Below are 230,686 nucleotides of genomic sequence, written 5' to 3'. Positions count from 1 at the left end.
TTTCTTTGCTCAAAACCTTTTCAAATATAAACCAGTTATTAGGCCCATCCTGAGGTGGTACTTTAGGATAAAATGTTCTCGCTCTAACTTTATAAGTGTATCCCAATTCCCGTTCATCAAATCCTTCTAAATATGTGGTAATTAATTCCTTCCCAGGCAGTAAAGATATCCTCTGATTGCTTGTTTCAGCTTAGTGATCTACAAATAGCTCCACAATTTGTCCATCCTTTGGATTAATCGAGTCTTTTGAGCAACCGAATGATAATAATATGATCAGTAAAATAGGTAGATAGCGCATAGTTTAATTGTTTATATTATTAAAACGAATGGATTACGCCTATCGCTACATCATCCTTAAAAAATTAGCTTTTTCAATTAAAAAAATTTATACCATCAAAAAGTTACCTGGCTAAGTAATTGTTAATCATGGTTTAAATTATATTTGTTTTAGCATATCAGTATTAGGTCTCTAACTCTATTATTGATACTATTCCAAAAACCTCAAACCTCAAAACTATCCTTTATGATTAAAAAATTTTACGCTTTGGCTATTGTTGCTGTTTTATCCATACCCGATGCGTTACAGGCGCAAACTACGCCTGCCAATAGCCGTCCGCAAAATACAGCCCCCGCTGCAAGCATTTCTGCTTTTACCAAAGATTTTAAAAAGAACGAAGGTTATTTCAATTTTTATTATGATGAAAAAACTGGAAAGGTATTTTTAGAGATCAGTACATTCGATAAAGATTTTCTTTATTTCAGTTCGTTAACCGATGGTGCAGGCCGAAACGCCGAACGTGGCGGTGCTTCTACCAATGTTGCCCGCTTCATTAAAGTTGGCCCCAAAGTATTTTTATTAGAACCTAATCTTGCGTACCGTGCAGGAAATAACAATCCCGATGAAATAAAAACCGTTGAGGGTTCATTTGCCAAATCTGTAATATGGGGCTTTGCGCCCGTGGCGATAGAAGGCGACAAGATTTTAATAGACCTAACTCCTTTTATCATTAGGGATAGCCAGAATATTGGCGGAACTATTGGCGCTCCTGCCTCTTCGGGTGGCGCAGGCGGCAGAGGGGCGGCAGCTGGTGGTACAACCTATCGGGTAGACGAAACCCGCTCTGCAGTTTACCTGCCAAACACACGCAACTTCCCAAAAAATACAGAATTTGAAGCGATGTTGACTTTCACAGGTGGTGCACCAAGTGGCAGAGGCAATATTGCGCCCGATGCAAATGCGGTTACCGTTAGAATGCATCAATCTTTTGTTGAATTGCCTGATGGAAATTTCAAACAACGCAAGTTCGATCCCCGATCTAGCTATCAATTATTTAGTTATACTGATTTTTCGGCGCCGATGAACGAACCGTTGGTTAAGCGCTTTACACGAAGACATCGCCTGGAGAAAAAAGATCCTAATGCAAAACTAAGCGAGGCAGTAGAACCAATTGTTTACTACATCGACCGCGGTGCACCTGCGCCAATTAAAAAAGCCCTTATAGAAGGTGGTGCTTTCTGGAACGAAGCTTTCCAGGCCGCGGGTTACAAAAATGCCTTTCAGGTAAAAGAATTGCCAGAAGGTGCCGATCCTATGGATATTCGTTATAATGTAGTAAACTGGATTACACGTGCTGGTAGCCCGAGAGCCTTCTCTTATGGTTCATCTTATAGCGATCCGCGTACTGGAGAAATTATTAAAGGTGTAGTTACATTGGGCTCCGATCGCCATCGTCAGGATTACCTGATTGCAGAGGGTTTATTGCAACCTTACACCGATGGGAAACCAGTAAGTAAGGTTATGGAAGAAATGGCACTTTCCCGCATCAGACAGTTATCAGCCCACGAAATTGGTCATACCCTTGGTTTAAATCATAATTTTGCCGCAAGCCCTAAAGAACGCGCCTCCGTGATGGATTATCCTTTCCCTCGCATTAAGCAAAAAGCGGACGGGAGTATCGATCTATCTGATGCTTATGCAAAAGGAATCGGAAGCTGGGATAAAAGAGCCATAATGTGGGGCTATAGCGATTTTCCAAAAGGCGCAGATGAAAATGCTGAACTCGATAAAATCATGAATGAAACTTTAAAACAAGGCTTTCAATACATTCCAGATATTGGGGGATACACACATCCGAATGCAAATCAATGGGAAGATGGCGAAAATACCATCTCAGAGCTTAACAGGTTAATGAAAATCCGCAGACAGGTTTTAGATACCTTCTCGGAGAAAGCAATTGTAAAGGATGCGCCAATGTCGACCATTGAAGAAGTATTGGTACCCATTTACTTATTACACCGTTACGAAATTGAAGCGGTTGCCAAAAATATAGGCGGTTTATATTTTACCCATGCCGTTAAAAACGATGGCCAGAAACCCACCAAGATGGTCGATCCTGCTCAGCAGTGGGCTGCATTTGATGCATTGGTCGCAACCATTAGCCCTGATGCCCTGGCTTTACCAGAAAGCCTAATACAAAAAATACCACCACGTCCTTCTGGCTATCCAGCATCGGCAGAAACCTTTAGCGGCTATACGGGCCCAACTTTCGACCCGATTGCTACTGCTGAGGCAGCAGCTAACGAAACAATTTCTTCACTTTTAAACCCTGAAAGAGCATCCCGCCTGGTCGAATATAATTCGCGTGATGCGGAGCAACCAGGCTTAATGGCCGTTATCGAAAAACTGATTGCCAAAACCTGGAAAGCAGAACCAGTAAAAGGATATAAAGGCCAACTGCAGGTTATGGTAAATAACCTAACGCTAAAATATTTACTACAACTTGCCGCCAACGATAAAGCCGCTGAAAGCGTTCGGGGAGAGGCATTATTGGAAATTAACGAATTAAAATCGTGGATGAATAGCAGACTAAAAGAAGCCGAAGCTAAACAAAAAGCAAATATTTTATTTGGTTTATCTCAGATAAAGGAATTTGAAGAATCTCCAGTTAAATTTCAACCTGCACCAGCGCAAGTAATGCCTCCAGGTGCGCCTATTGGAATGGGTGGAATGGATTTTACAGAAGACTGGAAATAGCATATACAGCTGGGTGAGCTACATAATTTGGATAACTCACTTAATTTATAATATCATTCACCATAAATTTTTAACCCCAATAAATTAATATTTATTGGGGTTTTACTTTATCTCGCTGGCCCCGCAGCTCTCGTTCGGATAAAAACTGGCAAACCATAAAGCCTTGTTCACTTACGCACAGAACTGTTCGAAACCGAACATAAACACAACAACCAAAACACCCATTAACAGGCAGTTAACTAAGATAAAATCATTTGGCACAAGCTTCGCAATTGCAATGATGTTAAGCATACTTAACGAAGTAATAAATCAAAAACAATTTAAAAGAAGTTAAAATGAAAGCATTCTTAAAAACGAACATCATTCTCATTCTGAGTATAATCTTATGTGTTGCACTGGTAAATCCCGGAGCAACTTACGCACTAAAAGCAAAAACAGTTAGACCAAGCAAAATCGCAGCCTTTAATAAGATTGTTGTAACGGGTAACGTAGAAGTGTTATTGGTTTGGAGTCCAAAAATAGATATACATTTCTCGCATGATAATGAGGGAGTAGCAAAAGTAATTCAAAAAGACAGGGTACTGCACATTGTTGGCAATGATCGGCTAAAATCAAAAATTGTAGTTTACACAAACGATATTTATAGAATTGAGGCCCATAACCAGGCAGTAATTCGCTGTGAGGGTGCAATAAATATCAAGTATCTACAAATCATCATGAAGGATAATGCCTGGGCAGACCTGAACGTAAATGCAGAGGGTTTATACACCGAAATTTCAGATCATTCTATGCTGAAGCTTGAAGGAAATGCAAAAAGCTTTACACTTCTTTCCAATGGTGCGTCAAAACTTGTAACCAATAATTTCCTTTCCCAAAAAATGAGCAACAATACACAAAATGCCGACTAACCTTACAGACATTAATATTACCTTGTTTGTCCATCAAATTTTCCTCTTCACCAGCATTAAATAATTGGAGAATGTTTCTAAATAATAAACATATTTATTTGGCAGCAAACAAAGTTTTAGCTTTGCCATACTAACAAAACATATTTATGTCGAAAACAAAACTTACAATTAACAATAACGGGTCGGTAAAGATAGAGGGCGATTTCGAAATCGTGGATAGAAATGGCAACGAATACGGATTACAAGGCAGAACGGTATTATCCATTTGCAGATGTGGACTATCTAAAAATAAACCATTTTGTGATGGGGCTCATAATGGTCACTTCGAACATGAAGCCATTGCCTTTGATTTGCCTCCAAAAAAAGTTTAATACAAACAGAAAAACCTGCTTAATGCAGGTTTTTCTGTTTTAGAATTAATTTATTCAGCATCATAAATAACAACGCGCTCAAAGTACACTCTAAACTCATCCAAAAATGCTTTGTGCAATGGGTGTACCTGATAAAGATCATGTGCAGCCATATCCTCAAAGAACAAAATTAAACTGAATGTATAGGTGATATCAACCACAGCACGCTCAATTGCTGCTGGCGTACCAACATGAAAAGTTTTTACAACTTCGATATTTTCTAATGTTTCCAGTGCTTTGCGAAAAGCAGTTTTTTGCTCTGAAGAAATATCGGTTTTTAACCAGAACAATACGTGATGTGCTATCATTTTCTTTATTTTTCGTCAAATATAAAGATTAAGCATTGATAGGTAAATCAAATTTAATATTTCTGTATATACCACGCACACTAAAACTAGGCTTAACTGTAGTCTAAGGCTAACAATTGCAGCTTTGCTCAAACAGAGTGACTTTACAGGTTTATTATTTGACAAAATATTCATCAGCTGCAAGGTCGGTAGGCCGCTACAGTTTACCGGATATTCAGCATTGAGCCCTTTGAAGAAGAAAGTGGAAAAAATCTTCAAGTTCAATTAGTCAATAAAGGATTTTGTAGGGTATGGGATAGGATTTAACAGACAAATGCTCTTCCTCTTGCGCCGAATCATTTATGCAAATAAATTCTGGGGCTGAATTTATAAGCCGTTGTTGTTTAAGTTCATCCCGCGCATTCAACGTGCTGCAAGATGGCGGTGACTGAAGCGGATGTAATGCTTACAGTATGCGGCTGATACAGTGGAATCTGCATAAAATCACCTGGTCCCATGTTAAAGGAGGAGTTGCCAATCCTGCAGATGCAAGTTCCCTCCAAGATTAGGAAGCTCTCATCCAGGTGGTCATGTATTTCTTCCTCGATGTCGCTTGAGGAACGAACCAGAACCTGCATTACGCCGTTCCCGTGACGCAAAAGCTTTTCGAATCGCTCTCCAGAATGGATCTTTGGCAGTAATGGTGATACCAGTTTCAGCCAGTAATCTGAATTGGAGAAAGCACTGATGAGCGGCAACAGCGATAACTGCATATTTTGTTCCGCCTCAAGACCTTCAAAAATAAGCTCCATTTTTTTATCGATTTGCTCAAGTGGGGATACCGCATTTCGCACGGCATCTTTTTCAATAAAGTCTTCAATTTTTGCTAGCTCTGAATTAATTTCGGGATATTGGCTACGCATGCGCTCAACTAAAGAAACCTCCTCAGGGCTCAATAAACCAATCAGATAAAGTTCAAGCATACCGTTATTTATAAAATCTTTTAACTCCATCTGCTGTATTATTCTTTTAGTTTTTGCCTTAGTCTTATGACCGCCTCATGGTTGCTTATGTCCAATATCTTGGCGGCCTCCCCTGGGCTAAAGCCTTCTGTAAGCACAAGTCTTTTGATACACCTGTTGTTTTCGCTTTTTTTGACCGAGTAGTCCAAAAGATATTCTCTTGAGACTTTTCTTGCGATGTTCATCAGCCAAATCAGCAGCCTTCTTTTGATGGGCATGCCGTTTTCCATTTCTGTCCTGGCAATTTCAAATACCTTTCCTGTTAATTCGTATGCCTTGGCCCGATCCCTGCAAAAGACTGAAAACTGCCCATAAACTGGGGAGCAATAACTCTCATAGAGGGCTTTATGGAAACTATCGTCCTTTAAAAGCATGAGCGTTCTGATATCTTCCTCACAGAGCGTATTGTAACGGGGCATTTGGTTTTTTCTTTAAATATACGCAAATAGCTGATTAATGGCTGTTTTATGCAAACATTTACACACCTAAAGGAATTAAAGAAAAATACTTAGTTACCATCGTACAAATACTAAAAAATTTACAATAAATAAATTTCACCTGAATTTCATTGCCTTCCAGATGAATACCCGATATGCAAAGGGAGCTTCGGTTATAGTCCAATCAGGGTACATCCTATATGCTAAGGGATGCAGTTATAAGCCTAATACAAACAAAGGAAAACGTAAGAGGTATGAGAGATCTAGGGCAATTATCAAACGCTTTATGCAAACATAGCAAAGCTTCGGCTTATCTTTAGCGCTACTTATCGCAATTTGTTTTATTGCGACAAAAATTGTTTATACCTGTCGCAATAAATTCATTTCTTGTCGCAATACTTGCTTTAGTATCAAAATCTGTCGAAATATCAATTAGGAGGACCGCAATCAGTATTTTTGAAACCTTTAAGGATATTCTCTATCACCAATAGCGCGTTGATAGGAATCTGGTTATTATTTTTTTTGCTCTAGTTCCAATACTTTTGCAAACATGGGATCATGCTTTTGAAGAAAATCTTTTCCATAAATATCCTCTTTGGTCGTTGTCCGTAAATACAAATGCTCAATGGTATATTGCACCGGATATTCCACATGATTCTGAAAAATATCATCCACTCTTTTGATGTCTGTCAGATCAATCTGAGGCTCTACCCTAAAGATGAATTTGCTGTAAGGCAGCATGATCATCAATGTACTCGCCTGAAGCCCACCGAGCAAATCCGGCGTTTCGCCAATGCTCACTAGCTGCTCACTATTCTTTGCAAGACTAGAGAGGTTGCTGGCCGATGAATAAATAAATTTGTCCTGAAGCACGTATATTTTTCCATCAAAGGGTAAGGTTACACTGTCTGGCACAACAAAATCAAAATCCTGTCTGATGAAGTACATGTTCCCCGATTTTAATGTGGGTACGCCGGGATCAAAAGTGTAAGTAGCGCTCTTGGAAACAGAATCTTTGTTGATATGATAATGTGCCTGAATATAAGGGCTAAAATTCCTGGCCACTACCACCTTTTTTTTCAAGGTATCCTGAACAATTTTACTCAGGAATTTGCTATATGTGTTATCGCTCCCTCCACCATTTCCCCTGATATCGATCACTATACTTTTCACCTTGTGGCGATAGAAAGCTGCCACCATCCGGCGTTTAATAGTATCTCCTAACTCTTCCCGCATCGCAGGGATTTTGGCATAAAATACACCTGCTTTCTCAAAATAGTGTGTTATTACAGTGTCTGTTTGGCTGAAATAGCCATACTCGTTCTTTTTCTTGGTGTGGTAGGTAACCGTATCCTGTTTGCCGATATTTAATTGATGCCTGTTTTCATTTTTATCAGCAAAAACAAGTCTAAGCATACCATTTTTATAAATTTCTGCCGGCCAGTAAAAGTTCTCATCATATACCCTGTTTCTCACTCTATCCCAACGTAAAGGGGAAACAAGTGCGGTGAGGGTTTTCACAAAATCATGAATATTTTTACCGTTGCAACTCAGAAGCTTCATACCTGATGGATAACTTTTCCCCTTATAACTAAAGGCAAACAAGTTGTAATATTCTCCTGATGTATAGGTTAAATTGAGTTCTGGTTTAGCGTAATAAGCCTCCTTTAAATATTTGACATATTCATACATGTTTACGGTACTTGCGCTGTCAAATGACACCAGCTTAGCTGGTATCCAGTATTTTTTTACGATATCGAGTAAAGTAGAGTTTAGCTGACTGGTATGGCCATCCTGTGCAACGTTTAGTGTTTTTTTAATAATCTGCAGATATTCACCCATGGTAGTTTTGGGGGTGATCTTTTTTTTGAGCTCTCTGGCATATTGACTGAAGTCAATATGCCGTACTTCCTTGTTGTAATAGATGACGGGGCTTGTTTGCTTGATATAGGATACAAGCGAATCATGCTCACTCAGCATTTCAGGATAAGATATTTTTGGCAAATCTTCTTTACTATTGACCTGGGCTTTGGCAAGATGGCAGTCAGCTAAAAGAAGAGAGATAAGGATTAAAACGAGGTATTTCATCTATAAATTTTTTACAAAGAAACTCAAGAGGAATTTCTCAAAATTGTAAAAATCGTTCAGCGATGATTTTTATTGTTGTAAATCCAGGCCAGATCGTTCTGTTCAATGGAAATTTTATTCAAAAGTTGTTTTGGGGAGTAGCCCGAAAATGCTTTAAAATCCCTTATAAAGTGGGCTTGATCATAGTAAAGGTTTGCATGTGCAACACTTGTTAAGGCAGATTGCCTCTGAAGAATTTCGTTCAAAATAATTCTGAAGCGATTGGTGTTGATGTAGGATTTAGGATTCAGCCCAACATTATATTTGAACAAGCGAAATAATGTGGGCGGGCTCATTCCGAGTTTTTTAGCAAGCGTTTCAATGGTTAGGTACTCACTACCCTTTGCAATGAGATCTAAGGCTTCTTTCAGTTTTTCAGGCTGGCTGCCCGTTAGGTTTGCCAATAGGATATGCTCCAATTTCTCCACTCGTTTAAAAAGATCTTCCTCATCAAATATTTCCTCCAGTAAAAAATGACTATCACCTCCGAATATATCGAATACATGATCTGCGCTTAACAAATCCTGATAAGATTCACTTGTAAAAGCACTCAAAGCAGCCGGCTCAAATAAAATACAAATCTGATCCAAAGCTGAGCGAACATCGACATGAAAAGGCATCTTATGAAAACCGAACAATCTACTCTTGAAACTGGCTGTGCCCTCTGTAACAATGCAATGGTTTGATTTTGAATTGCTCGTATAATCGATTGTATTTTCTTTATAAATAGCAAGGCAAAGGTTGTTATTTGGAAAGGTAGAATAACTCAAGAGCCCCGAATCTGATTTCCGGAAGAATAAAAAATATTGAACATATTTTTTCAGCAATTCATTCCTGGGTTTGATAATTATAGAATCCATTATTTAAACGGGCAATTGATTGATGAAACAAAATCAATCAAAAATAACATGATCATTTAACTTTTCATCACTTATATTCTTTGAATGTTGAAAGAGGTTCACTGAGGACGCGTTTCATATATAATATTTCTTCAGCTTACCAGTTTGAATTTTACTTTACATCTCATGCTGTTAAATGTACATAGAGGAATTTATTCTAAGACCAAGCTAAGAAACCAAGTCACAATTGACGATTTATTATTGCCTTAGCAATATTTAATGAACTACTTGGTTTTTATTTGCCTGTATCTTTTAAACCGACTAAGAGTTTTATCTCTTGCAGTTTTCTACCAAATTCATCATCCAGTTGCCAGCTTGAGAAAATGATCTTTGAGATTTCATGCTTAATATCCTATGCGTTTACAACAAATACTCCCATGAGTGAAAAACTCAAATTGGAAATATCTGAAGAGAATACTTTGGTTACCAGTTTACAAGAACTATCAAAATTCATTGAATATGAAATCAATGCACGCCAATCCATGGACCACACGCATGCTCGATCTGGAATACTATGGGATTTATAAAGCTCTTTAGGCAAAAGTGAAATAATTATTAATGGGTAATACTCATTTACGTAATTATTAAGTATAATGTTATCCATTTTTAATTTTTTATCAATCTTCATTTGTAGAAATCGTGTGATATAAGGGTATAAATGAGTGTTAATATCTCCATTATTACTATATTTGGGTATAATTATACTCATTATGAGATCGAAGAAGGTTGTTGTATTTCCAAAATATAAAATGATTTGGGATCAATTAGGCGAAAATATCACGCTTGCCAGGAAGCGCAGAAAATTAACTGCAATTCAACTTGCAGAACGCGCTGCTATTGAAAGGGCTACTCTTCGTAAAATAGAACGGGGGGATCCCGGAGTGTCTATGGGGGCATATTTCAATGTACTTAAGGCACTGAATCTGCATGAAGATTTCCTTAAACTGGCAGTAGATGATGAACTTGGGAGAAAACTTCAAGACTTAGATTTGTTAAAGTAATGGCAGCAACAAAGACTGATATATGGGTATATGCTCACTGGAAAGGCATGGATGCCCCACGGTGCATAGGGGTGATTTCTGCTCAGCAGAGTAAAGGACATAGGATATTTGGATTTGAATACGACCGGGGTTGGCTAAAGTCTGATCAGTTGTTTTTGCTTGATCCTGAAATCGGTTTATATTCAGGAACCCAATACCCTGACAAAAAAGACAATTTTGGTATATTTATGGATTCAATGCCGGATACCTGGGGACGAAAGCTTATGTTGCGTCGTGCTGCACAAACTGCTTTTGCCAAAGGGGACGCGACACCGAAACTATACGAAATTGATTTTTTGCTGGGCGTTCATGATACTTCCAGGATGGGAGCATTGAGGTTCAAGCTAGATCCCAACGGATCTTTTCTTGATGATAACAAGAATAATCCTACTCCACCAATTACTCATCTTCGGGAGCTACAGGCAAGCGTCAAAGCTTATGAAGAAGATGAGGAAGGGAAAAATGGTAGTGATTGGATTCCAATGCTTTTTGCGCCAGGGTCGTCGCTGGGTGGAGCAAGGCCAAAAGCAAATGTTATTAATTTGGATGGTCATTTGTGTATTGCAAAGTTTCCCTCAAAAGCTGATATAATTGATAAGGCTGCATGGGAATACTTAGCTTATGAACTGGCGACCAAGGCTGGAATCAATATGCCAGTTTGTACACTTGAAAAGGTAAAAGGACCCTATCGTACATTCTTATCCAGGCGGTTTGATCGGGATATGGGTGAGCGTATTCATTTTGCTTCGGCTATGACTATGACAAAAAATAGTGAGGATAGCATTAGGGACGCTACTCCTAGTTATCTTGAGATAGCAGATTTTATACAGCGTTATGGATCGAACATAGAAGAAGACCTGCATCAATTGTGGAGAAGAATCGTATTTAACATAGCAATCTCCAACACGGATGATCATTTAAGGAATCATGGCTTTTTGTTGACAGCAAATGGATGGAGGTTATCGCCTGCGTACGATATCAATCCCTCAGTAGATAAAAATGGATTGGCTCTTAATATTGATATGGACAATAATGCGTTGGATTTCGATTTGGCTTTAACTGTTGGCGAATTGTTTCAGCTAAAAGAAAATCAAATGCACCAAATCATTAAAGAGGTTTTAATAGCTGTAAAGGATTGGCGAACGATAGCCACTAAACTGGGAATATCTAGGGCGGAACGAGAAGAAATGTCTCCCGCATTTAGAACAATTACTGGATGACGAAAGGAATTATTATAAATACCTTGACCAAATTAGAAGAAAATACGGGTATTTATAGTATAGTAAACCTTATCGGTGTGCTACATATCAATTAAGAAATGAGAATAAAGATAATTAGTGATTTGCATCAAGAATTTGGGTTATCAGATTTGGATTTTAGCAATGCTGATCTCGTTATCCTGGCTGGTGATACAAACTTGGGGACAAAAGGGATAGAATGGGTTAAGAAAAATATTCCCGCTAGACCAGTGATATACGTATTGGGAAACCATGAATATTATAAAGGATCATATCCGAAGACACTCAACAAGATAATTGAGGCATCCAAAAACTCAAATATAAATGTTCTCGAGAATAATATGGTTGAATTCGAGGGGATAAGATTTCACGGTGCAACTTTGTGGACAGACTTTAGCTTATTTGGAAATCCTGTGGAGTCTGGCATTATTTGCCAGACTAGAATGAACGATTATGCACAGATACGCGTTGATCCAGCATATTCAAAATTAAGATCAATAGATACTTACCGGATTCACCAAAAATCAAAATCTTGGCTACAAAAAAGTCTCAAAGAATCTAGCGGCTTTAAGAATGTGGTAATTACCCATCATGCTCCTAGCGTGAAGTCGATACCCGAGCTTGATAGAGATCATGCCTTGTCTGCTGCCTATGCTTCGAACCTTGAAGATGTGATTTTGGAGCATCAGCCCTTATATTGGATTCATGGCCATATCCACACGCCTACCAGATATACTATTGGTAAGACTGAAATTATCTGTAATCCACATGGTTATTTGAATGAGCAGGAAAATAATGGCCTGCTCAAGGGTGAGTACTACAAAAAATTGGCGCAGCTTGCCGGGCGTTTTCCGGAAAACGAAAGCATAAAACAGAACTTGGCGAAATTGGAAGCGGCCAGCGAAGATTAAAGGCGTGAGTAACCTCGAATTAAGGCATATGCTTTAGCCTAGCTTTTTCTGGTTTGATAAACCACATCAAAATGAATCCTTTTCACCAGTTGAGCAAGCACCCTTTGCTAAGTTGGTGTGTTTTCTTGATTTTGATCGGGCGCTTGCTGCCGAGTTGCCCGGTCAAGACTTTTAGGTTGGCATCAGCCAGGCCACAGGCACCTTTTTCAGCTTTGTCCTTCCCGCCCATTGGCTTATCGGCTTCGCCCGATGGGAAGCGTAGTCTTTACGGTGTCTGGCGAGTAAACATCTTATAGCGCGGACTTGGTTTCTGTCGGGCTTGCCAGGTGGATAGTGAATCCTTTACTGGTTAGTATTGTTTTTCGTCACCTGCATCGCTGTGTCGGTCTGGACAAATCAGTGATTCGCTTGGTTGGCTGATTGAGGATTGGACACCTTAGGATTGAAAATTTAGAGCATTCAGGAGTTCTGGAAAAAACTGGGAGGAACAAAGTTGGAGACTTTTGCGTGAAGTGGGCAGTTGAGCTTTTAACTGCGGTGGTCTTACTTGATCATTTTGGCTTTTTCGGTAATAGCCCGATATCTATGGCAATATCCTGAATAAACTTGGCCATGGGGCGCTTGTGCACCTGCTCTGCATCGGTAAAAGTTCCGATGACTAAACGGTCAATGCTAAGCTGGTCAGGAAAAAGTTTATCAAAACGCTCTGCGAGTGCCTGGACGTAGGGCTTGTTGTAGATCTGTTTTTTGAGCAGCAGTTCTTCAAGGATATCCTGCTGCATATTGTAGATTTCCTTAACGTCAAAAAGGTCATTGTATTTCTTTTCCAATGCGGTGTCACCTTCAAGATGGGTAAAAAGGACCTTTAGCACTTCTCTATCCTTACTGAGCTCATAATCGATCAAGCTTTGCGGCTCTATGGAGAAACTGAAAATATCCAGTTTTTCCCCTGCGGTGAAGAATTCAAGGTCGATGGTCTTGTTGTGCTTGGTCTTGTTGCAGTTACCGCAGACCGGCAACAGGTTGTACAGCGAGGTGGACAGAAAAGGGTATTTTGAGGCCGGATATTTGTGATCGAGCTCAAGTATGGCCTTTCTGGTCTTGACGTCCCCAATTTTATTGACGCCATGGTTGCGCACATAGTAGTCCTTGATAATGGTCAGGGTGAGCTGCGAATGGCAGTACATGCAGGTTCTGATGCCGAGTTGAGAAAAAAAGTAGGGAAACTCTAGATCGCGCATGTCCTCATAGCCCATGGCTTCCTTCACTTCCTTGGCAAATTCCTTGGAGATGGATTCGGTTGGAAGGATTTCGGCGCATTCCAGGATAAGCCTTTTCATCGTCGCCACGTCTGCGGTGAGGATGCGCTCGTAGTTCGCCTCGATGTATTCGATGTATTTTTTGCGGCGTGCGGGCTTGGCCAAGGTATCGGTTCGATGTCTTGATTTGAGTGCGGCAAGTCTTGCTAGGGGCAAAATGAACTGGGCAGGGTCTCGTCGCCTGAAGGTATCCACATAAAATGCCTCGATGAGCTTGCGCAGTTGCGCATTGTCCTTAATTCGCCTCATCTTCGTATTTTTTTAGCTGTTCCCTTAAAAAGTCGGCCATGGTGCTCCCGGTATTGCTGTTCTTGCGTACTTTGGCGATCTTCTGCCCGAGCAGTTGCATCAGGCTGTCCTGGATCAAGGGCTCTCCGATCTTGGCGATGAGGCTGAGTGCGGATGCCCTGCGGACATCGTCGAGCTGGTAGTCATCGTCGGTAAGCTGCTCGGAAAGCTCGGTGATGATTTTGTGGGCCATGTCGCCCATGAATCCATTTTCGAGGAAGAACTGGTCGGCAAGCAGGTAATGGATATTGGCCCCAAAGGTCCTGATAGCAGGATGGTCCGGGCGATAAGGCAAGGACAGGATATTTTCCGAGGGGATATCCGAGAGGATGAACGGGGAATGGGTGATGAAACAGAAGTTGATGCTCAGCAGGTTGGCTAGCGGGAGCCTGGAAAGGTAGTCAAGCATTGCCCTAATAAAGGTCCGCTGCATTTCCGGGTGAAAATAGAGCTCGATTTCGTCCATGAAAACATTCACATGGGCGTAACCGGTGGCATTTGTCTGTTCGATCATTGCGCTGATGTTCCGCAGCTCATAACCGAGTGCGCTCAGTACGTTGATCCGCTGCTTTTCCCCAGAGCTTAAGGCCGATAAATTTCCGCTTTGTCCGAGTACGATCTCCGCCTGCACGAAAGATGGTGGCAGCAGTTCGATCAGGGTCGGATGTTCAGATGAATCGGTACGGCTCAGGACATTGGTCAGTCTAGCAGCGGCCTCGCCAATGGGCAGTACCGCCCTTCCTTTTCGAACTTCCTCGAGCCCAAAAAGATCACCATAATACAGGGCGTTGATGGCCTGTCTCAACTTGAGGGTCGAATGGCTCCTATCGCGGTTGAGTAAAGCGAGGTAGGTCTCTAAGGAAACGAATTCACCCGCCGAAAGGAAGGCCTGATAATCGGGATGCCTGGTGGCAAGGTCGAGCAATTTGTTTAACAGGTAAAGGTTGCACTGGTCGCGGTAGGAGTTCATCAGCAGCAGATCCACAGCCGGAGCATCATTGCCGATACCGAAGGTTTGATAACAGCTGCGAAGTATGGCGCTCCAGTCGATTCCTGTCGCTGCGCGGAGCTTGGTCCTGATATTTTGCAGTTTGTTTTGGTTGAGCTGAAAGGTGAGCTCGGTGGCGAGTTTGCCTGGTGCGACCATTCTGAGGTTGAGTTGATCGTTTTCCAGGGCCAATGGGCTCACCGGCTCCAGAATATTGGCAAGCAATCGCTGGGAAAGCAGGTACTCTTGATGGTTGATGTCGATATTGCCTGCAACCCTTTGCGGGGAAATCGACAGGGGTATCCGGTAGTATTCCTGCTGATTGAAAATCGGTTTGAGCCATTTGTTCAAAGACTTGCCACTAAATCCGTAAATGGAGTAATTGATCAGCATGTTGAAATAGAAACGCTCGAAGTTGAATGCTTCGACCTTTTCAGGATGAACAAATTGATCGCCCTCCTGCCGGTAGCTTAAGATATCGGCCGTATTATCTTTCAGATCGATGCGGTACAGCTGGTCGCTGTGGAAATATATCTGTAGATCCAATCCATGTACGCTTTCGAGCGCCTGGCTGGGGTCCATTTGGTATAAACAGAAGTTGTTGATCCCGGCCAGGGCGAGCTGGACCAGGCTGCTTTTTCCCGAGCCATTGGCGCCGACGATGGCTGATATGTTGATCTGTAGGCCATCGAGGTCATAATGGTCGAATTCCTTGGAAGCATCATAGCGAATCTGTTCATTTTCCTGCTGGCTATAGGCCTGATAAAAACGGTAAAAGACGTTTTTCTGCAGACTGTTAAGGTGCTGCTCAGCAAGGCCGTCTAGAAGTTTTATTCCCACAAGCCTAAAACCCTGGCCGGACAGGATATTTTCCGATTCGCGTGCCGGTGGCTGGGCAAAATCGAGCTCAGGGCTCTGCTCCTGCCCTGCTTGGAGCGCAGCCTGAAACGGGGTGTTGTTTTTGGGGTTCCGCTGAAAGGATGTCCTCGCCATTTCGATATAAGTCTCAGTATCCCTTTCCGTGAGTAGTGCCTTATAAGCGGAAATGTTTCTGGGGATTTTTAGATTTTGGCGTGTGCGAAGAAAGTCGGTGGTGTATTTATCAAGGGGCAGGAAATTTCTTGGGGATATCCAAAATAGAAAAATGCTGACCGAGATTAAGCTGACCCCATACCAGGATTGAAAGCGTTCGTTGTCAATTTCGAACAATCCATCCTGCCCTTGGTGCATGATGCGACCAAAGAATTCCCATATCTCCTGCTGATGTAATTTTGGGCGTCCAGAAATCATCTTGATGGTGACTGGTGTTGGGCAACCGGTAAAGTCGATCTTGGTGTAGCCCTGCATTCCAAAAAGTTGCAACACGCAGTTTAACCGGCGCAGTTTGCTTTCTCCTTTCAAGAAGCTGTCGTTGAAGGAGGCAAATAGCACGATGGGATCCAGGCTTTCATCTCTTTTACCATATTCTTCTACCTTAAACCAGGGATTAAGCTCGAGGAACTGCTTGTTCTTGGCGCAGATGGAATAGAGCACCATCCCAAACTCCTGGCTGTCTTGTCGGAAGTTGTGCACGGCCTTGGCCAGATCTGCGTATACGTCATACCATTTATCCATCCTGATGAGTCTTTTTATGCTTTGGTATTTTCAGGGAAGGATTTAGGGGCTGTGCTGATCGAAGGAGATCCTTGCCCATGCTGGCATTACTGCCAGACAGGTCCGCGCTGAGTGATTTAACTCGCCAGAAGTTATTGGTTTTTAGGTGAGAGATCTTCATATAGTATAAATTTCTTTCCCTGGCGATGAGCTGGGAAAGCGAAAAATTAGATGATACAAGATAGTTGGAAAATTTCAAATGGGCTGAAAAACTTATCCACGTTTTACCTTTAGCCTACCAGCAATTTCTTGAGGTTTACCAGTAGGAAAAGTACCAGTGGACTATACATGAGCAGGTGGTATTTGAGTCTGACCTGCCAGTAATATTTCATACCGATCCATAGCCTGCTACGCTGGCCAAGCCGGAAATAGTCGGGTTTGGTCAATTGGAACCGCTCATAGTCGATGGCCTTATGGTTTTCGTAGCGTTTGAGGATCTTATCGTACTTGTCGCTGATCTCTTTTAAGATCTGTTTTTTTTCCGGGTTGTCGTTTTCGTAGGTCTTGGCATAGCGGAGCTGGTTGTAGAGTTCTGCGATTTCGAGCGCGCAGTCGTGAAACCGGTGTGATTTGAGCACGAAGTTTTCGGCACTTTCCAGCTGGCTGAAGAGCAGGATGAGTACCGAGAGGGAAACCGAGGCGAAGTTGACCTGGGCATCGCTTAAGGTGATGAGCCAGAAATTCAGGCCATAGACATTGACCAGGCCAACAATGATCAGGTAGGCCGAAAGGTAGCCAACGCACTGTCCGGAAAGGCGTTGGAGGATTTCACTCCGGTGGCTGGCGGCAAATCGGGCACCTTTGGTACTCCAGAGCTTGTAGTTGAGTTCAGTTTCGAATTCTTTGAGGAGGTACGGCGGAAGGGCGTTGCGGTATCTTTTGATGCGCCTGGCACGTTGGCATTTTTTCCAATGGTTGAAGAGTGTTTGGAGCATTTTCTCGTTAATTTATTTTTTATGTTGCCAACTGTTGTTTGCCTTTATGGCTGAAAAGGTGCTTAAAGACCTTTTTAGCGCTAGATTTGGGGCATGATGTCAGCTGAGAACAGACGAATTTATAAAATATCCCGATAGGATGGCTATGGGAAACCGTAAGTACTTTGTTTTGAGTATATAAATGCGCAGCAGCTATGGGATATTTTGAGGTAGCGCGGACTTCGGAACTGCGCTAGGGGCTTTTATTAAGAAATTAATTTTTAAAGGGCGGCTCGGGAATAGCGATAGGTTGCAAGAGGTAATCATCTTTGATGCTAGCTTCGTGGGTGATAATTATTTATTTCAGGAGTGTTTGGTTTTTAATGGCTTGCTGATGAGCCTTGGTTTGCCTGCCCGCCTTGTGGCCTATCGGCTTTGCCCGATGGAGCGATTTGGTGTCTACGGTTTCTATTGGGGTGATTTGTTAGTTTTCTTTTTCTTATTGGCTTTGGGGAGGCCGGTGTGGTTTTGATGAATTGATTGTTTTTTTGGGGTGTTGGAACTGGCTTTGATGTGACGGTCTTCCAGGATTTTGGTGGGCTTGATAAGCTGAGTTCAGCGATGAGTGTAGCGCTTGGGGTTTACTTTTTGTCGGTGATGATGTAGTGGAGAGATGCTGATGTGCCGCTTTTTTATTTTTTGGCTTTTTTTGTCTGGTTCGCTTCTTGAGCGTAAAAAGGAATACTTCAGGCTGAAGCGTGTTTCGGAACAGAAATAACTATCGATTAACTAGCAATCTCACGATAAGGGTGATTGAAGGTGGATGGAGTGTTAGTTAGAAATTTGAAGTTTCGTAGTCGATTTTCAATTCATTTTATTTAATATCGCTTTTGAGTTAATCAAATATGTAATTATGATTCAAGATTCAGCTGCGCTATTTCAGGATTTTTCCAAACATTTTAATTCCAGGCTTAGTCTTAGCGATTTTATAGATGCTGAGCCGTTGTTTAAGGAAGTGATCGACCAGAAAGTGCAGCCAGGGTTGCTTCACGCGATATTGCTGCCTTGTGACGGTCAAGTTTTCAGCCAGCTTCGGGCGTTTAATTACCATCATTTATTGGAAAAGCTGATGGCTAGCATGACCATTATTTCGGAGGCAGAAGATATTTACTGTTCGAAACTGGATAAGGGAACTTTTGAGCGCTTTCGGAATATTTTTGTAGATGAGCTCAGGCAAGCGAAGGTGAGAATCAACGAAGAAGAGGGCTATTTCGAAATTTTCTGTTCTAAACTGGCGGTGGAACTGATATGGTCACCTTTCTCGCAGTTTCATGCGGAGCTCACCAAGCAACTTGATTACTTTGAGCGTATAATCGAAATGAAAAGCCTAACAGCATCCAGGCAGGAGGCGCTTGGCAGTTTGTTTCTAAATTCAAAGGTACCCACACCATATTCTTATTTTATCCTAGCCTTTTTAGCTGAAAACCTTGGAATTCCTTTAAAATTATCCTAATGCTTACACCAATAAAACTAGACGACGACCGGCTGAAATATCCGGGATATTATAATATCAATCCGATTGGCTTCGAGTTCAGCCAGTATGCGCGCTATCCATCTATGGATGGATTAGCCGGTGAGCCTCCTTTTTTGGATGAAAATTACGGGCGAATTGTCCATAGTGGTGGCAGTTATGGTGATTCCAGATCGATGCCTAATTATCTCCGGGATTTTCCAGAAAAGATAATCGATTATTTACGGGTGCCCATGAGGAAAATTCCAGTTTACCGATTTGAGGACTACAGGCACATCCAACCTTTTGTGGATTCGCTAAAGGTGCGCTACCCCGACCAGGAGATTCTACTCAGGGGACAAGGCAAAATCCACACGATTGAAAGGACAAAGGTGGAAAAAACCATACTCTTCGGCGAAGAAGATCCCATAGAGCCGTCCTTTTATCCGAGCTTTGCCAGGCTCAACTTCAATGATTTTTTCATTTATAACCTCTGGATCAGCTACACGGGAATGATGTTGGACGACATCAGGTTCGATTTAAAACCTATCTTAATGCCTCACCAATATCAGGATTATTGCAGGGATATTATGGCGATCAAAGGTTCACCAAAATTTATGTTTATTGCCCTGGGTATCGCACAACATTATGGTTTGCCCAGCATCGGTCTGGATCTGACCAAAGACCTTAAAGTGGCCAGCTGGTTTGCATCTCATCAGATGTCGACTAAGAATGGAATGACCACTGTTGCTCCGCTAACCGATTTTGATCATTCAACCCTTTTCATTTTCGGATGTCCAAAGGATCAGGTATTTTCGCATAAAGCCATCAAGGCTAAGTTTATTGACAATGGCCGACCAGATCGGCAGGACGCCTGGTTTTGTCACACGGGATGGGGCTGCGCAAAAAACCAAATTGCAGAACATTTGATCGCTGCCATCCGCCTGGATAGTTCGATACTCGGCGAGTTCGAACCAAGCTATCACCGTTCGCTTTTTCCCGATCGGGATAAGGACTTGATGCTCAATTTCTTTTTAGATGTCATCGAAAGTGGGGACTTAATGGGCGAGGCAAAAAGGGCATTTGAAAGGATCTATCGTTTACATGAACTGCATTTTTAGCGGTTTGTGCCACAAGCTTCTTCGATAGTCAATTTTGCAGAAAGGCTTGTCATCCCGGAGTACCTCTACCAAAGGATTTTATCGCTTCAGTTAATCGGAATATTTCACTTTCGGTATTATAATAATGAACGGATGCCCGCAGGATATTGCTTAAGCCCTCCTTGTCCATGTAGACTGGGGTTGCTTGCGCGCCACCAATGGAAAGGTTAATTCCCTGGCTGTTCAGGTAGTTTTTGAGTTCGGTACTGTCTGCTCCGTCTACAGAAAATGTGACTATGCCGGACAGCTGCCTGCCCTCGTCATGGATATGGATGTCGCTTTGTTCAGAAATGGATTTGCGCAAGATTCCAGACAACTGCCGTATGCGGTCCCAAATTCTATCCAATCCAATGCCTAACGCGTAATCCACCGCGGCACCAAGGCCTAGGGTAAGGGCCCGATTTTTTTCATATAACTCAAAACGTCTGGCATCTGCCCTCAAAGTATATCCCTCTAAAGAGACATTACCTGCAGCGAGAAAATCTTTTAACACTGGCTTGATTTGGTCCTGAACTGTTTTCTTGACGAATAGAAATCCTGTGCCCCTGGGTGCCCGCAGGTATTTTCTGCCGGTGGCGGAAAGCATGTCGCATTTGATTTTTGTTACGTCAACGGGCACTTGGCCAACACTCTGACATGCGTCCACAAGATAAAGGATTCCGTTTTTTTGAGCGATCTCACCGATCGCTTCGACAGGTAGGACGCTTCCGCCTGAGGATGATATATGGGTAACCATGATGAGCTTTGTCCTTGGACCAATGGCGTTTTCAAGTTCGGTAATGGAAAAATTCCCCTGGGCATCATTTGGAATGACCCGAACACAAACTTTTTCGCTGCGCTGTGCATCCACCAGACCAATAAGGTTGGTGACGTATTCCATCTCGCTGGTCAGTATCTCATCACCTGGTTGAAAGCTTAGGCCACCGAAGGCAGTTCCCCAGGCCGCACTTGCATTCTCAAAAAGCGCAATTTCATCACTTTGGGCACCAATAAGACTGGCGACCTTTTCGTAAACGGCGTTAAGTTGCCCCGAGTATTTAGCCTCGGTCTCATAGCCGCCATGCTTCGCTTCTTCTCGCAAGTAATCCAGCATCGTTTCCACTACCACATCAGCGGGCAGGGAGGCGCCAGCATTGTTGAAATGGATTAAGGTTTGGCATCCGCTGGTCTGCGAGCGGATAAGTTCGATATCTATTGTGATTGGTGGTGGTTTCATGTGGGCTAAAATAAGCGGTTTTTTCGTTTTTCTACAGTTTGTTGCTGAAGGTCGTGAAAAATTGATCAATTCAAAATGCTTAGGTGGTATTTGGTCGAATGGTCGGTTTTTCGGCTCGGCAGCGAAATAAAATTCGGAAATATCTAGTAACTAAATCACTAGTGGCTTGCTTTCCAATTTATGCAGGAGTTCTATCCTGCTACTCACCTGGGCTTTGTAATAAATATTCTGCGTATGGCGAGACCGTGGCGGTGGCAATGAAAAGCTTGGCTGCAATGTCTTGCTCATTCATTCCTTGTCGGAGCAGTCCGATGATTTCAGTTTCTCTGGTACTGAAGTCGTATTGCAACAGGTTGTCTTCAAATTGTTGTTCGCTGGGTTTGGTGCTGGAGAGTTGTTCGAGTTTCTGGAAGGCGAGTTTTTGTTTCCGCACGGAATGCGACATAAATACCGAGGTGCTGAGGATAAAGCCGCCGTTGGTAAACAGCACTTCGACCCACTGGCTGACCTGAAGGTAAGAAAATAAGGTCATGCAGACCCAGGGCAATACCGCGCCGTAAACGAGCAGGGCTTCCCATTTACTGACCACCTGACCATCGGGTCCCTCCTCCCGGAACTTATAGCGGATGGCTCGCCGGATGACCCAGAGCACGAAGATGGAATAAAAGAAGGGCACGATCATATCCCATTTGATGGTGGCTTTAAGATCTTCGGTGAAAAGGTAGAATCCGGCAAAAAGACCAGGTATGGCAGAAGCAAAAATAACGGTACGCCGTACAGCGCCTGAAAGCGCAGTTTTTCCAGGCTAAGGGTTTTGTAGAAAAAGAAGGGGAAATACGAGGCCATCAGAAAGCCCGAGCCACACGCAATAATATTCTGAACGGTAATCGGCAACGGGATTTGTGGATCGGGAAAAAGCCCGCCAATGATTTTGTAAAACAGCAGCAAGATCAGTAAAATCAGGTAGTACCTGCGGGACTGGTCCTGTGGCCGGGAAAGGTAATGGGGCAACTGGTAAAACACAAGCATACCAAATTCAAGGATAATGAATATAAAGGTCAGCAGGTGCATCTGGGAATTGAACACGAGCATGAAGTAGAAAAGCTAAAAAGGTCAACAAAATTTAATCTTCCGAACGGAAGCAGTACAGGGGAAAGCCGATGTCCAGGGTCTCATAACATTCCAGGCCTGCTTTCCAGTAAAAGGCGAGGTTCGTTTCCGTCGAGGATTCCAGTACCAGCTGGCGGTTGAGGGTGGAAGCATCCAGAAGGAGTTCACGCAAGAGCGTTGTCCCGTACCCCTGGCCTTGCGATGAGGTTTCAGTACCGATAAACCAGACATAATAAAGATGCGTACTGCCAAAATGCGCCTGGTGCAAGCCTGCGATGGTTTTCTCCTTAAAAATTGCTTTTAGCATTCGCTTAGGTCCGGTAACCTGGAAAATGAGTTTCAGGTCTCGAAACAGGGAAGACAAGCTCGTGCGCTTGCGGTCGGGAAAGAGCACCAGGACAAAACTGCGCCCGCTGTCATCGGACAGGACTTTGCCGGACCGCTTGCATTCCTGGATAGCATATTCCATCAGCCGCTCGCGCCTGCGGGCAGCCTGAGGTCCGTTTCCAGTCAGCTGGCGAACGCTTTTATTTTCGGCAAAGGCATCACTCAAGGCAGCGCGCAGCTGTCCGTATTCGCTTTCGCAGGTCAGGTTTTTCATGAATTTAGATTTAAAAAGATAGATAAAATCTGCTAAGGAAAAAAATATTAAGGGCACCCCGGCTTTGTGACCAGTTCAGAGGGGCTGGCGGGTTGCAAAAAACAAATACCCTGGAGGCCCTTAATAGCTTTAACCGATGGGTTTTCCGGCATGATCAAAGGCCAGGCCGATAAGCTGTCCGATGGTCTTCTCGAGCGCTTCGCGGTGGATGATGGGGCTCGAAGCGTTTGAAGATCAATCACTCACAAATGTTCAACACTTAATAAATATGCAGCAGAGAACGTTGGCATTTATAGAAAAATGAATTTTTAGCTACTTAATCTCAAAAAATCGCAGAAATCTTTTTTAGATGAATTTTAAAATATTGCTTCAAAATTCAAAAATAAAAACTACTTTTATGCTAAAGTATTTGCAGTAAAAAAGGGACATAAAAGCGGTGAGTCATTAGGTGATTATCTAACCTAAAACCCATTTAATATTGATTAAACGCACATTTTATGACGTTGTTCGGACCCCAGCGGGTTAAGGACCATTGTACTCTGGAAGGTTATCAAGGTGACAGCCGCTTAAGACCAAATTTATATTAGAGTAATCAATAAATTAGAGCTGGTAAGCATAAGCACTGAGCTTTTAGATATGTTTCCAATAAATTTACTTCTGCATTTCCTAGAGCCTTACCGTGTTAAAACACATCAATGCATTCGACCAGGAAATCTGTATTTAACATGGCACCATCCCAAATATCCCCTATCAAAGAACGCCCCGCGACATTATTCAAATGAAAGACCCTGAAACGAATTTTATCATTAAAGATGGCTACTGGGAAATAATACCCTGCAGGTGTTGAAACTCAATATTAAATCTCGACCCTTTAAGTAGGCGCTAGCTACCACTTCGCCCTTTTTCGTCAGCATCACCGCGGTCTCGATCCTGGGTTTGCCTCACCTTAGTATTGCCAAAACGCCAGCTAAAACTCATAGAAACCCTGCGGCTCTCAAAAGTTCCAAAGTCGGTATAATTCAGGCTACCAAAATTCACGCGGGTATAATTTCGCTGCGTCTTAAAAATATCACTAATCCCAACACGCAATGATGCCTGTTCTTTAAAAAGTCTACGGCTGGCGCTGGCGCTGACATTAGCGCTGCTCAGCTGGTAATAGATCAGGTTTTGGGAAGCTGAGGTATAGCGTCCACTGATTTGCAGCTGGTATTTACCCGGCAGTGCAAAGCGCTGGCTGGTCGAAAATTGGAACCGCCATTTATCCTGATCCAATTGACCTTGGAATATAGCGCCGCGGAAATGATCATTACCGGCATTAACCTTGTTCAGCATATTCCACCACTTACTTACCGTCATGGGGTAATTGAGGTCAAAGTTAATCGTTTGCATCTTTCCTGCATTACCCGGCATCTCCGTTAAAATATTGCCGGACTGAAAGTAAAGGATACTAAAGTAATCATCCGCCCTACTGTACGTGCATGTAAGCGTAATTCGGTCATTAAAAGTATAAGATAACTCCACCTGACTATTACGCTGCACCCTCAAGCCTGGGTTACCAGTTTGCCGGTTCAGCGGGTCTAGCAGGTAAACGAATGGTTGCAGGTCACTATAATCCGGCCGGATAATCCGGCGGCTCAAAGATAGCCGGAAATGATGTTTTGCACTCGGCTTCCAGTTTAAGTAGAGTGAAGGCAGTAAATTTAAATAGCTGGTATCGGGTTTGGTCACTTGGCTGGTTTTACCTTTGGCATCAGTTTGTTCCACCCTTAAACCCATTTGCCAGCCCCAGCGGGGGTAAGATCCGGATAAACTACCGTAAGCGGCTCGGATCTGCTCGCTGTAATGAAACTGATTCGTATTCTGGTTATTATCCGTTTCTACACCAGCGATTTTTAAACCAGCCTCTGCTTTGAGTTTATTTTTCCAGCTGTGCGTATAATCCGCTTTTAGCGTGCTAATGCTGATTCCGGTCTGTGTTAGATAACCAGTGGCTACCTCGCCGGTGGTCAATAAAGTGATCTGGCTTTCCTTGCGAAAATCAGCACGGTCAAGATCTAGAGTCAATTCTGTTCCCAATGTATCACTATAACGGTAATTTAGGTTGTAAGTATTCCAGTGACGGGTATTGGGATTTTGACTATTTGTCTGATAGCTGTTAGCCCCTTGCCGGGAATAGGTATCATAGCTGCTGATATTGGTACTGGCCTCCCGTTCAATGATACCGCTGAAAGTGCTCTTGCTGTTAATTCCGTAATCCAGAGCAATGCGGAAAACAGGATCGCTCCATGTGTCCAAGTTACCGGTTTGCTGATTTAGTATGCCAGGATTTAATTGCCTTTCTTTAACATTCTCACTCAGGTAGCCGCCCCTGTGCCAGGCGGCGTAACCGCTCACGGCAAGTTTCCCTGCACCGTAATTAACAAGCCCTGAAAGGTCAGCCCAGTTATTCACCCCCTGAGAAGTACTCAGATCAAGGTTGCCAGTGACTCCTTTTACCAGACCTGCAGTTTTGATATTGATGATACCTGTATTTCCGTTCACCTCGTATTTAGCGGGCGGATTACTGAGGAATTCTACCTGTTTAATATTACCCGTTGGCATTGCCTTGAGCATTTTGGCCAAATCGCGCGCGGTCATTTTAACTACCTTATCATTGATCATGATCTGTACCTGGGATTTTCCGCTCATCAGGATCGCATCCTCGTTATCGCTGATGGTAATGCCCGGCACTAGCCCTACAATTTCCAGCCCGTTAGCTGCAAGTTTCTTTACGCTTTCGTTTACACTGATTATGCTCCTGTCAGTTTCCTGCCGGATCATGGACTGCCTGCCCTGAATATTGACTTCCTTGAGCTGACTGACCTCTGGTTGCAGGAGTATCGTCCCCAATGCCCGCTGAGTGGTGAATACAGTATCAGGTTTGTAGCCGAGTGCGGTAATAATAAGTTGATCCAATCCAGGTAGGTTAGCACTGAAGTAACCTGCGGTGTCGGTTAAAATTGTTTTGCTGAGCTGGGTACTTGTATACAAACGAACAACTGTACCGGGTAAAGCCTTTCCTTTTTCATCGGTGACTTTACCATTCACCTGAGCTAACGCATTCAGCCCACTCAAACAGATAACAATAAGTAGTAATATTTTCATGGCTCAAAAGTGAAGTTATACCCTGCCCCCATCGCTTCAGAACATGATTTGAGCCAACTAATTCACCATATGATCCTTGGGGCTTTTTCCGGTCACCTTTTTAAAGGCGCGGTTGAAAGTGGATTTTGAGTTAAAACCAGCATCGTAAGCAACTGCCAAAAGATTAAAGTTCTGATAAGGGGGAGTTTTCAACAGCCGGATCGCTTCTTTTACCCTGAACTCATTCACATAATCATTAAAGTTTTTTCCATAAACGCCGTTAATGACCTTGCTCAGTAAAGATGCATTGGTGCCGATCTTTTTAGCCAGATCAGTCAAGGTCAATTCAGGTTCGAGGTAAATTTTCTGAGCAGTCATCAGCTCATCGACTTTTACTTTCCATCCTTCCATCCAGGACTGATCCTCGGGGGGAAGGATAATCTTTCCGGCCACGGGTTGCAGAGGTTGGGTGTAAGAGGTGAGCAGACGAGGTTCGAAATTGAGTTTAATGATAGGTTTCGCGCTGTAGGCGCTGATGGCCATATAATAGGTGATAAGTGCAAAGGCGAAGAAATAATACCAGGCGCGGACATAGAAAAGTTCGATGAAAGCTGATAAGATGTGTTCTGAAAGGAGCAATATTGTTAATAGAGCGAAGGCATATAGAAAGTTGCGCAACCATTTGAAGCTGGCGGCATCTGCAAATGAAAACTCAAAATCAGAAAATATAAGATACTGGCGGTGATAACGTATAGCCAGGACAAGGTAGATCAAAATACTTAATCCCCATGTCCAGCCGTACCAAGCGTCAAAGTCCGGGTCGGTTTTGCCGTTCATCAGGTAATAATTTCCAATAAGCAACTTATCTGTGATTACCACAAGTAAGCACCAGAGTAGATATAACGAACCAGGGAGGAAATGCAGCCAGTCTTTACGCGTTAATCTGTAATGGGCATTGGTCAGGCTCTTTAAATAAAAATAGAGCAATGGGCCAAAAAACAGCGCATTAATAAAGGGGGTGTAAAAAAGAAATTCCCTGTAGGGTTGGGTATCATACCAGCCAGCAAACCCGGACATCCAGGGAAAGATAAACAATGCCGACAAGAAACAAAAAGTTCCCAGTAGCCGGTCCGCAAGTCGTTCCTGCGTTATCCCTCGCTTCAAAAAAAGGAAGGCATATACACACAGGTGGGTAAAAAAGATCAATAACAGCGAACTTCGCAGCCCAAATTCAAAAAGCATACCCGAAGATAAAGATTTCCGGGCTTGAAATAAGTGTCAAAACATAATCTGACACATCGCAATGCTACTCTAGATATCTGTTTTGAACCGCGCTAGGTAATTCTCGATCTGAGATATAAGATAATCAGGCAGATTCAATAGTTTGTATTTCTCCCCGCCTTAGGGGGGGCAAGCGCATCAGTAATGTGCAGCGAGCCTACATAAAACCGAATAGCCGTATTATGCGGGGACAGAAATTCTTTGGGTGCTGCAATAATTTATTTGAATATTTATTTTAAGCATTTCTCAGCTCAACCCCTCCTTGATTGAAGATGATTAGTTGTTCATTCTAACAGAATCACGACCTTCTCTCAATGAAGCTTTTAAGAATTAGTCTTTCCACGCATTAAAACACCAACTACCGAAACTTTTGCGGGCTGCTTTTCGTTTCTCCTATAAACCACATCGTTATGAAAATATCTCAGCTTATACTTCCCTTTTGCTTTTTCATCTCGTTCCATACTGCATTCGCCCAGGATGAATCATCCTACACTTTTAAAAAGCCATCTGCAAATGGTACTGGGAAGGTTTACCTGGGTAGAGAAATTGCCCACGTCATGAGCTTTGAGGGTGTAGATTGGCTGGAACGCAACAGCAGAACGCAAGAAGAAAACACCATATTGGCCGTAGCTTCCCTGCCGATAAAAAATAATAGTGTAGTGGCCGACATCGGTGCGGGCTCAGGGTTTTACACCTTCCGGGTTGCCCAGCGCATCCCAAAAGGCAAAGTCTATGCGGTGGAGATTCAAAATGACGCCATTGCCTATCTTAAGAAAAAAGCTCTTGAGGATAAATTAGCGAACGTTGAAGTAATCAAGGGCACAGAAAAATCTCCTAACTTACCCCCTGCTTCCATCGACTTGGCTTTTATGGTGGATGTTTACCACGAGTTATCACACCCTGTAGCCTATCTGGCTGCTTTAAGCATGGCACTTAAACCAGGGGGCAGGCTTCTGCTACTGGAGTATAAAGAGGAGGATCCGGCAGTAGCCATCAAAGCTGAACATAAGATGAGTGTAAAACAAGCGAAAAAAGAACTAGCGGCCAACGGTTTTAAACTAGTCAAAAACGGCACATTTTTGCCGCTGCAGCACTTCTTGCTTTTTGAGAAAACAGTCAATTAATTGAAATCCTCTTTAATCTAATATTTTTATTTAGCTGACAAGATCATGATTTCAACGAATTTGTCGCGCTTTAATTTGGTTTAGGTCATATATAATCAACAACTTAATCGTATTGTTGATAAGTATGATTCTATTTCAGATGTTATTCTTAATGTTGCTTACGGTTGTTTTTCTGTCACAGATATCGACAATATTTGTGACAAAAAACATGAAACTCTTGGAAGCATATATCCTGGCGTTTCGATAATATTTGGATAGTGAATTTCAATTATCCTAGGGTCTTGATCACTCGCAACGGCAAAAGTCCGTGTCGACCGATTAAGTCGTCACATGTATGATGTTTATCATCTATCACAAAATGATAAAACTCTATCTGCTATTGAAGACCAAAATTTATATGAGACGATTGTCGCCCATCGATATGAATATGCCAAAATTGGTGGCCTAGATTATAACAAGCATAATCCACTAACATTAGATCCTATTCCGCATGCTGATTTCATCAAGCGTGGGAAGCCGACTATAACAAGATGCGAAGCGAAATGATCTACGAACAAAATCAAACTAGTTTTCAAGATCTGGTTGAAAATATTGAGCAGTTTAAAAAAAAGCTATCTTCGGTTTCATGGAAATTTAGTCTTGAATTTGATAGCTAAATATTTTTATTTCCTAAATTCAGACGGTTATTAGTGCAATAGTTTTTATTTTGCTAACGCTAGGGAAATAATTTTTATCTAGAGGTTTAAAAAATCAATAATTAGGATTCTAATAGTATAACTTTTCTTGTTTTTTAAACCAAAATTTTGGACATGCGTAGCATTTTAATGATGTGTCCAGGTTTTAAAAAAAAATGGAACAATAAGGCCTTGTATGGCTAAACCGACTGCGATTAAGCACGTTACACCAAAAATATTTTCTTCATAACACTCTATTTATTAGTGAGCTTACAAATAATTTAAAATTGTTGCAACGGGTTCAAATTAATCGGTTTGTCCAAGATTGGATTACCACTCAATGACATACAAATTAAAGGCATTACAAAAGAATTAACCTAAGGATTCAGTATTCCATCGAGTTGCATGTACCTTTTGCCGTTCTTTTCAGGTTTAGATTTACTTCCATTATCAATAATCATAACTTTGGGAATACTGCTTTGAAGGCCAAAACACCTGGGAAGACCGTCTCCATTTGGATTACCACTTTTTATAAAGTTTACCAGGTAAGTGCATAAACCAATTAATTTGACCCCTTTCTGCCAATTGTCCAAAATACAGAAAAGCAAAACTTTACAGCAAATTTATTTCCGGTAAGACGGGGTCAATATGCTCTAGTTTATCCAATTTGACAAAGGATAATACGAATACAGATCGTAAAACAAGCACAGCAACAAACATAAAAACGAACATAACGAAAAGCACGAAAAGCAAAACAACAACAAATACGGAAATAAACACAACAATGAATACTAAAAATATCACAAAAATAAATACTAAAAATTAATTGGTTTGTCCAAGATTGGATTAGCACTCGATGAAAAACAAATTAAAGGCATTACAAAAGAAGTAAACTATGGATTCAGTATTCCATCAAGCTGCATATACCTTTTACCGTTCTTTTCAGGTTTAGATTTACTTTGATTATCAATAATCATAACTTTAGGAATGCTGCTTTGAAGGCCAAACCACCTTGGAAGACCGTCTCCATTTGGATTACCACTCTTTATAAAGTTCACCAGGTAAGACTGAAAGACTTTTGAAGTTTCAAAATCCTCACTTTCCCATTTATAACTCTTATTTAGTTTTAGATTCCCAAGGGCGTACTCAATATCCGAAGCATGTACCGCGCCCATGACGTCGGTATTGTATGATCCCTGTCCGATAAAAGTTGGACGTTTTCTAGAGAACAGATATCGATAAACTGGAAACCCGTTTGTTTTACTATGCACATCAATCCATTTCCATGTAGAATAGGAAATAAAGCGATCGCTAGCAAGGTCAGTTGCTAACTGCGCGACCTGTTCATCTGCAGTTGCCGGATACAGTGCCAATATTTCTCTGCTTTTGGAAGTAAAGAGCTTTTCAACTCCGGCCTTATAATTTTCAAGCGTAGGTTTCTGATTGGAAAGAACACTATTCATACTTCGCTCTGCAGTGTTCCATCCAGCCAGGAGTGGCACATCCATCTGGCGACCGTAACTGTAGGTATTAAGTGGTTGTTCTACGAAAAAGTAACCGTCTACCGTTAGGGGAAACCAGTAATCTTTTGAGCGCTTTAAAAGCTCTTTAGTGGGAATTTTTCGCAACTCATCAATGCTATTTGCTCCGCAAGCTTTAGCGAATTCCTCCCCTATCTTCTCCGCATTTGCTAAGCTCACAGGTGGTTCGAATCCTAACACTGACCCGCTTTGCCCTATAGCCCCATGAAAAAGTCCTTTTGAAAGTGGAGAACACATCTGGGCAGAAACCGACATAGAACCCGCGGATTCCCCAGCAATGGTGATTTGACCTGGATTTCCCCCAAAAGCGGAAATATTGCGCTTCACCCATCGCAGCGCTTCATTCTGATCCTGCAATCCATAGTTACCAGAACTTCTCTGTTTACTTTCTTTGGACAGGCTAGCATGCGCTAAGAATCCAAAAACACTTAACCTGTAATTTATAGTGATAAAAATAACCCCTTTGCTGGCCATGCTTTCTCCATCATACCTCGGCTCTGAACCATCCCCACTGGAAAACCCTCCTCCATGAAAATAGACCACTACTGGCAAGGACTTACCATCTTTTATCTGAGGTTTCCAGATATTAAGATACAGGCAATCTTCACTTTCTTCGGCGCTTCTAAATACCATGTCATCATAACTGTTGCGCTGAGGAGACCTGGATCCGAAAGCCATCGCGTTTTTTATTCCATTCCACTTCTTTTTAGGGACTGGTGAATGCCATCTGAGCTCACCAATGGGGGCTTCAGCGTAAGCAAGACCCTTGAAAGCTACCACAGAGCTGGACAAAATAGCGCCCCTGATTTTCCCTTCCTTAAGCGTGACCAAAGTTTCATCTTTTGCAATTTTAGTCTGAGCGAAAGCGTGGCTCAATGAAAATAATAGAAACAACAGCGTAGTATATTTTTTTATTTTAATCATAATCACCAGATATGGGTCGTGGAAGACCCTTTATTTATAGTGTAAGAAAAAGTCTGATCTCCCTCAACGACTTTGATCGTTTGTGGTTCAGTCGAATTATTAGAGACGATAAGCACCCGTTTTCCCTCCGGGGTTAAAAAGGCTACATTGCTAACCTTTGTGGTAAGAGTGCTTTCAATTCTTGATGATCCAAAGGGAATAAATTTGGATGCATGCGCAATGACATAATAGGCCAGGTTCCGCTCAACTTTATCTCCATCTATGGTTACCGCTCCCTGACATATTGAACAGCCGCCATTGTCTGTATGCGGGTTATATTTAGGATCCGCAGCGAGGTTCCAAAGAATCACATTTTTACTCCAGTTCCGTAAAGCACCGATGAGGATCCTTCCAACAGGATAAGCGGTATTGAAACCACCATCCTTGCTTACAGCCATCATTTCAGTAAAATATATGTTTTTATCGGGGAAGGCATCATGTACTTTGCCCATCGCAGAAGTCTGACCGGCATATAAATGAAATCCTGAACCATCAATGTAGCTTGCTGCTTCTCTGTCTGCCAAGATCGAAATGGGATATTCCGGGGCATCACAATTGTGGTCGTACAGAACAATTTTAGTTTTTATACCTTCTCGTTTAAAGGCGGGTCCGAGATGATCGCGAATAAAACGAAGCGCTTCTTTGGCCAAAAACTGCATGCTGGGTGTATTACCATCATTGAAAGGTTCATTCTGAATGGTCACCGCGTCAATGGCAATTCCATGGCTTTTCATGGCCTGGATGTATTTCACAAAGTAACTGGCATAAGTGCTATAATATTTATCCATTAATCTGCCACCCTGAACATTCTGGTTTGACTTCATCCACACCGGGGCGGACCATGGGGAACCCATAATTTTTATTCGTGGGGATATCGCTAAAATTTCCTTTAAAACAGGCACCACATCTTTTTCATCCTGTGACAAGGAAAAATGCTTTAACTCTGCATCAGTTTCCCCTGCTTTGAGGTCATCGTAAGAAAAGACATATTCATTCAGATCAGATGCCCCGATGCTCACCCGGAGATAACTAATCCCGACCTGGCCCGGTCCATTTCCAAAAAGTTCACTGAGAATCCTCTTCCTTTGCGGAGCGGACATGCGAATGAGGTGTTGCGCACTGCCACCTGTCAGCGCAAAACCAAACCCGTCAACAGATTGATATTTTTTTTCGGCGTTGATGTTAATGATTTCTGTTTGCCCATTTCTTGCCTCGAGACTGGTCATTTTTGATAAAAGCATCGTTTTATCATTGCTGGTCTCCCAACCTTCCACCTTCAGTTGTGCCTGGAGCAAAAAAGGAAAAGTATTGAGTAACAAAACTAGAATGAACGCATGCTTGAATGCATAAATGGACTGGAGGTATCTGGGCATAAAGGTATACTTGGTTTACACAAAGTTAAGCTCCAGGTTATCCCTTTTTTAATAGGATTTTAACAATTTATAATGTTTTGAATTGATGACCACCAATTTGACCAACAAATCCTAATCCTCCTTAGTCGTTATAAAAACGATCATTCCTTTTGCAAACTTTCTAGTCGCGGGATGATCCTGAGTGGATTAGCCTTGATAAATGGTTCTCACTTAAGGCGGAGCTTAGATTGTTTCAGCTGGGATTACTTTTTAATATACACTCAGCTTCAAGGGCATAACTAAACTGTTTCTTTGAGCAAATGTGAATTTCACAATTTCTCTGACGCCGTTATTATTTTTCTCTCACCGGTTTCTCATCAATTTAAGCTATCCTTTGAAATCTATTAAGCAGCTCTAAACAGGCCCTGCTATTATGGTAAGGGCATTTCCATAATCCGGCTTTGTCTTCTCCTGCCATCAGACTGCCATCTTCTTTTCTGCCCCAAAACCATTCGCCATTAGTTTTATCGATGATTTGAATAGTGGTATAGTTCCAGATTTTATTAAAATGATGAAGAAATCTTTCATCTTTAGAAATTTGAAAAGCGTTATATAACCCGACCAGGGCTTCGGCCTGTACCCACCAGTGTTTTTCTGCAATCAGGTGATGGTTTGCGGGATTGAATTCATATACCATCGCATCTTTATCAATACCCTCTATCGCTGCTATACTGATTTCAAGGGCCAGCTTCTTAAATTGGGCTATGAGCTCAACCTCCTTTATCGCTTCAGCGGCTTCGAGCAATAACCAGGAGGCCTCAATATCGTGTCCGTAAGAAATAGCCTCTGACTTAGGCTCCCAGTGTTCATTGAAAAATAGCCCCAAATGGCCGTTAGGTTTTAAGATATGCTTGCGAAAAACCTCCAGCAGCTTTATGATCTGATGTTTAAGACCTTCATCAGGCCACAAGGTATACAGCAAACTATAGGCCTCCAGAATATGCAGATGGGTGTTCATTGTTTTTTTTTCATTTGCATCCTTATCACTCAGGCGTAAATCATCTTTCTGCGTCCAGTCTCGCGCGAACGCTTCAAAATATCCTAGCTCATTTTTATCATAACTATGTTTTTCGATATCAGCATATAAGGATTTAGCGAGTATTAAGGCGTTTTCATCGCCGCTGGCCTTAAAATACGCCGCAAGGCCATAAATGGTGAAAGCAATGGCATAGATTTGTTTTTTTTTATCTTTTGCATCTCCCTTGAAGTCAACTGTCCAGTATACCCCGCCAAAAGTGTAATCAATGAAATGGTTTTTTATGTACAGATAACTTCGCTCAGCGGCCGCTAAATCCTCCATGGATCCGGTCTTTAGATAGGCGGCAGAAAAACTCCAGAGAATCCTGGCATTTAAAACTGAACCTTTATCAGCCGTAGAGATGACCTGCTCTGCTTCATCAATCTGTCCAACAAAACCACCATTTTCATGGTCTATGCTGCGCTGTTTCCAGTAATGGAGTATGGCTTGTAGTTCGATTTCAATTTCTGAAGCGCTTGGAAGGGATATAGCTGGCATAATCTGTAAATTTAATTGGCTAAAACTAACTGGATTACACCTCTAAAACTAATATTTTTTTAACATAAGCTAATACTAATGCATTATGGTTATAGCACCTGTACTATTCCAGCATATTTTGATATTATTTTACCTTTTTTAAGTAAACCTCGTATTATAATTTGGCTGATAAAGTCTACCCTAACTCGATCAGAGCGCATAGTCGAGCTTTAAACAGAATTTTCAACGATATAGCATCATACAAATAAGCTAGGATCATGTAGTGTTTTTTTAACTATATTGCCATCTATAACCGAATATAAGATGTCTAAAAATGTAATCAGGGAAATCACCCCTTTGACGCCGAACGACTGTTTTACCATTTTTTCCAGAACTAAACAAGAATTTGATTTCCCGCTGCATAACCATGAGGATATGGAGCTCAACTTAGTGCTTAATGCGGCTGGGGCTAAACGAATTGTGGGGGATCACATAGCTGAAATAGAGCAGCAGGAACTGGTGCTGGTAGGCTCGAATTTATCACACGGCTGGTTCACTCATAATTGCGTAAGTGAAGACATCAGAGAGGTCACCATTCAGTTCCATAAGGACTTACTGGATGAAAAGTTTTTAAAACGCAATCAGCTTTCTTTCATTCGTAATATGTTTGAGCAGAGTAAGCGTGGTGTTCTTTTTTCCAAGGAAACCATTGAACGCATTTCCCCGCGTCTTTTGGCTTTGAGTAAGAAAAGTGGCTTTGACTCCATATTGGAATTACTGTCGATATTGCATGATCTCTCGATATCCAGGGATACCAAACTGCTTTCGGATTCCAGCTTCACTAAGGAAGATTATAACTACAATAGCAGAAGGATTGAAAAGGTATTTGAGTATATGAATAATAACTTCAACAGGCTTATCACCCTGTCAGAAGTAGCCAAGATTGCCAACATGCCAGAAGCGTCCTTCAGCAGGTTTATTAAAAAACGCACCGGTTATAATTTTATTGATTCGCTGAATGAAATCAGACTGGGACATGTCAGCAGAATGCTTATTGACACGACCCAGTCTGTTGCTGAAATTGCCTTTATTTGCGGCTTTAATAATATGGCGAACTTTAACCGGACTTTTAAAAACAAAAAAGGGTGCACGCCAAAAGAGTTCCGTGAAAACTATGTTGGCAAGCGCGTATTTATCTAAGCTAAAAGATTTTTTGCATAAAATTATGGAGCTGCTCACGCCAGAATCTCCACTCATGTCCCCCTGGGCTATCGTGAAATTCATGGTTGATTCCCTTTGTCTTTAGATCATAATCTAGCGCCAGGTGTCCCTGATACCTTGGATCCTCTTTACCGCAGGCGAGGTAAAGCAGGTTAATTTCTTTGTTTACTTTAGCTGGATTAGCAAAAGCTCCAGGCACCCGTTCATTGATATCAAATTTTGCATCACTCAACAAACCGGCACTAAATTCGCCAATGTAGCTGAATTTATCAGGGTTTTTAAGCCCAATTAAGTAAGCCTGGCCGCCGCCCATGGAAAGCCCTGCAATGGCTCTGGATTTTTTATCCGCCCGGACACGGTAATTTTTTTCTACATATGGAATAACGTCCTTTAAAAGTTCCTGTTCCAACTGCTCGACCCCTTCTTTGCTGCTTCCTCCTGCCCAGCTGCCGTCGGTGAGCCCGTTGGTCATCACAATAAGCATCGGTTTTGCTTTACTTTCAGCGATAAGGTTTTCTAAAATTACATCCGCTTTCCCGGCGCTCTGGGTCCAGCTGGTTTCATTATCTCCCCCGCCGTGGCGCAAGTATAAAACAGGGAAAATTTGCTTTGGATTCTTCAGGTATTCTGCAGGGAGAAAAATGCACATCCCTCTAGGTTTACCTAAAGCCGAAGACTCATATTTAATGAATTGCAAAATTCCATGTGGGACGTTTTGATGCTCATCAAACCTTGCCTTATCACCAGGAACTTCCACGATACTCCCGTAAAGCTCAGTGCCGGATTTTACAACAGGGTTTTTAGGATCAAGGCTTTGAATTCCATCTACAGAAAACACATAGGAATAAATCCCCGGTTTTTGCGGGGCAATCTTGATTTCCCAATTTCCTGCAGTGTCTTTTTGCATCTGTATGGGCTTAATATCCCATTCACCAAAAAGCAGTTTGACCGATTTTGCAGATTTGGATTTAAACCTGAAAACAATGCTTTTATCATTTTCCACTACCGGAGAATATGGCGGAGACGCCGGACCCCACCATCCCTGAACGCTGTAGGTATTAATGGGTTTTTGCGCCAGGATTGAGCAAGAAACCAGGCTTAAAAGAAGAAACAGAATTTTTTTCATCGTATGTATATTTTACCAGCCTTTCATTTCATCCAAAGAGATGATGTTTTCAGCTTTCATTAGAGCGTTTAATTCAGCAGGGGTATTATGAGAGAATACTAATTCTGACCAACCCATAAAAAAGGTCCATTTTGGTTGCTTGGCCATCACTTGGGCAGTAGGGAATAGCTGACATTCCCCAATGGCGATCGGCTTTTTGCCACCAGCTTTTACCATAATATCATACTTCTGTTGACTGAATCCTGTTTTATCATCATAAATATCCAGCGCAGCAACGTCCCAGTACTCATCACCAGGATTATAATCTACTGCATCTTTTTCCAGGGTTTTAAAATCCTGTATGTCCCATACCCAAATCAGGTTATCAAGCTTTTTGGTCTTGCTTAAGTAGTCATGGGTCAGCTGATAGAGTTTTCTCGTACCCTCCGCGCCAGGCCTGCCACCCCACCAGAAAACGCCCTGATTCATTTCATGCAAAGGTCTGAACAGCACTTCCACATTTTTTTCTTTGAGTTGGCTTAGATATAAAGCGATTTCATCCATCATTGACTTCCACCTGGTATTTATCAGAGTTCCATCGGTCAAAAGCTCCTTCCATTGCTGATCAGTTAATTTGCTCAACACCCCTTGCTTATCCCAGCCGCATGGCTGCTCCAGCGCAGGATTACATGCATGCCACATGATATTGACAAGACTTCCTTTCCTCCACTGCTCAGCAGCTTCATTAATCATGGTTTGTCTATTTTCAATATTTTCAGACTGGAATAGAAAATCCCCGCTCCAAAGCCCAGGATATTTCCCAGTAGTGTTGAATACTTCCTGCGTCCATTTTTTGGGCTCTGCATTTGGCTCCCGGTTGTGTATACCCGAAATGGTGTATTTTCCCGATACCGAGTAAAGGTAATTCAGTGATTTAAACCGTGTGGGTCCTTTATTCGTTTTTACGGCTTTATTCCCTTTATGCGGAGCAAGATTTTGCGCGAAAGCGAAATGGCTAAAGGCAATCAGCATCACTAAAATTAAACAGGATCGGCTATTTTTCATATCTAAGGTTTCTTTAAAATGTAAACAAAATCTGTGTTAGGGGCAAGCTCCAGATTATTGATGTCCAGGTTATTACCACTAGCTGCAATTTGAACATCTGCATCAAAACGCTGGGTTTCGCAGTTATATTTTGTAAGCTTATAATTTGAAAAGGTAACAGGTATAGTAATACCTGTTTTCTGGATTTCAGCTTTCGGGTTATATAGGTAAATAAAAATATCAGCGCCGCATTTTACGCTAAACACTTCAATAGCGGTGTTGGTGCTCTTCACCCTCAGGCTATCAAAACTCCCTTTCCCGGACTGCATCATTTCGTCCTGGATGCGGCGAACGTTAGCAATATATTTATCGGTGCCACGGTTATCAAAATACTCCCACCACCAGGAAAGCGGCAAAACGGGAGTTGGTGAGAAAAGGCCATACCACAATCCACGTTTAAAATCTGAATCCATGCCATCAGCGAAATCATCGAAGTTTTTAGACCAGTCATATTCATAGCCATATTCACCAATCACATATGGTTTACCATAGTTTTTGGTATAGCTTATAATGGTGGTAGGCAGGGCACGGTTGTTTTTGTAAATGTGTTTTTGGTTAAAATCTATGGCATCTATGGAATTTAGCCCTTTTAAATCCCGGTGAGAAATGCTGGTGGTCACCAGGTGTTTAAAGGGATCGGTTTGTTTGACGTAGTCTGCCATTTCCTGGTGCCATTGTACGATATGTTCAGCTGGAATTGGATTGTTTTTATCCCTGAACTGAACATTGTCAATTTCGTTGAAAAACTCCCAGGCACCTATCGCGCTGCTGTAACCCCAGCGGGCAATAATGAACCTCAGGCGGTTGCGGTATTCCCCTTTAGCCTTCGCATCTGTAAAAAAGTTCGCAGCGGAAACCCCATAACGTCCGTTTTTAGCATCGTGAGATCCTGGACCTAAAGTCAGCATAATATACAGGCCCAGTGAATCAGACAAATTGACCATTCGGTCCATTTTTTCTATCGCGCTTGGATTAAAATACGCCGAGGAATTGCTGTATCGCCTGTTATTTATTCCACTTTTCCAGTCCAGGGGCAAATTCCATGAACAAATCCAGGTACGAAAGTAATTTCCGCCATGTTTAGCCAGCGAGGGTAGCATGTACTCATAGTTATACTTGGGGTTCTCATGAAGGGTTTTAAAGTATTTTGAATCATCGTCATCTCTTGATTCCCAGCAAATATTTTCTCCGATGCCCCTGAAGGCATCTCCATTATCGAACCGGAACGTCCAGTCATTGCCCTTATGCAGAATGCCTTTAAGCTTAGATGCTGACACTTTAAATGAAGAGGGTTTGGTTAAAGAAACCTCTTTGCTGTTTTTCCGCAGCGCGAAGGTATATTGGTACCTTCCATTTTCCTGGGCATTGAAGCGCGCCTTCCAAAGCGAGCGTTTTCCGGATTGACCAGATTCATAGTAACATGGCAGGTTAATTTTTTTACCAGTGGGAGAAGTAAGCTGCATGTCAAGGGCTAAATCTTCCTGTAAATATGGATTATCGAAATCTGCCTGCAATTCAATAGTCCATTCTGCTTTTTCATAGGTTTCCACAACCGGACTCGTTGGAGTCGTTTTTATAATACGATTTTGCGCCTGCACAGAAAAACTCATTAAAATAACAAAGGCAAAACAAAAAGAGATATTTTTTTTCATAGGTTTCATTCCGGAATTTCCCCGCAAATTGGATTTGGTTAGCATTCGTGTTAGATTCAAATCTACAAGCCTAGATAGATAAAGCGTTAATAGTATTTTAACAAAATCCTATACTCAAATTTTCCTCACATAAATGATACAACAAAAGGATTATCTTCCAACAGTTATCCTACCAAGCTTTATAATGCCTTTATACGGACTTTGTTTGCGCCTGATAATAAAATACAAGTCATGTCTGCCTTTTACTGGTGAGCTGATTAGGCTCACGATATCAGCATATTTATCAAACGAGCCGGTTGAGTCATAGCGGATTTTTGAGATTAAGGGCCCTGCACGCGAATCCCGCCTGACCTCGATTTCTCCATCCAAGGTGGAGGCATAATTAAATGTGAAATTTTTAATTCCATTTAGGTCCGTCTGCTTTAATAAAATATAAGCCTTATTATCTCCCTCAGATAGGCTATTGCGGAAACGCTCAAACCCCACATGAGCGTCCGCCAGCGCGGGGTTGATAAGGGGGCTTCTTAAGAAAAATTCTTCGGTACTGGAAAGCGGCCCAATAGGCTTTCTTCCGCCATCGGTATAGCTTACTTGGAACAGGTATCCACCTTCAGGCTCGTCTTTAATTGAATTTAACTTCAGTGATCCCGCTTTGGCAAGCGCGATGCGCTGGGCCGTTTTATCCTGCGGCATGGAGAAAACATAGGCTACGATTTCTTTTGCATCGCTGGTGGAAAGTTGCGGGTGGGCGCTCATCACGCTTGTTTGCCCCCAGCTTCCCCCACCCCCTTTAATAATTTTTTCCGCAAGTTTTTCTATCGAACCGTTTTGAGAACTGTAGCGGGCGGCGATATCAAAGTAACTTGGTCCTATGGCCTTAGCATTTGCCAGATGGCAGGATTTACAATCGCTGGCTGCCATTAGCGCTTTACCTGAATAACTGGGCTGCTCGGATTGATTTTTTTGACCTGCCGAAAGATATGTGTAAAAAGCCTTCAAGCGCTTAGGTGCAATTTTTAGATCTTCGTTATCACTGGCCTGGATAGAGTAAGTAAAGGGTTTATCAGCCCAGAAGAATGATTTATTGTCAGCGCTGGCAATAGAGACCACTGGCGGGGTATTACCGACTTTTATGATTAAAGTGTCTTTAGCGCTGGCACCCCTTTTATCACGCACCGTTAGAATGGCCTTAAAGGTACCTGACTTTTTATATATATATACGGGGTTAATTTTATTGGACGCTACAACCTTGCCCTCAAATTGCCACTGGTAGCTGAGCTGGTCATCGTCATCTAAATCATAGCTTTTTTGCCCACGGAAGTTTACCAGTAGCGGCGCTTTGCCCGCAATGCTGCGATGGGAGGGGAAATTTTTTCGCTCGGAAGTTAAAAATACTGTTTTGTCCAACCGCTGGTGTTCTTTTTCATTTACAATTTCTGCTTTGGCAACAGGCGAGCGGTTTCCGGTATTGTATTCAATTTTTACCAGGGAAGCATCCGCATTGGCCGCTCCGTATACCGAACCATATTCGAGCATATAGAGTATACCATCATTGGAAAAAGCCATATCAATGGGCCTTTTAAAGTTTCCGTTGGCGGCCATGAAAGCCTCATTTCGCACATAGTTTTCTTTTTCATCAAAACTCAAGGCAAATATCCAGTTACGCATCCAGTCGGCAATAAAAAATTTGCCATCATAATACTCCGGAAAGCGGTTTGGAGCGCCAGTTTGCTTATAGCTATAGAAAGTCCCGCCGATGATGCACCGGCCTCCAAGCCCAAGTTCGGGAAATTCTTTGGAAGCAAGATATGGATACCAAATCATCGCAGGCCTGGCCGGCGGCAGCTGGCTTAGTCCGGTATTGTTTGGCGAATGGTTAACTAACTTTTCGGGCTCAAATTTTTCTCCGGCCGTCTTCTTTCCAAAGTCCCAATGCGCATAGGCCTGATTATCGCCAGCAAAATAGGGCCATCCGTAGTTGCCCGCAGACTTAGCCTGGTTTACCTCATCAAAGCCCATCGGTCCCCGCTCGCTTTCTTGCCCCGCATCCGGGCCAATGTCGCCCCAATAAAGGGTCGAGGATTTTGGATTCAGCGCAATCCGGTAGGGATTCCTGGTTCCCATCACGTAAATTTCAGGCTTTGTTTTTGGTGTCCCTGGCTTGAATAAATTACCTTGTGGAATGCTGTAGGTTCCATCAGCTTGGGGGTGTATGCGCAGAATTTTTCCCTTGAAATCATTGGTATTCCCGGCGCTGCGTTGAGCATCTCCGCTAAAATAAACTTCACCCGGGCGCTCATCCAGCGGAGCGTAACCTTCAGAAGAAAAAGGGCTGCTGCTATCACCCGTTGAAAGGTATAAATTTCCCTGGGTATCGAATGCGAGCGAGCCGCCATGGTGGGAGCCGCTGTTTTTTTCAACCGGAACACGCAGTAGTATTTTTTCACTCGATAAGTCTAAGACACTCATTTTTGATAAGCTAAACCTGGATAAGTTGAAATAAAGAGGTTCCTGGCTTTGACCCACTGGCGCATAATAAAGATAGATAAAGTTGTTTTTGTCAAATTCAGGATCGAGCGTTATGCCAATGAGCCCGGTGCCCCCAATATTGGTGATAGCTAATTTTTCAACCAGGGTGTTTTTATCTGTTTTGGTATCATAAACATAAAGGTTGCCGAAAAGTTCAGTGTAGAATATCCGGCCGTCTTCGCTCACAGCGAGCTCCATTGGGGAATTTAGGTTAGTAGACAGAATACTCTTGGTAAAGCGGTTTTGTTCCGGTATTGGTTTGGCATAGGCTTTAGCATAGTCAAGCTTCGCCCCATTTCCAAGCGCATACTCGATGCCGCCAGCAAGCTGAGCTAAAAATAAAGGTTCTGAATAACTTTCTTCGGTATGTCCCAGGCCAGTGTAAAAAGCGCGTCCGCCATCATATTCATGATACCAGATAATAGGGTGTCCGGTGCCATTTGTTCCTCCATCGTAACTATCCTCATCCAGACTGGCCAGGACTTTTATGCCGGGATAGAAAGATTTATAGTTATACCACTCATCGCTTCTCTTCCAGCTTTCCGGCAAACTGCTGCTTGCCGGATGGCTTTTATCGCTGAGATGGATAGAAGCTTCACGCACGTTTGGATTGTGGGGATGGGAATCAAAGTAAGCGCCGATGAGTTGTCCATACCAGCTCCAATCATATTCGGTATCAGCCGCGGAGTGGATGCCTACATAGCCTCCACCGGCCTGAATGTATCGCTCGAAGGCCGTTTGCTGTTCTGAGTTAAGCACATTGCCAGTTGTAGAGTTAAAAATTACAGCGTTGTAAGCAGAGAGCTTTTGCTCATTAAAATAAGCTGCGTTCGTCGTAGTATCTACGCTATATCCTTTTTGTTCTGCTATCTTTTTTATTGCAGCAATTGCTGAAGGAATCGAGCTGTGGTGCCAGCCAGCAGTTTTGGAAAAAATAAGCAAGGCTGGTTTTGGCTTTGGCGCCTGAAAGCCCTCAATAAAAATGAGTAGCAGGCTTATTAGAAGCGTAAAATATTTTGTTTGTAGTGAATTGTTCATCATTGAAGTTTTATCGTATTGGCTGGATTAATCCTGCAAGGCATACTGTATACCCGCGAGCAAATGTTTTAAAAATAAAGGGTCTTCATAGTGTTCGGGGAAATGGCCAAGCGCAGTATAAAAACTCCTTCCCCCTTCAAACTCATGGTACCAGGCGATAGGATGATAGGCGCCATTTTCGCCTCCCTTGTAGCTTTTTTCATCTACCCTGAGCAATACGTGCAGCCCCCGTTGCAAGTCCCGAAAGTTATACCACTCATCTCTTCTGGAGAAGGATGGCGGAAAAAATTTAGTAGCGGGATGGTTGCTATCCTCCAGGTGAAGGGTTGCAGTTTGAGGCTCGGGGTGACCGGTGAATACCCCGCCAACAAGCTTTCCATACCAACTCCAGTTTTTTTCTATCGTGGAAGCCGCGTGAATACCGACGAATCCTTTACCCGAACGAATAAATTTTTGTATTGCCTGTTTTCCTGCGCTGTCGATAATATTTCCAGAGGGGCTTAAAAAGATTATTGCAGCGTATTGCTTTAGATTATTCTCGTTTAGTGCGCAGGAGTCTATCGTCTGATCTACAGAAAAATGGTTTACCAGGCCAAGTTTTTTTATCGCTTTGATACCTGCATCAATCGATTCATGGTGGTAGCGCGCCGTTTTTGAAAAGATCAAGACTTTTTTCTGGCCGCTGGCAAGTAAATTCAGGCCAATGCAAATGAGTAAAGTAAATGTATTTTTCATATCTGTATTTAAGGTTGTTTAGCGTAAAAAATGTCTTCCAGTAAAATCCTGGACTTATCTTCCTGGATGTTAATGCGCCTTTATTCAGCTAAAATGCTCTTCACCGGATTACTTGAAAGCACTCGCTGGCGCAGTGCACAACTCTCCAGGGCGGTGAAGTTTGCAGATCAACTGACTGATTAACAAGCTCCGGCGGTTAGTTCACTTGGTCTTTTTATTTACCGACGAAGTATTTTTTAGCAGCATAAATAAGGGCTGACTTTCACCAGCTTTATCCGAGCTGTAATATTTGTTTCCAAGTAAAAGGTCTATTTTACCATCCCCGTTAAAATCTCCACTATCCATGGTCAGTCCTTTTTGAAAAGGTACATTTTTAGCTAAAGTAAAGCCCTTAAAGGATAAATTGTCCTGATTTTGGAGATAAACAAACGCTTCCCAGGGGCTCGCTGCCGCAGGAAATGCACTAATGGAAGCTATGTCCAAGTCCCCGTCTAAATCGAAATCGCGGGCAATAGCCTTATAACAGCCGTTCATGGGATAAAAAAATGATTTTCTGAACTGCCCTTTGCTATCACCGAAAAAAATATAAATGCCATGGTAGGGTTTTAGTACCGGAGAGAGGTCTGCGTTATCCCCGCAGGTATACAAAAGGTCTTTAAAGCCGTCCTGGTTAAAATCAACAAGTTCAAAACTGCTTGATCCATAAACCGGGGGGAAGCTCAATACTTTTTCAGTATCGAATTTACCATTGCCAAGATTTCTAAACAGAAAAATCCCTTCATCCCCTTGCGCGAATAAAGCGTAAATGTCCGCTTTACCATCACCATTCTCATCGGTTACAACAAAATCTATTATGCCAGGCACCAATCTCAAGGTGTGTTTTTTATAAGTACCATTCTTACTCGCCTGCGCCCAGGAGAGCTGGCCCGTGAGTCTTCCAAACTCACCTATTAAAATATCTTTTAACCCATCCCCATTTAAGTCCACTTTGAGACTTTTAACTGGCCTTGAAAGTGAAGAAAATATCGGTTCTCTGCTTGAAAGCTGCTGAGGCGAAGCAGGGCTGAACTCGTATACGCGCCCTCCACTGCTTTGGCTAGCCATATAATTTTCACCAATGAAAGTGGCAAGCGCAGGCCTGGCAGATAAATCCATATCCACTAAGGTCCCTGGCATTTGTGAAGATTTCAAGGTATCTAGCCGGGCGTTGATTTGGTATAACTGGTTTGATATGCCGTTTTGGATAAGCAGACACTGATTTGTTTCTGGACTAATTTTCACATAGGTCGCTAAGGCAAGCTTACTATAGAAAATATCTTGCTTTGGCAACAGGACTTCAAAAGATGGAAGAGCGAATGTAATTTCTTCTCTTACCTCTTCAGCTAATCTTTCCGGGGCGGAATCAATATAATACCCTTTGATAGCCTGCCACTCCTTAAGGGATAATATCGGACTGGAGGGAATGAGATTTCCTCCCTCTGCCCTTAGCGAAACGCTTGGGGTTTCCACTCCTAAAAACATGCCCATTGCCGGAAGCACTGCTCCTCGCCAGCTGTTTTTCGGCAGCAGGCCAGGATCGGGAAATTGATGGCAAGAGGTGCAGTATTTTCTTGCCAACAGCTCACCACGCTGCCCGTCCGCTGTATTAAGATTTAATTTGTGTTGGCCTGGTTTAAGGTTTGATTTATCAAGGATATAAAAAACCATTGCGCTAAAAAGCGCAATGGTGACTATCATTATATTTCTTTTGCTTTTACTCAATTTTTAGGGATTAAGCCAGCCATTTATCAAAGTTTCAACGCATTTACGTCGATAATTACGATAACCTTATTATTTACCGCACTTAATGAAAATTTACTTGGAGAGGAAATCGCTACCGCAAGCGCTACTTTTTTTCCGGTGTAGCCCGATTTAAGCTGGGCGGCGTCAATGCTCAGCAAAAAGGTAGCTGCACTTTGCCCCTCTGACACGGAAATACTTCCAGGAAGCCTGTAAAGTCCTTCCGGGAGGAGTACTGTATTGGTCAACACGTTTGATGCGATCAAAGTGTTGATGGTATCTGGCCTGGTGCTGATATTTACCGAATAGCCTTCGTCAGTGGTCTTTCCACTCCTTGCTACACCGAGAATCACCTTGAGCTGGTTATTCTTTGTATCCAAAGTATAGTTCCGTGAAGCAGAATCCAGACCTTTTGGTACCAGGTAATTAAGGTTCGAGCTTAAGCCCTGGGGCATATAAATTTTAGCATCACCATAATCTAAGTCCTGATCGTTTTTTTCGCAGGAGAACAAAAGCGCCACTGAGCACAGCGCAAGCAAAATGGCGGAAGTATAAAATATTTTTTTCATTGCTTTGAAAATTAATAGCCTGGGTTTTGGGTAATTGATCCGTTTGAGCGCACAACTTCAGCTCTTGGAAACGGCAAGTAATACATCGCAGGAGCCCTGAAGGTACGTGTAGCGACGTCAACAATGTTATAACTGAAGCTGCCATTGGCATTTTTACTCACATTAACGCCCTTAATAGGCTGATTTAATAGTGTGCCGGCATCGTTCCATCGAAGCAGATCCCAGTAGCGGTGGTCTTCAAAAGCCAGTTCAATTCTGCGTTCATGCTTAATTGCTGCGCGGAAAGCATCTTTTCCCCCTATCGAAACTGCTGGCATAGCCACTCCTACCCTTGAACGCACCATATTCAGTGCTGTTCTAGATGTCATCGCTGCCGGCGCATCAGGCGCTGTGCCATCCGGACCGTAAGCCTCATTCATCGCCTCAGCGTAATTAAGCAACACCTCAGCATAACGGATGGCTACCCACTGATGTTGCGCGGTGGCATTGTTCACTAAATCCAGATTTGGCGCCAGGAATTTTTTTAAGTAATAACCTGTGCGTGAGGTATTGGTTTTGGCCATATCATCAATAGCGCCCGCGGACTGATCAATCGTACGACCGTTCCAGCTGCTGCCATTTAATACCACCGTTTCTGAAAGTCTTGGATCGCGGTTTGCATAAATGTTGGCAGGATCGGCGCTGCCTTTGAGTTCATACTCGGCCACAAGATTATGGGATGGGGTCACACCACTCGCGCCACCACTAGTTGTGATGGGATAATTGGCACGCTCTAAATCATTGGATGCAGGCCTGCGAATAGCGAGAATGGTTTCGGCGCTGCTCAGTGAATTATTACCCTGAAAATAATTTCCATAACCACCGGTATGAAGCGCGTAACCAAATGCAGTGGTACTGATAATTTCCCTGGCGGCTGCCGCTGCCCTGGTCCATTTGGCTGGATCATTTGATGGGTTATGCAAAGGACTTGCCGCGTACAAAAGTACACGTGCTTTTATCGCCAGCGCTGAACCTCTAGAGAAACGTCCATCCTGGTCTGAAAAACCATTAGTTTTCCAGCTCACAACTAAAGAGTCTTTGTAGGTATCGATTTCGGAAACGATATAATCAACCACCTGATCATAGCTGGACTTTGCCACTGCTAAGTCGCCACCAGACTGCTGCAGCGTTTTGCTGACAATAGGTACTCCGCCATAGCGTTTAATAAGTTCAGAATAATAATAGGCCCTTGCAACATGCGCCTCACCACGGTAAGCACCGATGAAGAGTTTATCGCGGTTATAATTTGTCACATCCGTCAGGGTATCGCGATTCTGGCTAATCATTGCCTTCCAGTTTTTAGAATAATCCAAAAAGAAATTCGCGGCGCGGATGCCTTCATAGCATGCATAATACTTGTTTACCTCTGTCGAAGGGTTAGCCTCACTCAAGGTCGCCTGATTAAAAGGTATTACCCCTTGGGCAAAGGTTAGGGTTTGCTGTGCATCATCGGTGGCGGCTTCAAAAAAGCTATTGTCTAAAGTAGTAAATCCTACAGCAAAACTGATCGGTGCATAGAATGCATTTGCAAAGCCGGTCAGCGAACTTCTGGTGGTCTGAATGGTTTCCGGTGTTGGAAGTGTATCCATCCTGGTATCCAAAAAATCTTTTTTACAGGCACTGATTAGCAGCAGGCCGGCGAAAAAGAGGGTCAAATATGGTGCTCTGATTTTCATCATTTAGTATTTTTTAAATTAAAAAGTAACCGACAGCCCGGTATTGAATGATTTAATGCCTGGATAAGCGCTTAAGGTTTCCGGATCCAATCCGTAGTCTTTTTCCAGCCTGCTCCACGTTAATGGATTGACAGCATTTACATAAAAGCGCAGGTTAGAAATTGAAAGCTTTTTAACAAAAGCAGGACTAAAAGTATAACCTAATTCTACGTTACGCAAGCGAAGGAAATCCCTGCTTTTCACCCAAAAGTCACTAGCGCGGTAATTGTTATTGTTCGCCGCCGTAGTTAAGCGTGGATAGTTCGCGGTAGCTCTGGTATCAATGCCCTGATCTGGGTAATAAGCCCATGCGTTCTGTGCAACCGGAAATACATTTCCATTACCTACGAATGCTTGTATCTGATTAGGGGCCGCACTCAAAATATTCACTGATGAGCTGCCAATACCCTGGAAGAGTGCACTTAAGTCAAAACCTTTATAGCTAAAGTTTGCACCAAAGGAATAGGTCATTTCCGGGAAGAGGGATTTCCCAACTGAGGTAATGTCCTTTTCATCAATAATATTATCCCCGTTAAGGTCCTGGTATTTTAAGTCTCCAGGCTGAACAAGGCCAAAGGCAGGCACCGGACCGCCTTTTAATGTGCCATTGGCATTAAAATCTTCAAGTTGATAAAACCCCTTTGAAACAAGGCCATAATTCTGGGCTATTGAGCGCCCGGTTTGCTGGTTGTATTCATATGGCTGGGGAATTTCAGCAAAATAGTCGATTCTGTTTTTATTGTAAGCCACCTGTCCCCAGATGCCATATCCAAAATCTCCTTTTTTATCTGAGAAATTGGCAGAAAGTTCAAAGCCTTTATTGGTTACTTTACCAAGATTGGCAAAGCTATTTATTGTGCCATAAATTCCGGTAATGGTATTGTCGCGGGTAAGGATACCACTACGCTTATCTAAAAATACATCTGCCGACAGGCTGAGTTTTTTAAAGAAAGTCACCTCTGCCCCAAAGTTGTATTTTAGGCTTTCTTCGGCAAAGATATCGGGGTTGGCTAAAATGTTTTGATTTAGGCCCGAGTTACCCGTGATGCTGGAGTTTCCAGTGTAAAAAGTGCCACTGTTATTGTAATACTGCTGATAGAGAAAGCGTCCACTATTCTGGGTTTCTGAATCCATACTTCCGGTCTTTCCGGCAGATGCGCGTAGTTTCAACAGACTGATGGATTTGCTGTCTTTTAAGAATTCCTCATTGGAAACTATCCAGCTGGCAGAAATCGCGGGATAAAATCCCCACCGGTTGCCTGGCGCATAACCATCTGCTCCGAAATAAGAAAAACCAAGTTCGGCAACATAGCGGTTATCATAGCTATAGTTGGCCCGTCCACTGATATTTTGGTAACGGTATATATAAGCACCGGCGCCCCCATCGCTTTTAAAATCAGACTGGTGGTAATTTAGTGCAGATAAAATTTGGTGTTTTCCAAAACTTCTCTCATAACCGATTGTACCCATGAGCTGTTTCCAGTCTTCCTGTCCACCGGGAATCATGCCCGTTGCTCTGAGCGGAGTGAGTACATTTGTTGGACCACCCGGCTGACCATTAAAAAACCGGGCATAATCTGCCGTTTTAGAGTAATTACTCTGCGAATAGCTATTGAATGAATAGGCTTGACTTAAATATAAGCCCGGTGTGAGTTCATCCAAACGCTCTTTCAGTGTGAAATTTCCCTGAAGGATGCGCCTGTGAGAAGAAAACCAGCCAAGTGAATTAATAGAGGCTACGGGGTTATCGGGAAAAAGAGAGGTGCCAGAGTAATTTCCGGTAGCCCCATCCCTTACCGGATAAATATTGGATGGATAACGCGAGAGATTTTGCCACAGGTTGGCTCCGCTGTAGTTTGGCGCTTTGCGGTCTTCAATTCTAGCGCCAAGATCCACCTTAGCTTCAAATATGTCAAACATTTTAAAGTCCAGGTTTGATCTCAAATTATAACGTTTGACTGTCGAATTTGAAGTGGCATCGGTTTGCTTGACATTATATAAGGCTTGTTGGTTGGCGTAATCCATCACGATGTTGTACCTGGCATTATCATCCCCACCGGTAAAACTCAGGTCACCGTCAGTATATGGCGCATGGTTTTTTAACACCTGATCAAACCAATCAACATTGGTTCCCGTGCCGTTTCTATAACCTTGCAACTGCGCAGGGGAATAAAGAGGCGACCATACCCTGCCTTTGTCGTTGCTAATGGCCTGGTTATACAGGCTAGCATACCCGAAAGCATCAAGGGGTTTATTGATGTTGATCGCTTTCTGAATACCGGTCCTTGCCTGGAAAGAAATGGTCGGCTTACCGACTTTTCCTCTTTTTGTGAGGACATAAATCACCCCATTGGCCCCGCGCATCCCGAATGTGGCAAGTGCTGCTGCATCTTTTAAAATCGAGATGCTTTCAATTTCTGCAGCGGAGAGATAAGCTAGGTAATTGAGATTGGTTTCAAAACCGTCGACAAATACCTTATAGGTATTATAGCCACCAGCAGAGGTCGAGGATAGCGATCCCACGCCCCTGATTCCAAGCGCGGCATTATCATAACCTGGCTCACCTGAGCCAAGGTTGACACTCAAGCCATTCAACCTGCCGTATAGTGCATTGGTTAAATTCATGGTCGGCGTTTGATACAAAGCCTCACCGCTCACAGATGAGACGGCAGCGGTTGAGTTAATTTTTTTGATATTAAGCAGTCTTCCCGGCTCTATGCGCGCGGTATCCCTGGCCGCGCTATCCCTTAGGCTTTTATTTTGTGCGGCAATATTCATCGCTGTGCCCAGGAGCAGGCAGGCGGAGAGAACAGTGCTTTTTATATATTGGTTAGTCATATTTCCTGTATAGTTAGTTTGTTTTCAGCGTTTAATAACCTGGGTTTTGAACCAGTATGCGTTTATTAATCTCCGAAAGTGGAATGGGTTCTAAATACATCTTTGCGTTCCAATAGGGACTCAAAGTATTGTTATTGGTGTAGGATAATATATCTGCAGTGATGGCTGGATTACTTTTGCCAGGGGCAAAAGTAAACCTGAATTCTTCATACTGCCCGCCGATCACCCCACTGGCAATATCAGAACGCTTCCAATGTTTAACATCAAAATACCTGCGGTTTTCCTTATAAAACTCTATGCTCCATTCCCGCTGTATTAAAAGGCGAAGGGCTGAAGGGTCGCTTTCTGTTATACTTGGAAGACCTGCTCTATTGTGTACAATGTTTAGGTTTTGAAGCGCTTTGGCCGTATTACCCAGTTCATTATATGCTTCTGCTAAATTCAGGTAGAATTCAGACATACGGAACAGTGGCCACTCAAACCACGAGCGGGTACCTGCTTTGTAATAAAATTTGGTGCTTTGTGCATCGCCCTTTCCAGATCCTGAGATATTCACCCCTGAATTGATATTATCATATGACCAGACTGAATTGCCCGGGTTATTCCAGGCATCAATTCCATGTGCATAATTATCTGCCTTAAATCTTGGCTCCATCTGCTGCATGCGCGTATTGTAGTCGGTGTAAGGTCTTGCCGCATCTCCTACCTTTGGCCAGTTCTGGTCAGTACCGTCCGCTTTATAATAAATGCGAAGGAAATTGGTAATCATCCCTGCATTATCCGTTAGGTATCTTTCGTTGTTAATGTCAGTGCCCCCTCTTCCTGAAGATCCTCGGACAGGAATATAGAACTTGAACATTTTAACGTTATTGGCATTATTATCCAATTTATAGGCCAGTAATACTTCTTTATTATTTGGTATTGAGGTTGCAGTTCCGTAGTCATCAAGTGCATTAGGGTTCGAGGTATTTGCACCGCCTCCGGTATTGATGATGTCGGTAGCATGGCTTTTTCCCCACGCAATGACCGCTTCGTTGGCGGTAACCGCATCAGTCCATCTTTGCTGACTCACGTTTCCAAAGCATATCATATTGTTGTTTGCCCCTAAACTTAAATACGGTGTTGCCGAATTAAATAAGGGTCTCGCAGCATATTGCAACGCTCGGGCTTTTATCGCCAGTGCAGCGCCTTTAGTCAATCTGCCTACAGATTTATCCGGCCAGCTGTCTGGAAGCCCGGCGTAAGCGGCATCGCTTAACTGGATAATGTTATCAAGTGTTGCCTGCAGGGTAGCTCTGGGAATAGCTAAATCATCTGAAGAAATAAAGGTTTTATTCACAATCGGCACACCGCCATAACGGATGAACATGCCCATATAACGGTAGGCGGTTAAACCAGCCATTTCAGCTTTTACGTAACCTTTTGTGGCCCCATCCATATCAGGCACCTTATCAATGTTTTCTGAGATGATGTAGTTACGCCTGATGGCTACAAAGTTATTTGCAAAATTATCGGTACTGCGTTCTGAGGTAAGTCCTGCTAAACTATAAGCAGCATAAATATCTGCCCAGCTTTCTCCAGGCATCGCCTCGCCAGAAATGCCCGAAAGTGTGCCGTTTCCGATATTGGTGCCGCCATTGTCAAAAAGACCCTGGCAAAGCGAAGTCCTGTACGCATTGGCGAGCGCCTTGGTAGCCTCAACAGAGGAGGCAAAAACCGTCTCTATAGTCGTATTCCCTGTAGTTTCAGGTTTTTCTAAAAATTCTTTCTGGCAAGAATAAAGGCCAGTTGCGCCTATTATTGCGGAAATGAAGTAAATTATCTTTTTCATATTTTTTGATAATCAGGTTTAAAAACGAATATTGGCGCCGAAAACGAAAGCCCTGGTTAGCGGGAAAAGATAAGAAGTTCCGCTATCGGTTTGTTCCGGGTCAATCTCATCAAAATCATTGTCCCATGTGAAAAGGTTATTGCCATTTGCATAAATCCTAAGAGAACTGATGCGGGCTTTTTTCATAAATCCGTAATTGTTGAAAGTATAACCGAGTTCTATATTTTTTAACTTCTTAAAAGCTGTAGAAACTAACCAGAAATCAGAATTTTGGTAATTGTTTGCCTCACTGGCTGAACCGGCGATGGTGGCTCTAGGAAAAGTTATCTTCTCCCCATTGACTACCTTCTCAGGGGTCCATCTACCGTCAAACTGCCATTGGAATGCGTTTCCTGCATTTTTCACAAATGGGTGATTCATTCCGTTATTGATATTAAATGAACCTTTGCTTTTGCCGATGAAAAGTACGTTTAAATCAAAGCCCTTATAATTGATGCCCGTCTTTAAACTAAAATCATACAATGCCCGGTTGGTATAACCTATTGGCACCCGATCTGATGCATCTATTAGACCATCACCATTGATGTCTTTATAGCGGATATCTCCAAGGGCAGCCTGGTTACCATTATAAGTTAATACAGGACGGTTGTTAAGCTCTGCCGGGGTATTGTAAAAACCATCAGATACAAAGCCTTTGTACTGACCAAAACTATAACCTGAGGTATTCATCCAAGGGTATGGGTTGAGCGCCTCTGCATTGTAAACGATTTTATTTTTGGCATAACTCAGGTAAGCGTTGATGTTATAGCCAACCTGTCCCCTTGTTTCTGACCAGCCTAAGCTTACCTCATAACCTTTGTTATTCATGATGCCCAAGTTTGCTCTTGGCACATTCGCTACTGCCACCCCATAACTTGCCGGGATGGTACCAGGCTGGGTGAAAATATTGGTCCTGTCATTTTTGAAGCCTTCAATGATTAAGGAGAGTTTATTTTTGAAAAATTTCGCCTCCAGGCCTAAGTTTCTTTTGGTTTCTTCTTCCCAGGTTACCGATGGGTTACCAAGTTTACTTTCATTTGTTCCAGTGGTTAGCGTATTTGGGGTTGATCCGTCACCATTGCCAAAATAATACCCTGGCTGATTAATCACAAAAGTACTGGGAAGATACACATAGCGGTCGCCACCAATTTTATCATACCCGCTCAGTCCATATGACCCCCGGAATTTCAAGAAAGTTATCCAGTCATTTTTAGGAAAAAAGGATTCGTTTGAAGCGACCCATCCCAGTGAATATGCAGGAAAAAGGCCAAACCTTTTATCTTCAGCGAACTGTTCGGTGCCGTTATATCCAACGCTGATTTCAGCCAGATAACGCTCTTTGTAGTTATAGGCGACATTGCCCACAAGTCCCATATTTCCTGATGGGGTATTAAAATTATCTATAGGCAGATAATACTTTTGTGCATTCGCAAGAACAAGGGCCGTAACGCTATGATTACCAAAAGTACGTGCATAGTCAATTCCTGCATCCACGTAAAAAGTACGGTTCACACTATTATGATTGGGGTTAGGATTAAACGTACCTGAGGAGGTACGCTCCCCACCAAAAAAATCCAGGATATTTGGATCAATGGGATTTCGGCGGACAGAAAACTCTGGAAGAGTTACGCGGTAAGTTGTTGCTTTTGAGTAATTATTTTCATAATTCACATTAGCCCGAAGGGATAGACCTTTAGTTAAATAGTCCATGGTGTATTTAGCCCCGATGCGTCCGGTTAATCTCGAATCATATGTTGTTTCTGTTCCGCTGGCAAGTAAGTTTCTAATAGAATTCTGATTACCCAGTAAACTTCCGATTTTACGGCCGAGTGGGTTGGATGCCGTACCTGGATTACCGGCAATACTGTTGATGAGTTTATTATCTATAATACCCGGCGCCATCATTGCGTTGGTGTCATAGAGGTATTGCATAATGATCTTGTAGCGGTCGTTGAGCGAAGTGCCCCCATCGATACCGGGTCCAACGATGGTTCCGAACTGTCCGGATAGATTAACCGAGATTGCCAGGTTTTTCACCGCATTTATGTCAAAGTTGGACAGGAAGTTATAGCGGTCATAGGTTGATTTGGTATTGGCGCCGTAATAATCTGTATTCTGAAGTATGGAGCCTTGGGAAAAATAACCTAGTGAGGTATAATATTTTACTTTTTCAGTACCACCAGCAATGTTTAAGTTAAATTGTTGCTGTGGGCCTTTGCCACCAAACTGGTCTTTAAAGAGATCGCGGCTTGAATAATATAGTGCAGGACTGGCATTCAATGCATCCCTTTGAGTGCTGGTGAGGCCTGGATAATTAGCTACTTCAGCCGGGGTATAGTCCCGGTTGTTCGCGAATTTCCACAGATCGCTGCTATCGAAAAGGTAATCATTAAAAGCAGATACGCCGTAGGTGCTCTGTTCGGTGCGAATGGCCTCATTACGCATTAGAGCGAAGTCATAAGAGCTTACGTTCTTTGGCAAATTGGCTGCTGTTGTGAAACCGAAATTCGTTGATGCGCTTAAAACAGGCTTGCCAAGTTTACCTCTTTTTGTGGTCACGATAATAACACCGTTCGCACCCCTCACGCCATAAACTGCAGTGGAAGATGCATCTTTGAGAATATTGATACTTTCAATTTCATTGGCATCCATAGAGTTCAACCTCGAGTAGGTTTGCTCAGGCGGCTCTGGCACCCCGTCGATAACGATAAGTGGATCAGTTGACCCGGCATAGGTGGATACCCCTCGGATGGTAATGGCTGCATTATTGCGACCAGGCTCTCCACTTTGCTGTAAACCTGATACGCCCGGAGCATTACCGACAAGCATATTGGATATATTGGATACCGAGGTAGATACGAGTTCTTTGCCACCAATGGTAGAGACCGAACCCGTTACTGTAATTTTTTTCTGTTGTGTTCCAAATCCTTTTACTACAACTTCATCTAAATCGCCGGTGGTCGATTTTAATGAAAGGTTGATTGTTGAAGTGCTCGCTTCGAGCTCACGGGTTGCGTAACCAACTGCCCTAAAAATCAGGATTGCAGAAGATGAAGATACATTTAAGGAATATTGCCCTTCGCCATTAGTGGAGGTGCCTTGCTGGGTACCTTTTATCATCACCGAAACACCAGGCAAGGGTTGGCCGCTATCGTCGCTGACTACGCCTGTCACATTTCTTTGCTGGGCAAAGAGCTGATAAGTGAAGGCCAGTAAAAAGGTTAGGCACACCGCTGTTGTGTGTAAAAAACTTTTCATAAAGATTATTTTGGTTAGTTGATTTGCAGGGTGCAAATTGTATAGGCAATATTAGTTAAGAAATTGCCCGTTAATTAATGGTATTTTAACAAAATGTGGTATAATTCGTATAGATAATCTTTAGAACCAAATGAATTTGTACGTTATTGTTCTGCTTGTTCAAATTTTTTTTAAGGAGAATTTGTAGCGCGATAGTTTATTGAATGATTATGGTAAATTGAATCTTCTGTTAGCTGCCGATGTGCCTAAAGTCGATGATTATCTTTCATTTATTTAGATATGGCTTTTATTGCCTGTTGTCTAAAGTTGCAGGCTGCTAAAAAGGCAAAAAAAGGACCCATATTACTACGGGCCCTCCAAGGGCTAAACCAATTAAAAATTCACTTCAACCTACTACCTTCAAAAAAATTCTTTCATTTAACCCAAAACTGATAGTATTTTAACCTATCCTAATGCATTAATTGCGAATTTGCATGTTAACAGAATCTCTTAGCGCTTTTCTATGAGTTCCAATTGTTGATTTTTTTCAACCAGCTTACATATTTCCTGTACTGAGGCAGCGCTGGTGAATCCATCCTGTGGGCTATTCATAGTGTAATCCAACAACCTATCAATAGTGGAGGTAGCCACATGCATTCTGGTATCAGAGGAAGCATAGTAAATAAACACCTGTCCGTCCCCGTCTGCTATCCAGCCGTTGCAAAAGACAACGTTTGATACGTCGCCCACCCGCTCCTCGCCCTCTGGGGAGAGAAAATAACCTGCAGGTTTGTGAGTGACTTTTGTGAGATCATTTGCATCACTCAAAAATAAATACAAAACATAACGAAGACCGGCGGCAGTATTTCGTACGCCATGCGCCATCTGCAACCACCCTTTTTCGGTTTTTATCGGAGCGGGACCCAGACCATTTTTCGCCTCGTAAATTGTATGGTATATTCGTTTATCGATGACAGTTTCCACATCTACGCTGGCATGCTCTATATCATCAGCAAGTCCAAATGCAATGCCTCCACCTTTGCCTGCCTCAATGAAGCTATCCTGGGGGCGGGTGTAGAATGCATATTTACCATCCACAAATTCTGGATGCAAAACGACATTTCGCTGCTGGGCGGAATGGGTTTTGAAATCCGCTAATCTATCCCAATGAATAAGGTCCTTGGTGCGAACGATGCCGCATTGCGCAATTGCAGAAGATTGATCTGCATCAGGAGCCGAAGCATCACGGCTTTCGGTACAAAACACACCATAAATCCAACCATCTTCGTGCTGAACAAGGCGCATGTCATAGAGATTCGTTTCGCCTTCAAGGTGTGGTATGATGGCTGGCTTATCCCAAAACCTGAAGTTATCGATGCCGTTATCACTTTGGGCAATAGCAAAAAAAGATTTCCGATCACTCCCTTCCACTCTTGCCATCAGCACGTATTTACCTCCAAATTTGATCGCCGCGGAGTTGAAAACTGCGTTGATGCCGATTCGTTCCATTAAACAAGGGTTACTATTCTCATCCAAATCATACTTCCATTTATAAGGCGCGTGGCCGGCGGTAAGCACGGGATTTACGTAACGCTGAAAAATCCCATTAGTATAATCTATTGCTTCGTTTTTTTGACCGATGAGCGATTCATATTGCGCTATTATTTTTTCCAGTCTGCTGTTAAAATTCATTTTATGTTAAAGTCTAAAAATCTAATTTTCTAATTTATTCCACCAGGTGCGTTTTAATATCAGCCCAATTATGGCAATAAGTACAATGGTGATGATTAATGGCGTTTTCATCCAAAGGATAAAATACATCGGTAGCACCGTCAGGCAAAGTTGGGCTAGAATCCCCAGCGCTACGTTGAACATGTCAAGTTTGAAGCGCTTGTTTGCTTTAAACTCAGGGCTTTCTGCTACCACCAGTTCATGAACAGGCTTCCAGAACCCCCAAGGCCTAACGGTCCGATAAAAGCTTTTTAGAACCTGCTCATCTGTTGGAGGAGCGCTATAGGTTCCCACCAGAGCGCCGATGATGGAAATGACGAACAGTACCGGGAAATAATAAAGGAATTCAATACCACTAAAGAAGTGAGAGAAGACCAAAGCTCCAGCGATCCCTGCAAGCATGCCCCAGAAAAAGCCGTTCGCGTTGAATCTCCACCAATACCATTTTAGCATATTCGCGGCAATATAGCCCCCATATAGACCTGAAACTATCCATTGTAAAATGCTGTTGACATCTCTGGCAAAAAAACCCAGAAAGACTCCCACCACAACCACCACTAGCCCGGTTAAATAATTCATGGTCATGATTTGCTTAGTAGAAGCTTCAGGCTTTACGTATTTAAGATAAATGTCGTTTACGATGTAAGCTTGAGCGGCATTTAAAGTTCCTGAAAAAGTGCCCATAAATGCACCCATAAGACCTGTAAGTACGATACCCAATACCCCTACCGGCAAAAATGAATTGATGGCTGCTGGTAGTATGCGCTCAAAATCAGTTCCTGTTGGAGAACTTAAATCGAGTTGTTTATAATATAAAAGTGCTAGAACCGTAAGCCCGATGACCATAGTATATCGGACGGGTAAAAGTATTATAGAAACAAAACCTGTCATTTTCGAGGCATCTTTCGGGGAGCTGGTCGAGAGTACTTTTTGCATGTCGTAATTTGGTGCGGGGCCTGCCAGACTTGCAAAGACGCCTTTAAATAGCATCATCATAAAAAATAAGCCAAATAAACCGTAACCATCATCGGCAATCTTTTTATTGGCATCAGAGACTATATTCGACCAGTCCAGCTCGAGTTTCCATCCAAAAAATGGGTTGGCCCAACCTTTTGGGGTCTGGATGGACTGGCTCTGCAGGTGAGTAAAGGCTATATAACCAATGGCAATACAGCCTATGGTCATGATGATGTATTTGATAACATCTCCCAATACAATACTATGCATTCCCCCGAGTATGGAATAAAAGGTTGCAAATAAGGTGAACAGGATACCATAAAAATGGGGAACATATTGTGCGCTGACGCTAAAAGGTACGTATGGCTCCACGATGTTCCAGGGTATGAAAATTTCGACGAATTTACCAAGACCAATGAAACCGTATGCTAAAAATCCCAGGCAACCGATTAGGGCGAAAACGACGGTCACGTTATGGGAGGCTTTTACACCCCGGCCCTTTAGGCCAAAACGTGTGGCTAACCACTCCGCACCAGTATCAGCATTTGATCGTCTTAGCCATTTGGCAAGAAACATCATGTTGAAAACCTGATTGAAAACAGGCCATAGCCATGGAATCCAGATGCTCTTGAGTCCATAAACAAAGCAAAGCGACACCATCCACATTGTTCCGCTGATATCGAACATATCTGAAGCATCACTTAAGCCGAGCATATACCAAGGCAATTTTTTGCCACCCATCAGGTAGCTTTCTTTATTTAAACGGGCTTTATTGCGGTAATACCAGCCAATAAAGACCATCATAATTAAATAAAAGACCAAGATTAAAATATCGAGTAGGTGTAGCTTCATCTTAATCGTTTATCGCTTGTTTGCTTAATGCAATAAGGGTTTGATACTGAAAATTCGAGGTGGTAAACGTCCTCAATTAAAATGGGAGTATGGCTCATATGATGTTTGGTTAGTGTATAACGAATATAAGATTCGCAGCTTTTTTATGTATCAAAAGTAGCCCTGAAAAGAATGAAATGTTAATACTATTTTATCCAATGTTTGTATTTTAAAAGCATACGCTAGCGTTACGGTAAAGAAATAAACATGTATATCATGCATAAACTCCTATTCTCGAGATATAATTGGCTGGTAGGATTTTGATAAAGTAAATAAAATGTTGGTGGGGAATGTGAATATCGTCGATAGTATTTTACCAAAATTATCTATTGGCTGGAGTATGCCTGAGAGATTTTGTTATTACCTGTTATCATCCTTTTCATTGAATCGCCTTTTCTCAACACAGAGCCGGAAAGGCGACTTGGTGGCTTTGCAGATGAACGTTTGAGAAGTGTACAATTTTATTTTACCATATTTTAATGACCGCGGATTTCTATTCGCCTTGCATTCAAATTTCCAGAGTTCACAGGCAGAAATCCGTTGTTCAACTCGGCTGCTTCTAGAGTTGAGTATAAACCTCGTTCAGAAGATTGGGAAACTCACAACTGCCAGGATTATTTTTGCTTACAATCGGATGTATCATTGAAAATGGATGACTTCCTTAATTTAAAATATCGGAGGTGATGGATAAACCTGGATAAATGCCCCCGACTCCACCAGCAATAGATTTGCTGTAAGTTTTTGATCGGCTTTATATTTGTAAATTGGCGAGAACGGGCCGAATGTTTGATGTGTCGGGGCATGGTGAACAAGTTGCTAAAACAAAAGAATCTTTCAATGGTTTAGATTGCAAATACCCATAATCAAACCCATGAAAAAGCGGTACCAATCCCAGATTTTCCTATTGGCTTTTCTCGTCATGACTATACTCCTTATCGCTCCGAATTTTGCGCAGTCGCAAACCGCCATGAATATCAAGGCCTATTCAGACTTTGAAAAGGCTGATGCGGAACTAAATGTCGTATACCAAAAGATCCTGAAAAGCTATTCCAGGGAAACTATTTTCATTAAAAAATTCAGGAATGCTCAGCGGCTCTGGATCCAACTTCGTGATGCAGAGCTGGCCGCAAAATACCCAAACCGTGGAACCTATGGTTCGGTGGCACCCATGTGCGAATCGATATACCGAGAAACGCTGACTAAAGACCGGATTAAATTTTTAAATATACGGATTACCGGAATCCAAGAAGGTGAAGTTTGTCTGGGCTCGGTCAGGATGAAATCATAGTACATTCTGGTCTTTCAATGATGCATTTATTAATACTACCAATTCAATATACTTTTACCCAAGCCAATAACAATGACTTTTTATCAGCTCCTAAAACGATTCTTTAGTTTAATCTTACTGATCATTATATTCACTTGCTGTAAGAAAAAGGAAGATCAACCCCAACCTGACATAGATATACCGCCGGTTGTTACAGGTAAGTTATACGGATCGCCTTTTACGGCAAAAGTCATACTGGAGCGCTACACAAAATTTGGCATGAACAACTACCGCCCCGAAGACTTGTTCAGTATATACATGACAGGAGATGGATCCAAAACCTGTAGTTCACCATTGAGTGATTTTTCGATACGCCTGACGGTGCCCAGAAAGACAGGCACTTTTTCGGGCAATGATACCTATATCTTAGTTAATGATCCGGGCGATCCAAGCGGTCAGAATGGTTCATTATTCTCTTCAGAACAAACCATTATCACCATCAGTTCCATCACAGGGGATAGGGTGAGCGGTCAAGTTAATGTGAAATGGCCGGAACAGAATATTGATTTTAAAGGGCACTTCGAAGCTTACTACTGCAAATAAGATGAGAGATGTTTTCTAGCATATCTATGTAAATTATCCATTGCTGCTTTTCAAAACCTGGCTTAAATGTATTTTCATTAAAATCGCCTGTAAAATATGGTGTGGTTGAACCTGGCGAACCTTGGGTTAATGTTTACTAAAAGAACCCAGTGATTTTCACCATTAAGTTCAAGTTCAAGGGGAAATATTTTTTTTATTTAGCGTAAAAAATACACTGTGATAAAATAGATTTTAGATTAGACGCGTCGGTCAACAGGTATTTTAATTACATCAATTATTTTAACAAGATCATGGTATCCGGGAAATAGAGGATCCAAAAGTAATAGGACTATTTAAGTTGAAAAATAACGACATTAGTTAATAATTTGATACTTAAAGATGGATATATCCGATATAAAATCTTCTATTAATGTATGATTTTTTTAAATTCTGCAATATTGGATTGCAAATTTAGAGAAAATGGGGAACTAAACATAAGACTCTAAATGTCCTTGAATTTTGTTGGCAATCAGTCAACAGCTCGTTGACCTATATTATTTTATAGTCTATTTGCCTATAGCATAAGTTATTTTATCAGAAACTTTTAGATACCTTTAGCCAGTTGCGCAACTTACATAAAGACTCTATGCAATCTTTTGCTCAGACTGGTGATCAGCAATGTCATAAAGAATTTCAACCACTTTAATTTTTGCAACCGTGTTTTGGATCTATCCAGCAGGCTTGCCTCCTTTTCTTATTCTTGCCCTGGCTGATCTCAATCCTGCCTTAGTTTTTTACGAACTAATTTTTATTTCAAACTCAGTCTATGAAGCGAAAATGTTGAAAGTAAAGTGACCAGTTGTTGTATTGGCATTAATGCGGCATTTGTTAAAACCTAAACATCTTCGTTTTTTGAGACAAAAAAAAAGCGAATCTGAGGACCTATCAAAAATTCACATTTTAACGATAGATAATATAAGTGTGGGCAGATTCCGAACTTACCAGTTTTTTTTGATTTATAGATAAATGGTCGTTTTCTGATTCAAGCTTTTATTCTTCTAATTTTATTAGAGAATAAACGGAAGATTAAATTTCTTTCACCAGCTTTTCTTGTCTCGTATTATAAGAATCACGTTCTTGAGCGGGAAAATGATGTCACATGTTTTTTTTATAATCCATTAAACTTTAGACCAGGTGATCCCTTGTTTACAAATAACCCTATGCTGCCCTTGGTAAGCAAGGCTAGGAAAAATATGATCCTCTTTATTGGATATATGGTCAACCTCACCAAAACATCTCGCTGTTCAAAATCGCCGAAACAATAATACCAAACCGTCAACTTGGTTATCTTAAATCAGGGAAACATAATAATTTTGGTTAAGCTAAACTTCCTTAAGATTCTAAACTAAACTTTGAAGATCTACTTAAGTTTAAGCTAAGGAAGTCGTTTTGCTCTGTGTATAAACTATAATACTTAAGATAATCGGGTGAAAAACCTATTTTTGAGTATTCTAATTTGAACAATGAAAGACGAAATTACCAGCAAGAATTTTAAGACTAAACTAGATAGTGAGCTGATCAAAAAATCACAGCGCTGCACAGTCAGAGAGTGTGATGAGGTTAAGGCTGGAGATTTCGAGGCGTACGTTGATGAACTTGATAAAAGTTATGACGTGAGCATACAGTTAGAAAAAGGCGCCGTGATCATCGCTAATTGTGAATGCAAAAGTAATCTCTCATTTTGCCATCATAAGATTGCACTCTTGGCTTTTATTGCCAAAGGGATGAAGCCAGCCGCTAAGGTCACTGTCAGCAAAAAGATTGACCCTGTAAACCACGCCATAGAGCAAGCTGATCCCGAAAAAAATCAAAGAATGGGTTCTAAAGACGTTGAAAAAAAACAAGGATCTGAGTATTGCTTTCATGAATGAATTCTCTGATAAATCCAAGAATTATACACCAGAGGAGATTATTGCGCTAACCCATGATGCGGTAAGGGCAGTGATTAGTAAAAGACGAAAAGCCGAAGTTTTTGAGGTGAAAAAGATCGTCGATCTGTGGATGGAACTTCATAAGTCGATTTTGGATCACTATTTTGCTGAGCCAGCTAATGAAGATTATTTTAAGCAGGTTCATGCCCTAATTGCTACTGTGATTGAATACAAATATAGAATACTCACAAGCAGTAAAAGGTTTGAGACTTATTTCAAGCAAATCTTAACTCAGATAGAAGAGGTTTTATTAAATATTCGCGATGATGAGACTTCCACTAAATGCCTATCCTATTTTTCGAAAGAATTTTTTCTTGATGGTTATGCCGGGATTCGACGGGAATACACGAATATATTCGTGCATATATTTAATTCCAGCTCAGACCAGATGCGCTCTAAGATAACAGGGATTATAGCAGAAATTTATCAGGCTAGAAAAGATGAAAGAGTCGAGGACTCGAAAGAATTATTGCAGTTGCTGCTGCACATGGTAGTAATCAATAAAAACTTTACTGAATACAAGGATATATTCCAGCCGATCAGGCATGCTATTGCGTATAACATTAAATTAATAGATTCTCTAATCGAGCTTGGAGATTTGAGTACTGCTGAAACTTACTGTATTGAGCAAATTAATCAAAACACCGATTCTATTTACGATAGGGATTATGTGGTAAGATTGAAACAGATTTATACCCAAACCAAAGATGACAAGAAGCTTGTTGGAGTTCTTTCAAGGGAGCTGCTATACAAGCCTAATTTTGACAATTATACCTTTGTTCTTTCCCGTATTGACCTTGATGCCCAATTTAAAAAATGGAGAAATCAAGTTTTGGCAAATGCAAGACAGCTTGCAGGGTTTTATAAAGATGCTGCAGATTTTTCGCTCGCGCTGCGAAATTTGGAAGGGGATTTTAAAGGACTATTAGCATATTTGGATGAACATGCGGATTATGATAGTATCGCTTTGTACACAAAGCAGTTAATCCAATATTCGGCGGAAGCCTTTATGAAAAGGCTTATTACCAAAATCGATAGTGACCGTGATAGGAGGCTGAAAATGGATCATCCTGCTAAGCTTGAAGAAACATTAGAGCGGATCTATCAAATAGTAGTTTTGCAATATGGTGTGGAAAATCTTATGCTTATAGTGAAACAGAGAGAAAAGGTTTACGGGAAATGGGCCAATTTATTCGTTCAACATGTGGGTAAAAAGTCATCAGCCAGTTAAGTCTTCTAAGTTTAAACGGTGGAGAAAAAAAATCAGAACAGAAAATAAATTATTTCAACAGCGAGATTTTGCCTTATAATTCTCTAGGAAAAGGTGCGTCGATAAAATCTGAAGAACCAATATCATCATAAATCAAATAAGTAAGATTGTAATTAGTGTAAAGGCCCTAATGACCGCGAGTGCTTTGACTACGGAAATGTGCCTGTCTGCGTTTTCGAACAGAGAGCGGTAAAGGTTTGCGAATTCTGTTGAAAGAAGGCCATCCTTGGTGAAGCAAAGCCTGTCAATGGCCTGGTTAGCACTTTCCCCTTTTTTGAGTTCTTTTAGATAATGTGGCACACCGCCCATTGCCATAAAAATGTTCAGCATCTGGTAACGGTCCATATGGATATTATTGCTTTTTAGGTACTGTTCTGTCTCGTGCAATGTGAAAGGTAACAAACGGATTTTACGCGTTAAACGATTGTGCAGGCCTCCTTTACTGTTGACAACTTTTTTGATCATCCAAGTGGCCGCAGATCCACAGATAGCAACAATCAGGTTCGGCTGCTGTGAGGCCCATTGGTTCCAGAAATATTCGAATGCAGAAAGAAAGCCTGATTTATGCGAGCTTAACCAAGGGAACTAGTCAAGGAAAATTACAGCTTTTCTTTTTTTAAGTATAGGAGCTGCAGGAGTTAATCCTGAGCCTAATGCATCTGCGATAGCCTTGCTGAAATTGAGTAATTGCTCGCTAGCATTCGCATCGTGAACGCCCGACAGTTCAAAAATGAGCTGTTTCCGGAAGACCGATCGGATCAAGAAAGTTTTTCCGACTCTTCTCCTGCCAAAGACTGCTAAGAGCTCTAATGAGGACGAAGCAAGCGCCTCTGACAATATTTTCTTTTCCGCTATTCTTCCGATGAGCAATTCCATATTTCTTCTTCCAAGAGATTAGAACAATTTTATCTGCAGCCAAAACATTGTTAAAATTTAGTGTTTTGGCTGCGGATAAAAAAATATCTTCAGCCAAAACTTATATAAAATGAGTTACTTTGGCTGTTGATAGATAGTTTTTGTTTTAATAAAGCTTCGTTACTCATGGCGATTTAATAACTCTGGTTTACAAAAATTAGTTTTTTCGGCTTTCTTAATACTCTATAGCTTATTATAGCTTAATGATTTTTCTTGTGTCAAGCAAATTCATTTCGTAAATTTCAGTGATAACATTTGAGCCCAATAATAGTCATTTTGGATAGTTACTTAGCCGTAATTTTGTTTGCAAGCAATTGTTAATCAGAAAGTTGTTTAAATAAGGCTTATTCTGGATTCGCCGGAACAGATTGATGGTTGATTTAATATACCTACTTCACCAAAGCACGTTTCGTTCCCCGCCAATCCCATCGTGCTATTGCAGTGCTATCTTGCCATAAACCCACCTTCTTTTTCCTCGCGATATTTTCCAATTTTGCATACAGTGAATCGCTAGAGTACCTTTTAAAATGCCAGGCCATGCCCAGCTTAACCATTTCCTGATTATCAACTGTTTTATCGTTAATTATAACAGCGATATTGAGCCCAGAAGTTTAAACCCTAGTTTTGAAAAGGCCTAAATATAAGAAATCTACAAGTCAAAAATCCAAACACATAGCTTACCCTAGTTTTAAAATGACAGCCCCGTTATGAAAATTCTTCCTTAAGAGCTTTAAATTAGTAAGATATTTCTGAACTTAAATATTTAAGGGAAGGGCTACTTTACAAGCCTCATTAATACAAAATCAAAGATATATTGAATGAAAGCAATAGGATTTAAAAAATCGTTACCAATTATCGAAGAAGAAAGCTTTATCACTTTCCAGGCAGAGAAGCCAAAGGCAAAGGGCAGAGATCTTTTGGTAAGAATTATCGCAATCAGCGTCAATCCGGTGGATTATAAGGTTCGTCAAAATAGCGCAAAAGAAAAGGTGCTGGAGCAGCCAAAAGTAATTGGCTGGGATGCTGTGGGCGAGGTTGAAGAGACAGGCCCTGAGGTAAGCTTATTTCAAAAAGGGGATATGGTTTATTATGCGGGGGACATCAATAGAAGCGGCAGTAATGCAGAATACCAATTGGTAGATGAACGCATCGTGGGAAGGAAACCTGGGAACCTTACTTCCGCACAAGCTGCTGCCATGCCTTTGACCCTACTCACCGCCTGGGAGATTTTGTTCGACCGCATCCGGATTAATGAAAGCGACAAAGAAAAATCATTGCTCATTATCGGCGGCGCAGGTGGGGTGGGATCGATCGCGATTCAAATTGCAAAGAAGGTTGCCGGATTAAAGGTCATCGCTACCGCATCCCGGCCGGAAAGCGTAGAATGGTGCAAACGCCAAGGCGCAGATTTTGTAGTAGACCATCAAAATCTTGTGCAGGAGGTCCAACAGGCGGGATTCAATCAGGTAGACTTCATTGTTGATTTTGTGGATGTCAACCAGTACTGGGATGCCATGGTTGCACTGATCAAACCGCAAGGTCATATCGGCTCAATTAGTGATCCAGTAGAAAACGTGAACTTGAGGCAATTAAAAGGGAAAAGCGTAAGTTTTCACTGGGAGCTGATGTTTACAAGGTCCATGTTTCAAACAGAAGATATGATTCGTCAGCACCACATCTTAAATGAGGCTGCAACGTTATTCGAAAATGGAACAATCACTTCCACAATCAAGGAGCAACTCACTGGCTTTAGCACCGAAAATCTAAAACAGGCACATGCATTATTGGAAAGTGGTAAAACCATCGGTAAAATCGTAATTGAATACTAATTCAAAACCAAAACAGCTTTCCTCAATAAGGCTGTTTTGGATTTCTAATGATAAAATTTCACCATTATTCGTTTAATGCATCCTGCCCCACTAACGCACCAAAACAATTTTCCCGATATGTTCACTGGATTCCATCAGATTATGCGCCAGCATAGCCTCCTCGAATGAGAAGGTTTTATAAACCTGGGGTGTAAACCTACCGCTTTCCAGCAATGGCCACACCTGATCCTGAATTTGTGCTGCAAGCTGTTTTTTGAAAGCATATTCTCTTGCCCTGAGCGTACTGCCTGTTATGGTTAACCGTTTTTGCATCACCTGGGCAATGTTTATTTCAGCAGTATTTCCCTCCATCGCATTAATATAAACAATGCGGCCATCGGGACGCATGATGGAGATATTACGTTGTAAATAACTCCCGCCAATCATATCCAGCACCACATCTACACCTTGATGGATAAGCAAGTCTTCAAAATTTTCGGTTTTGTAGTTGACCGCAACATCCGCGCCCAGCGAGATACATGCTTTGGCTTTTTCAGTAGAGCCAACCGTTACGAAAACCTTTGCGCCAAATGCTTTTGCCAGTTGAATAGCGGTAATGCCAATACCACTACTACCGCCATGAATTAAAATGTGTTCGCCCTTTTTTAATGCTCCTCTTTGAAAAACATTTGACCATACGGTAAATATAGCCTCAGGCAGGCTAGCCGCCTGGGCAAAGGATAGCCGTTTTGGGATTGGAAGACATTGCCCTTCCTCTACCACCACCTGCTCTGCGTATCCCCCGCCAGCGAGCAGTGCACATACCTGATCTCCTTTCTTCCACCTGGTGACCTGCTTACCGCATTCCATCACGATGCCTGCCACCTCAAGTCCGGGAATATCTTCCGGCACGCCCGTAGGAGGCGGATATTTCCCTTTCCGCTGCGCTAGGTCGGCTCTATTCACCCCGGAGGCTTTAACGTCTATCTTGACCTGCTGATCAGATGGAGATGGGTCAGGATAATCCATCAACTGTAATTCCTGTTGACTTTGCTGGCCAGTGATTTGAACTGCTTTCATTATTTATTTTCTATAGATTGGTCCCAGTGATTGGAGAATAATAACAAATCGTATACCAAATAGTAAGCACTTTTTAATTCATTCCTGTTTATATATCGAAAAGTGCATCCGTTACCAATTCAGAATGGATCAGCCCTTAGATGGCTTGCTGCATTTTTAACGCCATAGATAGTGACCAATGTTAAAGGCACCATTTATGTTATTTATCAAGTTTGAAAATCTTTGATCTTTAGACGAGGTATTTTTCGAACGATCTCTTTGTTTAACCTGAACAGTTGTGGAGCGATCAGGTATGTCACTAGAAAACATTAATTTCTGTGAAAATCAAAAGCCATTATGGCAATAATTCTCCTTTTACTGACCTGATAATCTTACTCTGGGCGGACGATACGCTTAGTCAGATGACTTGGAATTAACCCGTACTTCTTTTTAAAGGAATGAGAAAAATGCGAAAGGCTTTCAAAGCCTAACTCCAAATAGATAGCCGAGGGTCTTTGATGCTTGTTTTCAATCAAAAATTTTGCTGCATCTAAGCGTTTGGATAGCAGCCATTGGCGAGGTGGAAGATCAAAAGCTTTTTGAAAGTCCCGCTTAAATCCCGCCAGGCTCCGGCCAGTTAGCTGAGCGAATTTCTCTATAGGCACATTAAACTGAAAGTTATTAAGCATGAACTTTTCCAGATCAATTTTATAAGGTTCTGCGTAATCAAATAGGAAATTTCGTAATGAGGGAAGCGCCAGGAGTAATAGTTTAATGCCTTCTTTTACTTTCAGTATACCCATCTCATCAGTCATGCTGGCTCCTGAACTTCTTGCATAGGGAACGATGGATTGAAAATAGCCCTGCAAAAATTCATTAGAGGGAATCAGTAAGTTTGGCCTTCCGATATATTTGCCAACAGAGGTAATTTTTTCTTCCAAGGCGATTTTACGCATTAAGTCTTCCTGAAGTGAGATTACGATGGTCTCATAGCTCCCGTTCTCGCCGGGCGTCTTGGTGAGGGTACCCAATTGGTTTTTGCCAATTAGTAGCATTTCTCCCGCTCCCATCGAAATGCTTTGTTCAGAGGTTTCCAGTGTGAATTCACCGGAAACCTGCAGTACTAGGGTATGGTGATTCCAAAAACATGCTTTCTGCCTCCGTTGCCTAGAGAGATAAGAGTAAAAGATTACACCGGGAAGAATTTCTGCTGGACTTTCCATTTATCGCGCTAAATAGGTACCTCCTTTAATGGCGCCTATTGCAAAAGTAGTATTTAATGTATTCATTTCTTCCTCGCTAAATTCAATTTCCATTGCTGCGATATTTTCAGCCAGACGCGATCTTTTACTCATGCTTACCAAAGGCATGATCTGTTTGCCCTGTTGTTTTACCCAAGCGATCGCAAGCTGTGTAGGCGTGAATCCTTTTGCGGATGCCAAATCTTTCAGTATTTCAACTTTTTGTAGATTATGTACCAGGTTCCCTTCTTGAAATCTGGAGAAATGCTGACGGTAATCCTGATCGCTAAGAGGTGCCCTTAGTTCTCCGCTGAGTAAACCTTCCGCTGTATTTGCAAAAGCGACTACAGCAATCCCCAAATCTCTGGCTGCTGGCAGTAATTCATTTTCTATTTGCCTATCCGCTAGAGAATACCCGATTTCAAGGGCACTAATCGGATGAATATCGTTGGCCATGCGTAGCTGCTCAGCGGTAATTTCTGATACGCCGATGTATCGGACCTTACCCTCGCTAACCAGCTCAGCCACGGTTCCGATAATATCTTCCAGGGGTACGCTACCATCCATCCGGCTAGGCTGATAGAGATCAATGGTATCGATACCAAGGCGGGTAAGTGAGTAATTTACAAAGTTTTTGATTGAATTTGGCTTAAGATCAAGGCCCAACCATTGACCGTTATGGAAAATCGCTCCAAACTTGACGCTAATAAAAGCATCATCCCGTCTCCCTTTTATCGCTTTTCCGATAAGCATTTCGTTGTGGCCGGCACCATAAAAATCACCGGTATTTAAAAAGTTGATGCCAAGATCCAAAGCTTCGTTAATCGTAGCGATACTCTCTGATTCATCTGGAGTGACTCCTCCCCAGATGGAGGACATTCGCATGCAACCCAGCCCAAGACTGGATACAAAAGGACCATTTAGGCCTAACTGAATTTGATTGATGTTTCTCATAACACAAATATCCAGTCTACAAGGAAAATAAAATTGTCTGGATAGCTCAATTAATTTGCTTGTGCGGCTCACATTGGCTTTGCTAAATAAATATCAAACAAAGCCAGCGGGGGTGATTAGCTATAATTTATTATACAGGGAAAAGAACAGTTTTTTTAATAAATATTCATTGATGTTTGTTTAGTTCACTAACATCGCTCTTTCCATTAACAATCTCCAAGCAGCTTGCTGTAAACGATAAGTAGGAAAAGCTACAACAGATTTTAGCCAAACCTATGCCCTAATGGACTGAGATGGAAAGAGAAAACCTTGAATATTTTAGTAGCACGATAAAAAAAGCTTGTTGGATTTGCACCTGTTTTATTCATACTTATCACAACTTCTGCCCAGAACAGATTCAATTGAAATAGCGCTTAGATTTTTGGTTGTAGAAAATTTGACTATAGTTGGACGGCGGGCTTTGAGGCCATCTGGTTAACACTGCGAATTGATTTTTTATTCCCAAACCAAACTTTTCAGCTTTGCCGTAGTTTAATTCATCGTGCGTATGCGCTTTAAAACGCTAACGCTTTCGCTTACCTAACCTTGATGCTGGGAAGCTGCGGGCGTTGTGCAAAGACATTACCATAAAGAACTAAATTACCTTAGTTACTTCAAAGCGAAACCTCCATGAGAGAAAAAAGCAGTAAAGAGATGATCCTAGTCCGCGGAGCAAGGGAGCACAACCTAAAAAATGTCAGTCTGGAAATCCCCCGGGATAAACTGGTGGTTTTTACCGGCGTATCCGGATCAGGAAAATCCTCACTGGCTTTTGGAACGCTATACGCTGAAGCCCAAAGACGTTACCTCGAATCGGTTTCCCCTTATGCCCGCCGGCTTTTTAACCAGATGAGTGTACCTGAGGTAGATTCTATTGAAGGTCTGCCACCTGCGGTAGCGCTTCAACAACAGCGGGGCGGATCCAGTACGCGCTCCTCTGTAGGAAGCGTCACTACCCTATCCAATCTTTTGCGCATGCTTTATTCCCGGGCAGGAGATTATCCAGAAGGTCAATCCATTATATATGCGGAAGGGTTCTCACCCAACACGCCGCAAGGTGCATGCCCGGAGTGTCACGGACTTGGAAGTGTCTTTGAGATAAACGAGCAAACTATGGTTCCTGATGACAATATTAGCATTCGTGAAGGTGCAATTGCTTCCTGGCCTAAAGCATGGCAGGGCCAAAATCAAAGGGATATCCTGGTATCAATGGGTTACAATGTGGATGTGCCATGGAAAGAGTTAGCTAAAAAAGATCGTGACTGGATACTCTTTACCCAGGAAACGCCCACAGTTCCGGTATATCCCGGCTTCACGCCAAAAGAAACCGCCAAAGCAATCCGTGATAAAAGAACGCCGGATTATATGGGCACCTTTATCGGCGCAAAGCCCTACATCCTTAAAACGTTTTCTTCCAGCCAGTCCGAGCTGATGAGAAACAGGGTCAGGCAGTATATGATCAGTGCCACCTGTCCTATTTGTAAGGGTAAGCGTCTAAACAAAGAATCCCTTTCGGTTAGCTTCGAAGGTAAAGATATCGCTGAAGTTTCCCGTTTGCCGCTTTCGGTTCTTTCACAAATCTTTAATCATTATGCCAGCCAAGAGGCAAAGAACGAAAAGCAAATTGTCACCCAACGTATTTCCGCAGACATCAGTTCACGCCTTTCTGTTATGCTTGAACTTGGCTTAGGCTATCTTACCCTTGAGCGCAGTACTCCAACGCTATCCCCGGGGAACTACAGCGACTTCGGCTCGCAACCCAGGTGCATTCCAACCTCTTCGGAGTTGTATATGTACTCGATGAGCCTTCGGCGGGGTTACATCCAGCCGATACCCAGGCATTGCTAAACATACTCTACAAACTTAAAAAGGCAGGCAACAGTATTTTTGTCGTCGAGCATGAAATCGAAGTGATCAGAAATGCAGACTGGATCATTGATGTTGGACCGGGCGCGGGTTCGCAGGGCGGAGAGATTATCTACAGCGGTCCGCCTGAAGGTCTTAAGAAAGTCAGCAAGTCCATGACAGGCAACTTTCTTTTTGATAGGGCACCTCGCCCCTTAGCTGACCCGCGCAAACCCCTGTCCATGCTTAGCCTTGATGGGGCAACACGCCATAACATTAAAAACCTTGACATAGACTTTCCCCTTGGGGTAATGACCTGCGTCACCGGCATTTCAGGATCGGGAAAGAGCAGCCTGGTCAGTCAGGTTTTGGTTGAGCTTGTTGCCAATGGCCTGGGTCAGCAAATTGAAGGGGATTCTGAGCCTGCAAAAGACCTGCAACCAAACGAAAAAACCCCTGCTGTTCAGGGAAAAATTACCTCGGGACTGGAAAAGATTTCCAGACTAATCGTGGTCGATCAGAAACCAATTGGAAGAACCCCAAGATCCAATCTGGCAACCTACACCGGTTTATTTGATTTGGTCAGAAAACGTTTTGCCAGTACTCCTCTTGCAAAAAAGAGAAAGTATGATGCCGGAAGGTTTTCATTCAATGTCGCCAAAGGCCGTTGTCCGCACTGCCTGGGAGAAGGCTACATCATGGTCGAACTCCTTTTTTTACCGAGCGTCTACACCCCATGCCCAACCTGTGGGGGCACAAGATATAATCCCGATACACTACAGGTGATTTATAAAGAGAAAAATATTGCCCAGGTATTGGAAATGACAGTCGATGAAGGCTTTACTTTTTTTGCTCAGGATCCAGCTGTTTACCGTTCGCTTGAGATACTGCGGGAAGTTGGTTTAGGTTATCTCAAGCTCGGGCAATCCGCGACAGCTTTATCTGGTGGTGAGGCACAACGGGTCAAACTCGCCACCGAACTCCAAAAAAGTCAGAGTGGTTCCGCCTTATACATTTTAGACGAACCCACCACAGGCCTACACCCCGGCGATGTTGAAAAGTTGCTCATCCAGCTCAACCGTCTTGTCGATGCGGGAAATACAGTCATTGTTGTTGAACACGATATGCAGGTTATTGCCCAAAGCGACTGGATCATTGATATCGGTCCTGGCGCGGGTGATCTGGGAGGTAAGATCCTATTCTCCGGACCAGCAAATGGCCTAACCAGCGTGAAGGAAAGCAAAACGGCACCTTTTCTTCAACAATATTTAGATCCAATTCAAACCTAGCAGCGATCAAAAAAAAAGTAAATAAATTTATTCCATTTTTTCCCTCGCTACGAGTTGAGAACATTTTTCGGTAGTAATACACACCTCATCGAAAGTAAAAGCCCTTAGAAAACCTGATGCCAAATAATAATAGTCACTTACCTTTCCCTGTTTTAAAAGAAATTCATTTTTTGAAAACTCGATTTCCTCGAAATGTGCAGCAATGGTTTCAAGCCCCGCCGGGGTAACGCTAATGTTGGGAATATTCGCCTTAACGAAATTGATGAGCTCTTCTTTTGCCATTGCTACAATATAGATCTAAAAATGTAATTTTCCTTTTCTGAGTGCTGTGGTTTCAATTAAGCCAGCAGTCTAAACGCTTATGTTCAATTATTCTAAAAATGGGAAAATGTACGAACATGAAATTTACCAGCTTTCTGAGTAAAAGGGTTTCCATGGATTAGAGGTATAACGTATTTATTCCTTAATCAACTTTAAATTCAAACCGCTGTATTGACCTGGATTCCCATTTATGCTAAGCTGGTAAGCATAACGACCATCAGTTAAAGGCTTCTCTCCAACAAAATCAATTGGCTGAATTATGTAAGTCTTCCCGTCAATTTCTAATTTGACAAATGCATATCCGTATGCCTTAGTAAATTTTTTATATTCTGTCTGCTTTCCCGAGTCTAAGTCACCAAAATTTACTTGCCCAGTTCCAGTATCAACGATGACGTTTTTAAAGTTAAGTTGGCTGCTGTTTGACAACCGAATTTCTGGCCCGAACTGATCATTACTCTTCTCCTTTGAACAACCGATAACTGTAATAATTGCGGAAATTAAAATCAGGATTCTTTTCATTTGCTTTATTTTAAGGGTAATAACTAATTTCCAAATATCTAAAATACAAGTAATTTAAATACCCCGCACACTTTTGCCCTCCTTTTTGATGTCGTCACTTTCAATAAAGTATGGTTTCGGCAACCATCAATTTGCGTAATCGTCCTTACCTAAGAATTGACCAATTTTAATTTCAAACTACAATTTGTCACAAAATTAGGGTAAATCAATTGCTTTCTTGTCACAGAATTAGGGTAAATAATCCCGGTAATTGTAATAGAATTAGGGTAAATGTGTCTGTTGTTGTTGCTAATTGCTTAAGTAAATTACTTTTTTTCCCTACTTTTTTCTATCTCGGTGAGCTCAGGATGAGTTTTATTGTGTTAGAGAAATTTAGTTCATAAATCTCAGCGATCACCTTTAAGCGCAACAACAATGCTTTTTGAGTATTATGCCGTGAGTTTTTTTAGTCATTTGGTTTTGCAAATGCAATTTAGTCAAAGATGGCAGGTATATTAACGCGTTTTTGTCTGCATGGATTACTTCAAAATACGGCAAAAAACAAAGCAATATTTACTCTTTCGATGTATCCCCTTTTCACCGAGCAATATAGCGCCGAATTTCGCCCTCCTAAAAAAGTTATAAAACACGGACTCTAAATAGGATGTTTTCCCATCATTAAAACTATTTTGATACAATATTGTATTAATTTTACCTAAATTCAACTAGTGAAATTTTAGCAAAATAAATCTTATACAACTGTAAACTGAATAGGCGAATTAAAGAGCAAATTCTGCGGAATTGTTCAAAGGCGGAGCGGCTTTTGAAAGCGAGGTGACTGAAAGTTTTGAGGGTATCGACTCAATTTCTTTTCTCTTAGCAGACGATGGTGACTATTATCGGTACAAACAGAAGTTTGAATTGATTAAAATAATGGTAAAGGGAATCTATAACGAGGAATTTTTAAATTTAAAACGGCAAACTGGCGATCCGGCGGCTGATGCATTTATAAATTATGTGTTCGCCGATCAGGAGAGAAAACACCAGTTAAGGCGTTGGCTCGAAGGAAAGGCAACAGCAGCCGATTTAGATTCGATGTTTCCCGGCTTTGAGTTTATCGCCTGTGCCAGAGAATTACCGCTATGGGCCGATAAAAAATTAATCAGCGCAGGTCAGGCCTTTTTCGCGCAGCACGCGCAGGATATTATGACCTTACTCGGTTTATTATCGCTTCCTTACTGCTACACCGCCGCCGACGGGGCGATGGTATTGTATCTATCAGAGAAGATAAGAAAACAAACGACAAAACGCCTTTATGATACTGCGGTTTTTGTATGGGATGTGATGGCTCCTGAGGCTTTCGCTAAAGGCGGGAGTGCTTTTAGCGATATCCTGCGTATACGCCTGGTGCATTCGGCTGTGCGCTTTTATACGCTACAAAGTGGAACGTGGGATGAAAACCTGGGCACACCAATTAACCAGGAAGATATGGCCGGCACAAACCTTTCCTTTTCCTTAATCGTAGTTCGCGGTCTGCGTAAACTGGGTGTTCAGATAAGCAATGCAGAACAGATTGCATTTCTGCACATCTGGAAGGTGGTGGGCTATTTCAGTGGATTGGACGAAGACTTGTTGCCAGAAAACGGGAAAATGGCTACACAGCTCGATCTGGCAATTAAAAAGCGCCATTTTCGGAGTTCTACCCATGGGCAGGAACTTACAAAATCCCTTATAGAGCACATTTTAAAAGTAAACAGACGCAAAGTGAGTAACAACGATATACTTGGCTTAATGCGGCACCTGTTGGGTAGTGATGTTGCAGACATGCTCAAAGTCCCCGGACCAGAATTACCCAGATATAAGCTAACCCTGTTAAGAGCGATGAAATTTTTCAAAAGCTTTAGTAGAGAGGGCAATAGCAATCATCTTTATTATAAGGCCTACAGCGCCTTCAAAAAACAGAATAGGGAACTTCAGCAGAGGGAATTCTCTTAACCCAATGAGCCACTAACATGAAATCTTATCACCTTATCCATCAGTTAATTACTCTCGTTGAAGAACTTGAGGAAGAACAGCCTGAAAAGGAAATATCGCTTCAGCATTTTACTGGTTTTCTACTCAATAGGTCTGAAAATTCAGTAATGGATATAAACCCAGAGGTTAGATTCGGGAATAGTGATAAAAAAGCACTTGAAGTTGCCTATCAGCTGGATAACAACATCGGCCGGCTACTCGTATTTATGAGCCGTTATGCTAAAATGTATATCAAGAAAGCGTTAGAAGAAACCCCGTTAATTACCCCGGAAGATTTTACCGCGCTCGCGATCCTGATGACGCATGACCATCTATCTAAAACCGAACTTATAAAACATAACCTGCAGGAGAAAACATCTGGCACAGAGGTGATCCGCCGGCTAATAGCTGCAGACTTAGTAAGTCAGTGGAATGATGCTCATGATAAAAGAAGTAAACATATCGCAATAACTGACCAGGGAAGGGAACTGCTGTATAGCGTATTTGTCGACATGAACAATGTTGGCAAAATGATAAGCGGAAAGCTAAGCCTTCGCGAAAAGTTAACCCTAGGGTACCTCCTTCAAAAACTTGAAGATTTTCATCTCCATCATTACCAGAAGAAAACCATCCTGAGCAAATCAGATTTAAAGAACTTTATTGAAGATAGTCTGCCATCAAAGTGAAAGCAAAACTCACATTGAATATTTTCATTACTACCTTTTCATTCTAATTTTATCAAGCAGAATATTATTGCTTTTTAGTTAAGTCGAAACAACATATAAAATCGCAACTAGCTTTTTTATTTTTTGTCTTTCCCCGGCTAGATCAGTTTAACGGGAGGGTATTTTTTAAACTTATGAAGACAAATCCGGTAACCCGTGCAAAGAGATGCATCATTTGCTTTTTTTCCAGTTTAAAAACCTCTGCTAGCCTAATATGCTATTTTAAGCAAATCCCTCCTTACTGTTTTAATATTTACTGTATTCTTAAGCTGATTTTCGTCAAATATCTTCTCCCTTTTATTAAAGTTGAGTTGGTCACTATTCATCGCAGGTTAATGCTACTAAATATCTGCGTATAAAATATTTGATGCTTGACAAAACCTTTTTTTCCCTTGTTGGTTTTATTTGCCGATAGACCCGACTAAATGCGGCCTTTGGCTTTTCAAAAATAGCCACCCCGTATCGCTAATGTTAGGTAAACCAAAACAAAACAGCTTGGAAACACAAAGAAAAGACACGGCAGAACGGAAATCTTACACCCCTAAGATCCTGCTCATATTGGCACTGGCAATGTTGCTGGGTGCAGAAGGATATTTCGGGCTTAAGCTGCATAAACTTTCCGGGCAGCAGGAGCAGATTAAGGAAGATTATTCTAACATCAACAACATCACCTATGGGCTGTTTTCGGTGCAGCAGTGGAAGGATAATGTGTCCAGGATTGTGCATAAGCAGGTGCGCAACCTTAAAATGACTAAAACGCAGAAGAAGGTCTTGCAAAGCGAGGTAGAAAAGGTTTTGCTTGCCCTAATTGATAAGGCGGAGGCACTGGTAAATAAACCTAAGAAAACCATTAGCGGTAAAATACAGAAGTTTGCCATTAAAAACTTTGTAAACTCTGATAGTATAAAAGCCCAGGTCCCAGGTTTCGCACGCACCATTATTGCCGAGGTAGATAACCCCAAAAATAAGCGGCAGCTAAGTAAAATGGCCATCGGCGAATTTAACGAGCTGGCTGAAGAAGAAAGTTCGGATAGTGCCTTTGTAGCAAAAGATGCTGCAGTAAAGGCTATGTATGGCCGCTACCAGGTAAATTCTACCGATGAACTCAATAAAAAGTTAACGGCAACCCTGGACGATATCCGCAGTAAAACCTATACCTATTCTTTTGGTATGCTGGCCTGTATTACTGTGGTGCTTTTCTTATGGTGGGCTTTGCGAGGCCGACGGGATTTGCATGTAACACTTTTTGTGATGTCTTTACTGTTTGCCTTTATTTTGCTGGCCGTCGGACTTACCGCCTCAATGATTGAGGTAGATGCCCGTATCCGTTCCCTCGATTTTGTATTGCTGGGCGAGCATGTAATCTTTAAAGATCAGGTACTGTTTTTCCAGAGCAAAAGCATTATGGATGTGGTACGGGTATTAATCGGGCAGCCTGGTATAGATTCGATTCTCGTTGGGGTGCTGATACTGGCTTTTAGTATTCTTTTCCCGGTAGTTAAACTGAGCTCTACAGGCATACACCTTTTGGGCAGAAAAAAACTGGCCGAGAATGGCATCGTGAAATATTTTGCTTTTCAATCGGGCAAGTGGAGCATGGCCGATGTGATAGTAATTGCCATACTGATGGCCTATATCGGTTTAAATGGTTTGCTGGAGGGACAATTGCAGGCGCTGAACATTAAAAATGATTCGCTAACTATTCTCACCACCAATAATACCGCACTACAGCCAGGTTACATTATCTTCATCAGCTTTGTGCTGTATGGGCTTATCCTGTCAACAATTTTAAAGTTTATTACACCACATGATGCGCATTAACGGGTTATGCTTAACGCTTTTTGATTAATTTTTATGGCGACCAACACAAATTCTACTTCCGAGAGATCAGCAAAAAAAAGCCGATGGGCACCTGCCCTGCTGATTGCCGGCTTATCTATACTGTTATTGGCGACGGCTTTTTCGGGATACCGTTTTTATCAGCTCGCTTTTGAACAGAAACGCATTAAGGAAGATTACAGCCTGTCCAATAACATTACTTTTGGCATTTTCTCTGTTGACAGATGGGGCGAAAAAATCTCGGCCGTTGTAGATCGGCGGGTGAAGGGCTTTAAGCTCACCGGCAAGCAAAAGGCCGACATGCAGGAACAGGTAGAAAAGGAATTGCATGGTATGGTCAATAAAGCCGTGGCTGATTTTACCAAGCCGAAGAAGGGCCTTGGGTCGAAGCTTAAAAAACTTGCTTTTGATGCGTTTGTAGATGTGGATGAACTCCATGCGCAGGTTCCCTCTTTTGCCCGCACTATTGTGGTAAAAATTACCAGTCCGGCAAGTTTAAAAAGGATTAAGGGCATTGCTACCAGCAAGGTTGATGAACTCGAGGCTCAAACTTACGATCGTACAGATACCACCATCACAACCGTTGAGCAAACCATTTACCAAAAATATAAGGTTAAGAATTCGACCGATTTTGATCAGGTTGTAAAGGCAAAGCTTGATCAGATTACAGACTCCAGTCATCAATATGCTTTCGTGATGATTATATCGGTGGCGATTGCTTTGCTACTCTGGCTCATTTTCAGGAAACGGGCGCACCTGCATGTTCCCTTATTTATTATGTCTCTGTTGTTTGCGGTGGTGTTATTAGCAGTTGGCGTAATTTCCCCTATTATAGAGGTGGATGCCAGGATCCAGTCGCTGGAGTTTGCCTTAATGGGTGATAAACTGGCTTTTACCAACCAGGTATTGTTTTTCCAGAGTAAAAGTATAATTGGTATTATAAGTACACTAATCGAGCAGCCTAAACCAGATGCGGTATTAGTTGGGGTGTTGCTGATGGTGTTTGTAGTCGTATTGCCACTGCTTCGCTTATTAGCCAGGGCCATACACATTTCCTGCAGTCACTTATTTAAAAACCCAAAAGTGCTTCGCTTTATGGCATTCGATCTGGGTAAGTGGGATATGGCAGATGTAATGGTTGTTGGTATCGCCATGACTTACATCGGGCTAAACGGAATATTGAAGAGTCAGCTTTCAGGCTTAAATATTGAAAATGATACGCTAAAAACGGTTACCGAAAATAATTCTGCTTTGCAGCCAGGTTTTTTTGTATTTGTCGCTTATGTTGCGTTTGCAAAGCTACTTTCTTATTTATTGAAGCGTATTGATGAGCGGAATGGGCCATGTTAGCCCGAAGGTCCTCGTTAAGTGGAGTCAGGACATATATATTTCAATAATTGCCGTTAGTACTCTGCCCAGATCAATCGCTAGGCACATTTTATGCTCTAGGGATCAACATGGGAAATATTATATTATTTTAGTAATGCCGTTGGTCGAGGAATTACAGGCGTTGGTCTATTGGTTGCTCTTGCTGGTATAATACTGCGTTTTTGCATGCAACGTTTGGGGGTTGAGGTCGTCTTATTAACAAAAAACATAAGCAAATCTCTAAAACATACAGTCATGAAAACATTAGCAAAAACATTATTCGCAGCAGCATTAACAGCAGTAGTATTAACTTCTTCAGCTATGGTAACGCTCGCCACCGAGCCTGTTACAACAGATATAAAAACATCTTCAATTAAAACTTTTGACAGGATTTGGGTAAGTGGGAATGTAAAAATCGTTTTAACGCAGGGCGATAAACAATCTGTAGAGGGCGGAGAAAACTTTAACCCTGCAAAAACTTCGGTTTATAGCAATGGTAAAATTCTAGTTGTTAATTCAACCGAAACTGGTGAGGTTACCCTTAACGTTACTGTTAAAAATTTAGAAAGAATAGAAGCTTACGGTCAGTCGCAAGTGATAACCACTAATAACCTGGATGTAAAATACCTGCAGTTATTCTTACACCATAGTGCTACAGCTAGGATCAAAACTACAACCGCAAGTTTATATTCAGTAGTGAATGATGATGCGGTATTGAAACTAAACGGTACTGCTGATCAGAGCACGATCATCGCAAGTAATCAGAAAAATTTGAAGCTTAATAATTTTGCAAGTCAACGATCAGCTTCTTATGCCTCGGAAGCGATTATGGCAGCTGAACAAAATGCCATGAATTTAGCAAAATAAAAAAAACAAACTTCTTGTTATAATTTGGCCGCCCATTAAGGCGGCTTTGTTATTTAATGAAGTTTTCTCCAGGGCTCATATCTTTGGAACTATTATCTAAACTGGTGTGCTATAAAATGACCTTGCTATTTTTTCTACCGATTTTAACTACCAACGCTTACCCTATTTCAAAGCGTTGGTAGCCTGGCAGAGCCGGTCACCATGGTCTATCCCGCAGCGCTACTCTAGCACAAAAAGGAGCTTTGGCTACCAATTTATTATGTAAAATTTCCAAGTAATTACCTTCACACACCTGCCAAATGGCTGGTGCCTTCTTTATGCGCTTAATTTGGATGGGGATATCCCATAAGCTTTTTTAAAGGCAAATGAAAAGTGAGAAAAATCTTTAAATCCAACCTCCATATACACATCAGATGATTTCCAACCTTTCTCCTTTAAAAGGTAGTGTGCATCTGCTAATCTTTTCTGTTGAATCCAGCGACTTGGCGAGGTCTGATATATTTTCTCGAAATCTCTTTTAAAAGTTGCCAAGCTTCTGCCTGTTAAATAAGCAAATCTGGAAATATCTACATTGAACTTGTAGTGTTCGTTCATATAAGCCTCCAGATCAATTTTGCCTGGTTCTGTAAAATCGAAGAGTACATCTTTTAATTCGGGATTGGTTTGCAGCAGAGTTAGGATCGCTTCTTTAACTTTTAAAGAGGTAAGTGCTTCATTAAAATTATTTTTCTGATCTAAAAATGGTGTTATCGATTCCATGAAGGTTTGTAATAACTTTTTAGGTTCGAGTTCTAATCCATATATGCTGTAATTAGGGGTTTGCATTTGTAAGTTATATTCGGTACTTACCGCCTGGAGCGTTTCCTGATCGAGAATTATCGAAACTGACTTGTAGTGGCCATTTGCCGCCGGGAATTTGGTGTACTTCGCTAACTGGTTTCTTCTGAAGAATCTAAAATCGCCTTCATTAAAAACGTATTTTTTGCCGCCAATAAATATTTCTGACTTACCTGAAATTACATATCCGAAGGTATGATTGGGAATAAACTGTTCACCCTCGCTGCTTTTTTGATGGTAGCAGGAAAAAAGGATGCCTTTACGCTCAGGATGATTTGCCATAGGTTAAATTTAGCATTATGATTTTGATAGAAACAAATTAATTAAGGGGGTGGTAAAAACCACCACCTCATTATTGAACTGATCAATTATTTTTTGGTAAAAGATTTACCCAGTTCTGAATCGAGAAAATTTGTCGATTCATCATGATCGGTTGATAAACTTACCTGCATCCATTTTTCCATTTCTTCGCTTCTGCTGGCATCGGCATGTTTAAGCATTCCTATTGCTTCGCTTCCTAAAACTAGATGAATGGGTGGCTGTGGGTGATCAACCAAATCGATCATTACCCTGGCTGCTTTTTCAGGATCACCCATTGGGATAAAATCTCCACTTTGGAAGAAATCACTTCTTTTATCTACCAGGTCGTAACCCTCAATTTTGGCGGCATAAGTCATTGAATCACCTGCCCAATCTGTACGGAAGCCACCTGGTTCTACACTGGTAACTAAAATCCCTAAATCGGCTACTTCTTTGGCCAGCACTTCGCTGAAACCACTCAATCCAAATTTTGCTGCCTGATAAATGCTTACGCCAGCGTTACCAACCCTACCGCCTATCGAAGATATTTGAAGTATTCGCCCAGATTTTTGTTTGCGCATAAAAGGCAGAACAGCTCTGGTGATTTCGATGGGTGCATACAGGTTTGTTTCGAGCTGACTGCGAACCTGTTCATCTGTGAAAGCTTCTGCTGCACCTACAATTCCGAAACCTGCATTATTTACCAGCACATCGATTCGACCGAAATGTTTAATTGCTGATTCTACCGCGAAATGTACCTGATCGTAATCGGTTACGTTTAAAGTGATCGGAAATATCTGCCCTGGATATTTTTCAACCAAATCTTTTAATGAATTTATATCTCTTGCTGAAGCGGCTACCTGATCTCCTTTTGCTAAAACTGCTTTTGTTAGGCTTCTTCCCAATCCTCGGGAACTACCTGTTATAAACCAAACTTTTTCCATTGTCTTAATTTTTATTTAAGTCAAAGTTAGCTTGCTTAGTGCATTGCTGTTTTGTTTAGAGGCTCAATCTATTTTGCTCTAAAGCTCAATCATTTTATTAAACCTTTCTTCACCTTTAGATGTTATCATCAGCAGATTATTAAAAGCGAAAATGGCAAAAGGTAAAAAGAAGTCGACTGACAAAAAGAAGAAAAAAGGTACAAAGAAAAAAGGTACAAAGAAAAATAAACTAGGCGTTAAAAATTCCCTGGTAAATAACATTAATGCCCGCAAGAAAAAAGGCAAATCGCGTTCGAAAAAGCATTCGAAAGTTAGTAAAAAGGCCTATAAAAAAATGCAAAAGGGCTGGAAGTAGCAGGCTTAAAGCTTCAAAACAGGTTATCTTTTTAATGTAAATTAATTTTATTGTTTTTATCTATAGGTGATATTATGCTATATTTGTAAGGTAAACTTATAAGTTTTACTTACAATAATGAGTACAGAAAAAAGTAATTCAATCGCTTCGGCACTTCGCCCGGTTTTAGCCAGACTCAATCGAAAACTACGAAAGCTTTCTCCTTCAGACACTGTTCTTTCGCAAACAGAAAGATCTATTCTGGTTCTGCTGGAACAGAATGAATATCTGCTCTCTGCCGAACTTGCTGTTATCGAAAAAATAACGCCTCAATCTATGGGTGCTATTTTAAGTCACCTTAGCGAACTCCATTTAGTATCTAAAACGGCTTCGCCGGACGATAAGCGGAAGGTTCATATTTCCATTTCGGCACAGGGTAAGGAAATGCTCGAACAAGTGAGGCACGAACGCGATGAATGGCTAAGCAAAGCCATTGCAGAAGTTTGCACAGAACAAGAACAATTAATTTTAAAAGAAGCTATAGGTCCTTTAACGAAACTGGTTAATTTCTAATCAGATGGCCTTGAATTATGAACATCAGCACATTTAATGCATTTAAGAGTCGAAACTACCGCCTTTACTTTGGCGGACAATCCATTTCTTTAATTGGAACATGGATGCAGAAAACAGCCGTAAGCTGGGTTGTTTACGAACAAACACATTCTAATTTCATGCTTGGGCTTACGCTCTTTGCCAGCTTGTTTCCATCCTTCATCTTCTCGTTTATTGGCGGTGTTGCATCCGATCGGTATGATAAGTATAAACTGCTTTTAATTACACAAATTGCCTCGATGGTGCAGGCCGTTTTAATGACCATTTTAATTTTCTCCAAGGATTACCAGATGTGGCAAATTATTGCGCTAAGTGCATTACTGGGGCTGATTAATGCTTTTGATGTACCCGCAAGGCAATCGCTGGTTTACGAGATGGTTGATAATAAAGAAGATTTGCCCAATGCGCTTGCCCTAAACTCATCGATGGTAAACCTTTCGAGGTTAATTGGTCCTGGCCTGGCAGGTTTGGCTTTAGAAAAGTTAGGTGATGATGTTTGTTTTGGTTTAAACGCGGTGAGTTTTATTGCCGTTATTGGCTCTTTAATGATGATGAGGCTTCCAAAATACATTTCAAAACCGCATACTAAAAATGTAATAGGCGAGCTGAAAGAGGGTTTTGCCTATATAAAAGCAACACCATCTATTGCTTACGTTTTAATTATGCTGGCGCTGATTAGCTTATTTGTACTGCCGTTTAGCACTTTAATTCCTGTTTATGCTAAAGACATTTTTAAAGGAACAGCTTCTACATTTGGGGTAATTGATAGTGTGATTGGATTGGGTGCATTTACAGGTGCTATATTTCTGGCTTCATTAAAGCCTGGAAAGAATTTAAGAAAAATATTAGCCATTAACACCTTAATATTTGGTGCGGGTTTGGCTTTGTTTTCTCACACCACATTTTATCCTGTTGCATTGGTTTTTGCAACGATCTCTGGTTTTGGGATGATGTCGCAAATTACAATAAGTAATACCTTAATTCAAACTACTGTAGACCCGAATATGCGTGGCCGTGTGATTAGCTTTTACGCAATGGCCTTCTTTGGCATGCAACCGCTGGGCGGACTTGTTATCGGCAGTATTTCGCAGCTTATTGGCACGCAAAACACCGTGTTATTCCAGGGTGCGATTGCTGTATTGATTGGTTGTTTATCGTACCGAAGATTATTTAAAGGAGAAATTAAAAACAAACAGGCTGTTAAACCTGTAAGTGAGCTTGTTTTGGAAAAAATTTAACTATAATACGGCTATAGATCAAAAACCGAATAGCGGTTATCAGGAAATTAGTGAACTATACCTTTACAAATTGAGGGGTTTTTCGCGTTAGGGATTGTAAGGGTTTAGTACCGATTTTTTTATCGGTACCGCAGCGAAGCGAAGCCCTGGAAAGCCCGCCTCCAATCCCTCTTTTCGGGATTGGAGGAACGCCCATATTTTTTTATAGAGTTGCAACTGATTTTGCTTTGTGGTAAGTAAAGTACGACAGCGCTAAAACCACCAAGAACACAATTGGTCCGATGCGATTGTTTATAGGATCGCCCGATGCGGTATGGGCTATAAATGCAGAAATAAAAGTAATTGCGAAACCAGCATAGGCCCATTCTTTTACTTGTTCTTTAATTGGGGAGAGCAAAATAATTGCGCCTAATATTTTTGCGATGGCTAACTCTACTCTAAAATAATCGGGGAAACCCAGATGCTGGAAACCCTGTTTAACTTCGGGACTAGTGAAGTAGGAATAAGCGGAGAAAATCATCATTAACGAAACTAAAGCCGTTGATATCCAATAAGTAATTTTAATTGTTTTTGTGTTCATGTTCTTTATTTTGATGTAAACTTATGTACTTTTACTATCTAAAAGATATTACTTTCCAAAAGGATAGCGGTATCGTTTAGGAAAGCTTTTAACTTTACACCATGGCATTTAGGAAAGAAAACCATACTAAAGAAACGTGTAGCGCTAGTTTAAACGCGGTAAAAGATGCGCTTTATGTATTAAATGGGAAATGGAAACTGCCTTTAATACTTACTTTACAGGATGGCCCGAAGCGTTTTAATGAGATTCAGAAATCGATTGGCGACATTACGCCTAAAATTTTATCGAAAGAGCTGAAAGATTTAGAATTGAATGAGTTTGTGATTCGCAAGGTGTTTTCCACTACGCCCGTGACGGTAACTTACGAATTAACCGAATATAGTGGTTCGCTGGATCGGGTAATTGATGAGCTGAGGAATTGGGGAATGCAACATAGAGAAAGACTGGTAATGAATAGAAAAACCGCCCCTGTTTTAGAAGAGGTTTTGGCTTAATTTAAAAAGATGCTATTTATTGCAGCGCTTCATCTACCAGCTTTTTTAAGGTTACATAATATTCGTGTCGCCCTTTATTATGGAGATAAAAAGCCATTAAAAACCCTGCTGTTTTTTTCTGATTATCAATCCACGGGAAGCTACCAAATAAACCAGGGCTGGTAAGGGCAATACTCGGCTGATTGCCCGTATTATTTTGCATTATCCATTCGCCGTAGCCGTATCCAAAATTGCCCGCCTCGGTTGGTGCGTAAGCTTTGAGCACATCGCTTGTTACCCTGTTAACCTGCATTTGGTTTACGCTATTTTCTGATAAAATCCTTTTACCATTAAAGGTGCCCTTGTTTAGCAACATGATTAACATATTCATATAGTCGTTCGGTGTGCTGCTAGCTCCTCCTGCCGGAAGTGCTACTTTTCCGTTCCCGAAATCGGTATTTTTCATATCTAAGGGTTTCGCTAGGCGCTGGGCAAATAAAGTTTGGAAACTTTTACCACTTATTTTTTCGATAACTGCGCCTGCAATTTGCAAACCTGTATTGCTGTAGCGAAATACCTTTCCAGGCTTTCCTTCCATTGGTAAAGCGGCAATTTTTTCTATTGCCTCATCCATGCTGCCCGTTTGGCGCATTTGGTTTAAACTTTCTTTTAAATCGGGCGATTTTATAGCCGTCAGGTGAGACAGGCAATCGCTGATGGTAATATTTCCCTTTCCATTTCTGGTAAGCACCGGGAGAAACTTGCCAACGGTATCGCTTAGTTTTAGTTTGCCTTCATCAACAAAAGTCATAACCAGGGCTGCACTTAACCATTTGCTGCAGCTTGCAATTTGTTGTTTGGTTGAAGCGGTATAATCGCTAAAATCGGCCGCATTACCTTGCCTTTTTGCCAGGATTTTACCAAGTATTTTTTGCTTACCGCTGAGTTCGCTTACGCCTTTAGAATACACCACTTTTCCATCTTTATAGAGCAGCAGATAAACCCTGCCGCCCATCGCACCCGCATGAGTATTAAGCCAGGCATCTACTTTATCGAAATTTTGTGCCTTCAACTGCAGGGAAAACGAGATCATACAGTAGCATACCATTATGGTTATTGCGCAGAATTGCTTCATATTGGTGAGACCATCAAATCAAAAAAAAGTTTAAACCGTATTATTTAGATGATTATCTGTAATATAGGCTATCTTTGCTGAAAATAAAATCGATGGCGGTATTACATAAAAAAGAAGAAAAAATTCAGGCAGTGCTGGGTAGGTTGCCTAAAAAATATACAGATGAACAGTTTGTTGAAATGTTTATCAGACTTTATTCTAAAGATTGGGGTAAGATTAAATCGGCATATATTAAACAATCTCAGGATAAAGAGCCTGATACAATTATTAATATGCCCAAGCCAGAGGTTTATTTAAAACAAATTTTAGCAATTTATTTACAACAGGCTAATGAGCCTAAAGTAGCAGAAGTTGTCGTAGAAGCACCCGTTGAAGAAGTAAAGAAAGCAAAAGCGCCTGCGAAGAAAAAGGAAGCTGAAGTTAAAGAAACTACTGATGAGCCTAAAAAAGCAAAAGCGCCCGCTAAGAAAAAAGAAGTTGAAGCTACAGAAACTACTGATGAGCCTAAAAAAGTAAAAGCGCCTGCTAAGAAAAAAGCAGAAATAACTGAAGAAGCTCCAGTAGCAGAAAAGAAACCAAAAGCAGCTGCAAAAAAACCAGCGGTAAAAAAATAAAAAATATTTTCACCTCGGTATAATAATTCGCCTTTTTGGTTGTTTATATATATGAGAGCGTTAATTTAGATGACGGGGATAGGTCGGTATGATTTATCCCCGTTCTTTTTTTAAGAGTTTTTATTTTTCTAGAATATAAAAAAACCGCCAATTTCTTGACGGCTTACAATTAAACTAACCTGAAGCCTATTTTTCGATCATTTTATAATACCGAACGTAATCGACTTCCATTTTTTGTGGCCAGATGGAATCATCTATGCCTTGTGCTCCACCCCAATCGCCACCAACCGCGACATTTAAAAGAAGGTGAAACTTCTTATCAAAAGGCCAGGCTTTGTAACCTGTCCCTTCGTTTGCGAATTCAAATACTTTAACATCGTCGTAATATCCCCTTACTGCATATGGTGTCCAGTCTACCCGATAAACATGAAAAGCTGTACTTGCATCATCAATTTTCTTTGTGATGGTTTTTTGGGTATTGATTTTAAAATAATAAGCTTCGGTGTGGGTAGAAAAATGAACGTTACCCTGATCGTAACCAACATGTTCCATAATATCGATTTCACCTGATTTTGGCCAATCACCATAGGCTCTCTCGGTTGGTAACATCCAAATTGCAGGCCAGGTGCCTCTTCCGGAAGGCAGCTTAGCCTTTATCTCGAATCGGCCGTACAAGGCATCTAACTTCCCTCGTGTCACCATTCTCGATGATGTGTAATTCATCCCGCCCATACTTTCCTTTTTAGCTGTTATACTCAAAATCCCATTGGCAACACTTGCATTGTTGGTTGTATTTGTATAATATTCCAACTCGTTATTTCCCCAGCCGCTACCGCCTGTATCGTAATCCCAGTTAGAAGTTAATGGGGCGCCTACGTTGGTAAACTCATCGCTCCAGGCTGGTGTAGTGTCGAAAACCCAACCTTTATCAACGGGTGTTACCGCTACAGGTGGCACATAAACTGGCCCACCCTCTGGTGTTTTTTTCGAGCAGGATGTTAATCCTATTGCCGTAATCGCCAATGCTGTAAAGGCCGCTTTTTTAAAGTACTTCACTGAATCCATCATTTTAAAAAAATTAAAAGAGCAGTTTGAAAAATAACTTCAAACTGCTTGTATGCTTATTATTTAAACTCGAAATCGTCGATATAAAATATACCTGGATTTGGATGTCCTTCGCCACCTAACTGAACCACAATTTTATCGTACAAGGTTTGACTTGCAGAAGCTGAGTAATCGAATTCCAGTTGTATCCATGTATTATATTGAGCGGCAGTGATGGTTTTAACAATCTCGATCTGAGTGGTGTAAGCATTACCACCCAGTAACGAGTTTTGTAACTTAACCGAAACCGTAGGTGCAACTTTTGTAAAATCATTTCCGCCAGGGATAAATACTTTTAGTCGGATTTTATTTTTTGCAGCCAGATCAAAACGATAAGGCAGTGTGATGTTTAAATTTCCATACTGACCATCATTCCCTGTTCTTTTTTCGTAATAAGCCACTTTTGATGACGTATTTGAAGGGAATTTAAATGGATTATCGTAACTGTGGTTATAATCTATATTTTCAGCTACCCAGGCCATACCAGTTGCCGCTTGAAAATCATCAGATAAATTGGCGGCCTGTATTGGTTTTTGCACAGGTGGAACTATTGGTCTGACATAACCTTTCCTGATTAATTTTAAATACCATGCATTACCTGCATTAGATTTATCAAGGCATCTTAACCACATTTCATCGGCTGTTAGGGATAGAATTTGATAAGATGATACCCCTAAATAGTAAGAGATAAATCCATTATTACTGATGTTGATGTATTTAACACCTGCTACATCATTTAAAATCCAGGTTAGATTTGTTGGAGGGGTGTAATTTACAGTCGGATCGTTGCTACCAACAGGGCCACCAATACCAGTTGCGTTTGATGCATTGGCAAATGTAGTTCCGTTGTTAGCGTAAGTGTATTTAAGAGATGTTGAGCCCATTGCAAAGGTCATTTCATCATCGTAAAAACCTAATCCTGCTTTCTCATTCGGGCCAGCCTGATACCAATCGGGAGCTTGTGAAGTTACCGGGCCCACGCCTAAATGACCTGGTTGAGTCTGATCGATTACCCAAACCTTACCCGCAGCATTTGCCACCCCACCTGAGAGCAAAGTATAAGCTGGATCGCTTAGCATACTGGTATTGGTTGATGCAATGGTAACGGTTTTAGTTGTTGAAACAGAACCACCATCGGCCAGAACGGTTAACTTAATTGTGTAAGTACCTGCAATAGGGTAAGATGACTGGACATCGTTTCCATCGGCAGTAGCGCCATTGCCAAAATCCCAATGGGCATTAATCCCATTATATATGCTTTTAAAAGCGATGATATTTGGATTTGCTGCTGTAGGCGTTGCATTAAACTGAATTTCTGCAGCCGTTGGCGGAATACCAATATCTTTAGTGGTTTCGCTCTTTTTGCAAGAAACCAGTATGCTAAATATCAAACCCAGACTAAGCAAGATTGATACATTTATTTTGTTTTTAAATAATTTCATTTCAATACCGTTTAGTTGTAACCTGGATTTTGTTTAATACCGCCTTTGGTAACTTCGATTTCGTTTAAAGGGATTGGTAAATACTCGCTTTTGCCGGCTTTGTATCCCGATGGGCCTAAAACAGCAACAGCTCTACCCGTTCTGACTAAGTCAAAGAAACGATGGCCTTCTGTAGCAAGTTCTAATCTGCGCTCGGCATAAATGTTATCAAGCGTTGCTGGAATCGAAGCTAAACCAACTCGGGCTCTTACCGCATCCAGCAGTTTTTTAGCACGAGCGGCGCTACCGCCACCTCTAATCAAAGCTTCTGCCTGCATTAAATACGTATCTGCCAAACGAATTTCAATTTCATCAATTGGCCAGTTTTGTTCTGCAACCCCACTCGCCGAGCGAAATGCTTTTAAAGGCGCGTATTTTTTAATGAAATAATCAGTGTTTTGATAACGGCCATTGTAAGTTGCACCTGCGGCTTTTAATGCAGCCCCATCTATAATGGTTGCGGCAAACCGAGGATCGTTTTTCATTACATTAACCAAATCTAAAGTTATCGGGCAAAAACCCCATCCGCTTGAGTAAGTATCGCCGTTATAGCTATCCATACCAACAAACTGAGTTCCAACATTTCCCTCTCCACCGTTGATGTAACCCCAATCAGACCAGGCAGCATTGTTTGAATGAGGAATTTCCAAAATAGCCTCGGCATTGAATTTATTTGCCGGGTTAAAGATATCAGCATAGTTTGGCAGCAATGAGTATCCGTAAGGATTTCCAACTCTATTAATATCTTCAAATAAAGTTGCAGCCTCGGTCATTTTTGCATTATCATTCTGATAAAGTAAAACCTTGCCTAGTTGTGCTTTTGCAGCGCCCTGAGAAATCCTTCCTTTTTCAGCATCTGAAATTGTAATTGGTAACCCTGGAATCGCATCTCTTAGATCTTTTTCGATCTGCGCATAAATCTGAGCAGGTGTAGATTGCGTTTGGGCATATAGCTCGCTTGTTTCCAAAACTTTGGTAATAAGGGGGACGTTTCCAAACCATCTTACCAAATCAAAGTAAAAATAAGCTCTCAGGAATTTAGTTTCGGCAGTTACCCTTGTTTTAAAAGCAGCACTAAGTGTTGTCGCTTTATCGATTTTACTTAAGAGTACATTTGCCCGGTTAATTCCACTATAGTTTTTATTCCATAAACCAACCTGAGGACCAACGCTAGAATTCATATTAAAGTTATCGTAGGCAACCCAGTTCGGCTGATCGGAAGCATTACTACCGCCTGCAAAACAATCGTCGGATGCAGCGCTTAACAAAGGCATTTTCATCGTGTAACCTCCTGTTGTACCCCATTGTATTACATCGTAAACGGCAATAACACCTTGCATCACCTCGCCTTCATTTTTATAAAAGTTATCTTCCAAAGCGGTTCCTCTAGGTGTTAACTCTAAATATTCTTTCTTACACGATACAAAAACTAACATAACAGCAACTATTGCCGCTAGTGTCTTAAAATTTTTATTGTTCATTTTTTACAATAATTAAAAACCAACATTTAAACCAGCAAAAAAGGTTCTTGCCTGTGGATAAAAACCACGATCAACGCCATAACTTCCACCTCCAATTTCTGGATCGTAGCCTGTATATTTTGTAAATGTTACCAGGTTATTGGCCATTACATAAAATCTTACTTTATCTAAACCTGCTTTTCTTACCAGATTTTTAGGAAGTGTGTAGCCAACTTGTAAAGTTTTAATTCTGAAGTAAGAACCACTTTCTAAGAAAATGCTCGAAACACGGCTATAGTTCTGGTTTGTGTCATCTAAAGTTACCCTTGGAATTGTATTGCTTGTTCCTTCACCCGTCCAGCGGTTTAAAATATCGGTTGTGTAATTTGCAGTTGGTAAATCGAATCTTCTTAAAGCATTAAAGATTTGATTACCTGCAACACCCTGACCAAGTACCACTAAATCAAAACCTTTGTAGGCTAAGTTTACCGTCATACCATAAGTGAAATCTGGCGTAGGATTGCCGATGATTTCTCTATCGTCGTTGTTGATCTGACCATCACCGTTTAAATCAATAAATTTAATATCACCAGGTTTTGCATTTGGTTGAATTAAACCGCCTCCCTGATTTTTATAGTTATTAATCTGCGTCTGGTTTTGGAACAAACCATCACTTCTATATCCATAGAATGAACCAATTGCATAACCAACTTTAGTACGGGTAATTTCCAAAGCTTGTGGTGTAACGGTTTGGCCGCCTAAATATTCTTTATCATCACCTAAGAAATCGATATTATTTTTAACAAATGCACCATTTGCATTTACTTTTAACGAGAATTCGCCTAGTCTTTTTTGATAGCCTAACTCCAGTTCAAAACCTCTGTTAGATAAATCGGCTACGTTACCGATTGGGCCAGCATTACCAACATAACCTGGTACGGCAATTTGCAAAAGCATACCAGTAGTTTTTTTCTTATACCAATCTGCTGTTAAAGTGAAGTTGCCAAAAAGGTTCATATCAACACCAATATCGGTTGATGAAGTTTGCTCCCACTTTAAATCCGGGTTTGATAAAGCATCAGGACTAACCCCGTTAACCAATCCTGCCGAACTACCCAGTGTAAAGTTTCTACCACCACTTACGGTAGATAGATATCTGAAGTCTCCGATATTATCATTACCGACTACGCCATAAGAACCTCTGAATTTAACAAAGGTTACATAAGGGTTTTTAGGGAAGAAATCTTCTTTACTGGCTACCCAACCTACCGAGCCAGAAGGGAAGTAACCAAATTTATTATTTGGTCCGAAACGGGAAGAACCATCTCTACGGATAATACCTGTTAAAAGATATTTTTCATCATAGTTATAAGTTAAACGAGCGAAAGCTGAGTTTAAAGTATTTAAGTATTCGCCACCATAAAATACATCATTTGCCCTTGAAACCGGGAACTGTAATGAAGCATCTTTAATATTGGTTACTGGAATACCATCTTTGGTTCCCCCTTGCGTTTCGCCTCTGTTTTTTTGGAAAGAATAACCGATTAAACCTGTAATGTTGTGTTTTTCAATTTGCCTGTTGTAACTGATGGTATTTTCCAATGAATAGAAAAGACCTCTGTTCGCATTTCTATTATAAGAGGTGATCGTGGTTTGATTAATTGAATTCAGATAATAAATCGGCGTAAAACTCTCACTACCGTAAAAGGCTAAATCTACCCCACCTTGTGACCTGACTTTTAAGCCTTTAATGATTTCGGCTTCAACAAAAGCATTTGCAACCACCTTATCCGACCATCCTTTCCCTTGTGCAACTTGTAGTGCAGCAACAGGGTTTAAGATTTCTGATTGTGCATATTGCGAAATTCCATAAGGAAAACCAGCTTCGTTTCTTACTACAGGATTACCAATATATGGTGCTGCACCGTATTTTGCCGGGTCTGTTTCAACTATTGGTGTAATCGGATCGATATTAATTGCTCTGTTTAATGGCGAGCCATATTCTGTATTGGTACCAACGCCAACAGAATTAGTGCGTGTATAACCAATGTTTTGTCCGAACCTGATTGCTTTGGTTAACTGGTGTTCTGAATTAAAACGTGCTGTAAATCTTTTGTATTGAGAATTACTTGTTGCTACGATTCCATCCTGGTCAAAATAACCAAAGGATGTATAGTAAGTCGATTTTTCATTGCCGCCACTCATGCTTAATTCATGATTTTGAATTCTTGCATCATTATTAAAAACAGCAGCCTGCCAGTCCGTACCAACACCTAATTGCGCTGGGTTTGGAAATCTTGGGGTAGCTAACCCTGGTGTTTTCGCATACTCTGCTTCATTATAAATTGTAGCATATTGTGTAGCATTTAATAAATCTAATTTTCTTGCTGGCGCTTGCGTACCCAAATAAGTATTGTAATTGACAGCCATTTTGCTGTTTCTACTTCCTTTTTTCGTAGTGATAATAATTACACCATTTGCAGCTCTTGCTCCATAAATTGCTCCAGATGCTGCGTCTTTCAAAACCTCGATCGATTCGATATCTGCCTGATTAAGGTAATCTATACCTCCACCAACCTGCACACCATCAACAATGTATAAAGCATCGCTATTATTAATTGAAGTTGTACCACGAATACGTAATGTTGCGCCTTCTCCTGGCTGACCAGAAGCTGTTGTAATGGTTAAGCCAGAGGTACGACCCTGTAAAGACTGTTCTATACGAACAACAGGCATATTTTCCAGATCAGTTCCCTTAACCTGAGAAATTGCACCCGTTACAACGCTTTTCTTTTGCGTGCCATAACCAATTACCACTGCATCGGCAAGAACACCTGCCTGTGGAACCATCTGAATGGTTAAATCTCCAGTAGCGGTTGCACTAACTTCTTTATTCTCGTAACCGATGTACGATACCACAAGAATTGCATTATTTTCAACCGTTTTTAAAACAAAAGAACCCGTGGCATCAGTCATTATACCCTGGTTTGTTCCTTTCACTTTTACGCTCGCCCCAACCATTGGTGCTCCGGTTTCATCTACCACTTTACCCTTAATATCGATGTAGGCTCTCAATAACAAAAGCGTTCCATCTAAAGATTTTTTATGAATAATAATGGTGTTGTTTTTTATGGTGTAACCTAGAGGCTGTTCGTTAAAAATCAGCCTTAAAGCTTCCCCTATATCGGTATTTTTAATGTCGATTGTTACCGGCTTAGCTTCTTTTAACAGTTCTGTATTATATAAAAAGCTATAACCTACACTCTTATTTAGCTTACGAAAAACATTAAGCAGTGTTGTATTTTTTTCTGAAAGTGTTACGTTTTGCGCCTTAGCAGCATAACTGATTTGAAGAAACGTAGTGATTAATAAGACAAAAGTCAATTTCATAATCAACAAAAATTTAGATAGGCGGCCCTTAGGGTTGGGCAACCATTCAGTATAAAAATTCATATATTTGGTTATTAGGTTTATAATAGTTGTATCTCACAATTTTACGATTAGAATAAAGCCTTAATTATATTCCGGGAGCGTTGCCGCGCTTCCGGTTTTTTTAGTTACGCTATATTCTAAAATCATCACAAAGTGATGAAGAAAAGTATAGGTTTAAGGCATAACTAAAATCCTCCTTCCTTCTATTTTAAAATGAACATCTCCGGTAGCCTGTAAGGTTTCCAAAACTTCGTTTACGCTATTAAATCTTGAAATTCTACCCCCAAAAAGCTTATCCATTTTTCCACCATGATAAGAAACATCAACATTATACCAACGTGAAATTTTGTTCATGATGGTTTGTAAATTTTCATCGTTAAAACTAAAAAAGCCATCTTTCCAGGTCACTGCATCTTCAGCATCTACATTTCTAATTAAAACTGATGGAGATGAAGCCGCAATTATAGATTGCTGCCCTGGTTTTAATATGTTTGAAGCTAAAGAGCTAAGATTTACAATCCTAACGCTACCTTCAAGTAAAGTGGTTTTATTATTTGGCTCATCGCTATAGGCATTTATATTGAAATGGGTACCCAACACCTCTACCATTTGGTTTCGGCCTCCGCCAACTTCGCTCCTGACTTTAAAAGGAACCCGACTACCTTTTTTGTGTGTTAATTTGGCTACTTCGAAATACGCTTCGCCTTTAAGCTCAACGATTCGTTCTGCATCGTTAAAAGTTGTTGGATATTTTAATGATGACTCGGCATTTAACCAAACCTTGGTACCATCTGGTAAGTTGATTTGATATTGACCGCCCCGAGGGGTTTCTATGGTATTAAAAGATTTTTTTGTTTTAGCATCATCATTGGAAACGACTGTATAAATTAACTCGCCATTATTTGTTTTGGTGATTTTAATACCAGCCTGTTTCGCAATTACGCCGTTTGTTGCATCGGTTAACGAAATTTTAGAACCATCGGCCAAGGTTAAAGTGGCCTTATTGCCGCCTGGCTTTATCGCCTCCAGCTTATTACTAGCAATGTTTTCTTCGCCAAATTGATTTTTAACCCGATTATTAATTACAAATCCAATAAAAAACAAAACAATCGCAGCCGCAGCAACTGTAATCCAGAGTTTGTAATTCTTGTTTTTATTTAATGCAGTTTGTTCTTCTATGGATTGCCAGATTTTATTTTTAGCATCGATAATTTCATCTTGCTTTAAGTCAGATTTTTTTTCTGAAAGTTCCAAAAGATGCCAAGATTCTACCAAAGCCTTTTCTTGCTCGGTGCAAAGTCCGTCTTTGTATTTTTTTAAAAGTTTTTCAACTTCAGGTTTATTCATCACTAAAATATATTTGGCTAATTAAACACATGTAGGTTAAGTGAGGCTCAGGTAGTAGATAAAAGAAAAATATTTTCACTTTTTTTAAAAAAAGGCATGGAAAGCCTCAAAACGAATGTTTATTTCGAAACAAATCACATTAGGTAAAAATAATTGAGCTATTTTTTTGAGAATTGTTATCTTATTAGCAAGATGATTGCTAGAGAAATAAATGAGGTAAGCTTTAGGCGCAAAACCTTTAAAGCATTACTCATTTGCTTTTTAACTGTCTTATCAGAAAGGTGCAATAGCTCTGCAATTTCCTTTTGCGAAAGATGTTGCTGGCGGCTCATTTCGAAAATCTGACGCATTTTTGGTGGCAATAAACTAACTTCTTTTTCTATTATAGAAGCAAATTCCCTTTCGCGTATGTAATCGTCTGTTATGCAATTTCCCTGCTCAATAAAGCTCTCTAAAGAAAGCAGGTAATTAGATTTCGACTTATTCTTATCTAGCCAATCGAAAACTTTATATCTAACAGCTGTATATAAATAGGCTGATAATTGAGACTTGATTTTAATATTTGGATTGCTCCACAGGTAAACGAAAATCTCCTGAACGATATCTCTGGCATCCTCCCGATCGGAAACCAGTTTGCAAGCATAAATATACAGCAAGCCATTAAAGCGTTCGTATATTTCTTCGAATGCATACTTATCTCCAGACTGAATGAGACCGAATAGTTCGTTGTCAGTTAATGATCTGTAGTTAGACATTTGGTTAGATGATTATACGAATGTAAGGAATAGTTTAAGTTAATTCCTAACAAAATTTTTTGGCATACAATTTATTTAAACTGTTTTATTAACGTTTATAAAGCTCTTTTACATGCTATTGTAATCTTATAAATTAATATTGGCATATCGGAAAAAGTCGATATACATTTGTGCATGGATCAAGTAGAAATTTTTAAAGCCTTATCTAATAAAACCCGTTTGCAGATTTTAAACTGGTTAAAAGAGCCTGCTGAAAATTTTCCTGAACAGCCAAATGCTGATTTCGAAAATGTTGGCGTTTGTGTTGGGCAAATTCAAATAAAGGCTGGCTTATCTCAAAGTACAATTTCCGAATACCTTTCTATTTTACAACGAGCCGACTTAGTTTGTGCCACACGCGTTGGCCAATGGACTTACTATAAACGCAATAAAGAAGGTATTGAAAAACTAAGCAACATCATTAATTCCGAATTATAAAAGTAAAATAATATGAACACAGATAGTTTATTTAGGCCATTTAGCCTGAAAACATTAAACACAAAAAATAGAATTGTAATGGCTCCAATGACGAGATCTTTCTCGCCTGATGGTGTACCTACTGCCGATGTTGCAGAATATTATGCAAAAAGAGCTGAAGGCGAAGTTGGTTTAATTTTATCAGAAGGAACGGTTATTAATCGTCCTTCATCATCAGCAGACCCGAACATTCCTCATTTTTATGGAACGGAGGCTTTAGCTGGATGGGAAAAAGTAATCCGTGGTGTTCATGCTAAAGGTGGTCAAATGGGACCACAAATCTGGCACCAGGGTATTCATGCAAATCATGCTTCTGGCTGGTTACCAAGCACTCCATTTGAAGGCCCATCATCTTTTAACAGTCCTGGCTTTGAAAACGGCGTAGCAATGACAGATTCAGCAATTGCTGATACGATTGCAGCTTTCGGCCAGGCAGCAGCAGATGCAAAAGCGTTAGGGTTTGATACGGTAGAAATTCATGGTGCACACCAATATTTAATTGATCAGTTTTTTTGGGATGCAACCAACAACCGTACCGATATTTATGGTGGTAAAACCTTGGCAGAACGCACCCGTTTTGGAGTTGAAGTAATTAAAGAAGTGCGTAAACGTGTTGGAGAAGATTTCGCATTAATTATTCGTTTATCGCAATTTAAGCCTGCTGCATACGATTTTAAACTAGCAAAAAATGAGAAAGAAATGGAGCAATGGTTAACACCATTAGCAGATGCTGGAATCGATATTTTCCATTGTTCTCAGCGCCGTTTCTGGGAACCAGAATTTGAAGGTTCTGATTTAAACTTTGCAGGTTGGGCTAAAAAAATTACAGGCAAGGCAACTATTTCAGTTGGTTCGGTTGGTTTAGATGGCGATTTCTTTGGTGCTTTTGCAGGTCAAAGTTCACAACCAAGTTCGCTTGATGAATTGGTTCGCAGAATGGATAGAGGTGATTTCGACTTAGTTGCAGTTGGTCGCCCACTTTTAGCAGACCCACAATGGGTAGAAAAAATTAAAAATAATCGTACCAACGAACTTAAAGGCTTTAGTAAAGAGGCTTTAATGGAGCTGGTATAATTTTTCTTTCTAATTAAGGTTAAAAGGCTCCGAAACTCGGGGCCTTTTTGTTTTACAACTGATTTTCCCAATTAGTTTTCAGCCTTTTTCCCTAAATTCACAGTATTAAATAATTTAGCAAAATCATGTCAAATATCAAACTCATTATCGATGAACGCCCAGCCAATATTGGCAATTTTATGGTTGGGAGGTTATTACCATTCAGAGAGAAACGTATGGTTGGTCCGTTTTCCTTCATCGACCATATGGGACCTGCGGCTATGAGCGACCATGAAAATCTAGATGTACCTCCTCACCCGCACATTGGTTTATCTACGCTTACTTTTCTTTTTGAAGGAGAAATAACACATAAAGATAGTTTAGGGAATAACGTTGTGATTAAGCCAGGACAGGTAAACTGGATGACCTCGGGAAGTGGAATTGTGCATTCAGAAAGAACACCCGATTATTTAAGACAAAGTGATAAAATGCTTCATGGTTTACAAATTTGGGTAGCCTTACCAAAAGCGTTAGAGCAAATGGAACCTGAGTTTTTTCATGTAGAAGGAAAAGATATCCCCGAATGGGAAGAAAATGGGGTGAATTTTAAACTAATTGCTGGTGAAGCTTTCGGCAGAAAATCTCCAGTTCCTGTTTATAGTCCGCTTTATTTGATAGAAATTAAAAGTTCATCAAGGCAGAAAATTAATATTGGAGACCACTTATTTGGCGAAAGTGCGCTTTATATTTTAGAAGGAGCAATAGAAAGCGAGGGCAATATATTCGAACCAAAGCATATTTTAATTGCTAACAACGCTAAACTTTGCGAATTTGAAATGCATGAAAATACCAGTGTTTATATTTTCGGCGGGGAACCATTTCCCGAAGAACGTTTTATGTATTGGAATTTTGTTTCATCTGATAAAGAATTAATAGAAGAAGCTAAAATAAAATGGCAAAATCAAAGCTATAAACCAGTTCCTGGCGAAACTGATTTTGTACCCTTACCAGATCAAAGTAAATTTATTAAGCGTTAACGCTGATTGAGAAAGAAAACCTACTCTTCTAATAAAGCTTGTCTTATTTTTTCTGCTGCTTCAGCTAGTTCTTCCTGAGTTGGACTTAGCTTGGCTTTGCTAAAATTCATATCGCTAACATCATTCATAGGTATTAAATGAATGTGAGCATGAGGTACTTCTAATCCAATTACCGAAACACCTACTTTTTTACAAGGAAAAGCAACCTTTAAACCTTTAGCTACAATTTTGGCAAACATCCAAAGTCCAACATAAAGATCTTCTTCCATATCGAAAATGTAATCTCTTTCGATTTTTGGAATTACCAATACATGCCCCGCTGCTAATGGCGAAACATCTAAAAAAGCAAGATATTCTACTGTTTCAGCAACTACATGAGCGCTTATTTCGCCAGCCACGATTTTGGAAAAGATGGTCATTTTGAGGTATAGGTTTAAAGGTGGATTTTTTAAATTTTTAGTAGCGGAGTAAAAACATTAAGCTTTAAGTCCTCCGCCTTAAACCTTATCTTGAAATTTCTAAAACTTCGAATTGCATTTTACCTGCAGGCACTTCAATTTCGGCAAATTCGCCGACTGATTTTCCTAATAAACCTTGCGCAATCGGCGATTTAACAGAAATTTTTCCTGTTTTTAAATCTGCTTCCGTTTCGGCTACTAATTGGTAAGTCATAGTAGCGCCGTTTTTAACGTTCTTAATTTTAACTATAGATAAAGCAAGCACCTTAGATAAATCCATTTTCGATTCATCAATTAAGCGTGCGTTTGCTAATGTATTTTTTAATTTTGAGATTTTTGCCTCATGCAAACCCTGCGCTTCTTTAGCCGCATCGTATTCTGCATTCTCCGATAAATCGCCTTTATCTCTCGCCTCAGCAATTGCTTTAGAAATTAGCTGACGGCCGGTGGTAGTTAAATAATGAACTTCCTCTTTTAATTTATCTAAGCCCTCCTGGGTGTAGTATGTTACCTCTGTCATTGCTCTATTAATTTTATTCAAACGCTATAAAAAACAAACAAGACTATATAGTTGGTTTGCTACATAGTCTTGCTTCAATTATAACGAAGATAAAATGCTTAAATTACAAAAGCAAATAATTGAACACGATTTTTGTGAATTAAGAATTAACATGATTATGGAGCGACATAAAGTTTTAGAAATCTATTAGGAATATTAATTCACATATATCAAAGTTGAATTCTCTTAAATGCATCTCTGTACATTTATAAACCGACAATTTATCAGCACAAAAAACTTGGCTCATCGAAACATCTAATTGTTATCCCTTAACGCTAAACTCATGCATTATTTTTAGATTAGCCAAAATATTCATAAAATGAGAAGATTATTCTATATAGCATTGATTACCGTTTTAGGCAATCAGGCGGTTTCTGCGCAAGAACTTTATATGCCCAGAAACATTAAAGCTGCTTACACGAAAGGAACCCGCTCGGCTGATGGTAAACCTGGCAAAAACTACTGGCAAAATCATGGCAAATACAATATGGATATTGCTGTTAATGCCGAAACAAAAATAGTAAGCGGTAAAGAAGAAATTATTTACAGCAATAACAGTAACGATACTTTAAAAACCCTGGCCATCCGTTTTGTAAACAATTTACATAAACCAACTTCGCCACGAGGTGGTGCGGTAAGTCCCGATTTTTTAACTACAGGCTTAAATATTATTGCATTTTCTGTTGATGGAGAAACTTATAATGTGGACAGCAAAAACTGGGGAACCGTTGGAAATGTAAAGTTGAAAAAACCTTTGGCTCCAAAATCGAAAATTACGGTTAAAATAGACTGGGATTATCCTTTATCGAAGGAAAGCGGCAGAGAAGGACAAATTGATCCAAATTCATTCTTTGTGGCTTATAGTTATCCAAGAATTTCTGTTTACGATGATTATAACGGTTGGGATAGAATTCCCCATACCGATAGAGCTGAATTTTATAACGATTTTAACGATTACATTTTTTCGGTTAAAGCGCCAAAAAATTATGTTGTTTATGCTACAGGAGATTTATTAAATCCTGATGAAGTGCTACAACCAGAGTTTTCTGCTCGTTTAAAAAAATCTTACACCAGCGATGAGGTTATGCATATTGCTACTGAACAGGAAATGAAAGATGGTAAAGTAACGCAGCAAAAGGATAACATTTGGAAATACAAGGCCGACCACATTACAGATGTTACTTTTGCTTTAAGCAACCATTATGTTTGGGATGCCGCAAGTGTTGTTGTAGATAAGAAAACGAATCGCAGAGCAAGTGCACAGGCCGCTTATAATGCAATAACAGGAAAAGATTTTGTTAATTCGGTAAAATACAACCAATATGCCCTGGATTGGTTTTCGAATAACTGGCCAGGCATTCCATATCCATTCTCTAAAACCATCGCTTTTCAAGGTTTTGCCGATATGGAATACCCGATGATGGTTAATGATTCTAACTTTGGAGATCCTGTTTTTGCACAATTGGTTCAAGACCATGAAGTGGCGCACACTTATTTTCCTTTTTACATGGGCATTAACGAAACCCGTTATGCTTATATGGATGAGGGATGGGCAACAACTTTCGAATATTTAATAGGCATTAGTCAGCGTGGCAAAGAAGCCGCAGATAAATTCTATAAAAATTTCAGGGTTGAGAAATATATTAACGACAAGTCTACAGAAGAAGATCAACCTGTAATTTCGATGTCGGACCAGGTTTCGGGCGTGGGTTATGGAAACAACTCTTATGGTAAAGCATCGTTATCATATTTAGCTTTGAAAGATATGCTTGGCGATGACTTATTTAAAAAAGCCTTGCATAATTACATGAGTAACTGGAACGGAAAACACCCTATTCCGTGGGATTATTTTAACTCGATGAATTCTGGCGCAGGCCAAGACTTAAACTGGTTTTTCCAAAACTGGTTTTTTACCAACAATTATATTGATTTAGCACTTACGAAAGTTTCTTTATCGGCAGGAAAAGCAGTTTTTGTAATTAAAAATGAGGGTGGTTTTGCAATTCCTTTCGATATTAAGGTAACAGATTCAGAAGGTAAAACCGAAACGATCCATAAAACCCCAGCGGTTTGGAAGGTTAACCAGAAAGAAGTGACTATGACGATTAATACAAATAGAAAAATGAAATCGATTGCTTTGGATGGCGGCATTTATATGGATGCTACGCCAGCAGATAATATTTACGAAGTAAAATAATTTTAATTGGCCTTTTTCATTTACCAGTATTAAATGAAAAGGCCAATTATTTAACTATTCTCGGCCTTACAGCCAGATTCATGCTTAACAGGAAAATTTAGCGAGTTGGCAATGAAACACATTTTGTTAGCTTCTGAATGAAGGGATTCTGCCAATTCAAAGTGCGCCTTATCGGCAATTAAAACCTGAGGATGTAAAGTTACTTCCTTAAACCGACCACTTCCATCAGCCAATTCTTCCATTATTCCAACTGCTTCATCTTTATAATCGATCACTACGATTTCATTTTTAGAACACAAATGCAAATACCAAAGCATGTGGCAACTCGAAATTGAGGCTAAAAGTAAATCCTCTGGATTATGTTTCGATTTATCGCCTAGAAAAGCAGAATCTGATGAACCTGAAATATCGGCTTTACCGTTTACAGAAATTAAATAATCGCGATCGTACGAACGGTAATCCATTGTTCCCGAACCTTTATTTCCTGTCCAGGTTACATTGGTTTTATATAAATGATCTTTCGGCATGATATAATTAGTTAGAATTTGTAATCCAATTTAGGAAATTAAGATTGATAAAAACAGGTTTTTAGAAAGAGATTTAAAAAAAATAATTCTGTGCTATTTAAAATAATTGTATTTTGATTGGAAGATAATTTGACCCGAAAAATCAATATATGATTGATAGAACCCATACCACTAACTATTTCGACACCTTTATTGAGGTTGCCGAAGATAGTTCTGCAACTCATGGTGTTATACCAAAACCGAAAGGAGATGAGCAAACTATCGCTGAGATGCAGTTTGAAATGGTTTCTAAAAAACCATACGCTTACACGTCGGACGATGTGCTTTTTGAAGTTTTCGTAAAACGTAACGACATTTCAGAATCAGAACAAAAGGCGGCAAGGGTAACATTTTTTTCAAAGGGGCAAGCTTGTTTCAGGGCATCGCCATTACCCAAAAAATATGGCTTTGGGGTGCATGCAAATAAAGAAGGCAAAATAGCGCTTTATGAAGTCAACTCTGAAGCTTACGAAAAATTAGTTAATGACTCGCACATCAAGAAATTGAAGGCGATGAGAACATCAAAGAAATAATGCAGGACATTGAAATAAAAAAAATCGCAGTAGCAGATGTTGAGCTGCTTCAAATCATTGCTAAAAAAACATTTTCGGAAGCTTTTTCTGATCGTAATTCTGCTGAAAATATGCAGCAATACTTAAACGAAGGATTTACCACTGAAAAACTATCAGCCGAATTGAAGAATCCAGATTCTGCTTTCTATTTCGCTAAAGCTAATGGTGAAGTAGTAGGTTATTTAAAATTGAACTTCGGCGAGGCACAAACAGATTTAAAAGACCCAAAGGCTTTAGAAATTGAGCGAATTTATGTTGTGAAAGATTTTTATGGCAAAAAAATAGGTCACCTATTATACCGCAAAGCTTTAGAAATTGCCAATAAAAAAAGTGTAGAATATATTTGGTTAGGCGTTTGGGAGCATAACCTACGAGCCATCAGCTTTTATCAAAAAAATGGCTTTGTTGAATTCGACACCCATGCCTTTTGGTTGGGCGATGATAAACAAACCGATAAATTGATGAAGCTTAAATTGTTTTAAAACAAAATTATTTTAGTCCTCGCTTAAACGAGGACTAATTAACCTATAACGAAATCGCTTTTAATTTTTCTGCGAGCACCTCAGATATTTTGCGGTAGGAATCGAAAGTCCAGCCACCAACGTGGGGTGTTAATATCACTTGCTCATTGCTTATCAAATCATTATACCAGGTTTGCTCTGATAGTGCTGGAAATTTCTCCGTTTGTAAAACATCTAAACCTGCGCCTAAAATTTTACCACTTTTAATGGCATTCAAAACGGCGCTTACATTAACAATTTCCCCACGAGCCGTGTTGATGAAAAATATAGGTTTTTTGAAATGGAAGAAATATTCATCATCTACCATTTGTTTCGTTTCGGCCGTTAAAGGGATATGCAGGCTTAAAACATCGCAATGTTTTACAATTTCTTCCATGCTCACTTCGCGAGCAAAAGCATCACTAAAACCCGTTTTATATTTATCATAAGCCATCACCTCGACTTCAAAACCTGCGAGTTTTTTGGCAAAACTCTGTCCCATGAAGCCATAACCGATAATGCCTACTTTTTTACCTTTTAATTCGTAGCCACGATTCCCTTCCCGATCCCAAACTCCATTTCTAATTTCATGATCCGCCCTGCGAAAGTTATTCATTAATGATAAAAGCAAGCCTGTAGCATGTTCGCCAACGGCATCGCAATTTCCTTCTGGTGCATTAATTAAAGTGATGTTTCGCTCCAAAGCAATTTTATCGTCGATATTATCCAAACCCGCACCTGCTCTGGCTACGAACTTTAAATTTTTAGCTGCTGCAAAAATTTCTGCATCAATTCTGAATTTTGTTCTAACGGCAATACCATCGTAACCGGCAATTCTCTCTAAAGTTTGCTGACGGGTAATCTGCGGTTCATCATCAACCTCGTAACCCATTAAAATAGCCTGTTCTTTAAAAGCAGGATGTAAATCATCGACAATTAATATTCTTTTACTCATGATAAAACAAAAGTAACATTTTAAGATTTGTGAAATGTGTTTGTAAACTCAAATTTGAAATAGGTGTTACTTCACTATAAAGCGAATAGCTAAAACTTATAACAACAAAAATATTACCCTAAAACAGCTGTAATAAAATAGTTACGGCACGTAAATTAAACTTCCTTGCCGTTTCTTTGTCACTCTTTAAGAAAATTATAAAAAACTTTTAAAATTTAATGAGACTCACACAATTCAAAACAATAAAAATTACTCTGCTTTTTCTTTGCCTTTCCTTTAGTTTATTTGCCCAAACTGGCGGTAAAGCCAAAATAACTGGTATCCTTAAAGATGCTCAAACCCAAGAGACCATTCCATTTGCCACCGCTGTTTTAACAGACAAGGCAACAAAGGCAAATGTTAAACTTGCCCAAACAGATATGAATGGTGCTTTCACTTTGCCAGATTTACCAGCTGGAACTTTTACTTTTAAAATTAGTTTTGTTGGCTATCAAACTATGGTGAGAGACAATGTCGTTATCACACCAACAAGCGGAACGCTAAATTTCGGTGAAATTAAAATGAAAACCGCAGCAGGCAACGCTCTTAAAGATGTTACGGTAACCGCACAAAAAGCAACCATGCAATTGGGTATTGATAAAAAGGTATTTTCAGTAGATCAAAGTTTGGTAAGCGAGGGTGGTTCAGCTGGAGATTTATTGCAAAATGTGCCTTCGGTATCGACAGACATGGATGGAAACGTAAGCTTACGTGGTTCGACAGGCGTTAAAGTTTTAATTGATGGTAAACCATCACTAATTGCTGGTGGTAATGTGGCGCAAATTCTGGCATCGATTCCAGCAAGCTCTATCGAAAGTGTTGAATTAATTACCAATCCATCTGCTAAATATGATGCAGAAGGCCAGTCGGGTATTATAAACATTGTTTTAAAGAAAAACACCAAATTAGGTTTTAATGGCTCCGTTGCCTTAACTGCTGGAAACAGAGACAACTACAATGGAAATACAAATTTGAGTTTTCAAAACAGCAAAGTTAACCTTTATGGTAATTACAGCTATCGCTATGGCAATCGTCTTGGAGGCGGTTTCCAGGATATTACTTATAAAACCCCTACTTCTTCCACTTATTTCGCAAATCAAAGTACAGTATCAAATTCTTTAGATAAAGGGCACAATGCTAAGGCTGGTTTAGATTATTACATCGCACCAAAAAGTGTATTGAGTTTATCTGGCGGTTTCAACTCGAGAGAAAACGAACGGAATGAAACACTTAACATTCAACAATTAGGCGCCTCGTTAAACCCTGTTTTATTAAGCAATAGAAAAAACTTTAACGATGGTTATGGAAATAGTTATGACTTGAACGTTGATTATTCTCAAAAGTTTAAAAAACCAAAAGAAGAATTGACTTTCAATTTCGGGTATTCATCGGGCAATAACAACAATGACCAAACTTATAACACCAATACAACGAATAGAAACGGTACGCCGATTGATGAAACGCTAAGTTTACAACGAGTTTTTAATACTGGAAATAATTCTAACTATAACATTCAGGCAGATTATGCTTTACCTGTAGGAAAATCGGGCAAGGTGGAAGCTGGTTATCGTAGTCAAATTCGTTTGGGAGAAAACAACCAATACGCAGATTCGATACCAACAAATACTAGCATTTACGTCCAAAACAACAAGTTAATTAACAATTTCGATAGTAAAGATCAAGTTCATGCACTCTATTTAAACTATCAAAACCAAATTAAAGATTTTGGATATCAAATCGGTTTGAGAGCAGAAGATGCACGTTTAGATACAGAATTAGAAGGTTACACTGGCAATGTACTAACTAACAGCAATGGTAACATCCACTATAAAAGAATATACCCAAGTGTATTTTTAACTCAAAAATTAAAAGGCGATCAGCAAGTTCAGGCAAGTTATACCCGCCGCGTTAATCGTCCAAGACCATGGGATACTAATCCATTTCTTGATGTATCAGATCCATTAAACTATCGAGGTGGTAATCCTAATTTGTTACCAGAAGATGTTCACTCTTTCGAATTGAGTTACAGCAAATACTTTAAGAAGGTAACTTTTACTTCGAGTTTGTACTTCCGTCAAACAAATGATGTAATCCAACGCGTTAGAAGCACACCTGTTAATGGAATTATTACCTCCACTCCTCAAAACTTAACCAACCAAATTAATAGTGGTTTAGAATTAATTGGTCGCTTTGATTTGGTTAAGGCTTTAAACTTTACCACAAACGTAAATCTTTACCAAGCTAAGTTTGCTGGCGATACTAGATTCGATATTGCGCCAACTAGTGGCTTTGCCTGGAACGCGAACGTAACCGGTAATTTAACGGTAGCGAAAAATGTGTCTATACAGGTAAGAGGCGATTATCGTGGCCCAGAAGTAATGGCGCAGGGTAAACGAAATGCGATGTATGGAATTGACGGCGGTGCCAAATACGATTTCCCAAACAAAAAAGCCTCGCTTAGTTTTAACATTAGGGACATCTTAAATACCCGCAGATGGAACATGACGACAGAAGATCGATCAACCATTGTTGATTTTGAACGTAGAATGCAGGGAACTATGGGAAGTTTTACTTTCTCTTATCGTTTCGGAAAAACATTATTTAATAATACTAAAAAACCAAAGAAAGAAGATCAGCAGGAAAGCAGACCTGATGAGGGTTCATTCTAACAATAGCTTATTAAGGCGTTCCGAAAATCCTCGGAACGCCTTTTTTTCTTATCCGCAATTTGTGCCATATTTTCTATCTTGCGTCATGGAAGAAATTAATCCCTGGCAAACCCTGGAAAGCCAGGAAAAATATGATAATAACTGGATTCGACTTACTGAACACCAGGTTATAAATCCATCTGGCGGAAAAGGAATTTACGGCGAGGTTCATTTCAAAAACCTTGCAATTGGCATATTGCCACTGGATGAAAACCATAATACTTGGTTGGTGGGCCAGTATCGTTATCCCTTAAAAGCCTATAGCTGGGAAATTCCCGAAGGCGGGGGCCCGCTGGATGAAGATCCCATTGAGAGTGCAAAGCGGGAGTTACTGGAAGAAACTGGCATGAGTGCGAAACACTGGCGAGAAATTCAGCGGATGCATTTATCTAATTCTGTAAGTGATGAATTGAGTATTATTTATGTCGCTACTCATTTATCGCAGGGCACCGCGACACCCGAAGAAACTGAACAGCTCGTTGTAAAAAAATTACCTTTCCAAGAGGTTTATCAAATGGTTTTAGATGGAAATATAACCGATTCGATGAGCGTTGCTGCGATTTTGAAAGCAAAATTGATGATGTTAAATCAAGAGTTGTAATTTCAAATTCATAGCATTGGTTCGAATCATTATCTTTGCGCAATTAAATAAACCAAATGAGTAAGTTTTTCGGTTACCTATTAACCCCGGTATTTTATTTCTTTTTCGGACTAATGCTTTGCATTTTTCATCCCATTCAATGGATATGTTTTAAGCTTTTTGGCTATAAAGCACACAAAGTTTCAGTAGACGTTCTAAACTTTTTTTTAACCTATTGCCAGCTGTTTTTGTTGAATTCGATAAGTTTTAAAAACGATTTTAATTTACCAACCGATAGACCAATTATATTCGCAGCTAACCACCAAAGCATGTACGATATCCCTTCTTTAATTTGGTTTTTAAGAAAATATCATGCAAAGTTTATTTCGAAAATTGAATTAACTAAAGGCATTCCATCTATTTCGATTAATCTTCGCTTAGGTGGTGGTGCAAACATTAATAGAAAAGATAATAAGCAAGCGATTTCCGAAATTATAAAACTCGGCCGCAGAATGAAGGATAATAACTGGAGCACAGTGATTTTTCCTGAAGGAACCAGAGCCAAAGACGGGCGAGTAAAAACATTTCAGTTTGGGGGTGTAGCAACCTTATTAAAAGTTGTCCCAAACGCTTTAGTTGTACCCGTAGCAATCGAAAATTCCTGGAAAATTGTTCGTTTTGGTATGTTTCCGCTTACTGTTGGTAATGCTATAAAATGGACCGTTTTAAAGCCCATTGAACCATCCGAAAAAACCGCTGAGGAAATTACTTTAGAAATTGAAACTGAAATCAGAAAGGTATTGGGGCAGCATTTAGTAACTGGATAAACGATCATCCACGAAGATATAAAGTCGATCTATAATTGACTTACCTTAAAACTAAATGTTTTTATTACCGATAACTTTAAAGAATTCATCGCGGTAAGTATCGCCTACTGGAATTATCTTTTTGTTAATTGTAATTCGGCTTCGCTCAATGCTTTCAATTTTATCAACCGCTACAATATAAGATTTGTGCACTCTGATAAACTGACTTTGTGGCAAGGCTTCTTCCATCTTTTTCATGCTTTGAAGCGTTATAACACGTTCATCTTTAGTAAAAATGGAAATATAATCTTTCAATCCTTCAATGTATAAGATATCATGAAGATAGATTTTTTGAATTTTATGCTCAGTTTTAACAAAAATAAAATCTTGAACTGGATTAGGAGAGCCTGAAAATGGTGCGGGTGTTATTAAAGGCTGAATTTGTGGTGGTGCAACATCAGCAGGCTTTTGCTGGTTATGAACTTTCTCTACAGCTTTATAAAAACGGTCGAAGGCGATTGGTTTTAAAAGATAATCAGATACATTTAAATCATAACTTTCCAAAGCATACTCTGGATATGCTGTGGTTAGAATATAATGGCACTTGTTACCTGCAATTTTTAAAAATTGTATTCCAGTAAGTTCGGGCATTTGAATATCAAGGAAAACTAAATCAATGCCGCCACCCTGAACAATCTGTAAAGCCTCAATCGGATTTTCGCATCGCTTAACCATGGTTAAAAAAGGTACTTTGGAAATATAATCTTCCAAAATATCCAATGCTAAAGGCTCATCATCAACAACAATACAGTTTAAATTCATTTTGGTAGCTATTAATTTTCAATAAAAAGATAAAAAAATCGGGTATTTGGTTCGCAATTTAAATATCAATCATCAACTCGCAAGTATAATGAGTAGCCGAATTTACAACATTTAATTTATATCTGTCGGGATAAATAAGCTGTAACCTACGCTCTACGTTTGGCAAACCAACTCCGCCTTGTGCATCTTTATTTTGGTTATTCTTTTTATTGATTACACTAAAATGCAAAATTTTCTGGTTCGCAATAATATCAATTTTAACTGGTTCGGCAGGATCGTTAACCACTCCATGTTTAAATGCATTTTCTACAAAAGAGATTAACATTAAAGGCACAACTTTCTGATTATCAATTTCGCCGTTTAAAGTCATCTCAATAAAAGCACCGTCTTTAAACCTTATTTTTTGCAGTTCGATATAGTTTTTTAAATAATCAACCTCTTTACTTAAAGCCACCGTAGGTGTATTACTTTCATAAATCATGTAACGCATAATTTCCGAAAGCTTCATTATCGCATCAGCGGTTTTATCTGATTTTTGGTAAGCCAAAGAATAAATATTATTTAAGGAATTAAATAGAAAATGTGGGTTTAACTGCGATTTTAAAAACTGCAATTCCATTTCTTTACGCTCACTTTCCAGGTTTCTTTGAATACTTTGGCTAGAAAACCAATCGATAATAAAGCTGATAATGCTACTACTTACCAAGAAAAATCCAGCGATTAATGCTTTTCCAACTGCGTATTGATTTACGGTGAATTCGCCTGCCTTACCATCTGCTTTATAGCCCAGCATATCAACAGGATTTAAAACAGCAATTACCGTTTTTACTAAAGATGAAGCTGCAATAATTAGAAAGAAGGCAATAATATAAAACAAATATTTTTTTCTCTTCTTGATAAACTCTGGAATCAGGAAAATATAATTGATGTAAAACACCGAAACGTTTAAAACCCCGAAGATTCCGAAAGAAATTAATTGACGTTTAATACTTACTTCCGAATTACCACTTACCATCAAAAAAACAGCGATGATTAATATAATAACCCAAAAAAAACTATGCAATATTAGCGGCCCTCTACTTTTTTTCATATTAACTTTCTATAGGAATGCAAGCTGCAAAGCTCACAATTTAATCGTGCAACCAAAATAAATAAAGAAACTTATAATTAACTATACAATCTACCAACTGGCTTTTTTTTTCTACGAACGGTCCATCGGGCAAAATTTATCGACAAACGCCAAAAACACCCGTTTATCTATAATCTTTAACACTTGGTATAATAGATTTTAGCAGGATAATTTTCTTCTGTTTCTTTGAACTATCAAAACGAAACAACCATGAAAAAATTAGCCAACACCTCGCCATTTTTACTTTTATTATTACCTGTATTTATGATGATAGTTTTAACACTTACTATCAACACAAATCAAAACGATAATGGAGAAATAGTAGTTAAACCTGCTAAAACTTCGACTTCAATTGTAAAACAAGCTACCGCTATTTTTAAATAAGCATGAGTAATTTTGCAATTGAAACTGTTGGTCTTAACTTTAACTTTGGCAACCAGACCATTGTAAAAGATTTATCGCTACAAGTACCCAAGGGTAGTATATATGGTTTTTTAGGGCCAAATGGCGCTGGTAAAACCACCACTATAAAAATCTTGCTAAACCTGCTTCAGTCGCCACCTGATCAGGTTTTTCTTTTTGGTAAAGAAATTAACCGCAATCGTATTGCTACGCTAAAACGTGTTGGTGCTTTGGTAGAGCAACCTGCTATTTACGGTCATTTAACTGGAAAAGAAAATCTCATAAACCGTTGTATTTTATTGGGCATTAAAAAAAGCAAAGCTGATGAAATGCTTGCATTAGTTGGCCTTACAGAAGCTGCAAATAAAAAATCGACCAAATATTCTTTAGGTATGAAACAAAGATTAGGCATTGCCTTAGCTTTAGTTTCAGATCCCGAACTCTTGCTTTTGGACGAACCTACCAATGGTTTAGATCCTAATGGAATTATTGAAGTTCGTAACCTGATGATAGATCTTGCCACCCATCACAATAAAACCATATTAGTTTCCAGCCATTTATTAGCTGAAATAGAACGTACTGCAACCCATGTTGGCATTATAAATAAAGGACAATTATTGTTTCAAGGCACTATTGATGAGCTTCATTTGCTGAGCAAACCTATGCTCGAAATTGATGTAGATAAAACCGGTGAAGCTGCTACTTTTTTACGCCAATCGGGTTACCAAATTACCGATCAAACCGCTAAAAAAATCATTATCCCGTATGTAAGCACCAAAGTAAGCGGAACCGTAAACACCTTATTAATTCAGAATGGTTTTACCGTTTCCAGTTTGTACCAACAAAGAAAAGATTTAGAAAACCTTTTCTTAGACATCACCAAAAACAATTAATATGCGCTCTTTATACATTTCTTTAGTTTCCGAGTTTTACAAATCAAGAAAAACGCTGGCATTTTGGGCAGCTATTTTATTACCAGTAGTTATTTGCTCGCTTGTATCATTTGGTTTTTACTCCAGCTCTGATAAAATTTTGCCTTTAAATTATCCAGGGTTAATGTTATGGGCACGATATAGTGGCGCAACATTAAACGTTATGGGTATGTTAATAATGCCTTTTTATGTAATTTTTATGGCCTTTTCGGTAAATAACATCGAACATAAAAACGATACATGGAAAACACTTTTCGCCCAACCGCTTAATAAGTTTTCTATTTATGCCGCAAAATATATTTATGCGGTTTTACTAATATTTATTTGCTTGTTTTTATTTGCAGCATTAACTTTTGGTTTTGGTTATTTATTGCAGATTTTGGTTCCAAAATATACCTTCAATCAATATAACCCAGCTACTTTTTTAATAAATTCTTACAGTAAATTATTCCTTTCCTCTTTGGGCATCTTATCACTTCAATTTATTTTGAGCTTAGTTTGGTCCGATTTTCTTAAACCAATGGGTATTGGTTTTGTGGGTACAATTATGGGTATTGTAACCGCTAGCCTTAACTGGCAGTATGCTTACTTAATTCCATATAGTTTGCCTGCCTTAGCATTAAGAATTACTAAAATTAAAAAAGGTGGCGATCCATTAGCATTTGAAGTATTTACACAAGAAATATACACAAGCTTAATTTATGCAACAGTATTTTTCGTAATAGGATACTTCGTTGTATCTAAAAAAAGCATCAAATAATATATCGAAGATTTTTTTTGGAAAGCAATTGCAGCTTTCCAGTTAATGTAAGTCCTTCTTTACACTTCAAGCCCGCACTCAAAAAAAATGAGAGCGGGCTTTTTGTTGCAATAAGGTTTATTTAACTCCGTTTTCTGCTACAAACTTAATTACTCCCCATCCATTTGCCGACAAAAAAAGTCTAAATGCAACTTTGTAACGATGTAAAAATCTCATTGTAAATAGTTTAAAGCGTACATAAACCTTATTTTTAGCTTTAAAATCAATCCAAGCTAACTTAAAAATGATAAAAAGATTTACAACAACCGCACTAGCCTTAGGTTTTTGCGTTTCTGTTTTTGCGCAAGACGCTCCCGATGCCGCAATTATTCAAAAACTAAGAAAAGAAGGCCTTGAGAATTCTAAGGTAATGGACATTGCATTTAACCTTACAGATGTTAATGGCCCTCGTTTATCAAATTCACCTGGTTTAAAAAGAGCTCAAGAATGGGCCGTTAAACAACTTACCGATTGGGGATTAAAAAATGCTCATTTAGAATCGTGGGGAACCTTTGGTAAAGGATGGCAAATCGACAAATATTATGCTGCTACAACTTTACCATATTACCATGCACTTATTGCTTCGCCTAAGGCTTGGACACCAGGTACAAATGGCCCAATTAAATCTTCAGTTGTATTAATAAAAGCAGATAGTGTTTCAGACTTAGCAAAATACAAAGGAAAACTTGCAGGCAAAATTGTAATGATGGATGCAGGCGCACCACTTCAAAGTGGCTTAAAACCAGATTTCAATCGTTATGCAGATTCTACTTTAACACAAATGGCTGATGCAAAACCAATGGCTGCTGGTGCAAGAGGCGGGCAACGCCCAGGTGCTAATAATATGATGGCGCAAATGATGAAGATGCGTGAAGTACGTGCAGCAATGAGCGCTATGCTTGTTGAAGAAAAAGTAGGTTTAATTTTAACTTACGCTCGTGGCGGTCAAGGTACATTCTTTACCAGCAATGGTGCTTCGTATGCTTTAGATGCTAAACCAGTATCTCCAGAATTAGAAGTTGCGGCAGAAGATTACTTACATATTCTTCGTTTATTACGTGCTGGCAAACCTGTAGAATTAGAGGCTGATATTAAAACTTCGTTTTACGATCAAGATCCTCAAGGCTATAACGTAATTGCCGAAATTCCAGGAACGGATAAAAAATTAAAAGAAGAGTTGGTTATGATTGGCGGTCACTTCGATTCGTGGCACGCAGGAACTGGTGCAACAGATAATGCTGCTGGTTCTGCGGTAATGATGGAAGCTGTGCGCATTTTAAAATCAATTGATTTTAAACCAAAACGTACTATACGTATTGCACTTTGGAGTTCGGAAGAACAAGGTTTATTCGGTTCGAGAGGTTATGTTGCAAAACATTTCGGCGACCCAAAAACGATGGTTTTAACGCCAGATCATAAAAAAATATCGGCTTATTATAACTTAGATAATGGTACTGGAAAAATTCGTGGTATTTATTTGCAAGGTAACGCTTCAGCTGGTCCAATTTTTCAAAGCTGGTTAACACCATTTGCCGATTTAGGTGCTAAAACAGTTACCATAAGCAATACAGGCGGTACAGATCATCAGGCTTTTGATGCAGTTGGCATCCCAGGTTTCCAGTTTATACAAGATCCTGCAGATTATAATACACGTACGCACCACAGTAATATGGATACTTACGATAGGTTAGTTGAGGATGATTTGAAACAAGCATCTACAATTGTTGCCTCTTTTGTTTATAACACTTCGCAACGCGATGCTCAAATCCCAAGAAAAGAATTGCCTACCGTTCCAGCTGCTGCTGCAACAGGAACTGCAACACCTGCTCGTAATTAAAACAAAAAATACTTTTACTTTTAGTAAAAAACGCCTTGCCAAAATAAATTGGCAAGGCGTTTTTGCCTATTTAATATTCCGAGAAAGACAGAAGTCTATTTCTTATTATCGTACTTTCTTTGATTGTCTTTATTCGAAGTCTGGTCGGAACGTTGTCCCCCGCCATTGGTTATACCTTGAATTTTCTTATCTGTTTTTAAATCGTGATTTGCCCTATCGGCAATAGAACTTCCTTGAACGGTTGAATTGTTCTTTGGTGTGCTCGCATTTTTCATAACGGTAAAGTTTAGTGAATAAATAATTTACTGAGCGTTATTATAGTAACCTTTAATAAATGGAATTGGTTTTATTTATTTTGATTATTGAAGGATTTCGATGCAACAAACCCTGTTAAGAAAACCGGATTACGGTGAAAATAATCCTTTTTTGCAGGCGTTCGGCGAGATTATAATGATATTGACAAAAAGATCGAAACGAAAGCCGGACTGATAGTTTGAAAGAACTACTGGCTTTCGTCTTCAAATATTTATTAACTAGAACACCTATGCAATTAGCTTTTTAGTTCAGATAACCTTCACAACCTGTTGTATTAAATCGATTACTTGGATTGGTTTTTGTTTTATGTTGTTTTTGATTACTAATTTAGCACCAAATACAACAAAACAAATACGTGAAAAAAAACCTATTCTTATTTATTGCAATCTGCATTGCCACAATTTCGGCAAACGCACAAAAGCAAACCTATCTGGAAATGTTAGCCAATCAGCCAAAATGGGTTGATTCTGTGTTTAACAAATTAAACCGTAGAGAACGGATTGCACAAATGTTTTTCGTACGTGCCCATACTAATTTAGGGCAAAAATATACTGATTCAGTTGGCTTGGTGATTAAAAAGGAGCAACTGGGTGGCGTAATTTTCTTTCAGGGTGGGCCTGCAAGGCAAGCTGCGGCAACTAACGCTTACCAAAAAGTGAGCAGAGTGCCATTAATTGTTGCTAACGATGGAGAATGGGGATTGGGAATGCGTTTAGATAGTACGATTTCTTTTCCTTATCAGATGACTCTAGGCGCGATTCAAAACAAAGAATTGCTGTATAAAATGGGTTTGGAAGTTGCTAAAGATTTTAAACGCATGGGTATGCAAATGAATTTAGCCCCCGATGCTGACATTAATAACAACGCGAAAAACCCAGTTATTAACTACCGTTCGTTTGGCGAAAATAAATATAATGTGGCAGTGAAAACTGGCGCATATATGAAAGGTATGCAAGATGGAGGTTTATTAACAACTTTAAAGCACTTTCCTGGGCACGGCGATACAGATGTAGATTCGCACTATGATTTACCGCAACTTACCTTTAGCGCAACCCGTTTAGATACCTTGGAAATGTATCCGTTTAAAGAATTGATTAAGCAAGGTGCATCGGGAATTATGATTGCGCACATGAATATTCCATCGTTGGATAATACGCCAAATTTACCTTCTACGCTGTCAAAACCAATTGTTACAGGAATTTTAAAGGAAAAATTAGGCTTTAAAGGGTTAATTATTTCAGATGCGATGGACATGAAAGGCGTGGTGAAATATTTTAAAGATGGGGAGGCTGATTTATTAGGGATTATCGCTGGAAACGACATTTTGGAACTTTCTGAAAACAGCGACAGGGCTATTAAATTGGTTCGTAAAGCTGTCAGACAAGACAGAATTGATATGAAAACGATTGATGAAAGCGTGAAAAAGATTTTAACAGCTAAATATTGGGCTGGTTTAGGTAAACGCGATACAATTGTTACCCAAGGGATTGTTGCAGGTGTTAACCGCAACGCAAGTAATGCTTTAGTACAAGAGCTGGCTAACGCATCGGTTACTTTATTAAAGGGAAAAGATTATATTAAAAACATGATTCCCATTAGAAGAACTGCAATTATTAGTATTGGAGTTCCTTCGGTTACCAGATTTCAGAAGGAGATTTCGAAAGGTTTTTACAACTCGGTTTATTACGTTTTAGATAAGGATGCAAGTGCGACTCAAATTTCGAATATTGCACGTGAAATTGGTGCTTTCGATCAGGTAATTGTAGGCATTCATGATGCTCGTTCCCGTCCTGGAAACAACATACCTTTAAATGCTGGAGTTAAAAATTTTATTAAAGATTTATCGACTAAAAACGCAGTTTTTGCTTTGTTTGCAAACCCTTATAACCTTGCTGGATTACCTGGTTTAGAAAACAGTAAAGGTTTGGTTATTGGCTATCAGAAAGAAGACTATATGCAAATTTCTGCTGCAGCAGTGATTAATAACAGATTAGTTCCTACTGGCAAACTTCCTGTTAGCATTGCTCCAAACTATAAATTTGGCGATGGATTGTAAATTTTAAAAATATAATTAAACAAGAAAGGCGAATGAAAATCATTCGCCTTTCTTGTTTGTAAACTATTCTTCTGGGTTTATTGAAGATCCTTATTTATAATGTTTTTAGCTTTTACTTTGCTTTAACCTTGTAAGTTTCTGGATTTACCGCTTCAACCGTCCACCCTTTTAAAAATGAAATGGTTTTTTTCACATCGTGGCCAACTTTTCTTTTGCCGTTTTCACCAATTTCTTCTGATTCTAAATATGCTGAGTTTTCGATATGCAATACTTTGCCTTTGCCATTTAAAACTACGAAAACAGGGTAACCAAAACGATTTGGGAAACCAAGATATTTCATAGCTTCATCATTATGATGATCTTTATCCCAGTTTACTAAAACAAATTCATAGTTATCATCAATAGCTTGTTTTAGTGTTGGCGTTGTTTCGACCAAATTGTGGAAGGCAATACACCAGCTACACCAGTTTCCGCCAACTTGCACTAACACATGTTTGTTTGCTTTAGCAGCTTTTTCTGTAGCCGCTTTTAAATCGGCTAATGCATTCGCATCAGGGTTGTAAATATGAACACCTTCTGTTTTTGCCTGACTGAAAGCCGCAGTGGAAATAAATACCGCAGCTAATAAAATGAATATTCTTTTCATATTTTTTTAGAATGATAACACAAACTTAATCAAGTCGACCAATCTAATAGATTATTATCGAATTCTTTACAGAAGAAATACATTTTCACAAAAGCTTATCTTTGTGCTTTCGATGGATTTTTTAGACCTACATACGCACAAAACCGCACAGAAAATTGGTGTTCACAGCATTCAGAGTTTATCGCTAACAAGCGATATTTTTCTGGCTATGCCTAAAACTAAACCCATTTCAATTGGCCTACACCCATGGTACGCTACGCTTGATAAATTGGATTTGCAGATGAAATACCTAGGTGTTTTGGCTAACCAGGCGAATGTTAAATTAATTGGGGAATGCGGGTTAGATAAACTTAAGGGCGAAAATATTGAGCATCAAATCATCATACTGGAAAAGCAAATTGCACTAGCAGAAAAGCTTGGTAAACCGCTGATTTTACATTGCGTTAAATCCTTTTCAGAATTAATTGGAGTTAAAGATCGATTGAGCGTTAAAGTACCGATGATTATTCATGGCTTTAATAAAAATGAGGAATTAGGTAAGCAATTAATTGCAAAAGGTTTTTTACTTTCTTTCGGAGCTGCAAGTTTGAAAGAGAATTCTGGTGCTTCCAAATTAATGAAGCAGTACGATGATTTTTTTTTAGAAACCGATGATTCGGAAACATCAATAGAAGAAATCTATCAAGGGGCAGCTAATTTGAAAAAATGTTCGATTGATGAAATGAAAGCAATTATTTTTGCAAACTGGAAAAAATTGAATTTAATTTAAATAATTAACCGCAGAACAGATAAACACAGATTTTAAAGCCCAAAATCTGTGTTTATCCTTTTCATCTGTAGTAAAAACATAAATAATATGTCTGATATAAGCTGGCTTTCACGCTCTGCTCTTTTAGTAGGAAATGATGGAATTGATAAACTTCAATCTAAACACGTTTTAGTTATTGGCTTAGGAGGCGTTGGTTCTTTCGCTGCCGAATTTATTTGCCGTTCAGGAATAGGCGAAATGACAATTGTTGATGGTGATGTAGTTGACCCAACCAACCGTAACAGACAATTACCAGCTTTAGCTACCAACCACGGTGTAGGCAAAGCCGAAATTATGCAAGAGCGTTTGTTAGCTATAAATCCTGAATTAAAACTCCATGTGGTTAATACTTTCCTAACGCCAGAGAAATGTAGAGAAATTTTAGAATCGAACTTTGATTATATTATGGATTGCATTGATAGTGTGATGCCGAAAATTACGCTATTGGGAACTGCACTGAAAAAAAATATCCCAATTGTAAGCTCTATGGGTGCAGGTGGTAAAATGGATCCAACCAGATTAAGAATTGCGATGTTGCCCGATACTTATCAATGTGTTTTTGCCAGTTACGTACGCAAACGTTTAAACAAATTAGAAAATGCATCTAAAATAAAAGCTGTTTTTTCTACCGAACAAATGGATAAGAACTCGATGATTATGACCGACGGAAGTAATTTTAAACGCTCGGCTTACGGAACGGTTTCTTATTTACCCGCTGCCTTCGGTGGTGCTTGTGCCTCTGTAGTAATCCGCGATTTACTGGGTTTAAAAATAGAAATGGCCGAAAGACCATTAAGGATTAGCCATAAAACCTTAGCAAAAAGAAAAATTAAAAAGAAATAGCTGCCGATCAACTGTTGATATCCTGATTTCGGGAAAATTTTAAATTGTTGTAAGTTAGGTGTTGTTAAAAAACAACCCCGCCCTACAGCCACCCTTTTTAAAGGAAGGGAAATAAAACCCATAGCCAAGAAAAATATGCCCAAACCAATTAAAATTCTTCAAGCTTCAGCAGGTTCTGGTAAAACGTTCAGTTTAACAGCACATTACCTCACTTTGCTTTTTTCTGGTGATAATAAATATCGCGAAATTTTAGCAGTAACCTTTACAAACAAGGCTACAGAAGAAATGAAAACCAGGATTTTGGAAGTTCTACATGGTTTGGCAAAGGGTAATCCTTCAAAAAAAATTGAAGATTATCGGGTTTTGGTTTTGGCATCACATCCTGAGTTGAAAGCTGAAAGTTTAAAACTTAAGGCTGATAAGATCTACCGTAAAATTCTTCATGATTACAGTCGTTTTTCGGTGAGTACGATTGATGGTTTTGTGCAAAAGGTAATCAGGGGCTTTGCTTTTGAGCTAGGCTTAAATGCCGATTATAATTTAGAAATGAATTATGACAAGGTGAAAGATGACCTGGTAAATAAACTGGATGAAGCTTTAGATACCAATAAACAGCTTTTACAATGGATTATCGATTTAGCAATCGAACGCATCAGCGATAATAAAAGCTGGAATTATAAATTCGAACTATATAATTTAATTGGTGAAATATTTTCAGAGCGTTTTCAAATTTTTGAGGATGCAGTTAGCGAGCTTGGCTTAGAAAACATAGATGAATTGTTTAAGAAATACATCAGTGTTACTAAAGATGAGATTAAAAATTTCGAAAGTGAAATCATTCAACTCGCTAAAGATGCACATGAGGCGCTTGAAGTTTTAGGTGTAGAAAACGAGCAGCTTAAAGGAAAATCAAGAAGTCCGCTAACCAAATTAATTATAGTTGCAAGGGGCGATTTTTCTAAAATAGAGCCAATTTTTAATCTAATTGATGAACCTGAAGAATGGTTTCAGAAAAATGCAAGTGTGGCGGAAGCCTATGATACAATAAATCCCATTTTAAAAAAGATAGAAACTCATTACCTAACACATCTACCTAATTATCAGCTTGCAATCGCTTTCAATAAAAATCTTTATTATTTAAGGTTAATGCAGGAAATTGCTGTTCTTTTAACAGAATATCGGGCAGAAAATGATAATCTTTTAATCAGCGATGCGCAGAAATTAATTTCAGGAATCACCGAAGATGCAGGGGATAATCCTTCCTTTATCTGGGAAAAAGTTGGCAATCGGTATCGAAACTTTCTGTTTGATGAATTTCAGGACACCTCTACCAGCCAATGGGGAAGTTTTAAATCTCTACTTACCAATGCAATGGCAACACCAAGTGAGGATTTAATTGACCATTTAATTGTTGGCGATACGAAACAATCTATTTACCGCTGGCGAAATGGCGATTGGAACATTCTGCATAAACATGCTAAAAGTGATGTTGGAATAAACAATGTATTGGAAGACAGCTTAGCAGAAAATTATCGCAGCACGGAGAATATCATTACGTTTAATAATGTTCTTTATCGTTCCATCCCGATTACATTACAAAATGAATTAAATACAAACTTGGCCACTAAACCCGATAACATTACCAATTGGTGGACAGGTGAGCATTACGACCAAATTATAACAGATATTTATGCGGGGTCGACGCAAAATTTTGCATTAAATACCCTTAAAGGTGGCACAATAAAAATTAAAAAATTTAGCAAAGAACATAGTCCTGATGAGGCTCGTTTTACCGAAACAGTTTTTAGAGATATTGCTTTAGATGATGTTATTAAGGAAATTAAAATCTTAAAAGATGAACAAAAATATGCCTTAAAAGACATCGCAATTCTGGTTCGTTCGAATAGCGAGGCTTTGCTTACCGTACGCAAATTAATGGAGCAAAATCTTCCTGTTTTATCGGGCGATGCACTACTAATTTCAAACAATTCGGCAATACAATTAATCATCAACACCTTAAAAGTATTAATTGGCCTGGAATCGCAAAGCGCACTTTATAAAGCAAACTGTATTGCGCTTTATCATTCTTTACACGAAAAAGAACCAGATGCAAATCACTATATTAATCTCACGATTAAACCCTTAAACCAACTTTCGGCCGTATTACCACCTGCCTTATGCGAAAACTGGCAAAGCTGGCTACAGTTGCCTCTACCTGAATTAGTAGAAATTTTAATTGAAAGTTATGGATTAAAACCTTTAACCGCTCACCTACCCTATCTTTTGGCTTTTAGAGATTTAACCGCATCAGCAGGTAAATTAGGAGAAAAAGGAATTATCGCATTTTTAACCTGGTGGGATGAGGATGGTGTTAAAAAATCGCTTCCATCTCCAGAAGGCGCCGATGCGATTCAAATTATTACCATTCATAAATCAAAAGGATTGGCCTTTAGAGCGGTTTTTGTGCCTTTCTGCAATTGGGAAGTGAAAGGTAAAACAAACTCAACTTTTTGGGTTTCGTCTGAAGAAACCGTCTACAAGGAACTTCGTGGAATCCCACTAAAATATAATAAAGAATTAGCCGATTCATCCATCGCAAAGGCGTATTACGAAGAATTACTTTATAACAACATGGATGCATTGAACATGCTCTACGTAGCTACAACGCGTTCTAAAGATTTCCTTTATATTTCTACGATGGGAAAAGCAGAACCAAAGGGAAATAAAGAAGTTAGTTTATCGAACATGGGCGATGTAATCAACTTCACCTTCGATGGGCAATTCGATGAAAATGGCGTTTACGAAATCATAGATTATATATCAATAGAAAGCAAAAATGAAGAAACTGATTTTATCGCCTTAAAACATTATCCAACTACTACCAGGTTATCTGAATTATATATTTCATCAGAAGAAAAGCATTTAAAGCATTTGGTAAACATCGAAAAATCGGGCAGAAAAGGCTCATTATTACATGATATTCTGGCAAATGCAAGTACAGAAAAAGAGGTTGATGATTATTTAACAAATTTAATTTTAGAGGGAATTGTACAGGAAGATGAAAAAGACAGCCTAAAATTAAAAGCTTTAGAAGTATTAGAAAATTCGGATTTAAAAGCAGTACTAAGTAAAGCAACAGGAAGTATTACCGAAAAAAACATTATAGATGCGAAGGGTAAACTTCATCGTCCTGATCGTATTTTATTTAATAATGATGAAGTAATTATCCTCGATTATAAATTTACGCTTACCGAAAGCGACAGACACATTGAGCAAGTAGAAAATTATAAAAATCTGCTTTTAGATATGGGCCACAGCAATGTTAAAACCTATTTGTTTTACGCCGTTAGCGGTAAATTAAAGTTAGTGTAGATGATTAAGCCATTTTTACAAGAAGTTGCCGAAGATTTAATTGAAAAATTTGGAGCGAATCTCCAACATTGCGCCATTGTTTTTAATAATAAGCGCCCATCTGCTTACATGCAAAAATATTTGGCTGATATTATTAAGAAACCCTTTTTTAGCCCATCCTTTTATACTATACAGGAGTTTTTTGCGAGCGCAACAAAATATAAAATCGCAGATTTTTACTTGCAGTTTTTCACGCTTCATAAAATATACAATCAGCTATTGGCTGAGGAAAATCTGGAACCTATTTCTAGTCATAAATTTTTCCCTTTAGCCAAAATAATTTTAAGCGATTTTACCCAAATTGATAATGATTTGGTGGATGCTGGAAAGCTATATCGTGATTTGGAAGATATTTCGGTTATCAACAAAGACTTCGATTACTTAAGTCCAGAGCAATATCAGTTTTTAGCACAATTCTGGACCTCCTATTCTGAGGGAAAACATAAAAAGCAACAAGAACTTTTTATTAAAATGTGGCGGAGAATGCCAAAGCTGTATCATAAATTCCACGCCACATTAAAAGAACAAGATTATTTAACAAATGGCTATGTTTACCGCCATTTAGCCGAAGAAATAGAAAACCAAAAAGATTTGCCTGTAAATTTCGAAAAAGGCAAAATTATTTTTGTTGGCTTTAATGCTTTAACCAGTGCAGAAGCAAAAATTTTTACACAATTACAAGAAGCTGATAAAGCCTTATTTTACTTCGATGCTGATGAATATTATTTAAACGATCCTTTACAGGAGGCAGGATTATTTTTAAGAAAAAACCTGAATCTTTTAGGTTTAAAAAATGTATTTGAGCATAAACCAAGCTTAATGAAAACCGAAGAACATCGGGTTAATGTTTTTAAAGTTCAAGGTCAATCTGCACAAGCCAAAATTCTGAATAATATTTTAGAAGATGATTATTCGCAAAGCGATGATGTAGGTTCTACCGTTGTGGTTTTAGCTGATGAAAGTTTATTGTTGCCTGCCTTACAAACCATCCCCGCAAATTTTAACGGACAAGCAATTGACCTGAATGTAACTATGGGCTTTGCTTTATCTACATCGAGTATTTTTGGTTTAGCCGATTTATGGTTTTCATCTCAACTGGAAATTTTACATACTGGAAAAATTTCTTACAAAAACGTTGAGGCATTTTTAACACATCCCTTAACAGGATTAACGCAAAAAATGCGTGATAAAATTTTAACAGCATTACTAAAGGAAAACGAAGTAGAAATTGCCCATGAAAGACTTTTAAGGCAAGGTGGTTTATTCGAAGTTTTCTATAAAAAAATCGCTAACCCGAAGAATGTTGTTCCTTACTTGTTAGAAGTTTTAGATTTTATTTTAACCCGATTATCGAATGCAAAAACGCTGAAGAAAATCGATGCTGAACTTTTTGTTAAAACCATACAGGAGTTAAATCGCTTACACGATACCTTTGGTAAACACATTGGCGATGAAGAAATCCAGTTTGTAATTTATCTGGTTCAAAAATCGCTGCAAGCTGTTGCTGTTCCGCTATCTGGTGATCCGTTGAATGGAATTCAATTAATGGGATTGTTGGAAACCAGAAATTTGAATTTCGATAAAGTTGTAATCTTAGGTTTTAATGAAGGAATTATACCTAAATCATCTATCGGAAACAGTTTTATTCCAGATAGTATTCGTAGAGTTTACGGCTTGCCAGTGCTCGAAAATCTTGATGCCATTTCCTCATACATGGTTTACCGTTTAATGCAAAGAGCAAAAAACATCAACTTTGTTTACAACAGTTTAACCGACGAAAGTACTTCGGGCGAAGCCAGTAGAATTTTAAAACAACTGGAATACGAAAGTGGATTCGATTTCACTTATAATGAGCTTAATCTTGATGTTAAAACGGAGCCTTTTAAAGAGGTTCGTATTGAGAAAACCAATAATATTTTTATCCAGGAAACACTTCAAAAATATCTTGACAAGAAAAAAATACTTTCTCCATCGGCTTTAACCCAATACATTTCCAATCCGATAGATTTTTTCTTTAACTACATCGCGGGGATTAAAGAACCGAAAGAGGTAAGTGCGGTGGTAGAAGCCAATGAAATTGGTTCGATTTTGCACAAGGTGATGGAATATTTTTATCAGGATTTGATGAAAGCTGAAATTACCGCCGACTTGATTAAAGAGAAAAGGAAACAAGTTCCATCTTTAATCGAAAAAGCTTTTAACTCGGTAATGTTCAACCATCCTGATAAAGTGATGGAGTATAAAGGTATGCAGAGGGTAATTTTATCTATTGTAGATGCTTACGTTAACATCATTGTAAATCAGGATATTTCTCAAACGCCATTTAATATTATTAGCCTGGAACAAAAGGTTGAAGCGGAAATTAGTTTCCCATTAAACGGAAAGGAAGCCAGTATTAAAATTTTCGGTTACATTGACAGAGTTGATGTTAAAGATGGGGTAACTAAAATTGTAGATTATAAAACAGGAAGCGACAAACTGGCTTTTAAAGATGTTACTGAGCTTTTTAATTCCGATGGAAAAAATATCAACAAAGCATTAGTGCAAACGCTACTATATACTTATGCTTATGAGCAGTTTTCGGGTAAAACTTTTGTAGAACCTAACTTGTATGTTGTAAAAACCATGAACGATCCAACACTTGGCGGTGTTTGGTTTAAATCAAATCGTCAGATTTTGAAAGGTGATTTCCTTGAACAAATTAAGCCCGAATTTTTAGCAGAATTGAGAAAAAAATTAACAGAGCTTTTCGAAGCGCCATACTTTTTAACAAGCGCAATTGAAGATAATTATAAATATTCGATTTATAAAACGCTTTTTGGGAAGTAGGCGATTTGTTTTCACTTTTGGCCGTTGGTTGAAACCAACGGCAGTGAAGATATAGCAATCTCTATTTTTGCATGATAAACTTCTTAGCCTTTTATTTTTACCCACTTCTTAAAAACATAGCAGAATAATCTGGCAGTAAATAGCAACCAATCTTATTAAACATATCTCTATTTGCTTAATCCATTTCTTTGCCGTTTGGCTTTAGCCAACGGATAAAAATTATTTCTTATATTGGCTTTAGCCAAAATATAAATTATGTCGTATGTAAAAATTTGGGTTCACCTGGTGTTCTCAACAAAAAACCGACATCCCTATTTAACAAAAAATATTCGCTATAAAATTCAAAAACACATCATCGAAAATTGCCAACAAAAATCTATCTTTTTAACAGCAATAAATGGTCATACAGAACATTTACATTGTTTAATCTCATTAGGAAAAGAACAAAACATTGCAAAAATTGCCCAACTCATTAAAGGTGAATCTGCATATTGGATTAACAAGAACAAATTAACCAATGAAACATTTATTTGGCAAGATGATTACTTTGCAATTTCAGTAAGTGAATCTCAATTAGAAGTTGTGACGAACTATATTAGAAATCAAGAGATACATCATTCGAAAAAATCATTTGCAATGGAAGTAAAAGAATTCGTTGATAAATTTAAATTTGAATTAAGAAAAGAATAACAAATGCTTACCCTCAACTTCACCAAATTTCCTAATCTCGAAACCGAAAGATTAATTCTTCGGAAACATAAATTATCTGATGCTGATACATTATTCGCCATGCGTACTAACGAAACGGTAATGAAATACATCGATAGAGAAAGGCCGAAAGATTTATTAGAAATTAAAACCTTCATCACTGCTTTTAATGAAGGCTTCGAAAAAGGCGATAATTTGGCTTGGGTAATTGCCTTGAAAGAAAATCCCGAGCATATGATTGGTTCCATTGGTTACTGGCGAACCGATTTTGCGAATCATCGGGCAGAAATTGGTTATATGCTCGACCCCAATTATTGGAGAAAAGGAATTATTGCCGAAGCATTGATAAAAACTATAGCTTTTGGCTTCGAAGAAATGAATTTGCACACCATAAAGGCAAATATTAATACTGGGAACAATGCCTCGAGACAAATGCTAATTAAACATGGATTTGTTAAAGAAGCACATTTCAAACAAGATTACTATTTCAGAGGACAATTTTTAGATAGCGAGATTTATGGATTATTAAATCCAAATCATTAAATATTTCGGAAAACAGGTGAACCGTAATACAAAAACAACTTAAGTTAATGCATTGCAAAATAATATTTTAGCTATTCTAAAATAACAGCTCAGATAAAAAGCAAAAAGCCGAATATTTCATCATAATCAACCATAATTATTACAAAATACAAGCATTTTTGCCTTTGGTTTGGTAGCGATTAATAATTATATTTGCCACCGTTATTAAAATTTACAATGAGAGAAATCCAATTTAGAGAAGCACTACGCGAAGCCATGCAAGAAGAAATGCGTAAAGATGACCGCGTTTTTTTATTAGGTGAAGAAGTAGCAGAATATAACGGTGCATACAAAGTAAGTCAAGGTATGCTTGATGAATTTGGTGCAAAACGTATTATCGATACCCCAATTGCCGAGTTAGGTTTCGCTGGGATTGCAACTGGTGCCGCAACAGCTGGCCTTATTCCAATTGTAGAGTTTATGACATTTAACTTCTCATTGGTAGCAATCGATCAAATCATCAATGGTGCTGCGAAAATTTTATCAATGAGCGGTGGTCAGTTCTCTTGCCCTATGGTTTTCCGCGGCCCAACAGGTAACGCAGGTCAATTAGGTGCACAACACTCTCAAAACTTCGAAAACTGGTTTGCAAACACACCAGGTTTAAAAGTTGTGGTTCCATCAACTCCTTATGAAGCTAAAGGTTTATTAAAACAAGCTATTATAGATCCAGATCCAGTTATTTTCATGGAATCTGAGGTAATGTATGGCGATAAAGGCGATGTTCCTGCAGAAGAATATTATATCGAATTCGGTAAAGCAAACGTAACCAAACAAGGTACCGATGTAACTATTGTAACTTTTGGTAAAATGTTAACACGCGTAGTTAACCCAGCGGTAGAAGAATTAACAAAAGAGGGAATTAATGTTGAGGTGATCGATTTACGTACTGTTCGTCCTATCGATTACGATACAATTATCGAATCTGTTAAGAAAACTAACCGTTTAGTAGTAGTAGAAGAAGCTTGGCCATTAGCATCACTTTCAGGTGAAATTGCTTTCATGGTTCAGAAAAAAGCTTTCGATTACTTAGATGCACCAGTTTTACGTATTACTTGTGCTGATGTTCCACTTCCATACTCGCCAACTTTAATTGCTGCCAGCTTACCAAATGCTGAGAAAGTTGTTAAAGCGGTTAAAGAAGTAATGTACGCTACAAAATAATAAAGTATCAGTCTAAGCGTAGTCGAAGACTAAAAATATAGAATCCTCCAAAGCAATTTGGGGGATTTTTTGTATTGAAAAGATTGCGATGCGATTTTCATAAAAATCATATTCCGTGATTTCTGTGTTTCCGTGGATAATAATTTGAAAACGAATGTTCAGTAATACTTCGCTTTCAGCAGCCCCGCCATACATTTCAATCTTTTTTCAAATTCTGTTATGCCCCAATTGTCGTCATTGCGAGGTGGAATGACGTAGCAATCTTTGTCGTCAATTCCACAAAAAAGTATTTTCATTCCTGTCGGGTTTATTTTACCAAAACCTGTGTTAAAACCACAGTTAAAAACCTCGATAAAGCCTAAAACGCTATATTATTTACCTAAATTAAGGGTTAATTGACGAATGAAATTATTTTTTATATTTAAACCAGCATGTGGAAAAAACTTATAGAAGTTCTGTCAATCATCACTTTAATTTTGGTTATGCTAACCATTGGATTAATTTTATCGCCTATAATTATTGTTTCTAGCATTAACCATCAACTTAAAAACAAAAAATTAGATAAGCTATACCATGAATATTTGCTACAAATTAATGGACATAAAATATTTTGTTACAACAACAGAAAAAATTCTTTAGCATTTATAGAACAACAAATTATACCAATATTACCCAGTGATGTTAAGATTATTTTTCTTGATGGAAAAGTCCCCAAATCTGCAGATTATTCAACAAAATTTTCATCAGCTTTGTTGTATAGCATTAGGCATCAGGTTGGCTTTCCATATCTATTAAAAATTCAAGAAAGCAATGTTATTGAAAAGTCGATTAACAATGAAATGTATAATTTTCTTCACCAAAAGCACGATGTAAAATTGCTATTTGAAGCTATAAATAATTTTTATCAATAACCTGGTTAATAATAAGAGAAAATGCCCGAGAATTACGTTACCGAACAAATATTTACCAAAGAAGATTTTACTTTACGATCATTACCAAAAGCCGAATACGAAAACTGTAAATTCATTAACTGCAACTTCGCAAATTCCGATTTAAGTGGTTTAAAATTTCGCGATTGTGAATTTATTTCATGCAATTTGAGTTTAGCAACTTTATTCAAAACTTCATTTAACGAGATTAGCTTTAACGACTGTAAAATGCTTGGCTTGCGGTTTGAAAATTGTAACGATTTCGGTTTGGCTTTCAGTTTTGAGAATTGCAAATTAGACCATTCCTCTTTCTACAAACTGAAATTGAAGAAAACAATATTCAAAAATTCGCAACTGCACGAAGTAGATTTTTCCGAAAGTGATTTAACCAACTCAGCATTTGATAACTGCGATTTACTCAGCGCAACATTTCATAGAACTATTTTGGAAAAGGCGGACTTCCGAACTGCTTACAACTATTCTATTGATCCAGATAGCAATCGCATTAAAAAAGCAAGATTTTCTAAATCTGGTTTAGCAGGCCTTTTGCATAAATACGATATTGTAATCAGCGAATAACAGTCCAAAATTGATAATATACAATCTGCAACCCTATATAGGAGCAGAAACTAAAGTTATTTAAAGGGATTGAAGCGATATACTTTTAGCTGTCATTCTGAGCGCAGTCGAAGAAAAAGCTAAAAGATATAGCGTAAAGCCCGACTGCCAAAAATAATAGCATCTGCTTTTGCTTTCCAAAAAATAAATTACAAAATCCTAAAATCATTTAATCTTTCAAATCCAAGTACGCGAAGCGACAAATTACTCACAATTTCTGGTGGAAAACTTCATTTTAAAAATCCTTAAATCCAGTAAATCCTGATTAGCTTTGCCACATTAATTTTAGAATATGTTAACTCACCATAAAATAATTGCAGCCGAATTAAAAGTTGCAGAAAAACAAGTAACAGCTACAATAAACTTATTAGATGAAGGTGCAACCGTGCCTTTTATTTCACGTTACCGTAAAGAATTAACAGGAAGTTTAGATGAAGTGCAGGTTGCTGGAATTCGCGATAGAGTATTACAATTACGAGATTTAGATAAGCGCCGTGAAGCGATTCTAAAATCGATGACTGAACTAGGAAAGTTAACACCCGAGCTTGAAAAACAGATTAACGAGGCCGAAACCATTTCGCTTTTAGAAGATATTTATTTGCCATATAAACCGAAACGCAAAACCCGTGCTTCGATGGCCAAAGAAAAAGGTTTGGAACCATTGGCTCTACAAATTTTCGACCAAAAGAGTTTTGATTTAGATGCGGAGGCCGACAAGTTCATTGATACTGAAAAAGGTGTAAATACCTTGGGTGAAGCTATGGCTGGCGCTCGAGATATTATTGCCGAAATGATTTCTGAAAATGCAGAAGCAAGAACGAAAATGCGCACTTATTTTCAAGATAAAGCAGCTTTTAAAGCCGAAGTTATTAAAGGAAAAGAAGAAGAAGGAATAAAATACAAGGATTATTTTGAATGGAGTGAACCTGTAAAAACTGCCGCTTCTCACCGTGTTTTAGCCATGCGCCGTGGCGAAAAAGAATTGATTTTACGTTTAGATGCCTTGCCACCTGCAGAAGATGCATTGGCTATTTTAGAAAACCAGTTTATTTTAGCAAATAACGCAGCATCGAAACAAGTTCAGCAAGCTTTGGAAGACGGTTATAAACGTTTGCTTGAGCCTGCAATGGAAACCGAATTGCGTGTTTTAACCAAGCAAAAAGCTGATGAAGAAGCGATTCGTGTTTTCGCAGAAAATGCTCGTCAGTTATTGTTAGCTGCACCAATGGGGCAAAAAAATGTTTTGGCTATCGACCCAGGTTTCCGTACGGGTTGTAAAGTTGTTTGTTTAGATAAACAAGGTCAGTTATTGGAAAATACGGCCATTTACCCACATACAGGACAAGGAAACGTTAAAAATGCTGAAGTCGCTATTAAGCAGTTGTGCGAAAAACACAATATTGAAGCCATTGCTATTGGCAACGGAACAGCTGGAAGAGAAACCGAATCTTTTGTGCGTGGTTTAAATTTACCAAATGTTACGATTGTAATGGTTAACGAAAGTGGGGCATCAATTTATTCAGCATCGGATGTTGCCCGCGAAGAATTCCCAACTCAAGATATTACTGTTCGTGGGGCCGTTTCAATCGGTCGCCGTTTGATGGACCCATTGGCAGAATTGGTAAAAATCGACCCAAAATCTATTGGTGTTGGGCAATACCAACATGATGTTGACCAAAATAAATTACAGGCAAGTTTAGATGATACCGTAATTAGTGCCGTAAATGCTGTCGGTGTAGAATTAAACACGGCTTCAAAACAAATTTTAGCCTATGTTTCGGGTTTGGGCCCAACTTTAGCTCAAAACATTGTTGATTACAGAAACTCAAACGGTGCTTTTAAAAACCGTGAAAGCTTGAAAAAAGTGCCTCGCCTGGGCGATAAAGCGTATGAACAAGCGGCAGGTTTCTTACGTATTCGCAACGCCGAAAACGTTTTAGATACCAGTGGCGTTCACCCAGAGCGTTATGCTGTCGTTGATAAGATGGCAAAAGATTTAGGTACAACGGTTTCTGCGTTGATGAAAGATACCCAATTGCAAAAGCAAATTAAACCGCAACAATATGTTACCGCTGAAATAGGTTTACCAACCTTAACCGATATTTTAAAAGAACTTGCAAAGCCTGGTCGCGACCCGCGTGAGCAATTTGAAGCTTTCAGTTTTACTGATGGCGTTAATGAAATTGCTGATTTAAGAACGGGCATGAAGTTACCAGGAATCGTAACGAACATTACCAACTTCGGTGCTTTTGTTGATATCGGCGTTCACCAGGATGGTTTGGTTCATACTAGTCAGTTGGCAAACCGCTTTGTAGCAAACCCTAACGACATCGTTAAAGTTCATCAAAAGGTAGAGGTTACCGTTATGGAAATTGATGTTGCTCGTAAAAGAATTTCGCTTTCTATGAAGACGGAAGAAAGCGTAAAGCAGAAAGACCAAAACAAGAAACCAAAAGAGGAAAGATCAAAACAGAATTTTAAGCCAAATAATTCGAAGCCCAATATTAAACCTAAAAATGAGCCTAAAGATGCTGATGGTGATTTACAGGAGAAATTAGCAAAGCTGAAAGGGATGTTTAAATAGTTCTCGATATTTGTCGTACTGAGCTTGTCAAAGTATTTTTAAATGTCTTCGACAGGCTCAGACTGACAAACCTATATTCCATCAAATTTATCTCTAAACTCCAACCTTTTTTTAGGTAAACTTCCAGGATAATTGGTTTGGATAAAGGCAATCATTGCTTCGCGGATGTTACAACGTAAATCAAAAGCACGAGATGAGTTCGAAGCACTCATTAAGAAACGTACTTCTATCGAGCCATCCTTTGTGCTATCGGTAACTTGCACAACATTTACTCTTTTATCCCACAGGGGATTTGAGCTTAAAAGCCTTGTCATTTCTTGCCTTAAAGGTTCAATTGGAATCGTATAATCGAGATAAAGAAAAACGGTTCCTAATAAATCGGCCGAAACCCTGGTCCAGTTTTGAAAGGGCTTTTCTATAAAATACGTAATGGGAAGAATTAGGCGGCGTTGATCCCAAATGTTAACCACCACATAGGTTAAGGTAATTTCTTCTACTTTCCCCCATTCGCCCTCTACAATTAAAACATCATCAATTCTGATGGGCTGAGTGAAGGCTATTTGAAAGCCAGCAAGTAAATTTCCTAAAGATTTTTGTGCGGCAAAGCCAATTATTATTCCACCAATTCCAACACCAGTAAGCAAACCTGCCCCTATTTTACGCATACTTTCGAAACTTAATAGAATAATCGCAGCAGTTATTAGAATAATTAACGACACAATAAACTTTCTAACAAACTGAAGTTGGGTCCTGATTTTACGCTCTTTTAAATTATTCTCTTTGTTTAGGTCGTACTTGAGGTAGAAAAAGTCTTCTAAAACATTGATTAACCTGACTAAAATTAAGGCGAAAGTGATGGTTAAACCTATTTCAAGTACCTTATCCAATGGTAATCGTATTTTGGCTGGCATCACCATTAAATCCAAAGAAAAATTTAAAAAAAGTAATGGGATAAAAACAGCAACAGGTCTTCTTAAGTGTTTAATAGTCGATTTAATGATAATAAAATCCCACCAACGAGAAAGTAAGATAAACATCTTATGTATGATAAACTTAATTAGAATGCCAAGCACAATTGCTACTACACCAATAATTATGTTTTTTAAAAATAATGGAATGGGATAACCGAAAATATTATCTAAATACTGCATTTAAGAAATTTGTTGGTTAATAAATAAGGCTGAAAAAACCATTAGATAGTTTAATAACACCATCTTTTACATTTTGTTTGTGAGCAAGAAAACGAACAAAGACATAAATTATATACATTAGGGCTTTCTTATTGAAAACGAAATTTGAACATGGATTTTTTCAATTCCCATAGTATATTTTTTAGCGTTCTTGGTTACCAAATGAGTTATTTGGAATTCTTTGCGGTTCTTACCGGTATAATTTCTGTTATTCTTTCGGCTAAGGCAAATATATGGAGCTGGCCAGCAGGCATTGTAAATGTATTTTTATCGGCTTTTTTTTACTATCAGATTCAGCTTTATCCTGATATGTTTTTAATGGTTTTCTTTTTCGTAACCAATATTTTAGGCTGGTGGCGGTGGGCTAATCCAAAACCCGAAGAAGAAGACAAAAAGAAAGAGTTAAAAGTGAGTTTTATGCCTCGAGGGCAATTCTTAGTTTGGCTTGCTGTAGGTATTGCTGGAACTATACTTGTCGGAACTTTGGCCAGCCAGCTTCACAATTGGTTCCCTTTGTTATTCAATTTGCCGAGCGCTTACCCTTTTGTAGATTCCTTTATTTTAGTAATGAGTGTAATTACAACATTTTTAATGATTCAAAAAAGAATTGAATGTTGGATTATCTGGCTGCTGATTGATGTTGTAGCAACCTATTTATACTTTTTAAAAGGTGCAAAATTTTTCGGCGTAGAATATTTTGTATTCACCATTATTGCAGCGTTTGCCTTGTGGAATTGGATTAAGGAGTATAGAGGCTATAGCAAAATTGCATGAAAAGAGGTTTAGTAATTGGCAAGTTTATGCCTATTCACAATGGCCACACTGCATTAATAAATTTTGCTGCGTCGCAATGCGATGAACTGATCGTATCGATGAGTTACACACCAGATGACAAAATCAATCCTGAATTACGCTTTCAATGGATTAAAGGAAGCTGATGCTTCGTGCCTTAGCATGACGGAAGTATTTAAAAGATTTAGCGCAAAGCCCGACCAAACTTTGCCGAAGAATCACTGATTTTGATTTCCAAATAATCTTCCAATCAGATTGCCACATCGCTATGCTCTTCGCTACGACGATAAATGATCAAACTTTTTTATCTTCAACTATTTGATAATAAAAGTTTTCTACCTATCTTTGCAGTCCCAATTTTAATGGGAATAATAAATTGTTTAATAAATTAAATACAAGCAAGTGAATACGTTAAGTTACAAAACTGTCTCTGCCAATGCGAAAACTGTTAACAAACAGTGGATTGTTGTTGATGCACAAGGCGAGATTTTGGGGCGCTTGTCATCGAAGATCGCTATGATCATCCGTGGTAAAAACAAGCCTGAATACACCCCACACGTAGATTGCGGAGATAACGTTATTGTTATCAATGCAGACAAGGTTAAATTGACAGGAAACAAATTCAGCCAAAAGCAATATGTTTCTTATACTGGTTATCCAGGTGGTCAACGTTTTATTTCTCCTAAGGAGTTAATGGCGAAACACCCTCAACGTGTAATCGAGAAAGCGGTACGTGGTATGTTACCGAAAACTAAATTGGGTAAAAAATTATACACCAATCTTTTTGTGTATGCTGGTGAAACTCACCCTCATGCGGCTCAATCTCCAAAAACCATTAAACTTTAAGAAATGTCAGTTACTAACACTTCAGGCAGAAGAAAAACAGCTGTTGCACGTATCTACTTAAAAGATGGTGCTGGCGCAATTACCGTTAACGGTAAAGATCACAAAGTATATTTCCCAACTTTACCTTTGCAATATATCGTAAACCAGAGTTTAGAAGTTTCTGAACTTGTAGGTCGTTATGATATCACTGTAAACGTTCAAGGTGGTGGAGTAAAAGGACAAGCAGAAGCTGTTCGTTTAGCTATTGCTAAAGCGATTGTTGAACTAGATGCGGAGAAAAAACCTGCATTACGTGCTAAAGGCCTAATGACGCGTGATATGCGTATGGTTGAGCGTAAGAAACCAGGACGTGCTAAAGCTCGTAAGAAATTCCAATTCAGTAAACGTTAATCACAGGAGGCAAGAACAATGGCAAGAACAACTTATCAAGACTTATTGGATGCAGGTGTACACTTTGGTCACCTTACCCGTAAATGGAATCCAAAAATGGCTCCTTACATTTTCATGGAGCGTAATGGAATTCACATTATAGATTTAAATAAAACTTTAACTAAAACTGAAGAAGCTGCGGCTGCGATTAAACAAATCGTAAAATCAGGACGTAAAGTATTATTTGTTTCAACAAAAAAACAAGCAAAAGGAATCGTAGCTGAGCAAGCTAAAAAAGTAAACATGCCTTTCGTAACCGAGCGTTGGTTAGGTGGTATGTTAACTAACTTTGCTACAGTTCGTAAGTCAATTAAAAAGATGGTTACCATCGATAAAATGACTAAAGACGGTACTTATGCGATCTTATCTAAAAAAGAGCGTTTAATGATTCAACGTGAGCGTATTAAATTAGAATCACTTTTAGGTGGTATTGCTGATTTAAATCGTTTACCTGCAGCTTTATTCTTAATTGATGTTAAGAAAGAGCACATCGCAGTAACTGAAGCGTTAAAATTAAACATCCCAACTTTTGCGATGGTTGATACTAACTCTGATCCTTCTAACATCGATTTCCCTATTCCAGCGAATGATGATGCTACTAAATCAATCTCTTTAATTACTGATGTAATTATCAAAGCTATTGAAGAAGGTTTAGAAGAACGTAAACGCGAAAAAGATGATGAGGCTGAAAAAGAAGCAGTAGCAGCTAAAACTGCAGCAGATGCGCCAGAGGTTAAAGAACCAAGACGTAAAAAAACTGCTGAAGCAGAAGTTGAAGCACCTTCATCAGAAGAAACTAAAACAGAAGAATAGTAATATTTTTTAATTGCAGGTTACTGGTTTCAGGTTTTAAGTTGGCTTAACATGAGTTTAACTTTCGGCTTGTAACTTGTAACCTGTAATTGTTATAAACAAGATTGTAAAATTTAAAAAAGGAAATAAAATGTCTACAGTACAAATTACTGCCGCAGATGTAAACAAACTACGCCAACAAACTGGCGCTGGTATGATGGATTGCAAAAAAGCTTTAGTTGAAGCTAATGGCGATTTCGAAGCTGCTGTTGATTTATTGCGTAAAAAAGGTCAAAAAGTATCTGCCGCTCGTTCTGGTAATGCTACTTCTGAAGGTCTGGTATCAATCAATGTTTCAGCAGATGGCACAAATGGTAAATTAGTTGCTTTAGCTTGTGAAACTGAGCCAGTTTCTAAAGTTGAAGATTTCCGTAATTTAGCTCAAACTGTTTTAGCTGCTGCGGTTGCTAACAATCCTGCTTCTACTGAAGAATTATCAGCAATTACTTTGGAAGATGGACGTACAGTTGCCGAAACAATTACTGAATTAACTGGTAAAATCGGTGAGAAAATCGTTATTCAAGAATATGCAAATATCTCTGGCGAAAAAATCGTTTCTTATATCCACTCTAACGGTAAAATGGGTGTTTTAGTAGTATTTGAAGGTGCTAATGGTGTTGATATTACTGAAGCTGGTAAAGATGTTGCAATGCAAATTGCTGCAATGAACCCAGTTGCTGTTGATAAAGACGGTGTTGATCCTGCTACTATCGAGCGTGAAATCGAAATTGCTAAAGACGTAATCCGTCAAGAAGGCAAACCAGAAGAAATGGTTGAAAAAATCGCTGCTGGTAAATTAAACAAATTCTACAAAGACAGTACTTTATTAAACCAAGAGTTTGTTAAAGATGGTTCTGTAGATGTTCGTAAATTCTTAGACAACACGGCTAAAGGATTAACTGTAACAGCTTTCAAACGTGTTCAATTAGGAGCATAAGCATTAATAAAATATATTAAAATCCGTTCCGATGTTAAATTGGAACGGATTTTTTTTGTCTTTTCTTTTTTGAAAATTAAAGGTCATTGCTCTTCTGTAAATATAGTCCCGCTATTGTTTCAATCTTTTTGGCTTCTTCTTCCTTCCCCATATCGTTGTTGCCAGGAGGAACGAGGTGGTAATCTAAAACGATAACCAAACAAAAAGTATTTCCACGCTATCGGGTTTAAAAACAAAGGCGGTTACACAAAACTCAAAATTGGTTTCAACTTAGTAACTTAGGCCAGTAAAAAAACAAATCTTATGTTCAATATTTCAAATGCTAAATTTTACGATGGCGATAGTTTGCAAGAAAGAAAAAGCATTAAAATCGATCAAGGTAAAATCATTTCCATTGAATCATCGGAAGAAGATTCCAAAGTAGAATTTATTGTACCAGGTTTTATCGATTTACAAATTTATGGCAGCGGAGGACGATTATTTTCTGCAGATCCAACAGTAGAATCGCTTCAAATTATGGAAGATGATTTACTAAAGAAAGGCACTACAGGCTTTTTGGCTTGCATGGCCACAAATACACCCGAAGTTTTTAACGAGTGTATAAAGGCCGCGAAAGCGTATCAGTCATCTGCCAGAAATTTCTTAGGCTTACACCTAGAAGGACCTTTCTTAAATCCGAAACGTTTAGGCGCTCATGTTCCAGAATTTGTTCGTAAAGCATCTCTTGATGAAATTAAAGCACTTTTAGACTTCGGCGATGGCGTTATTAAAATGATGACAATTGCACCTGAATTGCAAGATGATGAAGTTATTCAATACTTAATTGATCATGATGTTGTAGTTTCTCTAGGGCACAGCAATGCAACTTTCGAGGAGGCAACCGCGGCTTATAACAAGGGCATTCAAACCACCACGCATTTGTTTAATGCGATGAGCCCAATTCACCATCGCGAGCCTGGGATACCAACAGCTGTTTTTAGTCATGATAAGGCTATGGCAAGTATTATAGCAGATGGCCAGCATTTAAACTTCGAAGTGATAAAATTCGCACAAAAACTTCTAAAAGAGCGTTTATTTTTAATTACTGATGCAGTTACAGAATGTTCAACAGGACCTTATCAGCATGTGGCCAATGGCGATAAATTTGTAATGCCCGACGGAACATTATCTGGTTCATCGTTAACCATGCTGCAGGCGGTTAAAAATTGTGTATCGCATTGCGATATAAGCTTAGTTGATGCTTTAAATATGGCAACAATTTACCCATCAAAATTAATTGCAATGAACAATTCAATCGGGAAAATTGATAAAGGTTTCCAGGCTAATATTTTGCTTCTCGATAAAGAATTAAACCTCAAAGAAGTCATATTTCAAGGAAAGCAGATATCAATCTAAATATTTACATCATTTGTTGCAAACCATAGCTAGGTATTAAAAAATTGTTAATATTTTTGAGGTCATGAAATACAAACGCATCCTACTAAAGCTTAGCGGCGAATCGCTAATGGGCGACAAACAATACGGTATTGATAATGAACGTGTTAAACAATATGCTGAAGATATTAAGGCAGTACACGACAAAGGACTCGAAATTGCAATTGTAATTGGTGGTGGAAATATTTTTAGAGGTCTTAGTGCCGAAAAAAGTGGGATGGACAGAGCACAAGCCGATTATATGGGCATGTTAGCTACTGTTATCAATTCTATGGCATTACAAGATGCGCTAGAAAAAGTTGGTATTAAAACCCGTTTACTTACTGCAATTAAAATGGAGCAGATATGCGAGCCATTTATCCGTAGAAGAGCTGTACGTCACTTAGAAAAAGGTCGTGTGGTAATTTTTGGCGCAGGAACAGGAAATCCATATTTCACAACAGATTCTGCTGCAGCATTAAGAGCAATTGAAATTAAAGCCGATGCTGTTTTAAAAGGAACAAGAGTTGATGGTATTTATACCGCCGACCCTGAAAAAGATGCTACAGCAACTAAATACGATGAAATTTCTTTCAGAGAAGTTTATGCTAAAGGATTAAATGTTATGGATATGACAGCATTTACTTTATGCGAAGAAAACCAAGTTCCGATTATTGTGTTTGATATGAATAAGCATGGCAATTTTATGAAAATTGCAAATGGCGAACCAATTGGTACTTTGGTTAAGTAACCGTTTAAAAAAATTATTATTTTTGTAGAAATACACACAATTATGAACGACCTCATACAATTACAATTAATGGATGCTCAATCTGCAATGGATAAAGCAATCGATCATTGTGAAGCTGAATTGACTAAAATTAGAGCTGGTAAAGCATCCGCAGGAATGCTGGATGGTATTTTTGTAGATTACTATGGTGCATCTACAGCATTATCACAAGTTGCAAGCATTAACACTCCAGATGCGAGAACTATTGTTATTCAACCTTGGGAAAAAGCACTTTTAACGGTTATAGAAAAAGCTATTCAGGTAGCTAATATTGGCATTAACCCACAAAACGACGGTATTGTTATTCGTTTAGTTGTACCACCTTTAACAGAAGAAAGAAGAAAAGACCTGGTTAAAAAGGTAAAAGAAGAAGCAGAACGTGGCCGTATTACGGTTCGTAATATCCGTAAAGATGCGAACACCAAAATTCAAAAATTAAAAGGTGAAAGTGTTTCGGATGACGAAATTAAAACTGGCGAAGGTGAAGTTCAGAAATTAACTGACGCTTATATTATCAAGGTTGATAAGCACGCTGAAGCAAAAGAAAAGGATGTAATGACTGTTTAACGTTAATACTTTATATTTAAACAAAAAAGGAACAGTTTATAACTGTTCCTTTTTTGTTTAAGCTCTTTTTAAAGTAGAACCTCTTACATTTAATAAAGCAGGCAACGTAACCTGCTTGTGTTCTAATGCCTTAATATCTCCATTGAGCTTTGACAGCAAGATTTTCATGATGTTATCTGCAATTTCTTCAATAGGCTGTGCAATAGCGGTAATTGGCGGATTATAGAATTCCAGCAATTCAAAATCATCAAAAGATAGAACTGCAATTTTATTTAAGGTGTTAATATCTAACTGCCTGAAAGCACGCAAACCCTCCATACAAATATAGTTAGCAGCAAAAATTACAGCATCTAGCTTTGTATTACTTTTAACAAAAGTTGTTATTTCTTTAATTGAATTCTCAGAATTTTTGTATTCAATCTTTAATATACTCTTTTTAAAGCCATTCTCTTCAATTGATTTTTCGTAACCGAGCAAACGATCTAACATTTGCTGCTGCTCAGTTTCGATAGTTACGAAACCAATGTTTTTATAACCATTTTCAACAAGATGCTGTGTGGCCCTAAAAACGCTTTCATCATTATTTGTTACCACATAATCGCTTTCCATTCCTGGCACATAACGATCAAAAAGCACCACAGGAACTTCAGTTTTAATTAACCTTTCTACCTCAGCTTCGAGGCCTTCTGGTAATGCAATAACATAACCATCTACATGTCTGTCTCTAAAAATCTGAAGTAATTCCTTTGCCTTTTCATTATTATTTCGCGTACTGCTAAAAAGAATTTTATAGCCATGCTCTGATGCTTTTTCATCAATTAATCGGGCAATTCTGGAAAAAAAAGGCTCAGAGATATCATCAACTAAAAAACCTATAATTTTCGACTTCCCTGTTCTTAAACTCTTAGCCAATGAGTTGGGTTGATAACCCCATTCTGCTACAAGATCTAAAACCCTTTTAGCAACAGCAACACTAATATTTTTTTCTTTTGCTTTGCCGTTTATTACAAATGAAACCGTTGTAGAAGAGATTTTAAGTTCATCTGCGATATCTTTAATTTTTATTTTTGTAGTCATTAATTTTGGGCAACGTTAATAATGAACGGAATATAGTGAAATATTTATTTACAGATCAAAAATTTAACAGAATGCCTATAAAAAGAAAAAGAGCAACCTATCCAGGATTGCTCAATTAACTAACTTATTATTCATAAAAAATGCTGTTGGGGAAGGAGTCGAACCTTCAAGGGGTAGTTAGCTACAGTTCAAAAAATTAATTGTGGTCAACCCAATAAACTGCGTTTGTCCCATTATTCCCCACCACCGAGACAAGGAGGCGTGTCTGCCAATTTCACCACCCAACATTATTAACTAAGTTATAAATGATACATTTTAAGTAATAAGTAAGGTTTCAAAATATGAAACGTAAAACTTATAACTTCGAACTTATAACTTTAGTGCTGTAGGGGAAGGAATCGAACCTTCAAGGAGTGGTTAGCCATTGCTGGTTTTCCCATTATTCTCCGCCACCGAGACAAGGAGGTGTGTCTGCCTGTTTCACCACCCTACATTATGTTAAACAATTTTTAAAGAACGTTCCCTTTTTGTTAATTGCTTGATACAAATGTAAAGGAACATCCAATACCTTGCAAATTTTTTAATCATTTAATTTTATTTTTATAATATTGATAATTTTTACTAAATTTGCTTGACAGAATTAGAAAATATGCTTAAAAAAGACAATTCCAATTTAGAAATTGACAACCTAGACATTGATATTTTAAAACAATTGATGCAGGATGCCACAAAACCTTATACAGAGATTGCTAAAGATCTGATTGTTTCGGGCGGTACAATTCATGTTAGAATGAAAAAACTGCAGGAAATGGGTATTATTAAGGGTTCGCACTTAATTATTGACCCGCAAAAGGCTGGATATGATATTTGCGCATTTTTAGGGATTTACTTAGAGAAAGGAATTCAATATAAAGATGCCGTAGCGCAGCTAAGTAAAATAAAAGAAGTAGTCGAGTTGCATTACACTACTGGATCTTACAGTATGTTCGCCAAAATTATCTGTAGAGATACAAACCATTTACGCCATGTTTTAAATGAGGAAATACAAGCCGTTAATGGAATTCAGCGTACGGAAACTTTAATATCGTTAGAAGAGAGTATTAAACGCCAGATTGAATTAGGGTAGAAAGATTAAAGCTGAAAGCATAAGCAACATAAGTCTCTTAAAGTTTGAGGTATTTAAACTGTTTATAATTGCAGAATTTTTTCCTTTTAGACCCGATTGTAGTGAGCACGAAGCCACAGCTTTTTTAGCTGTGGTGCAGTAAAACGGAAAGCGGGAACAAACTTTAATAGTTGCAAAACCTTGCTCTTAGAATAAATTTATTTCAATAATTGATAGGCAATTAATGCTGCAAAGTAGGCCATTGCCGTCATATAAACCAATTGAATTACTGGCCATTTCCAGCCTTTTGTTTCGCGGTAAACGATAGCAACGGTACTCATGCATTGCATGGCAAAAGCATAAAACAGCATTAACGATATACCTGTTGCAAAGCTGTAAACAGGCAAACCTGTTCTACTGTTCATTGAAGCGGCCATACGCTCTCTTATTGTTGTGGTATCTTCATCGCCGCCATCTACACTGTAAATTGTCGCCATAGTACCAACAAATGCTTCTCGGGCAGCAAAAGAGGTAATTAAACCGATACCAATCTTCCAATCGTAACCTAAAGGGCGAATTCCAGGTTCAATCCAATGACCTAATATCCCGACATAAGAATTTTCTAGTTTTTCGGTTGCCACTAAAGTGCTGATGTGATCGGTATTTTTGGTGGTATCAGCTAATGCTGAAGCGTATTTTTTATCGATATTTTCAAATCTATTTCCTGGGCCAAATGATGCCATTACCCAAAGAATTATTGAAATGGCTATAATTACCTTACCAGCTTCGAAAACAAAGGTTTTGGATTTCTCGTACATGGTGTACAAAACATTTTTCCAACGAGGCATACGGTACACAGGCAATTCCATTATAAAATAAGAACGCTCCTTTGTTTTGATGATCAGTTTCATAACCCAAGCCACCAAAACCGCAGCAATTATACCGACCAGATACATAATCATAAGGGCTAACCCTTGTAGATTAAAAATACCAAATACGTGATCTGGAGGAACAATTAAGGAGATAATTAGAATATAAACTGGCAACCTAGCCGAGCAACTTACCAAAGGTGTTACCATAATGGTTATCATTCGGTCTTTCCAGTTTTCAATATTTCTGGCTGCCATAATCGAAGGAACGGCACAAGCCAAACCACCAATCATTGGTACTACTGATTTCCCGTTTAAGCCAACTTTACTCATCACCTTATCCATCATAAAGGTAACTCTGGCCATATATCCAGTATCTTCCAAAATTGAAATAAAGGCAAAAAGAATAGCAATTTGTGGGATAAAAACAAAAATACCACCCAAACCTGCAACAACACCGTCCAATACTAAATCGGTAAGCATTCCTGCTGGTAAATACTGGTGCCCTAATTCTGTTATGAAACCAAAACCTGCCTCAATTAAATCCATTGGGTAAGTTGACCAGGCAAAAATTGCATTGAAAATTACAAAAAGTATCAGTAAGAAAACTGCAAAGCCCCAAACTTTGTGCGTTAAAACCGCATCTAATTTATCGCTTAAGGTAAATTTTTTCGCCGCCCCATTATCCGAAACTACGCCCGAAAGGATTGTACCTAAATACTTGTAACGGGCAATGGTTTCTGCAGCCTGAATTTTTGATGATTCGAAATTATTCGATACTTCAATTGCTTCAATCTCCTCCTGTTCCTTTTCGGTAAAGAAATTTAAATATTCATGCTGATGCAAAACCTGCAAAGCATAATAATCGTTATCAGAATTAAGTTTTGTTTTAATTGCATTAATTGCCTCGGGTGCTAATACATTTACATCAACATCTTGAAATTGAGTTGCAACTTTGTTTGTATTGGCAATTGCCTGCTTTAATTTATCGATACCAATATTGTTTCTGGCCGAAATTGAAACGACCTGAATACCTAGTTTATTAGCCAATTTATCTAAATCGATTTCAATACCCTGCTTTTCAGAAAGGTCGATCATATTTAGCGCTAAAACCATTGGAATACCTAAATCTGCCACTTGCGAATACAGCAATAGGTTACGTTTAAGATTTGATGCATCAGCAATCAACACAACTACGTCAGGGAAACTTTTATTGCTTTTATCAGCTAAAACTTGAAATACAATACTTTCATCAGCACTTTTTGGATATAAACTATAGGTACCTGGCAAATCGATAATCTCGGCTGCTTTACCATCGGCAAGCTTCATGTAACCAGTCTTTTTATCGACCGTTATCCCCGGAAAATTTCCAATTTTTTGGTTTAACCCAGTTAAACGGTTAAACAAAGTAGATTTACCTGTATTGGGATTACCAACTAATGCAACTTTAATATCCAAACCAGCTTATTTATTGAATGATGATGACATCAGCCTCGCTTTTACGCAAACAAAGCTGATAACCTGCAACCCGAATGGCCATCGGATCTCCAAGCGGAGCAAAACGCTCAACTTCTACAACCTCGCCAGGTAAGCAACCCATCTCCATTAGCTTAACAGATAAATCTAAATCTGTAAACGCTACGATTGTTCCTTTTTCTCCAACTTTTAGGTGTGAAAGTTTCATGTATTAAATTTGGCTGCAAGGTAGCCTTTCTTTAGATTTATTCCAAATAAGCAGCTTTGATTTATGTCACTTTTTAAACGAATTACCTTGAAATGATTTAATTTCTTCTACCACCACCACCACCAAAACCTCCACCACGACTACCACCTTCTCGTTGCATATTGTTGCGGTTTTTACCGCCCATACGATTAAGTGTATAGGTAAATGAAAACATGAAATAACGTTGCAAAACATTATAACTCACGTCTTGGATGGTGTTGTTATTGGCAGTCCTTGTTATACCCTGATTCTCGTTTAGTAAATCATTAACCGCAGCTTTGAAAGTTCCTCTGTTTTTGAAAAACTGTTTGCTGATGTAAGAATTAATTAAGGTAAAGTGCGTATCGAAGCCTTCGCCTCTTCCAGTGTTTTGGTTATAATCAGCATCAATAGACCAACGGATTTCGCCAGGAAACATATAGCTTATACTAATATTCGGACTGAAGGTATAATATCTGGTATTAGATTTTGGCTGAATAGAATAAGTTGCTCTATTAATCGAGCCGTTAACACCAGCCGTTAAATCAAGTTTATCTAAATTGGAAACCAAGCGGTAACCGTTTGTAATTGCCCAGCTATTGGTTATGTTTTTTAACGAATTCGTGAAGTTTACATCGCGATCATAGTTTCCACTAACACTGATGTGAAAATTAAGCTTGTTCTCTACCATTAATGGTAAACTTAAAGATGAAGAAATACTACCCGAATATGTACCACTTACGTTTACAGGCAAAATGGCTAGTTTGCCCTGGTTAAGCCCACTTTGAATTAAACTACTGCTATTGGCTATTTTATTCGAGGTTTGGGTTAAGTTTAAATTCACAAATAACGACCTGTTTTTTCCAACCGTAAAAGTATTATAGGCAACACGAAGACTATTATTAAATTCTGGCTTTAAATCGGGATTACCGACTGGTATGCTTTGTGTATTCGTATTATTAGGAATTGGCTGTAATTGATTTATTGTAGGTTGATTGGTACTTCCACGATAGTTAATTACCAATCGTTTACTATTGCTAAAATTATATCGATACATGGCAGAAGGCGTATAGTTAAATACGTTTTGCTTCAGCACATAATTTTGAGTGATGTTATCATTTGTTCTATCTGTATTTTGAACCGCCATTCCCAGGTTCCAATTATATTTTTTACCGTTTCCATTAAAGCTGAAACCTGCGGTATTGGTTAATATGGTGTTTTCGTAAGAGTTGCTATAAGTTAAATCAAGCAAATCGTATTGCAACGTTGCAGGGTTAAAGTTATAGGTATATCTATCGGATGTATTATGGTTATAACCGTTTTGATAATTAAATTCTAAGTTTAGAGATTTAGATATTGGTTCTGTATAAACTAGTCTCGAATTCTGATTTATTGACGATGAATTCTGATCGTTAAACTGGTTAGTAACCTTTTGTGTGGTAACGCCTCCATTTAATGTATTGTCTACAATATTATTATAATTGTCAGCATTGCCATCATTAATACTGGTATTAAAATTTAGCGATAAGGTACGGCCTCTTCTTTTAAACTTTCTTCGCAGTAAAATATTATTGTTTATGGTAGGTGTGGTATTTTGGTTTTGTAAAGATTGATTTCCGTTGGTAGTATAGGTGCTGTAATCTCTAGTATAAACGCTATTATTTAAACTCGAGTTATTGGTATAGCTTATGGTTGGCTGAATACGTAATGATGTTAAAGAATCGATTTTAGTATCAACCATAAAGTTTAAACGATGATTTAACCGATCGGAAGTATTATCCTGTTTATTGTTAAAAACAGTGGTTATATCGCCTAGCAAATTTTGAGTTACACTATTTCTTTGAATCAGATTTTCAGTTTTATTGAAAAAGTAGCTGGCGCTGATTTGTGTTGCATCGGCATAGGTATCGGCAAAATTAAAACCAACTGCATTCGTATTGGTAAGCCCCGAACTTCTACCCCCACTGCCGCCGTTGCCGCCTAATCCTCCACCAAAATTCTGCTTGTTTACATTATTAAACTGAGCAACAACACTCATTTGCTGATCTCTGTTAAATCGGTTAACATTCGCATTTACATCGTACCGATCGTCAGAGCCATAACCAACACTACTATTACCAAAATAACCGTTCTTTTTATCCTTACGTGTTGTTATGTTGATGATTTTGGTTCTCGCTCCATCATCTACGCCAGTAAACTGTGCCTGATCCGAAAGCTCATCAATGATTTGAATTTTATCAACCATATCAGCAGGCAAATTCTTCGTAGCCAGCAAAGGGTCGTTACCAAAAAATTCTTTCCCATCAACCTTAATTTTTGTGATGGTTTCTCCCTGAGCTTTTACAGCTCCTGATTTATCCACTTCAACACCTGGTAATTTTTTCAATAAATCTTCTACAGCTGCATTTTCTACGGTTTTAAAAGAACTGGCATTAAACTCCAAAGTATCTTTTTTTACCACTATCGGCGGAACTTCAGCTTTAATCTCTACCGTTTGTAAATCAAAAGAATCGCCATCCAAACCAACATCGCCTAAGTTTATATCGGGTTTTTCTGTGGAAATTACAAAATCCTTATTCGAATTTTTTAAACCTAAAAAAGCTGCATACAAACGATAAGCACCAGGCTGAAGATTTTTAAAAGTGAACTTCCCATCCTCACTGGTTGTGCTTGCGCCAATAACGCTTGAATCTTTAAGGCTTTTTACTGCTATCGATGCATAATCAATAGGTTTTTTATCTTTTGATTGAACAACCCGTCCACTAACTGAACCCACCTTCTGTTGGGCATAAATAAAAGAGCACGAAACAAGTAACAGGCAGGTAAAAAGTATCTTCATTTGGTTAATTTGAGTAGTCTTTATTTATGACTGCTAACTTAAGTTAAGGTTTGTTTTTATCATGGTAACAATTGAAATACATTTTGCCCTAAAAACAAAAATAGCTTCCTGATTTGAATCAAGAAGCTATTTTTTAATTATTTAAATAGACTAAAATCTCATACGCTGACCGCCACCTTGACCAGGAGCTCCAGGCATTTGAACATCATTACCAATGTTACGGCCTCCAATACGAGTTAACGAATAAGTGAAAGAGAACATATAATAACGTTTTAATACATTATAATTTAAATCGGTAATCGTATTTGCTGTTGCCGTACGACTTATACCTTGATTCTGATTCAACGCATCATTTACTGCAATTTTGAAAGTACCGCGGTTTTTAAAGAACTGGCGACTGATATAAGAGTTTACAATTGTATATTCTGTATTGAAAGCCTCCCCACGGCCTGTATTTTTAAAATAATCTAAGTCAATTGCTAAACGGATATTTCCAGGTAACACGTAAGAAACATCAAAGCTTGGATTTATGGTATAAAACTTATTATCAGAATTTGGTTGAGCAGAATAAGTTGCACTAGTCACTGTACCGCCAATACCTGCTGTTATATCCCATTTATCCAAATTGGTAACAAAACGATATGTATTTCCTAAACTCCAGTTATTGGTAATGTTATTTACACCACTCGTAATGTTAGTACCTTTAGAATAAGTTCCAGTTAAAGTTGCATTTAAGTTTAACTTGTTATTTGGGATAATTGGTTGACCTAAAACAACATTTGCGTTACCACTGTAATTACCATCAACATTAACGTAGGTTGATGCAATTTTACCATAATTTGGATCATTTACATCGTCTACAGATCGTTGACTTGAAGCAAATGCATTAAAAGTTTGTGTTAAGTTTAAAAACACAGCAAAGAAACGCATTTTAGCAAAAGCAAAGTTGTTATATCTTACACTCAACGTATTGTTAAACGCTGGCTTTAAATTCGGATTACCTAAAATTACAGATTGTGTATTTGAGTTATCAGGAATTGGTTGAATCTGATCAATAGTAGGTTGCTGAGTAGTTCCTCTATAGTTAACGGATAACCTTTTGCTGTTGCTGAAGTTATATCTGAATTGAGCTGATGGTGTTAAGTTCACAAAGTTTTGGGTAAATACCGCTCCTGTACTTAAGTTCGTATTCTCCCTATGTGTTTGCTGACCTGCAACACCAATGTTCCAGTTGTATTTTTTTTGATTTACAGTATAGCTTAAGCCAGCTGCATTGGTTAACGTCTGGTTTTCATAATGATTTGAATAGGTATTATCTACCAAATCAAAGTTGCCTGTTATTGAATTGAAATTAAAAACATTACGATCTGATGTACTGTTGTTAATCCCATTCTGATAGTTTAACTCCAAACTGGTTGTTTTAGATAAAGGTTCTGTGTAAACCACTCGGGTTGTATTGGTAATATTGTGACTACTCAAGTCATTTAACTGGTTGGTTAATTTTTGAGTGGTTACTCCATTAATCGTATTGTTATCTAAAATATAATTGATGTTATCAGAGTTACTATCGTTGATCGAAGTATTAACATTTAAAGATAGAGTACGGCCTCTACGTTGAAACTTTTTACGGACCAAAATATTATTGGTAATTACAGGAGTAGAGTTCTTAGTTGTATAGCTCTGGTTACCTACAGTATTCGAAGTACCTGAAGCTACAGCGTTATTCCTTACGTAATCATTTAAAGTTAATCCATCATTTTCAGTATAAGCAATGTTTGGTTGAATTTTGATACTGGTAGAAGAATCTAGCTTAGTATCAATCATAAAATTAAATCTATGATTTAACTTATCGCTATTGCTGTTTAAGTAATTATTTACATTTTGAGAACTGTTGCCTAACAAAGTTTGTGTATTGCTGGTTTGCTCATTAAATACTGAAGATTTATTAAAGAAATAACTTCCTTGAATTTGAGTACCATCTTTGTAGGTATCGCCGAAGTTCAACCCTGCTGCATTGGTTGTTGTAATGCCACCTCCACCAGAAGTTGTAGCTCCGCCACCACCAAAACCACGACCACCGCCTCCGCCGCCTCCAAATCCGTTACCCTGGCCGCCACCGCCACCGAAGTTTTGCTTATTTACATTATTAAACTGACCAATAAAACTGAACTGCTGGTCGTTATTAAACTTATTTACGTTCAAACTTGCATCATAACGGTCGTTCGTACCGTAGCCAACCGTACTATTTCCAAAGTAGCCTTTTTTCATGCCGCTTTTAGTAGTAATGTTTAATATTTTGGTTCTTGTTCCATCGTCAATTCCTGTAAATTGTGCTTGTTCAGATAATTCATCAATTACTTGAATTTTATCCACCATATCTGCAGGAAGATTCTTTGTAGCCAATAATGGATCACTCCCAAAAAACTCTTTACCATCTACCTTTACTCTGGTAACCGTTTCTCCACCAGCCTTAATACTACCGTCTTTCGCCACTTCAACGCCTGGTAGTTTCTTTAAAACATCTTCTACCACTGCATTTTCACGTACTTTAACCGATTTAGCATCGTATTCTAAAGTATCTTTCTTAACCACAACAGTCGGTACCTGTGCGGTAACATTTACATCGTTAAGGTTTAAGCCATCATCAGCCATTGCAATATCACCTGTATTTACAGCAGCCTTGGCTACGGTGATTGTTTTATTTGTAGTTTTTAAGCCTAAGAATGCAGCAATTACCCTGTAATTTCCAGCAGGGATATTTTTGAATGAGAATGTTCCATCAGGATTTGTTTGTCCGCTTGCAACTATGCTCGAATCTTTTAAACTTTTAACAGCTATTGTGGCAAAATCAACAGGCTTTTTATCTTTGGCATTAATTACACGGCCATTAACTGAACCTGTATTCTGCGCATTTGCGAAGTATCCACAAAAAATAAGAACAAGAAATATTGCTCTTTGAACGTAAATTTTCATCAAGAATCTAAATATAATTATTACTAAACTAAGCTATCAGACTATAGGAATAGGGAAAGGTTTGTTAAGCAGTGTTAAAAACTTGGTAACATTTTAAATACAGCGCCAAAATCCATGGTTATGCTGTAGATTTAAATATTAACAAAGGTTATTTACGTACTGAAGGGTAAGATTTATAGTAAACAGTTGGGCAGTTGCAGCCTTTTTTAAAAATGCCACATCCACTTAAACCCAAAAGAGCGACTAAACAGATTAAACTAATTGCTTTTTTCATTGAAATTTAATTTATGTAATAAAACATAACTAAAAACCGCCATAAAGCAGCCTAACATATCACAGGCAAAATCCCACCACTCGCCAGAGCGATAAGTAAAAACTTTCCATTGTAGTAATTCTATACCCCCACCAATTAAAACGTTAATCAGAATTATTTTAAAAATAGTTAAGGTTCTGAAGCCGAAATTGTGTTGATAAGCGATTTTACCGTAAAAAAGTAAAACGGAAAGGATAAAGAAGAAACCCAAATGGGTCATTTTATCAAAACCCGTAAAGAAAAAGCCAACGCCATTGCTCTCGGGCATTCTTATATTACAAAGCACTAAAATAACTATAGTCCAGAATATGGCCCATTTTTGATGTTTTAGTGCTTTGTACAAAGTATTTTTCGAATTAAGCGCCAACTAGCGACTGGTAAGCTTCTGCATTAAGTAGACCTTCAACTTCTGCTGAATCAGATAATGAAACTTTTACCATCCATCCTTTTCCATAAGGATCAGAATTTACAAGTTCTGGATTATCATTTAATTCTGCATTAATTTCTAAAACAGTTCCCGTAACAGGCATAAATAAATCTGAAACAGTTTTAACAGCCTCTACAGTTCCAAAAACCTCATCTTTAGCAACTTCAGTACCTACGCTATTAATATCAACGTAAACGATATCACCTAATTCGCGTTGTGCGAAATCAGTAATACCAATAAATGCCTCATTGCCTTCTACTTTAACCCACTCGTGGTCTTTAGTATATTTTAATTCTGATGGAAAATTCATTTGTCTTATATTAGTTTGTGTCAAAGTTAAAGATTAAGTTGGAATGTTGAAATCTTAGGCATTGAAATGTTACGCTTAAATTTGCCTATTTTAATTTAAAGTAAATCTCAAGCTAAATCCGAAATTGCTGAACGATGTATTAAAAGTTTGAGAAGTATAAGGCTTGGTAATGTTCGAATCATAGAATAACTTAATATTAAACTTCTGGTTTAATACATAATCAACACTTGGCCTTAGCGTAATGTTTTTAGCTCCCGAAGAAACTTCTGTTTGTGCAACATCTTCATTATTTCGATCTGAAACCGTCCGATAAATTACCGTTTTATTATCTCTAATGGCGACATCCAATTTAAAATCCATATTGTTATCCATTTTTAAGCTCTTAAACCAGCCAAATGGAAAACGGAATTTATTTGTACGATAGCCTAAACCCAATACCACATTATTTTCTGATAGTTGTGCAAGCTGACTATTCGACAAACTCAAGCCTAACAAACGCGATCGGTTTAACTCAAAGGTTGCAGTTACATTGTTTTTCAATCTGGTATCTACCCCAATTAATGGCGAAAAGTATTCGGAAACTGTTACCTGCGCAAATTGGAATTCAGGTAAAAAGTTATTATTTGCATCTCTGCTACTAACAAAACCATCATTTTCCTGGTAACGTAATAGTGAATTATAACCATTTATATTATACGCAGAACGATAACCGTGCTTCAAATCTACCGATGAGAATCGATCGGCTATGAAAGCAATTTTAGTTAAGCCACTATATGTTAAGGTCCAGTTTGGTAGCGGAATTCTTGGAAACGAATTTAATTTCGCCCCCCCCGCATCTTTGCCCGAGTATGCAGCAAGAAATGCCGATATGATTACATCCTGACTTTCTTTGCCATAGCCATCAGCAAAACCATTTGTATTACCTGCAGAATTCGGATTTTGTGCACCTAAGCGTTGAGAAATAATTAACCTATTCGAGATAAAACGATTATATAGGGTAGTCATATTACTTGCATTATTCTCTTTAAAAGCTGTACCAATAGCGATATATGAAATACTATAATCGCCCGTAGTAATTGCACTTAGGTTTTCGAAAGATGATGCAGTTGCCACATACCTAAAGTTAGTTGAAAAGTTTCTGGTTTGTGCTCGGTTAGCCCTTAAGGTTATCCTTAAATCTCTTATTGGCTCCAGCTGACTCGTTAGTTGAAAATCTTCGCGAAGTGTATTTACATACATTTGAGTTTGCAAGGTATCGGTCGTTAGCCAACCATTGTTCAGTGCCATTTCGCGAATATCTCTCTGGCTTCCGAAAGCAAAGCCTAAACCTGGAGCACCAGTTACATTATCTATACCGAAATAACTTGTTTTAGGTAAGTAACCTGGTAAAAATATCCCCTTGGTTTGAACATAATTTACATTTACATTCTTAATGCTTGTTAACAGGTTTATAAAGAATTTCTTGGCGCCTCCGCCCTCCTGGTCGTTTGATATATCGCGAACAAAACCAAATTTATTGTAAAGTGTAGTTAAATTTAAAGTTGGATTAACCTGAATATTACGACTATTCTGCACCGTATTACCTAAGTTAATATTTGGATCGCGTAGCGTTGATAATGGTTCTGTTTGCCAGTTAAAATTAGTGCCGTACTTGGTTAAAATCGTAATCCAGTTTAAACCAGGAATTTTATTAATTGGAACAGCATACGTTACGTTCAGGTTGTGATTATAGTCGGTAGTACGGCCCAATCGTTTAAGATTTTCCCAAACTGTATCACGCTTTAATCCGTCAATCCTGCCATCTGGCTCATCAATAATCGAATAGTTAGTCGCATTAAAATCCAACTGCAGCGATTTGGTTAAATTCCATGCGATACCGTAAATGCGGCTCATTCTGAAATTCTTGTTAAACGTTGTACCATAGCCACTCTGAAAAATCGGAATCGAATTATTCGGGTCGTTATTTCTTAAAGTATTTTCAGAATAAAGTCTATCTACATCAATCCTGAAGTTAATTGCACTTGGCAAAATACTAAAGTTAAAATCTCTAAGTATTGCAAGCATATTCGATTTAATAATTTTCTCGAATGGGGCATAACTTTTAGCTTCTTTAGAGTAGCTGTACTGCAATGAACCTCTGTAAGTATTCTGAATACTGCTTTGATTTATAAAATCGCGATGGTTGTATTGGGTGTAAGCGTAACTTGCCGCGAAGTTTTCAATATCCCACAACCTAACAGGCTTGTTATTATTGGTGCGCTCTTTACGCACATTGGTAAAGTTTATCCCGCGGCGAACTGTATAATCTTGCGCAAAATTTAAAATCGAGTCTTTCTGTTCTTTTGTTGCCTGATCTAAAGCATTTTTAAGTTCTATATCGGGTGTTTTAGGGTTATATTGTGGCGTAGAAACCTGTTTAGAATAGCTTACATACATTGGAATCTTCACGCCCGATTTTTGGGGCAAAAACTTACCCAATTCTACTGCCGATGAAACATCTAAAAGCGTATTATCAGCACGATTACGTTCGCTAACTTTCGAATCGATAGAACCAAAACCAATAGTAGATTTACTACCCGAAATATTTACATCAGCAAAATCTGCAAGTTTTAAATTCAATCTTGCTGTTGCAGCCCAGCCACCACGTTCATCAAACTCGGTTAACCTTAATTCATTAAACCAAACCAAAACACTTTTATCTAAGCCATCATCACCTTCGGGATTAGTTTGACTTCTTAAAGGGTTTTTAACGCCCAACATGTAAACCCTAACCTTGCTCATATCTGGCTGACCTTTAACAATAACCGTACGAAGTCCGTCAGAATATGTAAAAGGAACATTTATTGGCCATGGCTGTCCGTTAGCTTGTTTTGCTACATTACGGGCTAATTTTGCATTCTGGAATAACAATAAATCAATATCCATTCGGTTTGCTTCTGGCCAAATCGCATCTGGGTCTGTTGTGCCTGGCGTGGTAATCCTTAGAGGCATTACATATTCGTAGTAATTATCCTGATTATCCGTTCCGATTCTTAAAAATGCCGCAACATCGTTATTATTTAGAATTTGATTATTAATGGCTTCAGCATGAATATACATTTCCAGATGTTTGTAAGAACGGAAATCACTATACGCTGTTTTAAATGCCGCCCTTCCGTAGCCATCTCTTAAATTTTTCACCGTAACCGATAGAGATTGCTCGTTTAACTGCGTATCCCCACGATAGTTACTATAATCACGCTCGCGAACAATGCCTGGAGGCGTTACATAAGGTATTGGCGAACGTTTACCATTCTCTTCAATATTTACCGTAGAAACTTCAATTATCGAATTATCTGGTGTTAAAGCTGGCAAAGCAGGATCTACGATAACCTGATCTGCTGTATTCGTTGCATTATACTCCCGCCACTCACCTCTTATTAACTGTAATTTTGCAAAACGCATTACTGCAGTATCTGCAAAATTGGTCATAAACATTCTGAAAAAACGAATGGATTTAAAATCCTGAATGTTACCAACTTTTTGTTGATACTGCCCGATTGGTATTCTAAACTGATACCACGAAACAGCTTGACTGTTTCCATTCGCTAGTTTAACCTGAGAAATAACTTTATCCGTAATAAAATTCTGGCCAACGTTTAAATCGCCAGGACGCATTGAAACCTTATATTGAAAATACTCATCGCTCTGTGTCATGTTATTATCGCGATTAATATCTTCTCCGTCTGGCAATGAAGTTGAAGCTGAGTTTTCTATCCCTAATTCGTCTTGCGATTGTTGCGAAGTTTTTGAATTCCCCTCTGTCCCGTTATATTTTTCGTAGCGTTTTAAAATACCAGCATTTGCCTGATCTAAAAGCGGGCCACGGAAATACGCATAATCATCAGACGATGGATCGGCATCTATAATTGCTGCTGCCGCAGGATTTAATTGTGCCTTTATGGTATTAATTGCAGCTGCAAATTTTGCTCTTTCACTTTGATTCGATAAACCATCCAAACCAACATCCTGAGCTTTACGTACATTTGGATCGTTATCAAAAGCCTGAACGACTGGTTGAAGTTTTGGCACTCTTCCCCAGACGGTTTCATCATACTTGGTATTATCATCAGTTTCTGGCAAACCGTTTTCTAATGATTTACGACCATCTTTTAAAATGTCTTCAGAAATATTACCTAAATTAAAATATACATCTCCACCAGCAGAATTTGGCTTATAAATAAATGGGTCCATAACCCAAAATTCAATAAAACCAATATTTAATGCTTCAAAATCATTTGTTTCTATTTTACGTTGAAAACCTGCCCAGTTATTTCTCGGATTAAGGAGATCGCCATCACGATTAAAACCAGTAGTACGGAAATTGTAAGGTCCGCGAACGGTTGGGTAGTAGGCAACATCTAAAGTGGTAATATTTAGCGCCTGACCAGTAGCCGTTTGTTTAAAAGGAAAAACTTCCTGCTCAATAATCTGCCTAACATAATGATTAGAAAGTTCGTTTCTATTATTACGAATGTTTACAGGTGTGGTTGAAGCAGCCGAATTGTAGAAAGTAGGATCGATGTTGTAAAACGCAACCCTCGCCCGGTTATAGCCATAAGCAAGATCGTTTACCAGTTGAGATTCAGAGAAAAGTTGCGGTGTACCAGATAACTGCCAGGAAATAGCACTTTTTAAATCGACAACAGATCTTGCAGCTTCAAAATCATCAAGATAACTTACACCATTTTTACTGCCAGCAAAATTTAAGGCCCTTGGGTGCCCTGGAATTAACTGAGCATACTCTCCATAAAAAGTTACGCTAGAGGGAGCTTTTGTAGAAATAAATGGGATCTTATCAACCATTTTGGTTAAAAACCTCGATGGAGAACTGTAATTAATATCGGCACCCCAAATGGTATTTGAAATGGGTTCTTCACCAATATTTACCTTTTGTGTTAATGGTTTCTCGGTAAGGTTCATAATTGTACCACCAAGGTTAAGCTTATTGTTTACCCGATAATCTAACCTGGTTCCAAACAAAGAGCGTTGCTGTAAACCGAAAAGTTCGTTATTTTCTGTTGTAATTCTAATCGGCTGCCCAGAAGTTAATAAAGCCTGGTTGATAACACTTACTCGTCCCCCCTGATAATCAACCGTAAAATCTACACCTTCAGTTAAAGGCATTGTACCTGCAAAAACTTTAACCGATCCTTCGGGAACATTAATTGCATTTAAGCTAAACTCAGAAGAAACATCCGACTGGTAATTACCCTTAATAATGTATCTGTTTTTATTTTGAAACAATTGTTTTGCAATGGTTTGAGTAGAATCATATAAAGCCATAAAAGTATATTTATCAATTAAGGCTTGTTCTGCTGGTAAAAACTTTGCTGCCAAATCTTTACCAAAAGGCTCGATAATTGGAAAAATAATACGTCCGTTTGCTGGATCTATAGTGATATAACCTGTATTGGTATTACTCACCAAAGAAGCAAGCCCCGTTGTTGAAAGGTTAGAACCAAAGGTGCTGCTGCTGTTAGCTGTGTAAGAATTAGATGCCGAACCAAAAGCATTATTAGCGGGTACAAAATCGAAAACACCATCCGATTTTCGTTCATTTTGCTGATTTAAGCGATCGAATTCTACCAGGTTTATCCACTGTTTATTTGCAGTATTTACGCCTTCGGTCATCACTGGGTTTTCTACACCACTTTCATTATCAATCCTGTAAATATCTAATCTAAAATTTTGACTACTAATTTGATAACCGCCAATCGAATAGATGTTTTTCATCATTAAATCCCAGGTTGGCAGATTAATTTTTGTGGTTTCGTTTTTCAGCAGTTTTGTGTACAAAACCTTTGGAGTTGTAGCATCGAAAGTTACATCTGTAGAAAACTCTCCAACCTGATATTCTATTCCGTTATAGGTATAGCGGTAAGCAACCGCCAAAACCTCATCAGAATTTAAAGCATTATTTAAAGAGATGTAGCCCAATTGCGGTTGAAACGTGAATTCTCTATCCGTTAGTTTTCTGGCATAGGTAAGTTTTGCAAAGTTATCCGTTGCACCATTTGCCTGAAAATATGAAATTACATCGTTGGTATTTGTGAACCTGGCACCTGCCGGAAGACTTTGTAGCAAATTATTCGATTGCTGAGGGAAACCAGTTGCAGTTGTTCCGCCAGGCAAAGCAGAGCCACCGCCTGTGATTTGGGCAGTATTGTATGGTACATTTTCACCTAAATCAAGGAAACCTAAAACATCCCGAGAATCGGTTGTACTGCCTGATTTATTGGTGATCCAAACTTCAATTTTTGTGATTTGAATTGGTGAGGTAATAATCGGAGCGTTAGCCAGATTCTTATTATAATTCGCCCTAAAATATTGCGATAAAAAGTAGTGGCGGTTCGCCTCATAATTATCAGCACTTAAACGAAACTCGTTAGATTGCGCTCCATTTGTTATTCTAATTTCTCTCGACTGAGATTTTTGTTGCGTATAAACACTCGTTACATTAAGTTTACCAAATTGAAGTTGAGTTTTTAATCCGAATAAGGCTTGCGTTCCTGTAATTAAACTTGTATTAAGTGGTAAACTAACGTTACCTGCTTCAATTTTCTTAATGATATCGTCTGGTCCGCCCGTGTAATCAAGCTTAATCTGGTTTTCAAAATCAAATTGCGCCTCAGTATTATAGTTACTTTTAATTTTTAATTTCGTACCAATATTACCAACCAAATCCATCTGAATCCGCTGGTTAAAATCGAAATTTGTTTGAACGCGTTGGCGCTCATTAAACAATGGATTTTCGTTTTTATTAATACGCCCTAAAAAAGTAAGTTCTGCTTCTCCCCGTGGTTGGATATCAATTGTGGTACCTCCAAATATTTTCTCAAAAGCTTTGCTGTTTACCTGTATTTGAGGAATAATCCCTGTATTACGAAAATCGCTAACTTCGGCATTCGAAATACTTCGCCAATTTCCCCTTTTAATTTCAGTATTCAGCAATCGCTGGTATTCATCAATAGTTAAATACTGGGTATTTGTAACATACTTATCTCCAACAAGATCTTTTACAATATATCTTTTGTTCTTTGCATCGTATTCTACAACCCTTTTTAAATTATTTGGGAGTGGATAAAACGGATTAGTTGTAGGACTAAGCCCTAGCAATTGCTTTTCGCGAAGGCTGAAATTATTTTTAGACATAGCGGTATCCGCTTTGCCAATAACAACCTGAGATAAGGCGTTTTTAGTAGCAAATAGAAGTGGGATGAGAATTAATAGGGTAAATATTCTCTTCAAAGGCGGTTAGATCTATAAGTTTTTTAAGGCGTGTTTAATTAGCTGCTCTACCGAAAGCGTTCCCTCTGTTACCTTTAAAATCTGATCGATAGTTTTTTCGGCTGTTTGTTTGGCGAATCCGAGCATCACTAATGCTGATAACGCTTCATCTTTAACCGTATTGTGTTGAGGCATAGAAATTAATGAATCTACCCCTTCTTTTTTTAATTTATCCTGTAACTCTAAAACTAATCGCTGGGCGGTTTTAGCACCTAACCCTTTAATGCGCTGTATTAAAGCATAATCCGCCTTAACAATTGCTGTTTGAATTTCTACAGGTGTAATAGAAGATAATATCATTCTTCCAGTATTTGGACCAATACCAGAAACAGATATTAAATGTAAAAATAAACGGCGTTCGCCTTCCTCAGCGAAGCCGTATAAAGTATGTGCATCTTCTTTAACATGTAGCCAGGTGTAAAGTTTACAACGTTCAGCATCACCAAGGCTACTATATGTATTTAAAGAGATGTTAATATGATAGCCTATACCGCCAGCTTCAACCACAACATAAGCTGGGTTTTTAAAAGTTAATTTACCGTCAATATAGGCGTACATTATTTATGTTTTTAAATTTAACTATTCAGTTGAAAACAATTTATTTTTTAGTTGTGCTTTTTGCAAACACCCCTTTGCGTTTTGATCCGCCAGCTAATTCTTCTTTAGCCTGAACATCTACAACGGCAATAGTTACCATATTTACAATTTCACGAACAGAACTACCCAACTGAACAATATGCACTGGTTTATTTAAGCCAAGCAAAATTGGTCCTACGGCTTCAGCGCCGCCTAATTCTTGTAATAGTTTGTAAGCAATATTGCCCGACTCCAAGTTAGGAAAAATTAAGGTATTTGCTGGTGCATCTGCTAATGTACTGAAAGGAAAATTATCTTTCAATAACTCATTATTAATGGCAAAGTTACCTTGCATTTCTCCATCTACAACAATTTCTGGATGTTCTTTATGAAGAATTTTTACCGCTTTTCTAACCTTTTCAGGCACAGCACCATCATTCGAACCAAAGTTTGAGTATGAAAGTATAGCAACACGAGGTTTAATGTTAAACTGTTTTACCGATTTCTCAACCAGCAAAGTAATATCAACCAGTTCCTCTGCAGTAGGATCTACATTAACAGTTGTATCGCCAAAAAAAACAGGGCCTTTTTCAGTCATCATCATGTACATACCTGCAACACGTTTAACCGAAGGATCTACACCAATAACATGTAATGCAGGTTTAATTGTGCTTCCATAATCTTTGGTTAAACCCGAAATCATAGCATCAACCTCACCAAACTCTACCATCGAAGCACCGAAATAGTTACGATCCCTCAAAAGCTTAATCGCATCTCTTTCTGATATTCCTTTACGCTGGCGTTTCTTATAAAGTGCATTAGCGTATTTTTTGGTTTTTTCAGGCTCCTGCATCTGATCGATAATCTCAACACCATCCAGCTCCAAAGCATGGCCATCAATAATCGCTTGAATTTTTTCCTTATTTCCTAAAAGGATTGGAATAGCGATCCCCTCATCTTTAACAATCTGAGCAGCCTTTAAAATTTTATAGTTATCAGCCTCTGCGAAAACAACACGTTTAGGATCGGATTTAGCCTTATTCGTAATCGAACGCATAATTACATCGTCCAAACCTAAGCGTTTTCTTAGCTCCTCGCTGTAAGCATCCCAATCGGTAATTACCTTACGGGCAACACCACTTTCAATAGCAGCCTTTGCAACCGCAATCGAAACTTCGGTAATTAACCTGAAATCGACTGGCTTAGGAATAATATAATCTCTACCGAATTTCAAGTTACGTGCATTGTAAGCCAAATTAACCGATTCAGGAACCGATTTTTTAGCCAGTTCTGCAATTGCCTTAACCGCCGCAATTTTCATTGCCTCGTTAATGGAAGTTGCTCTAACATCTAAGGCACCACGGAAAATATACGGAAAACCTAAAACGTTATTAACCTGATTAGGATAATCAGAACGGCCAGTAGCCATAATGATATCTTTTCTGGTTTTCACAGCCAGTTCGTAAGCAATCTCTGGATTCGGGTTTGCCATTGCAAAAACGATAGGGTTTTTTGCCATGCCAACCAACATTTCTGGTTTAATAACATTACCTGCTGATAAACCAATAAAAACATCGGCACCCTTCATGGCTTCGCCAATATCCTTAATGTCTTTTCTATTGGTCGCAAAACGCATCCGCATTTCATCCAGGTCAGTACGGTCATTAGTAATTAGCCCGTTAATGTCGAACATTACTAAATTCTCTGGCTTTACGCCCAAAGAAAGGTACATTCTCGAACATGAAACCGCAGCAGCTCCTGCCCCGCTTACCACAACCTTAATTTTATCTATTTTTTTCTTCTGAATTTCGCAGGCATTAAGCAATGCTGCACCAGAAATAATCGCCGTTCCGTGTTGGTCGTCATGCATTACAGGAATATTCATTTCCTGCTTCAACCGACGCTCAATCTCAAAACACTCAGGCGCTTTAATATCTTCTAAGTTAACACCACCAAATGTTGGTTCTAGTGCTTTAACGATTTTAACAAAATCATCAACATTTTTAGTATCCAGTTCTAAATCGAATACATCTATATCTGCAAAAATTTTGAAAAGTAAACCTTTACCTTCCATAACTGGCTTGCCCGCTTCGGGTCCAATATCGCCCAGCCCTAAAACGGCTGTTCCATTGCTAATTACGGCAACTAGATTCCCCTTGGCAGTGTATTTATAAACATCTTCTACGTTTTCTGCTATTTTTAAACAAGGCTCTGCAACACCCGGCGAATAAGCCAAAGTTAAATCTCGTTGCGAAGTTGTTGGTTTTGTTGGTACTACTTCTATCTTTCCCGGCCGCCCTTGCGAGTGGTAATCAAGCGCATCTTGCTTTCTGTTTATATTACTCATTAAGTAACTTATTAGTGACGGCGCAAAGGTACAATTCTTTTCATCAGGCTTAAAATAAAATATCCAGACAAGCCTTTTAATTCTCGACAGCTTACGTTCATCAAGTTATTTTGCTAAATGTTGTAGATTAAAATAATTAGTAAAGCAATATCACTGCAAGATAAAACGTCAGTCCTTCTTTCCGCTAAATCTTTTTGTTCATTTTAATACAAAAGTTTATGTTTCTTCAACGAAAAGTATATCGCTGCAATAAGGTTTAGAAACAATGGAAATGCCTCTATAATTAATGAAGAATTTTAAACGCCGATTGAGTAAATTCTATTACCCTTTACTGATTTTAAGCACCATACCAGTTTGTAAACCAGCTTTTGCCAAATTATTATCGCGTTTTATGCTTTGAACTGTGGCGCCATCAAATTTTTCGGCAATTTCAGAAAGCGTGTCGCCTCTTTTAACCTTGTAACTTAAAAATGAAGCTGGAGCCTTTAAAACAGCCCTTTTGCTTGTATAAATTTTGAGTCTTTGACCAGGAACTATTGTTTTGCTCTTTAATGCATTCCAAACTTTTAAATCTTGCACTTCGACACCGTATTTATCGGCAACACTATTTAAGCTTTGGCCAGAAGTAACTTTATGATAAAGCACCGCTGTAGAATTAACAGTGGCGGCTTTTCTTTTTCTTAACTCGCGAACATCATCGGTATTCGCCTGAATAACCTGCATTTGGTTGTCGAGTTCATTATTATTCAACACATCATACAACCCTGCTAAATCGGCACCTTTTAGCTTTGGCAAAATTAATCGCTTTGGTAAATCAGAAGTTCCGTTTACAATTTTCTTTTTATAGGATGGGTTTAATGCAAATAGCGATTCATCTTCGATATTCAAAATTTTTGCTAAAGCCGATAAGGAAACAAAATGATTAACCTGCATTGTATCTGTTTTTAAAAACAGTTTGCTTGCCTGTTCAGTTATTTGGTGTTTACTTGAATAATTCATTACATAAACAGCTGCAATAAATGCTGGAACATAGTTGCGGGTTTCTTTAGGCAAAAATTGCCTGATCTCCCAAAAATCTCTTGAACCAGCTTTATCAATTGCCCTGGTTACATTTCCTTTTCCGCAGTTATAAGCCGCAATAGCCAGCAACCAATCACCAAGTTCCTCATAGGCATCTCTGAAGTAAGCCGCCGCAGCATAGCTGGCCTGTACAGGATCTTTACGTTCATCAACAAAATTATCCATTTTTAAGCCATAGGCTTTGCCAGTACCAAACATAAACTGCCAAATACCTGTTGCACCAACCTTAGAAACCGCATGCGGATTCATTTGAGACTCTACAATAGTTAAATACTTAATCTCCTGTGGAATATTATAATCTTTTAATGCCTTTTCGAAAATTGGGAAGTAATAGCCCGATAAGCCCAGCATTTTGCCAAACATATCTTTACGCTTAGCGTAAATATCGATGTATTGCTGGACGTATTCATTATGCGGAAGCGGTACAGCACGTTCAATAGAATCTAAACGAAGTTTATAAATATAATTCTGGCTCGAAAGAAGTGGATTTTCTAAAGCAAGTGGAACAGTAGTCGTATCTGTATTGATAAAAATATTGTTCTGAATTTTGTGCAGGCTGTCTATCTTTAAAATCTGCTGTGCAAATGAGTTTGTTGTAAATCCCGTTGAAACACAAATTAAAGCAAAAAGTATTTTTTTAATCATGGGCTATTTGGTTTAATTAGCATGTCATTTCGTTTGCCAATGGTTTGTGCCCTCACAAACCAGAATTTCAATCTTTAATTTGCATAAAAAACTGCTGCGTAACCCGAAATGACGACTTATGATAAAAATGCATGAGAAAAAGCCAGTAACTGATCTTCCTCAAAATGTTTGGCTATAAATTGAATACTTAACGGCAAACCTGATTCATTATTGCCCAAAGGCAATGCAATTGCAGGATTACCGCTTAATGAAGGTAAAACGGTAAAAATATCGGCCATATACATAACCAAAGGATCTTGCATATTATCGCCAATTTTAAAGGCTGGTGTTGGTGCCACTGGCGATAAAATCAAATCGTAATCTTCAAACAAAACATCCAGTTTTTCTCTGATCAATCTACGAACCTGTTGTGCCTTTTGATAGTAGGCATCGTAATATCCCGCACTTAAAACGAAAGTACCTAAAAGAATACGACGTTTTACTTCATCGCCAAAGCCTTCAGCCCGTGATAATTTATAAAGTTCGTTTAAGGATTTAGCTTCGGTGTTACGATGTCCATAATGCACACCATCATAACGGGAAAGATTTGATGAAGCTTCGGCAGTAGTTAAAATATAATATGCCGGCACTAGGTAATCCAGCAAATCAAAAGATACATACTCTACCGTATGTCCTTTTGCTTTTAATTCTTCTATCGATTCTAATATGGCAGCTTTAATCTCGGGATCGAGCGCTTCGCTATCAATCGTTTCTTTTAAGACTGCAATTTTTTGTTTTTTACTCCTGTTTAAATGAGCAGGATAATCTGGCACGGATAAAGAAGAAACCGTAGAATCATGATCATCAGCTCCAGCTAAAACCTGCAAAAGTAAGGCAGCGTCTTCAACGCTTGAAGTAATTGGGCCGACCTGATCAAAAGAAGAAGCATAAGCGATTACGCCATATCTTGAAATACGTCCGTAAGTTGGTTTTAAACCAATCTGCCCACAAAAAGCAGCGGGCTGCCTAACAGAACCACCAGTATCAGTTCCTAATGCAGCAAGACACATATCTGCCTGCACGGCAACTGCCGAACCGCCAGAAGAACCTCCTGGCACAAGTTCTGGATTTACCGCATTACCTACAGCACCAAAGTATGAAGTTTCGTTAGAACCGCCCATTGCAAATTCATCGCAGTTTAAACGACCAATTATAATGGCATCTTCCTGTAATAAACGTTGTACAACTGTTGATGAATAAGGTGAAACAAAACCATCGAGCATTTTTGATGATGCTGTAACAATGTGATCTTTGTAGCAAATGTTATCTTTAATCCCGATAATCATGCCTGCAAGTTTACCTTGCGTACCTTCTTCTATCTTTTTTTGTACCACATCAGCCTGAACTTCTGCCGAATAAAAAAACACCTCGTTGAATGCATTGAGGTGTTCATTATTTTTTATTTGCTTAAAGTAATAAGCCAATAAATCTGGTAAAGTTAATTGCTTCTGCGAAACAAGCGTTTGTATCTCCTTAAGAGAGCTGTATTTCTTCAAAACTAAAAAATATGGTAATTAAACAGTTTTATCGCGGTTAGAAGGATCTACTTGTTCTCCATCAGTACCATCTTTACCGTCTTTAAATTCTTTTACACCTTTACCTAAGCCACGCATAAGTTCAGGAATTTTTTTCCCGCCGAACAATAACAATACCACTACTGCGATAATGATAATTTCCGGGGTTCCAAGCATTGCTGCTATTGTTGTATTTAACATAACTTTTTTGTTTAAACTTTTTGACTATCAGTTACAATTTTTTCGTCGATGGGCGTGCTTTGTGGATAAGGGACATCTGAACCTTCATGCGCTACTGGTGCACTTGTACTTTCGTTAAAAGTGCTTTCTGTAGGATGATGACGTTCATTATTATTATTTGCTACTGTTTGTTCTGCTTCGTCTTTATCTAAATCCATAGCATTTATATTCCTATGAATTTCACGCTTCACACCATCAGAGGCGTCTTTAAACTCCCTGATTCCTTTACCTAAGCCTCTTGCTAATTCGGGTAATTTTTTACCTCCAAATAACAATAGAACTACCCCTAAAATGAGTACGATCTCCGATCCACCCATATTTAAAAACTCTAATAACGTGCCTTGATACATCACTAATCTATTTTATACAAATATAAACATTTAATTGCCTAATATTATTTACTAATCCATGCTTCTGGATTTAACGGAGCAGATACCCTTCTAATCTGGAACTTAAGTAATGGAACACCATCTGTATTTGCAACAGTCCCAATGGCTTGTTTGGTATCAACCGAGTTGCCAGTGCTAACACTTACACCTCTTAAATTTTGGTAAACCGTAAAGTATTCGCCATGGCTAATCACGACTGCTGTTCTGCCCATTATATTCTGAACCATAACTACTTTACCAGAAAAAACAGCTCTAACTGTAGCACCATCTCCAGTTGTAATATCTACGCCATCATTGGTATAGCTTGCCTGATCTACTTTATGTAATCCGAATCTTTCGGTAATCTGTCCAGAAGCTACTGGCCATGGTAATTTCCCTCTATTATTTTCAAAACCTTCTGATAACCTCGCCGCTTCAGGTGTTGCTGTAAGTGCCTCACTGCTTGTTTTAGTTTTAGCTGCAGGTGGCGCAACAGGAACAGGTTTATTTTCAGCCTTAGCTTTTGCTATTGCCGCGGCTCTTGCTGCAGCTTCTTTTGCTGCCGCCAAACGTGCCTCTTCTTCTGCTTTTCTTCTTGCTTCTTCAATCGCACGCTGAATGGCTGCTCTAATTGCTCTATCTATTTGTGCCTGCTGTTTTTTCTTCGAAGCAATATCCTGCTTAAAAGTTTTTTCCTGCTTACTTAAATTATTTAGAACGGCCGATTGCTGGTTTTTATCTTTACCCAAACGCTCTCTTTCACGCTCCTGTTCTTTTAATAAATCGCTTTTTTCTCTTAATGTTTTATCCAGAATTTTGATTTTACCATTTAAATCTTGCTGGGTATTTTCTATATAACCTGCTTGTTTTTTACGGTACTGGCTAAATTGCTGTAAATACTTTATTCTTTTATAAGCCTGATTAAAATCCTTCGCAGCAAAAATAAACATCATTTTATCGTATGAATTTCTGTTTCGCTGCGCAAAACGGATCATACCAGCATATTCTTTTTTAAGATCGCCTAACTGACCTTGCAACGTATGTACGGTATTTGTGTTCTGAGAGATTTGACTATCTAAATTTTTAATTTCAGAATTGATCGTTCCAATCTTATCTTGGCGTAAGCGAATTTGTGCATTTATAGTATTGATCTGCTGTAAAGTGAGTTTTTTACCACTTGCAGTTTTATTTAAGCTTTTTTGAAGTTGTTCAATATCACGTTCAATTGCTTCTTTTTTTCTTCTAAGTTCATTTGCAGTTTGAGCCGAAACCGAATAGGCAAATACACTAAAAAACAGGATAAATACGAGTTTGTGTAGCTTCATTAAGCCAAAAGTATAAAAATTTTACAGTAAAATACATTAAAATTGAGATACAGAAGGGATAAAAGCCTATAGGTGAATGTTCTTCACAGAAACTTCACATTGCAAGGCCAAAACTTAATCACCCTCAAAATAAGAGCGATTGAGATTATCAATCGCTTAATTATTTACCAGTGTATATCTCTTTGGTACTGTAAACGGAAATTCGACAGGAACATTGCCATCAATTTTTACATATTGTAAATCGATATTAATTTTCTTCGCACCAGAAAGTGTATTAATTTTCAATGATCCTGGAAATAGAGATTCATTCAACTTTTGGTAATCGGTGTACGTAACTTTTAACGCCTGACCGCTTTTTGCATCATTTAAATTGGTTTCCGAAACTTTAAGAAGTGTATTGAATAGTAATTTATAATCTAGGTTTGCTTTAGCCCCAGAAACTACCCAAGAACCATTTTCCAATCTTACATCAGATTTATCAATTAAAAAATCGCCCATGGCATTACCCGTTAAAATAGCCTGTAGGGTATTGAAATTAACCTGCCTGTTGGTGAAATTATAAATATAACTAAATGGTTTTTTCAGGTATTCGCTTTTAAGTTTATTCTGAATTTTAATGCTATCTGGTGTTATTAAAGCTCGTGCTACTTCAGCCAAACCGCCAATTGCAGTAATACTTACCCAAATAGTTTCTTTATCTTTAATGCGAAAATTCATAGTCACATCATTCGCATTTCCATCTATATCAAGCGTAGCTTTTGCTTTTAACGAAAGTGTATTAAATTTTAGCTGTTTACTGTTTAATAAGGTTAATGTTTCGGCTTTTGAATTATCTACCTTAGTTTCGGCTTTTGGCGGAGCAACAACAATTTCCTTTTTAGGCTTACAGGCTGATGCAAAAGTTATTGCCGCTAGAATAAACAGGCTATTTAAAATATTTTTTTTCATTTATTTTTTTATTTAATAATTCAGAGCCGTTTCCAGCATCTTTTGCTTTTTGCCATTGAATTAACGCTGCCTCCTTATCTCCTTTCATAAAAAGAATATCGCCATAACGCTCAAGGTAAACACCGTTTTTATTGTTATTGTTTTGCAAAGCCTTTTCAATCCAGGTTTTAGCTAAATCGTATTTTTGTTGCTTAAACAAAATGAATGCATAGGTATCGGTAACCGACGAATTTTCGGGCATTGCATTGGCCGCTGTTTCCGCATATTTTGCAGCTTTAGCAAGATCATCATTCCTTAATGCCAGATAATATGCATAGTTATTCATAATCAGATAATTATCTGGCTCGGCTGCAATTGCTTTCTCAAAAGCTGTTTTCGCTAAAGAAAAATTATTTTGATTGATGTAAATATCGCCCTGCAAGGCATAAACCTGCGCCTGAAGGCTCTTATTATCTACATCCAGCTGAAGTGCATTTTTTAGATTACTTTGAGCGTTTTCGTATTTGCCAGTTTTGAATAATGCATAGGCCATGTAGTAATACAAGCCCGCTTGATTAGGATAAAGCGTTAATGCTTCATCACCGAATTTAATGGCTTCTGCATAATGGCCTAACAAAGTTTGAATATTTATTACCTGCTCCCAAACTGCATAAACCTGTTCATTTAACTTTAAGGCTGCCTGATATGGAATTAATGCTTCTTTCAACTTATTTTGCTGATACAGCACATCTCCATATAAAGCTAAAGATTTTGCATCATTAGGATTTTTTTCTGCAATACTTTTACTTAATTCGGTTACATTTTTAGCCACAACAGGCTGATTCATTTTCGGAAATAATGCCGCGATAATTTTTACCTTTTCTGTTGTCGGCATTTCATCACTATCAAAAGCTAGTTTCAATGAGGAAAAAGCAGCTTCATCATTTTTTTGTTTACGATAAATATCAGCTAAGCCTAAATTAACTTCGAAATTATTTGGCTCTAACAAATGTGCTTTTAATAAAACTTTCAAAGCTTCTGCCTCATTATTTTTTTGCAACAGTAAACCTGCAGCATATAAATAATTTTTAACATCAGCCTGGTTCCCTTCCAACAGTTTTACAATATCACTTTCACTTGCATTTCCATTTTGCTGAAACCTGCGCTTGGCATTCGTTAGTTCTCTCGATTCGCCAAACTTTACCTGAATTTGATCATAAGTTTTTTTGGCCTCGTCTGGCTGGTTTAAAATAAACTGGGCATTGGCTTTATCGAAATAATAAGCATCATTATCGGGTTCAATTCGAATCAAATCATTAAACACCGATATTAGCTCGGGCATTTTATTTGTTCGCTTGTAAACCTCGCCCTGCAAACGTAAATACCATTTATTATCAGGACGTAATTTTACCGCTTGTTTGATATTTTGCTCTGCTTCTGCAAGTTTATCTAAATGGAAACTTGCATTCGCCAATTCGTAATAGGCTGCATCATTATTTGGATCGAGGCTAACAATTTTTGTAAAATTTGTTGAAGCAACGGCATAATTATCAGACATTTTCTCTTTGAGCCCAGCGAAAAACAATTGCTTAATCATATTGCTATCGCGGCCATTGCCCTTAGTAAGTTCAGTCTGCCCGAAAGCATGAACACTAAGCAAACTCATTGCAAGAAAAAAATAACCTTTAACCATGCTTTTTAATGATTGAGTTGATAAATACTAATTTATCATTAAACCTTTCCTGTATGTCCGTAGCCTCCATCGCCACGCTGTGTTTCACCTAATTCTTCAACGGCTTGCCAATTAACAGTTTCGTGCCTGGCCACCACCATCTGAGCAATTCTATCACCATTAACGATTTTAAAATCAGTATCTGATAAGTTTATCAATAAAACCTTTAGCTCTCCTCGATAATCTGCATCAATAGTACCTGGCGAGTTTACAATGCTGATTCCATGTTTATAGGCCAAACCGCTTCGTGGTCTGATTTGCGCTTCATAACCTACTGGTAACTCAATAAATAAACCCGTTGCAATTAACTGACGTTGCAAAGGTTTAAGTGTAATTTCTTCTTTTATTGATGCCCTTAAATCCATACCAGCTGCATGAGCCGTTTCATATTGTGGCAAGGGATGTTCAGATTTATTGATGATTTTTATTTCCATTATCCTAATTGAATGAATTTTGACCGAGTAGTAGAATAAGATTTAACGCTTTAATATTTTCATTAAATCCTTTTTCTCGAAATAAACAATTCCTGCTATAAAGGCAATTAACATGGCATTACCGATGTAAATATTTCTGTTAAAGATGAAAAATGATGCAAAAACGATTATCGTTGAAACAACTAAGTAAGCCAAAATCTTTTTCAGGTTGTAAGGAATTGGGTAATATTTTTGTCCTAAAACATAAGATAAAACCATCATTACAAAATAAGCCAGCATACTTACCCAAGCCGACCCCATATAACTGTACTTAGGAATTAAAACAACGTTCAACACAATCGTAATTACCGCTCCAGCTAAAGAAATGTACAAGCCAAAACGAGTTTGATCCGACAAGCGATACCATATTGATAAATTCATGTAAATGCCTAGACAAACATAACCTAACAATAAATAAGGCACAGCTGGTAATCCAACCCAATATTCTTCTTTACGGATAAAGAATTTTAAAATTTCGATGTTCGCAATAATGCCAACGAAAAGTACAGCCAGTGCAATTGCAAAATATTTTAAAATAGTAGCATAGGTTTCTTTGGCATTTTTTTCCTTTGCATGACTGAAAAAGAAAGGCTCTGCACCGAGTCTGAAAGCGGTAATAAAAATGCTTAGAAAAATCGCGATTTTACATACCGCACCATAAATTCCAACTTCGCCATCGGCAATTTCGGCAGGTAATAATTTTTGAAGTACAATTTTATCCAGGTTTTCGTTTACAATGAACGATAAGTTTGCAACTAAAATTGGCCAGCTGTAAGAAAACATATTGGCAAAAAGCTTAGCATCAAAACGCAATTGCAGTTTTAAAAATTCGGGCACTAAATATATTAACGTGGCACTTGATGCAATCAAATTGGCGACAAAAACATAACCGATCCACTGGTAGCGGTACCACGATCCAAACCATTCTGCACCGACCCAATTATGTTTAATAATTGCAGGAACCACATACAGAAAGATTAAATTGAAACCAACAAAGCATCCAATATTTAAAAATTTAGCTACACTGTATTTAAATGGCCGTCCATCTGCTCTTAACTTTGCAAAAGGTATCACACAAATGGCATCGATAAATAAAATCCATAGAAAGAAACTTACATATTGTTTATAATCGGCAAGCTCACTACTTTTTGTTGCCAAATAGCCAGCAATTGATGAGGAAAAAGTTAGGCCGGTAACTAAAAAAAGTGTCGCAATAAAAGCAATACACAGAAAAGAGTTATTGTAAACCTGTTGCTTCTTATCTTCGTATTTATTCAGGTATCTGAAATAAGTACTTTCCATCCCAAAGGCTAAAATGGCATTAATTAACGATGCATTTGCATACATGTTTGTAAAAATACCATAAACACCTTTTTTATATACGGCGGTGTAAATCGGTGTTAAAATAAAGTTGAACAGCCTGGAAAAAACGGTACTAATACCATAAACCATTGTTTGCCCAAGAAACTTTTTATATACAGACAATTGACGTTAGATTTTTAATGTTAGATTTTAGATCTGAAACCGTAGTTTCATTAAACAAAATCTCAATCGTTGATTTATTATTATTTAAATTTAAAAACACAATTTCAATAGCTCCTCATGGGTTAATTTAGATTTTGACATCGTAAATCCAAGATCCTATATTCCCTATTTTTTATAGACTTCAAAATTACGATAGTTTTTCACTTCGCCTTCGGTAAAGCTGACATTTTCTACACGAGAGCGATCTGGCCCTTCGTTGCACCAGTTTACAAATTCTTCTAGAAATATTTCGTCAGCTTCTGCTTCAATATAAACAGAACCATCTTTCTCGTTTCTTACAAATCCATTTACCGACATTTGATTGGCTATGATTTTTGTAGTTTCTCTAAAACCAACCCCCTGAACTTTTCCTGTAATTGTTATATTGAAGTGTTTCATAATAAGACAAAGTTAGTTTTTTTGATTGATGTTAGGATTGCTTTTTAAACTCGTGCCTTCCAAATGAAACTAAACCAAAAGCGATGGCAAATATTCCATAGATTGCTATCGGAATTATAAGAAAAGAAGATTCAAGGTGTTTTGAAAAGTATTTTGCGATTGTTACAGCGCCAACAACAAAATGCAAAAAGTTCCCGAGTGAAACTGGTTTGCTGTAAATTCCTCCAATCAGATTTGATTTTGCCGTCCAGTTTAAAATTGCAAAGCCAAGAAAAAGCGCACCTAACATTTGAATGATGACTACAAATGACCCGAGATCTTTAATGCCAATATATTCTAAAATTTCTTCAGGAGCGAAAGAGCATGAGATTCCTACTAAACCTAAAAAGATACTGCTAGAAATCATTAAATATTTTGTGTTCATATATTAAGAAACTGTTTAAAACTAAGTTTTACAAAAAGATTATTGGACCATTTCATTATGTAAATCTCCAAATCTTTTTAAACCTATTGTATATTCTTGCCAAATCTCCTCTAAAATCTGTGCCGCTGGTTTTATTTCTTTTAGCATGGCCGATACCTGACCGATTTCGAGCTCACCATTTTCCATATCGCCCTCAAACATCCCCAATTTCGCCCTTGCTTTGCCTAAAAGCTCCATCAACTCAATTCTATTTGCACCTTCAGCCTCTGCCTGCGTAACTGCATCGGCAAATTCGTTTTTTAATAACCTTACGGGAACTAATTTTTTCATCGCAAGTTTTGTATCTCCTTCTGCTGATAAAATAATCTTTTCTTTGAATGCCTGATGTGCCGATGATTCTTTTGCAACAGCAAATGCAGAACCAACCTGAACCGCATCGGCACCTAAGGCAAATGCCGCTAACATCGATTTACCACTGGCAATACCGCCCGCAGCAATAACAGGAATTTGAACCGCAGCTCTGATCATCGGGATTAAACATAATGTTGTGGTTTCCTCCCTACCATTATGCCCACCTGCCTCAAAGCCTTCGGCAACAATTGCATCTACCCCAGCCTCCTGCGCCTTCAAAGCAAATTTCGTATTTGCAATTACATGAACTACGGTAATTCCCTGCCCTTTTAAAATGCTGGTCCATGTTGCAGGATTTCCTGCTGACGAGAAAATTATTTTCACGTTTTCATCAATTATCACATCTATAATTTCCTGAATATTCGGATAAAGCAATGGGATATTTACCCCAAAAGGTTTATCTGTAGCTTTTTTGCATTTTTGAATATGCATTCTTAAAACTTCTGGATACATGGATCCTGCGCCAATTATGCCCAAACCACCAGCATTAGAAACAGCTGAAGCCAATTTCCAACCGCTGCACCAAACCATTCCAGCTTGTATAATCGGATATTTAATATTGAAAAGCTTACAGATTGGATTCATCAGTTTAAATTAATTTAGTTACTTGATCACTTTCAATTATAAAGTCTGCTGATAGCTGGATGAGATTCAAACCTGGTTTTTTCCCTTTTTCAATTGTTCCAAATTGTCCATCCATTTCCAGGAATTCGGCACCATTTAGCGTTGCCCACTGTAAAAGCTTTTCGAAATTTATTTGTTTATGCTCTTGTAAAGTTCTCATCTCCGATAAAATATTCAGCTGATGATTACTCGCCAAACTATCCGTTCCTAACGTGATTTTAACATTTTCTTTGGTAAGCAAATCTACATCAGGCAATTGATTTTCTATATACAAATTGGCTTTCGGGCATAAACACCAGTATAAATTGCTGTGTTTCTGTTTGGCGAAATCTACATCAGCCTTAGTCGAAACGGTGTTATGAACCAATAAAGTTTTTTGCTTTTTAATATAAGGTAGCCAGGTTTGTAAAGACGTTTTTCCAGATGGCTGGAAAAAAGAAATATCCAGACCTAAAAACTTGTAGAGCTCTAAAAACCCGCCTGTTTTATTTTCAAAAAAAACATTTTCATTAATAGTTTCCTGATTGTGGATACTAATAAAAGCATTTTCTTTTTCTGCGGCTTCGTTAATTAAATTAAAAAGCGCAGGCGATACCGAATATGGGGCATGCGGAACAACCGTAGCCCTTAATGGAGTAAACTCATCTTTAACGCCATTGGCATGGGCCATTATTGCATCGGCACGTTCGGGATTAAAACTCATTGCCTCTACAAAAGTGTGATAATATATTTTGCTTTTCTCTTTAACCGCCTTAGAAGAAATTTGATTAGAAATATCACCAATCGCTACAATTCCGTTATCAAACATCTGCTGATCGGCTTTTTCCATCGCCAGGTTAACCTCCACAGCATCGCTTTGCCTGCCTTTAATTATGCTTTGCACAAACTCAACCAAACCTTTATGTTCTGGTATTCGACCCAATAGGTGTGATAATTCCAGGTGGCAATGCGTATTGATAAAGCCTGGAACAATTACACCATCGTATTTTGTAACTGCAACGTTAAGCTTAAGTATTTCTTCTTCTGTAAAGATTTCTTCTATTTCTCCATTGGGATGAACCGCAACTGTTCCATTTTCGATGGGATTAGCGCTAACTGGAAAAACCCAATTGGCTGAAAAATATTTTAGCATGAACAAATTTAGGATTTTTACTTTTACGATTTCTTATGCATTTGGGGTAATAATGCAATTATTAGAATGCTTTTCAGAAAGACTTAAAATCTAATATCGTAAATTAAAAAGAGCCTCCTATCGGAATCGAACCAATGACCTACTGATTACAAGTCAGTTGCTCTACCAGCTGAGCTAAGGAGGCTTTTAATCGGGCTGCAATGATAGAAAAAATATTTCTTTTTTAAAAAATTAAATAAAAAATATTTAACAAAATTAAGCCTTGGCTTCCTCTTTAACGGCTAATTGTCCGCAAGCGGCATCAATATCTTTACCCCGACTACGACGAATATTTGTGTTAATTCCCTGAGATTTAAGGTAGTTAGCAAAGGCATCAATTTTATCGCCATCGGCATTCGTAAAATCGGCAAAAGAAATTGGGTTATATTCGATTAAGTTTACTTTGCAAGGTATATGTTTACAAAATTTAGCTAAATCAATCGCATCAGAAATTTCATCATTAAAATGATTGAAAACAATGTATTCGTAAGTTACTGGGTTTTTTGTTTTAGCGAAATAGTATTTTAGTGCATCAGCCAAAGCTTTTAACGAATTTGCCTCATTGATGGGCATAATTTCATTCCGTTTTTTATCGTCGGCAGCGTGCAGCGAAAGCGCAAGATTGAATTTTGCACCATCATCGCCCAGCTTTTTAATCATTTTAGCAATACCAGCTGTAGAAACCGTAATGCGCTTATAACTCATGTTTAAACCATCGGGTGCCGTAATGCGTTCGATAGATTTTAAAACATTTGCATAATTTAACAAGGGTTCGCCCATACCCATATACACGATATTGGTAAGCGGATTATTGTAATTCTGTTTGGCTTGTTTATCGATTAGTACAACCTGATCGTAAATTTCATCAGCATTTAAGTTTCTCTTGCGGTCCATATAACCTGTTGCACAAAATTTACAGGTTAAGCTACAACCCACCTGCGAACTTACGCAAGCCGTCATACGATCTTCCAAAGGGATTAAAACACCTTCAACAATATTTCCATCAGCTAAACGAAACGTATTTTTAATGGTATGGTCGTTACTAAACTGAGAGTTATTAACTTGTACAGCGTTAATCGTAAAACCTTCGTCCAATGCTTTCCGCAAATCTTTAGAAAGATTGCTCATATCATCGAAATTAGTTGCCGATTTTTCCCACAACCATTGATAGATTTGTTTTGCCCTGAACGCAGGTTGCTGCATAGCAGTTAGATGCTGTTGCAACTGAGGCAAATCTAATGAGCGGATATCGAGTTTTTTTGCTGTTACCATTTGCCGCAAAGGTACTTAAAAAGCATTTAAGCTGAAAGATTAAAGCTAAAAGACTAACAATCAGTACTTAATTTTACAATTTACTGTCTTGTGCTTTTATCGGCCTCTGCCTTTTGATGCGGGTTTACCTGTTGACTTGCCTTTTGCAGGTCTTGAATTCCGATTCGAGGAGTTACCTTTCCCAGTTGGTTTTGCTGAAGAATGACCAGAAGGCTTTTTTCCAAAAGATTTTTGGCCTGATGGCTTAGAAGTCTTTTTAGGTACTTCAGAATTCAATTCAGGAATTTCTTCCCAGGAGTTGGTTTTTTTCTTCGTGTTTTTAGATTTTGTCGCAACATCTGAAGATGATTTTTCGACACTTTTAATAATGCCGCCCATCTCCTCTTCTGTAAGCGCTCTAAATTCGCCCGTTGGAATCCCCTTAAGGTTAATGTTCATAATTCTGGTTCGCTCTAACTTGGTAACTTCGTAACCGAAATGTTCGCACATTCTACGAATTTGCCTGTTCAAACCTTGAATTAATATTATATTGAACACAAACGTACTAACCTGGCGGACTTTGCATTTACGTGTATTTACACCCAAAATTGGAACCCCGTTACTCATTTCGAAGATAAAATCTTCGGTTATTGGTTTGTTAACCGTTACAACGTATTCCTTTTCATGTTTGTTCCCTGCCCGAAGAATCTTATTAACGATATCGCCATTATTAGTTAAGAAAATTAAGCCTGATGAGTCTTTATCTAACCTTCCGATTGGGAATATACGCTCACTGTAATTTACATAATCAACAATATTATCACGAACGTTAGATTCTGTTGTACTGGTAATGCCAACAGGTTTATTAAACGCTAAAAGAATAAAATTGCTTTCTTCTTTAGGCTCAATATTATGGCCGTTAACCATAACCCGATCCCCTGCTAAAACCTGATCACCTATTTTGGCTCTTTTCCCATTAATAAAAACGTTGCCTTTTTCGATAAACCGATCTGCTTCACGGCGAGAACATAATCCGCTTTCGCTGATAAATTTATTTAAACGGGTTGCAGAACTGTTTTGCATAGATTCAATTTTATGCAAAGATATATTAAAAGCCTAAAAGGAAGTGTTTGTTTTAATCGAAGGAGTCGATTTAATCGCGAATCGCAAAATACTTCACAAATCTTTTGTGTTCTCTGTGGTAAAAACACCACAGAGAACACAAAATTATAAAAGAGGAAGTTTAAAAGCTTTGATCATCTGCACTTGGCCCGTAGCTTCCTGGTATTGGAATGTTTAATAATCTTAAATAAACACCTAGTTGGGCTCTGTGGTGGATAGTTTGGCTAAATGCAATCCTCACCATTTCGTATTTTGTCAGGTCGCCTAAAATCTGCTCCCCGTTTCGCAAAATCCATTGTTTATCAAAATTTTCAGGCGATGCTTTTTCCAGTTCTGCTTTCCCGCTTTCATAGCTTTCTTCTAAAAGCTTAAGTAAATCTTCGTTGCTATCTACTTTTTTCTCTTCGTATGGCGCTGTTGCAAAATCTAATCCATCCGTAGTAAATGCTAAGCTTACCCAAGCTGGCAGTTCTGCAATATGACTTGCTAAGGATTTCATTTTCATGCTTTTTTCATGCGGTGCCCAGTCAAATTTATCAACTGGCACCAAAGCCAGAAACTTTTTAGTTGTGTTGAATTCCGATTCAAATTCTTTCAATAATGCTTTAATAATATCCATATTTTGTTGTTTTGTTTTTTCGATTGTGGTAATTTCCATTAATAGTAAGTCGGCTAAGCTCATGGTTTTTTGTTTTGGTACCACAAAGAAAATAACCCATACTGACAACCCTATGGCAGTGCGAAAAATTAAAAAAAAATTATTTTGAAAAGGGAGCGATGGATTAATAAACCCTACATTTTCGTACTTTTGCGCCTATGTCAGTTATTAAACCCTCGTTAGCAAAAGGTACACGCGATTTTTCGCCTGTTGAAATGGTAAAACGCAACTTTATTTACGATACAATTAAAACGGTTTTCAAAAAATATGGTTATGCAGAAATTCAAACACCTAGTTTTGAAAACCTTTCTACCTTAACTGGAAAATACGGCGATGAAGGGGATAAGCTGATTTTTAAAATTCTTAATAGCGGCGAGTATTTAAAAGATCCGAAGAAAAAATCTTTCGACTTTGCTCAGGATGACAATAGCAATAAGTTAATTCCTTTAATTTCTGAGAAAGCTTTACGTTATGATTTAACTGTTCCTTTCGCTCGCTACGTAGTTATGCACCAGCACGAAATCACCTTACCTTTTAAGCGTTTTCAGGTTCAACCTGTTTGGCGTGCCGATAGACCACAAAAGGGAAGATACCGTGAATTTTACCAGTGCGATGTAGATGTAGTGGGCTCTGAAAGTTTATTAAACGAAGCAGAGTTTATCCTGATTTACAATGAAGCTTTAGCTAAACTTGGCTTAAAAGATTTTAGCATCAAAATTAATAATAGAAAAATTCTATCAGGCATTGCCGAAATTATAGGTAAACCTGATTTAATTATCGACATGACTGTTGCGATCGACAAACTGGATAAAATTGGTTTGGATGGTGTAAGTAAAGAATTATTAGAACGCGGTTTTACCGAAGATGATTTGGAGAAACTTCGTCCTGTTATTTTATTAGAAGGAACCAACGAAGAAAAACTGGGCAGCTTAAAGGAAGTTTTAGCAACTTCTGAAACAGGTTTGAAAGGCCTTGCCGAAATTGAGCAGGTTTTTGATTATGTGGAAAGTCTGATTTCTTATGGCCTTCCTTTAACGGCTAAACTGGAACTAGACATTACATTAGCCCGCGGTTTAAACTATTACACAGGTTGCATTTTCGAGGTTAAAACCAACGAGGTTGCCATGGGTAGCATCGGCGGTGGCGGCCGTTACGATGATTTAACGGGCATGTTTGGTTTGAAAGATTTAACTGGAGTTGGCGTTTCATTTGGTGCCGACAGAATTTACGATGTGCTTGAAGAATTAAATCTTTTCCCTGCATCAGCAGAGGTTGGAACCAAAGTTTTAATTAGTAATTTCGATGCCGAGGCAGAAAAATATGCTTTACCAATTTTACAGCAATTTAGAAATGCTGGTATTTCGGCCGAATTATACCCTTCTTCAGCCAAGCTGAAAAAACAAATGACCTACGCTGATGCAAAAAATATCCCCTACGTAATTTTAATTGGTGGTGATGAAATCGCAAGCGGCGAGTTAACTTTGAAAGATATGCAAAGCGGTGAGCAGAAAAAAATGACTGCCTTAGCCATAATGGATTTATTGAAATAAACATTAATGAAATGGTCTGTGAAGACACAGACCATGGATAAACTCCAATCCATTAACCGTTGGTTGAAACCAACGACAATGAATACAGCAAGTTTTATAATGCATTGTGTATGGAGAAATGTGCCTTTCATTTGCAGGTTGCTTTAGATACTTGTTTTATATTATGCGTTTAACGGTTTTAGCATAATCCTTCGTTTTTAAACCCGATTGAAGTGAAAAGCCCGTAAACGAGGTACGAGTGCGGACTTGTAACGGAAAGCGGGGCTAAATTAACCGAAGAATTACTGAAATAACGTTTTCAAATAATTATTTGATGGTCTGTGAAGAGGCTGAGATTGCTTCGTGCCTCGCAATGACGATAGCCTTATGCATTGTGCTTAACTAAGTATCTACCGCCCAACCCGCAATAAAATCGGGAAATGCACATCCTTAACCGCATCGTTTCCCCAGGCCTCTTTAAGTTCGGTAAACATATATTCTAAAGGATTTCTATCATTCGCTTTTTTATAATGTTGTAACGAAGACCAGGTATTTAAATAACCGATCAGCTGGTTAAAATTCCACGAGGTTTTGATTTGAAATGTGGCGCTGTAATTTCTTCAAAGGGAAAAGGAATGGTTTTGTAACCTTCTTCGATATACCTGCGTTCGCTATCCCAGTATTTACCTAATATATCTTCGTAAAGTTTATGAACCACTTTATCTACTTTTTTATCGATAAACATTACGCCGTAACCAATTACAGCAATTAGTCCGTTGGGTTTTAAGGTTCGTTTTACCTCACTGTAAAATGCATCAAAATTAAACCAATGTATGGCTTGGGCAACCGTAATCAAATTAAAACTCGCATCGGGTACATTCGCTTGGTCTGAAGACTCAACCTGATAAACGATATTTGGAACTTTTAATGCCTGGCTTAACTGTTTTTCGCTTATATCTGTAGCATACACCCCAGTGAAATGTTGAGCCAGCACCCGCGCCACTTGCCCGTTTCCTGTTGCGCAATCCCATGCCGAATCTTTTTGATCTACCAGAGCGAATATAAAATCATATAATTCCTGAGGATAGGTTGGTCGATAAATAGCGTATTCCGCAGCTTGATTGGAAAAGTTATCTTTCATGTTTCTAACGATTGACGAATTATCTTACAATAAATACTAACTTAAACAAAAAGATTGCAATTTGTGTTTAAAATTCTCTCCTTCGAAAACTCATTATTAACCGATCAAGTAAAGCATGAATAAACCAGCAAACGATTTTACATCAAAAGAAATTGACGAGGTTAAATATAGGTTAAAATCTATTTTCGGTGGTTCAGTTGGAAATTTGGTAGAATGGTACGATTGGTACACCTATTCTGCATTTGCACTATACTTTTCACCTGTATTTTTCCCTAACAGTAACCCAACAGCTCAACTTTTAAATAGCGCTGGAATTTTTGCAGTAGGTTTTTTAATGCGCCCGATTGGCGGCTGGTTATTTGGCAGTATTGCGGATAAACAAGGAAGAAAGAAATCGATGGCACTTTCGGTGCTAATTATGGCAATTGGTTCATTAATTATTGGATTAACGCCAGGCTATAAACAAATCGGAATTTTCGCACCATTATTATTGGTATTTGCCCGATTAATTCAGGGTTTAAGTACGGGTGGCGAATATGGAACATCTGCAACATACCTGAGCGAAATGGCTACAAAAAAACATCGGGGCTTTTATTCGAGTTTTCAATATGTAACCTTAATTGGCGGCCAGTTGCTTGCCTTAGGCATTCAGTTAATTCTTCAAAACTGGTTGTTAACCCCAGCAGAGCTACAAGATTGGGGATGGAGAATTCCATTTTTTATCGGTGCAATTTTATCTTTTATCGCACTTTATCTGAGAAGACACATTGATGAAACTTCGGCATTTAAAAAAAATAAAGAGGAGAAAAAAGGCGGGCTTGCCATATTATTGAAATACCCAAAAGAGGTTTTTACGGTGGTAGGTTTAACATTAGGCGGCACAATTGCTTTTTATACCTTCAGTACCTATATGCAGAAATTTTTAGTAAACACCGTGCATTTGAGTAAAGAAACCTCAACAACTTTATCTTTTATTTCCTTACTGCTTTTTGCCATTATGCAACCTTTATTCGGACTATTATCTGATAAAATAGGTAGAAAACCATTATTAATTGGCTTTGGCATAATGGGGAGTTTGTGTACTTATCCAATTTTAACAGGACTGGCAAGCGAAACCAATACAACCATAATTTTTCTTTTGATGATTGGTGCATTAATTATTGTAAGTGGTTACACCAGCATTAACGCAGTAGTAAAGGCCGAGTTATTTCCTGCCGAGATAAGAGCTTTAGGAGTTGGGCTGCCTTATGCCTTAACGGTTGCCATTTTCGGTGGAACGGCCGAATACTTCGCCCTTTGGTTTAAAAACATAGGCCACGAAAGTTACTTCTATTGGTATGTTACTGGTTGTATTTTAATTTCTTTGATTTTATATACGACCATGAAAGATACAAAGCATCATTCTAAAATAGAAGATTAGGTATTAACCATAGATAAAATGAAACATCAAACGCTGCTACTTCTGTGTTTCCTTGGTAAAACCTAATTTACAAAAGCACTCAAATTTCCTATATTTACGATTATGCAAAATCAAGCCCCACTAGCCGAAAGAATGCGCCCTCAAAATCTTGATGAATATGTTGGGCAAAAGCATTTGGTTGGTACTGGTGCAGTTTTACGCAAGGCGATAGAAAGTGGCCAGTTACCTTCGATGATTTTCTGGGGACCTCCAGGAGTTGGAAAAACAACCTTAGCTTATATTATTTCGCAAGCTCTAGATCGCCCATTTTTTAACCTTAGTGCAATTAATAGTGGCGTAAAGGATATTCGTGATGTAATAGATAAAGCTGCCGCTTTAAAGGATAGCTTTTTAGGTTTACCAATTTTGTTTATCGATGAGATTCACCGTTTCAGCAAATCGCAGCAAGATAGTTTGCTTGGTGCTGTGGAGCGTGGTTTGGTTACGCTAATTGGCGCAACTACCGAAAATCCATCTTTCGAAGTCATTTCCGCTTTGCTTTCCAGGTGTCAGGTTTACATTTTAAAATCGCTAACCGAAGAAGAATTAGCAGGCTTACTTCAAACTGCAATTAAAAAGGATGTTATCCTTGCTCAAAAAAAAATTACAATAAAAGAGCATGAGGCTTTAATTCGGTTAAGCGGCGGCGATGCACGCAAGCTTTTAAATGTACTCGAAATTGCTATTAACGGCATTGGTGGCGATAAAATGACGCTGACTAATGAGAACGTTTTGGCGCATGCACAGCAGAATTTAGCCCTATATGATAAAGCTGGCGAACAACATTACGACATTATTTCTGCATTTATTAAATCCATCCGCGGCAGCGACCCGAATGCAGCAGTTTATTGGCTTGCCAGAATGATAGAAGGCGGTGAAGACCCGTTATTTATTGCCCGAAGGTTGCTTATTCTTTCATCAGAAGATATTGGAAATGCAAACCCAAATGCCCTGCTCCTGGCCAATAATTGTTTTACGGCTGTAAATGTAATTGGTTACCCAGAGGCCAGGATTATTTTATCGCAATGCGTAACCTATCTGGCTAGCTCGCCAAAAAGCAATGCATCATACGAGGCGATTAATCATGCTCAGGCTTTGGTTAAGCAAACAGGGAATTTACCTGTACCCTTACACATTCGTAATGCGCCAACCAAATTGATGAAAAACATTGGCTATGGGAAGGATTATAAATATTCTCATGGGTATGAAGGAAACTTTGAACCTCAGGAATATTTTCCAGATGAGTTAAGCGGAACCAAACTTTACGATCCTGGTAAAAACCCAGCTGAAGAAAAGCTTAGAGAAAAACTTCGCCAAAACTGGAAAGATAAATACAAATATTAGTGTAACATTTACTAAAAAAGATATACTAATTACCAAACATTAACTAAACACCTAAATTATATATGCTGAGTACTTTTTTAAGCCATCAAAGGAAATCTTTTTGGCGTTCGCGAAACAGAGGCAGTAGTATTGCCACACAAATCGTTTTGGGTTTTTTTATGCTTTACTTTCTTGTTCTTGCCCTTGGAGCAGGCTTTGGAATGGCAATTTTTTTACCAAAAATTTTCCCCAACCAGGACGTTATCAAAAGTTTTAACGGAATTATTTTGTACTATTTTGCATTCGATTTTATTATGCGGGTGCAGTTTCAGGATTTACCAACCTTAAGTATCGTTCCATATCTTCACTTAAGAATAAAGAAAAGTAAAATCATTGGCTTCTTAAATGTTAAAGCTCTTTTTTCTGCTTTTAACCTTTGGCCATTTTTTATTTTCCTGCCTTTTTGTTTCATGAAGATAGCGCCTACTCATGGCGCACTCCTTACAATAACGTACATAGTTTCTATATTTTCTTTAGCTGTATTTAACAATTATCTGGCTTTATATATCAAACGAAAATCGATCACAAATACCTGGTACACGTTTGTAGGCTTCGCTCTTTTTGCAGGCTTTGCTGCGCTAGATTATTACAAAATAATCTCCATCATGGCATTTTCTGATGCTGTTTTCCAGGCTGTTGCTGCTCATTCTTATTATGGTTTTATATTTCCGATTGCTGCTTTTGGGATCTTTAAATTAAACGCTGATTTTCTTCGTAAAAATTTATATGTAGAAGAATTAAGTAGCAAACAAGAGAAAAAAGTAAGTACAGATTACGCCTTTTTAAATCGTTTCGGAAAAGTTGGAGAACTTGCCGCTTTAGAGCTGAAGTTAATTCTTCGCCATAAGCGTTCTCGTTCTTCTTTGATTTTAGGCTTCTTTTTCCTGTTTTACGGTTTTATTTTTTATAAAGAAAAGGCTATAGATCGAAATGCTTTCGGACAAATGATGTTCGCCGCTATTTTCATGACGGGTATTTCAATCATCATTTACGGTCAGTTTATGTTTGCCTGGCAAAGTGCTCATTTCGATGGCTTATTGGCTAACAAAATCAACTTTAAAGATTATATAAAAGCTAAATTTTTATTGTTCACTATTGGCGCAACAGTTATTACTTTGTTAGCCAGCTTTTATGGGTTTTTAAGTCCTAAGTTATTGCTTCTACACATTGCCGCTTATCTATACAATATTGGTTTTGGAACAGTAATCGTGCTTTATTTGGCTACTTTAAATTATAAGCGCTTAGATATTAATAAAGCCGCAAGCTTTAATTACCAGGGTACTGGCGCTACACAATGGCTGCTAATGTTTCCATATGCTTTAACACCAATTTTATTATACCTGCCATTTGGCATTATGAATTTACCCTACTGGGGATTAATGGTTGTGTCTTTATTCGGATTAATTATGCTTTTAATGCGTGGCTTCTGGGTAAACTTCATCACTGCAAAATTTGAAAAACAACGTTATAAAATAGCCGAAGGCTTTAGAGAATAATTATGATTTTAGAAGTTAAAAATTTGAAAAAAGTTTATGGCGATAAAACCGTTGTAAACATAGAGCACGTACAGATTGAGCAAGGCGAAACCGTAGGTTTAGTAGGTAACAATGGCGCTGGAAAAACTACTTTTTTCAGAATGCTTTTAGATTTAATTCGTCCGAGTGAGGGCGAAATTTTATCAAAAGGCGAGAACGTTATGCAAAGCGACAATTGGAAAAATTACACTGCATCGTTTTTAGATGAAGGTTTTCTGATTGATTATTTAACACCTGAAGAATATTTTATTTTTATTGGTGGTTTGCACGATTTAAGTGTTGCAGATGTTTCAGCGTACCTTACACAATACGGGGAATTTTTTAATGGCGAGATTTTAAACAGTGGCAAATACATACGTGATTTTAGTAAAGGAAATCAGGTTAAAGTTGGTATTGCTGCAGCTTTAATGCAAAAACCAGAAATCTTAATTCTAGATGAACCTTTTGCCAATTTAGATCCGACTACCCAAATTCGTTTAAAAAATCTATTAAAGGCACAAAGTGGAAGTATGACTACCTTTATATCTAGTCACGATTTAAACCACGTTACAGATGTTTGTAACCGAATTATTTTAGTAGAAAAGGGTATTGTAATTAAAGACTTTAAAACCGACGAAAATACACTTAAAGAGTTGGAAAGTTACTTTTCTGCTTAGTTTTTGTACTAATAATGATACAATCAAAGCGTTCCGACAAATCGGGGCGCTTTTTTATTTAGTCATTAATTATTCTTTTTTGCTCTATTGAATATAATTAGGTTTAAAATTTAGAGATAATAATTTTTGGCATTGTGTTTGAATAAGGATTCCACGGAAATTAAACCACAATTATTATGAGTATTTCAAAAGTAAGAATAGCAACATTAAGCATAGGATTAGCAGTAGGTTCAATGGCACTTCAAAGCTGTGACAGTTTAACTAAAACACAGAAAGGTGCTGGTATTGGTGCTGCTGCTGGTGGTGTTATTGGTGCATTAATCGGCAAAAAAGCTGGTAATACAGCAGTAGGTGCATTAATTGGTGGTGCTATTGGTGGCACAGCGGGTGCATTTATTGGTCGTAGAATGGATAGACAAGCAGCAGAAATTCAAAAAGCAATTCCTAATGCAGAGGTTATCCGCGAGGGTGAAGGTATTATTGTAAAATTTGACAGTGGCATTTTATTCGATTTCGATAAAACAGCGCTAAAAGAGGCAGCAAAAACAAACGTTCAGAGTTTAGCCGCATCATTAACCCAATACCCAGATACAGATATTAAAATTATCGGCCATACAGATAGCCGTGGTACAGAACAATATAACATGGGTTTATCAGAAAGAAGAGCAGCAGCTGTTAAAGCTTATGCAGTTTCTCAAGGTGTTCCATCATCAAGATTGGTAACTATTGGTAAAGGTTTTGCCGAGCCAATTGCTGATAATGAAACTGATGCTGGCCGTGCGGCTAACCGTCGTGTTGAAATTGTAATTGTAGCAAATGATGCGTTAAAAGCAACTGCACAAAAACAAGGTTAATATTCGCTAATTCCCTCTACCTATGAGGTCATTATATAGCCATCCCGAAGTTTAAAAGCTTCGGGATTTTTTTTGCAAATTTTATCATTCTGAAAATCTCACCTTCATTTCGAGCAAAGTAGAAAACCACGATTCTCAGCGAAGCAAAATCTTTCAAATTAAAAGATCCGCTCCGTTTCACCACGCTACTGTCGAGAAGACGAGCAATGTTGTTTTTTACAAGAAATAGAAATTATTTACTAAAGACTTTAACCTTAAATATTCCAATAATTAGAAAATGAATGGTTCTGTACTTTTGGGTCAGTAAAGTCCTGCCATTCGCTCTAGCTCCCCAAGAAAAATCGGGAGGCTGCCGCTGTTGTCAGGTTTAAATACAGTAGGCAATGCAAAAAACTGAAAGCATAAGCAATTTGCCAGCAAAATAGCCCCGACATAAACGGAAATACTTTTGGTTTCAGCAACCTTTAAATGCCCAATTACCATAAACCAAAAGATTGTAGTATTGGCGGGAACCAGGTTACCGAAGCACCACAGGTATTGCGCTTCAAAAAATTATATTAACTAAAAGACAGCTTGCCTGGAGAGCAATCAGCACAAGTGCTACTTCAAAAAGGAGGAATAAACTTTAAGAATAAATATCTTCAAAATAGCTTACCACCAAAGATTTCATGAGCATTTCCTGCTCCAGCATGGTGTACGGTGGTATGGCTTTAACAAGTTTCCAATGTGGCCAGCCATCCTGATCGAGACCTTCTAATTCATAAAAGCCCATTTCGCTTAATAAACGGCAGGTAGCAATGTGCATCAACTCCTCCTTCTGTCGCTTGCTATATTTTTTTGGCCCTTTACCCAGTTCCTGAACACCAATCAAAAAAAGCATTACCTTTAAATCTGGAAAATCTGAATCAAATTCTTTAGAAATCTTTTCCTGTAAAATTTTCCACTTGCTGTTAATCTCCGACGGTTTCATATTTGCAAAGATAATGTAAAAAGGTTTAAAGCGTTCGACAAAAGCCCAACCCTTTCGGCAACAGCCCTAGGTGATTACTGTAATTTTGGCTACATTTATAACCTATGAGCACAACTTCGAATAATACAATTACGGCAGGTTTATTAGCTTACGGTATGTCTGGCAAGGTTTTTCATGCGCCTTTCTTACATACCCATAATGGCTTTAATTTAAAGGCTGTTGTAGAGCGTAGCAATAAAAATGCGGCTAATGATTACCCAGAAATTACAAGTTATAATAGTGTTGATGAACTTTTAAACGATTCAGAAATTGAACTGGTCGTTGTTAATACACCTAATAATCTTCATTACGAACATGCTAAAGCTGCACTTTTAAAAGGCAAACATATTCTTGTAGAAAAGCCTTTTACAGCTACATCTACACAAGCAAAAGAACTTTTTGAATTAGCTGATAAATCGGGGAAGCAAATCTTCTTTTATCAAAATCGCCGCTGGGACAGCGACTTTGCCTCAGTAAAAAAAGTACTTGCAAGTGGTAAATTAGGGAAGCTAAACGAAATGCATCTACGTTACGACCGCTATAGAAACACCATTGGGCCAAAAGCCTTTAAAGAAAAAGCAATCGAAGCCAGTGGCTTACTTTATGATTTGGGGCCGCATCTTTTAGATCAGGTAATTAGCCTTTTTGGCAAACCAATAAGCTATTATAAAACTTTAGGAAAAAACAGAAAAGGCACTGAAGTGGATGATTACTTTACCATTCAGTTAAATTATCCTGATAGTGTAAATGTATTTGTAACCTCTAGTATGTTAGTCGTAAATCCGCAGGCAGCATTCGTTTTACATGGTGTTTATGGCAGCTTTATAAAACAAAGAGCCGATATACAAGAAGAACAATTATTAGCTGGCATGAAATTAACGGATGATGTTTACGGGATTGAGCCAAAAGGCAAAGAAGGTTTTCTAACGACTATAGACGATGATGGAAATAAAACCGAAACCATTATCCCATCAGAAATTGGAAGTTACCTGCCACTTTTTGATGCGGTTTATGAATCTTTAACAAGCGATAAGCCTTATCCTGTTACGCGTGAAAACGTTATTACCCAATTGGAAATTTTAGAAAGCTAAGCCATAAAATTCCTGTAATACTATACTATGAATTCGTTACCATTCGCTTATCTCATTCCAATATTTTTATTGGCATTATACTTTATTTTCAGAAAAAAGAAACCGCTTATCGATCCGCTTACAGATGTTGATAAGAAAATTTTAGATGATTATGTAAGTTATTATCATCACTTAGATTCTAGCGATAAACTTAGGTTTGAGCAAAAAGTTGCTGAATTTTTCAGTACGGTAAAAATTGAAGGCGTTGGTGTAGAAATGACCACTCTTGATGAGTTATTAATAGCATCTAGTGCTGTAATTCCCATTTTCGGTTTTAAAGACTGGCAATATAAAAACCTATCAAGCGTTTTGCTTTATCCTGATACCTTTAATAATGATTTTCAATTTGAAGGAGGCGAAAGAAATATTATGGGTATGGTAGGCAGTGGTTATATGAACGGACAAATGATTTTATCCCGCTCGGCCTTACGTCATGGTTTTTCGAAAAGTGCAGGCAAGGAAAATACTGCAATCCACGAGTTTGTACATCTTTTAGATAAATCGGATGGTGCTACCGATGGTGTTCCTGAAAATTTGATCGGCCATGAATATACATTGCCCTGGATAAAAATGATGCATGAGGAAATTGAAAAAATAGAAGATAACAAATCTGATATCAATCCATACGCAATCACCAATCAGGCAGAATTTTTTGCTGTGGTTTCTGAATACTTTTTCGAAAAACCCGAATTGTTAAAAGAAAAACATCCAGACTTATATTTTCAATTAAGTCGTATTTTCGCACAAAAGCCTGCTGGTTAATATTAAAAATTAAATTAATAGATAATGAAATTCTTAATCTCTTTTCTTTGTTTTTCAGTTTTCTTAAGCACTTTCGCGCAGAAAACCTACCTCTTAAAACAAGATTATCCCGTTGGAAAGAAATATGATTATTCCATCAACTCAGATCAGATTATAAATCAGAAAGTAAGTGGAAAAAGTTTAAACTATGTACAAAATGTAAGCACAGATTATAGTTTCGACATTACAGGAACGAAGGGTTTGGATAAAAATATAAAGGTTACGTACAAACGAATTACCATCAAATCGATAGGTATGGGAAATGAACTAATTCTCGATTCAGATAAGGAAGAGGTTGGCAAGCAAAATCCATTTGCTGGATTAAAAAACTCGAGCTTTGATATGGTATTATCGCCTAATGGCTCGATAAAATCGGTTTCAGGAGTTGAAACCATGGTAGATCATATGGCAGTGAAAATATCTACTGATACTGCTCAGATTAAGCAAATTAAACTTTCACTCAGCAAGCAGTTTAATAGTGAAGTGATCAGGCAAACCTTAGAATCCTCGATGCGGATTTATCCAGACAAAGCGATTAAGGTTGGCGATAGCTGGATTGTGAATTCGAAGATGAAAATTACCATGCCTATCGAATCAATCACGACTTACACATTAAAGGAAATTAAGGATGGTATTGCGATATTAGCAATTAGAGCTACTCTAATTTCGAAAGGCGATTTCGATAGTATGGGCAATAAAATGCAAACCGATTTAAAGGGCATGAACATTGGCGATGCACAGATTGACCTTAAAACAGGTTTGATTTTATCTAGTCACACCCGTATAGAATTGTATGGTAAAATGAAAGCAGTAGATCAGGATATCGATTTCGATATGGAGGGTATTAACAAAATTTCAGGTAAAGCAGCTAATTAACTGCCTTTACCTTTTAGTCTAACCGCTGGCAAAAAAACGCTACAAACTTCCTGTTAAAGCGACTAAAAACTCCGTTCTGATTTCTATGTGTGGGATATGACCGCAGGCTTCGAACTCAACAATTTTAGAACCTGGAATCCTCAAAGCGGTGTTTTTTCCTAAGAACCGATAAAGACCATGAATTGCCTGCTGATCGGCATTTAAAAGCCCTTTCCCAACTATTGTTTTATCTTCCTTGCCGATAAAGAGAATAGTTGGAACTTTCAAATCTTTAAATTCATCAACAACTGGCTGTTCATAAATCATATTATAAGTTAACGCTGCCACCTTTGCATATTTTGGAAAATCGGCACTAAAAGTTACTCCAGCACCAATATTGACAAGATATTCGTAATCGGGTTTCCAAACGGTAAAATATGAACTTTTGTAATACTGACGAATGCTTTCTGCTGTATTTTTAAGCTCACGCTGGTACTGTTCTTCAACTGTTGATACTGGAACAAAAGTTTTGTAATCTTCTAAACCTATCGGGTTCTCCAGCAAAAGCTTGTCCATTCTTTCTGGATACATTAACGCAAAACGAGTAGCGAGCATACCGCCCATACTATGCCCCAAAATTGAAGTTTTTTGAATGCCCAAAGTATCTAATAATTTTTTATTCCATTCGGCCAGTTGTTTAAAACTGTAATTAATAATTGGTTTTGAAGAGCGACCAAAACCAATCTGGTCGGGTGCAATAACCCTGAAACCAGCTGATGTAAGCGCTTTAATTACATGCCCCCAATAGTAGCCTCCAAAGTTTTTACCGTGAAAAAGCATAACTGTTCTTCCATTTGGCGTGATGCTTGGCGCTACATCCATATAGGCCATTCTCACATCCTGGCCCTCCACTGTTATCGGTAAATATTTAATTGGGTAAGGATACTTTACATTTTCCAGATTAATAGAAAGTGTATCAATTTTCTGGGCAAATACAGTTGTTAATGATAAAAACGAAAGGGTAAGTAAAACGAAAAATATTCTCATGGTTAAATCTTCTGATGTAATGCAATTTGCTAATCGGCCAAAATTAGTCTTTAATTTATCTTATTCGCCTTTTTAAAGACGAAAAACCATGCCTAATTTTAATTAGAAAACAATAAAACCCAGGCTCTTTAATCAGAAAACCTGGGTTCTATCATTAGAATAAAAACTGAAAAGATGGCTAACTAGTTTTTAAACATCGTTTTTAAAACATAAACAGGCATATTTACTTTTGTAGAATCTGAGAGTGAACCCGAAGCTTTATTAACCTTTATATTAGTTAAATATATATTCGATTTTCCTTCAGTTATAATTGCTAAGTCATCGATAATATATTTGTCTTTCTTAGATTCATCACCATCAATCTCAATATTTGAAGTACCAACTGCATTAATCTTTAATGATCTAAATGATGATGCTTCAGTCTTGAAATCAGCGTTTTTAAGAGTTAAATCAAGCGAGCTAATTGTTTTTTTATCCATAGAGAATTGTTGAACACTATCTGCGACCATTGATAGGCTGTTCAATTTGGAGTCGGAATTTAACCATACTGACCCAATTCTTGAAGCCTTTAAGTTAAGTGAATCCCTATTACTAATCCACAAACTTAAACTGTTTCCCTTAGAAGCACTAAAGTCAACAATATTTGGTGCATAAATGTATAATTGAGCTCTTCTATATTTTTGTTCAACGGCACTTTTAAAAGAGATTTGAAGAACTCCAAGATCATTAACATCATAGCTGATTAAGTTTTTAAATTCTTCTGAAATTTTTACGCCTGTGTTGTCGTCCTTTATCAAAACGATATCCAATTCCAATCCTCTACCATCTAAGATCTCAACTGCGGTAAAAGATTTACTTATTTTTTCACTTAAGTATCCTTCAGATGGGGTATTAAAACGCGCTTCGTTTTTATTTTCTTTTAACGCATTCTTTTTATCGGTGTAATTCATTTTCACAGTTATCGCAACAACTATAATCGGAATTAGGATCAATGAAATTGCTAATGCAATTAATAATTTATTACTTGTTTTCATGGTTTTAAGCGTTAAAATTTTCTTTAACAAATGTTTTATAATTGGTTTCAAGTTCATCAAAACCAATATTTAGCAAATAGATGTTTCGGAATACAACAGGTAATTCCTCATCTATAAACTGTATTTTACGATAGCTTTTTACATTTTCTATAGCATCATCGGCAATAAAAAAACCAATGCCTCTTTTGTTATTGATGATATTTTTATTTTGCAAAAACTCATAAGTGCGCATTACTGTATTAGGGTTCACTTCCATCTCTACGGCAAGCTCTCTAACTGATGGCACTTTCTCGTCGGCTTTCCATTTTTCCAACAAAATATGTTCGCAAACATAATCTGCTATCTGAAGGTATATTGCCTTATTATCTCTAAATTCCATATCTGTACCTATTAAAAAATTAAACCTCTTTTTCTTTAAGGCGCACATAAGCTATCGCCCAGAAAATTAATGTTAAGAGCGCCGTAATAAGAAAGATTAGCAAAAATGCCATGTCTTTATCTGATTGATGCTTACCTGGACCAACATTAACCATGCCTTCGGTTAGCAGGCCAGCAGCTTTAACAACTAAGTATGTTGCTATTCCTGAAAAAACCATAACCGATACTGCTGTTTTAATGTAGTGAAACCTGTTAAAATAAATTGAGCCCAAAAGAAACACACTCGTCACAAGAAAAGGTATTGCTAAAAAACTTCTCAAAAAGGCTCTGTAATTCACATCATAAAAAATTTGAGCGGCAATACTCTCAACGGGTTGAATCGCTTTTTTACTATCGCCATTAATTTTAAATTCGGCTAAATGTGCATTTATATATTTGACGAATGCCAAATCGGTTATATAAAAAAGAATCAGATAGCTTAGTAAGCTTAATATAGCTGTGTAAAAAACACCTGTCAGAAATTTTTCAAAAGTAGAAGCTGGGGTCATTAACTCTAAGATGGCTCTCGATTTTTGACCGAGTAAAGAAAAATAGCTGCTGGCTACAATACTGATAAACAGAAAACCTAATATTAAAAATAACGGATAACGAAAGCGCATATCTAAATTCGAGTCGTAATCAAAATTATTAGTCTTTGAAGGTAATGGAGCACTAAAGGCATAAAATCCGATGATCACCCCAATAACTACAACTAAACTGATCAAATAAATTTTCCCAAAATCTAACCATTGTCTTTTTAGCAATAAGCCAAATCGATTTATATTAAATGTGTTGTTCATAGCTTTAGTTAAAAAGGGGTTTAAATTTAATTTTCTCAGCAAGAATGGCATTGAATAATAGCTCCATATCAAGCTTACTCTCTTCATTATGGAAATTTGGCATTACTGCATTGTAACCCGATAATGATGGCTCAGCATAAATAATGCTTTCATCCAATTCCTTAACTTTTTTGAAAGTTAATTTTTCAGTTATTTCCTCTACAGATGCTTTAAGGGCCACATCATTTTCATCAAGCATAATCACCGTATCGATCAGGTTATCTAAATCCCTAACCTGATGGGTAGAAATAATAATGCAACGTTCTTCAGTAAGGGCAGAAGCCATAATTTTTCTGAACTGTGCTTTCGAAGGGATATCCAAACCATTAGTAGGTTCATCCATTATAATTAACCTGGCCTGGGTAGCTAAACCAAAAGCAATAATAAATTTCTTTTTCTGGCCATAGCTCATATTGATTAATTTATTACTTGCGGGAATATCAAATTCCTTTAATAATTCGGAGAAATAGCTGTGGTTAAAATTTTTATAAAACGGTGCGTTTGCCTTAACATACGAATCTATTTTAACCGATGGTAAATAAAACTCCTCTGGAATAAAGCAAATTTGCTCTAATAATTCGGGTTGTCGCTTTGCAGGATTAAAACCCATTACATCCAGCGAGCCACTTTGTGCATATACCAAACCAGCTAATTTTTTTAACAAGGTTGATTTCCCTGCACCGTTTTTTCCAAGCAAACCGTAAATATGACCGTTGCTTAAACGCATACTCATATTTTTAAATAATGGCTTATGCTTGCTGTAACCAAAATTCAGATTGTTAATTTGTATCATACCTACTGTATTAGTTAAATAATACACTAAAGTATGTTGTATTTTTATAACCTCCAAATTATTCCGTAGATATTTTTTTAAATAGCGGTTTTTATAACGCCTCTGTAAAATATCAGTTTAATGTTAGTTGCATTAAAACATCCTTAATACAAGGATTGTATGTTTGTATGATAACATAAAATTATGGATGTAAAATGGGCGTATTTACTTAGCAGATTAGCCATTGGATTAAGTTTTTTCGGGCATGGCCTTGTTCGTTTACCAAAACTTGATGGCTTTAGTAATTGGATGATGGGGCAATTTGCTAAGTCTTTTATCCCAGAATTTTTGGTTTTACCTTTTAGTTATGCTTTACCAATTCTGGAATTTGCCGCTGGTTTGATGATATTACTTGGTTTGTTTACCAGACTAGGATTATTACTTGCAGGAGCAGTTTCACTTGCATTAATTTTTGGCACAACCATGATCGAAAATTGGGAAGCATTGCCATCACAGCTCATTCACGTTGCCTTTACATCAGTGTTATTAGCGTACCTACCGCAAAATAGTTATGCGGTTGATCATCTTTTAAAAAAATAATTATGGAATACAGAAAAATTGGAGATTCAGATTTAGAACTCTCGGTAATCACTTTTGGTGCCTGGGCTGCAGGTGGCTGGATGTGGGGAAGCACAGACCGAAATGATGCAATTAATGCTATAAAAGCTGGTTATGATTTAGGCGTAACCTCTATTGATACCGCCCCTATTTATGGACAAGGCGATAGTGAAGAAATTGTTGGTGCTGCAGTTAAAGGAATTTCGAGAGATAAAATTCAACTTGTAACCAAGTTTGGGATGCGTTGGGATTTAGCAAAGGGCGATTTTGGTTTCAAAAGTAAAAACAACGATGGTAAGGAAATCGACATTTATAAATACGCGGGTAAGGAAAGTGTAATTTACGAATGCGAGCAATCTTTAAAGCGCCTAGGAACTGATTATATCGATTTATATCAAATTCACTGGCCCGAATCGACAACGCCAATCAGCGAAACCTTCGAAGCCGTTGGCAGATTAATAGAACAAGGAAAAGTACGATACGCAGGTGTTTGCAATTATGATGTTGCCCAGTTAAAAGAAGCTAATGAAACCTTAAACATTATTTCAAACCAGATTCCCTTTAGCATGGTTAATCGTGGTGTAGAAAACGAAATTGTACCATATTGCATTGAAAATAACAAATCAATTTTAGCTTATAGTCCGATGGAGCGAGGTTTGCTAACGGGTAAAATGACCAAAGATTACAAATTCGAAGAAGGCGACCACCGTCAGGGAAATCCATTCTTTAAACCAGAAAGCATCGAAAAAACGAATGCCTTTTTAGCTAAAATTAAGCCTTTAGCTGAGGAGAAAAATGCAACTTTATCACAGCTGGTTCTACGTTGGACTGTTGAGCGCCCAGGGATTACAATTGCTTTAGCGGGTGCAAGAAATGCAAAACAATCTGTGCAAAATGCAGAGGCTATAAATGTAAAGTTAACTGCTGAAGAAATTGAGTTTATTAATACAGAACTTAAAAGCGCAGGATTTTAAATTTTAGTTAATTACTTTCGTTTGTCATTATGAGCTTGCCAAAGATCAGTCAAATGTTTTCAACAAGTTCGGACTAACATTAATTCATACATCACAAAAAATCAGTCATGTCTAAATTATTTTCTCCTTTTACAATAAAGGATGTAACATTAAAAAACAGAATCGTTATCTCACCAATGTGCCAATATTCTGCTGTTGATGGTTTTGCCAACGACTGGCATTTGGTACATCTCGGCAGCCGTGCTGTTGGTGGTGCTGGATTAATTATCCAGGAAGCTTCGGCTGTAACGCCCGAAGGTAGAATTACTTATGCCGACTTAGGCATTTGGAAAGATGAACACGTAGAAAAACTAAAACAAATTGTTTCTTTTATCCATGCAAATGGCGCAATTGCAGGCATTCAACTTGCACATGCAGGCAGAAAGGCCAGTTGTGATGTACCCTGGAATGGTGGCGAACAAATTCCTCAGGGAGATAATAGCTGGAAACCAGTTGGCCCATCAGCAATTTCTTTTAAACAGGGACAAGTTGAGCCACATGAATTAAGTATTTCTGAAATTCAGGATATTGTTTTTGCTTTCAGAGCCGCGGCAAAACGTGCTTTAGATGCAGGTTATAAAGTGGTAGAAGTACATGCAGCGCATGGTTATTTGCTGCATGAATTTTTCAGTCCGCTAAGCAATAAGCGTAGCGATGTGTACGGTGGAAGTTTCGAGAACCGAATTCGTTTGGTTATTGATGTGGTAGAAGCCGTTCAGTCGGTTTGGCCTGAAAACCTCCCAATATTTGTGCGTATTTCGGCTACCGACTGGACCGAAGGTGGTTGGAATGAAAACGATTCTCTTCAATTAGCTGCCGTTTTAAAAGATAGAGGCGTAGATTTAATTGATACCTCATCAGGTGGAAATGTTCCCGATGCTTTTATCCCTGCAGGGCCAAATTACCAGGTTCCGTTTGCCGATAAAATTAGAAATGAAATTGGCATTTACACAGGTGCAGTAGGTGTTATTGTAGATGCACACCAGGCGGAAGAAATTTTGCAACAAGAAAAGGCTGATTTGATTTTCATTGCACGAGAATCGCTTCGCGATGCTTATTTCCCAACTCATGCTGCCCAGATCTTGGGTGATGAAACGGAATGGCCAAATCAATACGTTAGAGCGAAAAGAGAAGTTTTTAAGAAATAATATTTTTACTAACGCAAGAAGCCATCCCAAAGGAATGGCTTTTTGCGTTAGTAAAATGAAGTTTAAAATTTAGTATTTTTACTTATGGCCGAAACCCTTTGCCAAATACTTTGTTAACTAATAAAGACCTTAATTATGGATAAAGAAAAGCTCATTCAGGAAGCATATTTAGTTTCGCACGTTATTGAAGAAAACGGAAATTTCCCAAACAATGCGGTTTATCCATTAATGATTTATAAAGGGGCTTTTTTAATCCATCCAGACGATCATGCGGAAGTGATCAAAACTGTTTTTGCACAGAATGGCTATTCGAATGCCTGGATAGATGGCATTTTTGATTATCATCATTATCATAGCAATACGCACGAAGTTATGGGCGTATTTTGTGGAAATGCCGATGTTCAGTTCGGTGGCGAACATGGGGTTTGCATAGAATTAGACAAGGGAGATGTGGTTGTTATTCCAGCTGGTGTTGCACATAAGAAGCTTAGGGCCAGTGAGGATTTTACCGTTGTAGGCGCATATCCTAAAGGTTCGGCCTATAATATAAAATACGGAGAAGCTAATGAACGGCCAGAGGCTGATGAGGATATTGCTAAAGTAGAAAAACCAGACAACGACCCTGTTTATGGCACAAAAGGGCATTTATTTGAGTGTTGGTATAATCGAAACTGTAAGAATGTTTAAAACTCTTTGCCTTTAACCATTCAAAATTCTTTAATTTTCGGGTTTTAAATCCATACTACCTGAATAAATGAATTTTCGATATATAGTTTCTGCATTTGCCATCTCCATAACCCTCTTAACTGCTTGTAACAGCGAAAAATCTGAAGAAAAAAAAGCTGCTGATGCAAAAGTTCGTGTTAAAGAAGACGACAAAGCAGACAGTTTATTAATTGCTTACAACCCAGCCAAAGGCGATAAATGGATCGCTGATTTTGTAGATAATTTGCACAAAAAATATGGCTTTAACGGCAATATGCTTGTTGCGAAGGATGGGAAAATTCTTTATGAAAAAGCTATAGGGTGGGCAGATTACCTACATCGCGATAGCCTTAAAATAAATTCGGAGTTTGAGCTTGCCTCGATTACCAAAACCTTTACCGGAACAGCAATTATGCAACTGGTTGAAGCAAAAAAGCTTTCATTAGATGATAACGTAAAAAAATTCTTCCCTAATTTCCCTTATGAAGGCATTACGGTAAAGCTTTTATTGAGCCACCGCAGCGGCATGATGAATTATGTTTATTTCATTGACGATATCTGGCGCAAAGAGAAACGTCCGATGAAGAAAGGGGTAACCAATCAGGATGTAATGAATGTTATTGCCGAGAAAAAACCGAACCCATACACTAAACCTGATAATCGCTTTCATTACAATAACTCAAACTTTATGGTATTGGGTGCAATTATCGAAAAAGTTACTGGTCAACGCTATTCGCAATATATGATGGAACACGTTTTTAAACCCGCTGGTTTAAAAAATACGCATGTTTACAGCACTTCGGAATATGAGAAAATACCTGTTGATGTTGTTGGGCACGACAGAACCTGGAAATATTCGGTCGCACAAAACTTTTTAGATGGGCCTGTAGGCGATAAAGGAATTTACAGCACCGTACACGACTTAGTATTGTTTGATAAATACCTGAAAAACGGAAGACTTTTATCGAAAAACAGTTTAGATTCTTCTTATGTTGGTCGTAACAAACCTGTAAATGGTCATTTTAACTATGGTTATGGCTGGAGGCTTTTTGAAGGGGATAAAATGGATAAGGTGGTTTACCATACAGGCTGGTGGCATGGTTTCCGTCATATTTATGTTCGCGATTTAGATAAAAACATTGTTATTATTTTCTTAGGAAACTTAACCAATGGCAGTTTAATGCATTTGGATGATTTATATAAACATTTTAACATGCCTATTATTCGTAAAGGTGCATATCATGGCAACGGAAGTTTACCTGGCAGCGATGAGGATTAGGTTTTAGGAACATTCGATATAACGACTAACCTGAGTGCAATAAACCTGGGTGCAGCGATATGAATCCCGATTTTCGGGAGAGTTTAGCGAAACACGGGACTGCTGAAACCTATTGTAACAGGAACCTGCTTTTCTAAAAAAAATTACATAAACTGAAAACAAATAGCCTTAATTTCGTTTTATAATAAAACAGTTAATATTATGTTCGATAAGTTATTTGCGGCACAACAAAAAGCCGAAGAAATCAAGAAACGTTTGGATACCATTTCGGTATTCGGCGAGGTGGAAAATGGTGCCATAAAAGTTACTGCTACAGCAAACAAGGCCATTACAGCGATTACGATTGATGAAGATTTCTTAAAAACAGTTGATAAGGAAGAACTTGAAGAATTACTTTTAACGGCTGTTAATAAGACTTTGGCCACTGCAGAGGAAGTTAGTGCAACTGAAATGCAATCGGCCACGAAAGATATGCTGGGCGGTTTAGGCGGCATGTTTGGCCAATAAGCCCTACACATTAAAAAAATTCCTTTTCACAAGTTAAAATCTCGATATTATGAAGTTTACCTATTACGGCCAATCTTGTTTTCTGCTGGAAACAACAAGCAAAAAGCTTTTATTCGATCCGTTTATAACGCATAATCCTTTAGCTAAGCATATAGATATTAAAGCTATTGAGGCCGATTATATTTTAGTAAGCCATGGCCACGGCGACCATGTTGCTGATTTAGCATTGTTAGCAAAACAAACTGGAGCAACGGTTATTGCTATGCCAGAGGTTGCTGCATGGGCAAAAGCGCAGGGTGTAGAAAAGCTGCATGAGATGAATTTCGGCAAGTTTACCTTCGATTGGGGCAAGGTTAGAATGGTTGTTGCTACGCACTCCTCTAGCTTACCAGATGGGAGTTACGGTGGAAATCCAGCTGGCTTTGTTTTAGAGGTTGATGGTAAGCAAATTTACTTTGCCGGTGATACTGGTTTAACCATTGAAATGAAGGTTTTAGCGGATATTTATAACTTAGATTATGCTATTTTACCAATTGGCGGAAACTACACAATGGATGTTGATGATGCTTTGGTAGCTACTAAATATTTAGAGTGTGATCAAGTAATTGGTGTACACTACAATACTTTTCCAGTTATTGAAATTGATACCGAAGAAGCATCTGACAAATTTAAGCGGGAGCATAAAACTTTACTTTTGCCACCTATTGGCGAAACGATAACGTTGTAAAATAAAAAAGGTCCCAACTTTCGTCGGGACCTTTCAAATTATAAACCTAAACCTAGTTCTTTTTATTTACTTTGTAACGCATATCTGCTGTGCCGTCTTTTTTAGTTGGGCCTGCAACCTTTGTTACTGCTTTACCTTTATTTTCTTTAAAACGCATATCAGGCGTTCCGTCTGCTTTCATTTTCGAAGCTGTTGTGGTAGTTTTAGTTTCTACTTTTTTAGCTTCCATTTTAGTTGCAGCTTTTGCAGGAGCTACAGTAGTTTTAACTTCTTTTTTTACTGCAGTTTTAGCTTTAACTGGTGCTGTTGTTGCAGGTGTTTGAGCAAATGCTGTTGATAAACCAAATGCTGCGATTGCGATTAAACTCAATAATTTTTTCATGTTCCTAATTTTTTGTTTTACTCGTTTATTTGTTGATATAAAATTGATTAATTGGGATGAAGATTTAATGAAGATAGGAATAATAAATTATTAGATTTAATTCATGCTAAAATTTATGCTTAGCGTTTGAATCATGTCAACTGATTTTCCATCTTCAGTTGCAGGCATCCATTTTGGCGAACCTAAGGCAACTCTTCTGGCTTCATCGGTTAAGCTTTGATCTGGTGAATATATTACTTTAAAATCTTTCGTTTTTCCCTCTTTATCAATTGTGATCAGAAAGTAAACCTTACCTATTATTTTAGATTCCAACGCTTCTCTGGGATATCTAATACTTCTTCCCAAATAATTGTAAAACATTTTCATTCCTCCAGGGAATTTCGGTGGCGCTACATTTAGCAGCTTATTTTGGCGCTCATCATTTTCATTGAGCACCCCATCTTTAAAAACCTTAATGGATTTTAGTTGGCCTTCTTCGTTATAAAGATTCCAATCCCCTTCCATTTTCCCATTAACATAGGCGCCCTCTTCTATTTTCTTCCCATTAAGATAAAAAGAAGAATATGAACCGTTTAACAGGTTACTGGTAAAGGTTTGCACTTCCATAGGATTTCCTTCTTGATAGTACCTTGTCCAAATTCCAGTTTTCGAACCTTCTAAATAAAAACCAGAAAGACTAGTTTTTCCATTCTGATATTCGAAATAAGGGCCATTTAAGATGTGTAACTTTTCATCAGCAAAGGTTTCCTTTTTAAGGAGAACAAGATTTTTATCTGAAGTTGTTTTAATCCAGCTTGAGTTTTCACCCTTATATATTTTATAAACGGCAACAGCCTTTTCTAACTTCTTAACATCTTTACCGCCAATATTGGTATAGCTGTATAAAGTATCGCTTTGTTGGGCTAAAGCAGATAAAGAGATCAAACTAAGTGCTAAAATCAGAATCTTTTTCATAAGTTAATGTGCGGCTAACCAATTTTCGCCTTCACCAATCTCTACCACAATCGGAACGGTAAGTTTAATTGCATTAGTCATTTTATCCTGAATGATGGCTTTCATTACTTCTTTTTCCGATTTTAAAACATCGAAAACCAACTCATCATGCACCTGCATAGTCATGGTTGATTGAAGTTTCTGGGCAATCATTTCTTTATGAATATTAATCATTGCAATTTTTATCATATCTGCAGCAGAACCTTGAATTGGAGCATTAATTGCATTTCGTTCTGCGAAGCCGCGTACTGTTTGATTTGCTGAATTAATATCTCTTAAATAACGTCTTCTACCCATAATGGTTTCTACGAAGCCGTTTTCCCTTGCAAAGTTCATTGTATCGCTCATGTAGCGTTTTATACCAGGATACTGAGCAAAATACTGTTCAATAATTTCTGCTGCTTCCTTGCGCGGAATCCCTAAGTTTTGAGATAACCCGAAAGCTGATTGCCCGTAAATAATACCAAAGTTTACGGCTTTTGCATTTCTTCTTTGTGTGCCATCTACTTCTTCGATGCTAATTCCATAAACCTTTGCTGCGGTTGCTGTATGGATATCGATACCCTTTGTAAAAGCATCCAGCATATTTTCTTCTTTACTGATTTCGGCTATAATTCTTAACTCAATCTGAGAATAATCGGCAGATAACAAGATGTGATTTTCATCTCTCGCGATAAAGGCCTTCCTAACTTCTCTCCCTCTCTCGGTGCGAATTGGAATATTCTGCAGATTCGGATTGTTTGAGCTTAATCTGCCAGTTGCGGCTACAGCTTGATTGTATGAGGTATGAACACGACCAGTTTTTGGGTTAACCATTAATGGCAGCGCATCTACATAAGTTGATTTAAGCTTCTGCATTTGACGAAAATCCAATATATCCTGTACAATATCGCTCTTACTCGCTAAAGCTGTTAAAACATCTTCTCCAGTTTGATACTGGCCTGTTTTAGTCTTTTTGGCTTTTGGATCGAGTTGAAGTTTATCAAATAACACCTCGCCTAATTGCTTTGGCGATGCCAGGTTAAATTTCAATCCAGCCTTTTCGTAAACACTTTGCTCTGCTTTTGCAATCTCCGTTTGTAATTCTAAAGAATAGGCTCTAAGGGTATCCATATCTATGCGAACGCCTTCCTTTTCGATATCGGCTAATACATAAACTAACGGATTCTCTATTTCTTCGGCTAATTTTGCCGCATTTAATTCTTTTAATTTTGGTTCAAAAACCTGTGCTAACTGCAGGGTCACATCTGCATCTTCTGCTGCGTAATCTACAACATCAATTACAGGTACATCACGCATTGTACCCTGATTTTTACCTTTAGGGCCAATTAACTTCGTGATGGAAATTGGCGAATAACCAAGATAGTTTTCAGATAAAACGTCCATTCCATGCCTGGTATCTGGATCGATTAAGTAATGCGCCAACATGGTGTCGAAGAGTTTTCCTTTAACCTGTAGACCATACCATTTAAAAACCAGGATATCGTATTTGGTGTTCTGACCGATTTTTTCAATCTTTTCATTTTCCAGCACCACTCTAAATTCGTCAACAATTGCCTGTGCTTCTGCACGAGCTTCGGGAACTGGAATGTAATATCCTGTTCCAGGTTTTATTGAAAACGACAAGCCAACCAAGTCTGCCGTATTTGCATCGGTTCCAGTAGTTTCAGTATCAAAGGAAATTCGATCCTGCGTTAAAAGCAATTTTATTAAATCGGCCCTTTGTGCAGCTGTCTCGATCAGCTGATAATCATGCGCTGTATTTTCTATTGTTTTGGCAGGAAGTTTTTCAGCAGGTTCTTCTTCAAGGGTATTGGTATATTGAATGGCTTCTCCTCGCTGATTACCGAATAAATCGGTTTGTGTTCCTTCCTGAAATTTTGCAGTGGTAACCGAAAATTCATCACCAAAAACACGGCGGCCCAGGGTTCTAAACTCCAACTCAGTAAATAGGGGTTCTAATAAATCGCGGCTCGGATCGCAGAGTTCTAAATTTGCTTCATCCAGTTCAACAGGAACATCTAACAATATGGTTGCTAATTTTTTAGAGAGCAAACCTTGTTCAGCAAAGTTTTCGACATTTTCACGCTGTTTACCTTTAAGTTCGTGCGAATTGGCAATAATGTTTTCCATCGAACCATACTGCTTAATTAAAGCCTTTGCAGTTTTCTCACCAATACCTGGAATTCCTGGAATATTATCTACTGCATCTCCCCACAATCCCAAAATATCAATTACCTGCAGGACGTTCTCGATCTCCCATTTTGCAAGAATTTCCTTAACGCCCAATATCTCCATATCATTGCCCATTCTGGCAGGTTTATAAATGAAAATATTTTCTGAAACCAATTGCGCAAAATCCTTATCAGGCGTCATGCAATAAACCTGATAGCCTCTTAGCTCCGCTTTCTTTGCAAGCGTTCCGATAATATCGTCGGCTTCATATCCATCTGATGTAATTACAGGAATATTAAAGCCAGTAATCAACTTAATTACATAAGGCATTGCAGCCGCTAAATCTTCGGGCATAGCCTGGCGTTGTGCCTTGTATGCTTCAAAGGTTGTATGTCTTTCTGTTGGGGCTTCGGTATCAAAAACTACGGCCAAATGTGTTGGCTTTTCTTTCTTTAAAACATCGAGCAGTGTATTGGCAAAGCCCATTACAGCCGATGTATTTATACCAGTTGAGGTAAAGCGTGGATTTTTACTTAATGCAAAGTGCGCCCTATACATTAACGCCATTCCATCTAAAAGAAAAAGTTTTTTGTTATTCATGTGATTACACAGATTTAATGATTGCCGATAAACTGAATTTATCAGCTTAGTAAATTAACCAAAGTTAATAATCTGACGAAACTAAAACGCATGAAATTTTAGGAATGATGTGCCAAAAGCATTAAAATTGCGTTATCCTAATTGTTAACCTTTACTATGAAGATTCTTAGCTTTTTTACTGCCTTATTTTTATTAAGCATTTTTTCTGTTGCTGCGCAGGATTTTATTGTGAAAAATAATGATGATGTAATTCGCGGCACCATAAAAGGAACTGATTATTTTTCTGTTTTTATTAGTGAGAATGATAAAACGGATGTAATTCTTCCTGCAAAAGACGTTAAGAATTTTTTTTGGAATGGTAATAGTTATTTAAGCAAAGGATTTGCTAACAAAAAGAATTTCGAGTACCGCTTTGTTAAATTAATTGAGATGGGTACCGTAAATTTGTATGCGTTTGGAGGCGAGATGTTAATGCCGCCAGTTAAAGAAAAGAATGTTAGATTCAGGCCTTCAATTGGAATCGGGACAGGAACAGGTGGTTATGGCGGCATGGGAATGGGTGGCGGAGTAAGCATTGGTGGTGGCAGAAGCAATGTGCCAGACAGACCTGCCGGGGCTCCCGTTGTAAGGTATTTTATTGAAAAACCAGGAGCAGGACCTTTACAGGAAATCCCTATTAAAGCCATCACCGACGATATTAGAAAGGCTGAGGTAAAAACCATTCTTCTACAAAAATTAGGCGACCAGCCAGCTATGAAAGAAAAAGTTGAGGCAAATACCGCCTTAAACAGTCGCGATGTAATTGAACTGATTAAGGCGTATAACGAGATTAAGAAATAATAAATTGAATCAGCTGTTACTCAGCCGAATTCAACTCATCCCAATATTCAACGGCTCTTCTATAATGTGGTATCACTATACTTCCACCAACAAGGTTAGCAATCATAAATATTTCATTCATTTCATCGCTGTTAACGCCTGCATCGTGGCATTTACCTAAATGATATTTTATACAGTCATCGCAACGCAAAACCATCGAGGCTACTAAGCCCAGCATCTCCTTAGTTTTAACATCCAGAGCACCCTCAGCATAAGAAGTAGTATCTAAAGCAAAAAAACGCTTGATATTGGTGTTTGCTGTTTCCATTATTCTATCGTTCATCTTTTCGCGATAGCCATTAAATTGTTCTATTAATTTTCCCATTATAATTTTTTAAATCTTTTCTACAAGTTAATTGTTTATACAACAAACCACTAAACGCCATGAAAATTATTACCTCAAAATTTCACGCCATTTTAGATTTTGTTCTGATTATAGCATTATTGGCATCACCCAGTATTTTCGAACTTAGCAGCTCGGCAGCAACTTTGTGTTATGCTTTGGGGGTAATCCACTTTTTACTAACCATAATTACTGATTTTAGTGGCGGTATTTTTAAAATTGTAAATCTAAAACTGCACGGATTAGTTGAGGTAGCCGTAAGTATTTTATTGGTAATTCTGGCATTTACATTTTTTAAGGGAAACTTGGTTGATGAAATCTATTTTGCCTGTTTAGGCCTTTTAATTTTAATCATTTTCACCCTTACCGATTACCAGAAAACACCTCCATTAATTACTAGATAATTTCATCAATTGGATTCCAGAAAACCTTTTTAAAGTTTACTACTTTATCATTTTTCACTTCTATACCTTCTTTCGCCAACAGTTCTTCCATTAATTCTGGAGGACTAAAATGAAACTTACCCGTTAGCAAACCAGTACTGTTTACTATTCGGTGCGCAGGAACTTTTGGATGCGCAGTACCTGCAAAAGCCATTGCGTGACCTACCATTCTGGAAGATTTTGCAGCACCTAAACTTTTAGCGATGGCGCCATAAGAGGTTACCCTTCCTTTGGGAACCAACCTGGCAATTTCATAAACCTGTTCGTAAAAGTTAGTATCCATTATTCAAATGAAAATTGAATGTAGTTTATGTTTTTATCGTGCAACAAATATTTTTTCTCGTAATAAGTTTTAATTGATAAAACTTCGTCAGCAAATTCTGATGTGTATAGGTGATCTGTATTTTTATGGATTTTTAACCCCAATTCTTCTACTTTTTCGCAAGTGTAAGCATAAAGCTGATCGTTATCTGTTTTAAGATTAACCTTGCCACCTTGCTTTAAAGTCTGCTTATACCTGTTTAAAAATGCAGGAAAAGTTAAACGTTTTTTTTCGCGGCTATCCTGAGGTTGCGGATCTGGAAAGGTTATCCAAATTTCATCAATTTCTCCATCACCAAAATAATCTAATAAATTCTCGATTTGAATTCTTAAAAAAGCAACATTGTTAATGCCTTCCTCAATTCCCGTTTTAGCGCCACGCCAGATTCGGTTACCCTTATAATCTACACCAATAAAATTTTTATCAGGAAATAACTGCGCTAAATTAACCGTGTATTCGCCTTTACCGCAAGCCAATTCTAATACAACAGGATTGTCATTTTTAAAGTGTTCCTTTGCCCAATTTCCTTTTAAAGGCTTGCCTTCTTCTAACTGATATACGTTTGCAAACGTCTCTATTTCTGCAAATCGTCTTAATTTATCTTTACCCAAAAGTTTTTTTTCGACAAAAATACAATTAAATCGATTATCAGCTTATTATTTTTCTTAGTTGTATTTATAAATCATTTCGTATTTTTGATATTACATAGAAAGTCCCATTGAAAAAAAATGCAAAAATATATGTCGCAGGTCACCGCGGCATGGTTGGCTCAGCCATTTATAGAAAACTGCAAAAAGAAGGTTATACCAATCTTTTAACCAGAACTTCTGCCGAACTTGATCTTCGTAATCAGCAAGCAGTAAGCGATTTCTTCGCATCAGAAAAACCAGAATATGTATTTCTGGCAGCTGCCAAAGTTGGGGGCATTGTTGCCAATAACACTTATCGAGCTGATTTTCTTTTTGAAAACCTGGCCATTCAAAACCATGTAATTCATAACGCTTATTTAAATGGTGTAGAAAAGCTAATGTTTTTAGGCTCAAGCTGCATTTATCCTAAGATGGCTCCACAGCCGCTAAAGGAAGAATATCTGTTAACTGGCCTATTAGAAGAAACTAACGAACCCTATGCAATTGCAAAAATTGCCGGTATAAAAATGTGCGATGCTTATCGCGACCAGTATGGCTGCAATTTTATTTCTGTAATGCCGACAAATTTATACGGTTATAACGATAATTATCATCCTCAAAACTCGCACGTTTTACCTGCGTTAATTCGTAAAGTGCATGAAGCAAAAATTAACAACGAAAAACAAGTAACGGTTTGGGGCTCTGGCGCTCCCATGCGTGAATTTTTATTCGCTGATGATTTAGCCGATGCTTGTTATTTTTTAATGGAGAGCTATAATGAGCCAAACTTAATTAACATTGGTGTTGGCCATGATTTAACCATAAAAGATTTAGCACTTTTAATTAAGGAAGTAATTGGTTTTGACGGAGAGTTGGTTTTTGATGCCAGTAAACCAGATGGAACACCACGTAAATTAATGGATGTAGAAAAACTTCATAGTTTAGGCTGGAAGCATAAAATCGAATTAAAGGAAGGCATTGCTTTAGCTTATCAGGATTTTTTAAGCAGATATTAATTATTTCTTAGCCCTGATTTTACTTAAAAACTCTGGTGTAAACCCTAAATAAGAGGCTAACATATACTGCGGAACACGTTGTACAAACTCTGGGAATAAGCCGTTAAAATGGTGATACCTTTCCTCGGCTGTGAAACTGTATAAAAACATGATTCGCCTTTGAGAAGCCTGATGATTCTTTTGCAGGACTAGTCTGAAATACCTTTCAATTTTTGGTATTTTTTTGAACATTTCATCATAGTCATGTTGGTCTATTGCAATTACTTCCGTGTTTTCTGCGGCCTGAATAAAAAACTCGGAAGGCTTTTGAAATAAGAAACTGGTAAGATCGGTAAGCCACCAGTTTTCGATGCCAAATTGTGTAGTTTGTTCAGCGCCCTTTATATCTATAAAATAAAGCCTTATGCAACCTTTTACAACAAAATAATTAGCTCTGCAAACCTGGCCTTGCTCCAGCAAGAAAGCTTTCTTTTTAAAAGAAAAAGATTTGAGTAACGAGGCAAGTATTTCCTGCTCATCGCTCTTCAAATCTATAAATCTGTTAATATGGTTAAAAAGTTCGTTATACATTTAGCTTTGAGAAATCAGGCTAAAATTAAGCATAATTTCAATGAAATGTTTATAGCGAAAATGCCTTGAGATCGGGTTGTGCCCACTCACCCCAGTCTTTCATTGCAGCCATTAAAACCTTTTTCAAACCTGCATTATCAACTGGCTTGCCTTTAGCTGGAGGTAACAATTCTTTTTCCGGAACGGTTACTTCGGTAACTTTTGTGGCGAACCAGGTAATGTTTTCGTGCGGCAAAGCAAGCCCAAGGATCATTCCTGGTAAACCTGCGAAAGATTCTGGACCACCCGAAACAGCGATCTGATTTGCATAATAAGCTACAACGTATACAGAATCCATGATAATTGCATTGGCTCTGCGGCATTCGTAACCCGCAATTTCACGGGTTTCATCTGTAATTTTCCAATTTATTTTTCGAACACTGTCTTTAACTAAGTAAGTGGACTCGTAAACACTTTTTTGCGTTGTGCTGCTTTCGGTTTTAAAATCGGTAGCAACAATATTTTTTAAATCAGCAATTGGATTATTTGCAATCCAATTATTGTTACCTGAGGTGGATTCCTCTTCGAACCTATATAGTCCTTTATCAGTGTTAAATTTTAGTGTACTTTTTGCAGCTTTAAATTGGGGGTTGTTTTTTTTATAATTATCAAAAGCCTGATTCATATAACTTTCGTTATTCTTATTTATGCGTTTTTTAATAAGTGCATATATGTTAGATCGCTTTTCGAATTCGATAATTCCATTTTTTACAAAGTGTACATTTTGTGCTAAACAATTATCAGCAATAAAAATAATTGCGCAAATGAATGTAAGTTTTAACGTTGTTTTCATAATAATTAGTTTTGAGGTTTAACGCCGCCGCCCATTTTAGTGAAATCCCAGCTTACTGTGAACATAAAATATCTTCTGATGGTTCTGTAACTGCTTTGTGTAATGTTACCGTTTGCTGCTGAACGGTTAAAACCCTGGTTTTGGTTCAATAAATCGAATCCTTGAATTGATGTTTTTAAATTTTGTGCCTTGAAGAATTTTTTAGAGATCGTTGCGTTCCACAAAAACTGCTTAAATGATTCGTTAAATGCTTGTGTTTTTCCGCGATAAGTATATTCTCCATCAGATGCAATTTCAAATTTACCTGGCAATTGAATAGAGCCTGAGAAATATCCGGATGCACCCCATCCATTACTATTAAATGCTTGCTGAACAGAAGCTACAGTTGTAGTATATTGAGGGCCGAAATAAGCATAAAAATTATATTTACCGTCTTTGTATCTATTAATATTAATCTGCGGTGAATATGTCATATTTTTTGTTTGGTTCAATACACTATTAATAAAGTTATAAGATGTATTTCCATTCAAGTTGAATCCAACCCCTAAGTTTGTTCCTAATATTTTTCTACCAATGCTCGAATAAACACTAAAGTTAGAAGGTGTTTTTCCAGGTAAATTTACTGCTAGAAATGTACTTTTACCAGTTGTATCAGTAGTTACATCACTTACAATTGGGTTTTTTGTAAAACTATAGTAACCACTAATATAAATAGATTGGCTGCTCAAGACTTTGTAAGAGTTATAGTTTGCGCTTATATTGCTCCTAAATGATGGTCGTAAATCAGGATTTCCTAAGGTTATGTTTAGTGGATCGGTGTTGACCCTAATTGGCTGAATTTGCTCTAAACTTGGCTGCTGCGTACTACCATTATAATTTATACGAAAAGATTTCTGCTGAGAAAAATTATACTGGTACATCGCCTGTGGCATATAATTCACGAATTTTCTATCATATCGAACTTTATTATATAAATCTTCTTGTTTAAAGTTAACGCCACTAAATTTAGAGCCCGCATTGAAAACACTTTTCCCTTTCTTATAATTAAAAATCGCACCACCTTGATTTATAACCTGATCAAGCTGGTAATCATTACTAAACTCTGTATCAAAGTCATCATATCTTCCAGTAGGAGATTGGTTATAGGACTTTCTGTTTGAACGACCACTAGATAAAGTCAAACCATAATTAACAATAACCGTTAGCGTTTTTGATAGCGGCTCGGTGTAAGCCAGGTTAGACTTGAATACACTATTTTCTATACTATTTATTTTTTGCTGATCAACGATAACAATACTGTCTCTTATTGGATTTGTTTTATAAAATGTATTGTTAGACTTTAAAAAACCATCTGTTTTATTATCAGTAACAGATTGACTTAAATTTAGAGAAAGTGTACGCCCTTTCTTCTTTAATTTTTTAGTCAAAAATGCGTTTATGTTAAATATTTTATCGTCAGCATCATTTGTTAAAGTCCGGGTGCTTGTATTCAACAACCTTTTCTCATCCTCGGTGCTTGTTACATAATCTTGAAAAGTTTTGCTGTTTTTCAACGTTCCATCAAGATTAATTTTTAAGGTTAAAGTTGTATCTAACTTAATTTCATACATCGCATCAAGCTTTTGTCTGAAAATATCATTATCATAATTTTGAGTTGATGTATTGTTGAAGATACCTGTAGATAAGTTGTTCTGACTAATTGTATTTCTATCCCCAAACACCCTTAATGAGCCTATTTTGTAGTTTGTATTTAAGGTTTCCTTATCGCTGTTCCACTTATTATCAAAGTGTAAACCACCTGTTCTAGCAACTGGAATACCTTGCCCATTATATTGGCCGCCCCAACCTTCAAATTCATCGCCGCTGCTGGTAAAATATATACCACCATCATCACTAACAGTAGTTCCGCTTTGTGTTCCAAGTTTCTGGCTATCTTCCCAACCCAATCCTACCCTACCGTTGTTACCCAGCAAACCATAAGCAGAGAATTTTTTCTTACCTGCAAATTTGTTAAACATGAGCTGGCCCTGATAATACTCATCGGTACCTACCCCCGCTATGGCTTTACCAAAATACCCATTCTTTGCATTTTCCTTTAACTTAATATTTAGCGTTTTGGTTTTCTCGCCGTCATCTACTCCAGTAAAAGTAGCCTGATCGCTTTTTTTATCATATAGCTGAACCTTATCAACCATATCTGCTCTGATATTTTTTGTGACTAAGGTTGGGTCATCCCCAAAAAATTCTTCTCCATCAACCAAAACCTTGACATTTTTTTGGCCTTGTGCGGTAATTTTTCCGTCTTTGTCTATTTCGATACCTGGAAACTGTTTAATCAAATCTTCAACTTTTGCATTAGGCTCTATATTGTACGCCTGCGGATCGAATTCGGTCGTATCGCCTTTTATTTTGATTGCCGATCGGTTTCCCTTTATAATTACATCGGCAAGAAGCTTGGCCTTGCCTGTAAGGTTAATTTTGCCGTAATCTACATCCCTCTTAGTAGAGTCTAATGTAAAATGATCGACAAAATCTGCATACTTTGGATACGAAACCAGTAAGATATACTTGCCATTTTTTATGTTAAGCAACTCAAATGACCCGTTTTCTGCTGCTCGGGTAAACTTTACTAACGTAGAATCTTTAGCATTTAAAACGGAAACTGACGTGCCCCCTAAAATTGTTGTTGATGCGGTATCGATAACACGACCTTTAATACCGTGTAGATTTTGTGCTTTTGCCGATAGAAAACAAAAAATTAGAAAGCACGCTGAGAGTAATATTCGTTTCATAGATAGGATTAGTTTCTGTACCGAATATAAAAACTAATATCTTAGTTTAAAAACTGTTAACATTATTTAACAAAAACATTATTGTTACATAACAACAGGCTTTTGAAGCCCGATCATGTTAACGAATCGATTTTACTTCAACCACCGGTTGGTGTTCGTCGACGTTACAAAATTTTATTTCTTTTTCGTATAGATATTATGGGCGTTCGTCTATGATATCACCGTTGTGGTATAATACAGCAATTTCTGCTGAAACGTTTCCTAACTATTGCCGTCTTATATTCAAAACAACCTAACAATTAGGGATTTAAAAAAGAAATTATAACATATAAAATATTAAGGTCATGAAAAATTCTATCAAAAATTTATTCGCAGCAGCATTAGTAATGGTTACTTTAAGCAGCGCAACATTAGTAGCAAACGCAACTGAAAATAATTCTAGTTATACTGCTTTAACTCAGGTTAAAAATATAACCAAAATCGCAGTTAGCGGAAATGTAAAACTTATAATCGTTCAGGATGCTAAGGAAAGTATCGAAGTTTTCGATAAATATTATTCGAGCAATGCACTCGTACAACAACAAGGTTCTGAGCTTCGCATCAGTTCTTTTTCTAAGGATGCATTGACTGTTATTGCTCACATAAATAATCTTACATCTATCGAAGCTTCAAACACTTCTAGTGTTACAACTGCTGGAAAATTCAATTTGTTAAACCTTGAAATTATTTTGAAAGATAAAGCATCGGCAGATATTAATGCAAATACCGTTAATTTAAACACAACTGCTCAAGATGGTTCGATATTAAATTTAGAGGGAACTACCGAAAATCATACTGCAAGCTTAGGTAGCGAGGCTAAAATGAAAATGGATGAATTTGCCGCAGCAAGCACAAGCATTAGCGTTGCACCAAAAGCATTTTATGCAAACAACTTATCTCGTTACGATGATTTAAAAATCGACTTATTAGAAAAACTTTTCTAATAATCTACATACATAGTTTATTTTTAGTTAATGATAAACGGCAGCAGAGCGATTCTACTGCCATTTTTACATTATGGGTTTGTAGACCAAAGACCTGCGTCTTTTACAAAAACTCTTCTACTTAATTTTAATTGAGAAACAATAAGTTCGGCTAAATCTTCTGGTTGCATTACCTTATCAGGATTGCCATCAGTAAGTTTTAATTCAATTGCCATATCTGTTGCTGTTGTACTCGGCGTTAATGAGGTTACGCGAATATTATGTTTACGCATTTCCTGCATCAAAGAAGTAGACATTGCAATTAAACCTGCTTTAGATGCAGAATAAGCACTTGTTACTGCCGCTGGACTTAAGGCCGAAGAACTGGAAATGTTGATAATATCACCAGTTTGATTTTGAATCATTTGCGGAACAACAGCTCTGGTAACGTAATATGGTCCAAGCAAGTTAATTTTAATGATTTCTTCCCATGCGTTTGGCTCCAATTCTAAAAATTTAGCAAACTTACCAATACCTGCATTATTGATCAGAATATCAATAAAACCCAAGTCCGACTGAACTTTTTCTACTGCTACATTTATTGAATTTATATCGCTAACATCCGCAGTAACTGTACTTATTTTTACACCAAATTCTTTTAATTCTAATGCCAGTTTATCTAAATCACTTTGTGTTCTTGCCAATAAACCTACGTTTACGCCCTCTTTAGCTAACGCGATGGCAATTGCTTTTCCAATCCCTTTTCCAGCTCCAGTTATTAAAGCATTTTTTCCAGCTATATTTTCCATTTTAATTTATTCATTTTCAGCATTACGAAACATGAAGCAATCTTACGGATAGAAGATTGCTTCGTATCTCATAATCACAATTTATTTGCTTTACAGATCAAACTTTATTCCTTGCGCCAGTGGCAAAGTGTGCGAATAATTTATCGTATTTGTTTGTCTGCGCATGTATGCTCTCCAGGCATCCGAACCGCTTTCTCTACCGCCACCAGTTTCTTTCTCTCCACCAAAAGCACCACCAATTTCGGCACCTGATGTGCCAATATTTACGTTTGCAATACCACAGTCAGACCCCTGAAAAGAAAGGAATTGTTCTGCCTCTCTCAAGTTAAGGGTCATTATTGCTGATGATAAACCCTGAGGAACACCATTTTGTAGGGCAATGGCTTCATCTAAAGTTTTGTATTTAATTAAATATAATATCGGTGCAAATGTTTCATGCTGAACAATTTTATAATCGTTTTTAACCTCGGCAATACAAGGTTTAACATAACAACCACTACTATAATTTTCTCCTTCTAAAACACCACCATCAACTACAAAATTACCGCCTTCAGCTTTACATTTTTCTATAGAATTTAGATAAGCGGCTACAGCATCGGTGTCGATCAATGGACCCACATGATTATGCTGATCGAGTGGATCGCCAATTCTTAACTGACCATAAGCTTTTACCAACTTTGCAGTAAAAGCATCGTAAACACTTTCATGAATAATTAGTCTTCTTGTCGATGTGCAACGTTGTCCGGCAGTACCAACGGCACCAAAAACTGCACCAATTAAACTCATATCTAAATCAGCATGCTCAGAAATAATTATGGCATTATTTCCTCCAAGCTCTAATAAACTTTTACCCAAACGAGCACCAATTGCAGCACCTACAGCTTTACCCATTCTGGTAGAACCTGTAGCTGAGATTAATGGCACTCGACCATCGTTTGTCATCATTTCACCGATCACTCTATCTCCGATAATTAAACTCGATACGCCTTCAGGAATATCATTTGTTTTTAAAACATCAGCAATTATTTTTTGACAAGCGATACCTGTTAATGGTGTTTTTTCTGATGGTTTCCAGATACAAACATTACCACAAACCCAAGCTAAAGCCGCATTCCAGCTCCATACTGCTACTGGAAAATTAAATGCAGAAATTATACCTACAATACCAAGTGGGTGCCACTGTTCGTACATTCGGTGACTTGGGCGTTCGCTATGCATGGTTAAACCATAAAGCTGTCGCGATAATCCAACTGCAAAATCGCAGATATCGATCATTTCCTGAACTTCGCCAAATCCCTCTTGCAAACTTTTACCCATTTCATAAGAAACCAATGTACCTAAAGCTTCTTTATTTTGGCGTAAAGCATCGCCAAACTGGCGAACAATCTCCCCTCTTTTTGGCGATGGAACTGTTCTCCAGAAAATAAAGGCTTCTTGTGCGTTTGCAATTACAGTTTCATAATCAGCCTGGCTTGCCACTTTTACTGATGCAATTTTTTCACCATCAACAGGCGAAAAACTATCAATTGAATTTGAACCCGAATGACCACCCCATTCGCTACCTGTACTATAAGCAGCGTTATTGGGCTCTATTCCTAGTTTTTTTAATATGGATTGAATATCTGCTCTCATAAATATTTAATATGCTCTAATTATTAATAAATCAAATCTAAGATTTACAATTATCTTTTCTTCTAGTATCGATGATATAAACAATTTGCCAACCTTTTTCTCCCTTTACCAGCTGAAAAGAGTTTACACCACAATGGCTAAATTTTTCATCAATATAAAACTTGTAATCTGTCCAAACGCTGGCCAACGGTCCATCAATTAAAATTTTTGTAAACACAATGCGTTCATCGTATTTCTGTGGGTGGGGCGAACCTATAAACTTTAAAAAATCTAGAACTGGCTCGTTGCGAACAATATTTTTTCCATCTTTATTAACAATGGTTTGCAATATCCCGCCATTGGCAAAAGCAGATCTTGCTAAGGTGCTATCGCCGTTTTTCATCCCATTAAAAAGATTATTAACTGCTATTTTTACAGCGTCTTCTTCTGTGCTTTGCGCCCTCAGCTTATTACAAAAAACAACACAAACAAGTGCTAAAACGACTATTCTTTTCATGACTTCATAATTACCATTAATCAAATAAATTTATGTTATTTTTGTGAAAGAAGGGAAAAGGAACCGCGATGAAGAAAAAAAGCATTGATTATTCACACACTCGAAAATAATTGATACTGTTAGTTTTCAATGATTTACATCGAAAAACAATTTCAATGTTAATAATTTTTTTAAAACAACATTGGTAAATATTGTAAACTTATAATGTGTTTTTCTACTTACTAGCACGGTTCTTTAATAGTATATTATATGGAAGAAGAATTCTTTTTTGAATCCAACGAAGATGCACAACGTTCAGTTGAACGTTACGAGGAAATGATCCGCAATAAGGACCAATACTTTTTCGATGCAGGCGCTTTTGAATACATTGTAGATTTTTACATTGAAAAAAATGATCCCGTTAAAGCTTTGCAGGTTGTAGATTATGCTGTTAGTCAACACCCGTACGCAACGGTATTTTTAATTAAACAAGCGCATTTATTTATTTTAACGAACAATAACGAACAAGCATTTTTAGCGTTGCAAAAGGCCGAGCTTTTAGAGCCTTCTGAAGCAGATATTTATTTACTTCGCGGCAATATTTACCAAAATACAGAACGATATAGCGAGGCACTCGAAAATTATGAAAAGGCTTTAGGTTTAGCAGAAAACACTGACGAAATCTTGCTTCAGATTGCTTATGTGTATCAAAGCATGTCTGATTACGAAAGCGCTATTACGTACATTAAGTTAAGCTTAGAGCAAAACATGGAAAACCAGGATGGTTTATACGAACTGGCTTTTTGCTATGATGTTTTAGATAAACAGGAAGAAAGCATTAAATTTTATCAACAGTATATCGATACCGATCCGTATTCTTATGCTGCATGGTACAATTTAGGCAACAGTTTCCATAAACTTAATCTTTTCGAAAAAGCAATTGATGCATACGATTATGCGATTTTAATTAAGGAAGATTTCAGTTCTGCCTATTTTAATAAAGGCAACGCTTTAGTTCAGCTAGATAAATACGAGGAAGCTATTGATGTTTACAAACAAACTTTCGAGTACGAACAACCGAATGCCGATACCTATTGTGCAATTGGTGAGTGCTTTGAAAAGCTTGAAAAAATGGATGAAGCCCGTTCTTATTACAAGAAATCGGTTAAAATGGACCCTAAAATGGCCGATGCATGGTTTGGCATTGGTGTAACATTAAACCACGAAGAACGTTATTTTGAATCTTTACATTTTTATAAAAAGGCAATCGATTTAGAAGCCGAGAATCCAGATTTTTGGTTTGCAATGGCAGATGCTCATTATAAATTGAATCAAATTGAGGAATCTATTGCGGCTTACGATAAAGTTTTGGAATATAATCCTCTAGATATTGAAGCATGGTTAGACTTTAGTACGGTTCTATATGAGCAAGGAAAACTTTTAGAAGCATCGGAAACCATGGCCGAGGCGATAAAAAACAACCCAGAAGCTGCAGAGCTATATTACCGAATGGTGGCTTATTTATTTGCATTAGGCCATTACGCTGATGCTTTAGGCTATTTGGAAACCGCTTTAACAACCGATCCAGATAAGCATTATATTCTTTTCGAATACTTGCCACAACTACAAGATAATAGTGCAATTATAAACGTTATAAACCGTTACATCAGGTAAAAAGCATGTGAGAAAATTTTGACATATAATTCTCAAAATTTTTTCCACTTTTGTACACATATGAATTACCCATTATTAAACGTTCCCGAACGTCCAGCTAAACCACGCCAAAAAGGCTTAACAATGGTTATGGATAAGGGATTAAGCCTTCGTCAGGTAGAAGATTTTATTGAAGTTGCTGGCGTACATACAGATATTGTAAAATTAGGCTGGGCTACCTCACACGTTACCCCAAACTTAAAAGAAAAATTAGCTTTATATAAAAGTGCTGGTATTCCAACCTATTTTGGCGGAACACTTTTTGAAGCATTCATAATTCGTAATCAGTTTTCAGATTATCAGCGTGTTTTAGACCAATACGGAATGGAATACGCAGAAGTTTCTGATGGTTCTATCGAAATTGAGCACGACTTAAAATGTAATTACATCAGCGAACTTGCTAAACAAGTTACTGTAATTTCAGAGGTTGGAAGTAAAGATGCTGCTAAAATATTTGCCCCATACAAATGGATCAAATTAATGAAAGCAGAGCTTGAAGCAGGTTCTTGGAAAGTAATTGCCGAAGCTCGCGAAGGCGGAAATGTTGGTATTTACCGTGGTAGTGGTGAAGTTAGGGAAGGATTAGTTGATGAAATTTTAACTCAAATCCCTGAAGAAACCATTATTTGGGAAGCACCTCAAAAAGAGCAACAAGTTTGGTTTATCAAATTAATTGGAACTAACGTAAACCTTGGCAACATTGCGCCTGCAGAAGTTATTCCTTTAGAAACCATTCGTTTGGGCTTAAGAGGTGACACTTTCGATCATTTCCTTAATTTAGGAAAATAGAAATCTCGTTTTTTCGAGACACGCAGCAATCTAATAATTTGGGTTATTCTTTATCGCATTAAGGCTGCTGCGTGCCTTGCAATAACGTAAATTATTTAATAATGAAAACTTACGGCTTAATCGGTTATCCGCTTTCTCATTCTTTCTCTAAAAAATACTTTACTGAAAAGTTTCAAAACGAAGGTATAAGCAATCATCAATACGAACTTTTCCCTATTGAAGACATTGATTCCTTACCAGATTTGCTGGCTCAAAATCCTTCAATTGTCGGACTAAACGTAACTATTCCGCATAAAGTAGCTGTTTTACCTTTTTTAAATGATATTGAAGAAGCTGCCGAAAAAATTGGCGCAGTAAACTGTATTTGTGTCAGAAGTTTTGAAGGCGATACTTATATGAAAGGCTTCAATACGGATGCTTTTGGGTTTGAAGCATCGTTGAAACCTTTATTGACACCCGAACATCAAAAAGCTTTAGTTTTTGGCGATGGCGGTGCGGCAAAGGCAGTTAAGTACGTGCTTGAAAAGTTAAACATCGAATACCAGATTGTTGTTCGAAAAGCAATATCTGGAGCGATGCTATACGAAGAAATTACACCTGAAATTTTAAAATCGCATAAATTATTGATCAATACAACGCCATTAGGTATGTCGCCAAATGTTGATACTTATCCTGCTATTGATTATTCTTTGTTAAATGCAGAATATCTTGCTTACGATTTAGTTTACAATCCACTAGAAACTACTTTTTTAGCGAAAGCGGCCGCACAAGGGGCTGTTATTAAAAATGGATTGGAAATGTTATACAAGCAAGCAGAAAAAGCCTGGTGTATTTGGAATAATGTACGTTAGTTTCCGTTATTTCAATACAATTAACTAAAGCAGAATTACATGAAATTTAAATATCTATTTTTTCTTCCGCTGATTCTGCCTTTGTTTATGATTGCTTGTCAAAACAACGAGTACAGTCCAAAACCAAAAGGTTATTTCCGCATTATTTATCCAGAAAAAAAATATCAGCAGTTTGATGGAAGTGCTCCTTTTAGTTTCGAGTACCCTGTTTACGCAAACATGGAAGCCGATCAGGGCAGAAATGTAAAAAAAGATTGGTTTAATATGCATTTCACCCAATTTAATGCCTATTTACACTTAACTTATTATGATGTAACTAATCGGGCTGCTTATGATGAAATGGTCGAAGATGCCAGAAAACTAGCCTTTAAACATACTATAAAAGCAAGCGCAATCGACCAGAAATTAATTAATTATCCAGATCGAAAAATTTACGGCATTTATTACGCAATTGAAGGTAATACTGCATCATCTGTGCAGTTTTTTTTAACAGATAGTGCAAAACACTATTTTAGAGGTGCATTATATTTTAATGAGCGCCCGCAATACGACTCCATAGAACCCGTTGTAAAATTTATTAAAAAAGATATCGATAAAATGATATCTACCTTTAAATGGAAGAATTAACTTCGCCCATCCTATTTACTAAATCATGATTAATATAAAAATATTCACCTTTAACGCTTATAGTGAAAATACATACGTTTTATATGATGAAACGAGTGAATGCGTAATTATTGATCCTGGAATGTATGATGGATCGGAACAAAATGAGCTTGCGAATTTTATTAAGGAAAAAACGCTTAAACCTGTTTTGCTATTAAATACTCATTGTCACTTAGATCATGTTTTCGGCAATAAATTTGTTTTTGATACGTGGGGATTAAAGCCTCAATTCCACATCGGCGAACTTCCGATTTTACAGGCTGTGCCTGGTTATGCACCTCAAATGGGATTTTCACACTACGAACTTTCGCCCGAACCAGATACATTTTTAGAAGAAACTGGAACCATATTTTTTGGAAACAGTTCTTTAGATTTAATTTTTGCCCCTGGTCATTCGCCTGCACATTTATGTTTTTATAGTAAAGCTGATAAATTTTTAATTGGCGGCGATGTTTTGTTTTACAGAAGTATTGGCCGTACCGATTTACCTGGAGGAAATCATCAGCAACTAATTAACAACATCGAAACTAAAATTTTCACCTTACCCGATGATTGTGAAGTTTATCCTGGCCATGGTCCATCGACCACAATTGGTTCGGAAAAACAAAACAATCCATTCTTTTAGCTGTATAAGTTAAAAACCTGCTTCCTTTTTCATTATATTTAACTTAAGTGAATACACCATTTTATATTGCCAAGAGATATTTGTTTGCAAAAAAAACAACAAATGCAATTAATCTGATATCAGGCATATCTATGGTTGGGGTTATGGTAGGAAGCGCAGCTTTAATTATCATTCTATCGATTTTTAACGGCCTTGAGGTAACGATACTGAATATGTTTAACACTGTTACCCCAGAACTAGTTATTCTTCCTGCTAAGGGGAAAACTTTTGATCCGCATACTGATTATTTTAAAGAGCTAAAAAAGAACAAAAGTGTTTATTCTTTAACAGAGGTTTTACAAGAAAATGCTTTATTAAAGTATAACAATAAACAGGCTGTGGGTATGGTTAAAGGGGTAAGCTACGATTACTTAAAAAACCCCAAGCTTGATAGCACTTTACTGGAAGGCAGGTTTGTATTAAGTAATAAAAGTGGTTACAGCTCGGTAATTGGTTCTGCCTTGCAAACCTACTTAGCTGTAAATACAGTCGATCCGTTTACGGAGTTAGAGATTTTCTCTCCCAAAAAAAGTATTGCTGTAAATACCATAAACCCAGCTGATGATTTTACAAACAAAAGCATTCGTGTTAGTGGTGTTTTCGAAATTCAGCAAGAGTTTGATAACGGAATTATTGTACCGCTTGATTTTGCCAGGGAACTTTTGGGAGAAGATAAAAATGTTTCGTCGATAGAGATAAACTTACAACCAGGCACTGATATCGATAAATTTCAACAGGAAGTTGCAGAAAAAGCGGGATCAGCCTTCGAAGTGAGAAACAGGGCAGAGCAAAACAGATCACTTTACCACATTTTAAATACTGAGAAATGGGCGGTATATATCATTCTAACATTTATCTTAATTATTGCTATATTTAATATTATTGGCTCTTTAACCATGCTTGTAATTGATAAGGTAAAAGATATTGCTATTCTAAGCAGTTTAGGCGCCAGTAAAAAACTAATAAAACGAATATTTCTGTTAGAAGGCATGATGATTACCATGTCGGGGTGTGTACTCGGATTAGGTATTGGATTGGTATTTTACTTTTTACAACACAACTATGGTCTAATTAAAATGGGAGATGATACACTTATAAGTTCCTATCCCATAGGCTTAAAGTGGAAAGATTTCATTTTAGTTTTTGTAACTGTTGGTATTTTCTCATTTTTGGCATCTGCTTTGTCATCTAATTTAAGCGTTAAAAAGATAGATCAGATTAATCAAACACTATAAAACATGAAATCATTTAAACAAGCAATCGTATTCGTTATGCTATTTGGTGTGGCCCTTACCGCTTGTAACAGAGCCGATAAAAGCGTAGAAAGCAGTAACCTTAAAACTGTTAAAGGCCTTTATAGCTTCGGTCCTGAAATGAAATCGTTTACTTTGTGCGAAGATGGTAGAGAATATTGGGTTGTAGATAGTGTTAAAAATTTAGAACTTTCTTATAGCAACTTAAATTTCGAAAAGCCTTACGAACCCGTTTATGTCGAATTGCAAGGGTATTTTGCCAAATCTGATACAGCAACAGTTGCAGCAGATTTTGATTCGACACTGGTAGTTACTAAAGTCATCAAAATTAGCAAGGAAATTCCTGATGGGCCTTGTTCACAATAATAAACGGCGAATATTCAGTTTAGGCGGGTAATTATTTTCCCAATTGATACCTAAATCAGGATTAGAGCTTTGGCCTTCCTGCCGCTTTAAATCGTTACAAAATCGTTGAAGTTGCTATTCTAAATTTTATAAATTAGCCAAAATTATAATTATGGAAGAAATAACCTGGAACGATTTTGAAAAAGTAGAATTGCGTGCTGGAACAATTTTAGAAGTTTTCGATTTCCCTGAAGCTAAAAAACCTGCCTACAAATTAAAAGTAGATTTTGGTGAGTTCGGAGTAAAAACAAGCAGCGCACAAATTACAAAGCTATATACAAAAGAAGAGTTACCTGGTAAACAGATTATTGGCGTGGTTAACTTTCCAAAAAAGCAAATTGGTAAGTTTATGTCAGAATTTTTAGTAACTGGCTTTGCTGATGAAAATGGAGATATTGTTTTATCTACAGTTCAGGGCAAAGTACCGAACGGGAGCAAGCTTATTTAATTTGCTTATTGCGGGGGCTAACTTAAATAGTTTTGCAGGCATTTCGCTGCTAAACCCGACTGAAACGAGCACGCAGTAAAGTGTAAGGCGGGACTGCTGGTTAGGAATTGCATGACATTTGCTTTTCTAATTAAAATGAGGCACTTCAAAAATCAGTTATAAATTTACCTTTGTGTATGAGTTTTTACGATTTCGAGAATAAAGATAAAGACGCGGAGGATATTCATTATATGAAACTGGCTTTGGCTGAAGCACAAAAAGCAATGGCTGAGGATGAGATTCCGATTGGCGCAATTGTAGTTTCTAAAAACAGAATTATTGGCCGCGGGTATAATTTAACAGAACGCTTTAATGATGTTACAGCACATGCCGAAATGCAGGCTTTTACCTCGGCTAGCCAAACCATTGGCGGAAAATATTTAACTGATTGCACTTTGTACGTTACCATTGAGCCTTGTGTAATGTGCGCTGGCGCCAGTTACTGGACTCAGATAAGCAGAATAGTTTATGGTGCACGCGAAGAAAAAAGAGGTTTTTTATCGAAAGGTGCTAATTTATTACATCCAAAAACTGAACTTAAGGGCGGTATTTTAGCTGATGAATGTGCTGCGCTAATGAAAGATTTCTTTGCCAGGAAGCGATAACACAAATTATTAGCTACTTACTATTAACTGTGTGTACATAACAAAAACATTTGATGATAATAACATGAACAAAACTTAACCTTTGAATGTTATATTTGCTTCAAGAAACATTTTTTAAACTTTAAACATATAAATATTATGGCTTTTGAATTACCTGCGTTACATTACGCAACCGATGCATTAGAACCGCATATTGATAAAATGACCATGGAAATCCACCATGACAAACATCATCAAGCTTATGTTACTAACTTAAATAAAGCTGTTGAAGGAAAGCCTGAGGCTAATTTAAGCATCGAAGAAATTGTAAAAAACATTTCTAAATACCCAGCTGCTGTTAGAAATAATGGTGGTGGTCACTATAACCATTCTTTATTCTGGAACGTTTTAGGTCCGAACAAAGGTGGCGAGCCGACAGGCGATTTAGCTAAAGCAATTAATGCTGCTTTTGGTTCTTTTGCTGATTTAAAAACTAAAATGCAAGAAGCTGGTGCAACTCGTTTTGGTTCTGGTTGGGCTTGGTTATCAGTTGGTGCTGACAAAAAACTTCAGGTTTCTTCTACTCCAAACCAAGATAACCCTTTAATGGATGTAGCTGAAGTAAAAGGTACTCCAATATTCGGTATCGATGTTTGGGAACATGCTTACTACTTAAAATACCAAAACAAACGCCCTGATTATTTAGCGGCAATTTGGAATGCAGTTAACTGGGATGCAGTTGCAGAGCTTTATAAAAAAGCATTGTAATTAACCGTAAAACGAGATAATTAAAGCCTGCAAACTCAAATTTGCAGGCTTTCTTATTAATTAATACCTTCGCATATATTATTTATACAAATGAAAAAGGTTATATTTTTATTCTTAATTGTTATAGGCATAAACAGCTTAGCTACTGCACAACAAAATAAAGTGCCTACTCCTACTGAAATTGCCAAGAAAAATGTAGAAGATTTAGATAAAAAGTTAAAGTTAAATGATACTCAAAAAAGTATTATTTATAGCTTAACTTTTAATCAAGCTAAAGAACAGGCAGATTTGGTGAAGAGACAACAAGCTGGCAACTCTAGAGAGGATGATGCCGACAAATATTATAAACTTCAAAACCAAACTTCTAAAGGTATCCGTGAGGTTTTAAAAGGCGACCAGCAAACCAAGTACGATAAAATTATCGAAGAACGTTTGAGTGGGAAAAGCAACAAGAAAAAGAAAAAAGGGGAAGAAGAAGAGGTTGAAGGCGACATTAATGGCTTATTAATTAAACCTGAAAAGGTTAATTAGTAGCTTTAATAAAGTTAAATACAATGCCAGAAATAATAGTTGGGAGTATTGTAATTTGCCTTTTACTATCTCCGCAACTTTTGGCTGGATTTCTGGCCAAAAGAACAGGACGAAATTTTTGGTTCTGGTTTTTTATATCCTTCTTAATTCCAATTATTTCCCTTATAATTTTAATTTTTATGGAGGATAAAAATCCACAAAGTGAAAGTTATAAACTAGCTGATCATGTTGGAAAAGACAGCGAAAAAATCAATTCTGATTTGATAAGCAACTAAATACCGACCACGTCCTTTTTCTTTCTCTGCTTCATTGCTTTCGGAATAATTTCTAAGATTTCATCTTTTAATGCATTTAGCATTCTCTTTTTGATGAAGTTTTTATGTGTTACCAAACTAATTTCGCGAACAGGCTCAGGTGATTTAAAATGCCTTATTTTATTTGTTTGTTTTGCATTTAATTCGGCAATGGCAAGTTCTGGTAATAAAGTAGCGCCGCCGTTTAAATCGACCATTCTTACCAAAGTTTCTACGCTACCTGTATTGTATTCAAGGCCTTGTAATCTATTATTCTTGGTAGAACGACAAATATTTAAAACCTGATTTCGCATGCAATGACCTTCGTTTAAAAGCCAAATGTTTTCATCGTTTAAATCTTCCGCATCAACCGCTTTCTTTTTATAAAGCTTACTGTTTTTGCTAATGTAACTTACAAAGTTTTCGTAATACATTGGCATTTCGATAATATTCGGGTCAGTTAATGGCGTAGCTAAAATACCGCAATCTAAAACGCCTGTTTTTAAATGCTGAATAATATCTTCGGTAGTATATTCCCAAATCAACAGCTTTAATTCTGGATATTTTTCGAGCATTGCTGATATCACTTCAGGCAGTAAATATGGCGCTACGGTTGGAATAACACCAATTCTTAATTCACCTAAAACATCTTGTTGCTGGCTATTGATCAGCTCTTTTACTTTTCCGCTTTCTTGTAAAATAACTCTTGCCTGCGCTATAATTTGTGAACCAATTTCTGTTGGGCTTACAGGTTGTTTGCTTCTATCGAATATTTTTACACTTAATAATTCTTCGAGTTTTTGCACCTGCATACTTAACGTTGGCTGCGTTACAAAACACTTATCAGCAGCAGTTACAAAACTTCTATAAGTATCTACGGCCACAATATATTCAAGTTGAACTAAAGTCATATAGGTAAAATTGATTTATAATTTCAAATATATAAATTTCATTTATAACTTATTCTAAACAAAAATCATTTATTAAAATAATGTGCTAGTGAAAGAACTAACTATGAGCAAAAACAATTAAACTCTACAGATTTACTTTCTTAAACTACATTAAGTTTTTTAAGTTTCTGAATGTGGAACTTTACATCGCAAATAAAAAACAAAAACATGGAAAGTAGAATTGACATTCAAAAAATTGAGCCTGCAGCTTACCAGGCTATGTATGCCTTAGAAAAATATTTAGCTTCAAGTTCCTTAACTCCTACTCATAAAGAGTTAATTAAATTAAGAGCATCACAAATTAACGGTTGCGCATTTTGCATAAATATGCACAGTACCGATGCCCGTAAGTTAGGCGAAACCGAGCAAAGAATTTACTTATTAAATGCCTGGAAGGAAACAAATCTTTATACAGAAGAAGAGCAAGCGATTTTAGCATTAACAGAAGAAGTAACCTTAATTACAAATCACGTTTCTGATGCTACTTACCAAAAAGCAGCAAATCTTTTTGATGAGCATTATTTGGCTCAAATAATTATCGCAATTGTAACCATTAATGCATGGAATAGAATTGCGATCACTTCGAGAACTATGGTAGGATAATATTCGATAACATTTCGCCTGGGTCGGCAAAAACTCAGGCGATTTATTTCTTTTTATTAAGTTCTATCAAACTTAAATAAACTAACCTGGCAACGGCTTTAGCGCCTTCGGGCTGAAAATGTGTATTATCTTTCTGTCCTTTCGGATAAGCTTCGTATTTGCCAGAATCGAGGTTCATAAAATAGTTTTTAGAAACAAAGTCTTGACCTTTTTGAGTAAAAAATGTTGCAGAAAGTGTAGTTAAATCAATAACATGAACATTTAGTTCGTTTGCAACATCTTTTACCGCTTGCGGATAATCACCATGGGCACTTCCTAAAACGCCATCTTTCCAAGGGTAGTTACGAGTAACTGGAGTGATTAAAACTGGGAAGGCTCCCTTATCCCGACTTTCTTTAACATACATTCGAAGGAAATTTTTATAGCCTGGTATATCTACATATCGTTCGGGCTTATCTTTTGCCGCATCATTATGACCAAACTGAATTAAAACCAAATCATTTTTTTGCAAAACACTTTTAACCTCTTGCCATCTTCCCTCTTCGAAAAAAGTTCTGGTACTTCTACCGCCTTTAGCTTTATCTATAACAAGCACCGTATCACTCTTTATTAATCTATTTAATTTTTTAAGGCTATCGCGATGCAGAAATTGTTGAAAAACCTGACCCCAACCTGTAATGGGATATTTCTTTTGGAGGTAATCAGATTCCTGAGTGTAATCAGCAACGGTAGAATCACCAATCAGATAAACATGAACTGGCCTTGACTTAAATAAGAAGGCCGATAGTGAAAGAAAACACAAGAAGCAAAAGGCGATTAAAGTAAATCTTCTATTTTTATTCATGGTAATGATTTTAAAAATCCAACTATCAACTAATCACATTCGTTACAACAAGGTTACTCCATTTTTAAATTTATTACAATCTTTATTGTGCAATCGTTCCCGTTATCGTTTGCGATGTTTAATTTGTCAATAATATATTTAGCATCAAGTTTTATGTTTAAAATTGTTCATCATATATTATTAAAACACGGCTGCGTTTAACATTAAAAAACTCGCAGCCGATTTTATTTTCTTCTAACCAAATTCTTATATGAAAATTTCATTCTTTTTATTTCTGCTAACAATTTGCCTAACGGCTAATGCATTAGAAATTAAACCCGATTTTATAGTTAGTGCCCACGGTAGCGGAAACTTTAAAACTGTTCAGGAGGCCATTAATGCTGTACCCGATTTTAGAAACAAAACCACTACAATTTTTATTAAGAAAGGCATTTATAAAGAGAAATTGATTTTAGCTGCTTCAAAAAAGAACGTAAAGTTTATTGGAGAAGATTTATATAAAACCATTTTAACTTATGATGACTACAACCAAAAGAAAAATATTTTTGGCGAAGAGAAAGGCACATCTGGTTCATCGAGCTTTTACATTTATGGCGAGAGCTTTTCTGCAGAAAACCTAACTTTCGAAAACTCGTCGGGCCCTGTTGGACAAGCTGTTGCAGTTTGGGCTGGAGGCGACAAACTAATCTTTAATAATTGCAGGTTTTTAGGCTTTCAGGATACACTTTATACTTACGGCGGTAATAATCGCCAATACTACAAAAACTGTTATATAGAGGGCACGGTAGATTTTATATTTGGTGCTTCAACTGCCTGGTTTGAGAATTGTACACTTTACTGTAAAAAAGCAGGTTATATTACAGCTGCATCAACAGCAGATACAACGAAATTTGGTTACGTGCTAAACAATTGCAAAATAAAAGGTGATGCACCTGCTAGTAGTTTCTACTTAGGCAGGCCATGGCGACCGTATGCGAAAGTTGTTTACCTGAATTGCGAACTGCCTGATCTTATCTATGCTGAAGGATGGAATAATTGGAGTAAAGAAAGCAACGAGCAAACTGCTTATTATGCTGAATATAAAAGTACTGGAAAAGGTGCTAATAGTCAGAAAAGAGTTAAGTGGTCGCATCAGTTAACAAATGATGAGTATAAAGCCTACACTTTGGAA

At 38.2% G+C, this 230,686-nt stretch carries 199 protein-coding genes and 3 tRNA genes (2 of these 202 only partly in view); 95 read left to right on the top strand and 107 right to left on the bottom strand.

The features are described from left to right. Positions 1 to 13: the 5' end (the start) of a hypothetical protein gene (locus tag ACZZZI_RS12120; RefSeq protein ID WP_463489564.1), read on the bottom strand. Its footprint begins 284 nt before the window's first position; 13 of the gene's 297 nt are visible here — the first part of the coding sequence; the start codon lies at positions 11 to 13; its stop codon lies beyond the left edge, outside the window. A gap of 510 nt (positions 14 to 523) precedes the next feature. Here ACZZZI_RS12120 and ACZZZI_RS12115 point away from each other — a divergent pair. The 3 genes from ACZZZI_RS12115 to ACZZZI_RS12105 all read left to right on the top strand — a co-directional run bounded on the left by ACZZZI_RS12115 (position 524) and on the right by ACZZZI_RS12105 (position 4,313). After that, positions 524 to 3,034 (top strand): zinc-dependent metalloprotease, encoded by a 2,511-nt coding sequence (locus ACZZZI_RS12115; protein ID WP_463489563.1) that lies wholly within the window; start codon positions 524 to 526, stop codon positions 3,032 to 3,034. Positions 3,035 to 3,369: 335 nt separating this feature from the next. Continuing rightward, positions 3,370 to 3,942, top strand: a complete 573-nt coding sequence (locus tag ACZZZI_RS12110) for a GIN domain-containing protein (RefSeq protein ID WP_463489562.1) — start codon at positions 3,370 to 3,372, stop codon at positions 3,940 to 3,942. A gap of 146 nt (positions 3,943 to 4,088) precedes the next feature. Continuing rightward, the gene (locus tag ACZZZI_RS12105) at positions 4,089 to 4,313 is read left to right on the top strand and encodes a CDGSH iron-sulfur domain-containing protein (RefSeq protein ID WP_056087622.1); all 225 of its coding nucleotides are present in this window, start codon (positions 4,089 to 4,091) and stop codon (positions 4,311 to 4,313) included. A gap of 50 nt (positions 4,314 to 4,363) precedes the next feature. Here ACZZZI_RS12105 and ACZZZI_RS12100 read toward each other — a convergent pair whose 3' ends face one another. The 5 genes from ACZZZI_RS12100 to ACZZZI_RS12080 form a co-directional block, all read right to left on the bottom strand. Then, positions 4,364 to 4,660 (bottom strand): Dabb family protein, encoded by a 297-nt coding sequence (locus ACZZZI_RS12100; RefSeq protein WP_316755660.1) that lies wholly within the window; start codon positions 4,658 to 4,660, stop codon positions 4,364 to 4,366. Positions 4,661 to 5,049: 389 nt separating this feature from the next. Continuing rightward, positions 5,050 to 5,652, bottom strand: a complete 603-nt coding sequence (locus ACZZZI_RS12095; RefSeq protein ID WP_316755658.1) for a cupin domain-containing protein — start codon at positions 5,650 to 5,652, stop codon at positions 5,050 to 5,052. A gap of 8 nt (positions 5,653 to 5,660) precedes the next feature. After that, a complete protein-coding gene (locus ACZZZI_RS12090) occupies positions 5,661 to 6,080 on the bottom strand; it encodes a hypothetical protein (RefSeq protein ID WP_463489561.1) in 420 nt (139 codons plus the stop codon). 531 nt (positions 6,081 to 6,611) lie between these two features. Further along, positions 6,612 to 8,186, bottom strand: coding sequence for a S41 family peptidase (locus ACZZZI_RS12085; RefSeq protein ID WP_463489560.1), 1,575 nt, complete (start codon positions 8,184 to 8,186; stop codon positions 6,612 to 6,614). A 56-nt stretch (positions 8,187 to 8,242) separates the two neighbouring features. After that, positions 8,243 to 9,085, bottom strand: coding sequence for a helix-turn-helix domain-containing protein (locus tag ACZZZI_RS12080; RefSeq protein WP_463489559.1), 843 nt, complete (start codon positions 9,083 to 9,085; stop codon positions 8,243 to 8,245). Between the two features lie 749 nt (positions 9,086 to 9,834). Between ACZZZI_RS12080 and ACZZZI_RS12075 the strand changes: the two genes are divergently transcribed. The 3 genes from ACZZZI_RS12075 to ACZZZI_RS12065 all read left to right on the top strand — a co-directional run bounded on the left by ACZZZI_RS12075 (position 9,835) and on the right by ACZZZI_RS12065 (position 12,313). Beyond that, on the top strand, positions 9,835 to 10,125 hold the full coding sequence (locus ACZZZI_RS12075) for a helix-turn-helix domain-containing protein (RefSeq protein WP_316755651.1): 291 nt from the start codon (positions 9,835 to 9,837) through the stop codon (positions 10,123 to 10,125). Next, the gene (locus ACZZZI_RS12070) at positions 10,125 to 11,384 is read left to right on the top strand and encodes a type II toxin-antitoxin system HipA family toxin (RefSeq protein WP_463489558.1); all 1,260 of its coding nucleotides are present in this window, start codon (positions 10,125 to 10,127) and stop codon (positions 11,382 to 11,384) included. Before ACZZZI_RS12075 ends, ACZZZI_RS12070 begins: the two co-directional genes overlap by 1 nt. Before the next feature lie 98 nt (positions 11,385 to 11,482). Next, positions 11,483 to 12,313, top strand: coding sequence for a metallophosphoesterase (locus tag ACZZZI_RS12065; protein ID WP_463489557.1), 831 nt, complete (start codon positions 11,483 to 11,485; stop codon positions 12,311 to 12,313). A 551-nt stretch (positions 12,314 to 12,864) separates the two neighbouring features. On the opposite strand, the gene ACZZZI_RS12060 is transcribed toward ACZZZI_RS12065, so the two are convergent. From ACZZZI_RS12060 to ACZZZI_RS12050, 3 genes are all read right to left on the bottom strand, one after another. Then, on the bottom strand, positions 12,865 to 13,881 hold the full coding sequence (locus ACZZZI_RS12060) for a hypothetical protein (RefSeq protein ID WP_463489556.1): 1,017 nt from the start codon (positions 13,879 to 13,881) through the stop codon (positions 12,865 to 12,867). Further along, on the bottom strand, positions 13,868 to 16,522 hold the full coding sequence (locus ACZZZI_RS12055) for an ATP-binding protein (RefSeq protein WP_463489555.1): 2,655 nt from the start codon (positions 16,520 to 16,522) through the stop codon (positions 13,868 to 13,870). The genes ACZZZI_RS12060 and ACZZZI_RS12055 overlap by 14 nt, the downstream gene beginning before the upstream one ends. Before the next feature lie 269 nt (positions 16,523 to 16,791). Further along, positions 16,792 to 17,496, bottom strand: coding sequence for an SLATT domain-containing protein (locus ACZZZI_RS12050; protein WP_463489554.1), 705 nt, complete (start codon positions 17,494 to 17,496; stop codon positions 16,792 to 16,794). Positions 17,497 to 18,388: 892 nt separating this feature from the next. Here ACZZZI_RS12050 and ACZZZI_RS12045 point away from each other — a divergent pair. Together ACZZZI_RS12045 and ACZZZI_RS12040 are read left to right on the top strand one after the other, a co-directional pair. After that, positions 18,389 to 18,988 carry a hypothetical protein gene (locus ACZZZI_RS12045; RefSeq protein ID WP_463489553.1) on the top strand — a complete coding sequence of 200 codons (600 nt, stop codon included), beginning with the start codon at positions 18,389 to 18,391 and terminating at the stop codon, positions 18,986 to 18,988. Further along, on the top strand, positions 18,988 to 20,106 hold the full coding sequence (locus ACZZZI_RS12040; protein WP_463489552.1) for an FRG domain-containing protein: 1,119 nt from the start codon (positions 18,988 to 18,990) through the stop codon (positions 20,104 to 20,106). Before ACZZZI_RS12045 ends, ACZZZI_RS12040 begins: the two co-directional genes overlap by 1 nt. Positions 20,107 to 20,155: 49 nt before the next feature. On the opposite strand, the gene ACZZZI_RS12035 is transcribed toward ACZZZI_RS12040, so the two are convergent. From ACZZZI_RS12035 to ACZZZI_RS12010, 6 genes are all read right to left on the bottom strand, one after another. Next, positions 20,156 to 21,361 (bottom strand): aminotransferase class V-fold PLP-dependent enzyme, encoded by a 1,206-nt coding sequence (locus tag ACZZZI_RS12035; RefSeq protein ID WP_463489551.1) that lies wholly within the window; start codon positions 21,359 to 21,361, stop codon positions 20,156 to 20,158. A 199-nt stretch (positions 21,362 to 21,560) separates the two neighbouring features. After that, complete coding sequence (locus tag ACZZZI_RS12030; protein ID WP_463489550.1) at positions 21,561 to 22,043, bottom strand: LuxR C-terminal-related transcriptional regulator; 483 nt, start codon at positions 22,041 to 22,043, stop codon at positions 21,561 to 21,563. Beyond that, on the bottom strand, positions 22,040 to 22,447 hold the full coding sequence (locus tag ACZZZI_RS12025; protein ID WP_463489549.1) for a hypothetical protein: 408 nt from the start codon (positions 22,445 to 22,447) through the stop codon (positions 22,040 to 22,042). Before ACZZZI_RS12025 ends, ACZZZI_RS12030 begins: the two co-directional genes overlap by 4 nt. 37 nt (positions 22,448 to 22,484) lie before the next feature. After that, positions 22,485 to 23,072 carry a GNAT family N-acetyltransferase gene (locus ACZZZI_RS12020; RefSeq protein ID WP_463489548.1) on the bottom strand — a complete coding sequence of 196 codons (588 nt, stop codon included), beginning with the start codon at positions 23,070 to 23,072 and terminating at the stop codon, positions 22,485 to 22,487. An 882-nt stretch (positions 23,073 to 23,954) separates the two neighbouring features. Beyond that, complete coding sequence (locus ACZZZI_RS12015; RefSeq protein WP_463489547.1) at positions 23,955 to 26,216, bottom strand: TonB-dependent receptor domain-containing protein; 2,262 nt, start codon at positions 26,214 to 26,216, stop codon at positions 23,955 to 23,957. A gap of 57 nt (positions 26,217 to 26,273) precedes the next feature. Beyond that, complete coding sequence (locus ACZZZI_RS12010) at positions 26,274 to 27,437, bottom strand: helix-turn-helix domain-containing protein (protein WP_463489546.1); 1,164 nt, start codon at positions 27,435 to 27,437, stop codon at positions 26,274 to 26,276. Between the two features lie 449 nt (positions 27,438 to 27,886). On the opposite strand from ACZZZI_RS12010, the gene ACZZZI_RS12005 reads away from it, so the two are divergent. Then, complete coding sequence (locus tag ACZZZI_RS12005; RefSeq protein ID WP_463489545.1) at positions 27,887 to 28,600, top strand: class I SAM-dependent methyltransferase; 714 nt, start codon at positions 27,887 to 27,889, stop codon at positions 28,598 to 28,600. 1,567 nt (positions 28,601 to 30,167) lie between these two features. Here the strand turns inward: ACZZZI_RS12005 and ACZZZI_RS12000 are convergent. From ACZZZI_RS12000 to ACZZZI_RS11990, 3 genes are all read right to left on the bottom strand, one after another. Next, the gene (locus ACZZZI_RS12000) at positions 30,168 to 31,739 is read right to left on the bottom strand and encodes a carboxylesterase/lipase family protein (protein ID WP_463489544.1); all 1,572 of its coding nucleotides are present in this window, start codon (positions 31,737 to 31,739) and stop codon (positions 30,168 to 30,170) included. Positions 31,740 to 31,741: 2 nt separating this feature from the next. Beyond that, complete coding sequence (locus ACZZZI_RS11995; RefSeq protein WP_463489543.1) at positions 31,742 to 33,151, bottom strand: glycoside hydrolase family 30 protein; 1,410 nt, start codon at positions 33,149 to 33,151, stop codon at positions 31,742 to 31,744. A gap of 361 nt (positions 33,152 to 33,512) precedes the next feature. Then, positions 33,513 to 34,706 carry an AGE family epimerase/isomerase gene (locus ACZZZI_RS11990; protein ID WP_463489542.1) on the bottom strand — a complete coding sequence of 398 codons (1,194 nt, stop codon included), beginning with the start codon at positions 34,704 to 34,706 and terminating at the stop codon, positions 33,513 to 33,515. Positions 34,707 to 35,009: 303 nt separating this feature from the next. On the opposite strand from ACZZZI_RS11990, the gene ACZZZI_RS11985 reads away from it, so the two are divergent. Beyond that, positions 35,010 to 35,885, top strand: coding sequence for an AraC family transcriptional regulator (locus tag ACZZZI_RS11985; protein ID WP_131538313.1), 876 nt, complete (start codon positions 35,010 to 35,012; stop codon positions 35,883 to 35,885). A 1-nt stretch (position 35,886) separates the two neighbouring features. On the opposite strand, the gene ACZZZI_RS11980 is transcribed toward ACZZZI_RS11985, so the two are convergent. The 13 genes from ACZZZI_RS11980 to ACZZZI_RS11920 all read right to left on the bottom strand — a co-directional run bounded on the left by ACZZZI_RS11980 (position 35,887) and on the right by ACZZZI_RS11920 (position 59,656). Then, entirely contained in the window at positions 35,887 to 37,032 is a 1,146-nt protein-coding gene (locus ACZZZI_RS11980) for an esterase (RefSeq protein WP_463489541.1), read from the bottom strand. A gap of 12 nt (positions 37,033 to 37,044) precedes the next feature. Then, entirely contained in the window at positions 37,045 to 38,076 is a 1,032-nt protein-coding gene (locus tag ACZZZI_RS11975) for a glycoside hydrolase family 26 protein (RefSeq protein ID WP_463489540.1), read from the bottom strand. Between the two features lie 2 nt (positions 38,077 to 38,078). Then, positions 38,079 to 39,767, bottom strand: a complete 1,689-nt coding sequence (locus ACZZZI_RS11970) for a DUF5060 domain-containing protein (RefSeq protein WP_463489539.1) — start codon at positions 39,765 to 39,767, stop codon at positions 38,079 to 38,081. Between the two features lie 150 nt (positions 39,768 to 39,917). Continuing rightward, positions 39,918 to 43,337, bottom strand: coding sequence for a ThuA domain-containing protein (locus tag ACZZZI_RS11965; RefSeq protein WP_463489538.1), 3,420 nt, complete (start codon positions 43,335 to 43,337; stop codon positions 39,918 to 39,920). 24 nt (positions 43,338 to 43,361) lie between these two features. Then, positions 43,362 to 44,069 carry a ThuA domain-containing protein gene (locus ACZZZI_RS11960; RefSeq protein ID WP_463489537.1) on the bottom strand — a complete coding sequence of 236 codons (708 nt, stop codon included), beginning with the start codon at positions 44,067 to 44,069 and terminating at the stop codon, positions 43,362 to 43,364. Positions 44,070 to 44,270: 201 nt separating this feature from the next. Beyond that, positions 44,271 to 45,830 carry an FG-GAP repeat domain-containing protein gene (locus ACZZZI_RS11955; protein WP_463489536.1) on the bottom strand — a complete coding sequence of 520 codons (1,560 nt, stop codon included), beginning with the start codon at positions 45,828 to 45,830 and terminating at the stop codon, positions 44,271 to 44,273. A gap of 26 nt (positions 45,831 to 45,856) precedes the next feature. Beyond that, on the bottom strand, positions 45,857 to 46,417 hold the full coding sequence (locus ACZZZI_RS11950; RefSeq protein ID WP_316755548.1) for a hypothetical protein: 561 nt from the start codon (positions 46,415 to 46,417) through the stop codon (positions 45,857 to 45,859). A gap of 11 nt (positions 46,418 to 46,428) precedes the next feature. Then, complete coding sequence (locus tag ACZZZI_RS11945) at positions 46,429 to 48,135, bottom strand: RagB/SusD family nutrient uptake outer membrane protein (RefSeq protein ID WP_463489535.1); 1,707 nt, start codon at positions 48,133 to 48,135, stop codon at positions 46,429 to 46,431. Between the two features lie 15 nt (positions 48,136 to 48,150). Then, positions 48,151 to 51,009: a SusC/RagA family TonB-linked outer membrane protein gene (locus ACZZZI_RS11940; RefSeq protein ID WP_463489534.1), complete on the bottom strand. Its 2,859-nt coding sequence runs from the start codon at positions 51,007 to 51,009 to the stop codon at positions 48,151 to 48,153. Between the two features lie 31 nt (positions 51,010 to 51,040). Next, a complete protein-coding gene (locus tag ACZZZI_RS11935; protein ID WP_463489533.1) occupies positions 51,041 to 52,840 on the bottom strand; it encodes a RagB/SusD family nutrient uptake outer membrane protein in 1,800 nt (599 codons plus the stop codon). An 18-nt stretch (positions 52,841 to 52,858) separates the two neighbouring features. Beyond that, on the bottom strand, positions 52,859 to 56,137 hold the full coding sequence (locus ACZZZI_RS11930) for a SusC/RagA family TonB-linked outer membrane protein (RefSeq protein ID WP_463489532.1): 3,279 nt from the start codon (positions 56,135 to 56,137) through the stop codon (positions 52,859 to 52,861). A 489-nt stretch (positions 56,138 to 56,626) separates the two neighbouring features. Further along, positions 56,627 to 57,808, bottom strand: coding sequence for a glycoside hydrolase family 130 protein (locus ACZZZI_RS11925; RefSeq protein ID WP_463489531.1), 1,182 nt, complete (start codon positions 57,806 to 57,808; stop codon positions 56,627 to 56,629). A 21-nt stretch (positions 57,809 to 57,829) separates the two neighbouring features. Continuing rightward, positions 57,830 to 59,656 (bottom strand): sodium:solute symporter family protein, encoded by a 1,827-nt coding sequence (locus ACZZZI_RS11920; RefSeq protein ID WP_316755534.1) that lies wholly within the window; start codon positions 59,654 to 59,656, stop codon positions 57,830 to 57,832. Positions 59,657 to 60,566: 910 nt separating this feature from the next. Between ACZZZI_RS11920 and ACZZZI_RS11915 the strand changes: the two genes are divergently transcribed. The 4 genes from ACZZZI_RS11915 to ACZZZI_RS11900 all read left to right on the top strand — a co-directional run bounded on the left by ACZZZI_RS11915 (position 60,567) and on the right by ACZZZI_RS11900 (position 64,766). Continuing rightward, positions 60,567 to 60,983: a lysozyme inhibitor LprI family protein gene (locus tag ACZZZI_RS11915; protein WP_463489530.1), complete on the top strand. Its 417-nt coding sequence runs from the start codon at positions 60,567 to 60,569 to the stop codon at positions 60,981 to 60,983. A gap of 72 nt (positions 60,984 to 61,055) precedes the next feature. After that, a complete protein-coding gene (locus ACZZZI_RS11910; protein ID WP_463489529.1) occupies positions 61,056 to 61,565 on the top strand; it encodes a hypothetical protein in 510 nt (169 codons plus the stop codon). 1,502 nt (positions 61,566 to 63,067) lie between these two features. Beyond that, positions 63,068 to 63,475 carry a hypothetical protein gene (locus tag ACZZZI_RS11905; RefSeq protein WP_463489528.1) on the top strand — a complete coding sequence of 136 codons (408 nt, stop codon included), beginning with the start codon at positions 63,068 to 63,070 and terminating at the stop codon, positions 63,473 to 63,475. After that, positions 63,435 to 64,766, top strand: coding sequence for a hypothetical protein (locus ACZZZI_RS11900; RefSeq protein WP_463489527.1), 1,332 nt, complete (start codon positions 63,435 to 63,437; stop codon positions 64,764 to 64,766). Before ACZZZI_RS11905 ends, ACZZZI_RS11900 begins: the two co-directional genes overlap by 41 nt. 624 nt (positions 64,767 to 65,390) lie before the next feature. Here ACZZZI_RS11900 and ACZZZI_RS11895 read toward each other — a convergent pair. Further along, on the bottom strand, positions 65,391 to 65,681 hold the full coding sequence (locus tag ACZZZI_RS11895; protein ID WP_316755490.1) for an ATP-binding protein: 291 nt from the start codon (positions 65,679 to 65,681) through the stop codon (positions 65,391 to 65,393). 428 nt (positions 65,682 to 66,109) lie between these two features. Then, positions 66,110 to 66,304, bottom strand: a complete 195-nt coding sequence (locus tag ACZZZI_RS11890) for a thermonuclease family protein (protein WP_463491794.1) — start codon at positions 66,302 to 66,304, stop codon at positions 66,110 to 66,112. A gap of 234 nt (positions 66,305 to 66,538) precedes the next feature. On the opposite strand from ACZZZI_RS11890, the gene ACZZZI_RS11885 reads away from it, so the two are divergent. Then, positions 66,539 to 67,549 carry a zinc-binding alcohol dehydrogenase family protein gene (locus tag ACZZZI_RS11885; protein WP_424057804.1) on the top strand — a complete coding sequence of 337 codons (1,011 nt, stop codon included), beginning with the start codon at positions 66,539 to 66,541 and terminating at the stop codon, positions 67,547 to 67,549. Positions 67,550 to 67,639: 90 nt separating this feature from the next. On the opposite strand, the gene ACZZZI_RS11880 is transcribed toward ACZZZI_RS11885, so the two are convergent. The 3 genes from ACZZZI_RS11880 to ACZZZI_RS11870 all read right to left on the bottom strand — a co-directional run bounded on the left by ACZZZI_RS11880 (position 67,640) and on the right by ACZZZI_RS11870 (position 70,782). Further along, complete coding sequence (locus ACZZZI_RS11880) at positions 67,640 to 68,608, bottom strand: NAD(P)H-quinone oxidoreductase (RefSeq protein ID WP_463489526.1); 969 nt, start codon at positions 68,606 to 68,608, stop codon at positions 67,640 to 67,642. A 371-nt stretch (positions 68,609 to 68,979) separates the two neighbouring features. Next, on the bottom strand, positions 68,980 to 69,810 hold the full coding sequence (locus ACZZZI_RS11875; protein WP_344767817.1) for a helix-turn-helix domain-containing protein: 831 nt from the start codon (positions 69,808 to 69,810) through the stop codon (positions 68,980 to 68,982). After that, the gene (locus ACZZZI_RS11870) at positions 69,811 to 70,782 is read right to left on the bottom strand and encodes an aldo/keto reductase (protein WP_463489525.1); all 972 of its coding nucleotides are present in this window, start codon (positions 70,780 to 70,782) and stop codon (positions 69,811 to 69,813) included. A 669-nt stretch (positions 70,783 to 71,451) separates the two neighbouring features. Here ACZZZI_RS11870 and ACZZZI_RS11865 point away from each other — a divergent pair. Both ACZZZI_RS11865 and ACZZZI_RS11860 read left to right on the top strand, forming a co-directional pair. Further along, positions 71,452 to 72,669: an excinuclease ABC subunit UvrA gene (locus ACZZZI_RS11865; RefSeq protein ID WP_463489524.1), complete on the top strand. Its 1,218-nt coding sequence runs from the start codon at positions 71,452 to 71,454 to the stop codon at positions 72,667 to 72,669. Next, positions 72,663 to 73,955 carry an excinuclease ABC subunit UvrA gene (locus ACZZZI_RS11860; protein WP_463489523.1) on the top strand — a complete coding sequence of 431 codons (1,293 nt, stop codon included), beginning with the start codon at positions 72,663 to 72,665 and terminating at the stop codon, positions 73,953 to 73,955. The genes ACZZZI_RS11865 and ACZZZI_RS11860 overlap by 7 nt, the downstream gene beginning before the upstream one ends. 27 nt (positions 73,956 to 73,982) lie before the next feature. On the opposite strand, the gene ACZZZI_RS11855 is transcribed toward ACZZZI_RS11860, so the two are convergent. Together ACZZZI_RS11855 and ACZZZI_RS11850 are read right to left on the bottom strand one after the other, a co-directional pair. Beyond that, entirely contained in the window at positions 73,983 to 74,237 is a 255-nt protein-coding gene (locus tag ACZZZI_RS11855) for a cyclic nucleotide-binding domain-containing protein (protein WP_344767822.1), read from the bottom strand. 174 nt (positions 74,238 to 74,411) lie between these two features. Next, positions 74,412 to 74,795, bottom strand: coding sequence for a hypothetical protein (locus ACZZZI_RS11850; protein WP_344767824.1), 384 nt, complete (start codon positions 74,793 to 74,795; stop codon positions 74,412 to 74,414). Between the two features lie 780 nt (positions 74,796 to 75,575). Between ACZZZI_RS11850 and ACZZZI_RS11845 the strand changes: the two genes are divergently transcribed. From ACZZZI_RS11845 to ACZZZI_RS11825, 5 genes are all read left to right on the top strand, one after another. Further along, positions 75,576 to 76,769, top strand: a complete 1,194-nt coding sequence (locus ACZZZI_RS11845; protein WP_463489522.1) for an oxygenase MpaB family protein — start codon at positions 75,576 to 75,578, stop codon at positions 76,767 to 76,769. A 17-nt stretch (positions 76,770 to 76,786) separates the two neighbouring features. Next, entirely contained in the window at positions 76,787 to 77,473 is a 687-nt protein-coding gene (locus ACZZZI_RS11840) for a MarR family winged helix-turn-helix transcriptional regulator (protein WP_463489521.1), read from the top strand. A gap of 534 nt (positions 77,474 to 78,007) precedes the next feature. Further along, positions 78,008 to 79,333: a paraquat-inducible protein A gene (locus ACZZZI_RS11835; RefSeq protein WP_463489520.1), complete on the top strand. Its 1,326-nt coding sequence runs from the start codon at positions 78,008 to 78,010 to the stop codon at positions 79,331 to 79,333. A 33-nt stretch (positions 79,334 to 79,366) separates the two neighbouring features. Continuing rightward, positions 79,367 to 80,701: a paraquat-inducible protein A gene (locus ACZZZI_RS11830; protein WP_463489519.1), complete on the top strand. Its 1,335-nt coding sequence runs from the start codon at positions 79,367 to 79,369 to the stop codon at positions 80,699 to 80,701. A 273-nt stretch (positions 80,702 to 80,974) separates the two neighbouring features. Further along, positions 80,975 to 81,586, top strand: coding sequence for a GIN domain-containing protein (locus ACZZZI_RS11825; RefSeq protein ID WP_316755464.1), 612 nt, complete (start codon positions 80,975 to 80,977; stop codon positions 81,584 to 81,586). 315 nt (positions 81,587 to 81,901) lie between these two features. Here the strand turns inward: ACZZZI_RS11825 and ACZZZI_RS11820 are convergent, their stop codons facing one another. After that, a complete protein-coding gene (locus tag ACZZZI_RS11820) occupies positions 81,902 to 82,705 on the bottom strand; it encodes a helix-turn-helix domain-containing protein (RefSeq protein WP_463489518.1) in 804 nt (267 codons plus the stop codon). An 86-nt stretch (positions 82,706 to 82,791) separates the two neighbouring features. After that, on the bottom strand, positions 82,792 to 83,667 hold the full coding sequence (locus ACZZZI_RS11815; protein WP_463489517.1) for an oxidoreductase: 876 nt from the start codon (positions 83,665 to 83,667) through the stop codon (positions 82,792 to 82,794). A 151-nt stretch (positions 83,668 to 83,818) separates the two neighbouring features. On the opposite strand from ACZZZI_RS11815, the gene ACZZZI_RS11810 reads away from it, so the two are divergent. The 3 genes from ACZZZI_RS11810 (at position 83,819) to ACZZZI_RS11800 (ending at position 85,851) form a co-directional block, all read left to right on the top strand. Beyond that, on the top strand, positions 83,819 to 84,022 hold the full coding sequence (locus tag ACZZZI_RS11810; RefSeq protein ID WP_424059684.1) for a hypothetical protein: 204 nt from the start codon (positions 83,819 to 83,821) through the stop codon (positions 84,020 to 84,022). 117 nt (positions 84,023 to 84,139) lie between these two features. Then, positions 84,140 to 84,574, top strand: a complete 435-nt coding sequence (locus ACZZZI_RS11805; RefSeq protein WP_463489516.1) for a MarR family winged helix-turn-helix transcriptional regulator — start codon at positions 84,140 to 84,142, stop codon at positions 84,572 to 84,574. Positions 84,575 to 84,591: 17 nt separating this feature from the next. Further along, a complete protein-coding gene (locus ACZZZI_RS11800; protein WP_463489515.1) occupies positions 84,592 to 85,851 on the top strand; it encodes an MFS transporter in 1,260 nt (419 codons plus the stop codon). 202 nt (positions 85,852 to 86,053) lie between these two features. On the opposite strand, the gene ACZZZI_RS11795 is transcribed toward ACZZZI_RS11800, so the two are convergent. Next, positions 86,054 to 86,431: a DoxX family protein gene (locus ACZZZI_RS11795; RefSeq protein WP_463489514.1), complete on the bottom strand. Its 378-nt coding sequence runs from the start codon at positions 86,429 to 86,431 to the stop codon at positions 86,054 to 86,056. 101 nt (positions 86,432 to 86,532) lie between these two features. Here ACZZZI_RS11795 and ACZZZI_RS11790 point away from each other — a divergent pair, with 101 nt between their 5' ends. Beyond that, a complete protein-coding gene (locus tag ACZZZI_RS11790; RefSeq protein WP_316755447.1) occupies positions 86,533 to 86,925 on the top strand; it encodes a winged helix-turn-helix transcriptional regulator in 393 nt (130 codons plus the stop codon). Between the two features lie 16 nt (positions 86,926 to 86,941). Here the strand turns inward: ACZZZI_RS11790 and ACZZZI_RS11785 are convergent, their stop codons facing one another. Beyond that, positions 86,942 to 87,997, bottom strand: a complete 1,056-nt coding sequence (locus ACZZZI_RS11785) for a serine hydrolase domain-containing protein (protein ID WP_463489513.1) — start codon at positions 87,995 to 87,997, stop codon at positions 86,942 to 86,944. 134 nt (positions 87,998 to 88,131) lie between these two features. Between ACZZZI_RS11785 and ACZZZI_RS11780 the strand changes: the two genes are divergently transcribed. Further along, positions 88,132 to 88,653 (top strand): hypothetical protein, encoded by a 522-nt coding sequence (locus tag ACZZZI_RS11780; protein ID WP_463489512.1) that lies wholly within the window; start codon positions 88,132 to 88,134, stop codon positions 88,651 to 88,653. Between the two features lie 186 nt (positions 88,654 to 88,839). Here ACZZZI_RS11780 and ACZZZI_RS11775 read toward each other — a convergent pair whose 3' ends face one another. From ACZZZI_RS11775 to ACZZZI_RS11750, 6 genes are all read right to left on the bottom strand, one after another. Next, positions 88,840 to 89,709 carry a glycoside hydrolase family 16 protein gene (locus tag ACZZZI_RS11775; RefSeq protein ID WP_316755441.1) on the bottom strand — a complete coding sequence of 290 codons (870 nt, stop codon included), beginning with the start codon at positions 89,707 to 89,709 and terminating at the stop codon, positions 88,840 to 88,842. A 68-nt stretch (positions 89,710 to 89,777) separates the two neighbouring features. Then, the gene (locus tag ACZZZI_RS11770; RefSeq protein WP_316755439.1) at positions 89,778 to 91,199 is read right to left on the bottom strand and encodes a PKD domain-containing protein; all 1,422 of its coding nucleotides are present in this window, start codon (positions 91,197 to 91,199) and stop codon (positions 89,778 to 89,780) included. Positions 91,200 to 91,210: 11 nt separating this feature from the next. Next, positions 91,211 to 92,719, bottom strand: coding sequence for a RagB/SusD family nutrient uptake outer membrane protein (locus ACZZZI_RS11765; protein ID WP_463489511.1), 1,509 nt, complete (start codon positions 92,717 to 92,719; stop codon positions 91,211 to 91,213). Between the two features lie 12 nt (positions 92,720 to 92,731). Beyond that, on the bottom strand, positions 92,732 to 96,088 hold the full coding sequence (locus ACZZZI_RS11760) for a TonB-dependent receptor (RefSeq protein WP_316755436.1): 3,357 nt from the start codon (positions 96,086 to 96,088) through the stop codon (positions 92,732 to 92,734). A gap of 216 nt (positions 96,089 to 96,304) precedes the next feature. Beyond that, positions 96,305 to 97,477 (bottom strand): FecR family protein, encoded by a 1,173-nt coding sequence (locus ACZZZI_RS11755; protein ID WP_463489510.1) that lies wholly within the window; start codon positions 97,475 to 97,477, stop codon positions 96,305 to 96,307. Between the two features lie 176 nt (positions 97,478 to 97,653). After that, a complete protein-coding gene (locus ACZZZI_RS11750) occupies positions 97,654 to 98,232 on the bottom strand; it encodes an RNA polymerase sigma factor (protein ID WP_316755432.1) in 579 nt (192 codons plus the stop codon). Between the two features lie 174 nt (positions 98,233 to 98,406). Between ACZZZI_RS11750 and ACZZZI_RS11745 the strand changes: the two genes are divergently transcribed. The 3 genes from ACZZZI_RS11745 (at position 98,407) to ACZZZI_RS11735 (ending at position 100,838) form a co-directional block, all read left to right on the top strand. Beyond that, a complete protein-coding gene (locus tag ACZZZI_RS11745; protein WP_316755430.1) occupies positions 98,407 to 98,709 on the top strand; it encodes an ArsR/SmtB family transcription factor in 303 nt (100 codons plus the stop codon). A 12-nt stretch (positions 98,710 to 98,721) separates the two neighbouring features. Continuing rightward, complete coding sequence (locus ACZZZI_RS11740) at positions 98,722 to 99,822, top strand: NADH:flavin oxidoreductase (RefSeq protein ID WP_316755428.1); 1,101 nt, start codon at positions 98,722 to 98,724, stop codon at positions 99,820 to 99,822. A 125-nt stretch (positions 99,823 to 99,947) separates the two neighbouring features. Further along, positions 99,948 to 100,838 carry a pirin family protein gene (locus ACZZZI_RS11735; protein ID WP_316755426.1) on the top strand — a complete coding sequence of 297 codons (891 nt, stop codon included), beginning with the start codon at positions 99,948 to 99,950 and terminating at the stop codon, positions 100,836 to 100,838. 20 nt (positions 100,839 to 100,858) lie between these two features. Here the strand turns inward: ACZZZI_RS11735 and ACZZZI_RS11730 are convergent, their stop codons facing one another. Both ACZZZI_RS11730 and greA read right to left on the bottom strand, forming a co-directional pair. Then, the gene (locus ACZZZI_RS11730; RefSeq protein ID WP_316755424.1) at positions 100,859 to 101,257 is read right to left on the bottom strand and encodes an HIT family protein; all 399 of its coding nucleotides are present in this window, start codon (positions 101,255 to 101,257) and stop codon (positions 100,859 to 100,861) included. Positions 101,258 to 101,342: 85 nt separating this feature from the next. Continuing rightward, on the bottom strand, positions 101,343 to 101,816 hold the full coding sequence (greA, locus tag ACZZZI_RS11725; RefSeq protein WP_025146397.1) for a transcription elongation factor GreA: 474 nt from the start codon (positions 101,814 to 101,816) through the stop codon (positions 101,343 to 101,345). A 358-nt stretch (positions 101,817 to 102,174) separates the two neighbouring features. On the opposite strand from greA, the gene ACZZZI_RS11720 reads away from it, so the two are divergent. Beyond that, positions 102,175 to 104,052: a M1 family metallopeptidase gene (locus ACZZZI_RS11720; RefSeq protein WP_344767870.1), complete on the top strand. Its 1,878-nt coding sequence runs from the start codon at positions 102,175 to 102,177 to the stop codon at positions 104,050 to 104,052. A 50-nt stretch (positions 104,053 to 104,102) separates the two neighbouring features. On the opposite strand, the gene ACZZZI_RS11715 is transcribed toward ACZZZI_RS11720, so the two are convergent. Continuing rightward, on the bottom strand, positions 104,103 to 104,579 hold the full coding sequence (locus ACZZZI_RS11715; protein WP_344767872.1) for an OsmC family protein: 477 nt from the start codon (positions 104,577 to 104,579) through the stop codon (positions 104,103 to 104,105). 149 nt (positions 104,580 to 104,728) lie between these two features. Here ACZZZI_RS11715 and ACZZZI_RS11710 point away from each other — a divergent pair, with 149 nt between their 5' ends. Then, entirely contained in the window at positions 104,729 to 105,151 is a 423-nt protein-coding gene (locus ACZZZI_RS11710) for a DUF6157 family protein (RefSeq protein WP_344767874.1), read from the top strand. Beyond that, the gene (locus ACZZZI_RS11705) at positions 105,151 to 105,672 is read left to right on the top strand and encodes a GNAT family N-acetyltransferase (protein WP_344767876.1); all 522 of its coding nucleotides are present in this window, start codon (positions 105,151 to 105,153) and stop codon (positions 105,670 to 105,672) included. Before ACZZZI_RS11710 ends, ACZZZI_RS11705 begins: the two co-directional genes overlap by 1 nt. 43 nt (positions 105,673 to 105,715) lie before the next feature. Here the strand turns inward: ACZZZI_RS11705 and ACZZZI_RS11700 are convergent, their stop codons facing one another. Further along, positions 105,716 to 106,645 (bottom strand): NAD(P)-dependent oxidoreductase, encoded by a 930-nt coding sequence (locus ACZZZI_RS11700; RefSeq protein ID WP_463489509.1) that lies wholly within the window; start codon positions 106,643 to 106,645, stop codon positions 105,716 to 105,718. A 218-nt stretch (positions 106,646 to 106,863) separates the two neighbouring features. Between ACZZZI_RS11700 and ACZZZI_RS11695 the strand changes: the two genes are divergently transcribed. From ACZZZI_RS11695 to ACZZZI_RS11685, 3 genes are all read left to right on the top strand, one after another. Then, on the top strand, positions 106,864 to 109,353 hold the full coding sequence (locus ACZZZI_RS11695) for a TonB-dependent receptor (RefSeq protein WP_316755407.1): 2,490 nt from the start codon (positions 106,864 to 106,866) through the stop codon (positions 109,351 to 109,353). Between the two features lie 85 nt (positions 109,354 to 109,438). After that, a complete protein-coding gene (locus tag ACZZZI_RS11690) occupies positions 109,439 to 109,993 on the top strand; it encodes an NUDIX hydrolase (RefSeq protein ID WP_316755405.1) in 555 nt (184 codons plus the stop codon). A gap of 56 nt (positions 109,994 to 110,049) precedes the next feature. Beyond that, positions 110,050 to 110,799 carry a lysophospholipid acyltransferase family protein gene (locus ACZZZI_RS11685; RefSeq protein WP_316755402.1) on the top strand — a complete coding sequence of 250 codons (750 nt, stop codon included), beginning with the start codon at positions 110,050 to 110,052 and terminating at the stop codon, positions 110,797 to 110,799. 51 nt (positions 110,800 to 110,850) lie between these two features. Here ACZZZI_RS11685 and ACZZZI_RS11680 read toward each other — a convergent pair whose 3' ends face one another. Together ACZZZI_RS11680 and ACZZZI_RS11675 are read right to left on the bottom strand one after the other, a co-directional pair. Next, positions 110,851 to 111,600: a LytR/AlgR family response regulator transcription factor gene (locus ACZZZI_RS11680; RefSeq protein WP_316755399.1), complete on the bottom strand. Its 750-nt coding sequence runs from the start codon at positions 111,598 to 111,600 to the stop codon at positions 110,851 to 110,853. Positions 111,601 to 111,658: 58 nt separating this feature from the next. Further along, positions 111,659 to 112,690: a sensor histidine kinase gene (locus ACZZZI_RS11675; RefSeq protein ID WP_463489508.1), complete on the bottom strand. Its 1,032-nt coding sequence runs from the start codon at positions 112,688 to 112,690 to the stop codon at positions 111,659 to 111,661. A gap of 249 nt (positions 112,691 to 112,939) precedes the next feature. Here ACZZZI_RS11675 and ACZZZI_RS11670 point away from each other — a divergent pair, with 249 nt between their 5' ends. From ACZZZI_RS11670 to ACZZZI_RS11655, 4 genes are all read left to right on the top strand, one after another. Beyond that, positions 112,940 to 113,113 carry a hypothetical protein gene (locus ACZZZI_RS11670; protein ID WP_316755394.1) on the top strand — a complete coding sequence of 58 codons (174 nt, stop codon included), beginning with the start codon at positions 112,940 to 112,942 and terminating at the stop codon, positions 113,111 to 113,113. 2 nt (positions 113,114 to 113,115) lie between these two features. Beyond that, positions 113,116 to 114,024 carry an ABC transporter ATP-binding protein gene (locus tag ACZZZI_RS11665; protein ID WP_463489507.1) on the top strand — a complete coding sequence of 303 codons (909 nt, stop codon included), beginning with the start codon at positions 113,116 to 113,118 and terminating at the stop codon, positions 114,022 to 114,024. A 1-nt stretch (position 114,025) separates the two neighbouring features. Continuing rightward, positions 114,026 to 114,823 (top strand): ABC transporter permease, encoded by a 798-nt coding sequence (locus tag ACZZZI_RS11660; RefSeq protein ID WP_344767889.1) that lies wholly within the window; start codon positions 114,026 to 114,028, stop codon positions 114,821 to 114,823. A gap of 283 nt (positions 114,824 to 115,106) precedes the next feature. After that, entirely contained in the window at positions 115,107 to 116,699 is a 1,593-nt protein-coding gene (locus ACZZZI_RS11655) for a M28 family metallopeptidase (RefSeq protein ID WP_424059177.1), read from the top strand. A 95-nt stretch (positions 116,700 to 116,794) separates the two neighbouring features. Here ACZZZI_RS11655 and ACZZZI_RS11650 read toward each other — a convergent pair whose 3' ends face one another. Further along, entirely contained in the window at positions 116,795 to 116,974 is a 180-nt protein-coding gene (locus tag ACZZZI_RS11650) for a hypothetical protein (protein WP_316755386.1), read from the bottom strand. A 395-nt stretch (positions 116,975 to 117,369) separates the two neighbouring features. Here ACZZZI_RS11650 and ACZZZI_RS11645 point away from each other — a divergent pair, with 395 nt between their 5' ends. Then, a complete protein-coding gene (locus ACZZZI_RS11645) occupies positions 117,370 to 119,070 on the top strand; it encodes a glycoside hydrolase family 3 protein (protein ID WP_463489506.1) in 1,701 nt (566 codons plus the stop codon). Between the two features lie 112 nt (positions 119,071 to 119,182). On the opposite strand, the gene ACZZZI_RS11640 is transcribed toward ACZZZI_RS11645, so the two are convergent. Next, complete coding sequence (locus tag ACZZZI_RS11640) at positions 119,183 to 119,716, bottom strand: thioredoxin family protein (RefSeq protein WP_316755382.1); 534 nt, start codon at positions 119,714 to 119,716, stop codon at positions 119,183 to 119,185. Between the two features lie 112 nt (positions 119,717 to 119,828). Here ACZZZI_RS11640 and ACZZZI_RS11635 point away from each other — a divergent pair, with 112 nt between their 5' ends. The 10 genes from ACZZZI_RS11635 (at position 119,829) to ACZZZI_RS11590 (ending at position 134,192) form a co-directional block, all read left to right on the top strand. Continuing rightward, entirely contained in the window at positions 119,829 to 120,485 is a 657-nt protein-coding gene (locus ACZZZI_RS11635; protein WP_463489505.1) for a TatD family hydrolase, read from the top strand. Between the two features lie 87 nt (positions 120,486 to 120,572). After that, positions 120,573 to 121,367 (top strand): tRNA threonylcarbamoyladenosine dehydratase, encoded by a 795-nt coding sequence (locus ACZZZI_RS11630; RefSeq protein WP_316755378.1) that lies wholly within the window; start codon positions 120,573 to 120,575, stop codon positions 121,365 to 121,367. A 135-nt stretch (positions 121,368 to 121,502) separates the two neighbouring features. Continuing rightward, positions 121,503 to 124,739 (top strand): UvrD-helicase domain-containing protein, encoded by a 3,237-nt coding sequence (locus tag ACZZZI_RS11625; protein WP_463489504.1) that lies wholly within the window; start codon positions 121,503 to 121,505, stop codon positions 124,737 to 124,739. Beyond that, positions 124,740 to 127,607: a PD-(D/E)XK nuclease family protein gene (locus ACZZZI_RS11620; protein ID WP_463489503.1), complete on the top strand. Its 2,868-nt coding sequence runs from the start codon at positions 124,740 to 124,742 to the stop codon at positions 127,605 to 127,607. 255 nt (positions 127,608 to 127,862) lie between these two features. Continuing rightward, a complete protein-coding gene (tnpA, locus tag ACZZZI_RS11615; protein ID WP_463489502.1) occupies positions 127,863 to 128,297 on the top strand; it encodes an IS200/IS605 family transposase in 435 nt (144 codons plus the stop codon). Between the two features lie 3 nt (positions 128,298 to 128,300). Further along, complete coding sequence (locus tag ACZZZI_RS11610) at positions 128,301 to 128,858, top strand: GNAT family N-acetyltransferase (protein WP_463489501.1); 558 nt, start codon at positions 128,301 to 128,303, stop codon at positions 128,856 to 128,858. A gap of 216 nt (positions 128,859 to 129,074) precedes the next feature. Next, a complete protein-coding gene (locus ACZZZI_RS11605) occupies positions 129,075 to 130,061 on the top strand; it encodes a pyruvate dehydrogenase complex E1 component subunit beta (protein ID WP_316755370.1) in 987 nt (328 codons plus the stop codon). Between the two features lie 431 nt (positions 130,062 to 130,492). Then, complete coding sequence (locus ACZZZI_RS11600) at positions 130,493 to 130,972, top strand: hypothetical protein (protein WP_463489500.1); 480 nt, start codon at positions 130,493 to 130,495, stop codon at positions 130,970 to 130,972. Between the two features lie 21 nt (positions 130,973 to 130,993). Further along, positions 130,994 to 131,569 (top strand): pentapeptide repeat-containing protein, encoded by a 576-nt coding sequence (locus ACZZZI_RS11595; protein ID WP_463489499.1) that lies wholly within the window; start codon positions 130,994 to 130,996, stop codon positions 131,567 to 131,569. 331 nt (positions 131,570 to 131,900) lie between these two features. Next, the gene (locus tag ACZZZI_RS11590; protein WP_463489498.1) at positions 131,901 to 134,192 is read left to right on the top strand and encodes a Tex family protein; all 2,292 of its coding nucleotides are present in this window, start codon (positions 131,901 to 131,903) and stop codon (positions 134,190 to 134,192) included. Positions 134,193 to 134,263: 71 nt separating this feature from the next. Here the strand turns inward: ACZZZI_RS11590 and ACZZZI_RS11585 are convergent, their stop codons facing one another. Continuing rightward, a complete protein-coding gene (locus ACZZZI_RS11585) occupies positions 134,264 to 135,343 on the bottom strand; it encodes a mechanosensitive ion channel family protein (protein WP_424057749.1) in 1,080 nt (359 codons plus the stop codon). Between the two features lie 201 nt (positions 135,344 to 135,544). On the opposite strand from ACZZZI_RS11585, the gene pnuC reads away from it, so the two are divergent. The 9 genes from pnuC (at position 135,545) to frr (ending at position 142,008) form a co-directional block, all read left to right on the top strand. Next, positions 135,545 to 136,156, top strand: a complete 612-nt coding sequence (gene pnuC / locus ACZZZI_RS11580) for a nicotinamide riboside transporter PnuC (RefSeq protein ID WP_316755356.1) — start codon at positions 135,545 to 135,547, stop codon at positions 136,154 to 136,156. Next, positions 136,153 to 136,320, top strand: coding sequence for an adenylyltransferase/cytidyltransferase family protein (locus ACZZZI_RS11575; RefSeq protein ID WP_316755354.1), 168 nt, complete (start codon positions 136,153 to 136,155; stop codon positions 136,318 to 136,320). Before pnuC ends, ACZZZI_RS11575 begins: the two co-directional genes overlap by 4 nt. 256 nt (positions 136,321 to 136,576) lie before the next feature. After that, positions 136,577 to 137,020 (top strand): 50S ribosomal protein L13, encoded by a 444-nt coding sequence (gene rplM, locus ACZZZI_RS11570; protein ID WP_316755352.1) that lies wholly within the window; start codon positions 136,577 to 136,579, stop codon positions 137,018 to 137,020. A 3-nt stretch (positions 137,021 to 137,023) separates the two neighbouring features. Continuing rightward, a complete protein-coding gene (rpsI, locus tag ACZZZI_RS11565) occupies positions 137,024 to 137,410 on the top strand; it encodes a 30S ribosomal protein S9 (RefSeq protein WP_029279076.1) in 387 nt (128 codons plus the stop codon). An 18-nt stretch (positions 137,411 to 137,428) separates the two neighbouring features. After that, positions 137,429 to 138,262 (top strand): 30S ribosomal protein S2, encoded by an 834-nt coding sequence (rpsB, locus tag ACZZZI_RS11560; protein ID WP_316755348.1) that lies wholly within the window; start codon positions 137,429 to 137,431, stop codon positions 138,260 to 138,262. Between the two features lie 130 nt (positions 138,263 to 138,392). Beyond that, a complete protein-coding gene (gene tsf, locus ACZZZI_RS11555; protein ID WP_316755346.1) occupies positions 138,393 to 139,238 on the top strand; it encodes a translation elongation factor Ts in 846 nt (281 codons plus the stop codon). Positions 139,239 to 139,541: 303 nt separating this feature from the next. Continuing rightward, entirely contained in the window at positions 139,542 to 140,633 is a 1,092-nt protein-coding gene (nagA, locus tag ACZZZI_RS11550) for an N-acetylglucosamine-6-phosphate deacetylase (RefSeq protein ID WP_463489497.1), read from the top strand. 64 nt (positions 140,634 to 140,697) lie between these two features. Next, the gene (gene pyrH, locus ACZZZI_RS11545; protein ID WP_316755342.1) at positions 140,698 to 141,402 is read left to right on the top strand and encodes a UMP kinase; all 705 of its coding nucleotides are present in this window, start codon (positions 140,698 to 140,700) and stop codon (positions 141,400 to 141,402) included. A gap of 42 nt (positions 141,403 to 141,444) precedes the next feature. After that, positions 141,445 to 142,008 carry a ribosome recycling factor gene (frr, locus tag ACZZZI_RS11540; protein WP_316755340.1) on the top strand — a complete coding sequence of 188 codons (564 nt, stop codon included), beginning with the start codon at positions 141,445 to 141,447 and terminating at the stop codon, positions 142,006 to 142,008. Between the two features lie 57 nt (positions 142,009 to 142,065). Here frr and ACZZZI_RS11535 read toward each other — a convergent pair whose 3' ends face one another. The 3 genes from ACZZZI_RS11535 to ACZZZI_RS11525 form a co-directional block, all read right to left on the bottom strand. After that, complete coding sequence (locus ACZZZI_RS11535; RefSeq protein WP_463489496.1) at positions 142,066 to 143,085, bottom strand: LacI family DNA-binding transcriptional regulator; 1,020 nt, start codon at positions 143,083 to 143,085, stop codon at positions 142,066 to 142,068. Between the two features lie 143 nt (positions 143,086 to 143,228). Further along, positions 143,229 to 143,372: transfer RNA gene (locus tag ACZZZI_RS11530), tRNA-Asp, on the bottom strand. Positions 143,373 to 143,468: 96 nt separating this feature from the next. Further along, positions 143,469 to 143,578: transfer RNA gene (locus tag ACZZZI_RS11525), tRNA-Asp, on the bottom strand. Positions 143,579 to 143,734: 156 nt separating this feature from the next. On the opposite strand from ACZZZI_RS11525, the gene ACZZZI_RS11520 reads away from it, so the two are divergent. Further along, positions 143,735 to 144,211: an Lrp/AsnC ligand binding domain-containing protein gene (locus tag ACZZZI_RS11520; protein ID WP_056848148.1), complete on the top strand. Its 477-nt coding sequence runs from the start codon at positions 143,735 to 143,737 to the stop codon at positions 144,209 to 144,211. 197 nt (positions 144,212 to 144,408) lie between these two features. Here ACZZZI_RS11520 and feoB read toward each other — a convergent pair whose 3' ends face one another. From feoB to ACZZZI_RS11390, 26 genes are all read right to left on the bottom strand, one after another. After that, the gene (feoB, locus tag ACZZZI_RS11515; RefSeq protein WP_424056978.1) at positions 144,409 to 146,517 is read right to left on the bottom strand and encodes a ferrous iron transport protein B; all 2,109 of its coding nucleotides are present in this window, start codon (positions 146,515 to 146,517) and stop codon (positions 144,409 to 144,411) included. 10 nt (positions 146,518 to 146,527) lie between these two features. Further along, entirely contained in the window at positions 146,528 to 146,743 is a 216-nt protein-coding gene (locus ACZZZI_RS11510; RefSeq protein WP_316755335.1) for a FeoA family protein, read from the bottom strand. Positions 146,744 to 146,840: 97 nt separating this feature from the next. Further along, positions 146,841 to 149,600, bottom strand: coding sequence for an outer membrane beta-barrel protein (locus tag ACZZZI_RS11505; RefSeq protein ID WP_463489495.1), 2,760 nt, complete (start codon positions 149,598 to 149,600; stop codon positions 146,841 to 146,843). Positions 149,601 to 149,750: 150 nt separating this feature from the next. After that, positions 149,751 to 152,573: an outer membrane beta-barrel protein gene (locus ACZZZI_RS11500; RefSeq protein ID WP_316755331.1), complete on the bottom strand. Its 2,823-nt coding sequence runs from the start codon at positions 152,571 to 152,573 to the stop codon at positions 149,751 to 149,753. A 257-nt stretch (positions 152,574 to 152,830) separates the two neighbouring features. Then, complete coding sequence (locus tag ACZZZI_RS11495) at positions 152,831 to 153,229, bottom strand: VanZ family protein (RefSeq protein ID WP_424056980.1); 399 nt, start codon at positions 153,227 to 153,229, stop codon at positions 152,831 to 152,833. 13 nt (positions 153,230 to 153,242) lie between these two features. Next, complete coding sequence (gene gcvH / locus ACZZZI_RS11490) at positions 153,243 to 153,623, bottom strand: glycine cleavage system protein GcvH (protein ID WP_316755327.1); 381 nt, start codon at positions 153,621 to 153,623, stop codon at positions 153,243 to 153,245. 90 nt (positions 153,624 to 153,713) lie between these two features. Beyond that, positions 153,714 to 160,913, bottom strand: a complete 7,200-nt coding sequence (gene sov, locus ACZZZI_RS11485) for a T9SS outer membrane translocon Sov/SprA (protein ID WP_463489494.1) — start codon at positions 160,911 to 160,913, stop codon at positions 153,714 to 153,716. A 12-nt stretch (positions 160,914 to 160,925) separates the two neighbouring features. Beyond that, positions 160,926 to 161,510 (bottom strand): Holliday junction branch migration protein RuvA, encoded by a 585-nt coding sequence (gene ruvA / locus ACZZZI_RS11480; RefSeq protein WP_316755321.1) that lies wholly within the window; start codon positions 161,508 to 161,510, stop codon positions 160,926 to 160,928. 40 nt (positions 161,511 to 161,550) lie between these two features. Continuing rightward, a complete protein-coding gene (locus ACZZZI_RS11475; RefSeq protein ID WP_316755319.1) occupies positions 161,551 to 163,875 on the bottom strand; it encodes an NADP-dependent malic enzyme in 2,325 nt (774 codons plus the stop codon). A gap of 321 nt (positions 163,876 to 164,196) precedes the next feature. Beyond that, the gene (locus ACZZZI_RS11470; RefSeq protein ID WP_424056983.1) at positions 164,197 to 165,600 is read right to left on the bottom strand and encodes a lytic transglycosylase domain-containing protein; all 1,404 of its coding nucleotides are present in this window, start codon (positions 165,598 to 165,600) and stop codon (positions 164,197 to 164,199) included. Positions 165,601 to 165,716: 116 nt separating this feature from the next. Beyond that, the gene (gene gatA / locus ACZZZI_RS11465; RefSeq protein ID WP_463489493.1) at positions 165,717 to 167,135 is read right to left on the bottom strand and encodes an Asp-tRNA(Asn)/Glu-tRNA(Gln) amidotransferase subunit GatA; all 1,419 of its coding nucleotides are present in this window, start codon (positions 167,133 to 167,135) and stop codon (positions 165,717 to 165,719) included. Positions 167,136 to 167,153: 18 nt separating this feature from the next. After that, positions 167,154 to 167,354: a Sec-independent protein translocase subunit TatA/TatB gene (locus ACZZZI_RS11460; protein WP_316755313.1), complete on the bottom strand. Its 201-nt coding sequence runs from the start codon at positions 167,352 to 167,354 to the stop codon at positions 167,154 to 167,156. An 11-nt stretch (positions 167,355 to 167,365) separates the two neighbouring features. Beyond that, positions 167,366 to 167,743, bottom strand: a complete 378-nt coding sequence (locus tag ACZZZI_RS11455) for a Sec-independent protein translocase subunit TatA/TatB (protein WP_316755311.1) — start codon at positions 167,741 to 167,743, stop codon at positions 167,366 to 167,368. A gap of 44 nt (positions 167,744 to 167,787) precedes the next feature. Continuing rightward, positions 167,788 to 169,086, bottom strand: coding sequence for a murein hydrolase activator EnvC family protein (locus ACZZZI_RS11450; protein WP_316755309.1), 1,299 nt, complete (start codon positions 169,084 to 169,086; stop codon positions 167,788 to 167,790). A 156-nt stretch (positions 169,087 to 169,242) separates the two neighbouring features. After that, positions 169,243 to 170,034: a lipoprotein insertase outer membrane protein LolB1 gene (lolB1, locus tag ACZZZI_RS11445; protein WP_463489492.1), complete on the bottom strand. Its 792-nt coding sequence runs from the start codon at positions 170,032 to 170,034 to the stop codon at positions 169,243 to 169,245. Continuing rightward, a complete protein-coding gene (locus tag ACZZZI_RS11440; RefSeq protein ID WP_463489491.1) occupies positions 170,012 to 171,706 on the bottom strand; it encodes a tetratricopeptide repeat protein in 1,695 nt (564 codons plus the stop codon). Before ACZZZI_RS11440 ends, lolB1 begins: the two co-directional genes overlap by 23 nt. A 38-nt stretch (positions 171,707 to 171,744) precedes the next feature. Further along, positions 171,745 to 172,179 carry a dUTP diphosphatase gene (dut, locus tag ACZZZI_RS11435; RefSeq protein ID WP_316755302.1) on the bottom strand — a complete coding sequence of 145 codons (435 nt, stop codon included), beginning with the start codon at positions 172,177 to 172,179 and terminating at the stop codon, positions 171,745 to 171,747. A 42-nt stretch (positions 172,180 to 172,221) separates the two neighbouring features. After that, positions 172,222 to 173,703 (bottom strand): lipopolysaccharide biosynthesis protein, encoded by a 1,482-nt coding sequence (locus tag ACZZZI_RS11430; protein WP_463489490.1) that lies wholly within the window; start codon positions 173,701 to 173,703, stop codon positions 172,222 to 172,224. Positions 173,704 to 173,868: 165 nt separating this feature from the next. Then, positions 173,869 to 174,141: an acylphosphatase gene (locus tag ACZZZI_RS11425; protein WP_316755297.1), complete on the bottom strand. Its 273-nt coding sequence runs from the start codon at positions 174,139 to 174,141 to the stop codon at positions 173,869 to 173,871. A 31-nt stretch (positions 174,142 to 174,172) separates the two neighbouring features. Further along, positions 174,173 to 174,565 carry a hypothetical protein gene (locus ACZZZI_RS11420; RefSeq protein WP_463489489.1) on the bottom strand — a complete coding sequence of 131 codons (393 nt, stop codon included), beginning with the start codon at positions 174,563 to 174,565 and terminating at the stop codon, positions 174,173 to 174,175. Between the two features lie 39 nt (positions 174,566 to 174,604). Further along, entirely contained in the window at positions 174,605 to 175,561 is a 957-nt protein-coding gene (locus ACZZZI_RS11415; RefSeq protein WP_463489488.1) for an NAD(P)H-dependent flavin oxidoreductase, read from the bottom strand. Positions 175,562 to 175,565: 4 nt separating this feature from the next. Next, entirely contained in the window at positions 175,566 to 176,732 is a 1,167-nt protein-coding gene (locus ACZZZI_RS11410) for an amidohydrolase family protein (protein ID WP_463489487.1), read from the bottom strand. 111 nt (positions 176,733 to 176,843) lie between these two features. Then, a tRNA-Thr gene (locus ACZZZI_RS11405) sits at positions 176,844 to 176,916 on the bottom strand. Between the two features lie 71 nt (positions 176,917 to 176,987). Next, positions 176,988 to 178,043, bottom strand: coding sequence for a dual-specificity RNA methyltransferase RlmN (gene rlmN, locus ACZZZI_RS11400; RefSeq protein WP_316755289.1), 1,056 nt, complete (start codon positions 178,041 to 178,043; stop codon positions 176,988 to 176,990). 96 nt (positions 178,044 to 178,139) lie between these two features. Then, the gene (gene rluF / locus ACZZZI_RS11395; RefSeq protein ID WP_463489486.1) at positions 178,140 to 179,105 is read right to left on the bottom strand and encodes a 23S rRNA pseudouridine(2604) synthase RluF; all 966 of its coding nucleotides are present in this window, start codon (positions 179,103 to 179,105) and stop codon (positions 178,140 to 178,142) included. A gap of 160 nt (positions 179,106 to 179,265) precedes the next feature. Continuing rightward, on the bottom strand, positions 179,266 to 179,826 hold the full coding sequence (locus ACZZZI_RS11390) for a DinB family protein (RefSeq protein ID WP_316755284.1): 561 nt from the start codon (positions 179,824 to 179,826) through the stop codon (positions 179,266 to 179,268). A 134-nt stretch (positions 179,827 to 179,960) separates the two neighbouring features. On the opposite strand from ACZZZI_RS11390, the gene hisS reads away from it, so the two are divergent. Continuing rightward, a complete protein-coding gene (gene hisS / locus ACZZZI_RS11385) occupies positions 179,961 to 181,352 on the top strand; it encodes a histidine--tRNA ligase (RefSeq protein ID WP_463489485.1) in 1,392 nt (463 codons plus the stop codon). A gap of 544 nt (positions 181,353 to 181,896) precedes the next feature. On the opposite strand, the gene ACZZZI_RS11380 is transcribed toward hisS, so the two are convergent. Further along, complete coding sequence (locus ACZZZI_RS11380) at positions 181,897 to 182,472, bottom strand: class I SAM-dependent methyltransferase (RefSeq protein WP_463489484.1); 576 nt, start codon at positions 182,470 to 182,472, stop codon at positions 181,897 to 181,899. A 115-nt stretch (positions 182,473 to 182,587) separates the two neighbouring features. Between ACZZZI_RS11380 and ACZZZI_RS11375 the strand changes: the two genes are divergently transcribed. The 5 genes from ACZZZI_RS11375 (at position 182,588) to ACZZZI_RS11355 (ending at position 188,359) form a co-directional block, all read left to right on the top strand. Beyond that, entirely contained in the window at positions 182,588 to 183,892 is a 1,305-nt protein-coding gene (locus ACZZZI_RS11375; RefSeq protein WP_463489483.1) for an MFS transporter, read from the top strand. Positions 183,893 to 183,994: 102 nt separating this feature from the next. Continuing rightward, complete coding sequence (locus ACZZZI_RS11370; protein ID WP_316755276.1) at positions 183,995 to 185,275, top strand: replication-associated recombination protein A; 1,281 nt, start codon at positions 183,995 to 183,997, stop codon at positions 185,273 to 185,275. Positions 185,276 to 185,337: 62 nt separating this feature from the next. Next, positions 185,338 to 186,810: a DUF5687 family protein gene (locus ACZZZI_RS11365; RefSeq protein ID WP_463489482.1), complete on the top strand. Its 1,473-nt coding sequence runs from the start codon at positions 185,338 to 185,340 to the stop codon at positions 186,808 to 186,810. Positions 186,811 to 186,812: 2 nt separating this feature from the next. Continuing rightward, the gene (locus tag ACZZZI_RS11360) at positions 186,813 to 187,505 is read left to right on the top strand and encodes an ABC transporter ATP-binding protein (protein ID WP_316755272.1); all 693 of its coding nucleotides are present in this window, start codon (positions 186,813 to 186,815) and stop codon (positions 187,503 to 187,505) included. A 176-nt stretch (positions 187,506 to 187,681) separates the two neighbouring features. Continuing rightward, positions 187,682 to 188,359, top strand: a complete 678-nt coding sequence (locus ACZZZI_RS11355; RefSeq protein WP_316755270.1) for a YiaD family glycine zipper/OmpA-like lipoprotein — start codon at positions 187,682 to 187,684, stop codon at positions 188,357 to 188,359. A 625-nt stretch (positions 188,360 to 188,984) separates the two neighbouring features. Here ACZZZI_RS11355 and ACZZZI_RS11350 read toward each other — a convergent pair. Next, positions 188,985 to 189,329: a hypothetical protein gene (locus ACZZZI_RS11350; RefSeq protein ID WP_316755267.1), complete on the bottom strand. Its 345-nt coding sequence runs from the start codon at positions 189,327 to 189,329 to the stop codon at positions 188,985 to 188,987. A gap of 104 nt (positions 189,330 to 189,433) precedes the next feature. On the opposite strand from ACZZZI_RS11350, the gene ACZZZI_RS11345 reads away from it, so the two are divergent. Genes ACZZZI_RS11345 through ACZZZI_RS11335 form a run of 3 tightly spaced genes read left to right on the top strand, consistent with a single transcriptional unit; the run spans position 189,434 to position 192,175 of the window. After that, positions 189,434 to 190,459: a Gfo/Idh/MocA family oxidoreductase gene (locus ACZZZI_RS11345; protein WP_463489481.1), complete on the top strand. Its 1,026-nt coding sequence runs from the start codon at positions 189,434 to 189,436 to the stop codon at positions 190,457 to 190,459. A 27-nt stretch (positions 190,460 to 190,486) separates the two neighbouring features. Continuing rightward, positions 190,487 to 191,260 (top strand): M90 family metallopeptidase, encoded by a 774-nt coding sequence (locus ACZZZI_RS11340; RefSeq protein ID WP_463489480.1) that lies wholly within the window; start codon positions 190,487 to 190,489, stop codon positions 191,258 to 191,260. 24 nt (positions 191,261 to 191,284) lie between these two features. Further along, the gene (locus tag ACZZZI_RS11335; protein WP_463489479.1) at positions 191,285 to 192,175 is read left to right on the top strand and encodes a DUF6263 family protein; all 891 of its coding nucleotides are present in this window, start codon (positions 191,285 to 191,287) and stop codon (positions 192,173 to 192,175) included. A 39-nt stretch (positions 192,176 to 192,214) separates the two neighbouring features. On the opposite strand, the gene ACZZZI_RS11330 is transcribed toward ACZZZI_RS11335, so the two are convergent. The 5 genes from ACZZZI_RS11330 to ACZZZI_RS11310 form a co-directional block, all read right to left on the bottom strand. Further along, positions 192,215 to 193,201 carry an alpha/beta fold hydrolase gene (locus ACZZZI_RS11330; RefSeq protein WP_463489478.1) on the bottom strand — a complete coding sequence of 329 codons (987 nt, stop codon included), beginning with the start codon at positions 193,199 to 193,201 and terminating at the stop codon, positions 192,215 to 192,217. A gap of 182 nt (positions 193,202 to 193,383) precedes the next feature. Continuing rightward, on the bottom strand, positions 193,384 to 194,235 hold the full coding sequence (locus tag ACZZZI_RS11325; RefSeq protein WP_463489477.1) for a hypothetical protein: 852 nt from the start codon (positions 194,233 to 194,235) through the stop codon (positions 193,384 to 193,386). Between the two features lie 4 nt (positions 194,236 to 194,239). After that, a complete protein-coding gene (locus ACZZZI_RS11320; RefSeq protein ID WP_344767988.1) occupies positions 194,240 to 194,614 on the bottom strand; it encodes a GntR family transcriptional regulator in 375 nt (124 codons plus the stop codon). Between the two features lie 19 nt (positions 194,615 to 194,633). After that, on the bottom strand, positions 194,634 to 195,452 hold the full coding sequence (locus ACZZZI_RS11315; RefSeq protein WP_424056817.1) for a hypothetical protein: 819 nt from the start codon (positions 195,450 to 195,452) through the stop codon (positions 194,634 to 194,636). A gap of 4 nt (positions 195,453 to 195,456) precedes the next feature. Continuing rightward, a complete protein-coding gene (locus ACZZZI_RS11310) occupies positions 195,457 to 196,284 on the bottom strand; it encodes an ABC transporter ATP-binding protein (protein ID WP_463489476.1) in 828 nt (275 codons plus the stop codon). A gap of 183 nt (positions 196,285 to 196,467) precedes the next feature. On the opposite strand from ACZZZI_RS11310, the gene ACZZZI_RS11305 reads away from it, so the two are divergent. The 7 genes from ACZZZI_RS11305 to ACZZZI_RS11275 all read left to right on the top strand — a co-directional run bounded on the left by ACZZZI_RS11305 (position 196,468) and on the right by ACZZZI_RS11275 (position 202,260). After that, a complete protein-coding gene (locus ACZZZI_RS11305) occupies positions 196,468 to 196,863 on the top strand; it encodes a DoxX family protein (protein WP_463489475.1) in 396 nt (131 codons plus the stop codon). Between the two features lie 2 nt (positions 196,864 to 196,865). Further along, positions 196,866 to 197,855: an aldo/keto reductase gene (locus tag ACZZZI_RS11300; RefSeq protein ID WP_463489474.1), complete on the top strand. Its 990-nt coding sequence runs from the start codon at positions 196,866 to 196,868 to the stop codon at positions 197,853 to 197,855. 107 nt (positions 197,856 to 197,962) lie between these two features. Then, a complete protein-coding gene (gene namA, locus ACZZZI_RS11295) occupies positions 197,963 to 199,042 on the top strand; it encodes an NADPH dehydrogenase NamA (protein ID WP_463489473.1) in 1,080 nt (359 codons plus the stop codon). Between the two features lie 135 nt (positions 199,043 to 199,177). Beyond that, positions 199,178 to 199,729: a cupin domain-containing protein gene (locus tag ACZZZI_RS11290; RefSeq protein ID WP_316755242.1), complete on the top strand. Its 552-nt coding sequence runs from the start codon at positions 199,178 to 199,180 to the stop codon at positions 199,727 to 199,729. A gap of 67 nt (positions 199,730 to 199,796) precedes the next feature. Beyond that, the gene (locus tag ACZZZI_RS11285) at positions 199,797 to 201,026 is read left to right on the top strand and encodes a serine hydrolase domain-containing protein (RefSeq protein ID WP_344768000.1); all 1,230 of its coding nucleotides are present in this window, start codon (positions 199,797 to 199,799) and stop codon (positions 201,024 to 201,026) included. Positions 201,027 to 201,227: 201 nt separating this feature from the next. Then, complete coding sequence (locus ACZZZI_RS11280; protein ID WP_316755237.1) at positions 201,228 to 201,533, top strand: YbaB/EbfC family nucleoid-associated protein; 306 nt, start codon at positions 201,228 to 201,230, stop codon at positions 201,531 to 201,533. Between the two features lie 49 nt (positions 201,534 to 201,582). After that, positions 201,583 to 202,260 (top strand): metal-dependent hydrolase, encoded by a 678-nt coding sequence (locus ACZZZI_RS11275; RefSeq protein ID WP_463489472.1) that lies wholly within the window; start codon positions 201,583 to 201,585, stop codon positions 202,258 to 202,260. A gap of 52 nt (positions 202,261 to 202,312) precedes the next feature. Here the strand turns inward: ACZZZI_RS11275 and ACZZZI_RS11270 are convergent, their stop codons facing one another. The 3 genes from ACZZZI_RS11270 to polA all read right to left on the bottom strand — a co-directional run bounded on the left by ACZZZI_RS11270 (position 202,313) and on the right by polA (position 206,410). Then, complete coding sequence (locus tag ACZZZI_RS11270; RefSeq protein ID WP_463489471.1) at positions 202,313 to 202,642, bottom strand: hypothetical protein; 330 nt, start codon at positions 202,640 to 202,642, stop codon at positions 202,313 to 202,315. Between the two features lie 96 nt (positions 202,643 to 202,738). Beyond that, a complete protein-coding gene (locus ACZZZI_RS11265) occupies positions 202,739 to 203,596 on the bottom strand; it encodes an energy transducer TonB (protein ID WP_463489470.1) in 858 nt (285 codons plus the stop codon). A 3-nt stretch (positions 203,597 to 203,599) separates the two neighbouring features. Further along, complete coding sequence (gene polA, locus ACZZZI_RS11260; protein ID WP_316755230.1) at positions 203,600 to 206,410, bottom strand: DNA polymerase I; 2,811 nt, start codon at positions 206,408 to 206,410, stop codon at positions 203,600 to 203,602. A 156-nt stretch (positions 206,411 to 206,566) separates the two neighbouring features. Here polA and ACZZZI_RS11255 point away from each other — a divergent pair, with 156 nt between their 5' ends. Next, positions 206,567 to 207,250: a hypothetical protein gene (locus ACZZZI_RS11255; protein WP_463489469.1), complete on the top strand. Its 684-nt coding sequence runs from the start codon at positions 206,567 to 206,569 to the stop codon at positions 207,248 to 207,250. A gap of 16 nt (positions 207,251 to 207,266) precedes the next feature. Here the strand turns inward: ACZZZI_RS11255 and ACZZZI_RS11250 are convergent, their stop codons facing one another. Further along, complete coding sequence (locus tag ACZZZI_RS11250) at positions 207,267 to 207,614, bottom strand: carboxymuconolactone decarboxylase family protein (protein WP_316755227.1); 348 nt, start codon at positions 207,612 to 207,614, stop codon at positions 207,267 to 207,269. A 59-nt stretch (positions 207,615 to 207,673) separates the two neighbouring features. On the opposite strand from ACZZZI_RS11250, the gene ACZZZI_RS11245 reads away from it, so the two are divergent. Then, positions 207,674 to 208,036 (top strand): hypothetical protein, encoded by a 363-nt coding sequence (locus ACZZZI_RS11245; protein WP_424056955.1) that lies wholly within the window; start codon positions 207,674 to 207,676, stop codon positions 208,034 to 208,036. On the opposite strand, the gene ACZZZI_RS11240 is transcribed toward ACZZZI_RS11245, so the two are convergent. Together ACZZZI_RS11240 and trmB are read right to left on the bottom strand one after the other, a co-directional pair. Continuing rightward, positions 208,029 to 208,358, bottom strand: coding sequence for an MGMT family protein (locus ACZZZI_RS11240; RefSeq protein WP_463489468.1), 330 nt, complete (start codon positions 208,356 to 208,358; stop codon positions 208,029 to 208,031). The two genes, ACZZZI_RS11245 and ACZZZI_RS11240, sit on opposite strands and share 8 nt — an antisense overlap. Then, positions 208,358 to 209,008: a tRNA (guanosine(46)-N7)-methyltransferase TrmB gene (trmB, locus tag ACZZZI_RS11235; RefSeq protein ID WP_463489467.1), complete on the bottom strand. Its 651-nt coding sequence runs from the start codon at positions 209,006 to 209,008 to the stop codon at positions 208,358 to 208,360. Before trmB ends, ACZZZI_RS11240 begins: the two co-directional genes overlap by 1 nt. Positions 209,009 to 209,115: 107 nt before the next feature. On the opposite strand from trmB, the gene fcl reads away from it, so the two are divergent. Continuing rightward, positions 209,116 to 210,042, top strand: a complete 927-nt coding sequence (fcl, locus tag ACZZZI_RS11230) for a GDP-L-fucose synthase (protein WP_316755219.1) — start codon at positions 209,116 to 209,118, stop codon at positions 210,040 to 210,042. Here the strand turns inward: fcl and ACZZZI_RS11225 are convergent, their stop codons facing one another. From ACZZZI_RS11225 to ACZZZI_RS11215, 3 genes are read right to left on the bottom strand one after another with little or no spacing between them, the layout of a single operon-like run. After that, positions 210,043 to 210,612, bottom strand: a complete 570-nt coding sequence (locus tag ACZZZI_RS11225; RefSeq protein ID WP_316755217.1) for a Crp/Fnr family transcriptional regulator — start codon at positions 210,610 to 210,612, stop codon at positions 210,043 to 210,045. It abuts the gene before it with no gap. Between the two features lie 49 nt (positions 210,613 to 210,661). Next, on the bottom strand, positions 210,662 to 211,444 hold the full coding sequence (locus ACZZZI_RS11220; RefSeq protein ID WP_463489466.1) for a GLPGLI family protein: 783 nt from the start codon (positions 211,442 to 211,444) through the stop codon (positions 210,662 to 210,664). A gap of 5 nt (positions 211,445 to 211,449) precedes the next feature. Beyond that, entirely contained in the window at positions 211,450 to 214,236 is a 2,787-nt protein-coding gene (locus ACZZZI_RS11215; protein ID WP_316755213.1) for an outer membrane beta-barrel protein, read from the bottom strand. Positions 214,237 to 214,580: 344 nt separating this feature from the next. On the opposite strand from ACZZZI_RS11215, the gene ACZZZI_RS11210 reads away from it, so the two are divergent. Then, positions 214,581 to 215,219, top strand: a complete 639-nt coding sequence (locus ACZZZI_RS11210; RefSeq protein ID WP_316755210.1) for a GIN domain-containing protein — start codon at positions 214,581 to 214,583, stop codon at positions 215,217 to 215,219. A 71-nt stretch (positions 215,220 to 215,290) separates the two neighbouring features. Here ACZZZI_RS11210 and ACZZZI_RS11205 read toward each other — a convergent pair whose 3' ends face one another. The 3 genes from ACZZZI_RS11205 to ACZZZI_RS11195 form a co-directional block, all read right to left on the bottom strand. Further along, the gene (locus ACZZZI_RS11205) at positions 215,291 to 216,007 is read right to left on the bottom strand and encodes a 3-ketoacyl-ACP reductase (protein WP_316755208.1); all 717 of its coding nucleotides are present in this window, start codon (positions 216,005 to 216,007) and stop codon (positions 215,291 to 215,293) included. Between the two features lie 90 nt (positions 216,008 to 216,097). Further along, the gene (gene amaB / locus ACZZZI_RS11200; protein WP_463489465.1) at positions 216,098 to 217,639 is read right to left on the bottom strand and encodes an L-piperidine-6-carboxylate dehydrogenase; all 1,542 of its coding nucleotides are present in this window, start codon (positions 217,637 to 217,639) and stop codon (positions 216,098 to 216,100) included. Between the two features lie 37 nt (positions 217,640 to 217,676). After that, entirely contained in the window at positions 217,677 to 218,159 is a 483-nt protein-coding gene (locus ACZZZI_RS11195) for a nuclear transport factor 2 family protein (RefSeq protein ID WP_463489464.1), read from the bottom strand. 225 nt (positions 218,160 to 218,384) lie between these two features. Between ACZZZI_RS11195 and ACZZZI_RS11190 the strand changes: the two genes are divergently transcribed. From ACZZZI_RS11190 to ACZZZI_RS11135, 12 genes are all read left to right on the top strand, one after another. Beyond that, positions 218,385 to 219,788 carry a tetratricopeptide repeat protein gene (locus ACZZZI_RS11190; protein WP_344768032.1) on the top strand — a complete coding sequence of 468 codons (1,404 nt, stop codon included), beginning with the start codon at positions 218,385 to 218,387 and terminating at the stop codon, positions 219,786 to 219,788. 60 nt (positions 219,789 to 219,848) lie between these two features. Next, the gene (locus ACZZZI_RS11185) at positions 219,849 to 220,616 is read left to right on the top strand and encodes a phosphosulfolactate synthase (RefSeq protein ID WP_316755200.1); all 768 of its coding nucleotides are present in this window, start codon (positions 219,849 to 219,851) and stop codon (positions 220,614 to 220,616) included. Between the two features lie 101 nt (positions 220,617 to 220,717). Beyond that, the gene (locus ACZZZI_RS11180) at positions 220,718 to 221,467 is read left to right on the top strand and encodes a shikimate dehydrogenase family protein (protein WP_344768035.1); all 750 of its coding nucleotides are present in this window, start codon (positions 220,718 to 220,720) and stop codon (positions 221,465 to 221,467) included. Between the two features lie 39 nt (positions 221,468 to 221,506). Then, positions 221,507 to 222,094: a gliding motility lipoprotein GldD gene (gene gldD / locus ACZZZI_RS11175; protein ID WP_316755196.1), complete on the top strand. Its 588-nt coding sequence runs from the start codon at positions 221,507 to 221,509 to the stop codon at positions 222,092 to 222,094. 25 nt (positions 222,095 to 222,119) lie between these two features. After that, on the top strand, positions 222,120 to 222,758 hold the full coding sequence (locus ACZZZI_RS11170; RefSeq protein ID WP_316755194.1) for an MBL fold metallo-hydrolase: 639 nt from the start codon (positions 222,120 to 222,122) through the stop codon (positions 222,756 to 222,758). A 47-nt stretch (positions 222,759 to 222,805) separates the two neighbouring features. Further along, positions 222,806 to 224,032, top strand: coding sequence for an ABC transporter permease (locus ACZZZI_RS11165; RefSeq protein ID WP_424059666.1), 1,227 nt, complete (start codon positions 222,806 to 222,808; stop codon positions 224,030 to 224,032). 3 nt (positions 224,033 to 224,035) lie between these two features. Further along, positions 224,036 to 224,416 (top strand): hypothetical protein, encoded by a 381-nt coding sequence (locus ACZZZI_RS11160; protein ID WP_316755188.1) that lies wholly within the window; start codon positions 224,036 to 224,038, stop codon positions 224,414 to 224,416. A gap of 151 nt (positions 224,417 to 224,567) precedes the next feature. Next, positions 224,568 to 224,903 (top strand): tRNA-binding protein, encoded by a 336-nt coding sequence (locus tag ACZZZI_RS11155; RefSeq protein ID WP_316755186.1) that lies wholly within the window; start codon positions 224,568 to 224,570, stop codon positions 224,901 to 224,903. 176 nt (positions 224,904 to 225,079) lie between these two features. Continuing rightward, complete coding sequence (locus ACZZZI_RS11150; RefSeq protein ID WP_463489463.1) at positions 225,080 to 225,547, top strand: nucleoside deaminase; 468 nt, start codon at positions 225,080 to 225,082, stop codon at positions 225,545 to 225,547. Positions 225,548 to 225,685: 138 nt separating this feature from the next. After that, positions 225,686 to 226,294 (top strand): superoxide dismutase, encoded by a 609-nt coding sequence (locus ACZZZI_RS11145; protein WP_344768042.1) that lies wholly within the window; start codon positions 225,686 to 225,688, stop codon positions 226,292 to 226,294. Positions 226,295 to 226,384: 90 nt separating this feature from the next. Continuing rightward, a complete protein-coding gene (locus ACZZZI_RS11140; protein WP_344768044.1) occupies positions 226,385 to 226,825 on the top strand; it encodes a hypothetical protein in 441 nt (146 codons plus the stop codon). Between the two features lie 23 nt (positions 226,826 to 226,848). After that, positions 226,849 to 227,100 carry a hypothetical protein gene (locus ACZZZI_RS11135; protein WP_316755180.1) on the top strand — a complete coding sequence of 84 codons (252 nt, stop codon included), beginning with the start codon at positions 226,849 to 226,851 and terminating at the stop codon, positions 227,098 to 227,100. On the opposite strand, the gene ACZZZI_RS11130 is transcribed toward ACZZZI_RS11135, so the two are convergent. Next, complete coding sequence (locus tag ACZZZI_RS11130; RefSeq protein ID WP_316755179.1) at positions 227,097 to 228,029, bottom strand: hydrogen peroxide-inducible genes activator; 933 nt, start codon at positions 228,027 to 228,029, stop codon at positions 227,097 to 227,099. The two genes, ACZZZI_RS11135 and ACZZZI_RS11130, sit on opposite strands and share 4 nt — an antisense overlap. A gap of 207 nt (positions 228,030 to 228,236) precedes the next feature. Between ACZZZI_RS11130 and ACZZZI_RS11125 the strand changes: the two genes are divergently transcribed. After that, complete coding sequence (locus ACZZZI_RS11125; protein WP_463489462.1) at positions 228,237 to 228,671, top strand: carboxymuconolactone decarboxylase family protein; 435 nt, start codon at positions 228,237 to 228,239, stop codon at positions 228,669 to 228,671. Positions 228,672 to 228,714: 43 nt separating this feature from the next. On the opposite strand, the gene ACZZZI_RS11120 is transcribed toward ACZZZI_RS11125, so the two are convergent. Continuing rightward, positions 228,715 to 229,515: a rhamnogalacturonan acetylesterase gene (locus tag ACZZZI_RS11120; RefSeq protein WP_463489461.1), complete on the bottom strand. Its 801-nt coding sequence runs from the start codon at positions 229,513 to 229,515 to the stop codon at positions 228,715 to 228,717. A 250-nt stretch (positions 229,516 to 229,765) separates the two neighbouring features. On the opposite strand from ACZZZI_RS11120, the gene ACZZZI_RS11115 reads away from it, so the two are divergent. Continuing rightward, positions 229,766 to 230,686, top strand: the 5' portion of a protein-coding gene (locus tag ACZZZI_RS11115; protein WP_463489460.1) for a pectinesterase family protein. Its footprint extends 36 nt past the window's final position; 921 of the gene's 957 nt are visible here — the first part of the coding sequence; its start codon is at positions 229,766 to 229,768; its stop codon lies off the right edge, out of view.

It is taken from the genome of Pedobacter sp. AC190, assembly GCF_979258025.1.
Note: the sequence above shows the minus strand (reverse complement) of the source record. Positions and strands in the feature narration are given on the sequence as shown.

Excerpts from the sequence above, each read along its gene's own strand:
- ACZZZI_RS12110 (WP_463489562.1), top strand. The coding sequence starts at position 3,370 with ATGAAAGCATTCTTAAAAACGAACATCATTCTCATTCTGAGTATAATC.
- ACZZZI_RS11875 (WP_344767817.1), bottom strand. The coding sequence starts at position 69,810 with ATGGAAAGTCCAGCAGAAATTCTTCCCGGTGTAATCTTTTACTCTTAT.
- ACZZZI_RS11915 (WP_463489530.1), top strand. The coding sequence starts at position 60,567 with ATGAAAAAGCGGTACCAATCCCAGATTTTCCTATTGGCTTTTCTCGTC.
- ACZZZI_RS11360 (WP_316755272.1), top strand. The coding sequence starts at position 186,813 with ATGATTTTAGAAGTTAAAAATTTGAAAAAAGTTTATGGCGATAAAACC.
- ACZZZI_RS11390 (WP_316755284.1), bottom strand. The coding sequence starts at position 179,826 with ATGAGCTTAGCCGACTTACTATTAATGGAAATTACCACAATCGAAAAA.
- ACZZZI_RS11440 (WP_463489491.1), bottom strand. The coding sequence starts at position 171,706 with ATGGTTAAAGGTTATTTTTTTCTTGCAATGAGTTTGCTTAGTGTTCAT.
- ACZZZI_RS11720 (WP_344767870.1), top strand. The coding sequence starts at position 102,175 with ATGAGAAGATTATTCTATATAGCATTGATTACCGTTTTAGGCAATCAG.
- ACZZZI_RS11330 (WP_463489478.1), bottom strand. The coding sequence starts at position 193,201 with ATGAGAATATTTTTCGTTTTACTTACCCTTTCGTTTTTATCATTAACA.
- ACZZZI_RS11660 (WP_344767889.1), top strand. The coding sequence starts at position 114,026 with ATGCGCTCTTTATACATTTCTTTAGTTTCCGAGTTTTACAAATCAAGA.
- ACZZZI_RS11865 (WP_463489524.1), top strand. The coding sequence starts at position 71,452 with ATGAGAGAAAAAAGCAGTAAAGAGATGATCCTAGTCCGCGGAGCAAGG.
- ACZZZI_RS12065 (WP_463489557.1), top strand. The coding sequence starts at position 11,483 with ATGAGAATAAAGATAATTAGTGATTTGCATCAAGAATTTGGGTTATCA.
- ACZZZI_RS11285 (WP_344768000.1), top strand. The coding sequence starts at position 199,797 with ATGAATTTTCGATATATAGTTTCTGCATTTGCCATCTCCATAACCCTC.
- ACZZZI_RS11355 (WP_316755270.1), top strand. The coding sequence starts at position 187,682 with ATGAGTATTTCAAAAGTAAGAATAGCAACATTAAGCATAGGATTAGCA.
- ACZZZI_RS11830 (WP_463489519.1), top strand. The coding sequence starts at position 79,367 with ATGGCGACCAACACAAATTCTACTTCCGAGAGATCAGCAAAAAAAAGC.
- amaB (WP_463489465.1), bottom strand. The coding sequence starts at position 217,639 with ATGAGAGCAGATATTCAATCCATATTAAAAAAACTAGGAATAGAGCCC.
- ACZZZI_RS12015 (WP_463489547.1), bottom strand. The coding sequence starts at position 26,216 with ATGAAAATATTACTACTTATTGTTATCTGTTTGAGTGGGCTGAATGCG.
- ACZZZI_RS11380 (WP_463489484.1), bottom strand. The coding sequence starts at position 182,472 with ATGAAAGATAACTTTTCCAATCAAGCTGCGGAATACGCTATTTATCGA.
- greA (WP_025146397.1), bottom strand. The coding sequence starts at position 101,816 with ATGACAGAGGTAACATACTACACCCAGGAGGGCTTAGATAAATTAAAA.
- ACZZZI_RS11895 (WP_316755490.1), bottom strand. The coding sequence starts at position 65,681 with ATGGAATTGCTCATCGGAAGAATAGCGGAAAAGAAAATATTGTCAGAG.
- ACZZZI_RS11410 (WP_463489487.1), bottom strand. The coding sequence starts at position 176,732 with ATGCTAAAATATTTTTCAGCCAATTGGGTTTTTCCAGTTAGCGCTAAT.
- ACZZZI_RS11140 (WP_344768044.1), top strand. The coding sequence starts at position 226,385 with ATGAAAAAGGTTATATTTTTATTCTTAATTGTTATAGGCATAAACAGC.
- ACZZZI_RS11705 (WP_344767876.1), top strand. The coding sequence starts at position 105,151 with ATGCAGGACATTGAAATAAAAAAAATCGCAGTAGCAGATGTTGAGCTG.
- ACZZZI_RS12020 (WP_463489548.1), bottom strand. The coding sequence starts at position 23,072 with ATGAAAAACCTGACCTGCGAAAGCGAATACGGACAGCTGCGCGCTGCC.
- ACZZZI_RS11170 (WP_316755194.1), top strand. The coding sequence starts at position 222,120 with ATGATTAATATAAAAATATTCACCTTTAACGCTTATAGTGAAAATACA.
- rpsB (WP_316755348.1), top strand. The coding sequence starts at position 137,429 with ATGGCAAGAACAACTTATCAAGACTTATTGGATGCAGGTGTACACTTT.
- ACZZZI_RS11470 (WP_424056983.1), bottom strand. The coding sequence starts at position 165,600 with ATGATTAAAAAAATACTTTTTGCTTTAATTTGTGTTTCAACGGGATTT.
- ACZZZI_RS12000 (WP_463489544.1), bottom strand. The coding sequence starts at position 31,739 with ATGATTAAAATAAAAAAATATACTACGCTGTTGTTTCTATTATTTTCA.
- ACZZZI_RS11500 (WP_316755331.1), bottom strand. The coding sequence starts at position 152,573 with ATGAAAATTTACGTTCAAAGAGCAATATTTCTTGTTCTTATTTTTTGT.
- ACZZZI_RS11700 (WP_463489509.1), bottom strand. The coding sequence starts at position 106,645 with ATGAGTAAAAGAATATTAATTGTCGATGATTTACATCCTGCTTTTAAA.
- ACZZZI_RS11760 (WP_316755436.1), bottom strand. The coding sequence starts at position 96,088 with ATGAAATTGACTTTTGTCTTATTAATCACTACGTTTCTTCAAATCAGT.
- ACZZZI_RS12085 (WP_463489560.1), bottom strand. The coding sequence starts at position 8,186 with ATGAAATACCTCGTTTTAATCCTTATCTCTCTTCTTTTAGCTGACTGC.
- ACZZZI_RS12080 (WP_463489559.1), bottom strand. The coding sequence starts at position 9,085 with ATGGATTCTATAATTATCAAACCCAGGAATGAATTGCTGAAAAAATAT.
- ACZZZI_RS11595 (WP_463489499.1), top strand. The coding sequence starts at position 130,994 with ATGCCCGAGAATTACGTTACCGAACAAATATTTACCAAAGAAGATTTT.
- ACZZZI_RS11850 (WP_344767824.1), bottom strand. The coding sequence starts at position 74,795 with ATGAAAAGAATCCTGATTTTAATTTCCGCAATTATTACAGTTATCGGT.
- ACZZZI_RS11650 (WP_316755386.1), bottom strand. The coding sequence starts at position 116,974 with ATGAAAAATGCGAGCACACCAAAGAACAATTCAACCGTTCAAGGAAGT.
- ACZZZI_RS11630 (WP_316755378.1), top strand. The coding sequence starts at position 120,573 with ATGTCTGATATAAGCTGGCTTTCACGCTCTGCTCTTTTAGTAGGAAAT.
- ACZZZI_RS11345 (WP_463489481.1), top strand. The coding sequence starts at position 189,434 with ATGAGCACAACTTCGAATAATACAATTACGGCAGGTTTATTAGCTTAC.
- ACZZZI_RS11635 (WP_463489505.1), top strand. The coding sequence starts at position 119,829 with ATGGATTTTTTAGACCTACATACGCACAAAACCGCACAGAAAATTGGT.
- ACZZZI_RS11450 (WP_316755309.1), bottom strand. The coding sequence starts at position 169,086 with ATGAAGCTACACAAACTCGTATTTATCCTGTTTTTTAGTGTATTTGCC.
- ACZZZI_RS11805 (WP_463489516.1), top strand. The coding sequence starts at position 84,140 with ATGAGTACAGAAAAAAGTAATTCAATCGCTTCGGCACTTCGCCCGGTT.
- ACZZZI_RS11745 (WP_316755430.1), top strand. The coding sequence starts at position 98,407 with ATGGATCAAGTAGAAATTTTTAAAGCCTTATCTAATAAAACCCGTTTG.
- ACZZZI_RS11300 (WP_463489474.1), top strand. The coding sequence starts at position 196,866 with ATGGAATACAGAAAAATTGGAGATTCAGATTTAGAACTCTCGGTAATC.
- ACZZZI_RS12115 (WP_463489563.1), top strand. The coding sequence starts at position 524 with ATGATTAAAAAATTTTACGCTTTGGCTATTGTTGCTGTTTTATCCATA.
- ACZZZI_RS12095 (WP_316755658.1), bottom strand. The coding sequence starts at position 5,652 with ATGGAGTTAAAAGATTTTATAAATAACGGTATGCTTGAACTTTATCTG.
- rpsI (WP_029279076.1), top strand. The coding sequence starts at position 137,024 with ATGTCAGTTACTAACACTTCAGGCAGAAGAAAAACAGCTGTTGCACGT.
- ACZZZI_RS11965 (WP_463489538.1), bottom strand. The coding sequence starts at position 43,337 with ATGATGAACAATTCACTACAAACAAAATATTTTACGCTTCTAATAAGC.
- ACZZZI_RS11325 (WP_463489477.1), bottom strand. The coding sequence starts at position 194,235 with ATGAAAACAAGTAATAAATTATTAATTGCATTAGCAATTTCATTGATC.
- ACZZZI_RS11750 (WP_316755432.1), bottom strand. The coding sequence starts at position 98,232 with ATGTCTAACTACAGATCATTAACTGACAACGAACTATTCGGTCTCATT.
- ACZZZI_RS11265 (WP_463489470.1), bottom strand. The coding sequence starts at position 203,596 with ATGAAAAAGATTCTGATTTTAGCACTTAGTTTGATCTCTTTATCTGCT.
- ACZZZI_RS11920 (WP_316755534.1), bottom strand. The coding sequence starts at position 59,656 with ATGAAGCTACACCTACTCGATATTTTAATCTTGGTCTTTTATTTAATT.
- ACZZZI_RS11575 (WP_316755354.1), top strand. The coding sequence starts at position 136,153 with ATGAAAAGAGGTTTAGTAATTGGCAAGTTTATGCCTATTCACAATGGC.
- ACZZZI_RS11785 (WP_463489513.1), bottom strand. The coding sequence starts at position 87,997 with ATGATCTCGTTTTCCCTGCAGTTGAAGGCACAAAATTTCGATAAAGTA.
- ACZZZI_RS11620 (WP_463489503.1), top strand. The coding sequence starts at position 124,740 with ATGATTAAGCCATTTTTACAAGAAGTTGCCGAAGATTTAATTGAAAAA.
- ACZZZI_RS11505 (WP_463489495.1), bottom strand. The coding sequence starts at position 149,600 with ATGAAGATACTTTTTACCTGCCTGTTACTTGTTTCGTGCTCTTTTATT.
- polA (WP_316755230.1), bottom strand. The coding sequence starts at position 206,410 with ATGAATAACAAAAAACTTTTTCTTTTAGATGGAATGGCGTTAATGTAT.
- ACZZZI_RS11640 (WP_316755382.1), bottom strand. The coding sequence starts at position 119,716 with ATGAAAAGAATATTCATTTTATTAGCTGCGGTATTTATTTCCACTGCG.
- ACZZZI_RS11685 (WP_316755402.1), top strand. The coding sequence starts at position 110,050 with ATGAGTAAGTTTTTCGGTTACCTATTAACCCCGGTATTTTATTTCTTT.
- ACZZZI_RS11145 (WP_344768042.1), top strand. The coding sequence starts at position 225,686 with ATGGCTTTTGAATTACCTGCGTTACATTACGCAACCGATGCATTAGAA.
- ACZZZI_RS11680 (WP_316755399.1), bottom strand. The coding sequence starts at position 111,600 with ATGAATTTAAACTGTATTGTTGTTGATGATGAGCCTTTAGCATTGGAT.
- ACZZZI_RS11675 (WP_463489508.1), bottom strand. The coding sequence starts at position 112,690 with ATGAAAAAAAGTAGAGGGCCGCTAATATTGCATAGTTTTTTTTGGGTT.
- ACZZZI_RS11975 (WP_463489540.1), bottom strand. The coding sequence starts at position 38,076 with ATGAAAAATAGCCGATCCTGTTTAATTTTAGTGATGCTGATTGCCTTT.
- ACZZZI_RS11880 (WP_463489526.1), bottom strand. The coding sequence starts at position 68,608 with ATGAAAGCAGTTCAAATCACTGGCCAGCAAAGTCAACAGGAATTACAG.
- ACZZZI_RS12010 (WP_463489546.1), bottom strand. The coding sequence starts at position 27,437 with ATGCTTTTTGAATTTGGGCTGCGAAGTTCGCTGTTATTGATCTTTTTT.
- ACZZZI_RS11770 (WP_316755439.1), bottom strand. The coding sequence starts at position 91,199 with ATGAAATTATTTAAAAACAAAATAAATGTATCAATCTTGCTTAGTCTG.
- ACZZZI_RS11940 (WP_463489534.1), bottom strand. The coding sequence starts at position 51,009 with ATGACTAACCAATATATAAAAAGCACTGTTCTCTCCGCCTGCCTGCTC.
- ACZZZI_RS11790 (WP_316755447.1), top strand. The coding sequence starts at position 86,533 with ATGGCATTTAGGAAAGAAAACCATACTAAAGAAACGTGTAGCGCTAGT.
- ACZZZI_RS11945 (WP_463489535.1), bottom strand. The coding sequence starts at position 48,135 with ATGATGAAAATCAGAGCACCATATTTGACCCTCTTTTTCGCCGGCCTG.
- ACZZZI_RS11985 (WP_131538313.1), top strand. The coding sequence starts at position 35,010 with ATGTCTAAAAATGTAATCAGGGAAATCACCCCTTTGACGCCGAACGAC.
- ACZZZI_RS11240 (WP_463489468.1), bottom strand. The coding sequence starts at position 208,358 with ATGGATACTAACTTTTACGAACAGGTTTATGAAATTGCCAGGTTGGTT.
- ACZZZI_RS11665 (WP_463489507.1), top strand. The coding sequence starts at position 113,116 with ATGAGTAATTTTGCAATTGAAACTGTTGGTCTTAACTTTAACTTTGGC.
- ACZZZI_RS12030 (WP_463489550.1), bottom strand. The coding sequence starts at position 22,043 with ATGATCGTGCCCTTCTTTTATTCCATCTTCGTGCTCTGGGTCATCCGG.
- ACZZZI_RS11270 (WP_463489471.1), bottom strand. The coding sequence starts at position 202,642 with ATGAAAAAATTATTGAGTTTAATCGCAATCGCAGCATTTGGTTTATCA.
- ACZZZI_RS12100 (WP_316755660.1), bottom strand. The coding sequence starts at position 4,660 with ATGATAGCACATCACGTATTGTTCTGGTTAAAAACCGATATTTCTTCA.
- ACZZZI_RS11800 (WP_463489515.1), top strand. The coding sequence starts at position 84,592 with ATGAACATCAGCACATTTAATGCATTTAAGAGTCGAAACTACCGCCTT.
- ACZZZI_RS11190 (WP_344768032.1), top strand. The coding sequence starts at position 218,385 with ATGGAAGAAGAATTCTTTTTTGAATCCAACGAAGATGCACAACGTTCA.
- ACZZZI_RS11125 (WP_463489462.1), top strand. The coding sequence starts at position 228,237 with ATGGAAAGTAGAATTGACATTCAAAAAATTGAGCCTGCAGCTTACCAG.
- ACZZZI_RS11180 (WP_344768035.1), top strand. The coding sequence starts at position 220,718 with ATGAAAACTTACGGCTTAATCGGTTATCCGCTTTCTCATTCTTTCTCT.
- ACZZZI_RS11535 (WP_463489496.1), bottom strand. The coding sequence starts at position 143,085 with ATGACTACAAAAATAAAAATTAAAGATATCGCAGATGAACTTAAAATC.
- ACZZZI_RS11810 (WP_424059684.1), top strand. The coding sequence starts at position 83,819 with ATGGCAAAAGGTAAAAAGAAGTCGACTGACAAAAAGAAGAAAAAAGGT.
- ACZZZI_RS11590 (WP_463489498.1), top strand. The coding sequence starts at position 131,901 with ATGTTAACTCACCATAAAATAATTGCAGCCGAATTAAAAGTTGCAGAA.
- ACZZZI_RS11815 (WP_463489517.1), bottom strand. The coding sequence starts at position 83,667 with ATGGAAAAAGTTTGGTTTATAACAGGTAGTTCCCGAGGATTGGGAAGA.
- gcvH (WP_316755327.1), bottom strand. The coding sequence starts at position 153,623 with ATGAATTTTCCATCAGAATTAAAATATACTAAAGACCACGAGTGGGTT.
- ACZZZI_RS11610 (WP_463489501.1), top strand. The coding sequence starts at position 128,301 with ATGCTTACCCTCAACTTCACCAAATTTCCTAATCTCGAAACCGAAAGA.
- ACZZZI_RS11905 (WP_463489528.1), top strand. The coding sequence starts at position 63,068 with ATGAAAGACGAAATTACCAGCAAGAATTTTAAGACTAAACTAGATAGT.
- ACZZZI_RS12075 (WP_316755651.1), top strand. The coding sequence starts at position 9,835 with ATGAGATCGAAGAAGGTTGTTGTATTTCCAAAATATAAAATGATTTGG.
- tnpA (WP_463489502.1), top strand. The coding sequence starts at position 127,863 with ATGTCGTATGTAAAAATTTGGGTTCACCTGGTGTTCTCAACAAAAAAC.
- ACZZZI_RS11250 (WP_316755227.1), bottom strand. The coding sequence starts at position 207,614 with ATGGGAAAATTAATAGAACAATTTAATGGCTATCGCGAAAAGATGAAC.
- ACZZZI_RS12060 (WP_463489556.1), bottom strand. The coding sequence starts at position 13,881 with ATGAGGCGAATTAAGGACAATGCGCAACTGCGCAAGCTCATCGAGGCA.
- pyrH (WP_316755342.1), top strand. The coding sequence starts at position 140,698 with ATGAAATACAAACGCATCCTACTAAAGCTTAGCGGCGAATCGCTAATG.
- ACZZZI_RS11980 (WP_463489541.1), bottom strand. The coding sequence starts at position 37,032 with ATGAAAAAAATTCTGTTTCTTCTTTTAAGCCTGGTTTCTTGCTCAATC.
- ACZZZI_RS11245 (WP_424056955.1), top strand. The coding sequence starts at position 207,674 with ATGAAAATTATTACCTCAAAATTTCACGCCATTTTAGATTTTGTTCTG.
- ACZZZI_RS11870 (WP_463489525.1), bottom strand. The coding sequence starts at position 70,782 with ATGAGAAACATCAATCAAATTCAGTTAGGCCTAAATGGTCCTTTTGTA.
- pnuC (WP_316755356.1), top strand. The coding sequence starts at position 135,545 with ATGAGTTATTTGGAATTCTTTGCGGTTCTTACCGGTATAATTTCTGTT.
- ACZZZI_RS12040 (WP_463489552.1), top strand. The coding sequence starts at position 18,988 with ATGCTTACACCAATAAAACTAGACGACGACCGGCTGAAATATCCGGGA.
- ACZZZI_RS11840 (WP_463489521.1), top strand. The coding sequence starts at position 76,787 with ATGAAATCTTATCACCTTATCCATCAGTTAATTACTCTCGTTGAAGAA.
- ACZZZI_RS11510 (WP_316755335.1), bottom strand. The coding sequence starts at position 146,743 with ATGAAACTTTCACACCTAAAAGTTGGAGAAAAAGGAACAATCGTAGCG.
- ACZZZI_RS11150 (WP_463489463.1), top strand. The coding sequence starts at position 225,080 with ATGAGTTTTTACGATTTCGAGAATAAAGATAAAGACGCGGAGGATATT.
- ACZZZI_RS11310 (WP_463489476.1), bottom strand. The coding sequence starts at position 196,284 with ATGATACAAATTAACAATCTGAATTTTGGTTACAGCAAGCATAAGCCA.
- ACZZZI_RS11795 (WP_463489514.1), bottom strand. The coding sequence starts at position 86,431 with ATGAACACAAAAACAATTAAAATTACTTATTGGATATCAACGGCTTTA.
- namA (WP_463489473.1), top strand. The coding sequence starts at position 197,963 with ATGTCTAAATTATTTTCTCCTTTTACAATAAAGGATGTAACATTAAAA.
- ACZZZI_RS11825 (WP_316755464.1), top strand. The coding sequence starts at position 80,975 with ATGAAAACATTAGCAAAAACATTATTCGCAGCAGCATTAACAGCAGTA.
- ACZZZI_RS11420 (WP_463489489.1), bottom strand. The coding sequence starts at position 174,565 with ATGAACACAAAATATTTAATGATTTCTAGCAGTATCTTTTTAGGTTTA.
- ACZZZI_RS11215 (WP_316755213.1), bottom strand. The coding sequence starts at position 214,236 with ATGAAACGAATATTACTCTCAGCGTGCTTTCTAATTTTTTGTTTTCTA.
- ACZZZI_RS11780 (WP_463489512.1), top strand. The coding sequence starts at position 88,132 with ATGGCGGTATTACATAAAAAAGAAGAAAAAATTCAGGCAGTGCTGGGT.
- ACZZZI_RS11120 (WP_463489461.1), bottom strand. The coding sequence starts at position 229,515 with ATGAATAAAAATAGAAGATTTACTTTAATCGCCTTTTGCTTCTTGTGT.
- tsf (WP_316755346.1), top strand. The coding sequence starts at position 138,393 with ATGTCTACAGTACAAATTACTGCCGCAGATGTAAACAAACTACGCCAA.
- ACZZZI_RS11340 (WP_463489480.1), top strand. The coding sequence starts at position 190,487 with ATGAATTCGTTACCATTCGCTTATCTCATTCCAATATTTTTATTGGCA.
- ACZZZI_RS11290 (WP_316755242.1), top strand. The coding sequence starts at position 199,178 with ATGGATAAAGAAAAGCTCATTCAGGAAGCATATTTAGTTTCGCACGTT.
- ACZZZI_RS11135 (WP_316755180.1), top strand. The coding sequence starts at position 226,849 with ATGCCAGAAATAATAGTTGGGAGTATTGTAATTTGCCTTTTACTATCT.
- ACZZZI_RS11280 (WP_316755237.1), top strand. The coding sequence starts at position 201,228 with ATGTTCGATAAGTTATTTGCGGCACAACAAAAAGCCGAAGAAATCAAG.
- ACZZZI_RS11990 (WP_463489542.1), bottom strand. The coding sequence starts at position 34,706 with ATGCCAGCTATATCCCTTCCAAGCGCTTCAGAAATTGAAATCGAACTA.
- rluF (WP_463489486.1), bottom strand. The coding sequence starts at position 179,105 with ATGCAAAACAGTTCTGCAACCCGTTTAAATAAATTTATCAGCGAAAGC.
- ACZZZI_RS12055 (WP_463489555.1), bottom strand. The coding sequence starts at position 16,522 with ATGGATAAATGGTATGACGTATACGCAGATCTGGCCAAGGCCGTGCAC.
- ACZZZI_RS11715 (WP_344767872.1), bottom strand. The coding sequence starts at position 104,579 with ATGCCGAAAGATCATTTATATAAAACCAATGTAACCTGGACAGGAAAT.
- ACZZZI_RS11455 (WP_316755311.1), bottom strand. The coding sequence starts at position 167,743 with ATGTATCAAGGCACGTTATTAGAGTTTTTAAATATGGGTGGATCGGAG.
- ACZZZI_RS11740 (WP_316755428.1), top strand. The coding sequence starts at position 98,722 with ATGAACACAGATAGTTTATTTAGGCCATTTAGCCTGAAAACATTAAAC.
- ACZZZI_RS11995 (WP_463489543.1), bottom strand. The coding sequence starts at position 33,151 with ATGCCCAGATACCTCCAGTCCATTTATGCATTCAAGCATGCGTTCATT.
- gldD (WP_316755196.1), top strand. The coding sequence starts at position 221,507 with ATGAAATTTAAATATCTATTTTTTCTTCCGCTGATTCTGCCTTTGTTT.
- ACZZZI_RS12045 (WP_463489553.1), top strand. The coding sequence starts at position 18,389 with ATGATTCAAGATTCAGCTGCGCTATTTCAGGATTTTTCCAAACATTTT.
- ACZZZI_RS11605 (WP_316755370.1), top strand. The coding sequence starts at position 129,075 with ATGAGAGAAATCCAATTTAGAGAAGCACTACGCGAAGCCATGCAAGAA.
- lolB1 (WP_463489492.1), bottom strand. The coding sequence starts at position 170,034 with ATGAAAAAAAATATTTTAAATAGCCTGTTTATTCTAGCGGCAATAACT.
- ACZZZI_RS11730 (WP_316755424.1), bottom strand. The coding sequence starts at position 101,257 with ATGACCATCTTTTCCAAAATCGTGGCTGGCGAAATAAGCGCTCATGTA.
- ACZZZI_RS11755 (WP_463489510.1), bottom strand. The coding sequence starts at position 97,477 with ATGAATAAACCTGAAGTTGAAAAACTTTTAAAAAAATACAAAGACGGA.
- ACZZZI_RS11220 (WP_463489466.1), bottom strand. The coding sequence starts at position 211,444 with ATGAAAACAACGTTAAAACTTACATTCATTTGCGCAATTATTTTTATT.
- ACZZZI_RS12005 (WP_463489545.1), top strand. The coding sequence starts at position 27,887 with ATGAAAATATCTCAGCTTATACTTCCCTTTTGCTTTTTCATCTCGTTC.
- ACZZZI_RS11710 (WP_344767874.1), top strand. The coding sequence starts at position 104,729 with ATGATTGATAGAACCCATACCACTAACTATTTCGACACCTTTATTGAG.
- ACZZZI_RS11350 (WP_316755267.1), bottom strand. The coding sequence starts at position 189,329 with ATGAAACCGTCGGAGATTAACAGCAAGTGGAAAATTTTACAGGAAAAG.
- ACZZZI_RS11275 (WP_463489472.1), top strand. The coding sequence starts at position 201,583 with ATGAAGTTTACCTATTACGGCCAATCTTGTTTTCTGCTGGAAACAACA.
- ACZZZI_RS11930 (WP_463489532.1), bottom strand. The coding sequence starts at position 56,137 with ATGAAAAGTTTTTTACACACAACAGCGGTGTGCCTAACCTTTTTACTG.
- ACZZZI_RS12035 (WP_463489551.1), bottom strand. The coding sequence starts at position 21,361 with ATGAAACCACCACCAATCACAATAGATATCGAACTTATCCGCTCGCAG.
- ACZZZI_RS11655 (WP_424059177.1), top strand. The coding sequence starts at position 115,107 with ATGATAAAAAGATTTACAACAACCGCACTAGCCTTAGGTTTTTGCGTT.
- rlmN (WP_316755289.1), bottom strand. The coding sequence starts at position 178,043 with ATGGTAACAGCAAAAAAACTCGATATCCGCTCATTAGATTTGCCTCAG.
- ACZZZI_RS11950 (WP_316755548.1), bottom strand. The coding sequence starts at position 46,417 with ATGAAAAAAATATTTTATACTTCCGCCATTTTGCTTGCGCTGTGCTCA.
- ACZZZI_RS11185 (WP_316755200.1), top strand. The coding sequence starts at position 219,849 with ATGAATTACCCATTATTAAACGTTCCCGAACGTCCAGCTAAACCACGC.
- ACZZZI_RS11960 (WP_463489537.1), bottom strand. The coding sequence starts at position 44,069 with ATGAAAAATACATTTACTTTACTCATTTGCATTGGCCTGAATTTACTT.
- frr (WP_316755340.1), top strand. The coding sequence starts at position 141,445 with ATGAACGACCTCATACAATTACAATTAATGGATGCTCAATCTGCAATG.
- ACZZZI_RS12105 (WP_056087622.1), top strand. The coding sequence starts at position 4,089 with ATGTCGAAAACAAAACTTACAATTAACAATAACGGGTCGGTAAAGATA.
- nagA (WP_463489497.1), top strand. The coding sequence starts at position 139,542 with ATGTTCAATATTTCAAATGCTAAATTTTACGATGGCGATAGTTTGCAA.
- ACZZZI_RS11370 (WP_316755276.1), top strand. The coding sequence starts at position 183,995 with ATGCAAAATCAAGCCCCACTAGCCGAAAGAATGCGCCCTCAAAATCTT.
- ACZZZI_RS11935 (WP_463489533.1), bottom strand. The coding sequence starts at position 52,840 with ATGAAAAAGATAATTTACTTCATTTCCGCAATAATAGGCGCAACTGGC.
- ACZZZI_RS11210 (WP_316755210.1), top strand. The coding sequence starts at position 214,581 with ATGAAAAATTCTATCAAAAATTTATTCGCAGCAGCATTAGTAATGGTT.
- ACZZZI_RS11475 (WP_316755319.1), bottom strand. The coding sequence starts at position 163,875 with ATGAGTAATATAAACAGAAAGCAAGATGCGCTTGATTACCACTCGCAA.
- ACZZZI_RS11925 (WP_463489531.1), bottom strand. The coding sequence starts at position 57,808 with ATGAATTTTAACAGCAGACTGGAAAAAATAATAGCGCAATATGAATCG.
- ACZZZI_RS11585 (WP_424057749.1), bottom strand. The coding sequence starts at position 135,343 with ATGCAGTATTTAGATAATATTTTCGGTTATCCCATTCCATTATTTTTA.
- ACZZZI_RS11160 (WP_316755188.1), top strand. The coding sequence starts at position 224,036 with ATGAAATCATTTAAACAAGCAATCGTATTCGTTATGCTATTTGGTGTG.
- ACZZZI_RS11690 (WP_316755405.1), top strand. The coding sequence starts at position 109,439 with ATGGAAGAAATTAATCCCTGGCAAACCCTGGAAAGCCAGGAAAAATAT.
- ACZZZI_RS11365 (WP_463489482.1), top strand. The coding sequence starts at position 185,338 with ATGCTGAGTACTTTTTTAAGCCATCAAAGGAAATCTTTTTGGCGTTCG.
- ACZZZI_RS11305 (WP_463489475.1), top strand. The coding sequence starts at position 196,468 with ATGGATGTAAAATGGGCGTATTTACTTAGCAGATTAGCCATTGGATTA.
- ACZZZI_RS11205 (WP_316755208.1), bottom strand. The coding sequence starts at position 216,007 with ATGGAAAATATAGCTGGAAAAAATGCTTTAATAACTGGAGCTGGAAAA.
- ACZZZI_RS11910 (WP_463489529.1), top strand. The coding sequence starts at position 61,056 with ATGACTTTTTATCAGCTCCTAAAACGATTCTTTAGTTTAATCTTACTG.
- ACZZZI_RS11255 (WP_463489469.1), top strand. The coding sequence starts at position 206,567 with ATGAAGATTCTTAGCTTTTTTACTGCCTTATTTTTATTAAGCATTTTT.
- ACZZZI_RS12090 (WP_463489561.1), bottom strand. The coding sequence starts at position 6,080 with ATGCCCCGTTACAATACGCTCTGTGAGGAAGATATCAGAACGCTCATG.
- ACZZZI_RS11415 (WP_463489488.1), bottom strand. The coding sequence starts at position 175,561 with ATGAATCCAATCTGTAAGCTTTTCAATATTAAATATCCGATTATACAA.
- hisS (WP_463489485.1), top strand. The coding sequence starts at position 179,961 with ATGTCAGTTATTAAACCCTCGTTAGCAAAAGGTACACGCGATTTTTCG.
- ACZZZI_RS11225 (WP_316755217.1), bottom strand. The coding sequence starts at position 210,612 with ATGTATAACGAACTTTTTAACCATATTAACAGATTTATAGATTTGAAG.
- ACZZZI_RS11600 (WP_463489500.1), top strand. The coding sequence starts at position 130,493 with ATGTGGAAAAAACTTATAGAAGTTCTGTCAATCATCACTTTAATTTTG.
- ACZZZI_RS11130 (WP_316755179.1), bottom strand. The coding sequence starts at position 228,029 with ATGACTTTAGTTCAACTTGAATATATTGTGGCCGTAGATACTTATAGA.
- ACZZZI_RS11335 (WP_463489479.1), top strand. The coding sequence starts at position 191,285 with ATGAAATTCTTAATCTCTTTTCTTTGTTTTTCAGTTTTCTTAAGCACT.
- ACZZZI_RS11625 (WP_463489504.1), top strand. The coding sequence starts at position 121,503 with ATGCCCAAACCAATTAAAATTCTTCAAGCTTCAGCAGGTTCTGGTAAA.
- ACZZZI_RS12050 (WP_463489554.1), bottom strand. The coding sequence starts at position 17,496 with ATGCTCCAAACACTCTTCAACCATTGGAAAAAATGCCAACGTGCCAGG.
- ACZZZI_RS11970 (WP_463489539.1), bottom strand. The coding sequence starts at position 39,767 with ATGAAAAAAAATATCTCTTTTTGTTTTGCCTTTGTTATTTTAATGAGT.
- ACZZZI_RS11375 (WP_463489483.1), top strand. The coding sequence starts at position 182,588 with ATGAATAAACCAGCAAACGATTTTACATCAAAAGAAATTGACGAGGTT.
- ACZZZI_RS11520 (WP_056848148.1), top strand. The coding sequence starts at position 143,735 with ATGCTTAAAAAAGACAATTCCAATTTAGAAATTGACAACCTAGACATT.
- ACZZZI_RS11320 (WP_344767988.1), bottom strand. The coding sequence starts at position 194,614 with ATGGAATTTAGAGATAATAAGGCAATATACCTTCAGATAGCAGATTAT.
- ACZZZI_RS11670 (WP_316755394.1), top strand. The coding sequence starts at position 112,940 with ATGAAAAAATTAGCCAACACCTCGCCATTTTTACTTTTATTATTACCT.
- ACZZZI_RS11460 (WP_316755313.1), bottom strand. The coding sequence starts at position 167,354 with ATGTTAAATACAACAATAGCAGCAATGCTTGGAACCCCGGAAATTATC.
- ruvA (WP_316755321.1), bottom strand. The coding sequence starts at position 161,510 with ATGTACGCCTATATTGACGGTAAATTAACTTTTAAAAACCCAGCTTAT.
- dut (WP_316755302.1), bottom strand. The coding sequence starts at position 172,179 with ATGGAAATAAAAATCATCAATAAATCTGAACATCCCTTGCCACAATAT.
- ACZZZI_RS11735 (WP_316755426.1), top strand. The coding sequence starts at position 99,948 with ATGTCAAATATCAAACTCATTATCGATGAACGCCCAGCCAATATTGGC.
- ACZZZI_RS11855 (WP_344767822.1), bottom strand. The coding sequence starts at position 74,237 with ATGGCAAAAGAAGAGCTCATCAATTTCGTTAAGGCGAATATTCCCAAC.
- ACZZZI_RS11820 (WP_463489518.1), bottom strand. The coding sequence starts at position 82,705 with ATGGCAAATCATCCTGAGCGTAAAGGCATCCTTTTTTCCTGCTACCAT.
- ACZZZI_RS11425 (WP_316755297.1), bottom strand. The coding sequence starts at position 174,141 with ATGAAACACTTCAATATAACAATTACAGGAAAAGTTCAGGGGGTTGGT.
- ACZZZI_RS11885 (WP_424057804.1), top strand. The coding sequence starts at position 66,539 with ATGAAAGCAATAGGATTTAAAAAATCGTTACCAATTATCGAAGAAGAA.
- ACZZZI_RS11695 (WP_316755407.1), top strand. The coding sequence starts at position 106,864 with ATGAGACTCACACAATTCAAAACAATAAAAATTACTCTGCTTTTTCTT.
- ACZZZI_RS11155 (WP_316755186.1), top strand. The coding sequence starts at position 224,568 with ATGGAAGAAATAACCTGGAACGATTTTGAAAAAGTAGAATTGCGTGCT.
- ACZZZI_RS11315 (WP_424056817.1), bottom strand. The coding sequence starts at position 195,452 with ATGAACAACACATTTAATATAAATCGATTTGGCTTATTGCTAAAAAGA.
- ACZZZI_RS12070 (WP_463489558.1), top strand. The coding sequence starts at position 10,125 with ATGGCAGCAACAAAGACTGATATATGGGTATATGCTCACTGGAAAGGC.
- ACZZZI_RS11765 (WP_463489511.1), bottom strand. The coding sequence starts at position 92,719 with ATGAACAATAAAAATTTTAAGACACTAGCGGCAATAGTTGCTGTTATG.